Source organism: Nocardioides pymetrozini (genome assembly GCF_046058985.1).
Taxonomy (GTDB): Bacteria; Actinomycetota; Actinomycetes; order Propionibacteriales; family Nocardioidaceae; genus Nocardioides.
Genome location: NZ_CP175557.1, coordinates 1 through 230,686, shown reverse-complemented (window position 1 = coordinate 230,686; position 230,686 = coordinate 1). Strand labels below are relative to the sequence as shown.

The 230,686-nt window shown below is 68.6% G+C and carries 197 protein-coding genes, 1 tRNA gene, 16 pseudogenes and 1 other annotated feature (1 of these 215 cut by a window edge); of the genes and pseudogenes, 76 read left to right on the top strand and 138 right to left on the bottom strand.

The window, feature by feature from the left end; all coding sequences use genetic code 11:
• The 3 genes in view from ACJ5H2_RS22755 to ACJ5H2_RS22745 are tightly spaced (at most 5 nt apart) and all read left to right on the top strand, a layout consistent with a single transcriptional unit that may run on beyond the window.
• On the top strand, positions 1-680 hold the 3' portion of the coding sequence (locus ACJ5H2_RS22755; protein WP_408899731.1) for an aminotransferase class I/II-fold pyridoxal phosphate-dependent enzyme. The gene continues 478 nt to the left of window position 1, outside the view; only the last 680 of its 1,158 coding nucleotides appear in the window; the start codon falls outside the window, past its left edge; it ends in the stop codon at positions 678-680.
• 5 nt (positions 681-685) lie between these two features.
• The gene (locus ACJ5H2_RS22750; RefSeq protein ID WP_408899730.1) at positions 686-2,206 is read left to right on the top strand and encodes a gamma-aminobutyraldehyde dehydrogenase; all 1,521 of its coding nucleotides are present in this window, start codon (positions 686-688) and stop codon (positions 2,204-2,206) included.
• Complete coding sequence (locus ACJ5H2_RS22745) at positions 2,203-2,802, top strand: short chain dehydrogenase (RefSeq protein WP_408899729.1); 600 nt, start codon at positions 2,203-2,205, stop codon at positions 2,800-2,802. Before ACJ5H2_RS22750 ends, ACJ5H2_RS22745 begins: the two co-directional genes overlap by 4 nt.
• A 42-nt stretch (positions 2,803-2,844) precedes the next feature.
• Here the strand turns inward: ACJ5H2_RS22745 and ACJ5H2_RS22740 are convergent, their stop codons facing one another.
• Both ACJ5H2_RS22740 and ACJ5H2_RS22735 read right to left on the bottom strand, forming a co-directional pair.
• Positions 2,845-3,393, bottom strand: coding sequence for a gamma carbonic anhydrase family protein (locus ACJ5H2_RS22740; protein WP_408899728.1), 549 nt, complete (start codon positions 3,391-3,393; stop codon positions 2,845-2,847).
• Between the two features lie 14 nt (positions 3,394-3,407).
• Positions 3,408-4,199 (bottom strand): SDR family NAD(P)-dependent oxidoreductase, encoded by a 792-nt coding sequence (locus ACJ5H2_RS22735; protein WP_408899940.1) that lies wholly within the window; start codon positions 4,197-4,199, stop codon positions 3,408-3,410.
• Between the two features lie 201 nt (positions 4,200-4,400).
• Between ACJ5H2_RS22735 and ACJ5H2_RS22730 the strand changes: the two genes are divergently transcribed.
• The 9 genes from ACJ5H2_RS22730 to ACJ5H2_RS22690 all read left to right on the top strand — a co-directional run bounded on the left by ACJ5H2_RS22730 (position 4,401) and on the right by ACJ5H2_RS22690 (position 18,809).
• Entirely contained in the window at positions 4,401-5,297 is an 897-nt protein-coding gene (locus ACJ5H2_RS22730; RefSeq protein WP_408899727.1) for an IclR family transcriptional regulator, read from the top strand.
• On the top strand, positions 5,294-6,523 hold the full coding sequence (locus tag ACJ5H2_RS22725; RefSeq protein ID WP_408899726.1) for an acetyl-CoA acetyltransferase: 1,230 nt from the start codon (positions 5,294-5,296) through the stop codon (positions 6,521-6,523). Before ACJ5H2_RS22730 ends, ACJ5H2_RS22725 begins: the two co-directional genes overlap by 4 nt.
• A gap of 37 nt (positions 6,524-6,560) precedes the next feature.
• Positions 6,561-8,183, top strand: coding sequence for an AMP-binding protein (locus tag ACJ5H2_RS22720; protein WP_408899725.1), 1,623 nt, complete (start codon positions 6,561-6,563; stop codon positions 8,181-8,183).
• On the top strand, positions 8,156-10,987 hold the full coding sequence (locus ACJ5H2_RS22715) for an FAD-binding and (Fe-S)-binding domain-containing protein (protein WP_408899724.1): 2,832 nt from the start codon (positions 8,156-8,158) through the stop codon (positions 10,985-10,987). The genes ACJ5H2_RS22720 and ACJ5H2_RS22715 overlap by 28 nt, the downstream gene beginning before the upstream one ends.
• 322 nt (positions 10,988-11,309) lie before the next feature.
• Positions 11,310-11,702, top strand: a complete 393-nt coding sequence (locus ACJ5H2_RS22710) for a cupin domain-containing protein (protein ID WP_408899723.1) — start codon at positions 11,310-11,312, stop codon at positions 11,700-11,702.
• A 67-nt stretch (positions 11,703-11,769) separates the two neighbouring features.
• Complete coding sequence (locus tag ACJ5H2_RS22705; protein ID WP_408899722.1) at positions 11,770-12,792, top strand: ABC transporter substrate-binding protein; 1,023 nt, start codon at positions 11,770-11,772, stop codon at positions 12,790-12,792.
• An 18-nt stretch (positions 12,793-12,810) separates the two neighbouring features.
• Complete coding sequence (locus tag ACJ5H2_RS22700; protein WP_408899721.1) at positions 12,811-13,920, top strand: glycine betaine/L-proline ABC transporter ATP-binding protein; 1,110 nt, start codon at positions 12,811-12,813, stop codon at positions 13,918-13,920.
• Positions 13,917-15,866, top strand: coding sequence for an ABC transporter permease (locus tag ACJ5H2_RS22695; RefSeq protein ID WP_408899720.1), 1,950 nt, complete (start codon positions 13,917-13,919; stop codon positions 15,864-15,866). The genes ACJ5H2_RS22700 and ACJ5H2_RS22695 overlap by 4 nt, the downstream gene beginning before the upstream one ends.
• 324 nt (positions 15,867-16,190) lie before the next feature.
• On the top strand, positions 16,191-18,809 hold the full coding sequence (locus ACJ5H2_RS22690) for an SEC-C metal-binding domain-containing protein (RefSeq protein WP_408899719.1): 2,619 nt from the start codon (positions 16,191-16,193) through the stop codon (positions 18,807-18,809).
• A 34-nt stretch (positions 18,810-18,843) separates the two neighbouring features.
• On the opposite strand, the gene ACJ5H2_RS22685 is transcribed toward ACJ5H2_RS22690, so the two are convergent.
• The 7 genes from ACJ5H2_RS22685 to ACJ5H2_RS22655 are packed head-to-tail and all read right to left on the bottom strand — an operon-like array spanning position 18,844 to position 27,222.
• Positions 18,844-20,007, bottom strand: a complete 1,164-nt coding sequence (locus tag ACJ5H2_RS22685; RefSeq protein WP_408899718.1) for an NAD(P)/FAD-dependent oxidoreductase — start codon at positions 20,005-20,007, stop codon at positions 18,844-18,846.
• On the bottom strand, positions 20,007-20,747 hold the full coding sequence (locus ACJ5H2_RS22680) for an ABC transporter ATP-binding protein (protein WP_408899717.1): 741 nt from the start codon (positions 20,745-20,747) through the stop codon (positions 20,007-20,009). The genes ACJ5H2_RS22685 and ACJ5H2_RS22680 overlap by 1 nt, the downstream gene beginning before the upstream one ends.
• On the bottom strand, positions 20,744-21,655 hold the full coding sequence (locus tag ACJ5H2_RS22675) for an ABC transporter ATP-binding protein (RefSeq protein ID WP_408899716.1): 912 nt from the start codon (positions 21,653-21,655) through the stop codon (positions 20,744-20,746). Before ACJ5H2_RS22675 ends, ACJ5H2_RS22680 begins: the two co-directional genes overlap by 4 nt.
• On the bottom strand, positions 21,652-22,527 hold the full coding sequence (locus ACJ5H2_RS22670) for an ABC transporter permease (protein WP_408899715.1): 876 nt from the start codon (positions 22,525-22,527) through the stop codon (positions 21,652-21,654). The genes ACJ5H2_RS22675 and ACJ5H2_RS22670 overlap by 4 nt, the downstream gene beginning before the upstream one ends.
• Positions 22,524-23,570, bottom strand: coding sequence for an ABC transporter permease (locus ACJ5H2_RS22665; RefSeq protein ID WP_408899714.1), 1,047 nt, complete (start codon positions 23,568-23,570; stop codon positions 22,524-22,526). Before ACJ5H2_RS22665 ends, ACJ5H2_RS22670 begins: the two co-directional genes overlap by 4 nt.
• Positions 23,567-25,120 (bottom strand): ABC transporter substrate-binding protein, encoded by a 1,554-nt coding sequence (locus tag ACJ5H2_RS22660; protein ID WP_408899713.1) that lies wholly within the window; start codon positions 25,118-25,120, stop codon positions 23,567-23,569. The genes ACJ5H2_RS22665 and ACJ5H2_RS22660 overlap by 4 nt, the downstream gene beginning before the upstream one ends.
• Before the next feature lie 47 nt (positions 25,121-25,167).
• Entirely contained in the window at positions 25,168-27,222 is a 2,055-nt protein-coding gene (locus ACJ5H2_RS22655; protein WP_408899712.1) for a heavy metal translocating P-type ATPase, read from the bottom strand.
• An 82-nt stretch (positions 27,223-27,304) separates the two neighbouring features.
• Here ACJ5H2_RS22655 and ACJ5H2_RS22650 point away from each other — a divergent pair, with 82 nt between their 5' ends.
• Positions 27,305-27,667 carry an ArsR/SmtB family transcription factor gene (locus ACJ5H2_RS22650; protein ID WP_408899711.1) on the top strand — a complete coding sequence of 121 codons (363 nt, stop codon included), beginning with the start codon at positions 27,305-27,307 and terminating at the stop codon, positions 27,665-27,667.
• Between the two features lie 38 nt (positions 27,668-27,705).
• Here ACJ5H2_RS22650 and ACJ5H2_RS22645 read toward each other — a convergent pair whose 3' ends face one another.
• Positions 27,706-29,667 (bottom strand): MFS transporter, encoded by a 1,962-nt coding sequence (locus ACJ5H2_RS22645; RefSeq protein WP_408899710.1) that lies wholly within the window; start codon positions 29,665-29,667, stop codon positions 27,706-27,708.
• 194 nt (positions 29,668-29,861) lie between these two features.
• On the opposite strand from ACJ5H2_RS22645, the gene ACJ5H2_RS22640 reads away from it, so the two are divergent.
• A tRNA-Asp gene (locus ACJ5H2_RS22640) sits at positions 29,862-29,938 on the top strand.
• A gap of 57 nt (positions 29,939-29,995) precedes the next feature.
• Entirely contained in the window at positions 29,996-30,352 is a 357-nt protein-coding gene (locus ACJ5H2_RS22635; protein ID WP_408899709.1) for a metallopeptidase family protein, read from the top strand.
• Between the two features lie 82 nt (positions 30,353-30,434).
• On the opposite strand, the gene ACJ5H2_RS22630 is transcribed toward ACJ5H2_RS22635, so the two are convergent.
• Genes ACJ5H2_RS22630 through ACJ5H2_RS22620 form a run of 3 tightly spaced genes read right to left on the bottom strand, consistent with a single transcriptional unit; the run spans position 30,435 to position 32,008 of the window.
• On the bottom strand, positions 30,435-30,767 hold the full coding sequence (locus tag ACJ5H2_RS22630) for a fluoride efflux transporter FluC (protein WP_408899708.1): 333 nt from the start codon (positions 30,765-30,767) through the stop codon (positions 30,435-30,437).
• Positions 30,764-31,156 carry a fluoride efflux transporter FluC gene (locus tag ACJ5H2_RS22625; RefSeq protein ID WP_408899707.1) on the bottom strand — a complete coding sequence of 131 codons (393 nt, stop codon included), beginning with the start codon at positions 31,154-31,156 and terminating at the stop codon, positions 30,764-30,766. Before ACJ5H2_RS22625 ends, ACJ5H2_RS22630 begins: the two co-directional genes overlap by 4 nt.
• Before the next feature lie 3 nt (positions 31,157-31,159).
• The gene (locus tag ACJ5H2_RS22620) at positions 31,160-32,008 is read right to left on the bottom strand and encodes an ATP-binding protein (protein WP_408899706.1); all 849 of its coding nucleotides are present in this window, start codon (positions 32,006-32,008) and stop codon (positions 31,160-31,162) included.
• Between the two features lie 434 nt (positions 32,009-32,442).
• On the opposite strand from ACJ5H2_RS22620, the gene ACJ5H2_RS22615 reads away from it, so the two are divergent.
• Both ACJ5H2_RS22615 and ACJ5H2_RS22610 read left to right on the top strand, forming a co-directional pair.
• Positions 32,443-33,948, top strand: a complete 1,506-nt coding sequence (locus ACJ5H2_RS22615; protein WP_408899705.1) for an NAD(P)/FAD-dependent oxidoreductase — start codon at positions 32,443-32,445, stop codon at positions 33,946-33,948.
• Between the two features lie 52 nt (positions 33,949-34,000).
• Positions 34,001-34,531: a GNAT family N-acetyltransferase gene (locus ACJ5H2_RS22610; protein ID WP_408899704.1), complete on the top strand. Its 531-nt coding sequence runs from the start codon at positions 34,001-34,003 to the stop codon at positions 34,529-34,531.
• Here the strand turns inward: ACJ5H2_RS22610 and ACJ5H2_RS22605 are convergent.
• On the bottom strand, positions 34,515-35,366 hold the full coding sequence (locus tag ACJ5H2_RS22605) for a hypothetical protein (protein ID WP_408899703.1): 852 nt from the start codon (positions 35,364-35,366) through the stop codon (positions 34,515-34,517). The genes ACJ5H2_RS22610 and ACJ5H2_RS22605 overlap by 17 nt on opposite strands.
• Before the next feature lie 118 nt (positions 35,367-35,484).
• On the opposite strand from ACJ5H2_RS22605, the gene ACJ5H2_RS22600 reads away from it, so the two are divergent.
• Entirely contained in the window at positions 35,485-35,886 is a 402-nt protein-coding gene (locus ACJ5H2_RS22600; protein WP_408899702.1) for a Fur family transcriptional regulator, read from the top strand.
• 187 nt (positions 35,887-36,073) lie between these two features.
• Here ACJ5H2_RS22600 and ACJ5H2_RS22595 read toward each other — a convergent pair whose 3' ends face one another.
• Entirely contained in the window at positions 36,074-37,396 is a 1,323-nt protein-coding gene (locus ACJ5H2_RS22595; RefSeq protein ID WP_408899701.1) for an IS256 family transposase, read from the bottom strand.
• A 203-nt stretch (positions 37,397-37,599) separates the two neighbouring features.
• On the opposite strand from ACJ5H2_RS22595, the pseudogene ACJ5H2_RS22590 reads away from it, so the two are divergent.
• Positions 37,600-38,070 (top strand): annotated as a pseudogene (locus ACJ5H2_RS22590) (IS481 family transposase); the annotation flags it as partial.
• 175 nt (positions 38,071-38,245) lie between these two features.
• Positions 38,246-38,305: pseudogene (locus ACJ5H2_RS22585) on the top strand (hypothetical protein); the annotation flags it as partial.
• A 51-nt stretch (positions 38,306-38,356) separates the two neighbouring features.
• Here the strand turns inward: ACJ5H2_RS22585 and ACJ5H2_RS22580 are convergent.
• The gene (locus ACJ5H2_RS22580; protein ID WP_408899945.1) at positions 38,357-38,671 is read right to left on the bottom strand and encodes a hypothetical protein; all 315 of its coding nucleotides are present in this window, start codon (positions 38,669-38,671) and stop codon (positions 38,357-38,359) included.
• Positions 38,672-39,026: 355 nt separating this feature from the next.
• A complete protein-coding gene (locus ACJ5H2_RS22575; RefSeq protein ID WP_408899700.1) occupies positions 39,027-40,211 on the bottom strand; it encodes a thiolase family protein in 1,185 nt (394 codons plus the stop codon).
• Between the two features lie 83 nt (positions 40,212-40,294).
• Between ACJ5H2_RS22575 and ACJ5H2_RS22570 the strand changes: the two genes are divergently transcribed.
• The 4 genes from ACJ5H2_RS22570 (at position 40,295) to ACJ5H2_RS22555 (ending at position 44,888) form a co-directional block, all read left to right on the top strand.
• The gene (locus ACJ5H2_RS22570) at positions 40,295-41,023 is read left to right on the top strand and encodes an SDR family oxidoreductase (protein ID WP_408899699.1); all 729 of its coding nucleotides are present in this window, start codon (positions 40,295-40,297) and stop codon (positions 41,021-41,023) included.
• 129 nt (positions 41,024-41,152) lie between these two features.
• Positions 41,153-42,667, top strand: a complete 1,515-nt coding sequence (paaZ, locus tag ACJ5H2_RS22565; RefSeq protein WP_408899698.1) for a phenylacetic acid degradation bifunctional protein PaaZ — start codon at positions 41,153-41,155, stop codon at positions 42,665-42,667.
• Positions 42,668-42,775: 108 nt separating this feature from the next.
• Positions 42,776-44,263: a benzoyl-CoA 2,3-epoxidase subunit BoxB gene (gene boxB, locus ACJ5H2_RS22560; protein WP_408899697.1), complete on the top strand. Its 1,488-nt coding sequence runs from the start codon at positions 42,776-42,778 to the stop codon at positions 44,261-44,263.
• A 178-nt stretch (positions 44,264-44,441) separates the two neighbouring features.
• Positions 44,442-44,888: a GNAT family N-acetyltransferase gene (locus ACJ5H2_RS22555; protein WP_408899696.1), complete on the top strand. Its 447-nt coding sequence runs from the start codon at positions 44,442-44,444 to the stop codon at positions 44,886-44,888.
• On the opposite strand, the gene ACJ5H2_RS22550 is transcribed toward ACJ5H2_RS22555, so the two are convergent.
• Positions 44,859-45,734, bottom strand: a complete 876-nt coding sequence (locus ACJ5H2_RS22550; RefSeq protein WP_408899695.1) for a PaaX family transcriptional regulator C-terminal domain-containing protein — start codon at positions 45,732-45,734, stop codon at positions 44,859-44,861. The two genes, ACJ5H2_RS22555 and ACJ5H2_RS22550, sit on opposite strands and share 30 nt — an antisense overlap.
• Positions 45,735-45,969: 235 nt before the next feature.
• On the opposite strand from ACJ5H2_RS22550, the gene boxC reads away from it, so the two are divergent.
• The 9 genes from boxC to ACJ5H2_RS22505 all read left to right on the top strand — a co-directional run bounded on the left by boxC (position 45,970) and on the right by ACJ5H2_RS22505 (position 54,372).
• A complete protein-coding gene (gene boxC / locus ACJ5H2_RS22545) occupies positions 45,970-47,679 on the top strand; it encodes a 2,3-epoxybenzoyl-CoA dihydrolase (protein WP_408899694.1) in 1,710 nt (569 codons plus the stop codon).
• Between the two features lie 4 nt (positions 47,680-47,683).
• The gene (locus tag ACJ5H2_RS22540; protein WP_408899693.1) at positions 47,684-49,291 is read left to right on the top strand and encodes a benzoate-CoA ligase family protein; all 1,608 of its coding nucleotides are present in this window, start codon (positions 47,684-47,686) and stop codon (positions 49,289-49,291) included.
• Entirely contained in the window at positions 49,288-50,295 is a 1,008-nt protein-coding gene (locus ACJ5H2_RS22535; protein WP_408899692.1) for an NAD(P)/FAD-dependent oxidoreductase, read from the top strand. The genes ACJ5H2_RS22540 and ACJ5H2_RS22535 overlap by 4 nt, the downstream gene beginning before the upstream one ends.
• Positions 50,296-50,356: 61 nt before the next feature.
• On the top strand, positions 50,357-50,686 hold the full coding sequence (gene fdxA / locus ACJ5H2_RS22530) for a ferredoxin (RefSeq protein WP_408899691.1): 330 nt from the start codon (positions 50,357-50,359) through the stop codon (positions 50,684-50,686).
• 49 nt (positions 50,687-50,735) lie between these two features.
• A complete protein-coding gene (locus ACJ5H2_RS22525) occupies positions 50,736-51,614 on the top strand; it encodes an amidohydrolase family protein (protein ID WP_408899690.1) in 879 nt (292 codons plus the stop codon).
• Entirely contained in the window at positions 51,614-52,150 is a 537-nt protein-coding gene (locus tag ACJ5H2_RS22520) for a gamma carbonic anhydrase family protein (protein WP_408899689.1), read from the top strand. Before ACJ5H2_RS22525 ends, ACJ5H2_RS22520 begins: the two co-directional genes overlap by 1 nt.
• A gap of 10 nt (positions 52,151-52,160) precedes the next feature.
• Entirely contained in the window at positions 52,161-52,724 is a 564-nt protein-coding gene (locus ACJ5H2_RS22515) for a DUF6158 family protein (protein WP_408899688.1), read from the top strand.
• A 77-nt stretch (positions 52,725-52,801) separates the two neighbouring features.
• Positions 52,802-53,614 (top strand): 3-hydroxyacyl-CoA dehydrogenase family protein, encoded by an 813-nt coding sequence (locus ACJ5H2_RS22510; RefSeq protein ID WP_408899939.1) that lies wholly within the window; start codon positions 52,802-52,804, stop codon positions 53,612-53,614.
• A 14-nt stretch (positions 53,615-53,628) separates the two neighbouring features.
• Complete coding sequence (locus ACJ5H2_RS22505) at positions 53,629-54,372, top strand: enoyl-CoA hydratase/isomerase family protein (protein ID WP_408899938.1); 744 nt, start codon at positions 53,629-53,631, stop codon at positions 54,370-54,372.
• 32 nt (positions 54,373-54,404) lie between these two features.
• Here ACJ5H2_RS22505 and ACJ5H2_RS22500 read toward each other — a convergent pair whose 3' ends face one another.
• A complete protein-coding gene (locus ACJ5H2_RS22500) occupies positions 54,405-54,836 on the bottom strand; it encodes a helix-turn-helix transcriptional regulator (RefSeq protein WP_408899687.1) in 432 nt (143 codons plus the stop codon).
• Between the two features lie 484 nt (positions 54,837-55,320).
• Here ACJ5H2_RS22500 and ACJ5H2_RS22495 point away from each other — a divergent pair, with 484 nt between their 5' ends.
• Positions 55,321-56,784, top strand: coding sequence for a benzaldehyde dehydrogenase (locus ACJ5H2_RS22495; RefSeq protein WP_408899686.1), 1,464 nt, complete (start codon positions 55,321-55,323; stop codon positions 56,782-56,784).
• Between the two features lie 612 nt (positions 56,785-57,396).
• Here ACJ5H2_RS22495 and ACJ5H2_RS22490 read toward each other — a convergent pair.
• Positions 57,397-57,874, bottom strand: a pseudogene (locus ACJ5H2_RS22490) (transposase); the annotation flags it as partial.
• Positions 57,875-58,347: 473 nt separating this feature from the next.
• Here ACJ5H2_RS22490 and ACJ5H2_RS22485 point away from each other — a divergent pair.
• Positions 58,348-59,193 (top strand): cupin domain-containing protein, encoded by an 846-nt coding sequence (locus ACJ5H2_RS22485; protein WP_408899685.1) that lies wholly within the window; start codon positions 58,348-58,350, stop codon positions 59,191-59,193.
• Positions 59,194-59,955: 762 nt separating this feature from the next.
• Here the strand turns inward: ACJ5H2_RS22485 and ACJ5H2_RS22480 are convergent.
• Together ACJ5H2_RS22480 and istA are read right to left on the bottom strand one after the other, a co-directional pair.
• Positions 59,956-60,354 (bottom strand): annotated as a pseudogene (locus ACJ5H2_RS22480) (ATP-binding protein); the annotation flags it as partial.
• The gene (istA, locus tag ACJ5H2_RS22475) at positions 60,354-61,598 is read right to left on the bottom strand and encodes an IS21 family transposase (RefSeq protein WP_408899684.1); all 1,245 of its coding nucleotides are present in this window, start codon (positions 61,596-61,598) and stop codon (positions 60,354-60,356) included. The pseudogene ACJ5H2_RS22480 and the gene istA, both read right to left, overlap by 1 nt.
• A gap of 745 nt (positions 61,599-62,343) precedes the next feature.
• Here istA and ACJ5H2_RS22470 point away from each other — a divergent pair.
• The 7 genes and pseudogenes from ACJ5H2_RS22470 to ACJ5H2_RS22440 all read left to right on the top strand — a co-directional run bounded on the left by ACJ5H2_RS22470 (position 62,344) and on the right by ACJ5H2_RS22440 (position 69,240).
• The gene (locus tag ACJ5H2_RS22470) at positions 62,344-62,763 is read left to right on the top strand and encodes a nuclear transport factor 2 family protein (protein WP_408899937.1); all 420 of its coding nucleotides are present in this window, start codon (positions 62,344-62,346) and stop codon (positions 62,761-62,763) included.
• Between the two features lie 243 nt (positions 62,764-63,006).
• Positions 63,007-63,177: a hypothetical protein gene (locus ACJ5H2_RS22465; RefSeq protein WP_408899683.1), complete on the top strand. Its 171-nt coding sequence runs from the start codon at positions 63,007-63,009 to the stop codon at positions 63,175-63,177.
• Positions 63,178-63,525: 348 nt separating this feature from the next.
• Positions 63,526-64,539, top strand: coding sequence for a tyrosine-type recombinase/integrase (locus ACJ5H2_RS22460; protein ID WP_408899682.1), 1,014 nt, complete (start codon positions 63,526-63,528; stop codon positions 64,537-64,539).
• Complete coding sequence (locus ACJ5H2_RS22455; RefSeq protein WP_408899681.1) at positions 64,536-66,380, top strand: hypothetical protein; 1,845 nt, start codon at positions 64,536-64,538, stop codon at positions 66,378-66,380. The genes ACJ5H2_RS22460 and ACJ5H2_RS22455 overlap by 4 nt, the downstream gene beginning before the upstream one ends.
• A gap of 379 nt (positions 66,381-66,759) precedes the next feature.
• A pseudogene (locus ACJ5H2_RS22450) lies at positions 66,760-67,637 on the top strand (transposase); the annotation flags it as partial.
• A gap of 418 nt (positions 67,638-68,055) precedes the next feature.
• A pseudogene (locus ACJ5H2_RS22445) lies at positions 68,056-68,578 on the top strand (helix-turn-helix domain-containing protein); the annotation flags it as partial.
• Between the two features lie 41 nt (positions 68,579-68,619).
• Entirely contained in the window at positions 68,620-69,240 is a 621-nt protein-coding gene (locus ACJ5H2_RS22440; protein ID WP_408899680.1) for an enoyl-CoA hydratase/isomerase family protein, read from the top strand.
• 32 nt (positions 69,241-69,272) lie between these two features.
• On the opposite strand, the gene ACJ5H2_RS22435 is transcribed toward ACJ5H2_RS22440, so the two are convergent.
• The 5 genes and pseudogenes from ACJ5H2_RS22435 to ACJ5H2_RS22415 all read right to left on the bottom strand — a co-directional run bounded on the left by ACJ5H2_RS22435 (position 69,273) and on the right by ACJ5H2_RS22415 (position 73,501).
• Positions 69,273-70,226, bottom strand: a complete 954-nt coding sequence (locus ACJ5H2_RS22435; RefSeq protein ID WP_408899679.1) for a helix-turn-helix domain-containing protein — start codon at positions 70,224-70,226, stop codon at positions 69,273-69,275.
• A 421-nt stretch (positions 70,227-70,647) separates the two neighbouring features.
• A pseudogene (locus tag ACJ5H2_RS22430) lies at positions 70,648-71,314 on the bottom strand (IS630 family transposase); the annotation flags it as partial.
• 7 nt (positions 71,315-71,321) lie between these two features.
• Positions 71,322-72,368, bottom strand: a pseudogene (locus ACJ5H2_RS22425) (Mu transposase domain-containing protein); the annotation flags it as partial.
• Positions 72,358-72,660 (bottom strand): annotated as a pseudogene (locus ACJ5H2_RS22420) (phenylacetate--CoA ligase); the annotation flags it as partial. The pseudogenes ACJ5H2_RS22425 and ACJ5H2_RS22420, both read right to left, overlap by 11 nt.
• Positions 72,661-72,712: 52 nt before the next feature.
• Positions 72,713-73,501, bottom strand: coding sequence for an enoyl-CoA hydratase/isomerase family protein (locus tag ACJ5H2_RS22415; protein ID WP_408899678.1), 789 nt, complete (start codon positions 73,499-73,501; stop codon positions 72,713-72,715).
• 104 nt (positions 73,502-73,605) lie between these two features.
• Between ACJ5H2_RS22415 and ACJ5H2_RS22410 the strand changes: the two genes are divergently transcribed.
• Positions 73,606-74,217: a TetR/AcrR family transcriptional regulator gene (locus ACJ5H2_RS22410; protein WP_408899927.1), complete on the top strand. Its 612-nt coding sequence runs from the start codon at positions 73,606-73,608 to the stop codon at positions 74,215-74,217.
• Here ACJ5H2_RS22410 and paaI read toward each other — a convergent pair.
• The 9 genes from paaI to paaA are packed head-to-tail and all read right to left on the bottom strand — an operon-like array spanning position 74,201 to position 81,225.
• Positions 74,201-74,629, bottom strand: coding sequence for a hydroxyphenylacetyl-CoA thioesterase PaaI (gene paaI, locus ACJ5H2_RS22405; protein WP_408899926.1), 429 nt, complete (start codon positions 74,627-74,629; stop codon positions 74,201-74,203). The two genes, ACJ5H2_RS22410 and paaI, sit on opposite strands and share 17 nt — an antisense overlap.
• Entirely contained in the window at positions 74,623-75,408 is a 786-nt protein-coding gene (locus ACJ5H2_RS22400) for a 3-hydroxyacyl-CoA dehydrogenase family protein (protein WP_408899936.1), read from the bottom strand. The genes paaI and ACJ5H2_RS22400 overlap by 7 nt, the downstream gene beginning before the upstream one ends.
• Positions 75,409-75,449: 41 nt before the next feature.
• Positions 75,450-76,205 (bottom strand): enoyl-CoA hydratase/isomerase family protein, encoded by a 756-nt coding sequence (locus ACJ5H2_RS22395; protein ID WP_408899925.1) that lies wholly within the window; start codon positions 76,203-76,205, stop codon positions 75,450-75,452.
• Positions 76,202-77,380, bottom strand: coding sequence for a thiolase family protein (locus ACJ5H2_RS22390; RefSeq protein ID WP_408899924.1), 1,179 nt, complete (start codon positions 77,378-77,380; stop codon positions 76,202-76,204). The genes ACJ5H2_RS22395 and ACJ5H2_RS22390 overlap by 4 nt, the downstream gene beginning before the upstream one ends.
• Positions 77,381-77,397: 17 nt before the next feature.
• Positions 77,398-78,480, bottom strand: a complete 1,083-nt coding sequence (gene paaE, locus ACJ5H2_RS22385; RefSeq protein WP_408899923.1) for a 1,2-phenylacetyl-CoA epoxidase subunit PaaE — start codon at positions 78,478-78,480, stop codon at positions 77,398-77,400.
• A 4-nt stretch (positions 78,481-78,484) separates the two neighbouring features.
• Positions 78,485-78,994 carry a 1,2-phenylacetyl-CoA epoxidase subunit PaaD gene (gene paaD / locus ACJ5H2_RS22380; RefSeq protein WP_408899922.1) on the bottom strand — a complete coding sequence of 170 codons (510 nt, stop codon included), beginning with the start codon at positions 78,992-78,994 and terminating at the stop codon, positions 78,485-78,487.
• The gene (paaC, locus tag ACJ5H2_RS22375) at positions 78,991-79,956 is read right to left on the bottom strand and encodes a 1,2-phenylacetyl-CoA epoxidase subunit PaaC (protein ID WP_408899921.1); all 966 of its coding nucleotides are present in this window, start codon (positions 79,954-79,956) and stop codon (positions 78,991-78,993) included. Before paaC ends, paaD begins: the two co-directional genes overlap by 4 nt.
• Positions 79,957-79,963: 7 nt before the next feature.
• Positions 79,964-80,257, bottom strand: a complete 294-nt coding sequence (gene paaB, locus ACJ5H2_RS22370) for a 1,2-phenylacetyl-CoA epoxidase subunit PaaB (protein WP_408899920.1) — start codon at positions 80,255-80,257, stop codon at positions 79,964-79,966.
• Positions 80,254-81,225 carry a 1,2-phenylacetyl-CoA epoxidase subunit PaaA gene (gene paaA, locus ACJ5H2_RS22365; protein WP_408899919.1) on the bottom strand — a complete coding sequence of 324 codons (972 nt, stop codon included), beginning with the start codon at positions 81,223-81,225 and terminating at the stop codon, positions 80,254-80,256. Before paaA ends, paaB begins: the two co-directional genes overlap by 4 nt.
• 117 nt (positions 81,226-81,342) lie before the next feature.
• Between paaA and paaZ (ACJ5H2_RS22360) the strand changes: the two genes are divergently transcribed.
• Positions 81,343-83,370 (top strand): phenylacetic acid degradation bifunctional protein PaaZ, encoded by a 2,028-nt coding sequence (paaZ, locus tag ACJ5H2_RS22360; protein ID WP_408899918.1) that lies wholly within the window; start codon positions 81,343-81,345, stop codon positions 83,368-83,370.
• Positions 83,371-83,504: 134 nt separating this feature from the next.
• Positions 83,505-83,690: an EthD domain-containing protein gene (locus ACJ5H2_RS22355; protein WP_408899917.1), complete on the top strand. Its 186-nt coding sequence runs from the start codon at positions 83,505-83,507 to the stop codon at positions 83,688-83,690.
• A 63-nt stretch (positions 83,691-83,753) separates the two neighbouring features.
• On the opposite strand, the gene ACJ5H2_RS22350 is transcribed toward ACJ5H2_RS22355, so the two are convergent.
• The 5 genes from ACJ5H2_RS22350 to pdhA form a co-directional block, all read right to left on the bottom strand.
• Positions 83,754-84,137, bottom strand: coding sequence for a hypothetical protein (locus ACJ5H2_RS22350; protein ID WP_408899916.1), 384 nt, complete (start codon positions 84,135-84,137; stop codon positions 83,754-83,756).
• A 123-nt stretch (positions 84,138-84,260) separates the two neighbouring features.
• Positions 84,261-85,652, bottom strand: a complete 1,392-nt coding sequence (lpdA, locus tag ACJ5H2_RS22345) for a dihydrolipoyl dehydrogenase (RefSeq protein WP_408899915.1) — start codon at positions 85,650-85,652, stop codon at positions 84,261-84,263.
• Positions 85,652-87,016 carry a dihydrolipoamide acetyltransferase family protein gene (locus tag ACJ5H2_RS22340; protein WP_408899914.1) on the bottom strand — a complete coding sequence of 455 codons (1,365 nt, stop codon included), beginning with the start codon at positions 87,014-87,016 and terminating at the stop codon, positions 85,652-85,654. Before ACJ5H2_RS22340 ends, lpdA begins: the two co-directional genes overlap by 1 nt.
• Complete coding sequence (locus tag ACJ5H2_RS22335; protein ID WP_408899913.1) at positions 87,016-88,017, bottom strand: alpha-ketoacid dehydrogenase subunit beta; 1,002 nt, start codon at positions 88,015-88,017, stop codon at positions 87,016-87,018. Before ACJ5H2_RS22335 ends, ACJ5H2_RS22340 begins: the two co-directional genes overlap by 1 nt.
• The gene (gene pdhA / locus ACJ5H2_RS22330) at positions 88,017-89,108 is read right to left on the bottom strand and encodes a pyruvate dehydrogenase (acetyl-transferring) E1 component subunit alpha (protein WP_408899912.1); all 1,092 of its coding nucleotides are present in this window, start codon (positions 89,106-89,108) and stop codon (positions 88,017-88,019) included. Before pdhA ends, ACJ5H2_RS22335 begins: the two co-directional genes overlap by 1 nt.
• 131 nt (positions 89,109-89,239) lie before the next feature.
• On the opposite strand from pdhA, the gene ACJ5H2_RS22325 reads away from it, so the two are divergent.
• Complete coding sequence (locus ACJ5H2_RS22325) at positions 89,240-89,701, top strand: Lrp/AsnC family transcriptional regulator (RefSeq protein WP_408899911.1); 462 nt, start codon at positions 89,240-89,242, stop codon at positions 89,699-89,701.
• Positions 89,702-89,962: 261 nt separating this feature from the next.
• On the opposite strand, the gene ACJ5H2_RS22320 is transcribed toward ACJ5H2_RS22325, so the two are convergent.
• The 4 genes and pseudogenes from ACJ5H2_RS22320 to ACJ5H2_RS22305 form a co-directional block, all read right to left on the bottom strand.
• Positions 89,963-90,151, bottom strand: a complete 189-nt coding sequence (locus tag ACJ5H2_RS22320) for a hypothetical protein (protein WP_408899910.1) — start codon at positions 90,149-90,151, stop codon at positions 89,963-89,965.
• Positions 90,152-90,197: 46 nt separating this feature from the next.
• A pseudogene (locus tag ACJ5H2_RS22315) lies at positions 90,198-90,563 on the bottom strand (transposase); the annotation flags it as partial.
• Positions 90,564-90,593: 30 nt separating this feature from the next.
• Entirely contained in the window at positions 90,594-90,761 is a 168-nt protein-coding gene (locus tag ACJ5H2_RS22310) for an amidase family protein (protein WP_408899909.1), read from the bottom strand.
• 335 nt (positions 90,762-91,096) lie between these two features.
• Positions 91,097-91,825: an enoyl-CoA hydratase/isomerase family protein gene (locus ACJ5H2_RS22305; protein ID WP_408899908.1), complete on the bottom strand. Its 729-nt coding sequence runs from the start codon at positions 91,823-91,825 to the stop codon at positions 91,097-91,099.
• 258 nt (positions 91,826-92,083) lie between these two features.
• Here ACJ5H2_RS22305 and ACJ5H2_RS22300 point away from each other — a divergent pair, with 258 nt between their 5' ends.
• Positions 92,084-92,422, top strand: coding sequence for a thioesterase family protein (locus ACJ5H2_RS22300; RefSeq protein ID WP_408899907.1), 339 nt, complete (start codon positions 92,084-92,086; stop codon positions 92,420-92,422).
• Between the two features lie 102 nt (positions 92,423-92,524).
• Here the strand turns inward: ACJ5H2_RS22300 and ACJ5H2_RS22295 are convergent, their stop codons facing one another.
• Positions 92,525-93,172: a TetR/AcrR family transcriptional regulator gene (locus ACJ5H2_RS22295; protein ID WP_408899906.1), complete on the bottom strand. Its 648-nt coding sequence runs from the start codon at positions 93,170-93,172 to the stop codon at positions 92,525-92,527.
• A 76-nt stretch (positions 93,173-93,248) separates the two neighbouring features.
• Here ACJ5H2_RS22295 and ACJ5H2_RS22290 point away from each other — a divergent pair, with 76 nt between their 5' ends.
• From ACJ5H2_RS22290 to ACJ5H2_RS22280, 3 genes and pseudogenes are all read left to right on the top strand, one after another.
• Positions 93,249-94,802 (top strand): class I adenylate-forming enzyme family protein, encoded by a 1,554-nt coding sequence (locus ACJ5H2_RS22290; protein ID WP_408899905.1) that lies wholly within the window; start codon positions 93,249-93,251, stop codon positions 94,800-94,802.
• Between the two features lie 531 nt (positions 94,803-95,333).
• The gene (locus tag ACJ5H2_RS22285) at positions 95,334-95,615 is read left to right on the top strand and encodes a hypothetical protein (RefSeq protein ID WP_408899904.1); all 282 of its coding nucleotides are present in this window, start codon (positions 95,334-95,336) and stop codon (positions 95,613-95,615) included.
• 248 nt (positions 95,616-95,863) lie between these two features.
• Positions 95,864-96,771: pseudogene (locus tag ACJ5H2_RS22280) on the top strand (IS481 family transposase).
• A gap of 206 nt (positions 96,772-96,977) precedes the next feature.
• Here ACJ5H2_RS22280 and ACJ5H2_RS22275 read toward each other — a convergent pair.
• The 10 genes and pseudogenes from ACJ5H2_RS22275 to ACJ5H2_RS22230 form a co-directional block, all read right to left on the bottom strand.
• A pseudogene (locus tag ACJ5H2_RS22275) lies at positions 96,978-97,704 on the bottom strand (IS1380 family transposase); the annotation flags it as partial.
• Between the two features lie 378 nt (positions 97,705-98,082).
• Positions 98,083-99,099: a phosphotriesterase gene (locus ACJ5H2_RS22270; RefSeq protein WP_408899903.1), complete on the bottom strand. Its 1,017-nt coding sequence runs from the start codon at positions 99,097-99,099 to the stop codon at positions 98,083-98,085.
• A 93-nt stretch (positions 99,100-99,192) separates the two neighbouring features.
• Positions 99,193-99,564, bottom strand: a complete 372-nt coding sequence (locus ACJ5H2_RS22265; RefSeq protein ID WP_408899935.1) for a hypothetical protein — start codon at positions 99,562-99,564, stop codon at positions 99,193-99,195.
• Between the two features lie 97 nt (positions 99,565-99,661).
• Positions 99,662-99,856, bottom strand: a pseudogene (locus tag ACJ5H2_RS22260) (CoA transferase); the annotation flags it as partial.
• Positions 99,857-99,945: 89 nt separating this feature from the next.
• Positions 99,946-101,370, bottom strand: a complete 1,425-nt coding sequence (locus ACJ5H2_RS22255) for an amidohydrolase family protein (protein ID WP_408899902.1) — start codon at positions 101,368-101,370, stop codon at positions 99,946-99,948.
• A 4-nt stretch (positions 101,371-101,374) separates the two neighbouring features.
• Positions 101,375-102,442 (bottom strand): hypothetical protein, encoded by a 1,068-nt coding sequence (locus tag ACJ5H2_RS22250; RefSeq protein ID WP_408899901.1) that lies wholly within the window; start codon positions 102,440-102,442, stop codon positions 101,375-101,377.
• A 59-nt stretch (positions 102,443-102,501) separates the two neighbouring features.
• Positions 102,502-103,188: an ATP-binding cassette domain-containing protein gene (locus ACJ5H2_RS22245; RefSeq protein ID WP_408899900.1), complete on the bottom strand. Its 687-nt coding sequence runs from the start codon at positions 103,186-103,188 to the stop codon at positions 102,502-102,504.
• Positions 103,189-103,339: 151 nt separating this feature from the next.
• Positions 103,340-105,121 carry a dipeptide/oligopeptide/nickel ABC transporter permease/ATP-binding protein gene (locus tag ACJ5H2_RS22240; RefSeq protein WP_408899899.1) on the bottom strand — a complete coding sequence of 594 codons (1,782 nt, stop codon included), beginning with the start codon at positions 105,119-105,121 and terminating at the stop codon, positions 103,340-103,342.
• Positions 105,118-106,029 carry an ABC transporter permease gene (locus tag ACJ5H2_RS22235; RefSeq protein WP_408899898.1) on the bottom strand — a complete coding sequence of 304 codons (912 nt, stop codon included), beginning with the start codon at positions 106,027-106,029 and terminating at the stop codon, positions 105,118-105,120. The genes ACJ5H2_RS22240 and ACJ5H2_RS22235 overlap by 4 nt, the downstream gene beginning before the upstream one ends.
• Positions 106,030-106,220: 191 nt before the next feature.
• On the bottom strand, positions 106,221-107,768 hold the full coding sequence (locus tag ACJ5H2_RS22230) for an ABC transporter substrate-binding protein (protein ID WP_408899897.1): 1,548 nt from the start codon (positions 107,766-107,768) through the stop codon (positions 106,221-106,223).
• A 235-nt stretch (positions 107,769-108,003) separates the two neighbouring features.
• Between ACJ5H2_RS22230 and ACJ5H2_RS22225 the strand changes: the two genes are divergently transcribed.
• The 3 genes from ACJ5H2_RS22225 (at position 108,004) to ACJ5H2_RS22215 (ending at position 111,201) form a co-directional block, all read left to right on the top strand.
• Positions 108,004-108,705 carry a TetR/AcrR family transcriptional regulator C-terminal domain-containing protein gene (locus ACJ5H2_RS22225; RefSeq protein WP_408899896.1) on the top strand — a complete coding sequence of 234 codons (702 nt, stop codon included), beginning with the start codon at positions 108,004-108,006 and terminating at the stop codon, positions 108,703-108,705.
• A gap of 151 nt (positions 108,706-108,856) precedes the next feature.
• Positions 108,857-110,452 carry a class I adenylate-forming enzyme family protein gene (locus ACJ5H2_RS22220; RefSeq protein WP_408899895.1) on the top strand — a complete coding sequence of 532 codons (1,596 nt, stop codon included), beginning with the start codon at positions 108,857-108,859 and terminating at the stop codon, positions 110,450-110,452.
• Positions 110,449-111,201 carry an enoyl-CoA hydratase/isomerase family protein gene (locus ACJ5H2_RS22215; RefSeq protein ID WP_408899894.1) on the top strand — a complete coding sequence of 251 codons (753 nt, stop codon included), beginning with the start codon at positions 110,449-110,451 and terminating at the stop codon, positions 111,199-111,201. Before ACJ5H2_RS22220 ends, ACJ5H2_RS22215 begins: the two co-directional genes overlap by 4 nt.
• 379 nt (positions 111,202-111,580) lie before the next feature.
• Here ACJ5H2_RS22215 and dmpG read toward each other — a convergent pair whose 3' ends face one another.
• From dmpG to ACJ5H2_RS22155, 12 genes are all read right to left on the bottom strand, one after another.
• The gene (gene dmpG, locus ACJ5H2_RS22210) at positions 111,581-112,603 is read right to left on the bottom strand and encodes a 4-hydroxy-2-oxovalerate aldolase (protein WP_408899893.1); all 1,023 of its coding nucleotides are present in this window, start codon (positions 112,601-112,603) and stop codon (positions 111,581-111,583) included.
• Positions 112,603-113,493: an acetaldehyde dehydrogenase (acetylating) gene (locus ACJ5H2_RS22205; protein ID WP_408899934.1), complete on the bottom strand. Its 891-nt coding sequence runs from the start codon at positions 113,491-113,493 to the stop codon at positions 112,603-112,605. The genes dmpG and ACJ5H2_RS22205 overlap by 1 nt, the downstream gene beginning before the upstream one ends.
• 53 nt (positions 113,494-113,546) lie before the next feature.
• On the bottom strand, positions 113,547-114,365 hold the full coding sequence (locus ACJ5H2_RS22200; RefSeq protein ID WP_408899892.1) for a 2-keto-4-pentenoate hydratase: 819 nt from the start codon (positions 114,363-114,365) through the stop codon (positions 113,547-113,549).
• A 67-nt stretch (positions 114,366-114,432) separates the two neighbouring features.
• The gene (locus ACJ5H2_RS22195) at positions 114,433-114,786 is read right to left on the bottom strand and encodes a hypothetical protein (RefSeq protein ID WP_408899891.1); all 354 of its coding nucleotides are present in this window, start codon (positions 114,784-114,786) and stop codon (positions 114,433-114,435) included.
• Positions 114,783-115,538 (bottom strand): AMP-binding protein, encoded by a 756-nt coding sequence (locus ACJ5H2_RS22190; RefSeq protein WP_408899890.1) that lies wholly within the window; start codon positions 115,536-115,538, stop codon positions 114,783-114,785. Before ACJ5H2_RS22190 ends, ACJ5H2_RS22195 begins: the two co-directional genes overlap by 4 nt.
• Entirely contained in the window at positions 115,520-115,750 is a 231-nt protein-coding gene (locus ACJ5H2_RS22185) for a hypothetical protein (protein WP_408899889.1), read from the bottom strand. The genes ACJ5H2_RS22190 and ACJ5H2_RS22185 overlap by 19 nt, the downstream gene beginning before the upstream one ends.
• A 25-nt stretch (positions 115,751-115,775) precedes the next feature.
• Positions 115,776-116,627, bottom strand: a complete 852-nt coding sequence (gene hcaB, locus ACJ5H2_RS22180; RefSeq protein ID WP_408899888.1) for a 3-(cis-5,6-dihydroxycyclohexa-1,3-dien-1-yl)propanoate dehydrogenase — start codon at positions 116,625-116,627, stop codon at positions 115,776-115,778.
• A complete protein-coding gene (locus tag ACJ5H2_RS22175; RefSeq protein WP_408899887.1) occupies positions 116,624-117,484 on the bottom strand; it encodes an alpha/beta fold hydrolase in 861 nt (286 codons plus the stop codon). The genes hcaB and ACJ5H2_RS22175 overlap by 4 nt, the downstream gene beginning before the upstream one ends.
• Positions 117,485-117,507: 23 nt before the next feature.
• Positions 117,508-118,092, bottom strand: a complete 585-nt coding sequence (locus ACJ5H2_RS22170; RefSeq protein WP_408899886.1) for a 3-phenylpropionate/cinnamic acid dioxygenase subunit beta — start codon at positions 118,090-118,092, stop codon at positions 117,508-117,510.
• A 1-nt stretch (position 118,093) separates the two neighbouring features.
• On the bottom strand, positions 118,094-119,320 hold the full coding sequence (locus ACJ5H2_RS22165) for an NAD(P)/FAD-dependent oxidoreductase (RefSeq protein ID WP_408899933.1): 1,227 nt from the start codon (positions 119,318-119,320) through the stop codon (positions 118,094-118,096).
• A gap of 11 nt (positions 119,321-119,331) precedes the next feature.
• Complete coding sequence (locus tag ACJ5H2_RS22160) at positions 119,332-119,667, bottom strand: non-heme iron oxygenase ferredoxin subunit (protein ID WP_408899885.1); 336 nt, start codon at positions 119,665-119,667, stop codon at positions 119,332-119,334.
• The gene (locus tag ACJ5H2_RS22155) at positions 119,664-120,854 is read right to left on the bottom strand and encodes an aromatic ring-hydroxylating dioxygenase subunit alpha (RefSeq protein WP_408899932.1); all 1,191 of its coding nucleotides are present in this window, start codon (positions 120,852-120,854) and stop codon (positions 119,664-119,666) included. The genes ACJ5H2_RS22160 and ACJ5H2_RS22155 overlap by 4 nt, the downstream gene beginning before the upstream one ends.
• A 311-nt stretch (positions 120,855-121,165) precedes the next feature.
• On the opposite strand from ACJ5H2_RS22155, the gene ACJ5H2_RS22150 reads away from it, so the two are divergent.
• Together ACJ5H2_RS22150 and ACJ5H2_RS22145 are read left to right on the top strand one after the other, a co-directional pair.
• A complete protein-coding gene (locus tag ACJ5H2_RS22150) occupies positions 121,166-122,155 on the top strand; it encodes a zinc-binding dehydrogenase (protein WP_408899884.1) in 990 nt (329 codons plus the stop codon).
• Positions 122,152-123,099, top strand: a complete 948-nt coding sequence (locus tag ACJ5H2_RS22145) for a 3-carboxyethylcatechol 2,3-dioxygenase (RefSeq protein WP_408899883.1) — start codon at positions 122,152-122,154, stop codon at positions 123,097-123,099. The genes ACJ5H2_RS22150 and ACJ5H2_RS22145 overlap by 4 nt, the downstream gene beginning before the upstream one ends.
• A gap of 158 nt (positions 123,100-123,257) precedes the next feature.
• Here ACJ5H2_RS22145 and ACJ5H2_RS22140 read toward each other — a convergent pair whose 3' ends face one another.
• Complete coding sequence (locus tag ACJ5H2_RS22140) at positions 123,258-124,160, bottom strand: IS3 family transposase (protein WP_408899882.1); 903 nt, start codon at positions 124,158-124,160, stop codon at positions 123,258-123,260.
• Positions 124,089-124,217, bottom strand: a sequence feature (AL1L pseudoknot). Its footprint overlaps the gene before it by 72 nt.
• A gap of 80 nt (positions 124,218-124,297) precedes the next feature.
• Between ACJ5H2_RS22140 and ACJ5H2_RS22135 the strand changes: the two genes are divergently transcribed.
• On the top strand, positions 124,298-125,731 hold the full coding sequence (locus ACJ5H2_RS22135; RefSeq protein ID WP_408899881.1) for a transposase: 1,434 nt from the start codon (positions 124,298-124,300) through the stop codon (positions 125,729-125,731).
• Between the two features lie 78 nt (positions 125,732-125,809).
• Here the strand turns inward: ACJ5H2_RS22135 and ACJ5H2_RS22130 are convergent.
• Positions 125,810-126,085 (bottom strand): annotated as a pseudogene (locus ACJ5H2_RS22130) (transposase); the annotation flags it as partial.
• Positions 126,086-126,227: 142 nt separating this feature from the next.
• A complete protein-coding gene (locus ACJ5H2_RS22125) occupies positions 126,228-126,812 on the bottom strand; it encodes a helix-turn-helix domain-containing protein (protein WP_408899880.1) in 585 nt (194 codons plus the stop codon).
• Between the two features lie 205 nt (positions 126,813-127,017).
• On the opposite strand from ACJ5H2_RS22125, the gene ACJ5H2_RS22120 reads away from it, so the two are divergent.
• From ACJ5H2_RS22120 to ACJ5H2_RS22110, 3 genes are all read left to right on the top strand, one after another.
• Positions 127,018-127,752, top strand: a complete 735-nt coding sequence (locus ACJ5H2_RS22120; protein ID WP_408899879.1) for an IclR family transcriptional regulator — start codon at positions 127,018-127,020, stop codon at positions 127,750-127,752.
• Positions 127,753-128,605: 853 nt separating this feature from the next.
• The gene (locus ACJ5H2_RS22115) at positions 128,606-129,697 is read left to right on the top strand and encodes an amidase (RefSeq protein ID WP_408899878.1); all 1,092 of its coding nucleotides are present in this window, start codon (positions 128,606-128,608) and stop codon (positions 129,695-129,697) included.
• 234 nt (positions 129,698-129,931) lie between these two features.
• On the top strand, positions 129,932-131,143 hold the full coding sequence (locus ACJ5H2_RS22110; RefSeq protein WP_408899877.1) for a sodium:solute symporter: 1,212 nt from the start codon (positions 129,932-129,934) through the stop codon (positions 131,141-131,143).
• Between the two features lie 81 nt (positions 131,144-131,224).
• Here the strand turns inward: ACJ5H2_RS22110 and ACJ5H2_RS22105 are convergent, their stop codons facing one another.
• The 5 genes from ACJ5H2_RS22105 to ACJ5H2_RS22085 are packed head-to-tail and all read right to left on the bottom strand — an operon-like array spanning position 131,225 to position 137,948.
• Positions 131,225-131,881, bottom strand: coding sequence for a GntR family transcriptional regulator (locus ACJ5H2_RS22105; RefSeq protein ID WP_408899876.1), 657 nt, complete (start codon positions 131,879-131,881; stop codon positions 131,225-131,227).
• 20 nt (positions 131,882-131,901) lie between these two features.
• Positions 131,902-134,238 (bottom strand): xanthine dehydrogenase family protein molybdopterin-binding subunit, encoded by a 2,337-nt coding sequence (locus ACJ5H2_RS22100; RefSeq protein WP_408899875.1) that lies wholly within the window; start codon positions 134,236-134,238, stop codon positions 131,902-131,904.
• Positions 134,231-134,719, bottom strand: coding sequence for a (2Fe-2S)-binding protein (locus tag ACJ5H2_RS22095; protein ID WP_408899874.1), 489 nt, complete (start codon positions 134,717-134,719; stop codon positions 134,231-134,233). The genes ACJ5H2_RS22100 and ACJ5H2_RS22095 overlap by 8 nt, the downstream gene beginning before the upstream one ends.
• Positions 134,716-137,082: a xanthine dehydrogenase family protein molybdopterin-binding subunit gene (locus ACJ5H2_RS22090; protein ID WP_408899873.1), complete on the bottom strand. Its 2,367-nt coding sequence runs from the start codon at positions 137,080-137,082 to the stop codon at positions 134,716-134,718. The genes ACJ5H2_RS22095 and ACJ5H2_RS22090 overlap by 4 nt, the downstream gene beginning before the upstream one ends.
• Positions 137,079-137,948, bottom strand: coding sequence for an FAD binding domain-containing protein (locus ACJ5H2_RS22085; RefSeq protein ID WP_408899872.1), 870 nt, complete (start codon positions 137,946-137,948; stop codon positions 137,079-137,081). The genes ACJ5H2_RS22090 and ACJ5H2_RS22085 overlap by 4 nt, the downstream gene beginning before the upstream one ends.
• A 78-nt stretch (positions 137,949-138,026) precedes the next feature.
• On the opposite strand from ACJ5H2_RS22085, the gene ACJ5H2_RS22080 reads away from it, so the two are divergent.
• Genes ACJ5H2_RS22080 through ACJ5H2_RS22065 form a run of 4 tightly spaced genes read left to right on the top strand, consistent with a single transcriptional unit; the run spans position 138,027 to position 141,239 of the window.
• Positions 138,027-138,746, top strand: a complete 720-nt coding sequence (locus tag ACJ5H2_RS22080) for an enoyl-CoA hydratase/isomerase family protein (protein ID WP_408899871.1) — start codon at positions 138,027-138,029, stop codon at positions 138,744-138,746.
• Positions 138,747-138,802: 56 nt separating this feature from the next.
• Positions 138,803-139,600, top strand: coding sequence for an SDR family NAD(P)-dependent oxidoreductase (locus ACJ5H2_RS22075; protein WP_408899870.1), 798 nt, complete (start codon positions 138,803-138,805; stop codon positions 139,598-139,600).
• A complete protein-coding gene (locus ACJ5H2_RS22070; protein WP_408899869.1) occupies positions 139,600-140,325 on the top strand; it encodes an SRPBCC family protein in 726 nt (241 codons plus the stop codon). Before ACJ5H2_RS22075 ends, ACJ5H2_RS22070 begins: the two co-directional genes overlap by 1 nt.
• Positions 140,326-140,357: 32 nt before the next feature.
• Complete coding sequence (locus tag ACJ5H2_RS22065; protein WP_408899868.1) at positions 140,358-141,239, top strand: alpha/beta fold hydrolase; 882 nt, start codon at positions 140,358-140,360, stop codon at positions 141,237-141,239.
• Between the two features lie 100 nt (positions 141,240-141,339).
• On the opposite strand, the gene ACJ5H2_RS22060 is transcribed toward ACJ5H2_RS22065, so the two are convergent.
• The gene (locus tag ACJ5H2_RS22060) at positions 141,340-142,203 is read right to left on the bottom strand and encodes a 3-hydroxybutyryl-CoA dehydrogenase (RefSeq protein WP_408899867.1); all 864 of its coding nucleotides are present in this window, start codon (positions 142,201-142,203) and stop codon (positions 141,340-141,342) included.
• Between the two features lie 12 nt (positions 142,204-142,215).
• On the bottom strand, positions 142,216-143,394 hold the full coding sequence (locus ACJ5H2_RS22055; protein WP_408899866.1) for an acyl-CoA dehydrogenase family protein: 1,179 nt from the start codon (positions 143,392-143,394) through the stop codon (positions 142,216-142,218).
• A gap of 116 nt (positions 143,395-143,510) precedes the next feature.
• Here ACJ5H2_RS22055 and ACJ5H2_RS22050 point away from each other — a divergent pair, with 116 nt between their 5' ends.
• The 5 genes and pseudogenes from ACJ5H2_RS22050 to ACJ5H2_RS22030 all read left to right on the top strand — a co-directional run bounded on the left by ACJ5H2_RS22050 (position 143,511) and on the right by ACJ5H2_RS22030 (position 148,291).
• Complete coding sequence (locus ACJ5H2_RS22050; protein ID WP_408899865.1) at positions 143,511-144,194, top strand: TetR/AcrR family transcriptional regulator; 684 nt, start codon at positions 143,511-143,513, stop codon at positions 144,192-144,194.
• Complete coding sequence (locus ACJ5H2_RS22045) at positions 144,187-145,425, top strand: CaiB/BaiF CoA transferase family protein (protein ID WP_408899864.1); 1,239 nt, start codon at positions 144,187-144,189, stop codon at positions 145,423-145,425. The genes ACJ5H2_RS22050 and ACJ5H2_RS22045 overlap by 8 nt, the downstream gene beginning before the upstream one ends.
• A gap of 60 nt (positions 145,426-145,485) precedes the next feature.
• Positions 145,486-145,857, top strand: a complete 372-nt coding sequence (locus ACJ5H2_RS22040; RefSeq protein WP_408899863.1) for a hypothetical protein — start codon at positions 145,486-145,488, stop codon at positions 145,855-145,857.
• 517 nt (positions 145,858-146,374) lie between these two features.
• A pseudogene (locus tag ACJ5H2_RS22035) lies at positions 146,375-147,097 on the top strand (relaxase domain-containing protein); the annotation flags it as partial.
• An 870-nt stretch (positions 147,098-147,967) separates the two neighbouring features.
• A complete protein-coding gene (locus ACJ5H2_RS22030) occupies positions 147,968-148,291 on the top strand; it encodes a hypothetical protein (protein ID WP_408899862.1) in 324 nt (107 codons plus the stop codon).
• 1,126 nt (positions 148,292-149,417) lie between these two features.
• On the opposite strand, the gene ACJ5H2_RS22025 is transcribed toward ACJ5H2_RS22030, so the two are convergent.
• From ACJ5H2_RS22025 to ACJ5H2_RS21945, 17 genes and pseudogenes are all read right to left on the bottom strand, one after another.
• The gene (locus ACJ5H2_RS22025) at positions 149,418-150,062 is read right to left on the bottom strand and encodes a prepilin peptidase (protein WP_408899861.1); all 645 of its coding nucleotides are present in this window, start codon (positions 150,060-150,062) and stop codon (positions 149,418-149,420) included.
• Positions 150,063-150,138: 76 nt separating this feature from the next.
• Positions 150,139-150,732 (bottom strand): hypothetical protein, encoded by a 594-nt coding sequence (locus tag ACJ5H2_RS22020; RefSeq protein WP_408899860.1) that lies wholly within the window; start codon positions 150,730-150,732, stop codon positions 150,139-150,141.
• On the bottom strand, positions 150,729-151,823 hold the full coding sequence (locus ACJ5H2_RS22015; protein ID WP_408899859.1) for a hypothetical protein: 1,095 nt from the start codon (positions 151,821-151,823) through the stop codon (positions 150,729-150,731). The genes ACJ5H2_RS22020 and ACJ5H2_RS22015 overlap by 4 nt, the downstream gene beginning before the upstream one ends.
• A complete protein-coding gene (locus tag ACJ5H2_RS22010) occupies positions 151,823-152,380 on the bottom strand; it encodes a hypothetical protein (RefSeq protein WP_408899858.1) in 558 nt (185 codons plus the stop codon). Before ACJ5H2_RS22010 ends, ACJ5H2_RS22015 begins: the two co-directional genes overlap by 1 nt.
• A 204-nt stretch (positions 152,381-152,584) precedes the next feature.
• Positions 152,585-153,577 (bottom strand): DUF1643 domain-containing protein, encoded by a 993-nt coding sequence (locus ACJ5H2_RS22005; RefSeq protein ID WP_408899931.1) that lies wholly within the window; start codon positions 153,575-153,577, stop codon positions 152,585-152,587.
• 22 nt (positions 153,578-153,599) lie between these two features.
• Positions 153,600-154,534, bottom strand: a pseudogene (locus ACJ5H2_RS22000) (DUF5131 family protein).
• A complete protein-coding gene (locus tag ACJ5H2_RS21995) occupies positions 154,531-154,857 on the bottom strand; it encodes a hypothetical protein (RefSeq protein WP_408899857.1) in 327 nt (108 codons plus the stop codon). The pseudogene ACJ5H2_RS22000 and the gene ACJ5H2_RS21995 overlap by 4 nt, the downstream one beginning before the upstream one ends.
• 226 nt (positions 154,858-155,083) lie before the next feature.
• On the bottom strand, positions 155,084-156,217 hold the full coding sequence (locus ACJ5H2_RS21990) for a hypothetical protein (RefSeq protein ID WP_408899856.1): 1,134 nt from the start codon (positions 156,215-156,217) through the stop codon (positions 155,084-155,086).
• A 77-nt stretch (positions 156,218-156,294) separates the two neighbouring features.
• Positions 156,295-156,564, bottom strand: coding sequence for a hypothetical protein (locus tag ACJ5H2_RS21985; protein WP_408899855.1), 270 nt, complete (start codon positions 156,562-156,564; stop codon positions 156,295-156,297).
• Positions 156,561-158,519 carry a DNA cytosine methyltransferase gene (locus tag ACJ5H2_RS21980; protein ID WP_408899854.1) on the bottom strand — a complete coding sequence of 653 codons (1,959 nt, stop codon included), beginning with the start codon at positions 158,517-158,519 and terminating at the stop codon, positions 156,561-156,563. The genes ACJ5H2_RS21985 and ACJ5H2_RS21980 overlap by 4 nt, the downstream gene beginning before the upstream one ends.
• 256 nt (positions 158,520-158,775) lie before the next feature.
• On the bottom strand, positions 158,776-159,075 hold the full coding sequence (locus ACJ5H2_RS21975; RefSeq protein WP_408899853.1) for a hypothetical protein: 300 nt from the start codon (positions 159,073-159,075) through the stop codon (positions 158,776-158,778).
• Entirely contained in the window at positions 159,072-159,317 is a 246-nt protein-coding gene (locus tag ACJ5H2_RS21970) for a hypothetical protein (protein ID WP_408899852.1), read from the bottom strand. The genes ACJ5H2_RS21975 and ACJ5H2_RS21970 overlap by 4 nt, the downstream gene beginning before the upstream one ends.
• Positions 159,314-159,610: a hypothetical protein gene (locus tag ACJ5H2_RS21965; RefSeq protein ID WP_408899851.1), complete on the bottom strand. Its 297-nt coding sequence runs from the start codon at positions 159,608-159,610 to the stop codon at positions 159,314-159,316. Before ACJ5H2_RS21965 ends, ACJ5H2_RS21970 begins: the two co-directional genes overlap by 4 nt.
• A gap of 467 nt (positions 159,611-160,077) precedes the next feature.
• Positions 160,078-160,644 carry a thermonuclease family protein gene (locus ACJ5H2_RS21960; protein WP_408899850.1) on the bottom strand — a complete coding sequence of 189 codons (567 nt, stop codon included), beginning with the start codon at positions 160,642-160,644 and terminating at the stop codon, positions 160,078-160,080.
• Complete coding sequence (locus ACJ5H2_RS21955; protein WP_408899849.1) at positions 160,641-163,133, bottom strand: hypothetical protein; 2,493 nt, start codon at positions 163,131-163,133, stop codon at positions 160,641-160,643. Before ACJ5H2_RS21955 ends, ACJ5H2_RS21960 begins: the two co-directional genes overlap by 4 nt.
• On the bottom strand, positions 163,130-163,417 hold the full coding sequence (locus tag ACJ5H2_RS21950) for a hypothetical protein (RefSeq protein WP_408899848.1): 288 nt from the start codon (positions 163,415-163,417) through the stop codon (positions 163,130-163,132). Before ACJ5H2_RS21950 ends, ACJ5H2_RS21955 begins: the two co-directional genes overlap by 4 nt.
• Positions 163,418-163,595: 178 nt before the next feature.
• Complete coding sequence (locus ACJ5H2_RS21945; protein ID WP_408899847.1) at positions 163,596-163,991, bottom strand: hypothetical protein; 396 nt, start codon at positions 163,989-163,991, stop codon at positions 163,596-163,598.
• Between the two features lie 253 nt (positions 163,992-164,244).
• On the opposite strand from ACJ5H2_RS21945, the gene mobF reads away from it, so the two are divergent.
• Positions 164,245-170,184, top strand: a complete 5,940-nt coding sequence (gene mobF / locus ACJ5H2_RS21940) for a MobF family relaxase (protein WP_408899846.1) — start codon at positions 164,245-164,247, stop codon at positions 170,182-170,184.
• A 280-nt stretch (positions 170,185-170,464) separates the two neighbouring features.
• Positions 170,465-171,040: a hypothetical protein gene (locus tag ACJ5H2_RS21935; RefSeq protein WP_408899845.1), complete on the top strand. Its 576-nt coding sequence runs from the start codon at positions 170,465-170,467 to the stop codon at positions 171,038-171,040.
• 34 nt (positions 171,041-171,074) lie between these two features.
• On the opposite strand, the gene ACJ5H2_RS21930 is transcribed toward ACJ5H2_RS21935, so the two are convergent.
• The 29 genes from ACJ5H2_RS21930 to ACJ5H2_RS21790 form a co-directional block, all read right to left on the bottom strand.
• A complete protein-coding gene (locus tag ACJ5H2_RS21930) occupies positions 171,075-171,566 on the bottom strand; it encodes a hypothetical protein (protein ID WP_408899844.1) in 492 nt (163 codons plus the stop codon).
• A 191-nt stretch (positions 171,567-171,757) separates the two neighbouring features.
• A complete protein-coding gene (locus ACJ5H2_RS21925) occupies positions 171,758-172,495 on the bottom strand; it encodes a hypothetical protein (RefSeq protein WP_408899843.1) in 738 nt (245 codons plus the stop codon).
• 15 nt (positions 172,496-172,510) lie between these two features.
• Positions 172,511-173,215 carry a helix-turn-helix domain-containing protein gene (locus ACJ5H2_RS21920; protein WP_408899842.1) on the bottom strand — a complete coding sequence of 235 codons (705 nt, stop codon included), beginning with the start codon at positions 173,213-173,215 and terminating at the stop codon, positions 172,511-172,513.
• A gap of 5 nt (positions 173,216-173,220) precedes the next feature.
• Complete coding sequence (locus ACJ5H2_RS21915; protein ID WP_408899841.1) at positions 173,221-173,919, bottom strand: hypothetical protein; 699 nt, start codon at positions 173,917-173,919, stop codon at positions 173,221-173,223.
• Between the two features lie 17 nt (positions 173,920-173,936).
• Entirely contained in the window at positions 173,937-175,409 is a 1,473-nt protein-coding gene (locus ACJ5H2_RS21910) for a type IV secretory system conjugative DNA transfer family protein (protein WP_408899840.1), read from the bottom strand.
• A 33-nt stretch (positions 175,410-175,442) separates the two neighbouring features.
• Positions 175,443-175,931 carry a hypothetical protein gene (locus ACJ5H2_RS21905; RefSeq protein WP_408899839.1) on the bottom strand — a complete coding sequence of 163 codons (489 nt, stop codon included), beginning with the start codon at positions 175,929-175,931 and terminating at the stop codon, positions 175,443-175,445.
• An 11-nt stretch (positions 175,932-175,942) separates the two neighbouring features.
• Complete coding sequence (locus tag ACJ5H2_RS21900; protein ID WP_408899838.1) at positions 175,943-176,782, bottom strand: hypothetical protein; 840 nt, start codon at positions 176,780-176,782, stop codon at positions 175,943-175,945.
• Positions 176,779-177,363, bottom strand: a complete 585-nt coding sequence (locus ACJ5H2_RS21895) for a hypothetical protein (protein ID WP_408899837.1) — start codon at positions 177,361-177,363, stop codon at positions 176,779-176,781. Before ACJ5H2_RS21895 ends, ACJ5H2_RS21900 begins: the two co-directional genes overlap by 4 nt.
• 40 nt (positions 177,364-177,403) lie before the next feature.
• Positions 177,404-180,055, bottom strand: coding sequence for an endonuclease/exonuclease/phosphatase family protein (locus ACJ5H2_RS21890; protein ID WP_408899836.1), 2,652 nt, complete (start codon positions 180,053-180,055; stop codon positions 177,404-177,406).
• 74 nt (positions 180,056-180,129) lie between these two features.
• Positions 180,130-181,665 carry an ATP-binding protein gene (locus ACJ5H2_RS21885; protein WP_408899835.1) on the bottom strand — a complete coding sequence of 512 codons (1,536 nt, stop codon included), beginning with the start codon at positions 181,663-181,665 and terminating at the stop codon, positions 180,130-180,132.
• A 500-nt stretch (positions 181,666-182,165) separates the two neighbouring features.
• Positions 182,166-183,704: an SCO6880 family protein gene (locus ACJ5H2_RS21880; protein WP_408899834.1), complete on the bottom strand. Its 1,539-nt coding sequence runs from the start codon at positions 183,702-183,704 to the stop codon at positions 182,166-182,168.
• Between the two features lie 64 nt (positions 183,705-183,768).
• Positions 183,769-185,160, bottom strand: coding sequence for a type IV secretion system protein (locus ACJ5H2_RS21875; protein WP_408899833.1), 1,392 nt, complete (start codon positions 185,158-185,160; stop codon positions 183,769-183,771).
• Positions 185,157-185,975, bottom strand: coding sequence for a hypothetical protein (locus ACJ5H2_RS21870; RefSeq protein WP_408899832.1), 819 nt, complete (start codon positions 185,973-185,975; stop codon positions 185,157-185,159). The genes ACJ5H2_RS21875 and ACJ5H2_RS21870 overlap by 4 nt, the downstream gene beginning before the upstream one ends.
• Before the next feature lies 1 nt (position 185,976).
• Positions 185,977-186,309, bottom strand: coding sequence for a hypothetical protein (locus ACJ5H2_RS21865; RefSeq protein WP_408899831.1), 333 nt, complete (start codon positions 186,307-186,309; stop codon positions 185,977-185,979).
• A 19-nt stretch (positions 186,310-186,328) separates the two neighbouring features.
• Entirely contained in the window at positions 186,329-187,246 is a 918-nt protein-coding gene (locus tag ACJ5H2_RS21860; RefSeq protein WP_408899830.1) for a hypothetical protein, read from the bottom strand.
• The gene (locus ACJ5H2_RS21855; protein ID WP_408899829.1) at positions 187,243-187,491 is read right to left on the bottom strand and encodes a hypothetical protein; all 249 of its coding nucleotides are present in this window, start codon (positions 187,489-187,491) and stop codon (positions 187,243-187,245) included. The genes ACJ5H2_RS21860 and ACJ5H2_RS21855 overlap by 4 nt, the downstream gene beginning before the upstream one ends.
• Before the next feature lie 84 nt (positions 187,492-187,575).
• A complete protein-coding gene (locus ACJ5H2_RS21850; protein ID WP_408899828.1) occupies positions 187,576-188,454 on the bottom strand; it encodes a hypothetical protein in 879 nt (292 codons plus the stop codon).
• Positions 188,455-188,749: 295 nt separating this feature from the next.
• Positions 188,750-191,986 carry a LysM peptidoglycan-binding domain-containing protein gene (locus tag ACJ5H2_RS21845; protein ID WP_408899827.1) on the bottom strand — a complete coding sequence of 1,079 codons (3,237 nt, stop codon included), beginning with the start codon at positions 191,984-191,986 and terminating at the stop codon, positions 188,750-188,752.
• Positions 191,987-192,241: 255 nt separating this feature from the next.
• Entirely contained in the window at positions 192,242-192,664 is a 423-nt protein-coding gene (locus ACJ5H2_RS21840) for a pilus assembly protein TadG-related protein (protein ID WP_408899826.1), read from the bottom strand.
• On the bottom strand, positions 192,664-193,398 hold the full coding sequence (locus tag ACJ5H2_RS21835) for a TadE/TadG family type IV pilus assembly protein (protein WP_408899825.1): 735 nt from the start codon (positions 193,396-193,398) through the stop codon (positions 192,664-192,666). Before ACJ5H2_RS21835 ends, ACJ5H2_RS21840 begins: the two co-directional genes overlap by 1 nt.
• Positions 193,395-193,796: a TadE family protein gene (locus ACJ5H2_RS21830; RefSeq protein WP_408899824.1), complete on the bottom strand. Its 402-nt coding sequence runs from the start codon at positions 193,794-193,796 to the stop codon at positions 193,395-193,397. Before ACJ5H2_RS21830 ends, ACJ5H2_RS21835 begins: the two co-directional genes overlap by 4 nt.
• 46 nt (positions 193,797-193,842) lie before the next feature.
• Positions 193,843-194,037 carry a hypothetical protein gene (locus tag ACJ5H2_RS21825; protein WP_408899823.1) on the bottom strand — a complete coding sequence of 65 codons (195 nt, stop codon included), beginning with the start codon at positions 194,035-194,037 and terminating at the stop codon, positions 193,843-193,845.
• A 41-nt stretch (positions 194,038-194,078) separates the two neighbouring features.
• Entirely contained in the window at positions 194,079-194,978 is a 900-nt protein-coding gene (locus ACJ5H2_RS21820) for a hypothetical protein (RefSeq protein ID WP_408899930.1), read from the bottom strand.
• A gap of 5 nt (positions 194,979-194,983) precedes the next feature.
• A complete protein-coding gene (locus tag ACJ5H2_RS21815; protein WP_408899929.1) occupies positions 194,984-195,862 on the bottom strand; it encodes a type II secretion system F family protein in 879 nt (292 codons plus the stop codon).
• Complete coding sequence (locus tag ACJ5H2_RS21810) at positions 195,862-197,301, bottom strand: CpaF family protein (RefSeq protein WP_408899928.1); 1,440 nt, start codon at positions 197,299-197,301, stop codon at positions 195,862-195,864. The genes ACJ5H2_RS21815 and ACJ5H2_RS21810 overlap by 1 nt, the downstream gene beginning before the upstream one ends.
• Positions 197,302-197,345: 44 nt before the next feature.
• Positions 197,346-198,089, bottom strand: coding sequence for a hypothetical protein (locus tag ACJ5H2_RS21805; protein WP_408899822.1), 744 nt, complete (start codon positions 198,087-198,089; stop codon positions 197,346-197,348).
• An 89-nt stretch (positions 198,090-198,178) separates the two neighbouring features.
• Positions 198,179-198,853, bottom strand: coding sequence for an SAF domain-containing protein (locus ACJ5H2_RS21800; RefSeq protein WP_408899821.1), 675 nt, complete (start codon positions 198,851-198,853; stop codon positions 198,179-198,181).
• 99 nt (positions 198,854-198,952) lie between these two features.
• Positions 198,953-199,915, bottom strand: coding sequence for a hypothetical protein (locus ACJ5H2_RS21795; protein WP_408899820.1), 963 nt, complete (start codon positions 199,913-199,915; stop codon positions 198,953-198,955).
• The gene (locus tag ACJ5H2_RS21790) at positions 199,894-200,481 is read right to left on the bottom strand and encodes a hypothetical protein (RefSeq protein ID WP_408899819.1); all 588 of its coding nucleotides are present in this window, start codon (positions 200,479-200,481) and stop codon (positions 199,894-199,896) included. Before ACJ5H2_RS21790 ends, ACJ5H2_RS21795 begins: the two co-directional genes overlap by 22 nt.
• A 596-nt stretch (positions 200,482-201,077) precedes the next feature.
• On the opposite strand from ACJ5H2_RS21790, the gene ACJ5H2_RS21785 reads away from it, so the two are divergent.
• The 3 genes from ACJ5H2_RS21785 to ACJ5H2_RS21775 all read left to right on the top strand — a co-directional run bounded on the left by ACJ5H2_RS21785 (position 201,078) and on the right by ACJ5H2_RS21775 (position 204,757).
• Positions 201,078-201,419: an ArsR/SmtB family transcription factor gene (locus tag ACJ5H2_RS21785; RefSeq protein ID WP_408899818.1), complete on the top strand. Its 342-nt coding sequence runs from the start codon at positions 201,078-201,080 to the stop codon at positions 201,417-201,419.
• Positions 201,420-201,586: 167 nt separating this feature from the next.
• Positions 201,587-202,036 (top strand): hypothetical protein, encoded by a 450-nt coding sequence (locus ACJ5H2_RS21780; protein WP_408899817.1) that lies wholly within the window; start codon positions 201,587-201,589, stop codon positions 202,034-202,036.
• 519 nt (positions 202,037-202,555) lie between these two features.
• A complete protein-coding gene (locus tag ACJ5H2_RS21775; protein WP_408899816.1) occupies positions 202,556-204,757 on the top strand; it encodes a hypothetical protein in 2,202 nt (733 codons plus the stop codon).
• A gap of 164 nt (positions 204,758-204,921) precedes the next feature.
• Here the strand turns inward: ACJ5H2_RS21775 and ACJ5H2_RS21770 are convergent, their stop codons facing one another.
• The 13 genes from ACJ5H2_RS21770 to ACJ5H2_RS21710 form a co-directional block, all read right to left on the bottom strand.
• Positions 204,922-205,995, bottom strand: a complete 1,074-nt coding sequence (locus ACJ5H2_RS21770; protein WP_408899815.1) for a YhcG family protein — start codon at positions 205,993-205,995, stop codon at positions 204,922-204,924.
• A 29-nt stretch (positions 205,996-206,024) separates the two neighbouring features.
• Complete coding sequence (locus ACJ5H2_RS21765) at positions 206,025-206,495, bottom strand: hypothetical protein (RefSeq protein ID WP_408899814.1); 471 nt, start codon at positions 206,493-206,495, stop codon at positions 206,025-206,027.
• A 380-nt stretch (positions 206,496-206,875) separates the two neighbouring features.
• A complete protein-coding gene (locus ACJ5H2_RS21760; RefSeq protein ID WP_408899813.1) occupies positions 206,876-207,502 on the bottom strand; it encodes a hypothetical protein in 627 nt (208 codons plus the stop codon).
• Positions 207,499-208,422, bottom strand: a complete 924-nt coding sequence (locus ACJ5H2_RS21755; protein ID WP_408899812.1) for a ParA family protein — start codon at positions 208,420-208,422, stop codon at positions 207,499-207,501. Before ACJ5H2_RS21755 ends, ACJ5H2_RS21760 begins: the two co-directional genes overlap by 4 nt.
• Before the next feature lie 664 nt (positions 208,423-209,086).
• Positions 209,087-209,656 (bottom strand): DNA N-6-adenine-methyltransferase, encoded by a 570-nt coding sequence (locus ACJ5H2_RS21750; protein WP_408899811.1) that lies wholly within the window; start codon positions 209,654-209,656, stop codon positions 209,087-209,089.
• A gap of 29 nt (positions 209,657-209,685) precedes the next feature.
• Complete coding sequence (locus ACJ5H2_RS21745) at positions 209,686-211,107, bottom strand: hypothetical protein (protein ID WP_408899810.1); 1,422 nt, start codon at positions 211,105-211,107, stop codon at positions 209,686-209,688.
• A 143-nt stretch (positions 211,108-211,250) separates the two neighbouring features.
• Positions 211,251-212,660 carry a hypothetical protein gene (locus ACJ5H2_RS21740; protein ID WP_408899809.1) on the bottom strand — a complete coding sequence of 470 codons (1,410 nt, stop codon included), beginning with the start codon at positions 212,658-212,660 and terminating at the stop codon, positions 211,251-211,253.
• A gap of 121 nt (positions 212,661-212,781) precedes the next feature.
• On the bottom strand, positions 212,782-213,969 hold the full coding sequence (locus tag ACJ5H2_RS21735) for a Fic family protein (protein WP_408899808.1): 1,188 nt from the start codon (positions 213,967-213,969) through the stop codon (positions 212,782-212,784).
• A 275-nt stretch (positions 213,970-214,244) separates the two neighbouring features.
• Positions 214,245-214,739: a hypothetical protein gene (locus ACJ5H2_RS21730; RefSeq protein WP_408899807.1), complete on the bottom strand. Its 495-nt coding sequence runs from the start codon at positions 214,737-214,739 to the stop codon at positions 214,245-214,247.
• Positions 214,740-214,868: 129 nt separating this feature from the next.
• Complete coding sequence (locus ACJ5H2_RS21725) at positions 214,869-215,372, bottom strand: macro domain-containing protein (protein ID WP_408899806.1); 504 nt, start codon at positions 215,370-215,372, stop codon at positions 214,869-214,871.
• A 15-nt stretch (positions 215,373-215,387) separates the two neighbouring features.
• Positions 215,388-215,729: a hypothetical protein gene (locus tag ACJ5H2_RS21720; RefSeq protein ID WP_408899805.1), complete on the bottom strand. Its 342-nt coding sequence runs from the start codon at positions 215,727-215,729 to the stop codon at positions 215,388-215,390.
• A gap of 155 nt (positions 215,730-215,884) precedes the next feature.
• Positions 215,885-221,944 (bottom strand): GNAT family N-acetyltransferase, encoded by a 6,060-nt coding sequence (locus tag ACJ5H2_RS21715; protein WP_408899804.1) that lies wholly within the window; start codon positions 221,942-221,944, stop codon positions 215,885-215,887.
• A 325-nt stretch (positions 221,945-222,269) separates the two neighbouring features.
• On the bottom strand, positions 222,270-222,617 hold the full coding sequence (locus ACJ5H2_RS21710; RefSeq protein ID WP_408899803.1) for a hypothetical protein: 348 nt from the start codon (positions 222,615-222,617) through the stop codon (positions 222,270-222,272).
• Between the two features lie 435 nt (positions 222,618-223,052).
• On the opposite strand from ACJ5H2_RS21710, the gene ACJ5H2_RS21705 reads away from it, so the two are divergent.
• The 3 genes from ACJ5H2_RS21705 to ACJ5H2_RS21695 all read left to right on the top strand — a co-directional run bounded on the left by ACJ5H2_RS21705 (position 223,053) and on the right by ACJ5H2_RS21695 (position 229,215).
• On the top strand, positions 223,053-224,339 hold the full coding sequence (locus ACJ5H2_RS21705) for a DUF1173 domain-containing protein (RefSeq protein WP_408899802.1): 1,287 nt from the start codon (positions 223,053-223,055) through the stop codon (positions 224,337-224,339).
• A 95-nt stretch (positions 224,340-224,434) separates the two neighbouring features.
• Entirely contained in the window at positions 224,435-225,505 is a 1,071-nt protein-coding gene (locus ACJ5H2_RS21700; RefSeq protein ID WP_408899801.1) for a hypothetical protein, read from the top strand.
• Positions 225,506-225,594: 89 nt separating this feature from the next.
• Positions 225,595-229,215 carry a ribonuclease H-like domain-containing protein gene (locus tag ACJ5H2_RS21695; protein ID WP_408899800.1) on the top strand — a complete coding sequence of 1,207 codons (3,621 nt, stop codon included), beginning with the start codon at positions 225,595-225,597 and terminating at the stop codon, positions 229,213-229,215.
• 172 nt (positions 229,216-229,387) lie between these two features.
• On the opposite strand, the gene ACJ5H2_RS21690 is transcribed toward ACJ5H2_RS21695, so the two are convergent.
• Positions 229,388-230,320: a hypothetical protein gene (locus ACJ5H2_RS21690; protein ID WP_408899799.1), complete on the bottom strand. Its 933-nt coding sequence runs from the start codon at positions 230,318-230,320 to the stop codon at positions 229,388-229,390.
• Between the last annotated feature and the right edge of the window lie 366 nt (positions 230,321-230,686).

The window sequence follows — 230,686 nt, the reverse complement described above, 5'->3', positions numbered from 1 at the left end:
CCACAGGTGCGCTACCGGACCAGCAGACGTGGCGCGAGCTCGTGGACCTGTGCGTCGAACGAGGAGTGCGGCTGTTCAGCGACGAGGTGTACAGAGGGCTGGAGCCGGAGCCGAGCCTGACGCTGCCTCAGGCAGCCGACATGCATCCCGCCGCCGTGTCACTCAACGTGCTGTCCAAGTCCTTCGGACTCGCTGGGCTGCGCATAGGTTGGGTCGCCACGCACGACCACGGGCTGTTGGAGGAACTCGAGCGACACAAGCACTACACCACGATGTGCAACTCGGGCCCGAGCGAAGCCTTGGCGACGATCGCGATCAAGGCACGCGAGGAGATATGGGCGAGCAACCGGCAGAGGATCTCGAGCAATCGACCGCTGTTCGACGACTTCTTCGAGCAGCACGTCGAGCTCTTCGACTGGAGCCCGCCCCAAGCGGGGTGCGTGACGTTCCCCCGCTACCTGGGGAGGAACGGAGTCGATGCCATGACCGCGGAACTGGTCGAGCAAGCCGGCGTGCTGTTGCTGCCGGCCAGCCTCTTCCGATCCGATCTGGCTCCCGTGCCGGGTGATCGGTTCCGGATCGGCCTCGGAAGGCGAGGCGCGGAGGAGGCTCTCGCCGCGTTCGACGGCTTCCTGCGCGCGCGGAGCACACACCGCATCGGTGCAGACAGGAGGGGGTGAGCCGGATGAGCTATCCGGAGCTGGACACGCATTTCATCGGGGGTGCGTTCGGATGCGGAGGGGGCGAGGTTCACGACGTCATCGACCCGTCTACAGGGGAGACGATCTGGTCCTTCACCGCAGACACCAAGGACGACGTCGACGCCGCGATCTCGGCCGCCGGGTCCGCGTTCCCGGGGTGGGCAGGCGCAACGCCGGCTGAGCGGTCGAAGGCGCTGCTGCGGCTTGCCGCGGAGCTCGACGGCTTGGCGGAAGCGCTCGCCCAGGCTGAGACCTCGCAGGCAGGCAAGCCGATTCGGTTGAGCCGCGAGTTCGACGTGCCGGGGTCGATCGACAATGTCACGTTCTTCGCCGGCGCTGCTCGGTCACTGGAGGGCAAGGCGGCGGCGGAGTACTCGGGCGACCACACCTCGTTCATCCGACGGGAGGCCCTTGGCGTCGTCGGATCGATCTCGCCGTGGAACTATCCGCTCCAGATGGCGGTGTGGAAGATCCTGCCGGCGATCGCCGCAGGCAACACCATCGTCCTCAAGGCGTCCGAGCTGACCCCGATCACGACACTCATGCTCGCCCGCGCGTGCCACACCGCAGGGATACCTGATGGTGTGGTGAACGTGGTGAACGGGCCGGGTCGCACCACCGGCGAGGCGCTGGTGGGTGATCCGCGGATCGCCATGACGTCATTCACCGGATCGACCACGGTCGGTCGTCATATCGCGGGCCTCGCTGCCAGCAACGGGACGCGGGTGCATCTTGAGCTCGGGGGCAAGGCGCCCTTCGTCGTGTTCGACGACGCCGACCTAGAGGCCGCGATCCGTGGTGCTGTGGCAGCCGCGCTCATCAACTCCGGCCAGGACTGCACGGCGGCTACGCGTGCCTACGTGCACCGATCGCGGTTCGGCGAGTTCGTCGAGGGGGTGGCCGACCTCATGGATGCGGCCCGTCTCGGGCCAACGCGGTGCGAGGACACGGATCAAGGCCCTCTGATCTCGACGCAGCACCGGGACAGGGTCGCGAGGATGGTGGACGTGGCGCGGGCCGAGGGCGCCCGGGTGGTCACAGGCGGTCGTACGCCGGGCGGCTCGCTCGATGCCGGCGCCTACTACGAACCGACCCTTCTGGTCGACGCGGACCAGCGCAGCAGCATCATCCAGGATGAGGTCTTCGGGCCGGTTCTCGCCGCGCTGCCGTTCGATGATGACGAGCAGGCGTTCGACCTCGCCAACGACGTGCGCTTCGGTCTCGCGGCGTCCGCATGGACCACCGACGTGTTCCGGGCACAGCTGGCCGGCCGTCGACTGCAGGCCGGCACGGTGTGGATCAACGACCACATCCCGATCATCTCCGAGATGCCCCACGGCGGAATGAAGAGCTCCGGCTACGGCAGGGACATGTCGTCGTACTCGCTGGAGGAGTACACGCAGGTCAAGCACGTCATGTCCGAGCTCACGGGGTCCATCAGCAAGCCGTGGCACCAAACGATCCTCCACCTGGACCGGGCGCCGGACTCCGAGCCGGCCCCATGAGGATCCTTGCCATCGGCGCCTCCGGCACCATCGGGAGCGTAGTTGCCGCTCGGTTGACCGGTCGCGGCCACGAGGTCATCACCGCGAGCCGAAACGGTTCGATGTTCTCTGTCGACATCGCTGAGCCGAGGTCAGTGCAGGATCTGTATACGAACGTCGGTGAAATCGACGCTGTGGTGTGTACGGCCGGCAGCACGCCGTTCGGACGCTGGCAGGAACTCGGCCGACCGGAATGGCGGACGGGGCTGGACAACAAGCTGCTCGGACAGGTCGAGGTAGTCCTTGCCGGCCGTCGGTGCGTTCGCGAAGGTGGTTCGTTCACCTTGACCACCGGTGTGCTCTCCCGCGAGCCGGTGCCCACTGGCAGCATTGCATCCGCAGTGAACGGCGCACTCGAGTCGTGGGTTCGTGCCACCGCGCTCGAGCTCTGGGGCTCGGTCCGTGTGAACTGCGTCAGCCCGCGGTTGCTCAGGGAGTCGTCGGCGGCGTACGGCACTGTGTTTGCCGGGCACCCCACAGTGCCGGCAGAGACGGTCGCCGACGCCTTCGTTCGCTCCGTGGAAGGCATGGAGAGCGGCAGAGTTTTCGAGCCGTGATGCTTCCGGACCAGAAGAGTCGGCAACAGGAGATGAACCCGCTCATCTCCTGTTCCCGGCGCGAGCGGATCTCGACCGTATCCGTGAGATGCCCTGGCGGTGGGTGGCTGCGAGCTGCGCATAGGTTTGCACCTGACGAAGGTTCTCGGTGACCTCATCGTCGGTCAAAGTCCGTCGGACTCGTGCTGGGACGCCGACGAGGAGCGAGCGGTCCGGAAACTGGCCGTCCGTGGCCACCACCGCGCCGGCCGCGATCATCGAGTCCGAACCGATGCGCGCATGGCTCAGGACGATCGATCCCATCCCGACGATCGTCCCGGACCCGATGTAACAACCGTGGAGTATCGCGCCGTGACCCACAGATACCTGCTCGCCGATGTGAGCAGGAGCGCCCGCATCGACGTGGACGACAGCGTTGTCCTGGATGTTCGAGCCGGCGCCGATCGTGATCGTCGCGTCTTCCGCCCGCAGCACAGCGCCGTACCAGACGCTGCTGTCTGGGCCGAGCGTGACCGCGCCAGCGACCACGCTGCTCGGGGCGAGCCATGCTCCTCGTGCGACGGCAGGCCGAAGATGGCCGAGGGGGATCACGAGCGCCCCTCTGGTCATACGCACCGCATCGTCAGACCGCCGTCAACCGGCAGGCACACTCCATTGACGTACTGGGCCTCGTCGCTCGCTAGGAAGAGTGACGCGTTCGCCACGTCCCAACACGTGCCCATCTGACCGGTCGGACTCGCGGCGCAACGGGTCTCCAGAAGCTTGTCCACCGACGCCGCCTGGCTGTGGAGTTGCCGGCGCACCATCGGGGTGTCCATGAAGCCGGGCGCCACCGCGTTCGCGCGGATGCCGCGGTCCCCGTACTGGACGGCGAGCGACACGGTCACCTGGTTGACCGCAGCCTTGCTGGCCATGTATGCGGGATAGGGATAGCCGACGTCTCTCAGCGAGGCGATGGACGACACGTTGACGATCGCGCCACGACCGCGCTCGAACATCGTCGGGAGAACGTGCTTGGTGGTGAGGAAGACGGTGTCGACGTTGATCTCGAACGCGCGGCGCCAGTCCTCGTAGCTCAGCTCGACGGGACCGCCGAGGACGGTGACGCCGACGTTGTTGTGGAGCACGTCGATCGTGCCGAACCTCTCCAACGCCGCCTCGACGGCGGACAGGACGGCTGCACCGTCGGTGGCGTCCGCAGTGATCGGAAGTGCCACGCCACCTTCCGTCGTGATTGCTGACGCGGTCCGAGCCGCGCAGTCCGGATCCAGGTCGACGGCAACGACCTGCGCACCGGCGCGCGCGTAGAGGAGCGCCGCCGCCTGCCCGTTGGTGACGCCGTCCGTGCCGGCGCCCGCGCCGAAGACGATCGCCACTCGCCCTTCCAGGTTGCCGATCCCAGCCACCACCAGCGTCCTCCTTGGTTTCGTGCGCTGCCGACACACCCCGTGGCCGTCGCGTGAGTTTTGACGCGCTACGTGGTCGAGCCTGCGTCTCGTTCTCGCCGTCCGTCAACGATTTGTCGGCTTCTGTTTGCCGTTTCATTCCATGGAACGGAACGATTGCAGGATCCGCGAGTCTGTGTGCATCATGCGGCTATGACCGAGATCCGGCGACCGCCGCTGACCACTGGACAGGTCGTTGCCCGGGGAAAGCGTCTACAGCGTTCCGCGGCATGGAACGTGGCCCACGGCTCCGGCTTGGCAGAGACAACGCCGGGGGCGCAGAGCCTGCACCGGGGGTTGGTACTCCTCGACGTCGTCGCAGTCCTTGCTCGGGATCGTCCCCAGGGAGTCGCTCTGGCTGAGCTCGCTCGCGTGACCGGAGCACCGAAGTCATCGCTGCATCGGATCCTGCACGCCCTGTCCGAGGCCGGCTATGTGGAGCGGGTAGAGCCGTCGGGCACCTATCGGTTGGGCCTGCAGGCGAGCGTGTTGGGTCAGCTCGCAGCATCGAGCCACGACCGCGTGGTCGAGGCGGCTTCGGACAGCCTCATCCGCTTGGCCGAGCTGTCGGAGGACACCACATTTCTCACCGTGCGCCAGGGGACCTACGGGCTGTGCCTGCGTCGTGAAGAGGGAGCCGGCGCGATCCGCAACAACGCGATGGGGGTGGGTGACCGGCATCCGCTGGGCGTGGGCGCGGGGTCGCTCGCCATGCTCGCCGAGCTCGACGACGTAGAGGTCGACCAGGCGCTCGAGCGCAACGCGCCGGTCATCGCTCGGAACTACCCGCACATCAAGATCGACGTCCTGCGCCGGCTGGTCGACGAGACGCGGGCGAACGGATACGCGGTGAACCCCGGTCTCGCAGCGCCCGGGTCGTGGGCCATCGGTATCGCCGTCTGTGACCCGTCCGGCTCGCCCCGCGCCGCGCTGAGCATCGCCAGCATCGAGCAGCGACTGAGCGGCGCGCGCCGGGTGGACCTCGCCGCTGCGCTCCGCCGCGAGGCCGCCCTGGTCAAGGCGGCCGTGACCGACCCGCTCAGCGCATGACCGGTCGCGACGCGACACCATCCCCCACGTCGTCAGGAATCTCGTTGCTCACCTCACGCTCCACTCCCCATCTCACCGGCTGGTCGCACACGGTGTTCGGGAAGCATCCCGAAGCCGACCTTGAGTCACTGGTCGCGCAGGCAGCGGATGAGGCGCTGAGCCACGCCCAGCTTGACGCGGGCGAGCTCGACGCCATCTACGTGGGGGTCTTCAACGCAGGCATGTCGGCCCAAGCCTTCGAGGCTGCCTTACCCGGAGTCGGACGGCCGGAGCTGGCGCGCACACCTGCCACGAGGGTGGAGAATGCGTGTGCGACGGGGTCGGCAGCGCTGTACGCCGGCCTGGACGTCATCCAGGCCGGGCGAGCACGCAACGTCCTGGTCGTGGGCGCTGAGCACATGACGGCAGCTGACCCGCAGACCGTCAACGACTCCCTCCTCGCCGCGAGCTATCGTCGGGAGGAAGCGGCGGCGGGGAGCTTCGCGGGCATCTTCGGTCAGATCGCACACACCTACTTCGCCCGGTACGGCGACCACAGCGCGACGCTGGCGGAGATCGCCGCGAAGAACCACCGCAACGGAGTCGCCAACCCGGTCGCTCACATGCGCAAGGATCTCGGCGTCGGGTTCTGCAACAAGGTCTCTGATCGGAATCCCCTGGTCGCCGGACCCCTGCGACGAACGGACTGCTCGATGGTCTCCGACGGTGCCGCCGCTGTGGTGCTTCAATCGGCGGAGGTCGCCGGTGGTGCGCCACGCGCGGTCAGGTGGCGGGGACGGTCCCACGCCAATGACCTCCTGCCGCTCGGCCGCAGGCGGGATGTGCTCGAGCTCGCGGGCGCGCGGGCCGCGTTCCAGGGAGCGATGGCGGAGGCAGGTGCCACCCTCGATGATCTCTCGCTCCTCGAGACTCACGACTGCTTCACGATCGCAGAGCTCCTCGAGTACGAGGCATTCGGCTTGGCAGGACCGGGGAAGGGGGCGGGCGCGCTCGAGTCCGGGATGGTCGCTCCCGGGGGTGCGCTGCCGGTCAACATGTCGGGCGGGCTGAAGGCGAAGGGCCATCCCATAGGGGCGACCGGGGTGTCACAGCACGTCTTGGCCGCCGTACAGCTGACCGGAGAAGCCGGCGACATGCAGGTGCCCGGTGCTGAGCTCGCGGGCGTCTTCAACATGGGAGGCGCCGCTGTCGCGAACTACTTCTCCGTCCTCGAGCGCGTTCGATGAACCGCATCCAGAATGTGCACTCGTCCCAAGGAGCGTCGTGACGGTCACCAGTGCACTCCGGAGTCTGCCCGGCCTCGACCGTTCGACGCGGCGTACGCCGAACTTGGCAGCAGCGCTGCAGCAGACCGCGCGCCGGACGCCGCACCGCCCCGCTGTGGTCTTCAGAGACTTGCGCTGGACCTGGGGTGAGCTTGATCGTCGCGTAGACGCTCTCGCCGCAGCCCTTCGTGGCGCAGGCGTCGCCCCCGGACAAGTGGTGCTGACCCATTCTCCGAACTGCCCGGACCTGCTTACCGTCATGTACGCGGTGTGGCGGGCAGGCGCTGTCTGGGCGCCCACCAACTATCGGCTGGATCCGGACGACGTCGCAGGGCTCGCTCGTCACACTCAGCCTGTGCTCTTCGTCTGTCACCGCGACTACGCGGACCACGCTGCGGCGCTCGCCGGCGTTCCTGTGTGGTGGCTCGGCGATGATCCCTCCCGCCACGCCGGCCCGGCCGACGTCGAGCAGCTCATCGAGGCGCACGCGGACCAGCGACCTGAACGCTACGACCCACGTTGCGATGACCCAGCCTGGTTGTTCTTCACCTCCGGATCGTCCGGCTCTCCCAAGGCGGCGGTGTTGACCCACGACCAGATGCAGTTCGTCGTCACCAACCATCTGGCCGACCTGATGCCGGACCTGAGGGCCGAGGACGGGACGCTTGTCGTTGCCCCGCTGTCACACGGGGCAGGTATCCACGTGACCATGCACGTCGCGAGAGGGGCGCGCATCGTCCTTCTTCCCGACAGGCGACTCGACCCTGCTGTTGCGTGGTCACTCGTCGAGAAGGAACGGGTCTCGACAATGTTCACAGTGCCGACGATCCTGAACCGCCTGGCCCAGCATCCAGCGGCGGCGGCGTTCGACCGCTCGTCGTTGCGCTACGTCATCTACGCCGGCGCACCGATCACGGCCAAGGACCTTGCTCGTGACCTCGAAGCCCTGGGCCCTGTCCTCGTCCAGTACTACGGACTCGGCGAGGTCACCGGGAACATCACCGTCTGGCCGCCCTGGATGCACTGCGCCCCGGAGCCCGGATCGAGTCCGACGGCCGGCTACGAGAGAACCGGCATGCAGGTCAGCATTCAGGACAGCGCCGGAAACGAGGTGGATGATGGCGAGCGCGGAGAGATCTGTGTCTGCGGGCCGGCCGTCTTCGCCGGCTACCTGAACAACGACGAGGCGAACCAGAAGGCCTTCCGGGCCGGCTGGTTCCGAACCGGCGACATCGGCTACATGGACGAGACGGGAATGCTCTTCATCACCGGACGCGACTCGGAGATGTACATCTCCGGGGGATCGAACATCGATCCACGCGAGGTGGAGGAGAAAGTGCTCAAGCACCCAGACATCGAGCAGGTCGCGGTCGTCGGCGTACCGGACGCCGAGTGGGGTGAGGTCGGCTACGCCGTCTGCGTGCTCCGACGTGGCGCCGCGTCCACCGTGCCGGACCTTGTGGAGTGGTGCGCGCTGAACATGCCTCGCTACAAGGCCCCACGTCGGGTGATCGTCGTCAGCGAGCTCCCCACGTCGGGCTACGGCAAGGTCACCAAGGTCCTCCTGAAGCAACTGCTCGAGGAACTTGGGGAGTGGCCGACCCCGGTCTCGGCACCGTGACCGCTGCAGTCCCGGCAGAGCGCTTCCTGTCCGCGCTGGACGGATTCGGTATCGAGCGCGATCGTGTTCGCAATCGCGCTGTGGATCTGGCGGGCCGCGCAGCCGACGCCTCTCACTACCAGCTCACGCCCAGCGTCGTGGTCGTTGCCCAGGACGCAGACGATGTCGCACGAACTCTGGCTGCAGCGACAAAAGAGCGTGTTGGCGTCACCTTCCGGTCCGGCGGCACAAGCCTGTCCGGGCAAGGGGTGACCGATCAAGTTCTCTTGGACACTAGGCGGCACTTCCGTGGCGTCAGGGTCCTCGACGACGGCCGGCAGGTGCGAGCCGAGCCTGGGGCGACGGTGAGGACCGTCAATGCTGCTCTCGCCCGGTTCGGTCGCCGGCTGGGACCAGACCCCGCCAGCGAGGGCGCGTGCACGATCGGTGGCGTCATCGCCAACAACTCGAGCGGGATGAGCTGCGGTATCCACGCCAACGCCTACAGAACGGTCCTCTCGCTAGACCTGCTGCTGCCCGGCGGGACGCGGATCGAAACGGGGGAGCCGGGCGCTGACGACCTGCTGCGCCGAAAGGAACCCGCGCTCTATGGCGGCCTTGCCCGGCTACGCGACCGGACCCGCGCAGAGCCGGAGGATGTGGCGACCATTCGGCGTCTCTTCGCTATCAAGAACACCGTGGGGTACAGCGTGAACGCGCTGCTCGACCACGATCGAGCGATCGACATCCTGGCCCACCTGATGATCGGCAGCGAGGGAACGCTCGGATTCGTCGCAGCCGCGACGTTCGCGACCGTACCCGCGCCTAGGCACGCGACCACGGGGCTTCTGGTGATGCCGACTCTCGACGAGGCGGCGGCGCTCGTGCCCACGATCGCGGCGACAGGAGCCGCCAGCATCGAGCTGATGGATGCCCGGTCGCTCCAAGTGGCTGCCTCGGGCGACCGACCGCTGCGTGGGCTGACTCACGAAAGCATCGGCCGCCAAGCCGCCCTGCTCGTAGAGTTCCACGCCGACTCGTCAGAGGACCTTGCCGCCGCTGAGCATCGGGCCCTCGACGCATTCGCCCATGGGGTGGCGGGAACCCGCCGTCCGACCCGGGACGCTCACGAGCGCGCTGAGCTCTGGCAGGTCCGCAAGGGTCTGTACACCGCGGTCGCAGGCGCGCGGCCGGCCGGGACGACTGCCCTTCTGGAGGATATCGCGGTCCCGCAGGAGCAGCTTTCGGCAGCGTGTCGCGGCTTGGGTGCGCTCTTCGACGACTTCGGCTACGAGGACAGCGTCATCTTCGGTCACGCTAAGGACGGAAACGTGCACTTCTTGGTCAACGAGGAGTTCGCGAACGAGTCCGGGGTGGAGCGTTATCGCCTCTTTACCGAGGCAATGGTCGATCTCGTTCTCGAACACGGCGGCACATTGAAGGCCGAGCACGGCACCGGGCGGGTCATGGCGCCGTTCGTGCCGCGGCAGTACGGACCGCGACTGTTCCAGGTGATGCGTGAGATCAAGGACCTGTGCGACCCCGCCGGCATCATGAACCCCGGCATCGTGCTGACGACCGACCCGGATCTCCATCTGCGCGACCTCAAGGTCGTCACGGCGGTCGAGGAAGAGGTGGATCGGTGCACCGAGTGCGGCTACTGCGAACCGGTGTGCCCGAGTCGGGACCTGACCTTGACGCCGCGCCAGCGGATTGCCGTGCGACGTGCCGCAGCCACCGCGCTCGAGCGGGGGGAGCACGAGTCAGCGCAGGAACTGCTGGACGAGTTTCATTACGACGGCGTGCAGACGTGCGCGGCCGACGGCATGTGCCAAACGGCTTGCCCGCTATCGATCGACACGGGTGCCCTGGTGCGCCGTCTTCGGGCCGAGGCAGCCCCGGCCACCCAGTCCCGTGCTGGAACGTGGACAGCCCGCCACTGGCGGGCGACAACGGGCGCGGTTCGGCGCGGTCTCAATCTCGCCGCCCGGCTGCCCCGAACCGCTGAACTGCTGACGCTGGGCGCGCGGCGCGTCGTCAGCCACGAGCTGCTCCCGCTCTACCCGGGACTTCCGGCGGCAGGCCGTGCTCGTGTCCCATGGCAGTTCTCGGAGCCGGCGGCGATCGTCATCCCCAGCTGCACGGTCGGCATGTTCGGTTCGGAGGCGCAGCCCGATGCGTTGGAGGCGCTTCTCTCGCTCTGCCGCAAGGCCGGCCTCGACCTTGCCGTGCCTGAGCGCCCGGCCTCGCTCTGCTGTGGCACTCCGTGGTCGTCCAAGGGACTGCTCGAGGGGTACGGCCATATGGTCGACCGGCTCCGCGGCGCGGTCGACGCAGTCGACCCGAGTGGCGACATGCCCGTGATCGCTGATGCGTCCTCCTGCTCAGAGGGACTCGTGAAGGCGCTCGAGCAGGTCGGTCGGAATGTGGAGGATGCCGTCTCGTTCGTCGCGCGCGAGGTCGTCCCTCGGATCTCGGTGCGACGAGTGGAGGCACGACTGGCGGTCCACCCGACCTGCTCCTCCCACCGGCTCGACGCCTCTGCAGCGCTGTTCTCACTCGCGCAGGCGCTGTCGGACGACATCTTCGTTGCTCGGTCCTGGGGATGCTGTGGATTCGCCGGCGACCGAGGTCTCCTGCACCCGGAACTGACGAACGCAGCGACCCGGGTGCAAGCCGACGAGGTGATCGCAGCTGAGGCCGATGAGCACATCTCGTGCAACCGCACGTGCGAGCTCGGCATGACTCTGGCCACCGGGCGTGGCTATCGACATGTCCTCCAGTTGCTGGATGCGCGGTCCGAACCGCTAGCCCCCACGCGCTAGCCCTGCGCTCAACGAGTTGCTGTTCCCCGCCTCGACGCGCGAGCTCGCGGCGGCACGCGGCACGTACGCGGACCTCTAGGGGTGCCGACCCCCGAGTGTGCACGGGCCGGCGCGAATCGCAATAGTCCATCTGCAATACGGCTCTTTGCTTAGGGACGTACATGTTCTTAAATAGCGATACACACGCAGGTACTTGCTCGAAAAGATCGCCCTATTTGCAGGTATTGATGCGGGTTGACAGTCGGGGGTGGAAGAACGTCTACTTAATCCGACAGTCAATTCAATATCGTGCCACTGAGTCGAGGAAGTGTTTATTGTGAGTTTGGAGATCTACCCCAACTCACCGATGACGGCGTATCCGCCGTCAGGCAACTGCCGGACGATCTACGGCGACCCCTCCGGTGCACGAACGACCCCCGTGATCATGGAGTGGGAGCTTGTCCAGGGGGAATTCTCTGACGAGCACCCTTACGACGAGATCAACTTTGTTCTCGATGGCGAGCTTCATGTGGAATCGGAGGGCGAGTGCGTCGTCGCCCAGCAGGGAGACACCGTGCGGGTCCTTGCCGGGAGTATCGGCGTCTACCGTGCCCCTCGTTATGCGCGGATGCTCCTCGTGTACGACCACAATCCCTTCGGGGTGGAGACCGCGGTTCATTTCAATCGCTCGCTTCGGTCCACAAGCGAGAACGAGAGCTCGACCGTATCCGCCTAGGCCGCTCGCTTTCCAGCGCCTTACTCGACGACCGCATTTGTTGCATCCCTTGATTCAGGAGATTCTCATGTCCTTTCACCGATTCAAGCAAGTTTTCGCAACTCTTTCCGTACTCGCTGTTTTCGTGGCAGGCGCCTGCTCGGTTGACGACGTCAAAGGCGAGTCGTCGGCTCTAGTCTCGGAAGAGGTCAAGTCCGCAGCCGCCGGCGAGGGTGAAGTGATCGTGGTGAGGAACAACTGGACGGGCCAGATGATCTCCTCCGAAGTTGGCGCGCAGGTGCTGGAGCGAATGGGCTTCGAGATCGAGATCCAGACCTTGGACAGCATCGCGATGTGGCCCGCGATCGCGAAGGCGGACAACATGCTTCAGATGGAGGTCTGGCCGCCGGTGCAGAAGCCCCAGATGCAGGAGTGGATCGACGACAATGGCGAAGCCACCGTCGTCGGGGAGAACGGTTACGCCGGCACGGAGGGCTGGTACGTGCCCACCTACGTGATCGAAGGCGACGAAGAACGTGGGATAGAACCGACCTGCCCTGGGCTGCCCGACTACCAAGCTCTCAACGACTGTGTCGAGATCTTCGCCACGAGCTCGAGCGGTTCGAAGGGGCGGTACCTGTCAGGCGATCCCTCGTGGGGCGAGTACTACGGCGACGAACAGAGGATCGAGAATCTGGGCCTCGATTATGTGATGGAGTTCGCCGGCTCCGAAGCCGCACTCGCTGCCGAGATCAAGCGTGCCTATGACCGAGGCGAACCGATCCTTGCGCTGATGTGGTTCCCCCACTTCATCACCTCGCGCTACGACCTCACACAGATCGAGTTCCCGCCGTACACGGAAGAGTGCTGGAAGACCACGTATGCCTGCGGTTGGGAGGACGGCCCCGCCTTCAAGGTGGTGTCCGACGAGTTCGAGCAGAGGTTTCCCCTTGCGTACCAGGTCGTCGAGAAGATCGAGATCCCGACTGACGCGCTGGTGGACATGATCGTCCGAGTCGACGGCGACGGGCTCACCGTGGAAGAGGCCGCGTCCGAATGGCTTGACGACAACGAGGATACGTGGACCAGTTGGGTTCCAGAGGTCAACTGACCGTACTCCCAGCCGCGGATGCGAGACGAGCTGATGGCCGGTCAATCGATTGTCGTCGAGCGGGACGCGGTGGCTGCGGAAACGCCTTTAACAGCTTCGGGTGCGTTCGCAGGCACTAGCATCTCGGTAACTGACCTGTGGAAGGTATTCGGTCGACGCCCTGAGGCCGCACTGAAACTTCTACGTGACCCGACCAACCAGGCTGACGAATTCGATGGAACCGGCTGTACGCCCGCGGTTCGCGGAGTCTCGCTGGAGGTATCTGCTGGCGAGATGTTCGTCGTCATGGGCTTGTCCGGTTCAGGCAAGTCTACGCTCGTCCGCTGTTTGACACGTCTGATCGAGCCGACCGCCGGTACTGTGCGGTTCGGGGAGTTGGATGTGACGGGTGCTGGGCGCCGGCAGCTGCGTGACTTCCGCCGGTCCCAGGTCTCGATGGTGTTCCAGCACTTCGGCCTGATGCCGCACCAATCAGTCGTCGAGAATGTCGCCTACGGCCTTCGCATCCGAGGTGACGCACGAAGAGAGCGCCTCGATCGGGCCCGGAAGATGCTGTCGCTGGTGGGGCTGGATGGCTGCGCCGACCGCTTCCCCGAAGAGCTGTCGGGTGGCATGAAGCAGCGGGTCGGACTTGCCCGTGCGCTCGCTGTCGACCCCAGCGTCCTACTGTTCGACGAGCCGTTCTCTGCGCTCGACCCGCTGATCCGCAAGGAGATGCAGGACGAGATCGTGCGCCTGCATCGAGTGGTCGGGAAGACGATGGTGTTCATCACCCACGACCTCGACGAGGCACTGCTGCTGGGTGACCGTATCGCCATCATGAAGGACGGCGAGTTCGTCCAGGTCGGCAGGGGCGAGGACCTGGTCGGGGCGCCAGCCAACTCATACGTCGCGGGGTTCGTCCGGAACGTTGCGAGAGCGAATGTACTTCCGGTGCGATGGATCATGGACAGCCCAGTCGTCACGTCCGGGACGGCGGCCGCCGTGTCGGTGGGCACTTTGATCCGTGACGCCGCCTCGATCGTCCTGGCGAGTCCGGAACCGGTCCGGGTCGTCGAGTACGACCGAGTGGTCGGCGTCCTGACCAGGGAATCTGTCCTGGCGGCGCTGGCGGGGCAGCCAGCATGAGTCTGGTCATCATTTCGCGGCGTCCGGGACGACCGGCCGCGGTGGCCTTTCTGACATTCATCGCGGTCGCGTTCGTGATTCCTGGCGAGTTCCCTGCGGGCTGGCGTATCGATGTTGGTTCCCGGCTCGCGACGTGGAGCGATTCGCTGATTGAAGCGACATCCGGATTCACCGATCCCGTCGGGCAGTTTGTGGAGTCCATCTACGCTGACCTCGTCCTCCGACTGAGCCTCGTGCCCGCGCTTGAGGTCGCGACGGCGTTCGTCGGCATGGTCTTGTTGATCGCAGGGTGGCGCCTCGCAGGACTCGCTGTCATCGTCGTGGCGTGGCTGGTCGCGACCGGGCTCTGGTCGGCAGGGCTCGAGACTATGGTGCTGATGGCGTTGAGCGTGCTGGGTGCGACTGTCCTGGGTGTGGCCGTGGGCGTCAGCTGCTCCGTCGTGCCGAGGATCCGGTCGCTCGTCCTCGGCTGCATGGTCGGCATGCAGACCGTTCCTGTTTTCCTCTATCTCATTCCCGTCGTCCTTGTCTTCGGGCCGGGTAACACCGCAGCCGTGTTCGTCACTCTGGTGTACTCGGTGCCGCCCGTGGTTACGCTCACGGATCTCGGACTCCGTCAGGTTCCGTCGGACCCGTTGGAAGCAACGGCATCCATGGGCGCTACGCGCTGGCAAGCGCTCCGATGGACCGAGCTTCCGATAGCGCGTCCTCAGATCATCGCGGGCGTGAACCAGGCAGTGATGCTGGCGATCGCGATGTCGATCATTGCCGCGATGATCGGAGCCGAAGGACTCGGCAGCCCGGTGTGGAGCAGCTTGGGTCGCCTGGAGTTCGGCCGCGCCCTCGACGCGGGCGTCGCCCTCGTCCTGATCGCGGTGCTGCTGGACAGGTCCACCGCCTCGCTGAGCGAGCTTACGAGACGGCGGCGGGGCACTTCCGCGACTGCGGTCTCTCGCATCGGGTCCCTCTCCTCCATCAGGTTCCGCAGCTGTGTTGCGCTGATGGCCGTGGGGGTCGCGGTTGCCGCTGTGGCTCTGAGCTCCCAGTTGCGCAATCTCGATTTCTCTCATGCACCGGAGAGCATGAGATTCACTTTTCGAGGACACGTCGACGCGTTCGTCGATGAGGTCAACTTGCGCGCCGGTGACTTCTTGGCGGGCATGAAGGACGCGTTCGTGCTGCATGTGTTGGGTCCGCTCAACCAACTTCTCGCGGACATTCCTTGGCTCGGGGTCGTTGCTGGAATGGCCTGGGTCGGGAGTGTCCTGCTGGGTCCCAGCCGAGGGCTTCTCATCGCGGTGGGACTGGTCAGCATCGGCTTGGTAGGCATGTGGGATCAAGCGGTACTCACGGTGTCCGCGGTGAGCGTCTCAGCGGCGATCGCCATCGTCGTCGGAGTCCTATTGGGCATTGCTATGAGCGCTTTCAAAGCGGTCGAACGTGCGGTGCGCCCGATGCTCGATGTCCTGCAATCGATTCCGATCTTCCTGTTCGTCCTTCCGAGTGTGATCATCCTCGGTTCAGGTCCCGCAGCGGGGATCATCGCCACCGTGATCTACTCACTGGCCCCGGTAGCTCGGCTGACGGCGCTCGGCCTCAAGGAGATCGATCGAACGGTGCTCGAAGCTGGACACAGCATGGGCGCAAGCTGGTGGCAGACCTTGCGTCAGGTGCGAGCACCGCTCGGCATGCCGATCATCCTGACGGGCATGAGCCAGACGATCCTTCTTGCCTTCGCGATGAGCGTCGTGAGCGCCTTCATCGGAACCCCCGGACTAGGACAGGTGATTCTTACTGCGGTGGGCCAGGCCGACCTGGCAGCCGGTGTTGAAGCGGGGTACGCGATGCTCGTCCTGGCACTCGTCGCGGCCTCGATCATTCAAGGCCTCACCCGGGTTGCGCCGGGAGCGCGCGCAATGCCGACCCACGAGCGCCGCGCGGTCTAGCTTGTCGTCCGACAGCCGACAAGGCTGCGCAGTTTGCGAGCCGCGATCGCGGTCGAGCCCTCGTGACGGCACCCAACCATTGGAAATGGAGCGAGTAGTGCAGCAGGTCCAGGCAGTCATCGCGCGGAGCAAGGGCGCGCCGGTGGAGATCGCGACGATCAAGGTGCCGGACCCGGGTCCGGGTGAGGCGGTGGGCGATCACAGCTCGGACGTGACACGCGCTCCCCTCGACAAGGGAGCCGTCCGTCGGCATGCGCCACTTGATGGTGCGGCCAGCTCGCTCCGCGAGGGCGAGACCACCGCTGGCTCGGATACAGTCGGCCGGTGTCGATTCCTGCAATGATGACCGAGATTGCCGCCGCCGTGGAGGAGCTGCTCGCCGACGGGGTCGCTCGAGAGCCGGAGTCAATCGTCGAAGGTTTGACGTCTCGCGGTGTGGATCTGGGCGTAGCCCCTGACGACACGATCGCCGACGTTCTCGATGACGACGAGCTCTGTCCGCACGTCTGGGAGCTGGACGAGCGTTACGTGCTGCTGCCTGCGTTACTGCGGGATCGGACCTTCACGCACCGACTGACCGCCGCGGAGGCCGAGCTCGACTTCCTCAATGTCTCCCCGGATCTGGAGCCGGTATCGCTGCTCACCGAGGTTGAGCGTTATCGCCGGCTGACCGACGGCTCGGCCGTCGAGGAGGTGGTGGTCGGGTACGACGACGGCGTGCTGGCCGAGCGCGGCGTATCGCTTGACGACGTGGACGAATGCGTCTGGCTGCTGGATCGCGGGGTCTGGGGACGGCTCGGCGCGTCCGCCGGGGACCTGGTCGGCATCATCGTCCGTGCCGAGGGCTTCGAGTTGACGCTCGTCCGCGCACCAGGCGCCCCCGACGGCTGCGTACACGCGATCGCGTCAGCAGCCAGTGGGGTGGGCTTGGACGAGCCGATGCAGATCATGGACGTGGTGTGGCTGGCGTGTGCGGACAACCCGGAGCTCTTTCGTGCCGCGACCATGCCGCTGACCGCACTTCTGGACTCGGCCGGACTCGCATGGAACGGCGAGTTGCTGGCGCCGGCGGGATTCGACTTCGGATCGTGGCGGGTCAGCAAGCGCGTCTCTCGTGTCGCGGCTCTCCATCGACTCGACGAAGACCATGCGCTGGCGGTTGTGGTGATCACCCGGCTGTACAGGGAGGTCGCCGACGTCGTCGCGTTCGCTCAGGAGCTCGAGGGTGCGGGGGAGCCGCTCGACGAGCTGTTTCAGGAAACCGATGATGGCGCCGCAGCACCGACGTTCGGTCCCGCCGAGCCCCAGCGCGAAAATGAGCGCGAGATGGCGGTCCGCGAGACCCTTGAGTTCCTTCGTGATCCGGCTGTCGCCGAGTCGGTGCTGGTGGAGACGATCGGGGCTGGGGTTGACGGAGCGGCCGCTCTGGGAGCGTTCGCCGAGTCTCTGGAAGGAGAGGCACCCTCCAAGGCCCGTCCCGCGTTGCGGTGGCTGCGTGGGAAGGCGCTGGACCGGCTCGGGGAGGTCATCGAGGCCGAGCAGGCGTTCGAAGCGGCCCTGACGCTGGACGCGGACTGGGAGCCGGCGCTCTACGACCTTGCCCGCTATGCCAGTGACCGTGGCGACGCCGAACGAGGGCTGTCGCTGCTGCGCCGAGCGGGCGCACCCGCCGACGACGAGCTCGTCGCACTGCTCGAGCAGTTCCGGCCGACAGAGCGCAACGACATCGGACGCAACCAGCCGTGCTGGTGCGGTTCGGGCCGCAAGTACAAGGTCTGTCACCGCGGCAGGGAGTCGTTGCAGTTGGGAGATCGCGCGGCGTGGCTCTACCAGAAGGCAGGTGCCTACCTGGCGGATGGCCCCTGGCGCGGGGAGATCGTGGAGGCGGCCACCTTACGCGCCCAGCACCAGGACGACCCGATGGCAACCTACGCCGCCGTGCGGGACCCGCTCGTCGCCGACGTCCTGCTGTTCGAGGGCGGTGCCTTCGAAGCCTTCCTCACTGAGCGGGGAGTGCTGCTTCCCGACGACGAACGACTGCTCGGCGACCAGTGGCTACTCGTCAGTCGCTCCCTGTTCGAGGTGGAGGATGTGCGGGTGGGCACAGGGTTCACCGTCCGCGACCTGCGCACCGGCGACCGCAGCGAGGTGCTGGATCGAGCGGCCAGCCGCAGCCTCAAGGTCGGGATGCTGATCTGCGCCCGGTTGGCCCCCGTCGGCGACACCGTCCAGTGCTTCGGCGGGATGGAACCGGTCGCTCTCCACCAGCGTGACGACCTGATCCGACTGCTCGACGGCGAACCCCATCCGCTGGAGCTGATCGAGTTCCTCTCCCGACGCTTCGCTCCACCGGTGCTGCAGAACACCGAGGGCGACCCCCTGGTCCTGTGCGAGGCGACGCTGCGTAGCCCGGATCCGGCCGCGCTCAGCTCGCGGCTCGACGAGTCCTACGATCGGGCCGACGACGATTCGGACGCGCCTGTCTGGTACGAGCACGTCGTCACCCACGGCCTACGACGGATCCGCGCGAGCCTTGCGCTCGAAGGCGACATCGTCCGGATCGATGCCAACAGTGTCGAACGGTTCGACCGCATCCTCAACGCCTTGTCAGAGATGCAGCCCGGGCTAGACGTCCTGGAACAGACCCGTCGACCGGCCGCGGACGCGCGGGAAGCAATGAGCCGCGCGCCCCGCGGTGGCCATTCGCTGTCCACGCTCGACGCCGAGGACCCGGCGATCGCCGCAGCAGTGGAGGAGATGATCCACCAGCACGAACAGGCCTGGTTCGACCAGCCCATCCCTGCCCTCGACGGTGCCACACCCCGCCAGGCAGCCGCCGACCCGACCCGCCGGCCGGACCTGATCCGGCTCCTCGACAGCTTCGGCGCGCCCAGCCCGGGCGCGATGAACGCGGATCGACTCCGCGCCGAGCTTGGACTCTGACGGTCTGCCGCACGAACGGTTGAGTCTGAGTCGGCTACCGGACCTGCAGCTGCGACTCGAGCTGCGGCAGCCGCTCCGTGGCGTTGACGGTCACCGCCGCCACGGGTCGGTTCGCCCCGCTCAGGACGAGCGCTGCTCTGCCGTCCTCGAGAGAGCCCCAGACCACCTCGGCTCCGTCGGCGGCGTGCGGGAAGCCCACGCAGCGGATCTCGCTTCCGCCGATGAGCGAGCCGAACCAGGGGAGCGACGTGTGATCGCGCGCGCAGTCCCGACCGGATAGGAGGTTGGCGGCCGCCAGGGCCGCCTGGTCCAGCGTGCTCGCCCAGTGCTGCACCCGGACCCGAGCGCCGTCGAGGAGAGGTTGCGTGGTGCGGGCGACGTCGCCGGCCGCGACGACCCGGTCGGCGCCGAGGGCGTGCAGGGTCGGGCCGCAGTTCACGCCTCCGGCCACGCTCAGCCCGCTACCGCGAAGCCACTCGACGTTGGGGCGGGTGCCGGTCGCCATCAAGACGACGTCGGCCCGAAGGTGGCTGCCGTCGTCGAGGACGACGCCTTCGACACGTCCGCGTCGTACGTCGAGACGGCGTGCGCGGGCGTGCGCGCGGAGGTGGACCGGGCGGGCGCGGAGGAGGCGGCTGGCGTAGGCGGCGACAGGTCGTCCCAGGGCGCGCTCGGCCGGCAGGTCCCCTCCGTGCACGAGGGTGGTGTCGTGGCCGGCTGCGGCCGCGGTATCGGCCACCTCCACGCCGATCAGGCCACCACCGACGACGACGACTCGACGTTGTCCGGCGAACAGGGCGGACCGCAACGCACTCGCGTCCTCGACCGTCCGGAGCACGAACGCGCCTTCCACGTCGTCGACCATCGCCCGGTCACGGGGGCGTGCTCCGGACGCGATGACCAGGCCGTCATACCCGAGCCGCTCGGTGTGGTCGAGCACGACGGTCCGGCGCTCGAGGTCCAGCCAGGTCGCGGTCGAGGCCAGCCGCCAGTCGGCGTCGGGCACGTCCGGACCGAGATCGAGGCCGGCGCGGTCGGTCTCTCCGCGGAGGTACTCGTAGGACAGCGCACAGCGGTCGTAGGGGCGGTGCGGCTCAGAGCCGACGATCGTGAGCGCGCCTTCGTAGCCCAGCTTGCGGAGCGTCATGGCGGCCTGATGTCCGGCCAGCGACGCGCCGACCACCACGATCCGTCGCATCAGACCGACGGACCGGCCGGCGCCAGCTGTCCGACCGACGAGTCCGTGTGGTCAGCGCCCCCCACCGCGGCCAGGCGGCCGCCCTGGACCTCGAAGACCCGGTCGCACAGGACGTCCAGCGCCGCTCGGTCGTGGCTCGCCACCACGATCGCTGTGCCGCTGGCGGCCGTCTGGGCCAGCAGGTTCAGCACGCCGGCTGCGACCGACACGTCCAGCGCGGACGTCGGCTCGTCCGCGACGATCAGCCGCGGCGCCGCGGTGAGCGCGCGCAGGATGACGACCCGCTGGCGCTGGCCGCCCGAGAGCCGCGACGGAAGGGCCTCGACATCGACGCCGTCCAGGCCCACCTCGTGCAGCCGCTCGCGCGCGATCCTGCGCCGGTCGTCGCGCGAGAGGTGCAGACCGCGGTACGGCGCGGTCAGCGGCTCGGTGATGCTCCGCCAGAGCGGCCAGCGCGGGTCCAGCGCGGCCGACGCGTTCTGCCCGATCGGCATGACGAAGCCGTCGCGCCGGGGACCGTCGACGGGCGTGCCGCCGAGACGGACCGTGCCCGAGGTCGGGCGCTCGGTCGTCGTGATCACCCGCAGCAGGGTCGACTTCCCGCAGCCGGACGGTCCGCGCAGCCCGACCACCTCCCCGGCCTGGACCGTGAGGTCCACCCCCGAGAGTACGTCGAACCGTCGCGCCCCGCGCCCGTAGCGCACGCAGATGTCCTCCAGGCTGAGCACCGGGTCGCTCATGAGGCCTCCCAGCACGACACGCCGGCGACCAGGTGCGGCTGCTCGGCGCGGCAGTGCGTCGACGCCATCGAGCAGCGGGGTGCGAACGCGCAGCCGCAGGGCTCCTCGTCCAGCCGGGGCGGAGCCCCCTGGAGGGCGACCGGGAGCCCGTGCCCGGGCCGCGGCGTCGCGGCCAGCAGTGCTCGGGTGTAGGGGTGTCGCGGCCTCGCGAGCACCTGCTCGGCCGCGCCGCGCTCGATCACCTCGCCTGCATACATGACGGCGACCTGGTCGCTGTGCCGTGCGACGAGGGCCAGGTCGTGGCTGACGAGCAGGATCGCCGAGCCGGAGTCGCGCAGCGCACTGACGATCGTGTCGGCTCGGTCCGCGTCGAGGGCTGAGGTGGGCTCATCCGCCACGATCACCCGCGGGTGGTGTGCCTCGGCGGCCGCGATCGCGGCGCGCTGCAGCATGCCGCCGCTCCACAGGTGCGGTCGCAGCTTCGACCGGACCCGCGCCTTGTCGATGCCGAGCCGCTCCAGCGCGCGACCAACCTCGTCATGGCCCGGGCGCTCGTGGTGCACGCGCCACGCCTCCGCCACGGAGCCGGCCACGGACATCAGCGGGTCGAAGGATGCCATCGGGTCCTGCGCGACGAGACCCAGCGTCTTGCCACGGAGCCGGTGCAGCGTGCCGCCGGACGCGCCGACCACCTCGGTGCCGTCGACGATGATCGAGCCGGTGACCCGCGCCGATCGCGGCAGGAGCCCGAGCACGGCGTTCACCACCGTCGTCTTGCCCGATCCGGACTCCCCGACGAGTCCGAGACATCGGCCCGCACCGACGGCGAGGTCCACCCCGCGCACGGCGTGCACGCCGTCGGCGTACCGGACGTCCAGAGCAGTGGCCGCGAGCGCGTCGTCCGTCATCGGTGGTCTCCTTCCCTGAGGGAATCGGCGATGAGGTTCACGGCGGCTGCCGTGCCGAGGATCGCGGCCGCTGGCGCCAGGAGCAGCCACGGCGCGACGTAGAACGCGCTCTGCGACTCCGCCAGCATCGAGCCCCACTCGGCGGTGGGCGGCTGGATGCCGAGGCCGAGGAACGACAACCCGGCGATGCTGATGACGATGTCGCCGATGGTCAGCGTGCTCACCACGCCGAGCTGAGCGGCGACACCGGGGATCACGTGGCCGCGCACCGTGGTCCACCACGGCACCCCAGCGAGCCGGGCCGCGAGGATGTCCTCCCGCTGCCGGCACGTGACGGTGAACGCGCGGGCGAGCCGCGTGAAGGTGGCGACGTAGGCCACCGACAGCGCGCTGACCAGCTGGACGAATCCCGGGCCGAGAGCTCCGATGACGGCCATCGCCAGCACAATGCTTGGAATGCTGAGGAGCACGTCGTTGATGCGCATCACGACCGCGTCGACGAACCCACCCGCGAGGCCTGACGCGACGCCGACGACGAGCGCCACCGTCAGCGAGATCATGAGCACCAGCGCTGCGGCTGCCAGTGATGCCATGCCGCCGGCGGCAAGGCGGGCGAGCTGGTCGCGGCCATAGGCATCGGTACCGAGCGGGTGCGTGAGGCTGGGGGAGAGGTACTCGTCCTGGATGGCCACCGCGTTCGGCTCGGCGGGGGTGAGCAACCCTGCGCACAGCACGATCAGGACCACGACGCCGAGCGCCAGGCCGATCCGACCGGTCGCGGAGTGGGTGATCCGTGCCCCGTGCTTGATCTCCAGCAGTCGCCGGCGACGCAGCGCCGGCATCGCAACAGTGCGAAGGGACGGGACGCTCATCGCCGGCTCCTGACGCGAGGGTCGATCACGGCGGTGGCGAGGTCGGCGACCAGGCTGGCGGCGATGTAGCTCGCCGTGGCCAGCAGGACGATCGCCTGGATGACAGGAAGGTCGCCCATCTGCACGGACTTCACGAGGTAGGAGCCGACCCCCGGCCAGTTGAACACGGCTTCCACGACCACGGTGCCGCCGATCATCCACGCGGCTGCGAGGGCCATCGCGTGGAGGAACGGGATCGCCGAGTTCGGCAGTGCGTGCCGGAGGAGGAGGTAGAGCTGTCCGCCGCCCCGACCGCGGGCGACCATCGCGTAGCGCTCCTCCATGCCGGCGACGAGTGATCCCCGCAGCACCCGCGTCGGGATCGCCACCGCGCTGATCGCCACGCACAGCGCGGGCAGCAGCACCTGCCCGAGCGACCCGTCGGCGATCGCGACGCCCGCGCCCATGCGGACCACGACGACCTGGATGAGGAGCAGGGCAACGACGAACGATGGGACGGCGGCACAGACGATGAGCAGCATCCGCACGGCCAGGTCCGTGACGCCCCTCGTCGCCGCGGCCAGCAGGCCGAGGACCAGCGCGGCGACGAGGACCATCGCGAGCGCCGTACCGGCGAGCACCAGCGTCGGCTGGAGCCGGGTGAACACCTCCTCGGTCACCCGCTGTCCGCTGACGTACGACGTGCCGAGGTCGCCGTGCAGCACTCCCGACGCCCAGTCGAGGTAGCGCTCGACCACGCTGCCGTCCAGGCCCAGCTCCGCCCGCACCTGGGCCAGCTGCTCGGCGGAGGGGCTGCGGACCCCGCGGCTGGCCAGCACCCGCTGGGCGGGGTCGGTGCCGGACAGCCCGCTGAGCAGCCACACGATCACCGAGGCCGCGGCGAGGGTGACCACGGCCTGGCCCAGCTGTACGAGCAGCCAGCCCGCGCCGGCGGCCAGCCGTCGTTCACCTCGGCGCCCACGTCCGTCCGCGTGACCGGCGCGCCCGCGGACCCGGCCCCCGGCCGTTCCGGGAGCCGCGGAGGGACGGTCGAGCAGAGTCATGACGCGGGTGCCGTCTTCCAGTCGAAGGTGGCGTACTGGTAGCCGGCGCCGGGCCGATAGTCCGACCAGCGCGTCGACACCAGGGCGCCGTCACGTTCGAATGCCAGTACCGCAACGTACGCCTGGTCGAACGTGCGCTGCTGGATCTCCGCCAGCAGGTTGCGACGCTGCCCGTCGGTGCCGCTTGCGACCATCTGGTCGAGCAGCCCGTCGAGGGTCGGGTCGCCGACGCCCCAGAGGTTCGCCGAACCGTCCGTCGCCAGATAGGTCTTCAGGTAGGCGTCCGGCGCGCCGGTCGGCGAGATCGCGTACTCGCTGTAGAGCGCCAGGTCCCACGTCGACGGGTCGTCGTACATCTTGTAGTCGAAGGGCTGGGAGACGATCTTGACCTCGACCCCGAGCTCCTCGAGCTGGGACTGGATCCCGATGCCGAGCGGCTTGAACTCCGGCCGCTCGGCGTAGCCGAGCAGCGTCACGGTCAGCCGCTCGCCGTCCTTGGCCCGGTAGCCGCCGTCGCCCATCGTCCACCCGGCGTCGTCGAGCAGCTGTGCAGCCTCGGCCGGGTCGGTGCGCTGGGCGGCAACCGCCATCGGGTGGTCCGGTGGCAGCAGGGACGTCGCCGGCTCGCCCACCCCGCCGGTGAAGTCGGTCGCCAGCGCCTCGTAGTCCAGCCCGAGGGTCAGCGCACGGCGTACGTCGAGGTCGGCGAGCGGGCCGGTGCGCGTGTTGAGGAAGACCCGCACCGAGGAGAGTGGCGCCTCCGACAGCACCAGCTCGGCGGACGGGTTGCCCTCGATCGCCGTCACGACGTCGGGCACGTTGGCGCCGTCGGCGATGTCGACCTGTCCGCTCTGCACGGCGGCCACGCGTGCCTGGACCTCCGGCACGTGCGTCAGCTCGATCTCGGCGAGCGCCGGCGGGCCCTGCCAGTAGTCCTCGTAGGCCTCGAGCGTCATCTCGCGGGCGTCGAACCGCACCACCTCGTAGGGTGCGGTGAACCCGCCCTCGCCCACCCAGCGCTGCGGGTCGTCCCCGGCTCCTTGGGCGACCTCGACGTCGTGGATCGCGAAGCCGATGTCGGCGAGGGTGTAGGGCAGCAGTGGGGCGGGTGTCTTCGTCGTCGCGACGACCTCGAGCTCGCCGTCGGCAGCGAAGCGGGCACCGGGAAGGCTGGTCCTCCCGGCGAGCCCCTCGGTCACCGCCCGGTTGAGGCTGGCGGCGACGGCATCGGCGTCCGCGGCCTTGCCGTTCTGGAAGGTGATCCCGTCGCGGAGGGTCAGCCGCCAGGTGCGCGGCGACTCCTGCTCGGGGTCCTCTGCCAGGAGGACCGGCTCGACCTCACCTGCGTCGTCGACCCGGGTGAGGGTCTCGGCGAAGGAGAAGACGGAGTCGATCCCCTTGGCGGGGTCGAGGGTGACCGGCAGGAAGGTCGCGGCGATGCGAAGGGTCTTTCCCTCGCCTGCGCCGCTGGACATGCCGGAGCAGGCGGAGGTGAGGAGCATGACGAGTGCGATGAACGCGATCCCGAGTCGCGGGGCTTGGCGGTTCACTGGTGCCTCCCGGTGCTCGCAAGAGCCGTTTCGAGGGTGGTAGTTGATCATGAGCGGGCCTCCACAGGAGTGGGCGTCCGCTGGACCGCGGCTGGATCGACCGGCGGGGCGGCTGCCACGCCGTCGTCCGCCTTGCGCCAGGCGGCGCGTCTGAGCAGCCGCAGGCCGTTCAGGCCGACGACCATGGTCGACCCCTCGTGCCCGGCGACTCCGAGCGGTAGCGGCAGGATCCACACGATGTCCCACACCACGAGCACGGTGATGACGGTGGCGGCGAACACCAGGTTCGCCTTCACCACCCCGTGGGCGCGCCGGGACAGCGCGATGACCCTGGTGATCGTGGCCAGCTCGTCGCGCACGATGACCGCGTCGGAGGTCTCGAGCGCGAGGTCCGACCCCGCCCGGCCCATCGCGACCCCGAGCTCGGCGGCGGCCATCGCCGGGGCGTCGTTGACGCCGTCCCCCACCAGCAGGACGCGATGTCCCTCCGCCTGGAGGGCGCGGACGTGGGCGACCTTGTCCTGCGGCAGCAGCCCGGCGCGGACGTCGGTGATCCCGACCTCGGCGGCCAGCCGTCGGGCGGCGCGCTCGTTGTCGCCGGTGAGCAGGACGGGCGTCCGGCCGGTCAGCCGGGTCAGGCGGGCGACGGTCTCTCGAGCGTCCGCACGGACCCGGTCGGCCAGCGCGAGCACTCCCGCGGGGCTGCGGTCGACCAGCACGACGACCGCCGTACGACCGACCTCCTCGAGCTGACCCACCATCCCGTAGGCCGCAGCGATCCGGTCCGCGTGGGCCGCGTCCAGGTCGTCGAGGAGCACCGGCGACCCGACCTGGACCAGCCGGCCGTCGACGACGGCGCTGACCCCGCGGCCCGGGGTGGACGTGAAGTTCTCGCTGTGAGGGACGTGGACGTCGCGCTCGTGCGCCGCGGCCACGACCGCTCTGCCCAACGGGTGCTCGCTCGGCCGCTCGGCGGCGGCGGCGAGCTCCAGCAGCCGGTCGGTGGTGAGGCCGGCGCCCGGCACGAGCTCGACCTCGGCGACACGTGGCGTGCCCTCGGTCAGGGTGCCGGTCTTGTCGAACGCGACCAGGTCGGCGGTGCCGAACTTCTCCAGCGCCACTGCGGACTTCACCAGCACGCCGTGGCGCCCGGCGTTGGCGATCGTGGAGAGCAGCGGTGGCATGGTGGCCAGTACGACGGCGCACGGCGACGCCACGATCATGAAGGTCATCGCCCGGGCGAGCGTCGGCTCGAACGCGGCGCCGAGAGCCAGCGGGATCCCGAAGAGCGCGAGCGTCGCGACGACGACACCGACCGAGTAGCGCTGCTCGACCTTCTCGATGAACAGCTGGGTCCGCGCCTTGGTCTGGGACGCCTCCTCGACCATCACGACGATCCGAGCGACGACGGAGTCCTTGGCGGCCCGGTTCACGCTGACCCGCAGGGCCCCTGTGCCGTTGAGGGAGCCGGCGAAGACCTCGTCGCCGGGCGCCTTGGTGACCGGGAGCGGCTCGCCGGTGATCGAGGCCTGGTCGACGTCGCTGAGCCCCTCGAGGACCTCTCCGTCCGCGCCGACGCGCTCGCCGGGGCGGACCAGCACCACGTCGCCGACGACGAGGCTGGCCGTGTCCACGTCCTCCTCACCGTCAGGCGTGACCCGGGTCGCCCGCTCCGGGGCGAGGTCGAGCAGGGCGCGGACCGAGTCCGCCGTACGCCGGGTGACGAACGCCTCGAGGGCACCGGAGGTCGCGAAGATGACGATCAGCAGCGCTCCGTCGAAGACCTGTCCGATCGACGCTGCCAGCAGCGCCGCGACGATCATCAGGATGTCCACGTCGAGGGTCCTCTCGCGCAGCGCCTGGAGACCGGACAGCGCCGGTTCCCAGCCGCCGGTGGCGTAGCAGGCGAGGTAGAGGGTCCACCACACCGGTGCCGGCGCGCCGAGCAGCTGACAGGCGCCGCCGGCCAGGAACAGCGTGGTCGCCAGCGCGGCCCACCGCACCTCGGACATCGACAGGACGGCCCAGAGGGCCGACCGGCGGGACTGGGTGGGTGTGGGGGTGGCGACCTGAGGCGGCCGGGTCGACAGGGAGGCAGTCATCAGAACCCTTCCGAGTGGTGGAGCCCGTGACGCTAATACATGAAGATATGTTCATGCAAGCCCCTGATGGTACGGTTGTCTCATGGGTCATCGGATGGACGCACGGCTGTCGACGAGCACGAGGCTCGACCTTGCCTCTGCGAAGGCCGTGGCGACCACGCTCCAGGCGCTCGCCACTCCGAGCCGGCTCATGATCCTCGGTCGTCTCCGTGAAGGGTCAGCGACCGTCAGCGAGCTCGCCGACGCCGCCGGCATGGAGCAGTCCGCCGTCTCCCACCAGCTACGACTCCTCCGCAACCTGGGTCTCGTCGACGGCGTCCGCAACGGCCGGAGCATCGTCTACTCGCTCTACGACAACCACGTCGCCCAGCTGCTCGACCAGGCCGTCTACCACGCCGAGCACCTGCGGCTCGGGATCCCCGACCGGCCGGCAGAGACGGGCTGACGCCGGCAGAGGGCGTTGCCGCCGGTCCGACGCCTGCCTCAGGCGAGCGGCGTGCCGAGGGTGAGGTCGATGCTTCGCGCGGCCTCCCACACGGTGGCCGGGCGGGCGCCGATGGCGCCGTTGGCCGCGACGACGGTGAGCACGTAGCGACCGTTGGCGGGCCGGGGCATCTCATAGCGGCCCTCGTGGTCGGTGCGCGCGGACAGCACGGTCTCGCCGGTGTTGCGGGTAAGGACGACGAGCGCGGAGCTGACCGGTTCGCCGGCGGAGTCGGTGATGACGCCGGTGAGGGTCAGCCGGTCACGCAGCACGATCGGGGGGAGCGGCGCGTCGCTGTCGAGATGGAGCATGCGCGAACGCGGCTGCCAGCCGTCGGCGGCGGTCACCACGAGGTAGTCCGCGCTCCCCGGGATCGCGGCGCTGAACCGCCCCTCGGAGTCGGCCTGTCCCCAGTCGACCGGCTTACCGTCGGGCGTCAGGATCGTGACCACGGCGCTCGGGATCGGGCGCGAGGACGGCGAGAGCACCTGACCGCGGACGACCTTCGACGGCCGGCCGGTCGTGGCCGTGCCGACGCGGTCGGCGTCGGCGTCGAAGTCGCTCATGCGCAGCATGGGAACTCCGAGCGCCGCCGCGCCGAGAGCAGCGGCGGCTGCGGTCCACAGCAGCAGCGTGAGCGCCTGGCTGCTCGGCAGGAGCTGACCGCCGACGGTGACGACCCACGCGGTGGTGACGGCGGCAGTCATCGCGCTCGCGGTCGACGTACCGAAGGAGCGGAGCAGGACGTTGAGGCCGTTGGCGGCAGCGGTCTCGGTGACCGGCACCGCTCGCATCACCAGCATCGGGATGGCGCCGTACACCATCGCCGTGCCGGCCCCCACGATCACGGAGCCCACCACGACCTGCGTCAGGCTGTCGCTGAGGAACACGCGTCCGACGTACGCCGCGGACATGACGGCGGCGCCGCTCAGCATGGTGGCCTGCGGGCCGACGCGGCGCGTCAGCCATGCGGACACCGGTGCCATCAGGCCGAACGCCGCGGCACTGGGCGTCATCCACAGCCCGGTGTCCAGGACGTCGAGCCCGAGCCCGTAGCCGGTCGCCGTCGCGGCCTGGAGGAACTGCGTGGTCAGCAGCATGTTGGCGAACATCGCGAAGCCGGCGAGCGCCGACGCGGCGTTGATGAGCAGGACCGCGCGCCGGCCGGCGACCCGTAGGTCGACGAGGGGGTCGGGCGTCCGCAGCTCGAGCGGCCCCCAGACGGCCAGGATCGCGACGCCCGCGGCCCCGAGACCGAGGGTCAGGGGCGAGCCCCAGCCCCACTGGCCTCCCTTGGACAGCACCAGCAGCACGGCGGTGAGGGCGAGTGAGAGGAGTACGGCGCCGCGCACGTCGAACGTGCCCCGCGTGCGGACCGGCGACTCCGGGAGGACGACGAGGGCGGCGAGCAGGAGAATGACGCCGACGAGGCCGGTGAGCCAGAAGATGGCGTGCCAGTCGAGGTGCTCGGAGATGACACCCGACAGGGGCGACCCGACGCCGGCGCCGATGGCCAGGGTGGCGCTCATGAGGGCGACGCCGAGCGGCAGTCGCTCGCGCGGCAGCTCGTCGCGCATGATCGCGATGCCGACGGGGATCAGCGCCATGCCGACGCCCTGCAGCGCCCGCGCCCCGACGAGCAGGGGCAACGCCTGGCTCAGCGCACCGACCAACGAGCCCAGCACCGAGACCGCCAGTGCGATCACCATCATCCGCCGCTTGCCGTACATGTCGGCGAGCCGCGAGATCGTGGGGGTTGCGATTGCTCCCGTCAGCAGGGTGGCGGTGACGAGCCAGGAGGCACTGTCCGCGGTGGTGTCGAGCAGCTCCGGCAGCAGGGGCAGCAACGGCAGGAGCAGCGTCTGCTGGAGCGACACGACGATGCCGCACAGCGACAGGGTCGCGACGACGAGCGCGGGGCTGGCCGGGGGCCGCTCCGGAGGTCGCTGCGCTGCGCTCACGGAGGCAGTGGTCGATGCGACCACGTCCGTCACCTCCCGTCTCGACCTCGTCGGCCTCCATCTTGTCCTGTATCGACATCCCCTCAGGCGGGCGGTCGGCCAGCGGACCAGCTCCTCTTCTGCCCGGCGGTGCGTCGCGGCCCCTCGATTGGGTCGGCCCGGGCCGGATGGGTTAGAGTTCCACCGCTTCACAAGGCCCCGTAGCGCAGTTGGTTAGCGCGCCGCCCTGTCACGGCGGAGGCCGCGGGTTCGAGTCCCGTCGGGGTCGCCAGCAGCCCGGATCTCCGATCCGGGCTTCTTGCTTCCTGCGACCGGCACAATGGTCGTCGTGCCGGTCGAGATGGATCCCGAGCGCTTCGACGCGCTTGTCAGCGAGGCTCTCGACGCGATCCCCGACGAGATCGCGACGCTCGTCCGCAACGTGGTCGTCCTCGTCGAGGACGAGCCGCCCGACGACGAGCCCGACGACCTCCTCGGCCTCTACGACGGCGTGGCTCTGACTCAGCGCGACAGCTCCTGGATGCCGGACCTGCCCGACCGGATCTTCCTGTTCCGCGGCCCGCTCCTCGACATGTGCGAGGACGAGGACGAGCTGATCGAGGAGATCCGGATCACCGTGGTCCACGAGGTCGCCCACCACTTCGGGATCGACGACGACCGTCTGCACGAGCTCGGCTACGCCTGAGGACTTGAGGGCGGCCGCTGGTTGAGGGCGGTTTCGAGGCTCGGCCGCGGGCGGCCTCGCACCTCAACCACCCGAGGTCACCTCAACCACCGGCGATGGCATAGCCGAGGGCGGCGGCGGCGAGGCCGAGGGTGAGCGTGAGCGCTGCGTACGTCGCTCCGCCGCGCCGGCCGAGGTCGCGGGTCTGTACGGCGAACGAGGAGTACGTCGACATACCGCCGCAGAACCCGGCGCCGACGAGTGCCAGTGCGGCGCCGTCGACCGACCAGCCGACGCACATCCCCAGAACGAGGGAGGCGACGACGTTGACCACGAGCGTGCCCCAGGGGAGCGCGCCGTCGTACCGGCGGCCGAGCGCGAACCGGAGCGGAGCGCCGAGGCCGGCGCCCAGCGCGACCCAGAACACGTCGCTCACATCTCGTCCTCGCGGGGGAGCGGCGGCGCGAAGCGCCCGACCACGACCACGGCGGTCAGGCATGCCGCCAGCGTGCCGAGGAGGTAGCCAGCGGCGAGCACGGTGTCGCCGGCAGCCAGCAGCGCCCGACCCTGCTCACTGGTCGCGGAGAACGTCGTGAAGCCGCCGAGCAGCCCGGGCCCGATGCCCGCCGCCCACGTCGCGGAGCTACGGGCGAGGGGGAGGAGCTCGAGTGCGGCGAGCAGCGCGCAGCCGACGACGTTGATGGCGAACGTCGTCCACGGGAAGCCGGCGCTGTCGGGTACGGCCTCTCCGACCTCGAAGCGGAGCACGGCGCCCACCGCACCGCCGACCGCCACTGCGAGCAGCAGCCGGGACGAGGGTGGCACGGGCTAGATGCTAGGACTGGTGCTCGGGTTGCCCGACCACGCCTGGGGGGCGGCGCCCGCTGCCTGGCGGCGGAACTCGCTGAGGAACCAGATCTGGAACGCCCGCTGATCCGGAGAGCGCGGAGCGGTGAGCAGTCGCTCGGCGCGGCTGAAGTCGTCGGCGGCGTCGAGGAGGTCGATCAGCTCGCCGATCTGGCGGGCGTCGTGCGGCGGCATCCGCAGCCTCAGGTCGACCCAGTCGCGCCCCGCGTCGAGCGCGTCGTCGACCTGCTCGCGGCCCATGTTGGTCCGCAGTGGGCGCTCCAGGGCGTTGAAGTGGTTCGAGAGCACCTTGGCCAGGGGGTAGTCCTCCTCGTGGGCGAGCGCGAGCAGCCGGATCTCGCGTCGCAGGTCGCGGTAGTGGCGCTGGAACCGGGAGAACGCGTGCACCGGGACGCCCTTGACCTGGATGGCCACCTCGCCCATCCGCGTCCGGGGCTCGCCGGCGTCCGGGGGCGCCATCAGCTGGAAGTCGGCGCCGGCGGCGTCGGAGAACTCGGTGGCGGGCTCGAACCAGACCGTCTTGCCGTCCTCCTCGATGACCGCGCCCCAGGCGACGCTCGCGCGGGAGACGATGTCGAGGCCGCGGCCGAAGCCGCCGAGGTTGCTGATGTCGATGTTCTGGCTCGCGCTGGAGTCGAACGCGTCGAGGTCGAAGGCGTCGAGGTCGATGCCGCCGCCGCGCGACCCGGGCTGCGGCGGTACGACGGACGCGTCGGAGACCTCGATCCGCGGGTGCTCCGGCGTCCCCCTCAGCTGGAGCCGGGTCGGCGGCTCGCCGTGGAGGAGGGCGTTCGTCACGAGTTCGGACACGCCCAGCTCAGCGCACTCGACGAGGTCGCTCCGCTCGATCGCTTCGCACGTGCGCACCGCCCAGCGACGCGCTTCCTGAACGCTACGAGGACCAGAGGTCAGGGTGAGGACCTGCCGGTGCGGCACCAAGTAACCCCTTCCGTGATGGTCCAACGCCCGAGAGCGGGTCGACCCAGTAATCCAGGGTGATCTACCCGGTGCACCAGCGGTCAAACATTCACCTAGCGCCGGATTCTGTCGCGAACCGGGACCGAACGGGTACCTGCCCGTCCTGCGAGTCGTCCACAGATGGAGACCTTCCCCGTTGTGGTTCAGCAGACACCACGGAGAGGCGTCGTTTTTGGCCGGACAGGCGTTGGCGGGAGGATAGGAACAGCCAGACGACGCTGTCACGGCACCGGCACCGAGCACCATCCCGCAGCAGGAGGCTCCCGATGACCGCACAGACCCCGACGCCCGACCGCGCACTCGTGCCGCGATCGAACCGGCACCAGGTCGTCGTCATCGGATCTGGTTTCGGCGGGCTGTTCGGCACCAAGGCGCTCAAGGGTGCCGACGTCGACGTGACGATGATCGCGAAGACCACCCACCACCTGTTCCAGCCGCTGCTCTACCAGGTCGCGACCGGCATCCTCTCCGAGGGCGAGATCGCGCCGCCGACCCGCGAGGTGCTGGCCAAGCAGAAGAACGCGCAGGTGCTGCTCGGTGAGGTCACCTCCGTCGACCTCGACGCCAGGACGGTCACGTCGCAGGTCCTAGGCCGCGAGCTGACGACGCCGTACGACTCGCTGATCGTCGCGGCGGGCGCCGGTCAGTCCTACTTCGGCAACGACCACTTCGCCGAGTTCGCGCCGGGCATGAAGAGCATCGACGACGCCCTCGAGCTGCGCGGCCGTATCTTCGGCGCGTTCGAGATGGCCGAGCTCGGCGCCGCCCGCGGCGAGAACGTCGACCACCTGCTGACCTTCGTGGTCGTCGGCGCCGGACCGACCGGCGTCGAGATGGCGGGACAGATCGCCGAGCTCGCCCACCGCACCCTCACCCGCGACTTCCGAGCCATCAGCAGCCACCACGCTCGGGTCATCCTCGTCGACGCGGCCCCGCAGGTGCTGCCGCCCTTCGGGGCCAAGCTGGGCGCCTGGACCCAGAGGAAGCTCGACGACCTCGGCGTCGAGGTCATGCTCGGTGCGCTGGTCTCCGATGTCGACGAGCGGGGTCTGGTCGTGAAGTACAAGGACGGCACGGAGAAGCGGATCGCCGCCGTCACCAAGGTGTGGGCCGCGGGTGTCCAGGCGAGCCCTCTCGGGAAGACGCTCTCGGAGCAGACGGGCGCGCCTCTGGACCGGGCCGGGCGGATCTCGGTCAACCCCGACCTGACCTTGCCCGGCTATCCAGAGGTGTTCGTCGTCGGCGACATGATCGCGCTCGACAACCTGCCCGGTGTCGCCCAGGTTGCGATCCAAGGAGCGAAGTACGCCGCGAAGGAGATCGAGGGCCGGCTCGAAGGGAAGGCGCCCCAGAAGCCGTTCAAGTACTTCGACAAGGGCTCGATGGCGATCGTCAGCCGGTTCCGGGCGGTGGCGCTGGTCGGCAAGCTCCGGCTGACCGGGTTCATCGCCTGGCTGATGTGGCTCGGCGTCCACCTCTTCTACATCACCGGGTTCAAGAACCGGGTCACCGCCGTGCTGCACTGGCTGGTCTCCTTCCTCGGCCGTGGCCGTTCGGAGCGGACGTCGACGGAGCAGCAGATTTTCGCGCGGGTCGCGCTGCAGCGGCTCCAGCGCGGGGCGGCCGACCTGGTCTCCCGGCCGGGGGAGTACGACGCGGAGGCGGAGCGTCAGCGCCGTGAGGAGCTCGAGCGCCAGGCCCTCGAGGAGGTTCGCCTCACCGACGAGCAGGCGCGCGGAGTGAAGGCGACCTCGGTCGGCTCGTCCATCTGAGCCGGCGGAGAAACCGAGTGCGACGAACGTCGCGGCTCGGTCAAGATGGAGCATGACCGCGCTCGTGCTGCCTGATCTGCGGTGGTTCCCCAGCTGGGCCGCCACCGTTGCCGACTTCGGCGACGAGGTCATGCACGGGTCCGGTTCATGGAACCTCGACCGCCCCCTCGAGCCGACCGAGGCGTCGTGCAAGGAGCTGGTCGACGTGCTGGCCGAGCGGGTGTCCGCCGACCCGGACAGCGGCCGGGTCGCGTCGACGTACTTCTGGATCACGGCGGGGGACGGCGACCGCGAAGACGAGGTGATCGGGTTCCTCAACCTCCGCCACCAGCTCAATGACTGGCTGCTGCAGGAGGGCGGCCACATCGGCTACTCGGTGCGGCCGGCGCGGCGCCGGCAGGGGCACGCGAAGCGGGCGCTCGCCCTCGGCGTACGACGCGCGGGCGAGCTCGGCATCGACCAGGTGCTGGTCACGTGCGACACCGACAACGTGCCGTCCGCGCGCACCATCGAGTCCGGCGGCGGCGTGTTCGAGGACGTCCGCAACGGCAAGCGCCGCTACTGGATCACGCCTCCGGCGTAGCGGGCGTCGGTCGCAGGTCCGGCCGCACGCGATGGAGGACCGCGGTGAAGCGGTGTGGGTCGACCATGCTCCGGTCGATCACCAGCAGCGGCTCGTCATGGCGCTCGATGAGCACCTTCCACCCGCGGTGACCGGGCTTGCCCTGGATCGCGACCGGCGTGTAGACGCTCGCCAGGTCGACCACCTCGAACTTTCCGTCGCAGATGATCTCGAGCTGCCCACGGATGACCGCCAGCTCCGTGACGCTGGTGCTGGCGCGCACACCCCAGACGATCAGCGTGAGCACGGCGACGATCGCGGTCAGCCCGTAGTTGAGGCTCGTCGGCACCTCGTAGGCGCGATAGCCGGCGGCGGCGGTCATGGCCACGGATGCGACGAGCACCAGCGTGATCGTGTTCCGGACTCCCTTGCGAGGCTTGAAGACCGCGTTGGTGGAGCGACTTGTGGTCAGCTCCTCCTCGTGCTCCGGGGTGGAGGCGTACGGCGACGGCTGGCCGGGCGTCGTACCGGTGCGCGGGGGCGGGGTGGGGTAGCCCGCAGCCGCCGGGTCCGTGGCGACCGTCTCCGCGGGGTCCTTAGCCGGTTTGTAGGGGGCGGGCCAGCGTGTCGCGACCGGCGGCTCGGGCGCCAACAACGCATCGATGACGTCCCTTCCCGCGTCGCGCGTGTTGGGGATGGCCAGGCTGTTCGGATCGATGGTGCCCGGCAGGTCCTCGCGGTGCTTTCCGCCACGGACGGGATCCCCCTGGTCGCCGGCGTACGTCGCGCGCTTGGCCAACCACTTGCGGATGGCGTCGGTGTCCGCGCCGAAGTCCACATCGTCAAGGTCTGCCACGACGGAGCCTCCTTTCCTGCCTCCGCGAAATCTACGCCGGATCCCGCGGTCGCGTGGCTGGTTCCCGCCCGCGCGCCGGTAGATTGAGACCCAGTCTCAACCGGACGGGGAGGCCTGGATGCCCGAGACCTCGACGCTGCGGCCGACCCGCCAGCGGCGCGCGATCACCGAAGCGCTGGCGGACGCCGCCGACTTCCAGAGCGCACAGGACATCCACGACACCCTGCGGCACACCGGCGAGAAGGTCGGTCTCGCCACCGTCTACCGCACCCTCCAGGCGATGGCCGAGGCCGGCGAGGTCGACGTCCTCCAGAGTGGGGGCGGCGAGGCGGTCTACCGCCGCTGCAGCACGCACCACCACCATCACCTGGTCTGCCGCTCGTGCGGTCGCACGGTCGAGGTGACGGGCCCAGCCGTCGAGACGTGGGCCGACGCCGTCGCCCGTGAGCACGACTTCGCCGAGGTCAGCCACAGCCTCGAGCTCTACGGCATCTGCGCCGCCTGCCGCTCCGCCGGTTGAGGTGCGAGGCGCTGCCGCTGGTCGAGGTGCGAGGCGCGCCAGCCCAGCAGCCGCCGCCGGTTGAGGTGCGAGGCGCGCAGCCCAGTAGCCGGAATGGGATGTGTCGGGTCATCGGCATGGCGCAGCGGTGGGGCGGGGCCGGATTGAGCGTGCCAACTTGGCTGTGTAAACGGCCGGATCGAAATTTTCAGGCTCCCGCGGGTAGTCGTCCGGGGAAGTGCAGTTCGAACTGGTTGAGCGCGGCGGTCCAGTGTTGGCTGGCGGCGCCGCGCATGAGTAGTTTCTTCTCCTTGCCTCCTCCCCGTGATGTGGTCCGCGATTCGATGTCACAGATGGCTAGGTAGAGCAGCTTGTAGGCGGCCTCGTCGTGGGGGAACTGGCCGCGGTTCTTGGTGACCTTCCTGAGTTGGTAGTTTATCGACTCGATCGCGTTGGTGGTGTAGACGACCCGGCGGATCTCCTCGGGCAGCTCTAGGAACGGGATGAACTCCTCCCAGGCCCGCTTCATCACCTCGACCGCGGCCGGGCAGCGTTTGCCCGGGTCGGAGTCCTCGAACACGCCGAGGGCCTGCTCGGCGGCTTGAAGGGTGGGGGCGGTGTAGATCGGCCGGAGCATGGCCACGATCGCCTTGCGGTCCTTCCAGGAGGCGTAGCGCATCGCGTTGCGGATCAGGTGGACCACGCAGGTCTGCACGACCGCTCGGGGCCAGGTCGCGGTGATCGCTTCCGGCAGCCCGGTCAGGCCGTCGCAGCACACGATCAGCACGTCGCGCAGGCCGCGGTTGCGCAGCTCGGTGAGCACCCCGGCCCAAAACCGCGCGCCCTCGGTGGCCTCGATCCACATCCCCAAGACCCGTTTCCGGCCCTCCATGTCGACCCCGACGACGAGGTGGCAGGCCTTGACCCGGACCTGGCCGCCGTCGCGGATCCGGATCCGGATCGCGTCGATGTAAAGGATCGGGTAGACCTCATCCAGCGGCCGGTTGCGCCACTCCTTGACGGTCTCGTTGATCGCGTCGGTGATGTTCGCGATGGTCTCGTGGGAGACCTCGGCGCCGTAGGTGATCTGCAGGTGCTCGGCGATGTCGCGAGTGGTCATCCCCTCGGCGTACAGCGAGATCACCAGGTCCTCGAACTCGCCCAGCCGGCGGGTGCCCTTGGGGACCACCACGGAGTCGAACAAGCCGTTGCGGTCACGCGGCTTGTCCAGCTCGACCGGCCCGGCATTGGTCTGCACCGTCGAGGGCGTGGTGCCGTTGCGGGAGTTGCCGGTGCCGCGGCCCTCGGCGGCGTACTTCTCATAACCCAGGTGAGCGGTCATCTCGGCGTTCATCGCCGTCTCCACAGCCTTCTTGATCATCCCGCCCAACAAGCCCTGCTTGCCGGTCAGCTGCAGACCCTCGGTCTGTGCACGCTCGATGATCCTGTCGATCTCGGCATCCAGCCCACTTCCGAGCGCCTCAGGCACCCGCGCGGACTTCGACTTCGAGATCGGCTTCTGGTCTGACATAGGGATAGGTCTCCTTCCACGAGCAGGCACAGCCTGCCCGTCCACCGACCCAACCGTTTACACAGGCCATCTGACACCCCCGCCGGGTTCGACGCTGAACGGTGTCGAAACGCCGCCTTGTCATCACCGCCGTGCTGGCCGGGGCCTCCCAGAGTGAGGCCGCCCGCACCTACAACGTTTCCCAGGGCTGGATCAGCCGGCTCATGGCCCGCTACGCCGTCGAGGGGGAGACCGTGTTCGAGCCACGGTCTCGTCGTCCCCACCACTCGCCCAACGCCACCGCGCCTGCGACTGTCGAACTGGTCCTGCTGCTGCGCAAACAGCTGATCGAAGCCGGGCTCGATGCAGGGGCGGACACGATCAGCTGGCACCTGCTTCATCACCACCAGATCCAGCTGCCACGGGCCACGATCCACCGGATCCTGGTCCGGCACTCGGCGGTGGTCCCGGACCCCTCGATGCGAACGAAGTCCTCCTACCTCCGGTTCGAGGCCGAGCAACCCAACGAGACCTGGCAGTCCGACTTCACCCACTACCGGCTGGCCACCGGCGTGGACGTGGAGATCTTGACCTGGCTTGACGACCACTCTCGCTACGCACTGCACGTCAGCGCCCATCTCCGGGTCACCGGGCCGATCGTGCTCGCGGCATTCCGCGAAACCGCAGCCCAGTACGGGCATCCGGCATCGGTGCTCACCGACAACGGGATGGTCTACACTACGCGGTTCGCTGCGGCCGCGGCGGGCGGAACCACCTCAAGTTTGAGCTGCGTGAGCTCAACATCGTGCAGAAGAACTCCCGCCCGAACACCCGACCACCTGCGGGAAGGTCGAGCGGTTCCAGCAGACCCTGAAGAAGTGGCTGCGCGCCCAGCGCGACCAGCCGACCACGATCACCGAGCTGCAGGTCCTGCTGGACCGGTTCGCCGTCCAGTACAACACCACCCGGCCACACCGTTCGCTACCCCGCAGTGCGACCCCGGCCACGATCTACGACACCCGCCCCAAGGCCGTCCCCGCCGCCGACAGGTCCCGCGACACCCACGACCGGGTCCGCACCGACAAGGTCGGCAAGAACGGCACCGTCACCCTGCGCGTCGCCGGCCGACTGCGCCACATCGGCATCGGCCGAACCTGCGCCGGCACCAACATCCTGCTGTTTGTCCAGCACCTGCACGTCCGGATCGTCAACGCCGCCACCGGCGAGATCCTCCGCGACCTCCTCATCGACCCGCGCGCGACTACCACGGCACCGGACGACCACCCGGACCAGCACCCAGAAACAATGAGCCCGAACCCACATCCGTAGGTTCGAGCTATGCCGATGTCCTGAGACATCACATAAGTAGGCCCCGCGGGACTGGAACCCACAACCTAAGGATACATAATAGGGGATCATTGAGGGTCCTCCGAGACCAGGTTTCTCCTGCTCAGAAGCCATCTGTGGCAAACTCGGCGCCACGCCAGACATCCCCGATCATCCCATAAGTGATGAATAGTGGGGTGCAATGAGGTCCACCGTGTGACAGATATCGCACGATTCGTCTACTACCTGTAGACAACGTAGGGCTCGCGGTCGACGGCGTGGCCTAGTGATGTCGCCGCGGCCAGCCAGCGCATCCAACCGCACCTCAACTCTCGAGCGTGAGCGCGAGTCCCTGTCCGACACCGACGCACAAGGCCGCGACCCCCAGAGATCCGCCTCCGCCGGCAAGCTGGTGTGCGAGCGCACCCGTGAGGCGGGCGCCCGAACAGCCCAGCGGGTGACCCATTGCGATCGCGCCGCCCTGACGATTCACTCGCTCAGGGTCGAGGTCGGGCCACTCCTTGAGGCAAGCGAGGGACTGAGCAGCGAATGCCTCGTTTAGCTCCATCACCTCAACGTCGGTGACGGACCGACCGATCTTCGTCAGCGCGCGGTCGACAGCGCCCACCGGCGCGATGCCAAAGTCTTGAGGGTCGACCGCATGGACACCGGTCGAGCCGACGCGCGCGAGCGGCTCGGCTCCCGTCGCGTGGAGGGCCTGCTCCGACATCAACAGGACGGCTGCGGCGCCGTCGGACAAGGGAGAAGCGTTGCCCGCGGTCACGATCCCGTCGGGACGAAACGACGGGCGGAGGGTCGCGAGCGTCGCCGAGGTCACTTGGTCGCGGATGCTCTCGTCCCGCGTCAGTGCACAGCCCGCGACGTCGATCACCCACGAGTGCTGGCTGCCGGTCTCCCAGGCCTGCGCGGCCAACGCGTGACTACGCGCAGCGAACTGATCGCATTCGTCGCGCCCGATCCCGTGTTTGGCGGCGAGCTGTTCGGTCGCCTCGCCCAACGAGACCGACCATTGCGACGGCATCTTCGGATTGACCAGGCGCCAACCGAGCGTGGTCGAAACCAGAGCCGCATCCCCGGCCGGGTACGGCCGCTCGGGCTTGGGCACCACCCACGGTGCTCGCGTCATCGACTCGACTCCGCCGGCGATGAGCGTGTCGGCGTCCCCGGTCGCAATCGCCCGGGCGCCCATGACGACCGCGTCCAGTCCTGAGGCACACAGCCGGTTCATGGTCGAACCGGGAACACTGGTCGGCAGTCCGGCGAGCAGACCCGCCATCCGAGCCACGTTGCGGTTCTCCTCGCCCGCACCGTTGGCATTCCCGAAGTACACTTCGCCGATCCGTTCGGGATCCACGTTCACGTTCCGGGCGAGCAAAGCGCGAATCGTGGCTGCGGCCAAGTCGTCGGGACGCACGCCGGACAGCGCGCCCCCGTACTTCCCAAGCGGAGTTCTGACTGCGTCTACCACAAACACCGCTCGTCCGTGCATGACCATCCCTAGATGTCGAACGCCTAACGCGCTACGTTTGGAGTCAGAAACGCAGAATACATGTAGCGAGTAGGAGCTTGATCTTGTCCGAGGATCATGCCAGCGCGATCGTCATCGGTGGCTGCGGCGGCATCGGCGCCGCGATCACCGAGCGGCTGGTGCCGCGGTACCAGACCGTGGCGACCTTCGCTGTCAACGAGCAGCGAGCCGACGCGCTCCGGTCGCGCCTTGTGTCGCAGGGGACCATCGAAGTGTTGCGGTGCGACGCGCGGGAGGAGTCCGAGCTCGGCGTCGCGTTCGACGCTGCGCAGGCACTCGGCGGGCTCCGCGTCGCCGTCCATTGCGTCGGCGGCTGGGACTATCCGAGGCTGATCGACCTCACCGTCGCCCAGATCGACCAGTCGCTCGCCCTCAATCTCAAGTCCGCGCTGCTCGTTCTGCGGGAAGCCGCTCGCCGTGTCGAGGACGGCGGGAGGGTCGTGCTGCTGTCCAGCGCCGCAGCTGCCGTGGCTCCGGCGCGACAGATCACCTATGCCGCTGCGAAGGCAGGTCTGGAGATCGCGGCCCGGGTGGCGGCTAAGGAGCTGGCTACCCGCTCGGTGACCGTCAACGTCGTGCGACCCGGTGCCACCGACACCGAGACCCTGCGCACCGGCACGTCGGATCGTGCGATCCAGGCGATGGCCGCGTCGAACGCGATGCGCCGCCTGGGTGAGCCCGAGGACGTGGCCGGTGTGGTGGAGGCCCTGGTGGTTGCCGACATGGGCTGGGTCACAGGCGGCGTCATTGATGCGACCGGCGGCCTGAACTAAAGAGCAACAACTAGGTGTCGAAACGACATAGTAATGTAGAGTATAGCCGACATCGGCGAGAGGACCCTCATGACATCTGTACTTCCCAGCTTCCTCTGTGACTCGTGGCAGACCGGAGCCGGCGACGGAGTGGCGGTCGCGGACGCCGTGACCGGAGAGGCGTTGTGTCGGGTCAGCAGCGACGGTCTGGACCTGGAGAACGCTGTGCAACATGCGCGCCGCGTAGGCGGTCCGTCGCTGCATGCGCTCAGGTTCCCCGAGCGAGCAGCCGTGGTGAAGTCGATGGCCCTCGCGCTCAGTGATCGCAAGGAGGAGCTGTATGAGCTGTCGGCCAGGGCGGGGGCCACTCGTTCTGACGCCAAGGTCGACGTCGACGGCGGCTTCGGAACCGCGCTCGTCTACTCCAGCATCGGTCGCAAGGCACTACCCGACGGCAGGATCGTGGTCGAGGACGAGCCGATTCTGCTCGGCAAGGAGGGCCGATTCGTCGGTCGGCACGTGCTGACCTCCCGCCGCGGCCTCGCGCTTCAGATTAACGCGTTCAACTTCCCGGTTTGGGGAATGCTCGAGAAGCTTGCTCCGGCTCTCCTCGCCGGCGTGCCCACGATCGTCAAGCCGGCGACCCCGACGGCGTTCATCACCGAGCACGCGGTGCGCATCATGTTGGAGGCCGGAGTTCTTCCCGATGGTGCGCTGCAGCTGGTCTGCGGTTTCGTGCCCGGGGTGCTCGATCAGCTGGGCGGCCAGGATCTCGTCGGCTTCACGGGCTCGGCCGCGACCGCCGCGCGGCTTCGCGCACACGATGCGGTGACGCGCCGGTCGGTGCGCTTCACGGCCGAGGCCGATTCGCTCAACAGCTCCATCCTCGGCCCGGACGCGGTGCCGGGTACGCCCGAGTTCGACATCTTCGTCGACCAGGTCGTGGTGGAGATGACGACCAAGGCCGGCCAGAAGTGCACGGCGATCCGTCGAGCCTTCGTGCCGCACGCGCTCTACGAGGCGACGGCGGAGGCGATCGCCGAGAAGCTGGCCGCAGTGGTCGTGGGCGCCCCGGATGCCGACGGTGTCACGATGGGAGCCCTGGTGGGCCTGGACCAGCGCGAGGACGTGCGCACACAGATCGCCAAGCTTTCCAGGTCTGGCGACCTGCTCTTCGGCGACCCGGGCAAGGTCGATGTCGTCGGCGCCGACGCGGAGCGCGGTGCCTTCCTCTCACCCATCCTCCTCGGTGCCGATCCTGACGCTCGAGCACCGCACGAGGTGGAAGCGTTCGGGCCGGTCTGCACCCTTCTCCCCTTCGCCGATCCCGCCGATGTTCCCGACCTCGTGGCGCGGGGAGAGGGCTCACTGGTGGCATCGATGGTCAGTGCGGATGCTGACTTCGTCCGGTCCGCCGTGGTCGGCATCGCTGCCCATCATGGCCGGCTCGTCGTCCTCGACCAGCGCAGCGCCACCGAGTCCACCGGTCATGGAATTCCGATGCCTCAGCTTGTCCACGGGGGGCCGGGCCGGGCCGGTGGCGGAGAAGAGGCGGGCGGCCTGCGAGCGGTCTACCACCACCTTCAGCGCACCGCGGTTCAGGGTGGTCCCGAGGTCGTCGATGCTCTCGCCAGATCGACCAGCGGGTCGTTGGCCGGAATCTAGCCCGCCGAGGAGCCGTTCGGCGACAGCACAGGGCGCAAACGTCAAGTAAACGTAGAACAAGTAAAGCGGGCTGCCGTACCGGGCCGCGACTACACAGGAGACAAACAGATGACCATCCAGGCGAACGACAACCGCACCGGCGCGGCTCCCACACCGACCGGGCCACTGTCGAAGATCGACTACTCTGAGAAGATCCCCAACAACGTCAACCTCTCCGAGGACCGGCGGCTGCAGCGCGCCCTGGAGGGGTGGCAGCCGAAGTTCCTCGACTGGTGGAAGGACCTCGGTCCGCAGTTGCCGACCAAGGACGTGTACCTGCGAACCGCGGTCGCCGTCGGTCGCGACGGCTGGGCACACTTCGAGCACGTGCCGATGGAGGAGTACCGATGGGGGATCTTCCTGGCGGAGGAGGACCCCGACAAGGTCGTCAACTTCGGCAAGCACAAGGGGCAGCCGGTCTGGACCGAGGTGCCCGGTGAGCACCGCGCCGACCTGATGCGACTCATCGTGGTGCAAGGCGACACCGAGCCGGCGTCGGTCGAGCAGCAGCGGGTCCTCGGCAACACGGCGCCGTCGATCTACGACCTGCGCAACCTGTTCCAAGTCAACGTGGAAGAGGGTCGGCACCTGTGGGCCATGGTCTACCTGCTTCACGCCTACTTCGGACGCGAGGGCAGGGAGGAGGCCGAGCAGCTGCTGAAGCGCAACAGCGGCGACTTCGACGCACCGCGGATCCTCGGCGCTTTCAACGAGGAGACCACCGACTGGCTTCAGTTCTTCATGTTCACCTACTTCACCGACCGCGACGGTAAGTATCAGCTCGGGACCCTGAAGGAGTCTGCTTTCGATCCGCTCGCGCGCACCTGCGAGTTCATGCTGAAGGAGGAGGCACACCACATGTTCGTCGGCACCACCGGCGTGCAGCGAACGGTCGAGCGGACCGCGCAGGTGATGCAGGAGAACGGCGGCACGGCAGGCTTCGCCGAGGGAGTCATTCCGCTCGACGTGATCCAGAAGTACCTGAACTTCCAGTACTCGGTGTCGATGGACCTGTTCGGCTCCGAGCAGTCGACCAACGCAGGTAACTACTACTCCTCGGGCCTCAAGGGCCGCTGGCAGGAGACGCGACGCAACGACGACCACGTCCTGCTCGACGAGACCCGCACTCTGCGCTACGTCGAGGACGGCGAGCTCAGGGAGAAGGAGGTGCCGGCGCTGTCGGCGCTCAATCTCGACCTCCGCGACGAGTACGTCGCCGACTGTGCGAACGGCGTGCGCCGGTGGAACCAGGCCCTCGAGGACGCGGGTCTCGAGGAGCGACTGTTCCTCCCGCACGAGGGCTTCAACCGCAAGGTGGGTGTCTACGCCGAGCACCATGTGAGCCCCGACGGCAAGGTCCTGACCGACGAGGAGTGGGCAGCGCAGGTCGACAGCTGGCTCCCCTCTGCCGAGGATCGCAAGGCGGTGGCCGACCTGATGGTGCCTGAGTACGAGTACGGCAAGTTCGCCAACTGGATCGCTCCGCCCCAGACTGGCATCAACGACCAGCCGGTGGAGTTCGACTACGTGCACCTCGCCGAGGAGGACCTGGTGTGACTCGCCGGGCCGACCACGACCTGGTGTGGGTCCGGGACGAGGATCCGGTGTGGGACAACGACAAGCGCCGGATCATCGGAGGCGCTCCCGACGGTGCCTCTGTCCTACCGTTCCGGGAGGGTGGGGAGCTCCCGGGGAGTGGTGGTCGGCCCGAGACGGTGGTGCCGACGGAGCCGTCGTGGGCTACCGGCGCCTCGACATCTCATGGGGCGGTGACGCCGAGATCTTTCTCGCCGTGGAACGGTCGGCTCAACAGCGCGGCATCGGGAGCTTCATCCTCGCCAGCTTGGAGGACGAGGCTGCGCGCCGGGGAATCAACTACGTCTTCAACGTCATCCGCGACCACGCCCAGCGTGTGTACGTCCACGACTGGCTGGTCGTGCGCGGCGTCCGCGGCGCAATCGACGGCGACCTGCGCAAGCGCGTCGTCGGATCGGCCGAGCCCGATCACGAAGGCGAGATCCGCGAGGAGACCTACCCGGAGGCCACTTCGCAGCAGGAGGCTCGGGCCCGGGCCAGGAGGACCAGGGCGGCTACGTGGACGTCGAGGAGCACCAGTACTGAGTTCCGCGCCGCGCGCGAGAGCCTGCTGATCTCAGGACAGCGGGCCCTCCGCCGTGACTAGGATCTCCCAGGCAGCCCGAGCACCCCGGTTCCAGCGGGCATGGCGCTCGTGGAAGACCTGCGCGGCACGGTGCCCGGGCCAGTCGTGATCGAGCAGCTCGGCCGGCAGGGCGGGATCGAGGAAGGGGAACCGGCGCCACGCCTCCACCATCTCCAGCTGCGCGACGAAGCACTCGAGGTCGGTGCCGGCTTCCCTCGTCTCGAACGCATCGATGAATCCCAGGTAGAGGTCCTCGACGGCGTCGAGTTCCCAGGCGGCCTCGAGCAGCTGCTTCTCGCTGCCGATCCCGCAGGCAGGGCCGACCCAGGCGAATGCCTGGTCCTCGATGCCGAGATCGCGGATCACGGCGTGAACTTCGTTCGACAGCGCCGTGTCGGGACTGATCCACAGGCCAGGGGTGGGACTGCCCATGCCCAGCCAGGTGAGCCTGGTCCGCAGACGGTGTCGCAGCTTGCGCTGCGCCTCCGAGATAGGAGCACTGAGCACGAGCCAGCGCCCGTCCCACGGCCTTCCGCCCCTCATGAAGCCGTAGATGCGCTTCGTGCCCTCCTCCAGCAGCGTCCTTCCCTGGGGCGTGAGCGACCACGACACGCGCCGACCGTGACGGCTCGCCTCGATAATCCCCTCGGCCGCCGTGCGGTTGAGGGCCTGTCGGGCGGACTTCTCCTCGATCCCCAGAGCTGATAACCCCGACAGCAGGGTCCCGGTCCACGCCGGTTCGCCCCGCGGATGAACGAACTCGCCGAGCATCGTCAGCAACGACGAACGCGCACTGGCGGATCCGATCTGCCGTCGACGGGTCGCCGACAGGTTCGTGGAGCCAGGCGTCGACGTGGACGCGGTCATGTAGGCCTACCTCTCCCAGACTTCGCAATCGAGGGGGTGGGCGCTGCTCGTTCCACACCTCGATGCAGTTCTTATCCGAATCTTGTCATCCGTCTCGCCGGGTTGCGCCGCAACGAGGGTCAGTCACGACAAAACGCTACAACCTCTTGACGATTCGCTGCTCGTACGTAGAGGATTGCTTGCATGCGGCGCGACCGCGCCATGTAAGCCCCGATCAACGGAGGACCACCTCGTCATGACCGTTCTGGACGCTACTGAGGAGCAGTCGCACGGTGCTGCGACCCCGCCCGTCGTCGACTTCGATACCTCCCCAGATCGGTACAAGCACTGGTCGATCGACATCGACGGCGCCATCGCCACCGTGACCCTCAGGGTCGACGAGGACGGCGGTCTGGTGCCCGGGTACGCCCTGAAGATGAACTCCTACGACCTCGGCGTGGACATCGAGCTCTACGACGCTGTCCAGCGGCTGCGGTTCGAGCACCCCGAGGTCAAGTCGGTCGTTCTCACGGGCGGGATGGAGCGCATGTTCTGCGCAGGAGCGAACATCCGGATGCTCGCCCAGAGCAGCCATGCCTGGAAGGTGAATTTCTGCAAGTTCACGAACGAGACCCGCAATGGCATCGAGGACGCAACGGAGAACTCCGGGCAGACCTGGATCGCGGCGCTGAACGGCACCGCGGCCGGCGGCGGCTACGAGGTCGCGCTCGCCTGCGACGAGATCATCCTGATCGACGACAACTCCTCCACCGTCTCCCTGCCAGAGGTGCCCCTGCTCGGGGTGCTTCCGGGAACCGGCGGTCTGACTCGCGTGGTGGACAAGCGCAACGTGCGCAAGGACCGAGCAGACCTGTTCGCCACGAAGTCCGAAGGCTACCGCGGCAGTACCGCCGTCGAGTGGGGTCTGGTGGATGCGACCGTGCCCCGCAACAGCTTCGTGGAGACGGTGACGGCTCGCGCCAAGGAGCTCGCATCGACCTCGACCCGGTCCGCCGCCGGCCAGGGGATCGAGCTGACGCCTCTGGAGCGGACCGAGAACCACGACGAGATCTCCTACCGCTACGTCCGAGCCACCCTGGATCGTGAGGCTCGACGCGTCGACATCGAGGTGCGCGGACCGAAGAGCGCGCCGCCGTCTGGCGCCGCCGAGATCCACGAGCAAGGGGTCGCCTACTGGCCGATGGCGTTCGCCCGCGAGCTGGATGACCTAGTTCTCCGGCTCCGGACGAACGAGATCTCGCTCGGCACCTGGGTGTTCAGGTCGGCCGGAGACTCGGCTGCGGTGCTCGCCTACGACCAGCAGCTCACCGACCTGGCCAGCGACTGGCTCGTCAACGAGATTCGGCACTACCTAAAGAGGACGTTCAAGCGTCTCGACGTGACCAGCCGCAGCCTCATCGCCGTCATCGAGCCGGGAAGCTGCTTCGCCGGCTTCCTGGCCGAGATCGCGCTGGCGGCCGACCGCCAGTACATGCTGGAGGGCGTGTACGAAGACATCGACCCCGCCGCCACTCCTGCCACCATCCAGCTGACTGCCTCCAACGACGGCACGTACCCGATGGGCAACGGACTGTCCCGGCTGGAGTCCCGCTTCTGGGGCCGGCAGGACGATCTTGCCAACGCGCGCGAGGCCATCGGCAAGTCTCTGAACGCGTCCGCGGCCGACGCAGCGGGACTGGTGACCGTTGCGCTCGACGACATCGACTTCGCCGACGAGGTTCGCATCGCGTTGGAGGAGCGGACGTCGCTGTCCCCCGACGCGTTGACGGGCATGGAGGCCAATCACCGGTTCGTGGGTCCGGAGACCCTTGAGACCAAGATCTTCGGACGGCTGACCGCCTGGCAGAACTGGATCTTCATCCGGCCGAACGCGTCCGGTCCCGACGGCGCGTTGCGCAGGTACGGCACCGGCCAGCGGGGCGAGTACGACTACGACCGAGTGTGAAGTGATGAACGCACCGTTCAACGCCGCCGATTACCTTCTCACCCGCAACGTCGATGCCGGGCGAGGCGACCACCCTGCAGTAGTCGGCAGCACGAGCACGCTCACCTACGCCGAACTGGATGTCCTGGTCGGCGACGTCTCCGCGGCCTACCGGGTCGCCGGTATGCGCCCGGACGACCGGGTGATGATGCTGATGGCAGACGACATCCCGATGCTGGCATCGATCCTCGGCGCGTTCCGCGCCGGCGTGGTGGCCGTCCCGGTTTCCACGATGCAGACAGGTGCCGAGGTCAGCAAGGTCCTCGCGGACTCTGGCGCGCGGATGCTGATTTGCACCGAGGATTTCGCCGCAGCGGCGCGGGAGGCTGTCGGTGCGGTGCCCAGCGTCGAGAAGGTCGTCATCGTCGGACAATCAGGTTCCGAGCTGCTCGGTGAGCGCGAGGTCATCGAGTTCGACGACTTCGTCGAGTCGGGACGCGCGGCCACCCACGCGAGGGGGACCGCCGCAACCGATGAGGACTCCTGGGTCTTGTGGCTCTACACCAGCGGCACCACGGGCATGCCCAAGGCGGCGATGCACCGGCACGCCAACATCCGTCATGTCTGTGAGAGCTACGGTCACCAGGTGCTGGGGATCCGGCCAGACGACCGCACTTTGTCGGTGGCGAAGATGTTTTTCGCCTACGGCATCGGCAACAGCGTGTTCTTCCCTTTGTCCGTCGGCGCGACGACGATCCTCGAGCCGCGCCGGCCCTCGCCGGAGGTGGTCCGGAAGCGGATGGCCCAGAGCCAACCGACGCTGTTCTTTGGCGTGCCGACGTTCTATGCGGCGCTTCTTGCCAGCGACATCCCGGACGACGCGTTCTCGTCGGTGCGGCTCGGGACGTCGGCCGGCGAGGCGCTTCCAGCGCCGTTGCTGAAGCGCTTCAAGGAGCGGTTCGGGGTGGACATCATCGACGGCATCGGCTCGACTGAGGTACTCCACATCTTCTTGTCCAACCAACCTGAGGACATCCGACCCGGCACGACCGGGCGCGCCGTGCCTGGCTATGAGGTGGTCGTGCTCGATGAAGCCGGCAACAAGGCGGCACCCGGTGCGCCCGGTGCGCTGCACGTGCGCGGAGCGTCGATCGCCCTGGGGTACTGGCGTCGCGCCGAGGCGTCTCGCCAGGTGTTCCGAGGCGAGTGGTTGGTGACCGGCGACACCTATGTCTGTGACGAGGACGGCTACTTCAGGTGCCTGGGCCGCAACACCGACATGCTCAAGGCGGGAGGCATCTGGGTCTCACCCGCGGAGGTGGAGGCGTGCCTGATCGACCATCCCGGTGTGCGGGAGGCCGCGGTCGTCGGTGTCGCGGATGCCGACGGGCTCGACAAGCCGGTCGGCGTGATCGTCGCCGCGGCGGACACCCAGCCCGACGGAGCCGAGCTGATCACGTGGTGTCGCGACCGGATGGCCCACTTCAAGGCGCCGCGACACATCGTGTTCGTCGAGGAGCTTCCGAAGACCGCGACCGGGAAGATCCAGAGGTTCAAGGTTCGCGCGTTCCTCGCCTCAGAGACCGAGGAGTCGCCGGCGGACCTCTCCGCATCAGGGGCGGCATCGCAATGACCACCGACGTAGACATCCTCATCATCGGCGCGGGACCTGCGGGTCTGTTCGGCGCCTACTACGCCGGTGCCCGCGGACTCAGCGTCGCGGTCATCGACTCGCTGAGCCAACTCGGTGGACAAGTCACCGCGATGTACCCCGAGAAGCAGATCTATGACATCGCCGGCTTGCCCGCCGTCTCCGGTCGCGACCTCGTGCGAGGGCTCGTCGACCAGGCGACGCAATACGAATCGACCTTTATCCTCGGCGAGGAGGCGCAGCTCCACGAGCGTCTTCCCGAAGGCAGCCTCCGACGCCACCAGGTGACCACCAGCAGCGGGAAAGTGGTCCGATGCGGCGCGGTCATCGTGACCGGCGGTATCGGCACCTTCACGCCGCGCCCTCTGCCGGCGGGGGAGGACTTTCTCGGCCGGGGTCTGGACTACTTCGTGCCCGACAGCGCCGAGTACGCGGGGAAGGACGTGCTCGTCGTGGGGGGCGGCGACTCTGCGATCGACTGGTGCCTGACGCTGGAGTCGATCGCGGCGTCGGTGACGCTGGTGCATCGACGCGAGCAGTTCCGGGCACATGCCGCAAGCGTGACCGAGGTTCGCTCCTCGAGTGTCCGGATCGTCACCAACGCCGAGGTCGTCCGGCTCGACGGCGGTGCCGTTGTCGAGAAGGCGACCTACCAGCTCAAGGGAGGTGAAGCGAGCACCGTCCCGTGCCAGAAGGTGGTCGCAGCGCTCGGCTTCACCGCTAACCTGGGGCCGCTGCGCGAGTGGGAGCTGGAGCTCGCCAACAACCGCCACATCGTCGTCGACAGCGCCATGCGAACGAACCAACCGGGCATCTTCGCAGCCGGGGACATCACCGACTACGACGGCAAGGTCCGCCTGATCGCGGTCGGGTTCGGCGAGGTGGCAACGGCGGTGAACAACGCCGCCGTCTACATCGATCCGGATGCCCAGCTGTTCCCCGGACATTCGACCGACACGCCGCACCAGGTCTCGCTAAGCGCCTGACGGCCCGCTCGTCCGCCCCTCTCGCGCCGCGAGCAACCATCCACGAACGAAGGAAACGCGCATGCCTTACGTGATTGCCAGTCCGTGCATCGACGTCCTTGATCGCTCCTGCGTCGAGGAGTGCCCGGTCGACTGCATCTATGAGGGTGGTCGCAAGGCGTACATCAATCCCAAGGAATGCATCGACTGCGGCGCTTGTGAACCGGTCTGCCCGGTGGAGGCAATCAGTCAGGACCGGCGTGTGTCCGAGTCGGACGAAGCATTCGTCGAGGACAACCGTCGCTTCTTCGTGGATATCCTCGACGGCCGTGGCGAGCCCCTCGGCGCCCCCGGTGGTGCCCACAAGGTCGGATCCCTCGGTGTCGACACCCCGTTGGTCGCCGGCCACTGATGGCCGACGGCAGTCCTGCAACGTCCGTTCGAAGGAGGCGACCGAACCCGTGCTCGATGATCAGACATTCGTCGATGCTCACGTCCATGTGCCACATCTGGACACCCTGGCGCCGGCATGGATCGAGTGGGCGCGGGAGTTCGGTGCGGACGGGATCCTAAAGGGCGTGTGGGACTCCACCGGCGCGCCCGTTCCCGCGCAACTGGATCACCTGTTCGCGGCTGAGGGCGTGGACGCCGCACTCCTGTTCTGTGAGTACAGCCCTCGGGCCACCGGGGCGCAGCGCTTCGACGACCTCCTTCCTCTGGTCGACCACAACCCTGAGCGGTTTCGACCGGTCGCCAACGTGAATCCTCATCTGCACTTCCCCATCGCGCGGGAGCTGGTCCGACAGCTCGACCACGGTGCTGCCGCCCTCAAGCTGCATCCTGTGCACGGAGGCTTCCGTTGCGACGATCGCGAGCTCTACCCGGCGTACCAGGTCCTCGCCGAACGCGAGGTACCCCTTGTCGTCCACTGCGGCACCAGCTCGTTCCCCGGCAGCCGCAATGAGCTGGCCGACCCGGAGTACCTGCTTCCCGTGGTCCGCGACTTCCCGACCTTGAACGTCGTGCTCGCTCACGGTGGTCGGGGATGGTGGTACGACACGGCGGCCTTCATGGCGCTCGCCAACCCTACGGTGTGGATCGAGCTCTCGGGACTGCCGCCCAAACGGCTCCCCGACTACTACTCAAACTTCGAACTGAGCCGCCTCGCGCAGAAGTGGATCTTCGGCACCGACTGGCCCGGAGTGCCCGGCGTGGCGGCCAACGCGGCCGCGGTCGCAGGACTCGGGTTCGACGAACGCACCCAGGCAGGAATCCTCGGCGGGAACGCCATGGCGATCTACCACGGACTCGACCATCTCGTCGGATTGGAGGGCCGCTGATGCCGGTCTACGCGCTCGGCGATCTCGAGCCACGCATCCATCGCGACGCCTACGTGCACCCCGACGCCGTGATCATCGGCGACGTCGAGATCGGTGCGGAGGCTTCGGTATGGCCCGGTGCCGTGCTCCGCGGCGACATGGGCTCGATCGTGGTCGGCGCCCGCACGTCCGTCCAGGACGGCACCATCCTCCACACGACGGAGGAATGGCCGACCATCGTCGGCCCGGAGTGCGTCATCGGACATAACGCCCACCTCGAGGGCTGCACCGTCGAGGAACGGTGTCTCATCGGGTCGGGGTCGGTAGTCCTCAACCGCGCGGTGATCGGCACGCGCAGCGTCGTGGGAGCCCAGGCCCTCGTGGCCGAGGACTCACAGATCCCCCCGGGTTCGATGGCGCTCGGCGTGCCAGCGCGAGCTCGGCCGGTCGAGTCCACTAAGCAGGCCAGGTGGATCGACTACGCAGTCAAGGAGTACGTCGATAACGCCCGGAGGTACCGCCACCAGCTCCGGCTGGTCCAGCCAGCGATTGCATAGGAGCATCGAGATGACCGACCACGACATCGCGCAAGAAGCGCTCGGACGGCCGGTGCGTGAGCTGCGTGATGAGGAGCTCGAACAGCAGGGCAAGGCCGTCCACGACACTCGCAACTGGGTGTTCCTCAACGGCACCTCCGAACAGTTCGCCACCCACACGGCGCGGATGCTCGAGCTCGAGCAGGAGTACCTCCGCCGTCATCCGAAACGAACCTGGCAAGGAACCGGTGGCGCCGGGGACCCAGGCTCCGACATCGACGTGCTGAGGGCCGCGCTCCGCGGCATCGTCGCCCAGATCGAGGTGCTGCTGGTGCCACAGCCGCGCGTGGCCGAGTCGTCATCGGAGCCGACGTCAGACCCCGTTGTCGCACTGCTCGAGCGGATCGCCTCCAGTGCGAACGGGCGGTTGCACAAGCTCGAGGTGCACCAGGCAGCGCGGGAGGTCGGGCTCGACCGCACGGCCCTCGCGCGTCTGTACACCCGCGAACCGCGGCTCCTCGCCACGGAGCAGTCAGACCGGGTGATCACCGACGCCGGCCTCGCTCACCTGACCCGAGCCCGTGGGGCAGCGTAGTGACCGGCGCGAACGATACCTCCGTCCCCCTGGTCGTCCGCATCCCCGCGCAATGCGGCGTCGTCGGCGGCGGCCGGATGGGTGCGGGCATTGCGCACGCGCTCCTCCTGGCCGGTGCTGACGTCACGCTGGTCGAACGAGACGACGACGCCGCGGCCGCCGCCCACGGAAGGATCGGGAGAGCCCTGCAGGTGAGCGCCGGGCGCGGCCAGATCGACGACGCCGACCGGGTGCTCGCCCGGATGCAGCTGGCAACGAGCGCCGGGTCCCTGGCAGCGACCGACCTCGTGATTGAGGCTGTCCCTGAGGACCTGGAGCTCAAGCTGCAGACCCTGCGCCGTATCGAGGCGAACGTCGCGGCGGACACGGTGATCGCCACGAACACCAGCAGCATCAGCCTCGACACGCTGACGGACGCCCTCCAGGAGCCGCATCGCTTCTTGGGTCTGCACTTCTTCAACCCGGTTCCGGCCAGCAAGCTGATCGAGGTCGTCACCACCGAGGTGACCGGTCCCGACCTGACCGAGATCGCCACCGGCTGGGTCGAGGCGCTGGGCAAGACGGCAGTCGTCGTGCGCAACTCCCCAGGTTTCGCCAGCAGCCGGCTGGGAGTCGCGCTCGGTCTCGAGGCCATTCGGATGGTCCAGGAAGGTGTCGCTGCTCCGCAGGACATCGACGCGGCGATGACCCTGGGGTACGGCCATCCAACCGGGCCTCTTCGGCTGACCGACCTCGTAGGCATCGACGTGCGCCTGGGGATCGCCCGCTACCTCGAAGCCGAACTTGGACCCCGGTTCTCCCCACCACAGTTGATGGTCGACATGGTCGAGCGCGGCGAGCTAGGGCGCAAGACGGGGCGAGGCTTCTACCCCTGGGCGGACGAAACGTGACCCGGAGCGAAGTCATCACGTTGGAGGGTGTGGAGTTCGAACGACGAAGCGACCGCGCTGTCGTCTGGCTGACCCGGCCCGAGGTACGCAACGCGATCGACGCGGGCACAGTCGCCAGCCTCCACCAGGTCTGTGCCGTGCTGGAGTCCGATCCCGTGCCGGCGATGGTCACCGGCGGCACCGAGGTCTTCGCCGCCGGCGCCGACATCGGCCAGCTGCGCGATCGCACCAGCACCGACGCGCTCGCCGGCATCAACTCGGGAATCTTCGACAGGATCGCGAAGCTTCCGATGCCAACGGTGGCGGCGATCGCCGGACACGCGCTGGGCGGTGGCGCCGAGCTTGCCTACGCGTGCGACTTCCGGGTCGGCACCCCGACGACGACCATCGGGAACCCCGAGGGGCGCCTTGGCATTCTCGCCGCTGCCGGGGCCGCCTGGCGCCTGCGGGAGCTCGTCGGCGAGGTGCTCGCGAAGGAGATCCTTCTCCTCGGCCGCATCCTGACCGCCCAAGAAGCGACCGAGGTCCGACTGCTGAACGAGATCGTTGAGGCAGATCAGTTGCTGCCCGCTGCCGATGCGATCATCGACCAGATCCACAGGTCGGCGCCGCTCGCGGTGCGGCTGACCAAGCTCGCGCTCCACGTCCCCCGCGACGCGCACCCGGTCTTCGACAACGTCGCGCAGGCGGTGTTGTTCGAGACGCCGGAGAAGCACGAGCGGATGACCGCCTTCCTCGACCGCAAGTCTCGTTTCTGACGACCTCAGCTCGCCGGCCGCACTCGCGCGCGTCACTGACCCAGCGCCGACCGGCGGTAGGCGCCCGGCGTCGTGCCGAATCGCGCGCGAAACGCGCGGTTGAAGTGGGCAGCATCGGCGTATCCCAGTCGATTCGCGATCGCCATCGTCGACCGGCCGCGTTGGAGCGGATCGGCCAGCGCGGTGCGAATCGCTTCCAGTCGCAGGCTCCGGGCCATCTCCATCACCGACTGCGGCTCGTCGTGGAACAACCGATGGAGGGAGCGTGGCGACATCGTGTGTGCGGCCGCGACGCTGTTGTGGGAGAGGTCGAGGTCGGTGAGATGCGCCCGCACGTAGGCACCGACCCGAGCGCGGAGGGTGTCGTCGGACCCGATGGTGCTTCCTTCGCTGACGATGCTCGCGAGCAACTCGAGGCTAGCTTCGCCGAGGTGAGCCGCGGCCGCGGTGACATCAGCATCCACGTCGCGTTGTGCGGTTAGCGAGCTGACCAGGAGATATGCAAGCGGCCGGCTCGCTGGATAGATAGATTGAACGGATCGTCCTCGGCCGTGATGATCGAGCGCTGAGTTCGACGTACGACCTGGGGGGATCCCGAGACATGGAACGCCGTGGCCCTGCCCAAACGGACCGAGGAGATCTTGCCGTCGAGACGGTCGCCGACGCGTCAAGTTGTCCGTCGACGTAGTCGGCGCGCAACCCGCCAAAGGCGTGGCCCAGTCGGGCCCTCCATTGCTCGGTGCGCGTGGCGCGTGGGTCCATCTCGGTTGCCATCGGTTCGCAGGCCTCTTCTCGCGTCACTGGCGCGTCGCGCATAGAACGACGGCGCCGAAAGTCAACGCAACGCTGACGAACTAGGCGAGGGTTGTCACGCACTAGTTCGAACTACGCCAAACCAGATCTTCGAGTCTCTGGTGTGCGACGGGGACCCGGTCGAGAGGACAACAAATGGGCAGCCTTCTGGACTCCGCCGAGTGGCAGGGCAAGATCTTCAGCAACGGGTGGGTAGACGCGGCGGGTGGCACTGTCGACACCATTGAGCCGGCGACGGGCGATGTGCTTGCGACCGTGGGTCTCGCGAACGCCGCAGACGTCGCAAACGCTGCGGCGGCGGCGAAGGCGGCGCAGCCCGAGTGGGCGGCCAAGACCGGTCCAGAGCGGGCCGCTCTGCTTCGTCGGGCAGCGGGCATCGTCGAGTCGAACCGCGCCGAACTTGAGGGTTGGCTGATCCGCGAGGGTGGCTGCGTTCCTGGAAAGGCGGCATTTGAGGTTGACCTCGTCCTCGGGGAGCTGTGGGAAGCGGCTGCCCTGCCGACGCAGCCGTGGGGCCACCTCTTGCCGTCCGGCGAACCCGGTCGCCACTCGGTGGCGCGGCGAGTTCCCCTCGGTGTCGTTGGGGTGATCTCCCCGTGGAACTTCCCACAGATCCTGGCCGTTCGTGCCGTTGCTCCTGCGCTCGCACTCGGCAACGCCGTCCTCCTGAAGCCGGACGTGCAGACCGCCGTCTCCGGCGGTGTGCTGATGGCGAGGATCTTTGAAGAGGCAGGTCTGCCGGGCGGCTTGTTCCATGTGATGGCTGGCGACGCGGAGCCTGGAGCCGCCCTCGCTTCCGACCCGAACGTTGCGATGATCTCGTTCACGGGTTCGACAGCTGTCGGTAGGGAGGTCGGTGCTGCCGCTGGAAGGACCCTCAAGCGGGTGTCGCTGGAGCTGGGCGGCAACAATGCTCTTGTCGTCCTTGACGACGCCGATCTAGAGGTGGCTTCGTCCGCCGGCGCGTGGGGCGCCTTCCTGCACCAGGGGCAAGTCTGCATGACCGCTGGACGTCACATCGTGCTCGATTCGGTCGCAGATGAGTACCTCGATCTGCTGTCCAAGCGCGCAGCCAGTCTTCCAGTCGGCAACCCCCACACCGATCAGGTGGCGCTAGGCCCGCTCATCAACGAGCGCCAGGTCGCCAATGTCGAGCGCATCGTCTCAGAGACCGTCAGTGCCGGAGCCGAGATCAGAGCCGGTGGCGTCGCGGAGGGCTGCTACTATCCCCCAACCGTTCTTGCAGGAGTCACCCCGTCGATGCCGGCGTTCCGCGAGGAGATCTTCGGTCCTGTGGCTCCGGTTGTCGTGGTCAAGGACGAGGACGAGGCCGTTGCCGTGGCCAACGACACCGAGTACGGGCTCGTCGCCGCAGTCCAGACCGGGTCGATTGAGCGCGGAATGCGCCTTGCCGACCGCCTCCACACCGGTATCGTGCACGTCAATGACCAAACGCTGAACAACGATGCCTACGCGCCCTTCGGCGGTACCGGGGCCTCCGGGAACGGCAGCAGTTTCGGCTCCCAGTCGAGCTGGGACGAGTTCACGTCCTGGCAGTGGATCACGTCTCGCGAGCAGGCCCACGGATTCCCCTTCTGATTAGGGTGGCATTTGCCTGATCAACTCGGGCCCGGCGTGCAACAACGCCGGGCCCGGGTTTTCTCACGCCGAGCTTGAAGGGCTTGAGGGCAAGAGCTGTGCGCAGCTCCCGCGGCTACGAGGACCCGCCCCGGCGGCTCAAGCGGTTGAAGGCCAAGAACCGGGGGGCCGGCGTGACGGCGTCACCCAAGCGATCGGGGTACTCCCTCTCGGGGGCTTCCTCGCGTCGTACGGCGCTGACTTGGCAGCTACAGAGGGACGTGTCGTGGCGCAGGCTCGCGTAGTGCTTGGGGGTCGGGGCCTCGCTCAGACAGATCGTGCATTGGCGGGCAGGACCCGCCTGCCCGCCCTATCCGACATGTGTGGGAGGCCCCGATGTTCACCGAGCGTACGAGTGTCGGCCTGGATGTGCACGCCCTCTCGGTGCGTGCTGCTGGGTCGGACACCAGGACGGTCAGTTGTTCGAGAAGACGTTGACCCCGTCACCCGAGCACATCAGGGACTGGATCCGGCGGCGGCCGGGACCGGTCGCAGCGGCCTACGAGGCAGGACCTCCGCGTTCGGTCTGTACCGGGCGTCGACCGTAGCCGGCACTGGAGGAGTATTACGACAGGGGAACGCGGTGCCGTCCAGGGGGCGGGTGTCGTAGGCGGCGATCTGGGCGTCCAGGCTGGCGCAGATCCGGGAGACCTCGGACTTGGAGATCCCGCTGCCGACGCCTAGCGCGGCGACGAGGTCGTCGACCTTGGGGGTCGACACGCCGTGGACATAGGTCGCCATGATGACGGCGTGCAACGCCACGTCGACCCAACGGCGGGGCTCGAGCAGGGTAGGAAACGACCCGTGCGCAGCTGGGGATCCGGACGGTGAGGTCGCCGGTGGTCGTCGAGACGGTCCTGGGTCGGCTGCCGTTGCGCTGGTTGGTGCGGTCCTCGGTCCGCTCGTGGGGTGCCGCGCCGGACACCGAGGTGGCCTCGGCTTCGACGAGTGCCTGAAGCATGAGGCCGAGCATCTGACGCATCATGTCGCCCTCATCGGCGGCCCGCAGCATCTGGGTGAGCTCGAGCAGGGCAGACTGGTTCAGGGTCATGGCGTGAGTCCCGTTCTGCGAGTTGACTAGAGCCTTCTCGCAGAGCCTCACGCGATGGCCCGCCTAGTCTGGACGACACCCCGTACAGGGCCAGTTCGTGGTTGAGGCGGGCTGCTACTTCCACCACTCCTGTCACCCAAGCCTCACCGGATGCGGCGCCCTCCGTGGCGGAATCAGACAAGGATCGCGGCGGTAAAAGTCAACAATGATGCGACATGGGTGACAGCCTTAACGCGCATGGCCAAGTATCCCAGTCGGAATCTCGTGACGTTGCTCCTCAGCTAAGCCTGAGGACTCGCCGCACACCGCAGTTCGCGACCGCCAGGGCAGTTCACATCTTCGGTTTGAGAAGTTAACATTTTGAGAACGATCGGCGGGAGAAAAAGGGGTGTGCGCGAGCAACCTGTCCCAGAAGCGCATCTGGGCCCTAACTGAGCGTATCGACGGAACAACGCCCAAGAGGAGAGAGTTTGATGGCAGTGGAAAAGAAGAGCCGCGTGTACGCAGGGGCCGCGGATCCTGCGCTTCACGATTGGAAGCCCTTCCAGTGGGACGAGCCGGCGCTGGGTCGGGTTGAAACGCAGGGCGAAGTTGCGATCTTCCGACCGGAAGGGACAAGCGGCCGCTTGGTCGCTGGCTTCTGGCGATACCATGCAGGTGCTCCCGGCGCCAACCCAGACGGCTCGGGAACGGTACTATCGACGTCTCCCATGGGGGATGGTGTCTGGGTGATTCTCGACGGGTCGGCGACCGTCACCGCCAATCAAGCTGGAACGAGTCACCAGGTGGGTCCCAATTCGATCGTTCACGTTCCGAAGGGTGTCGAGCATACCTGGGATATTGCAGGACCGTACTTGAAGACATTCTGGGTCTCTTGGGATTGTGATAACCCCACCGGCGCCGATTTGAACGACATCTACATTGCAAGTACCAACGACAATCCGCATTCCGACGAATGGGTCACTTACGTTTTCAATGAGCCGCTTGAAGGCGAGTTGGTTTCCGGCGAGTACATTACCTTGTATCCCCAAGGGAGCAGCGGCACGTACTTCACTTCTCTGTGGCGAGTGGGTAAGGGCATTCCCGGTGGCGACGCTGATGGAACCTCTAGAGTTGGCTATACGTCCACCCTCGGAGATGAAACCATCTTGCTTCTCGAAGGCGAGGTTCACATCCGGGATGACTCGACAGGCGAAGAGTTCGAGTTCCGAGCAGGTGACCTCATCGCGCTACCTGCGGGAGATCACATTACGTGGACCACAAAGGGGCCGTTTGTCAAGAAGTTCTCGGTGATCACTGGCGCGTCGCTGACCGCCTAGCCCTCGTGGCCGCCGGATATGCAAGGGTGACCTGCGGCGGCGCCTGTGTCACAATGCGACGGGAGATCCCAGCCTGGCTCGCCAAGGCTCTCGCCCTAAGCTTGAGCAACGCTCCCAAACCGAGCAGATTGTCGGTTAGGTCGCTGCGGTGGATCCGTGGTGTCAGAACATCTGACATCCGCCGGGCGGGCCGAGCACGCATCGGACTAGACCGTATGGAGTACCGCTCGGGGCTGCTGCGGGTTGTTGCGGGCCAGGGACCCACAAATGGGTCACGGACTAGGGGATGGCCTGCTCGGGCTTATCCAACGGTTATGGAACGCCCCGGTGTGAACCGAGCGTACGAGCGTTGGGCTCGACGTGCACGCACGATCCGTAGTAAGAGCGAGGCTATCGCGGTGGCCAGGATTTGCCGCCGGGTCGCCCACGCCAGTGTCTTGCGGGATCGGGTGTTGATTCGCTCCTCGACGCGTCGGAGGTCCGCGATGGGGTGGGCCCGCGGGTCGCTGCCCTTGGGGAAGAAGTACTGGCAAGCAGACCGTTGCTGTTCTCGTTGGTTGACCGCTGCCAGGGCTTGCCGGCGTGGGCGAAGAAAAACCCTCGGCGAAGAGCGCAGCGACCTGATTATGACCGGCCATCTCCGAGCTCTGATCTCAGGAAAGGGGAGCCGGGCAGATTTTGGAAGCTCGCCGAGGGTCTGGTGCATGCCCGCGATCAGCGCTTCGGCGGTACGACGTCCGGGCGGGTGAACGAGCCTTACGTAGCAGCCGCGATCCCGAGTCCGGTGGCCAGGTGGGTCTTTCCGGTGCCGGGCGGGCCGAGCAGGACGACGTTGCGGGCTTCGGTCAGGAACCCGCCGGATGCCGACGACGCGATCTGCTGCCGGACGGCGGGTTGGGCGTCCCAGTCGAACTCCTCGATGGTCTTCTGGGCTGGGAACCCGGCGGCGCGGATCCGCAGCTGGGCCTCGGATGCGTTGCGGGCTGCGACCTCGCGGTCGAGCACGGCGGCGAGGTACTCCTCGTGGGTCCAGCCGGCATCACGGGCGTGGTCGGCCAACCTTGCTGCGGCTTCGGTGATCCGGGGCGCCTTCAACGCTGATGCCAGGTAGGTCAGCTGCTTGAGCGCCTCGGTCGCCTCGGTCTTCGCCTTGCCTGCCATCAGGCCACCTCCTCACCATCGATGGGGCCGTTGGTCATGCCGCCGTCGAGGAGCCCGAACGCGCGGTCGTAGTCGGCCAGGTCCCGTTCCATGTCGTCGTCCGGAGCCGGTGTCGCGTGGGGACGCTGGAACTGTTCACGCAGCACCTTCGCTGCCGCGACGTGGGCGGGATCGGTGATGGTCATGCCGCGTGCCGAGACCCGGTCGTGGGTTGCGACCAGGCGACCTTCGTGGCGGACCTCGGCACGGGCCAGGTCGGCATGGACGTCGACGAACCGGCCGATGACAGCAGGGTCGACGGAGTAGTCGTTGCTGTCGACGCGGACGTAGTAGTCACGTCCCAGCCGGACCCGGTTGGCCCATCCGACCGCTGGGGCGACCGGCGGCAACGGGAGCATCGCCGCCCGGTCGGCATCGAGCAGGTCGATCGGACGGGCCTTGATCGTGCGCACGACCCGGCCGTTGGCGATGGACAGCCAGTCGCCGAACTGGATGTTGAAGTCAGCCGGGGACTTGAAGTCGCGGCCAGGCATGAAGGAGGTCTCGAAGTAGCCGTTCCTGCGTTCGACCACGCCCTTGGATTCGGGGTCGTTCGGCTTGAGTCGCTGCAGCGTCGTGGCCAGCGTCCCGGTGAACGCGCTGACCCCTTCGGCGTGCCGCTTGCCACGTCCGATGCCAGTCTCGTTGTCCCAGATCAACCGTCGTGGGACCCCTCCGAGCAGCTGTAGCAGCATCCACATCCCCAGCAGCAGATCGGCTGTGGTCCGGGTCGGGATCATCCGCCCGAGGATGAACCGGGAGTGGGCCGCGGTGATCACGAGGACCGGCAGCAGCATCTTGGTGCCGTCCTCGAGCGGGATCTTCTTCGGCGGGAACCACAAGTCGCACTGCGCCGCATCCCCGGGCAGCCAGACCAGCCGGTCTGCGGGGTCGACCGGCCGGTGGTCAGGCCGCAACCGGCGGACGTTGTCACGGAACCAGGTGATCGACCCAGTCCAGCCGACCCGCTCGGCGATCACCGTCGCCGGCATGTCCGGCGTCTTGGCCAGCAGCTGTCGCACCGCCGGCTCGAACGGGGTGAACGATGTCGACACCGCCGGCCGCTCGTACTTCGGCGGCCCGTCCGAGGCCAACGCCCGCTCGACCGTCGACCGTCCGATGCCCAAGTCCCGTGCGACCTGACGCTGCGAAACACCGTCCGCTACCAGCCGCCGGATCAGAGCCCAATCCTCCACAGAGATCACCCATCCAATCTGTCTGGGTGGCCTCGTTTTCGACCGTCGCTATGGCCTCGTTTTCAAGCGTCGTCGACACCCACACACCAGCGTGATCGCGGACAACCCGCCACACCCTGTTCAGGCCGGCTCGCACCGTCCTAGAGCGTCTGGTAGATCGTCTCGTGACACACGTGCCAACGCGGCCGGCCGGAGGCTCGGTGCGCAGCTAGACAGCGAGTTGTTCCGGGCTCCACTCCAACTGTTGCTTGGCCCGGACTGCCTCCTTCGGGCCCGCTAGGTGACGAAACGACCACCCGTTCGATGTGCTCGGCTCGTCGCAGCGGTGGCAGACCACCGCGTTCAGCCCGCCACCGGTGGCCCGTATTCCGACCGATCCCAACGAGGGTGCAGGCCTCGCCTGCCGACGCCTGCCAGGATCAGATGCCAGTACTCGTCCTCGATCCCCAGACGTCGTTTGCGTCCCCGTCTTCCCAACATGCTCTTCCTTGCCAGCGAGTATTGCGACGTGACAACGAATCCGCCTGCCGCGAGGGGGTTAGTTTCAGCCTCCGTTGGCAGCATCCATACGCGTGAAGGGGTAGACGCTGGCAGCGCCTAACGCCCCTTCGTGGCGACTTTAGCCAAGGGTTTCGACGGGAATAGTCTAGACCTGTCCCGAGTTAGCGTTCTACCGTTAGGAAAAGAAGATGGACATTCATGCGCAGGGAAGAGGAAGATTATGCTTACGCAAGCACTGGATCCTAGGGTGCAGATGATTCGAGATTACGCAGATGCATGGAATCGGCACGCAGTTGATGACATGATTCAATTTCACACAGAAGACACAGTCTGGACCCTCCCCGCAGTACAGATGGAGAACGTGGGGAAGGCTGCGGTGTACAAGGCGTTTGAGAGCGTCTTCGAGTATTGGCCAGACGTTCGGTTCACGGAACGCCGAATGCGTTACGGCGGCGACATTGTAGCAATCGAGACGTACCTTTATCAGACTCTTAAGAAGCCACTTGAACTTGGAAATGTGGTAATACAACCTAATGGCAAGACGGTACGAATTGACCTGTGTGACATCTTGACGTTGGAAGACGGAAAGATTAGCAGAAAGGACTCCTACATGAACCTGCCTTACCAGCAGGAAATCCTTGAGGGCGGCCGCCGAGGGGGCCTAAGATCCTGATCGTTGGCGCCGCGACGCTGTTAGCCTCCCTGCACTGGACGGTATGACGTGACCGGCTCGGCCTGAGCCCGTTGCGGGCCGAGGCCTCACTCACAAGATTCGTGGGTTACCGAGCAGCGCAGCCTGCTCGGCCTGTCCGCCAGTTGTGGGAGGCCGCGGTGTTTTACCGAGGGTACGAGCGTTGGGTTCGACCTGCATGCCAGTTCGGTCGCGGCAGCAGCGATCGACGGCGTCACGGGCGAGTTGTTCCAGACAGAGCTGACCCCGTTCTACGACCACATCGAGTCCTGGATCACCGGCCTGCCGGGTCCGGTCGCGGAGGCCTACGAGGCGGGGCCGACGGGCTTCGGTTTGTACCGGGATCTGACCGCGGCCGGGATCCGATGCGAGGTCCTCGCGCGACCGAAGCTGTAGAAAACCCGCCAGTGACCGTCAAGACCGACCTGTTGACCGAACTACTGGGCTCCCGAATCGCGGGGTGCGTGCCCGGTTGACCTGTGCTGGCTAGGTTCCCCGCTCGTGACGAATGACGACGAGCCACGGAGTCTGCGCGAGCTGGTGGTGCCGCTGGTGGGGTCGCTTGAGGCGACCGACGATGTGTTCGCGCCCTTCGGCTGGTGGACGAGGGGGGCGTTGCGGTTCGCCCGGTAGCGGCGTTCTTCGCCGAGTTGACCGCGTGTGGCAGGCCGGCGACGACACAGCGTTCGTACGGGATGGATCTGCTGCGCTGGTTCCGGTTTGTGTGGGCGCTCGGGGTGGAGTGTGTCGGCCACGCGGGTCGAGGCGCGCGACTTCATCCGGTGGCTGCAGGCGACGGTCAAGCCGACACGGCCGCATTGGCGCTATCCCGAGGGTGGCGCGCCAGGGACAGATGCCGCACCGCCGGTGGCCAAGGCGAATGCGGTGACCGGCAACCGGTCTCGCGGCGTCCGGTACGAGGCGGCCACGGTGGCGCATTGCGAGAGGGTCCTGCGCGGCTTCTACGACTTCCACCTCGAGGCAGGCAGCGGGCCGATGCGCAACCCCTTCCCGCTGGCGCGGCACGCCCGCGCTGGACGTGCGGGGGCGCATCGCAACCCGATGGAGCCGTTCGCCGCGGAGCGTCGTGGCCGGTATCGGCCGAAGGTGGTCGAGCGGGCGCCGCGGAGCATCCCCGACGAGCGGTTCGACGCGTTGTTCGCACAGCTGGGATCGCACCGGGATCGGGCGCTGGTTTCGTTCTGGGTCTCGACCGGGGCACGGGCCAGCGAACTATTGGGGGCCAGCGCTGGCGAGGTCGATCCGGGCCAACAGCTGCTCACGGTGATCCGCAACGGCACCCGGGCGCTGCAGGCGTTGCCGGCCGCGCCGGATGCGTTCGTGTGGCTGCGGCTCTACCAGGCACAGCTGTCGGGTTTGGTGCCGACCGGCCGCGACGAGCCGCTGTGGTGGACGCTGCGCCGGCCGTTTCGCCCGCTGGGCTACGACGCGGCCCGGGCGATGTTCGCCCGCGCCAACGCCGCGCTGGGGTCGAACTGGTCGCTGCACGACCTTCGTCATACCGCGGCCTATCGGATGTCGCGAGATCCGCAGATGCCGTTGACCGACGTGCAGTGGGTTCTGGGCCACGCGCACCTGTCGACCACCCAGCGGTATCTGAACCCGGTTGCCGAGGACGTGATCGCCGAGGTGCTGGCCTTCCACGCCCGGCAACGCGACCGTGACGCGGCCCCACCTCCCGCAGCGGCGTATCGCGCCGAGAGCCTGCGGGTCCTGTTCGGCGAGGAGGAGTCGTGACCGCCGGCAGCAGCACCCAGGTTGACGCCCCGCTGGACATGAAGGTGGACACCGGACCGGGCGGCGCAGACCCGGTGGTGGCCGGTGAGCTGGTCACGGTGGTGGCCAAGCCGACGGGGAGCCAGCTGCTGGCCGCGTTCCCACCCCGTCGGATCGAGGCGTCCTGGCCGGCGACCGAGGAGACCCGGTCGGCGGTGCTGGCCCGCGTGCTGGCCGCGCCGTTCACCCTGGACAACCGGCTCAGCCAGCAGACCCGTCGGACCGGAGTGCTGTCGGTGCTGAGCTGGTTGCAGACCCACCCCGGTGAGAGCTGGCAACAACGCTGGCAGGCCAGCGGCGCGGAGAACCAGTCCGACTGGCGCACGATCGTCACCGTCACGGCCGCGGGTCGATCCCGATCGCAGGTTGCGGTGGGCAGGCAGCTGCCGCACCTGAGCCCCGGCCTGCTGGTGCTGATCTGCGCCGACGTGATCCGGCCCAGCCTGGCCTGGCTGCTGCGCTTCGCCCCGGCACGCCGCGGCCTGGCCACCGAGATGGCCCGCACCCGCGATCGGGAGACGTTCGCCGCGCTCGAGCAGTTCTGCAGCCAGGGCCGAGTCGGGTTGCAGACCGGGCAGCAGGCCCTGACCCGCGTCGGGGTGATCATGGCTTCCAAGGGCGGCTCGGTCGCCGCGGTGCGCGTCGGCGACTGTGTAGAACTCCTCCAGGCTGCCGCCGAACTGCGTGCCACCGCTGGTTCGGAGGCGCATGCGCATAGTCCGCTGTTCTACCAACTGCTGCGCCGTCACGGCGTGCTCGGCCAGGACGCTCCGGCCGCGATCGAGATGTTCTCCGGCCGAGGGCAGCCGACCTGCGAGCAGCTCATCGACCGCTACAAGATCACCTGCCGTCCGGTGCGGGACCTGCTGGTGGACTACCTGCGCGAACGGCAGCCGTCGGTGGACTTCTCCTCCCTTCAACGCTTCGCCTACCTGCTCGGCAAGCTGTTCTGGGCCGACCTGGAGGCTCACCATCCCGGCATCGACTCCCTCCAGCTGCCCCGCGACGTCGCGACCGCCTGGAAGCAGCGGGTGATGACCCGCACCCGCACCACCACAGGGTCGGATGGCGAGCCGGTCACCGTGACCTCGGCCCGGTTGGATGGGCGCAGCGTGTTGTCCGCGGTCCGTGCGTTCTACCTCGATATCGCTGAATGGGCCGACGACGACCCGGGCCGGTGGGGACCGTGGGCGGTGCGCTGCCCGGTCAGCGCCAGCAACGTCTCCCACAAGAAGGACCGCTCCCAACGCAAGTCCCGGATGGACCAACGCACCCGAGAACGGCTCCCGGTGCTGCCGGCACTCCTCACCTGGGTCCAGGCCGAACGCGACCGAACCGCCGACCTGCTCGCCGCCGCCGAGGCCAGCGCGCCCGGCGAGGTCTTCACCGCCTCGGGTCAGACGCTGCGTCGGACGGTGATGAGCACGCCGACCACTGGACGGGTCTGGGTCGAGCCAGCCGACGGCGGAGGACGCCGGGACCTGAGCTTCGAGGAACATCGGGGCTTTTGGACCTGGGCGACGGTGGAGGTGCTGCGCCACACCGGTATCCGGATCGAGGAGCTGACCGAGCTGTCCCATCACGGCCTGATCCAGTATCGGCTGCCCGGGACCGGCGAGCTGATCCCGCTGCTGCAGATCGCACCGTCGAAGACCCTATCCCGACGAAGTGATCAACGCCCATCGCGCGTTCATCACCCGACGCCGCGAGCTACGTCCCGGCGAGGTATACCGCACCCCCACCGACGAGGAATGGGCCGAGTTCATCGGTCACTTCGAACGCCGCAAGGTCTCAGTCGGTGACTGCGGTCGCTCCTACGACACGCCCTGCATCCACGAGCACAGCTGCCTACGCTGCCCCCTGCTCAGGCCAGACCCGATCGCCCGGGACCGGCTTGTGCAGATCCGCGACAACCTCATCATCCGCGACAACCTCATCACCCGCATCGCCGAAGCATAGTCACATCGCTGGCTCGGCGAAGCCGAAGAGCTCAAAGTCAGCCTCGCCGGTGCTCGAGACAAACTCACCCAGATGGACCAGATCAGCGCCCGCCGCGCCCAGAGCGTCCACCTCGGCATTCCCACCTTCACCGACACCGCCAGTCGCACCAGCACGAGCCAACCAACGTGAAACCAGGCCGCGCCGATCATCCGACGACCCGGCATCCGATAGTTCGGAGAAGACATGAAAGACGCCATCCATCTCGCGCGGTTGCTGCGGCTTGACGAGATCACCTCGGTAGCGATCCCGACCGTGGATCAGGAGGCCGCCCGTGACCTGGTGCGTGCCCGGGAGGACTGTCGCGCCGATCTGATGCGCGCCCGCCCGGCACCGGCTGTCGAAACTGCTGCTGCGGCACGGGATCGTCTACTACGGCGGCAACGCCTGGACCGGCAAACACGACATCTGGCTGCGGCACGATGCGTCCCGCAACTGACCGCGCGGCCGACCCGGCTGACCTTCGACAACGACTACGAGGCGGTGCTCGCGGGGAAGGCGCGCCGGGATCGGCTCGATGCCGCGATCGAGGGGCCGCAGATTTGGAGTTCACCCCGGTCGTGCGACGGCTGGGATGTCTGCGCGGGGTCAGCACCCTGACCGGGTTCGGGCTCGCCGTCAAGATCGGCGACTGGCACCGGTTCACCGGCAGCTCGATCGGCACCTTCGTCGGCCTCACCCCAACCGAGCACTCCTCAGGTGAGTCCAAGACCCGCGGGTCGATCACCAAGACCGGCAACGGCCATGCCTGCCGGCGCCTGGTCGAAGCAGCCTGGCACCACCGCGCCCGCTACCGGGTCGGCAAGACCATGGGCGACCGCTGGGACCTTGCCCCCGCAGCGGCACGGGTCCGCGGCGACGAAGGCAACCGGCGGCTGCACCGGAGGTGGGTGAAGTTCGTCGATCGCCGCAAGACCCACAACGTCGCGAACGTGGCCATCGCCCGTGAGCTGACCGGCTGGTGCTGGTCGCTAGCCGTCATGGAAGTAGCACCCCTCGATCTGCTTCGTCGCAAACCACACCTGGTGGCAGCGCGTGGAGCGACCCGCGATACACCATGAGCAGCCCGACCACCGCAACGATGGCCGGACGACGCTCCTCCCTAGACACGCGTTCAGCGCTCCAGCCGAAACCCCGTCCTGCGGTAACCAACCCGCGAATATCAGTCTGATGCGATGAAGGAGCGGGGCCTCGCTCCTCGTGCGTCCCCTATATCGACGCGCCAGCAAGGACGTCGAGGGGCAACAAGAATGCCGGCCAACACTCTTGACCGGCCCCGCTCCTTCAGGGATGGATGACCCGCGCGTCGCGAGACGCGCTCGCCGAGGCAAGGACATCGACGAAGCACAGGCGCCCGTCCCGCAATTACCGGGGACGGGCGCCTCGCCATGCAGGAGGTCGCTACATATCAGTTGTTCTAACTACGGACGTTAGGTACGGCGGGTCGACTGGACCATGACGAAGACCTCCGGGTGAGGTGTGGAGCTACCACACCCCACTCGCCATCACGGAGGTCTTCGTGTCCCACGCTACGCCATCCTCACTCCGGCCGGACGACTGCGTCTGGCCACGCTGATCGTCGACGGACGCGGGTCCTACGCCCGGGCAGCACAAACGGTTCTCAGTCAGCATCACCACCGCACGGCGTTAGGCGATGCGCTACCGCGAGCTCGGCAAGGCGGGGATGGTCGACCAGTCCTCCCGACCGCACCGGTCCCCGAACCAGCTGCCACAGCGGACCGAGCGTCGGATCGTGAAACTACGAGTGACCCGACGCTGGGGCCCGGCCCGGATCGCCTAAACCTCGGCCTGAACCCCTCGACCGTCGGTCAGGTCCTACGCCGCGCGGCTGCCCACGACTGAAGTGGGCCGACCCCGCCACCGGCGCCCGGATCAAGACCTCCTCGCGCGAGAGAACCGCTACGAACACGCCGCGGTCGGCGACCTGATCCACGTCGACCTTAAGAAGCTCGGCAAGATCCCCGACGGCGGCGGCGGGCGATCGACGCGGGCACAGTCGCCAGCCTCCACCAGGTCTGTGCCGTGCTGGAGTCCGATCCCGTGCCGGCGATGGTCACCGGCGGCACCGAGGTCTTCGCCGCCGGCGCCGACATCGGCCAGCTGCGCGATCGCACCAGCACCGACGCGCTCGCCGGCATCAACTCGGGAATCTTCGACAGGATCGCGAAGCTTCCGATGCCAACGGTGGCGGCGATCGCCGGACACGCGCTGGGCGGTGGCGCCGAGCTTGCCTACGCGTGCGACTTCCGGGTCGGCACCCCGACGACGACCATCGGGAACCCCGAGGGGCGCCTTGGCATTCTCGCCGCTGCCGGGGCCGCCTGGCGCCTGCGGGAGCTCGTCGGCGAGGTGCTCGCGAAGGAGATCCTTCTCCTCGGCCGCATCCTGACCGCCCAAGAAGCGACCGAGGTCCGACTGCTGAACGAGATCGTCGAGGCAGATCAGTTGCTGCCCGCTGCCGATGCGATCATCGACCAGATCCACAGGTCGGCGCCGCTCGCGGTGCGGCTGACCAAGCTCGCGCTCCACGTCCCCCGCGACGCGCACCCGGTCTTCGACAACGTCGCGCAGGCGGTGTTGTTCGAGACGCCGGAGAAGCACGAGCGGATGACCGCCTTCCTCGACCGCAAGTCTCGTTTCTGACGACCTCAGCTCGCCGGCCGCACTCGCGCGCGTCACTGACCCAGCGCCGACCGGCGGTAGGCGCCCGGCGTCGTGCCGAATCGCGCGCGAAACGCGCGGTTGAAGTGGGCAGCATCGGCGTATCCCAGTCGATTCGCGATCGCCATCGTCGACCGGCCGCGTTGGAGCGGATCGGCCAGCGCGGTGCGAATCGCTTCCAGTCGCAGGCTCCGGGCCATCTCCATCACCGACTGCGGCTCGTCGTGGAACAACCGATGGAGGGAGCGTGGCGACATCGTGTGTGCGGCCGCGACGCTGTTGTGGGAGAGGTCGAGGTCGGTGAGATGCGCCCGCACGTAGGCACCGACCCGAGCGCGGAGGGTGTCGTCGGACCCGATGGTGCTTCCTTCGCTGACGATGCTCGCGAGCAACTCAAGGCTAGCTTCGCCGAGGTGAGCCGCGGCCGCGGTGACATCAGCATCCACGTCGCGTTGTGCGGTTAGCGAGCTGACCAGGAGATAGGCAAGAACCGAACCTGGCGCATGGTGTGTCTCCCAGGGATGCGACATCGCCCTGGTCAGGGACGCCTTCGGCAGACCCAGAGCATGCCGAGGGAGGGTCATCACAGCGCACGACCAGGCACCCTCCAAACGCAGGTCGTAGGGGCGCCCGGTGTCATAGAGCGCCAGCTGGCCCGGTTTAAGGACGACCTCCACGTCGCCTTGACGCACCACCGCGCGGCCCGCCCGCAGGATAGATATCTTGAACGGATCGTCCTCGGCCGTGATGATCGAGCGCTGAGTTCGACGTACGACCTGGGGGGATCCTGAGACATGGAACGCCGTGGCCCTGCCCAAACGGACCGAGGAGATCTTGCCGTCGAGACAGTCCGCCGAAACGTCAAGATGTCCGTCGACGTAGTCGGCGCGCAACCCGCCGAAGGCGTGGCCCAGTCGGGCCCTCCATTGATCGGTGCGCATGGCGCGTCGATCCATCTCGGTTGCCATCGGTTCGCAGGCCTCCTCTCGCGTCACTGGCGCGTTGCGCATAGAACGACGGCGCCGAAAGTCAACACAGCGCTGACGAACTAGGCGAGGGTTGTCGCGCACTAGTTCGAACTACGCCGAACCAGGTCTTCGAGTCCTTGATGCGCGGCGGGGACTTTTCGGTCCAAGGCACGGTCGATGCGCGGTCCTTACTCGTCATCGATTGTGAGTCCTTTCCATCGGTTGCTTATGCGAGGACGTTGCCGAGGCGGCAGCCCAGAACGCAATGCCAGTTCGCGCTAAGGTACCATGCTATGACACAGACGACTATCTGTATTGGTGCAATTGGTCGTACCTAACGGCTATCTCGACGGTCTCGCAGGCTAGGGGCTGTACCGGTCTTGCTACCGCCGGGTGCGCCCGCGGAGACGGTTGTTCTTTCCTAGTGAACTGGATTCGAGATCCGCTGCATTAGTCGTCCGAGGCTGCCGAGGATCTGGTCGGCGGTCTTGGTCCACACGAAGACCTTGGGGTCTTCGTTCCATGGGTTGACCCAGTTGCGGATGTCGGCTTCGAGGGCTTGGACGCTGGGGTGGTCGGAGCGGCGGAGCAGATCGGCGGTGACGTAGCCGAAGAACCGCTCGACCAGGTTCAGCCAGGAAGAGTAGGTCGGGGTGAAGTGCAGGTGCACCCGCGGGTGGGCTTGAGCCAGGTCTTGATGATCGGGTGCTTGCGGGTGCCGTAGTTGTCGCAGATCAGGTGGATCTCCAGCCCGTCGGGGACCTCGGTGTCGATCTTGGTCAGGAACTTCTTGAAGTCGATCGCACGGTGTTTGCTGTGCAGGCTGGTGATCACGGTGCCGTGGGCGATGTTCATCGCCGCGGACAAGGTCGTGGTGCCGTGCCGGGGGTAGTCATGGTGCGGCGCTCGGGCATGCCGGGCATCATCGGCAACGCCGGCTGGGAGCGCTGCAACGCCTGCATCTGGGACTCCTCGTCCACGCACAGCACGACCGCCGCCTCGGGCGGGTTCAAGTAGAGCCCGACGACGTCGTAGAGCTCGTCGGTGAACAAAGGGTCGGTGGACAGCTTGAAGTGGTCGACCCCGTGCTTCGTGCTGGGCGTCGAGCCGCTGGGACACGGTGACCTGGGCGCGGGCCAGCTCGGGTGGGACGGAGTAGAGGTTCCCACGCCACGCGACCAGCGCGTGGGCCGACACGGTCGGTTCCTCGCTGACCGTCGCGGGGAACGGCGCAGCCGGCACCGGCGCCAGCGGCTCTGGTTCAGCGAGCGTGAGCACGCTGGCTCGGCCGTCGACACCCGAAGGCCGCAGCCGGGGGTCGCCACGGACTTCGCAGAACCGGTCCAGCGAGGCTTGGGCTTCCTCGACGGTCACGTCGTCGGGCAAGGTGCGCCACCAGCGTTGCGCCGTGGTGTGGTTGGACCTCTCCACCACGCCCTTGCGGTTGCCGCGCCGGGGCGGGCAGATCGCGACCTGCACGCCGTAGTGCTTGGCGACCGCCGAGAACGTCGCGGTCACCTTCCCCGACTCGGGGTGACAGGCCGTGGTCATCCGGTCGAAGCGCCACTTCTTCGTCAGCCCGCCCAGCTTGCGCGTGGTCTTGTCCAGGGCGTCGATGAGCTGGGCCTGATCCTCAGCCGGAGCGAGAGTGCCGCGCCATCGACCGGAGTGGGCCAGGGCACCGACCAGCAGGTGCGCGTTCTTCCCCCACCCTCAATGAGCGGGCGGGTCGGGCAGCTCGAGCCAGTCCCACTGGGTCTCCTCACCCGCCGGATGATCGATCGGGCCATTCGCCCGACCCTTCGTCGCCGAGCACGGCTTGCAATGCGGCCGCAGGCCCCTTGTGCGGATCTGGCGGGTGAACGTCGAATACGACCGGTCGTACCCGAGCCCGACGACCTCGTCGAACAACGTCATCGCCCACAGATGCGGATCCTCCCTCAGCGGTTCGCGGACGTAGTCCACGAACGGCTCGTACGGGATCATCCCCAGCCGGCTTGCGTTCCCCGGCGACCCGGCCGCCGGCGAGGTAGGCGGGAATGGTCTTCCGGTCGCGGCCCAGATGCCGGGCGATCGCGGAGATCGTCCAGCCTGCCGGTGCAACGCGTGAGCGTCGATGTCTTCCTCCCGTGAGGTCGCCACGGGTGTAGCCCACGACCGTCGGCTTGCCGGTGGTCCCGGACGATGCGTGGACCCGGACGACCTGCTCCCGCGGCACAGCGAACATGCCGAACGGGTAGTGCTCGCGCAGCGTCGCCTTGGTCGTGAACGGCAGGCGCGCGAGGTCCTCGAGCGTGCGGATGTCATCGGGGTGGACCTCAGCGGCCTCGAACGCCGTGCGGTAGTGCTCGACGTTGTCGAACGCGTGGCGCACCGACCACTGCAGCCGCTGCAGCTGCAGCGCCCTCAGCTCGTCGACGGACGCCTTCTCGATCGGCTCGAGGCCGCGGTCGGGGGAATCGGGGAGGGCAACGCTCGTCCTTTCCTCAGCGGCCGACGAAGACCGGCCCGTCCTTGCTGAGGAACGCCTGCACAGCGCCGGCGTGGTCGTGGGTGGAACCCGCCCGGGTCTGGCCGGCGGACTCGGCGGCGAGGGTCTCCTCGAGGCTGCGGGTCCAGCTCTCGGCGAGCAGCCGCTTGCTCTCGGCGTACGCCGCCGTCGGCCCCGCGGCGAGCCGCTCGGCCAGCCTCGTCGCGGCGAGCAGGGAGACCCCGGGATCGGAGACGTCGGCGTCGACGCCCCACTCGACCGCCTGGGCCGCGGTGAAGGTCTCCGCGAGCAACACCAGGCGACGCGCGCGCGATTCCCCCACGGCTCGCGGCAGGGTGTGCGCCAGCCCGGAGTCGCAGGTCAACCCGATCGAGCTGAAGGCGGTCGCGAGCACGGCGTCGGACGCGATGACGCGGAGATCGCAGGCCAGCGCGAAGCCGAGCCCGGCCCCGACGCAGTTTCCCTCGACGGCGGCGACGACCGGCTTCGGCATCGTGGCGAGGCAACGGACGATCGGCGCGTAGTGCTCGGCGACCGTCGCGAAGGCGCTCTCCGCGCCGCCGGCCGCGAGCGCGTCGGCGTGCTCCTTGAGGTCCTGGCCGGCACAGAAGTGCTCCCCCGCGCCGGTGAGGACCACCGCACGAACGGCGGGATCGGCGGCGACGCCGGCGAGGGCGTCGCGCAGAGCGACCTTGACCTCGGCGTTCAGGGAGTTGCGCCGCTCAGGGCGATTGATCGTGACCGTCGCGACGGCCTCTCGACGCTCGATGAGCACCGGTTCCATGACCACCTCTTCCATTTCCTGACCTTTCGGTCAGTATTACAGACATCGCGCGGCTCGGCCAGACCCTCCCGAGCCGTCCCCCAGCCGTATGGGAGCCTGCTCGCATGACCACGCCCGACCCGTCCGCGCGGCGGCGGGGTCGCCCCGGCTACGACCAGGCGACCGTGCTCAGGCGCGCGATCGACCTCTTCAACCGGCAGGGGTACGACGCCACGTCGATGGGGGACCTGGCGGCCGAGCTGGGCTTCACGAAGTCGGCGATCTACCACCACGTCCCGAGCAAGACGCATCTCCTCAAGGAGGCGCTGGACGAGGCGCTCGACAACCTCACCGAGGTGCTCGACCGCGCCGAGGCGGGCGGCTCGGGGTCGGCGTACCAACGCTTGCGCGGGGCCGTCCGCGACTCGATCGAGGTCCTCGTCGAGCACCTGCCGGCCGTCACGCTGCTGCTGCGGGTGCGCGGCAACGGCGAGGTCGAGCAGGAGGCGCTGCGGCGCCGCCGCGTCATCGACGATCGGCTCGCGGCGCTGGTGCAGGCCGCGGTCGCCGAGGGCGTCGTCCGGGACGACCTCGACCCGTACCTCATCAGCCGGCTCCTCTTCGGCATGGTCAACTCGTTGGTGGAGTGGGTCCGCCCCGACGGCCGGTACGACGCCCACCAGCTCGCCGAGGCGGTCGCGACCGCGGCCTTCGACGGCCTCACTCGTCGCGGCTGATCGGCCGCCCGAGCGACCGACTGCGGCCGCGGAACTCGGCGACCACCGCGTCACCGCGACGGACGGTGACGTCGTAGATGCCGGATCGTCCTCGGCGGGCGCGCTCGACGGCGGTCGCGACCAGCTCGTCACCGAGGCGGCCGGTCTCGAGGAACTCGACCTCGAAGCCCGCGGCCACGGTCACCTCGCCATAGCTGTTGCAGGCGTAGGCGAAGGCGCTGTCGGCGAGTGTGGCGATCAGGCCGCCGTGGGCGATGTCGTGGCCGTTGACCATGTCGGGCCGGACCACCATGGCCAGCTCGGCGCGGCCCGGGCCGACCGAGCGCAGCTCGATGCCGAGCGACTTCACGGCCGTGTCGGTCGACCACATCGTCTCCGCCGAGCGGCGGGCGACCTCCTCGGCGCTCACCATGGGTAGAAGCCCTGCCCGCTCTTGCGACCGAACTCACCGGCCGCGACCTTGTCACGCAGGATCGCCGGTGGCTCGAACCGTGGGCCGAGTTCGCGCGCGAGATGCTCGGCGATGTTGAGCCGAACGTCGAGACCGACGATGTCGGTGGTCCGGAGGGGTCCGACCGGATGGCGGTAGCCTAGCGTCATGGCGGTGTCGATGTCCTCGGTGGTCGCGACACCCTCCTCGAGCATGCGCATCGCCTCGAGGGCCAGCATGACGCCGAGTCGACTCGAGGCGAATCCGGGTGAGTCGGTGACGGTGATGCCGGTCTTGCCCAGGTCGGCGACCCAGGCCTGCGCCCGCTCGACGAGCGCCGGGTCGGTCTGAGAGCCGACGACGATCTCCACGAGGGCACTGGCGGGGACCGGGTTGAAGAAGTGCAGTCCGATGAGTCGAGGCGGTTCGACAAGGGACGCGGCCAGGGCGTCGATCGAGAGGGAGCTGGTGTTGGTGCCGATGCTGGCATCGGGGGCACACTTCTCGATGCTCGCCAGAACCTCGGCCTTGAGGTCGGGCAGCTCAGGAACCGCCTCGATGACGAGACGGGCGGGCCCGAGCGCAGCGGCGTCCGTCGTGACGCTGAGCGATCCGACGTCACCGACCGGTCCGCGCTCGGCGGCCTTGGCGAGGCTCGCGCTCACTCGATCACGTGCGGCGGCCGCGGCCTCCGGCGAGCTCTCCACGACGGTCACGTCCGAACCGCACACCAAGAAGGCGTGGGCGATGCCGGCTCCCATCCGGCCGCCGCCGTACACGCCGACGATCTTCGGCAGGCTGTTCACTTCTTCTCCTTGGTAGAGCCAGTCCGGCGCTCGAGGAACGCCGTCATCCGGTGGTGCTTGTCGGCGGTCTCGAACAGCACCGCCTGCGCGACGTCGTCGATGAGCGGGTGCGCCTCGCGCGGCGCGTGGAAGACGGACTTCGCCAGCCGGACGGCCAACGGTGCCTGTTGCGCGATCCGGTCGGCCCAACGCTGCCCGGCGGCGTCGAGCTCGTCGGGCTCGACCACCTCGTTGAGCAGCCGTACGCCGAGCGCCTCGTGCGCATCCAGCAAGCGTCCGGTGAGCAGCAGCTCCTTGGCCAGCGGCTCGCCGACGAGGTCCTTGAGCCGCCACGTCGCCCCGGCGGCGGCGAGGATGCCGAGCCCGGCCTCGGGGTTCCCGAGCTTGACCCGCGGCGTGCCGATCCGGAAGTCGCAGGCGTAGGCCAGTTCGGCGCCGCCGCCGAGGGCGTAGCCGTCGACCAGGCCGATCGTCGGCATCGGCAACTGACGGATGCGGTCGAAGATGCCGGAGTTGATCCCCCGGAGCGCGTCGTCGCGACGTCGTTCGCGCAGCTGGCCGATGTCGGCTCCGGCCGCGAAGACGCCGTCGGAGCCGGCGATGAGGGCGACCCTCGGCGACCGCTCGAGCTCCGCGCACGCGGCGTGCAGGAGGTCGACGACCTCCTGGTCGATCGCGTTCTTGGCCTCGGGCCGGTTGAGTCGGAGGACGACGCGGTCCTCCGCCTCCTCGATGAGCAGGGGTGTGGTCACGGACGCTCCAGGAGCAGCGCCGCGCCCTGGCCGACGCCCACGCACATCGTGGCCAGACCGCGCTGTCCGTCGCCGCGTTCGAGGCGGCCGAGGAGCGTGAGCACGATGCGGGTTCCGGAGGCGCCGAGCGGGTGGCCGAGGGCGATCGCCCCGCCGTCGGCGTTGACGATGTCGAGGTCGAGCCCCAGGTCGCGGATGCAGGCGATCGACTGCGAGGCGAACGCCTCGTTGAGCTCGACCGCGTCGAGGTCGCCCACGGCCCAGCCCGCGCGGGCCAGCGCCTTCTGCGTCGCTGGGACGGGCCCGATGCCCATGATCTCGGGAGGCACGCCGGCGCTGGCCGACGCGACGATCCGGGCGCGGGGGGTGAGGCCGTGCTGCTCGACGAACCGCTCGCTGGCGACCACCACCGCGGCCGCGCCGTCGTTGAGGGAGCTGGAGTTGCCTGCGGTCACGACCCCGTCCGGTCCGTTGACCGGCGTGAGCCTGGCGAGCCGCTCCAGGCTGGTGTCGGCGCGCGGGCCCTCGTCGATGAACACCTCGCCGTCGCCTGCGGGAACAGCGACGATCTCGTCGGTGAACCGGCCGTTCTTGATCGCGTCGAGGGCACGCTGGTGGGAGCGAAGCGCGAAGGCGTCCAGCTCGTCGCGGCCGATCGACCACCGCTCGGCGACACGCTCGGCCGTCTGCGGCATCGACAGTGTGGTGTCGGCGTCGAAGCGGGGGTTGGTGAAGCGCCACCCGATCGAGGTGTCGAAGGCCTCCCCCGGCTTGGCCCAGGCTCGCGCCGGCTTTGACTGGACCCACGGCGCGCGGGTCATCGACTCGACGCCGCCGGCCACGACGAGGTCGGCGTCCCCGGCGGCGATCATCTGGCGAGCCGTGGCGATCGCCGTCAGCCCGGAGGCGCAGAGCCGGTTGACGGTGAAGCCGGGCACGGTCTCGGGGAGCCCGGCGAGCAGGGCGGCCATCCGGGCGACGTTGCGGTTGTCCTCGCCGGCCTGGTTGGCGGCTCCCAGGACGACCTCGTCGATCAGCGACGGGTCGACTCCGGCCCGGCGTACGGCCTCACCCACGACGAGGGCCGCGAGGTCGTCGGGGCGCACGTGGGCGAGCGCGCCGCCGTAGCGGCCGATCGGCGTCCGCGCGCCGGTGAGGATGAAGGTCTCGGTCATCTCGCTCCTGGGGATGGTCAGGCGTCGAAGTCGATGGTGAGGGCGTCACTGACGGGATAGGTCTGACAGGTGAGCACGAAGCCGGCGTCGACCTCGGCCTTCTCGAGCGCGTAGTTGCGGACCATGTCGACCTCGCCGGTCACGTGGGCGCGGCAGGTGCCGCACACCCCGCCCTTGCACGCGAACGGCAGGTCGCTGCGGGTCTCCTGCGCGGAGTCGAGGATGCTGCGGTTGCGCGGCATGGGCGTGGTGGTGCTGCGCCCGTCGAGGACCACCGTGACGTCGCTGGTGACGCCGTCGAGAGTGGCGTCCTCGTGGCGGAGCTGCGGCGGCGGCTCGTCGACGAAGAACAGCTCGAAGTGCACGCGCTCCGACGGTACGCTGAGCTGGTCGAGCACGCGGCGCGCGTCCTCGATCATGGCGAGCGGGCCGCAGAGCCAGACGTGGTCGACCTGCTCGAGCGGCACGAGCAGGGTGAGGATCGTCCGCAGCCGGTCGGCATCGAGTCGGCCGGAGAAGAGCTCGACGTCGCGCGGCTCGCGCGAGAGCACGTGCACGAGGTCGAAAGTCGCAGCATGGCTGTTCTTCAGGTCGGCGAGCTCCTCGGCGAACATCACCGTGTTGGTGCTCCGATTGCCGTAGAGCAGCGTCGCGGTGCTCTCGGGGTTGCTCAGCACCGTCGAGACGATCGACAGCATGGGCGTGATCCCCGACCCGGCGGCGATGCACAGGTGCCGGCCGGCCTCGGCCGCACTGGCCCGGAAGTTGCCCGAGGGCGCCTGGACCTCGATCGTGTCGCCCGGGCGGACTTGATGGATGAGCCACGAGGAGAAGAGCCCGCCGGGGATCTCGCGCACGCCGATCCGCGGCGCCGCGCCCGCCGGAGCGCAGATCGAGTACGTACGCCGATGCTCGATCCCCCCGATCACGCGCCGCAGCGTCAGCGACTGGCCGGCGTCGAACGCGAAGGTCTCACGCAGTTCGGGCGGCACGTCGAACGTGACGGCCGCCGCGTCGTCGGTGAGCCGCTCGACCGAGGCGACGGTCAGGGCATGGAAGTCGGTCGCGGCGCGCGAGCGAGGCGTCATGGTCTGGGTCACGGGGTCAGATCTCCTTGACGTGGTCGAAGGGCTCGAGGCAGGTGCGGCAGCGGTAGTGCGCCTTGCAGGCGGTCGAGCCGAACTCCGACGAGAGGTCCACGTCGGTCGAGCCGCACCGGGGGCACGCGACCCGGCGGCGTACCGGACCGAGGGTGAGCGGCACCGGACCGCGGCGGACGGGCGCGGGCCCCGGGGGCGAGATGCCCGCCTGCGCCAGCGCAGCGCGCCCGTGAGGGCTGATCCAGTCGGTGGTCCAGGCCGGATGGAGCGCGACCCGGACCCTGACCTCCTCGAACCCGGCCTCCATCAGCCGGTGGATCACGTCGTCGCGCATCGTCGCCATCGCCGGGCAGCCGCTGTAGGTGGGCGTGATCGCCACCTCCACGCGGCCGGTCTCGTCGATCTCGACCTCCCGGAGCACGCCGAGGTCGGCGAGGGTGAGCATGGGCAGCTCGGGATCGGTGACCTCGGCCGCGACCGTGCGCGCTCGCTCGAGCAGCTCTGCCCTGGTCACCAGGTCCCCCTCGGGTGGGCGCGGGCGACGACCTGCATCTCGGCGAGCATCCGGCTCAACGCCTCGGTGTGGAGGCCGTCGCGGCCGGTGCGCCTCTGGATGCCAGCCAGCGGCGGCCGATCCGGTCGGGTCACGTCCGCGACGGCGAACACCTGCTCGAGGACGACGTCGGCCTCTTCGGCCACGGACGCCGGATCGACGCCGACGCCCGCCTCGGCGACCTGAGTCTCGATCGGGTGCGGCGTGAAGAGCTCTGGCCACAGCGGCATCAGCCCCTCGAGGGCGACGGCCAGTCTCCGGCGGGACTCCTCCGTCCCTTGCGCGAGCGTCACGAACCAGCGGCCCGCGAAGTCACGGTGGTAGGCGAGCTCCTTGACGCCCTTGGCAGCCACGGCGGCAAGCACGGCGTCGCGGCTGCGCGCGAGTCCCTCGAACAGCGCAAGTCGCCAGGTGGAGAAGAGCAGGATCCGGGCGACCGCCTCCGCGAAGTCGCCGTTCGGGACCTCGGCCAGCCGGACGTTGCGGAACTCGCCGGCCTCACGGAAGAACGCCAGGGCGTCCTCGGCCGGCACCGGGGAGCCCTCGGGGAGGGTCGGCACAACAGCAGGATCGGCGGCTGCGGCCCGGGCGAGCAGCAGCCTGGCCTGGCCGAGCAGGTCCAGCGCGATGTTGGCCAGGGCGATGTCCTCCTCGAGGTCCGGCGCGTTGCTGCACCATTCCGCGAGGCGCTGGGACAACACCAGTGCGTCGTCGCCGAGCATCAGGCAGTACGTCGCGAGCGCCCGGGCGTCCACGCCGTCCGGCACGGTCGTGTCGACGCCCGCCAGCGGGTCCTCGAAGTCGGTGCCGAACGCCCAGTGGGAGTCGTTGACCAGCAGGCCGTCGTAGGCGCTCTCATGGTCGTCGGGCACGTGTGTGTGAATCACGGGCGGGTTCACGGATGAATGCGTCGGCTGGGTCATGTCGTCCTCACATGTGCGGCACGTCGGCCGGGATGTCGTAGAACGTCGGGTGCCGGTAGACCTTGTCGCCGGCCGGCGCGAACAGCGGGTCCTTCTCGTCGGGGCTCGACGCGGTGATGTCTGAGGAGCGGACCACCCAGATCGAGACACCCTCGTTGCGGCGTGTGTAGACGTCGCGCGCATGGCGCAGCGCCATCTGGTCGTCGGCGGCGTGGAGCGAGCCGACGTGGACGTGGTTGAGCCCGCGCTTGCCGCGCACGAACACCTCGTAGAGCGGCCACTCGGCCTTGACGCCGGTCATCGGACCTCCTCGTTGTCGCCGCGGTTCTGCGCACGCCCGACGGACTCGGCGTAGGCGATCGCGGCCTCACGGACCCAGGCGCCGTCGTCGTAGGCCCTCCTGCGGTGGGCCAGGCGCTGTGCGTTGCAGGGGCCGTTGCCCTTGACGACCTGCCAGAACTCCTCCCAGTCGGGCTGGCCGAAGTCGTAGTGCCCACGCTGCTCGTTCCAGCGCAGCTGCGGGTCCGGGAACGTGACGCCGAGCGCTTCCGCCTGCGGCACGCTCATGTCGACGAACCGCTGGCGCAGCTCGTCGTTGGTGTGGCGTTTGATGCCCCACGTCATCGACTGCTCGGTGTTGGGCGAGTCGGCGTCGGGCGGGCCGAACATCATCAGCGCAGGCCACCAGAACCGGTCGACGGACTCCTGCACCATCGCCCGCTGCTCGTCAGTCCCCCGCATCATCGTCGACAGCAGCTCGTAGCCCTGGCGCTGGTGGAAGGACTCCTCCTTGCAGATGCGGATCATCGCCCGGCCGTAGGGTCCGTAGGACGTCCGGCACAACGGCACCTGGTTGCAGATCGCCGCACCGTCGACCAGCCAGCCGATCGTCCCCACGTCGGCGTAGGTGAGGGTGGGGTAGTTGAAGATCGAGGAGTACTTCTGCGCTCCGCTCATCAGCTTCAAGGTGAGCTCCTCGCGGGAGACGCCGAGCGTCTCGGTGGCGGAGTAGAGGTACAGACCGTGACCGGCCTCGTCCTGGACCTTGGCGAGCAGGATCGCCTTGCGGCGGAGGGAGGGCGCGCGGCTGATCCAGTTGCCCTCCGGCTGCATCCCGATGATCTCGCTGTGGGCGTGCTGGGCGATCTGCCGCACCAGCGTCCGGCGGTAATCGTCGGGCATCCAGTCACGAGGCTCGATGCGGTCGTTGTGAGCGATGGTGGCGTCGAACGACGACTGCAGAGCGGCCTCGTCTGCAAGCGCTGTCATTCCGGTCCTCCGACTTCTGAGAGGTATTTACTGACCGAACGGTCTGTAATAGCCTTGCACATCGGACGCAGGCCTGGCAATGGCTCGCGCAACGGACAGTGCAACGAGAGGACAGACGTGAGCGAGATGCTGGAGAGCTACGCATCGGGGGCCTGGTACCGCGCCTCCGCCGAGGGCGAGCCGCTGCTCGACGCCGTGACCGGCGAGGAGGTCGCGCGCATCTCCAGCCGTGGCCTCGACCTCGCCGCGATGGTCGACCATGCCCGCACCGTGGGCGGCCCTGCCATCCGGGAGCTCACCTTCCACGAGAGGGCCGGACTGCTCAAGCAGCTGGCCAAGCAGCTGTCCGAGGACAAGGACGAGCTCTACGCCCTCTCCGCGCGCACCGGCGCGACCAGACGCGACTCGATGGTCGACATCGACGGCGCCTTCGGCACGCTCTTCTCCTACGCCTCCAAGGGCGCCCGCGAGCTGCCCAACGACACCATCGTCCTCGACGGCCCACCCGAACCGCTCGGGCGCGGCGGCACGTTCCTCGGGCAGCACGTCTACGCCTCACGTCCCGGCGTGGCGGTCCAGATCAACGCCTTCAACTTCCCCGTGTGGGGCATGCTCGAGAAGCTCGCACCGGCGTTCCTGGCCGGACTCCCCTCGATCGTCAAGCCGGCCAGCCAGACGGCGTACCTCACCGAGGCGGTGGTCCGCCGCATCGTCGACTCCGGGATCCTCCCGGAGGGCTCGCTGCAGCTGCTGTGCGGCAGCGCCGGGACGCTGCTCGACCACCTCGGCGTGCAGGACTCCGTCGCCTTCACCGGCTCCGCGCACACCGCCGGCATCCTGCGCACGCACCCGTCGGTGGTCCACGGCGGCCTGCAGCTCGGAGTCGAGGCCGACTCCCTCAACTGCTCGATCCTCGGCCCCGACGTCACCGTCGACGACCCCGAGTTCGACCTCTTCGTCAAGGGCGTCGTCACCGAGATGACGGTCAAGGCCGGCCAGAAGTGCACCGCCATCCGCCGCACCATCGTGCCGACCGCCATCGCCGACCAGGTCGTCGAGGCCATCGCCGCGCGGCTGGCGAAGACGACCGTCGGCAATCCCGCCGACGACTCCGTCCGGATGGGCGCGCTCGCCTCCCTCGCCCAGCGCGAGGAGGTACGCAAGGCGATCGAGGCGCTGCGCTCCTCCGCGGACATCGTCTACGGCGACCCCGACCGAGTCGAGGTCGTCGGCGCCGACCCCGAGCGCGGCGCCTTCGTCTCCCCCGTGCTGCTGCGCGCCCGGCCCGGCGCCGTGGAGCCACACGACGTCGAGCCGTTCGGCCCGGTCTCGACGGTGCTCACCTACGACACGCTCGACGAGGCGATCGCCCTGGCCGCCCGCGGCCGCGGGAGCCTGGTCGGCTCACTGGTCACCCACGACCCGGGGGTCGCCCGCGCGGTCACTCTCGGCCTCGCGCCCTGGCACGGCCGCCTGCTCGTGCTCGACCGCGACGACGCCGGTGAGTCCACCGGCCACGGCTCTCCGCTGCCGGTGCTCGTGCACGGCGGGCCTGGCCGCGCGGGCGGAGGCGAGGAGCTCGGCGGCATCCGGGGGGTCCTCCACCACATGCAGCGCACCGCCGTGCAGGGCTCCCCCGACATGCTCACCGCGATCACCGGCCGCTGGACCGTCGGCTCACGACGGACGATCACCGACGTCCACCCGTTCCGCAAGAACCTCGCCGAGCTGAGCATCGGGGACACGGCGGAGAGCGCCGCACGGACCGTCACGCTCGACGACATCGAGCACTTCGCCGAGTTCACCGGCGACACGTTCTACGCCCACACCGACCCCGAGGCCGCCGCGAGGAACCCGCTCTTCGGGGGCATCGTGGCCCACGGCTACCTCGTCGTGTCGCTGGCCGCCGGTCTCTTCGTCGAGCCCAACCCGGGGCCGGTGCTCGCCAACTTCGGCGTCGACAACCTGCGCTTCCTGACCCCGGTCAAGGCCGGTGACACGATCCGGGTGCAGCTCACGGTCAAGCAGATCACGCCGCGCACCTCCGCCGACTACGGCGAGGTCCGCTGGGATGCGGTCGTGACGAATCAGGACGACGCTCCGGTGGCGACCTACGACGTTCTCACGCTCGTGGCGAAGAGGTAGGGGCCTGACGTGCACCGCATCACGATCGCGTACGGCGCTCCGGCCGATCCGGCCGATCCGGCCGCGTTCGACCAGCGCTACCAGGACAGCACGTCCCCCTCGTCCGCAGGCTGCCCGGTCTCGCGAGGTTCACCTTGAGTCACCCGCGTGGACTGGGCGGCGACGCGCCGTACCTCGTCGCCGAACTCTGGTTCGACGGGCCCGACGTGATGAAGGCAGCGATGAAGTCCCCCGAGATGGCCGAGACGGCTGCGCATGCCAAGGGATTCGCGGTCGCGTCGATGTCGATGTTCACCGGCGAGGTCCACGCGGTTTCGTGACGCGCACGGCATGCGGGCGGATCGTCACGACGGTCCGCCCGCTGAGGTCTTCCGGTCCGATCGCTACGGACAGCAATGGTGGGGCAGGAGGCTGGCCGCAACTCCCAGCGTCACCGAATCAACCTGCGAGACCGCAACCGTCTCGATTCCGAATACCTCCAACAGCGCCAGTTCCACCTCGCCCAGTTCCGCGTGCGGCGACTCTGCGCGGATGGATCCGACCGACGCGCGGTCGAAAGCCAATCCGAGATAGCCGTACACCTCCTCGAGGACGTGTTGCAGCCGGATGTCGTCGCCGCCGGTGACGAGCGTGCTGAACAGCCACGCCTTGGGCAGCACGCGCTGGGCGGTGCCGACCAACTTGGCGACGCCCCGAGCGTTCACGCTGTGCACATCGGGGCAGTACTCGCCCGGGACGGCGCCGACCCGGGCGTCGATGCCGAACACGATCGCACCCCGCGACGATGCCTGATGGGCCTCGAGTGGACCGGTCGGCGCAGAGCTTCCGAAGCCCACATCGCCCGTCTGCCAGCGAGCTCGGGCGCCATTCCGTTCACTGACCGAACAGTCTCAGCCGTGGGCGTGCAACGGCTTCCCGGCTAGGGCCAAGAATGCCTCGCCGAGGGCCTCGTTCTGAGTCGGATGCGCGTGCAGAAGCGGCGCTACGTCGGCAGGCATCGCCTCCCACGCCGTCGCCAGCTGCGCTTCCCCGATCAGCTCACCAGCACGGGCGCCCACGACGTGGATGCCGATGACGGGCCCGTCTACCTGCTGGACCAGCTTGACCATGCCTCGGGTCTGCAGGATCTGGCTCTTGCCGTTGCCGGCCAGGTCGTAGCTGAGGACCCGGACGGCGTTGTCCCCGTGCCGCTCGCGTGCCGCCGCCTCGCTGAGGCCGACGGACGCAACCTCAGGTTCACAGTAGGTGACACGCGGCATGAGCTCGTCCCGGACCGGAATGGGCGCGAGGCCCGCGATCTCCTCCGCGATGAAGATGCCGTGTGCGAAGCCGCGGTGGGCCAGTTGCAGACCGGCGACGATGTCACCGACGGCGTAGATCCCCGGCACGGTGGTGCGCAACCGCTCGTCGACAACGACACAGCCCCGATCTATCGCGATCCCGTTCTCCTCGTATCCGAGTCCGTCGGTGACCGGCGCACGGCCGACCGCGACAAGCAGGATCTCGGCCTCGAGCGGATCCCCTGTCTCCAGGTGCACGCGGACACCGGAGTCGGTGGTCTCGACCTTGCTGACCGGCGTACCGGTGGACATGCCGATACCACGCAGGCGGAACGCTCGGGCCACGGCTGAGGCGATGGCCTCATCCTCACCGGCCAAGATCCTCGGCAGCGCCTCGACGATGGTGACCTCGGCGCCGAAGGAGCGCCAGACGCTGGCGAACTCCGAGCCGATCACTCCTCCGCCGAGGACGATGACCGACTCGGGCACCCGGTCGAGGTTGAGGGCGTGGTCGGAGGTGAGTACGCGGACGCCGTCGACCTCCACGCCCGGGAGGCTGCGCGTGCGGGATCCGGTCGCGAGCACCAGGTGCTTGCCGGCCCAGCGTTCGCCGTTGACCTCGACCTCTCGCGGCCCGACGACCTTGCCGGCGCCCCTGATGACCTGGATGCCCCGGGCTTTCACGAGTCCGACAAGCCCGGTGTGGAGCTTCTTCACGACACCGGCCTTGTACTGGAGCATCTTGGGAACGTCGATCCCGGTCAGCGTGGCACCGATTCCGAATCGCTCGGCGTCACGGACCGCGTCGGCGACCTCGGCGGCGTGCAGCAGGGCCTTGGTGGGGATGCAACCGGCATGGAGGCAGGTACCTCCCAGCTCACCCTTCTCGATGAGGACCACGCTGAGACCGAGTTGCGCGGCGCGCAGGGCACAGGAGTATCCGGCCGAGCCGCCACCAAGGATCAGTACGTCGGCCTGGTTGCGTGTCGCAGCGCTGACCATCACATCCTCGCAATCGCGGAGGCAGGGTCCTCGATCGCGTCGGCCACGGTGCGCATGAAGCCGGCCGCGTTGCCGCCGTCACAGACGCGGTGGTCGAAGACGAAGGACATCTGGGTGATCTTGCGAGCCAGGATCTGGCCGCCTACGACCCACGGGCGGTCGATGATCCGGCCGAACCCGAGGATCGCGACCTGCGGGTGGTTGATGATGGCTGCGCTGCCGTCGACCCGGAAGCTGCCGTAGTTGTTCAGTGTGAAGGTGCCCGACGCGAGCTCTTCAGCGGTGACCTTCCCGAGCCTGGCCCGTTCAGTCACATCCCGGATGCCCGCGTCAAGCTCGTAGGTCTTCAGCGCTCCCGCGTTCGCGATGGCCGGCACCACGAGGCCGCGCTCACCTTGGACGGCGATTCCCAGGTTGATCTGGTCGAGCTCGACGATCTCGTCACGCTCGGTGTCCAGACGGGAGTTGAGCACCGGGTACTGCTGCAGGCCGGCTACGACGAAGCGGGCGATGTAGGCCAGCAGCCCCGGGCCGGGGTCGGTGGCCGTGCGCACGCTGGCACGCAGCTCCACGAGAGCGGTCGCGTCGACGTCGACCCACACCGTCGCCTCGGGGATCTCCGACCGGCTACGGCTCAGAGCCGTGGAGACGGCCTTCCGGAACCCGTTGAGCGGGACGCGCCGCTCCCCGACACCGGTCGACGCTGGCGCGGCAGCTCCTGCCGGTTCGAGCGTCGGTCCCGATCTTTCGCTTCGGGAGATCGCGTCCTCCACGTCGGCGCGCATGATCAGGCCCCCCGGGCCGGTCGGCTTCAGTGCGCGCAGGTCCACCCCATGGTCGGCGGCCAGCCTGCGGACCAATGGCGAGACGACGAGGACAGGACCCGCCGGAGCCGCGGCAGCCTCCGGAGCGGCACGAGAAGCATCAGCGGCGGGTGTCGGCGCGGGGGCTGCGGTGGCTGCCGTGGCAGCGCTCTTGGGTCGGCGCCGTCGCCCTGAGCCGCCGTGCCCGGAGGTGCCGTAGCCGATGAGCACATTCCCAGAACCAGCCTGTTCCTCCTCGCGGTAGCGCTCAGCATCGCGGGTCGTATCCTCACTAGAGAGGGCGGCCGTGCTCGACCCGACGGTGATCAGCGGCTTGCCGACCTCAACTGTCTCTCCTTCTGCCGCGTGGAGTGTGAGCACCACCCCGGCGTACGGGGAGGGGACCTCGACGACCGACTTGGCGGTCTCAACCTCAACGATGGTCTCGTCGATGGCGACCTGTTCGCCCTCGGTGACGAACCAGCGCACGATCTCGGCCTCAGTCAGGCCTTCCCCGAGATCGGGAAGGAGGAAGGTCCTCCCGGTAGCGGTATGCGTCATCAGTCCTCCCACTGAAGCTCGTCGACGGCGTCGAGGATCCGGTCCACCGACGGCAGCTGGAAGTGCTCGAGCTTGGGCGGGGCGAACGGAATGTCGAAGCCCGTGACCCGCCGCACGGGGGCAGCCAGGAAGTGGAAGCAGTTCTCGCTGACCCGGGCGGCGATCTCCGCGGCGACCGACGCGAACCCGCTTGCCTCGGCGATGACGACGGCACGGCCCGTGGAGCGGACTGCGGCGAAGACCGTCTCGTCGTCGAAGGGCACGATCGAGCGCACGTCGACGACCTGCAGGCTCCGGCCGTCGCGCGCTGCGGCCTCGGCAGCCTCCAGGGCAGTGGGCACCGAGGTTCCGTAGGCGATCAAGGTGGCGTCGGTGCCGCCCCGACGCACAACGGCTTGTCCGATTCCAGGCTGTGTCCCGGCGCCGAGGGCGACTTCGTCCTTGGCCCAGTAGAGCTTCTTCGGCTCCAGAAACACGACCGGGTCGGACGAGGCGATCGCTTCGCGAAGCAGGGCGTAGGCGTCGGCCGGTGTGGAGGGCGCGAGCACGTGCAGACCCGGCGTGTGGGCGTAGTAGGCCTCGGAGGAGTCGCAGTGGTGCTCGACGCCGCCGATGCCCCCGGCGTACGGGATCCGAATGACGATCGGGACGCTGACCTTGCCGCGTGTCCGGTTACGAAGCTTGGCGACATGGCTGACGACCTGCTCAAAGGCCGGGTAGGCGAATGCGTCGAACTGCATCTCGACGACGGGGCGCATGCCGTTCATGGCCAGTCCCACGGCGAAGCCCATGATGCCGGACTCGGCCAGCGGGGTGTCGAAGCAGCGGTCCTCGCCGAACTCACGGGTCAGACCGTCGGTGACCCGGAACACACCGCCGAGCGGGCCGACGTCCTCACCGAACATCAGCACGGTGGGGTCCTCGGCCATGGCGTCGCGCAGGGCTCGGTTGATGGCCTGCGCCATCGTGAGCTTCTCGTGCCCCACGGTTGTGGCGCTCATCAGGAGGTCTCCTCTCGGCTGAGCTCGTCGAGGACGACGTCGAGCTGGGCGCGCAGCTGGGGGGTGGGCTCGGCGAACACGTACCGGAAGAGGTCTTCGGGGTTCGGCTCGATGTCTTCGTTCAGCGCCTCGCGGGTGCGCTGGGCGAGCTCCTCAGCGGCTTCGGTGAAGGCGGCCATCGTGGTGTCGTCCAGCGCGTCGATCGAGCGCAGGTAGGTCTCCAGGCGGGTGAGCGGGTCCTTGGCCTCCCACTCCTTCACCTCGGCGTCCTCGCGGTAGCGGGTGGCGTCGTCGGCGTTGGTATGGGCCTGCATCCGGTAGGTGTGTGCCTCGACGAACTGCGGCCCCTCGCCGGCGCGGGCGCGGGCTACGGCCTTGCCGAGCACCTCCAGCAGTGCAGCGGCGTCATTCCCGTCGACCTGCTCCCCCGGCATGCCGTAGCCGACGGCCTTGTGAGCAAGCGTGGGGGCGACGGTCTGGCGGGCAAGTGGCACGGAGATGGCGTACTTGTTGTTCTGGACGAAGAAGACGACCGGCGCACCGAACACCGCGGCGAAGTTCATCGCCTCGTGGAAGTCACCTTCGCTGGTCGCACCGTCACCGCACAACGCCATGACAACGGTGTCTTCGCCGCGCAGCTTGGCGGCGTGTGCGACCCCGACGGCGTGCAGCAGCTGGGTGGCCAGCGGGGTGGCCTGTGGGGCGACGTTGCGCGCATACGGGTCGTAGCCGGAGTGCCAGTCGCCCTTGAGCAGGGTGAGGACCTCGACGGGGTCGACGCCACGGGCGACGACGGCCGCGGTGTCGCGGTAGGTCGGGAAGAGCCAGTCGCCCCCATCGAGGACCTGGGCGGCGGCGACCTGGCATGCCTCCTGCCCGTGGGAGGACGGGTAGACCGCCAGACGACCCTGGCGGACGAGGGCATAGGCCTGCTCGTTGAGGCGGCGGGCTGAGATCAGACCTCCGAGGGCGCGTAGTAACGCGTCGGGCTCGGGCAACGTATAGGCGTCAGAGGGGACGGCCTCGCCGGTGGCGTCGATGAGCGTCACCGGAGCCTCCGACGGCAGCAGGTGGTCTGGATCAGATGTCATGGCGAGATCCTCACTTAGGTTGCCATTCGTTTCCATACCGCTGACCGATCAGAGACAATGTGCACTACTCATGGCAATCAAGCGACTGATCGTCCATTTCTCTAGCAGCGCAGGTAGAAAGGTCGAGACATATGGCCAGCCCCCTCGACAATGTCGACGAGCGGATCCTCGAGGAGTTCTCCCGGGACGGCCGGATCTCGATTCGCGCCATGGCCGAGAGGCTGCACATCTCGCGCGCGAGCGCGTACGCCCGCATCCAGCGGTTGACGGAGGATGGGGTCATCCGCGGCTTCCATGCGGACATCGATCCAGTGGCCGCGGGCCTCGGAACCTCGGCCTATCTCACGGTCAATCTTCGGCAGGCCGAGTGGCGGAACGTGCGCGACAAGCTGCGCAGGCTTCCTGGAGTTGCCCACCTCGCCCTGGTTGGCGGCGAGTTCGACGTGATCATGCTGGTCCGGGCCCGCGACAACACCGATCTGCGGCGCCTGGTGCTCGAGGAGATCCAGGGCATGGAGGGCGTGCTCAGCACCCGCACATTGCTCGTGTTCGACGAACCGCAGGTGGAGAAGTGGGAAGCGCCCGGCCTGTAGGTGTCCTGCAGGCCGGGCGCGGCTGATCAGTCTGCTCAGGCACCGGCAGGCCGGCGGTCCCGAGGATGCCGGGCGCGACGTCGCGCAGCGCTGCTGCGAGGCGGCGACGTCGGCGGCTGACCGACGGCCGGTGCCGCGGGTGGCGCCTGCGATTCGGTTGACGGGGCTTGGAAGGGCCGCCCGAAGCGCATCGGCCGCGGGGCAGATGGACGACCATCCGCCCCGAGACGCAGGCGATACTCCGCTAACAGGTGGCCGGGATCAGACGCCGCCCGCCTCGGCGGCCTCCCGGACCGGCGGGTACGTGTAGACGTTCGGCGTGGTGCGCTGCTCCCGGGGGACGAAGCCGCCCTCCACCCGACTTCCGTCCATGCAGATGATCTGCCAGTCGTCGCCGGTTCGGTGCCACGCGGTGATCACGGCGTACAGCGAGCCCCTGAGTTGGGTCATTTGGCTTAGTGCCTTGGAATCGGCTGTTCCAGCGCGGTGCGGATGGCCTGGACGTCGGGGCGATCGCGAGTGGGAACGTGGTGATGACGCCGTTGATCTGGATGGCTGCCGACCTCAGTGGCCTCAGGGTCCGCAGGAACCGGCGGATCGACAGGCCGGTGCGGTCCTGCACGGTTCGGGACACCGCGAGCGCAGTGAAGACGATGGTCAGGTGCGTCTCGATCGCATCGCGGGTGCGGGCGAAGATCGGCCGGGCAGCGAGGTCAGTCTTCGACATCCGGAAGGACTGCTCGACGGTCCACAGGTCGTGGTAGCTGGCGATCACCTCGGCCGCGGGCATGAGCGTGGCCTCGATGTTGGTGACGTAGCCCTTCAACCCGACCAGTCCACGCGCCCGAAGCAACCGGCTACGCCTCGATCGCCTGGGAGGCCAGGGATCCGCTCAAGCGCCTCGAGGCCCACCTGCGTTCGATCGGCGCCGTCGGCAGGCCGGGTTCCACGGGTTTCGGGTCACCCCGTACCCGGGTGAGTGGATGGAGGAGTTAATCGCGAACTCCGGGGTCGCGCTCTTTGCGACCGGGATCGCTCCGGCCGTACGAGGCCGCTGCACGAACGGCGCGTCGCACGGCCTCGGGGGGCGCGTCGCGGACGACCGCGGTCCCGTGCCGGGTCGGCATGCCTGCAGGCGAGGTTGTCCGTCACCCCGAACGGAGCGCCGGCGAGCGGGCCTGGGTCCTCGCCGCGCGGCGGAACGCTTCGTCGATCTGCTCTGCTTGGGCCGGGGCGCCAGCCGGGTCGCGGGGTCGCGGTAGACGAACCCGTTCAGCTCAGGGTTGAGCCGGCCAATCACCTCCGGTGACGCTGTGACCACGTCGACGACCGTTCCCTAACGGGCACGGACCGCCTCGGGGGTGGCGACGACCCCGTGTGTCCCGGGCACCGGGCTCACCGGCTCCCTCCGAGGTACTCGTACGCTCCGCGGCGCACCTTCCCGCGGTCGGCGAGCTTGCCGGCAGCTTGGCGTTCGCGTTCCATTGCCCGCTCGACATCTTCCACCGGTGGGCGCATCAGGTTCAGGTGCATCGGGGTCGCGGTGCCGTCTGCACCCCACCGTTGGATCGTCCCGAGGGCTGTGCCGAGCAGGTCTGCGGGTGCGACGACGTCGTCGAACAGGCCGATGCGCCGCGCCTCGCGGGCGTCGATGCGGCGGGAGTCCATCACCAGCGCCATCGCGTACGACCCGACCAGTCGCGGGAGCAGGTAGCTGGCCCCGTTGGAGATGGCCAGGCCGCGCAGGTTCTCGGGAAGGAACACCTCCGCATTATCGGAGGCGATCCGCTGGTCGCACGGAAGTGTGATTTCCAGGCCGCCCCCCACTGCTATCCCGTTGATGGCGGCGATGACCGGTTTCGGGCAGCTGAGGACGGCACGGGTGATGTCGTTGTAGTGCTCGATGGCCTGGTCCATCTCCTCGCGGGACTGAGGGGTCACGTCGAGGTCCTGGCCGGCTGAGAACGCTGTGCCGGTGCCGGTGAGTACTGCCCCAATGATGGCGTCGTTCTCACGGACCTGGCCGAAGAAGCGGCGCAGGTCGGTGAGCATCTGCAGGTTCAGAGCGTTGAGCTTTGCCGGTCGGTTCAGGGTGAGGACAGCGACGCCGTCCCTGACCTCCATCTGCACCAACGCTGCCGGTTCTGGTGTAGCAGTCACTCTTCGCTCCTGTCGTCGGTCAGTCACGTTCATGTCGCGAGGGGTGCGGCCGGCTCGGGGCGATCCGCGCCGGCCGCCCCGCAAACGGCCCTATCGATCGGTCGATAGGCATTGTAGGATTGTGGTCCGTGGTGCGGCCCGAGTCAACGGTGCGCACCTCAATATCCCAAGCCGGCACCCATGGAGGAACAAATGAACGAGCGTCACGTACTGGAGCGAACGGTGACCCTGGAAGACACTGCGGCCGCGCTCGACCCGCGTCTTCCCGCGGCCGCGTCGACGCCGTTCCTGGTCCACTTCGGCGAGGCGGCCTGCTTCGGCCTGGTCGCGGACCGGTACGCAGACGGCACCCTCAACGTGGGCGCCCGGGTCGAGATCGATCACCTCGAGCCCAGCCCGGTCGGCGCGGTTCTGCGAGCCGAGGCCGAGCTGATCTCCGATGACGGCCGCCAGCAGCAGTTCGAGGTCCAGATCACCGAGGCCGGGCGCGTGGTGGCACGGATGAGCCATCGCAGGGCCTGCGCTCCTGAGGAGCTCATCCGATCCAGGCTCGAACGCTGAGCGCCGGCGCCGGCGCACAGGTCAGCCAGTACATGGCTGCCCGTGCAGGTCGGCTTGCGGAGGGCAGCTGGGGAGGTCAGCTGGGGAGGTCAGCTGGGGAGGTCAGCTGGCGCTGCGGGACTTGCGGGCGCCGACCAGCCGCAGTGCCAGCTCGACGTACTGCTCCGCGATCTCCTCGGGCGTCAGATTTCCGTCGGGCCGGTACCACTCCTCCGGGCCAGAGCAGAGCTGGAGGAGCGCCAGGCGCATCACCGTCGGGTTCTCGACGCGGAAGGCCTTGCTGGAGATGCCTTTGCTGAGCACTCCGTGCCAGATCGCCTCGTACTGGTCGCGCAGCGGCACCACCTCGGCGCGCGCTTCGGGTCCGAGGAAGCGGAATTCGACGGTGGCGACGTTGGCCACCGTCTGGTTCCCGGTCTCAGTCAGCACGTGCTGGCGGACCAGTGCCGCGAGCATCTCCTGAGGTGCGCGCAGGCCGGCGGTCGCGGCCATCGCGTTCCCGATCAGGGACTCGAAGGCTTCGCGCATGATCGCGACGAGGAGCTCTTCCTTGTTCGAAACGTAGTGGTACAGCGTCGCGGTCGACAGGTCGGCCTCGCGGGCAATGTCTCGGATCCCAGTGGCCACGTACCCCTGCCGGGCGAACAGCGTGACCGCGGCTGCGCGCAGGCGGGCGAAGCTGTCCTGGGTCGCCGTCGCCTTACGGGGACGGGCGGAGCTTCTCTGGTGTAGTGATTCCTGACTCGTCATACCAACCGATCGATCGTTAGAGTAGGTTTCCCAGAGTCTAACGCGGTCCTCATGACCCGCGGCCAAAGGAGTCAGCATGAGCATTCCCTACCTGATTAGGGTCACCGATTACTTCGACCTGCACGCCGGTACGTCACCGGACGCGCCATTCTTACGCCACCGGGGCGCTGAGATCACCTATGGCGAGGCTCGAGAACAGGTGGACCGGTGCGCCCGCGCGCTGCTCGCCGCCGGTGTACAGCGCGGCGACCGGGTTGCGGCGTACGGAAACCCGCGCCCTGAGTACTACCTGACGTTCCTGGCCGCCAGCCGGATCGGGGCGATCTGGCTGGGCCTGAGCCCCAAGTACACCGAGCCGGAGCTGGAGTACAACCTGCAGGACGCGGCACCGAAGGTCGTGTTCAGCATCTCCGAGGTCGATGAGCAGACGCGGATGCTCGGCCGGCTCGCAGCTGCGATCGGTGCGCGCCTGGTCACCTGGCATACCGCTCCGTCGGCCACGGGCCAGTCCGTGGAGACGTTCCTGGACAGCGGTGACGATGTCACGGGCGATGCGGTGGAGGCCGCGCACGGCGAAGTGAGCGCCGAAGACCCGGTCGCGCTCGTCTACACCTCGGGCAGCACCGGCCGGCCCAAAGGGGCGCTGCTCGCGCACCGCGGGTTCGTCTCCTGTTACGTCCCGCAGGTGGAACGGTGGATGTCCGCACCGAACCTGCGGTCGCTGTGCGACCTGCCGATCAACCACATCGCCTGCCTCGGGGACGTCAGCACCTCGACGATGATGGCCGGCGGGTGCATCGTGTTCGAGGAAAAGTTCTCCCCCGAGGCTGCCCTGACGGCGATCGAACGTGAACGGATTACGTTCTGGCTCGCCGTCCCTGCGATGTACCAGCTCGCGATGGCTTCCCCACGCTGGCAGACCACCGACTTCAGCTCGCTGCGGCAGGTCGCCTGGAGCGGCGGTGCCGCCTCCGCCGCATTGGTCGCCGGGCTCCGCACCACCGGCGCCCCGCTCGCGACGAGCTACGGGATGACCGAGACCACCGGGTCGGTAACCTTCTCCGCCGACCACGCCCCTGATGAGGTGCTCGCCGAGACCGTGGGCACCGTGCATCCCAGCTTCGAGGTCCGCGTCCAGGACGAGTCCGGACGCGAGTGCGCCATCGGCGAGGAAGGCGAGCTGCTCGTGGCCGGGCCCTGCCTGATGCTCGGCTACCTGAACCGGCCAGAGGCCACTGCGGAGACACTCGTGGAGGGCTGGCTGCACACCGGTGACCTGGTACGGATGCGTTCGGACGGGAACCTCGTCCTCACCGGACGGCTCGGGGACATGTTCAAGTCCGGCGGGTACAACGTGTACTGCCGCGAGGTCGAGCTCGCGATCGAGGAGCACGACGGGGTCCACCTGGCCGCGGTCGTCCCAGTGCCCGACGAGCTGTACGGGCAGGTCGGGCACGCCTACGTGCAAGCCTCACCTGAGGTCACCACCGAAGACCTGCTCACCCACCTGCGCACCCGGCTGGCCAGGTACAAGGTCCCCAAGCAAATCACGGTCGTGGCCGACCTGCCCCGGCTGCCGGTCGGCAAGGTCGACAAGGCGGCCCTGCGCCGAGGCGTCGTCGCCGGATGAGTGCCCCGAAGGCGAACTTCGCCTCGACGACCGCTACACCCTGCGTGAGGGGACGGTGTCCCTGACCGGCATCCAGGCACTGGTGCGGATGGTCCGGGACAGCGCAGCACGTGACCGCACACGAGACCTACGGACCAGGACGTTCGTCTCCGGGTACGAAGGCTCCCCGCTGGCCGCTACGACCTCGAGCTGATGCGGCGCCGCCGCCTGTTCGACGGCCTGGACCTCGTCCACCAGCCGGGAGAAACGAGGAGCGCTCCGCGACCTGGTGATGGGCATCCATCTCGCCGACCAGTTCGGCACGCCTACCTGCGAGGGCATCTTGGGCGACTGGTACGGCAAGTCGCCTGGCCTCGACCGGGCATCCGACGACGCGCTGCGGGCCCACCCTCGTGGTAGGGCCGTCGCACTGGTCGGCGACGACCCGGCCGGGAAGTCATCTTCGGTGGCGTGCGCCTCCAAGCTCACCCTGGCCGACCTGCTGATCCCGACGCTGTACCCGCAGACGCCCAGGACATCCTCGGCCTCGGGATGCACGCGGTCGACCCGTCCCGCCACAGCGGCCTGTGGTCGGCGATGATGAAGATCGTCACCGCCGTAGCGGACAGCACATTCACCGCCACCGTTCACGCCGGCGTGCCGGACGCGCCCCACGTGCTCGCCGAGCTCGAGCCGAGCACGTATCGCCCGGACGCGTTCCTGGCCGGACCGATCCTGATCAAACTCGAACGCACCGTGGTCCCCGACCGGCTGCCCCGAGCGCTGGCCTACGCACGCGCACGAGCTGAAACGCGCCGTCGTCAGCACAAGTAACGACCTGATCGGGCTGATCGCCGCCGGGAAGACCTGGATGGACCTGCAAGACGCTCTCGACCGGCTGGGCCTGGACACATCCGAGCTCCAACGCCGCGGGGTCCGCTGCCTCACGCTCGGCATGATCTGGCCGCTAGGTGTACTGACCACGGACGTTAGGTACGGCGTGCCGGCTGGACGATGACGAAGACCTCCGAGTGAGGTGTGGAGCAACCACGCAACCACTCGCTCGACATCGGAGGTCTTCGTTGTCCCACGCTAACGCCTGCCTGACCCCGGCCGGTCGCCTACGTCTGGCCCAGCTCGTCGTCGACAAGGGCTGGACCCTGCGCCGCGCGGCCGAACGCTGGAACTGCTCGGTCACCACCGCCAGACGCTGGGCCGACCGCTACCGCGAACACGGCCGGGCCGGCCTGCACGACCGGTCCTCACGCCCGGTTCACTCACCTCGACGCACCCCGACCCGAGTCGAGCGACGCGTGCTCGGGCTGCGCGTCTCACGCCGCTGGGGACCCGCTCGGATCGCCTACCGGCTGAGGATGACGGTCTCCACGGTGCACAAGATCTTGCGCCGCTACGGCTGCCCGCCACTGGCCTGGACCGACCCCGCCACCGGCGTCCGGATCAAGTGGGTCCGCAAGAAGGCCAACACCTACGTCCACGACGCGCCCGGTGACCTGGTCCACGTCGACGTCAAGAAGCTCGGCCGGATCCCCGACGGCGGCGGCTGGCGCTTCCTCGGCCGTGCTGAAGGCAAGCGCAATCGTGGGCGTGGGGTGGGCTACTGGTACATCCACAACGCCGTCGATGACTGCTCGCGGCTGGGCTACAGCGAACTGCTCGAGGACGAGCGCAAGGAGACCGCTGCGGAGTTCTGGAAGCGCGCCTGCGCCTACTTCGAGTCAGCCGGGATCGAGGTGAAGCGAGTGCTCACTGACAACGGCGCCTGCTATCGCTCCACGCTGTTCGCCGATGCGCTCGGCGAGGAGATCAAGCACAAACGAACCCGGCCGTACCGACCCCAGACCAGAGGCCGAACGCGCGGCGCTCTTCGACGACTGGCTCCATACCTACAATCACCACCGCGGGTCACACCGCGCTCGGCGGCAAGTCACCAGCAGACCTCGTGCCCAACCTGTGTGGACAGAACAGCTAGGCCGGAGATTATCGGCGATTGGCGGCAGGGCTCGATGAGATCGTCGTGATCGAGGAGAAGCGGCCGTTTATCGAGGACCAAAGGTCCGCAATGCCCCTCTACGGCACCGTTGGCCCACCCCGCGTCCTCGGCAAGAGACACGACGCCGGCAACAAGCTCATTTGCCTCTTCCGACTTCTAGCGGGTGAGCGGCGCGCCGGTGCCAACGCCGCGTCGGCCCGCACCAAGATCGGTGCTGAGACTCCGAGGAGCCGGCGGGCGGCCTTGACCGCGTCGCCGACCCCTCGCATGGCGCCGCGCGGTGATCCGGTCGAGCCCTTGCGGAGCCGTTGCGCCACGATCACCGGCGCATTCGTGGCGGTGCACAACGTCGCCAGCAAACGCGTTCAGGCCACGGACCCCGGAGCAGCCGAACCCGGCACCCTGCTTCGCGTGACCCTCGACCTCGATGATGGTGTCGTCGACATCGAGCAGTGCGTAGCCAAGATCCGTGCCCCGCCCGATCGGCGGGGCACGGTGTCATGGACGGCGTTGTCGCGACGCCCAGCAGCCGGGTCAACCCAGCCAGCGCGACCAGAAACCGGGAGGCGACCGCATCGAGCTGACGGACGTGTCCGAAGGTGAATGCACGAAGGAACGATCCCAACGTCGACGGTGCGTAGGCCCGGGCGAAGATCCGCCCCATCCCGCCATGGCGCAGCCTGTCCATGTCGTCGATCGAAGCAGCGCCGGCGACCATCCCCGGCGACCAGCGAGGCAACCTTCAACCCCGCGTTGGCGCCCTTGTCGGTCGGCAGCAAAGCTGCTCATCGGCCAGATCCCCGAGCCCCGCGGACTCGGCCAAGCCAGCACCGGAACCAAACCTGCGTCCGACACCAGGTTCGGATCATCGAAGAGCGCCGATGTCGCCCGCAGCGTCTGAGAGAGTTGCACCTCAGAGATGTCCCTTGTATTCGGTCGAATCGTTGCCTGAAGAACTTCGATTCTCCCGCTACACAAGGCATTCTCGTTCTACGCCACGCTCAGCCCATCCACCCCATCGGCGGATTGAGGCTAAGTGTGTCACGCCCGACACCAGCACCGGCCCTGACCAAGGCAAACGCGGAGCCGGCCCCGAAATCACGCCCCACCTGTGCAAGTCAAGCGCTACGCCCCCTCGTAGCGCCGACGCAGCGGGGCGACTAACGACGAGGCGATGCGCACAATGTGCCCAGCTCACTCTCACTGCGGTCGGATAGGAGACCTGGACATCTTCCCGGGACCGGCGCGCGAAGAAGCAACACCTTCACAGTGAAGAACTCCAAATATTGTTCAGACCATCGCCAACAGTCGATTAGGATTATCGATAATCAACTGGTCGACATCCTGCGACGACATTCCCCAGATCTTCATCAAGGGAACTACGTTGCGCAGAAAATGTCCGTAACCCCAGCCACCAAACGCTGTCATCTGCATTTTCATATGAATGTCGTGTCCGACGACAATCTGATCGCGATAACCGAGGTCCATAAGCTCCATAATTTGCTTAATCCGGCCAGTGTCGTTTGGCATCTCTGGCATGGCGCCATCAGCAAGTGCAGCTTCAGCCGGATAGTAGCCCTCCAGGCCGAACACGTCGTACTCCAAGACAACACCGGAGTCGGCGATGTCCTTGCGGGTGTCGAGTTCGTAGCCACAGCGATCCATATGGCCCATGATCACACGCGAGAGGTCCGCGCCCTCCGAGTGAAGGATGTCGCGGATCTCTCCTAATGCAGCCTCGTTCCGGCCGGGATGGACCGAGATTGAGACTCCCGTGTTCGCCTGCGCGATCGCGCTCGCGCGCAACACCTTCGCCTCGTTCGGGGTGAGCGGCCATGAACAACCGATCTCGCCGATAATTCCTGCCTTCGCCCCTGTTTCTGCGTCACCCTTCAAGATGTCGGCGGTCATCTTGTCGGCCAGCCAACTGACGTCACGCTCTTCGACCCTATGAGCGTCCGGGTAGGAGCCGTCGATGTACCAACCGGTCCCCAGCACCACATGGACATTGGTCTTTTGAGACAGTTCGATAAGTCGCGCCGCGTCGAGAACGCCAGCCGGTGTAACCTCAACCAGTGTTCCCCCGCCCGCGGCCGCGTACCTGCTGACTTCCGTTAGCCAAACCGGATCATCGGCAGGGGTGGCAACATTGTCCAAGTTGTCCCGGAGGTGGTAGCGGACCCACCAGAGGTTTTCAAGAGAGACCGGCGAGGAGGCGAGGTGCTGCTCCTCCTCCGTCCCGTACTGCTTCGCAGGGTACGGAAAGCCGTCGTCACTGACGGATCGGCCGATGTGCTCGTGCATCATGACGGGCCCCAGGTCGCTGGGCTCAACGAGCCCCCGTACGGTCTGCACCATGCCCTTACGTTCGCTGGTCACTGGTTTGAACTCCTCATCGGGTTATCGGTTGCGCCTCGATGCGTTGATGCCTCTGACATGCACTAGGTCGAACGTGCGGAGCCGTTGCGAGGTTCGGCCAGAGAAGCAGCCCTCCACAATCCCAACTTTGGGCACGACGGATCGGCCGACACCAAGGCACCGTGGTGGCCAGTCGGCGTCGCGTGTGGCCGCTACATGGTGACTCCTTCGGCCACCTCGGTGGGACCGAACGCGCGGCGTCGTCGCCGCGCTTAAACAAGCGGCGCCGAACCGGCCGCCGCAGCGTCGTGCGCACCAGCACACTGGTCGCGGTCGTGAGCGTGCACGCCTTTCCAGGGCACCCTGGTCGTAGCCGGCGCGGCGGCACTCGGGGCCGTCGTGGCCGAAGCCGATGATCGACAGGACGACCAGGCGCGGGTTGCGCGCGGGTCGGCTTCTCGATTCCCGGCCCGAGCCGCTCGAGGACGCCGATGCGGAAGTTCTGGACGAGCAAGTCGGCGCGGTCGACCAGGTCGAGCATCACCTGCTTGTCGTGCAGGTTCTCAAGGTCGAGCGCGATCGACTTTTTGTTGCGGTTGGCCGCGAGGAAGTACGTCGCCACGGCGCGTCCTCGGAGGAGCCGACGAACGGCGGACCCCAGCCCCGGGGTGTCGTCGCCGTGGCCGGGCGCCTCGACCTTGACCACGCGGCGCCGAGGTCGCCGAGCGCCATGGAGCCGCGGGGCTAGGCGAGGGCACGGCTGAGGTCCACGACGACGTCGGTCAGCGGACAGGCTCACCGGAGCCTCCCGCGCAGGGCCCGGCCCGGGTGGACGCCGTCGATGAGTTCGCCGGCGCGGACGACGGGCTCGCCGGCGACCAGGACGTCGCTGATGCCGACCGGCGCCGCGTCCGGCTGCTGCACCGTGGCTCGTACGGCCACCACGGTTGGGTCGAACACGACGACGTCGCCGTCGGCGCCATGCGTGAGGCGCCCCTTGCGGGCCGCGTCGGCGCACATCGGCTCCAGCAGCTTCGCCGGCCCGAGTGTCATCTTCCAGATCGCGTCTGAAAGCGAGAGCAGGCCGCGCTCGCGAACGTAGTGGCCGAGCACGCGGCTGAAGGTGGCGCCCGCCCGCGGGTTGCCCGCCTGGCCGCCGGCGACTGGCACCGCGTCGGAGGCCACGATGACCGTTGGGTCCTGTAGGGCGACCTCGACGGCCGACTCCGGGGTGATGTGTTTCATCACGAGCGCGGTCGGCTGCTCGGCGCGGAGCCGCTCGAAGGTGGCTTGGTCGAGCCGTTCCCCCGTGGGCGGCCACTCCAGCGCGCTATAGTCGCAGTTCCACCTCTTGGTCCATCCCTCGGAGAATAGCGCCGAACCGATCTTGCCGGTTGCGCCGGCGACCGACGGCACCTCGACGCTGAGTGGTACGCCCCGCACGCGGGCACCGGCGATCGCGCGCAGGATCGCGGGGGTGTCGTCGAGACCCTTGCTGGACACGTGACAGATGTGGGCGTGCGCCCCGGTGCTAGCGGCACAGGCGATGACCTCCTGCATCGCTCCCAATGGGGTGCCGCGGTCGGCGTTGGGCCACTCACGCGTGTGCACGAAGACGGCAGCGCCGAGCCTCGCGGCCTGCTCGAACAGCTCCAGCACCTCGACCTGGTCGGCACCCTGGACGTACTCGAGCCCGAGCCCGATGCCGATCGCTCCCGCCTCCAGCTGCTCGGCAACCAGGTCGTGCACGCGCCGGACATCGGCAGGCTCGACCCGCTCGCGCGCCAGCTCCTCCAGTCGAGCCACCTCGGACTCGGGCAGCGCAGTGTCGAACTTCGACTGCGTGATTCCGGTCTGCACGAGCGTGCGTAGGTAGCCGTATCCCGCAGATGCCCCGAAGTGCACCAGGGAACGGCCGGTGAGCCGTTCGTTGAACGCCGGGACCTCGGCCGAGCCGAGCTCAAGCTCAAGAGCGGTGGTCACGCCGTTGCGCACCATGAGCGACTGGGTCAGGTGGTCGTGGGCGTGGACGTGGACGTCGACGAAGCCCGGGCAGACGACCCGTCCGGTCGCGTCGATAACGATGTCTTGGGCGTGGTCGGGAAGGTCGCCCGATGTCACCTCGGCCACGACACCATCGACGATCCGGACGTTGGCGACCGCGTCGGTACTGGAGGCGGGGTCGATGACCCGGCCTCCCACGATGGCAACGGTTGGCATCCGTTCAGTCCTCTCGGCCGACGAGGGTCAGGAGCCGGTGCGGTGTGTCGAGAGTGAGTTTGCGAACCGCGTCGACGGGCACCTCCCAGACCTCGAACAGGGGCAGAACGGTGCGCAGGAAGTGGCCGTAGCCGTAGCCGCCGTAGCTGGTCATTTGGAACTTCATGTGGATGTCGTGGCCCACGACGAGCTGGTCGGCGTACCCGAGCGAGACCAGTTCGCCGATCTGCTTGATTCGCCCGGTGTCGTTGGGCATGTCGGGCATCGCGCCGTCCGCGAACGCGACGTCGGCCGGGTAGTGGCCCTCCATTCCGAAAACGTCGTACTCGATCACCATGCCGCTGTCGAGAATGTCGCGGCGTGCCGGGAGCGAGTACCCGCAGCGGTCCATGTGGCCCATCACGACCCGGCTGAGGTCGGCCCCGCCCTCGACCAGGACATCGCGAATGCCGGCCAACGCGGCGTCGTTGCGCCCGGGATGGATAGACATGGCGACGCCCGTCGCGCGCTGGGCGATGGCCGCGGCGAGCAGCACCCTGCGCTCGTTGTCGGTGAGCGGCCACGAGCACCCGATCTCGCCGAGCATGCCGCAGCGGTTGCCTTCCTTGTCCCCCACCACGATCGCGTCGATCATGATCTGGGCAAGGGCTTCGACCGTGGACCCCGGGACGTCGAAGTGGCTGGGATAGCTGCCGTCGTGGTAGAAGCCGGCCCCGGCGACGATGTGCACGCCCGTGGCTCGGGAGATCGCGGCCAGACGGTCGAGATCGAGGGTGTTCGCTGCGGAAACCTCGCACAGGGTGCCGCCGCCCGCCTCGGCGTACCGCTGGACCTCGGTCTCCCACACCGGCCACGGCGCCCGGGTGAGGTTGTCGAGGCTGTCGCGGAAGTTGTAGCGGACCCACCACAGGTTCTCCAAAGACACCGGCTTGTGTGCGTAGCTCTTGCCCAATGGGTCCTCGGGCTCCCGGAAGTGCACGGGTCGCGGCTGATCATCCCCGCCGGTCGGTCGCCCGATGTGCTCGTGCATCATCACGTGGCCGAGCTCGTCGGGATCAACGAGCCCCAACACCGTCTGCACTCTGCCGATTCGGTCCATGGTCTCTCCTGCGTGCCGCGTGGTCTGCGCGGTCATCGTTCGCCGCCCGTCACTCGCGTGGACTCCAGCGTGAACCCGGGCGCACCCGGGACGGAGTCGAGCAGTTGGAGGGTGTACGGGTGCTGAGGCCGGAGGAACAGGTCGTCGCTCTCCGCGACCTCGACCAGCTCCCCGCCTCGCATCACCGCAACCGCGTCGCTGACGTTGCGTACGATGGCGAGGTTGTGGGAGATGAAGAGCATTGTGAGGTCGAGCTCGTGGCGCAGGGAAGCGATCAGGTCGAGGATCTCGGCCTGGACGGAGACGTCGAGCGCCGAGGTGATCTCGTCGGCGACGACGAAGCGCGGCCGGACTGCGAGCGCGCGAGCGATGGCGATTCGCTGACGCTGGCCGCCGGAGAACTCGTGCGGGTAGCGCCACATCATGTCAGGCTGCAGGCGGACCCGCTCCAGCCAGTGCGCGATTGTCTCGCGGTGCCGCCCAACTCGGGCGCCGCGCGGGTCGATCGCCTCGGCGATCGCTTGGCCGACGGTGTGTCGCGGGTTGAGCGACGAGTACGGGTCTTGGGGGATGAGCTGGATCAGCTCACGCGGGATCTTCCGACGGTGACCGTCCTTGAGTACGACCGAGCCGCTGATGGTGATCTCCCCCGCCTGGGGGTGCACGGTGCCGACCAGCGCCTTTGCGAACGTGGTCTTGCCCGATCCTGACTCCCCCACCAGTCCTGTGGTGGTGCCGTGCGGGATCTCTAGGTTGAGGTGGCGAAGGATGTGCGCCGCTCCCGGCCCGTGTCCGTAAGACACCGACAAGCCGGTCACCTGAAGCATCGGCTCGCGCGTACCCCCTGTCGCGGCGGTGGTTGTGGCTGACTCAAGCATCGACACGCTCCTCCTCGCCCGTGGGAAGGTGTGCGTTCTCGCGGGCCGGCAGGACCGGTGTCGCAGCGAGCAGCTTGCGGGTGTAGGGATGCTCGGCCGACCCGGAACGAAGTTGCGCTGCGGTCAGCTCCTCTACGACGCGACCGTCGGTCATCACCAGGACTCGGTCGCACAGCTCGCCGACCACCCCGAGGTCGTGGGAGACGAAGAGCATGGCGGCCCCGGTGCGCTCGTTGACGCGCTTGAACTCGCGAAGCACCTCGGCCTGGACGGTGACGTCGAGTGCGGTGGTGGGCTCGTCGGCGATGATGAGCTGGGGCTCGACCATCACGGTGGAGGCGATCATCGCCCGCTGTCTCATTCCGCCGGACAGCTCATGCGGATGCTGACGGATGCGCCGCTCCGCTTCGGAGATGTGCACAGTTTGGAGTGCCTGGACCACCTTCGCCCGGGCTTCCCGGCGCGACAGGCCCCGGTGGCGGCGCAGGACCTCGGAGAGCTGGGCCCCGAGCCGCAAAGCAGGATTGAAGGTGGTGCCTGGGTCTTGGTAGACGTTCCCGACCAGACCTGCCATCGTCCTAGCATCGACCGGTCGCCGTACGTCGTGCTCGCCGATGCGCATCGTGGTGGCGTCGGCGCGGAGCGACTCCGGCAGCAACCGCGACAGGCTCATCGCCGTGAGCGACTTGCCCGAACCCGACTCCCCGACGACCCCGAGAATCTCGCCTGGACGGATCCCGAACGACACGCCCTTGACCAGTTCGTGTCCGTCCTCGCGCCGGACCACCAGGTCACGCACATCGACGAGCAACTCGCCGTCCCTCGGGAGGCTCGGCCCATGACCAGCCACTGGAGTGAGCGCGGCGGGCCCGGCGATTCCTGCCCGCAAAGCGTCGGCGGAGCGGCGGGACCGCTTTCGCCTACCGAAGCGTGCTGACCGCACGTTGAATGCGGCTGCCAGTCCGTCGCCGATGAGCATGCCGGCCAGCCCAGTCAGGATGATCATGACCGCCGGGCCGACGACCTGGATCGGGCGGGTGTAGATCGCGCCCAGGCCATCGACGAGCAGCCGCCCGAAATCGTAGTCCGGAGATTGCACACCGAGGCCCACGAATGAAAGGCCCGACATCTCCATGAGTGCGATTGCGAACTGGGCCGCGGTCATGACCAAGAGGGGCTCGGCCATATTGGGCAGCAAGTGGGCGCGCACCAATCGGGCGCGGCTGACTCCCAGCAACTGGGCCGTCGAGACGAAGTCGCGTTGGGTGAGGGAGGCGGCCATGTTGGCTGAGAGTCTCGCGAATGCCGGGATACCCGCGACTCCGATGGCCATAACCGCCGAGGTCGTCCCAGGGCCGAGCACCGCGGCCACGATCAGGGCGATGAGCAGGCTGGGGTATGAAACGGCGATCTCGACAAGCCGCAGGCCCGCCTCACGTATCCGGCGAGGAGCTGCCCAAAGTCCTGCACCGATGATGACGCCACCGGCCACCGAGAGTGCACAAGCGGCGACAGTCATGATGAGCGTGAGCCGAACGGCGACCAGCGAGCGGGCTAGCATGTCACGGCCGAGTCCGTCGGTCCCGAGAGGGTGATCTGCGCTCGCCGGGAGGTTGGCGCCGTCGGTCAGCGTGCTGGCGCGGTCTCCCAGCACGAAAGGCGCCGCCACGGCGAGCATCACCAGCGCCACCGCCATGGCGAGACCAGCCACGAGGCTGAAGTTCCAGCGGAACTTGGTCGGACGACCGGCGAGGGCAGTCGTGTCGTCGGTCACGAGCGACCTCCCAGGGTGCGTGAATCGACGACGCCGAGTAGCACGTCGACAACGAGGGTGATCAAGGTGGCCAGCATGCCGAGGACCAGCACCACGCCTTGGATGAGCGGGTAGTCCCGATTGGTGATCGCGGCGACGATGGCGCTGCCAAGTCCGGGCCAGGAGAAGACAGTCTCCACGATGACCGCGCCACCGAGCAGGCTGGCGAGAACGAGACCGGACAGGGTGAGGGTCACGGTGACGATGTTCGGTAACACGTATCGGAGGTAGATCGCGCTTCCGGGAAGTCGCCAGCCACGGGCGGTGCGGATGTAGTCCTGGGTCAGGACCGTGTCCGTCTCACGGCGAACAATCCGCGCCATGGTGCATGTGGGTGCGATAGTCAATGCCACCACTGGCAAGATGGCCGACTTGAATTCGTGCCCAGGTGAGTATGCCGGCGGCACTGCCCCCATCTGAACGGCAACGACCGCGACCAGCAAGGTCGCCAGGACGTAACTCGGCACGGTGGAGAAGAGGCCCGTCAAACAGCCGAATAGCGCGTCCAGCCAGCGGCGGCGGCCGTCGCGGGTCAGTACGGCGACGGCCATGCCGAGCGGGAGGGCGATGAGCAGAGTCAGCAGCATGGCAACTATTGCGAGCTGGGTCGTGTACCACAGACGCGTGGTAACGATCTCACTCACGGGCAGGTTCCACATGAAGGACGTGCCGAGGTCCCCGGTGAGGACGTTGCCGAGGTAGGTGAGGTACTGCTCCCACAGCGGGACGTCCAGCCCGAGTTGGGTGCGCACGGCCTCCACTTCTGCGTTGGTGGCCTGCGGTCCGGCGACCGCGACCGCCGGGTCGCCTGGCAGCAGCTGCACGATGAGGAACGTCAGGGTCAGGATGACGAAGAACGCCAGCACCACGCCGAACAACCTTCGGAGGGCGAAGCTGGTCCACGGGGACCCCATGATTCGGCTCCAGGCCGACCCTGCCCAACCCGCCGACTCCGGCGACCCTGCTGGCCCATGACGCCCACTCGCGTCGACGGAAACGGTCACGACTCGGCTCCTCTGTCCCTCAAACCTGCTGTGATGTGCCCCGCTACGGCGTGTGATCAGCCGGTAATGCGGATGGTCTTGTAGTCGACCTCGCCGTTGAGCACCTGGACGTCGACGCCATCGCGGATGATCACGTTGTCCGGCAGTGCCACCAGCGGCACAGCGGCGACGTCCTTCAACACCGCCCGCTGCGCATCCTGGAATGCGGCGCACTTGGCCTCGGGGGTATCGGCTGCCAGGCCAGCGTCGAGTGCCTTCTCGGCGTCAGGGAGGCGGACGCCGGAGATGCTGCGACCGCCATCCTCGGCAGGGGTGCCCATGATTCGGGTCAACGACTGCAGGAGAGGGGGGTTACCGCCCATGACCGTGAGGTCCCAATCGACAGTCTGCTGAGTGACGGCAGTGGCCCATCCGGCGGTGTCTGTGGTGTTCAGGTCGACGTTTGCGCCGACGGCGTTCAGTGCCTCCTGGATGGCGACAGCACCGGGGAGGCTGGTGTAGCCGATCATCTTGAGGTCTACGCCGGAGAGTTTCTGCTTCGCCGCGTCTGTATCGGTGGGCACCAGCAGGCTCTCGTCGCTCAACACGCACTCGGAGTCCTCGGTCCCGATACCGGAGAGCAGTGGAGCCCGCCCATCGGTGGTGGCGTTGCTGAATGACTGTCGCGAAATGGCCTGGGCGACGGCGGTCCGCAGGGCGAGGTTGTCGTGGAAGGGGCTGCCTTCGCGCTGGTTGAAGACCACGAAAACCCAGTAGGTGAAGGCCTGCTTGATGTTGAAGTCAGAGTCGTCCTCGAACCGTTCGACGTTGTCGTTGGTGATGACTCCGAAGTCGAGGTCTCCACTGGTGAGCCGGTTGGCCACAGTGGACGGGTCGGCGCTGACCGTGACGTTCACGGTGCGCGGCGGTTCACCGGGCAGATCCGTCTCGTATTCCGGCCACTGGTCGTAGTCCTCGCGGAGTGCCAACTCGTAGCCGACCCCGGGCTCGGTCTTCTTCAAGACGTAAGGGCCCGAGTAGGCGCCCTCCACCGGAGATGTGTTCAGGGCGTCCTGGTCTTCTAGGCCGGCCGGGCATACGATGCCGGACTGGGCCATGCTCATGCCGCGGGGCAGCTCGGAGTAGGGCTTGTTCAGCTCGATGCTGACGGTGTCGCCGTCGGCGCTGATCGTCGCGTCGCCTGCACCGAAGATGAGGGAGCGTGCGGCCGCGGCTGTCTTGGGGTCGGCCAGGACGGATAACGAGTTTGCGACGACCTCTGCGGTGATCGGTGTTCCGTCCGCACAAGTCGCCCCGTTTCGGATGGTGAACGTATAGGACGAGGCCGATTTCGCCTTCCATTCAGAGGCCAGCGCTGGGACCAAGGTGTTGCCGTCGTCCATGCGGAGCAGGGTGTCGTAGAGAAACGTCTCGAGGATCGCGTCGTTCGTGGTCCGGTACATGAACGGGTTGAACCCGCTGGGGTCACCGTTGATCACCGTGGTCACGGTGCCCTCAGCTTGACCGCCACCTCCCCCGACCGATCCGCCTCCGCAGGCGGTGAGGGCCAGTGCCGCGATAGTGAGACCGACGCCGGGAAGGGCGATGCGAGAACGCTGGGACATGTCCGCTCCTTAGTGATTCTCTGTCTCGGCGGCCCCGAAGTACAATCGTTGTACGCCGTCCAAGAACGTGCTCCGGTTCACACTGTATGACCTCACCCAGACCATCTACGCTTCGTTCCACCTGGCGGCACAACCGCAGCACAATCGAGGCCCTACTGCCTCCTCCCACAACCCGGGCGCGCCAAGGGTCGACAGAGCGCCGGGATGCGAGGCGGCATCGTGTCATGCTCTGGCCATGGCGAACACTCGCGTGAAGAAGGGGCGTCACGCGCGCGGCATCTCGCGCCTCCAGGTGGTTACCGCAGCCCTGGCGATCATCGACGCCGAGGGCGTCGAGGCATTGACCATGCGGCGCCTCGCAGACTTCTTGGGCGTGTACCCGACCACCATCTACTGGCACGCCGGCAACCGGTCTCAACTGCTGGCGCATGTCAGCCACGAAGTGTTGTCGAGCATTGACGTACCGCACCCGGGCTCCGTGCAGTGGGACGAGTGGGTCCTCAAGTTGGCACACGCGGCCCGCAGCAAGTTTCGTCAGCACCCGAACTTGGCGGCCGACTTCGCCTCTCGCATCCATCTGACCTCGACGGGGATGACGATGGCCGACAAGGTCCTCACGGTTCTTGAGGATGCCGGCTTCCGCGACGAACGCCTCGTTTTCGCGTACAACACTGTGCTCGGCGGGATCTTCGGCTGGATCGCAGCTGAGTTCGCGATCGAGCCGTCGAGCGAGGACAGGACGAAGGCCGAGGACCTGCGCGAGGCGGTCCTCCACGCGCCGGAGAATCTACCCACTTTGCACCGCAACAGGGCCGCCCTGGCCGATCGTGCCTTCATGCTGCGAACCTCCTCGGGCCGCACCACGCCGATGGACATGAGCTTCGACTTCGCGATGAAGACCATGGTGGCCGGACTGCAAGTGTTGGCGGCTGAGTAATCCCGCTCATGCTGCGACCCACGGCGCGAGGGTCAGCTCGGCCTCGTTGCTTCCTTGACGTACTGCGGGGTGCCGGACAACGGAACGATTCGGCGAACTGCCCACTCGCCCGCTTGTACGGTGTCCAAGAACCGTACACAAGGAGCAACACGTGACAGATACGACCGCGAGCGGACCTGATCTCGAGCCAAGAGACAAGGAACCGCGTGCCGGACTCGGAGGACTGCTGCGCCAGGCCGCCCAAGACTCTCCTGATGCCGTGTTTCTCGAAGATGGAAGCGCCACGACGGTGACGTTCGGGGCAGCATGGCGCCATGTCAGCCGATCCATCGAGGCGCTTCGCGCGCGCGGTCTTGCCGCCGGCGACCGCATCGGGATCCTGCTCCCAAACGACGTGCGCTGGCCGCTGACCTGGTTGGCGGTCACTGGCGGCGGGTTCGTCGCGGTGCCGATCAACTGCAGTTACGAGACCGGCGACGTCCGTCACGTCCTGGACGACGCTCAGGTCGCGGCGATGGTGACCGACGTCGATCTGGTGAGCAAGGTGAGCGGCGCAGGTGCCGCTCACCCACCGGTCATCGTGTCGGCAAGGAGTCTCTTCGCACTCGAGGAGACTGTCGGGAGCACCGACGCGGTCGAGGTCACCGAGGACAGCTCGAGTCTCGCCAATCTGCAATACACCTCGGGTACGTCGGGGATGCCGAAGGCGTGCATGCTCACCCACGGCTACTGGCTCGAGGTCGGTCGCGCGATGAGCAATGCCTTTGAACTGACCAGTGCCGATCGACTGATCACCGCTCAGCCGTTCTCCTATATCGACCCGATGTGGATGACGGTGATGTCCCTCCAGCACCGGATTCCGCTTGTTGTGCTGCCCCGCTTCTCTGCCAGCCGGTTCTGGGATGACGTGCGTCGATATCGAGCGACGGTCCTCTACGTGCTCGGCAGCATGCCGCAGCTGTTGCTTGGGCAGCCGGCGACCGGTCACGACACCGACAACGATGTCCGGTTGGTCCTGTGCTCTGCAATCCCGGCAGCGGTTCACGCCGATCTGGAGGCACGCTGGAATGCCCCGTGGCGAGAGGCCTACGGCCTTACCGAGTCCGGACTCAACATCCTCGCCCCTCTTGATGACCCTCGGAGTGTGGGGCAGGGTCTTCTCGGCGTACCCGCGCCCGGCTGGCGCGTGCGCGTAGTCGACTCAACGGGCGCCGATGTCGCCGATGGCCAGCAGGGCGAGCTGCTTCTCGCGGGACCTTCGCTGATGCTGGGGTACTGGAACCGTCCGGAAGCGACCGCGGCAGTACTGCGGGAGGGCTGGTTCCACACGGGCGACCTCGCCATTCGCCGCGAGGATGGCTGGTTGCGACTGGTCGGGCGACTCAAGGACTCGGTGCGACGTGGTGGCGAGAACATCGCTGCCTCGGAGGTCGAGGAGATTATCCGTGAGCTCGACTTCGTCTCCGATTGCGCGGTCGTCGGCGTCGATGATGAGTTGTTCGGCCAAGAGGTCAAGGTTCACGTCGAGGTGCCCGTCGGCACCGTCACAGAGGAACTCGCAGTTCTGGTGCAAGACCATGCACGAGCCCGGCTCGCACCGTTCAAGGTGCCCCGCTACGTTGACATCTGGCGTTCGCTACCCCGCACGCCGTCGGAGCGGATCGCCAAGCACAAGATCGCCCAGCACCCCTCGGACCAGCTGGTGGCGACGGTTGACCTCGGCCAACGTGGGCGGAGGACCTCGTGAGCGGCCAGGTGGTCGGCACGCTCGAGGAGGAGGTGCTCGTCCTGCGCCTGGACGACGAGGCGACGCTCAACGCCCTCTCGGCCGCCATGCTCGCAGACCTGGCCCTTGGCATCCGGTCGGCCTCGGACGACGGTGCCGTCCGAGGCGTCGTCGTCACCGGCACCGGACGCGCCTTCTCCTCTGGGGAGAACCTCCGCGAGACATCGTCGCTTGTCGGCGCCGAGGGAATCGGCGAACTCTCCCGACTCTTCAACGACATCACTGAGGCCGTGCTGGCCAGCCGCGTGCCCTGCGTTGCCGCGGTCAATGGGGTCGCCGTCGGCGGGGCAGCCGAGCTCACGTTGTGTTTCGACCGCCGCATCGGCACGACGTCCTCGATGTACCTGTTCCCCGAGAGCGCCATGGGCTTCACCATCTCCAACGCAGCCTCGATCTTGCTGCCTGCCTTGATCGGCCGCTCAGCGGCGCTCGACGTGGTCTTGAGCGGCCGTCGTCTGGATGCAAGCGAGAGCCACCGTCTCGGCCTGCTCGATGAGGTCGTCGACGACCCTGCAGTTCTGCTCGACCGGTGCCGTGCCTACATTGCCTCGCTCACTCCGCAAGGGAACACCGCCCATCTTCATCTTGGACTCCTGCGTCCTGACATCGACACGGTGCGTCAAGCCTTCTCGTTGGAAGCTGAAGCCGCACGCACCGCGTGGGAGTCGGGCGCGATGGATGCCCAGATTGCCCGGTACGACGGCTCGTGAGCCGACCCATGCATCGTGATGCGTACCGCCCAGCATCGAGCACCCCGGGCTCAGTCAGATCGAGATTCTCGCCTCCGACGCTCTGGCTCGCCCCGGCGTGGGAGGCTCCACGGGACCCGTGCGAGCACTTTGCTTGATGCTCGACAGTCGCACAGTCGGTGCTGCCCCTCCCGGGTCGCCCCTCAGTGTCGGCCCGACGTGGCCAGCTCTCCGCAAAATGCCGTGGGGGCAAAGGTCGATGACTGTCACCGACCTTTGCCCACCAACAGTCTTATAGCCGCACGGCGTCGTCCTCTGATGCCCCGTCCGGTGATCGAGCTCCCAAGAGACGCAGAGCAATCGTTGCAGGATGCACAACGGTCCCGTCGTTACGAACAGGTCAATGGCTCACTGGCTTTGGAGCGGTCATCGTCAAGGCGATGTCGGTGATCATGTCCTCCTGCCCTCCGACCAGGCGGCGCCGGCCACATTCGGTGAGGATGTCGCGAACGTCGACTTGGTGGAGCGCCGCGGCGTTCTCCGCGTGGCGCAGGAAGCTGGAGTACACCCCGGCGTAGCCGAGGGTTAGCGTCTCTCGGTCGACCCGGACAGGGCGGTCCTGGAGCGGGCGGACGATGTCGTCGGCGGCGTCCTGCAGCTTGAACAGGTCGCAGTTGTGCTTGAGGTCCGACAAGTTGGCGACCGCGATGAAGGCCTCGATCGGGCAGTTGCCCGCGCCGGCGCCGTGGCCGGCCAGCGAGGCGTCGACGCGGTAGACGCCGTTCTCGACCGCGACGACGGAGTTGGCGACCGAGAGCGAAAGATTCTCGTGGGCGTGGATGCCGATCTGGGTATTGGCGTCGAGCACGTCGCGGAAGGCCTGCACGCGGGCCGCGACATCGTTCATGGTCAGGCGGCCGCCGGAGTCGGTGACGTAGACACAGTGGGCGCCGTAGGACTCCATCAACCTGGCCTGTTGGGCCAACTGCTCGGGCTCGGACATGTGGGAGAGCATTAGGAAGCCGGAGACGTCCATGCCGAACTCGCGGGCGGCCGCGATGTGCTGGGCGGAGATGTCGGCCTCGGTGCAGTGGGTCGCCACCCGCACCGATCGGACGCCCAGGTCGTAGGCGCGCTTGAGCTCGTGGATGGTGCCGACGCCGGGTAGCAACAGCGTGGTGAGCCGCGCGTGCTTGAGTACGTCGGCAGCGGCCTCGATCCACGCCCAGTCGGTGTTGGAGCCGGGGCCGTAGTTGACCGAGCCGCCGGCGAGGCCATCGCCGTGGGCGACCTCGATGGCGTCGACGCCGGCCTCGTCGAGAGCGGTGACGATGCGCTGGACGTCCTCCGGGGTAATGCGGTGGCGGACGGCGTGCATGCCGTCGCGCAGGGTGACGTCCTGGACGAAGATCGGAGTGCTCATCAGTTGCTCACCTTCGCTGCTGCCATGCGCTCGGCGACCTGGAGGGCGGCCGACGTCATGATGTCGAGGTTTCCGGCGTAGGCCGGCAGGTAGTGGCCGGCTCCCTCGACCTCGAGGAAGACCGACACCTGGTGGGTCGGGCGTTGGGCGCTCTCGGCCAGCAGCGTCTCGACCGGTTGGCCGGCCGGGATCTCGGTGACCTGCACCCGCTGCTTGAGTCGGTAGCCCGGCACGTAGGCCGCGACGTCTGCGATCATCTTGTTGATCGAGTCCTCTATCTCCTCGAACGCAGCCCGATCGGGGGCGTTGACCAATGCGAAGACGGTGTCACGCATGATCAGTGGAGGTTCGGCCGGGTTGAGGATGATGATCGCCTTGCCGGACTTGGCGCTGCCTACCTTGACGATCGCGCTCGACGTGGTCTGGGTGAACTCATCGATGTTGGCGCGCGTGCCCGGTCCGGCCGACTTGGAGGCGATCGAGGCGACGATCTCGGCGTACTCGACCGGAACGACGCGGGAGATCGCGGCGACCACCGGGATGGTGGCCTGGCCACCGCAGGTGACCATGTTGACGTTCTGCGCGTCGAGGTGGTCGTCCAGGTTGACCGCCGGTACGACGTAGGGGCCGAGCGCGGCTGGCGTCAGGTCAATCATCTGCTTACCCAGCGGCTGCAGTTTGGCGGCGTTGTGCTCATGCGCATTGGCCGAGGTCGCGTCGAATACGATCTCGATCTGGTCGAAGCCGGGCAGGGCGATGAGCCCCTCCACTCCGTCCGAAGTGATCGGCACGCCGAAACGATCGGCGCGAGCGAGTCCGTCGGAGGCGGGGTCGATGCCCACCATCGCGCCCATCTCGACGTGCCGCGCGGTGCGCATCACCTTGATCATCAGGTCGGTACCGATGTTGCCCGACCCGATAATGGCCACCTTGGTCTTGTTGCTCACGAGTTCGCCTTCCAGTCGTTGCCGAACCGGACGGAGACGGTGCCCAGTCCGGATATCTCTGCTGTGACGCTCACACCGGGCGCCGCGGCGCGCATCGGACCGAGTGCACCCGAGAGGATGACCTGTCCAGCGCGAAGCGGGTCGCCCAGGGAGCGGGCCTGGCGGGCGAGCCAGAGCACGGCTTCGAGTGGGTCGCCCAGGCAGGCCGCGCCGCTGCCGGCGGAGACGACGTCGCCGTCGACACTCATCGACATCTCGACCTCACGAGGCTCGAAGTCTTCCAGCGACCGGTGGTCTGTCCCTAGTACGAAGGCGCCGGACGACGCGTTGTCGGCGACGGTGTCGGCGAAGGTGATATCCCAGTCGTCGATCCGACTGCCGCAGATCTCGATCGCGGCTACGGCGTACTCGATGGCGGTGCGCACTGTGGGGATGTCCAGGTCGTCGCGGTCGAGGTCGCTGCGCAGGACGAATGCGATCTCGGCCTCGGCTCGCGGCTGAAGGACCGCGTCGAACGGCACCACGTCGCCGTCTTGGTAGACCATGTCGTCGAAGAGCATCCCGAAGTCGGGCTGACCGACGCGGAGCTGTTGCTGGACCGCCGGCGACGTGAGTCCGATCTTCCGTCCGACCACCCGGGCCCCGCGACTCGTGCGGGACTCGGTGATTCGCTGTTGGATGGCGTACGCCATGGCGAGGTCGTCGGGGTTGACTAGGTCCCGGATCGGAGCGCAGGGGCGTCCGACCGCGGCCGCCGCGAGCAGTCTGGTCGCCGCTTCTTCGATGATCGCCGTGTCGAGGCGCGCTTGCGTCATGGCTACAGCGTGGAGGGCTGCAGCGTCACTACCGAACTGTTGTGCCGCAGGGCGAGACGCGCGTGCATCACGTCCCCGGAACGTGGTCGAGGTCCATGTCCACGTGAGTGACGAAGTCGGGTTCACGGACGAGGAGGGAAAGCTCCTCGACAGCGCCTTCCTCGTCGGGCACATCGACATCGACAACGTACCGGAAGCCTGCTGACTCCGCCGCTGCCACGGCAGCCAGATCGGCGGCCAGGGCCGCGAAGACGACCTTGCGGCATTCGGGGTCCTTCTCGAGGATTCGGTCGGACTCCTCACGCAGAACGCGGCCGAGGTCGTCAGGCGCGACACCGGTGACCTGAAGTTCAACATCGTGCTCCGCGGCGGGGTACGACGCAGCAAGTCGTCCATCGAGGCACCGCTCGGTTCTGATCATGTTTCCTCCACCAGTGCGCGAATGGACAACTTGTCGAGCTTCCCTGACGCGTTGCGCGGGACGGCCTGACGATCTGGAGCCGGTATCGGCGATCTCAATCCCGGCGTGCCCCCGCATGGCGTCGAATGGTGACCTCGCGGCCTTCTCCTATCGAGCCCACGGCAACGACCGTCTTCTCCCGAGTCATCGTCCGGGACTCCGATGATCACGACGTCGGTGACACCGTCGAGGTCAGCGAGTGCCCGCTCGACCTCGGCTGGGTACACGTCTTCTCCGCCGGACATGATCATGTCCTTGAGCCGGTCGACAATGAAGAGGTAGCCGTCCTCACCGAGGTAGCCGATGTCCCCGGAGTGGAACCAACGTTCGTCGTCGAACGCGAGCGCCGTCGCTTCCGGGTTCTGCCAATAGCCCGGAGTCACGTGGGGACCGCGGACGGCAATCTCACCCGAGCTGCCGGGCGAAAGGACGGCGCCGGTCTCGGTGTCGACAACCTGCACCCCGGTATGCGGCAACGGGATACCCGCGGAGCCGAGCTTGGTGACGGTCTGCTCCTCCGGGAGGTGGGTGGCGAATGGGGCTGTCTCAGTCATTCTCCACGCCTGCTGCAAGGTGAGACCTTGGTCCGAGAATTGCTGGATCAGTGCAGGCGGCACCGGAGCCCCGGCAACCACCAGGCTGCGGATGCGGGACAGATCGGTGTCGAAGAAGCCGGGGAGTCGCGGCAGCGCGGTCAGCATGGCCGGGACCATGAACGTGCTGTTGACGCCGTAAGCGGTGGCGTCGGCGACAAACTCGGGGCGGTCGAAGCACCGCCCGCAGCAAGCACGGAGGCGAACCGAGCGGCGCGGTCGTCCAGCGCGCGATGGGTCAGGTCTCCCCCGGCGTACCGGATCGCGACGACGTCGCCGAAGTAGCGCACATTGCGAGCAACGGTGGAGGCGGGGTTGATGTCGATGCTCATGTCGGGATCTAGTGCTCGGCCAGCCTCAGCAGGTCACGAGCCCGAGAAGGTGGTCGCCTCCAGCCGGTGAGTCGAAGCCGCGAACGCCGATGCCGCCGTCGGCCGAGATCGTCTCCCCGGTGATGGTGCCGCTCTGCTCGCGGGAGGCGAGCAGGACGTACGGTCCGGTGAAGTCTCGCGGGTCAACCGAGCTGTGATGGAGTGGGATCGGCATCCCTTGCTGGGGGTCGCGCTTCGCGAACGAGGTTGCGATCGAGCGGTCTGAGAGGCCGATCGACTCCGGTCCCCGCAGGTCGGTGTTCATCCCGCCTGGGGCGACGGCGTTGACGCGGACGTGCGGGGCGAGCTCGTAGGCGAGCTCGCGCATCAACCCTAGGCAGGCGTGCTTGGCGGCGGTGTATACCACGCCGCCGCCGTTGACGTAGAAGGATGCGTTCGACAGGGTCATCACGATGCTGCCGTTGTTCCTGACCAGGTCACGCCAGGCGGCTTCGACGGCCAGGAGGTAGCCCTTGACGTTGATAGCGAAGAGCTCGTCGAACGCGTCGCCGATCTCTTTGCCCGAGAGTTTGGTGAACTGGCGGTGGAAGTCCCAGACCCCGGCATTCGGGACCAGCGTGTCGAGCTTCCCGAACCGGTCAACCGTCGTCTCGACCGCAGCTTGCATCGCGTCGGTGTCGCGGACGTCGGCCTCGATCGCAAGCCACCGCTCGGGCTGTGCCTGCTCCGAGATCATTGTGTCGAGGACGTGGCGCTGGCGACCGACGACCGCCACGCTGGCGCCTTCGGCGACGAAACGTTCGGCGACTGCGCGGCCGATCCCGGTCCCTCCGCCGGTCACGAGCGCGACGTAGCCCTCCAGCCAACCGGTGCTCATGCGAGGAAGTCCGAGACGAGGCGCTCGAACTCGGGCTGCCGCTCGAGCTGGACCCAGTGACCGCAGTTGCCGAAGACGTGCAGCTGGACGTCCCGGATGTGCTTGAGCATGAGCTGGGCGCCGTCGAGCGTGATGGTGCGGTCGTCGCGGCCCCATAGCAAGAGGGTGGGTGCCTTGATCTTGTGAAGGTCGCGCCACAGGGGATCCATGCCGTGCCGGTTCGCGAAGTGGGCGTTCAAGCGGTGGTAGAACTCCACATGGCTCTCGTCCAGGGAGGCCTCGTAGCGCGCCTGCGCGGTGTCCTTCCACTGCTTGGGCTCTGCCGTCATGACGCCGATGAATGACTGCATCTTGCGCAGCGTCGGTCCCTCGCCGTTGAAGTAGCGGAACATCTCCTTCTGGCCCTCGGTCGGCGTGGGCCCGAACGGCAGCCAGCCACCCCCCGGAGCCATGAGCACCAGCCGCTCGACGAGTTCGGGGTGGCACTGCGCGAGAGCGATCGCGGCCGCGCCGCCGAGACTGTTGCCGAGCAGATGGAACCGCTCGACCTTCAACTTGGCCAGCGCGGCGACGAGGGCATTCACCGTGATCTCGGTGATCGAATCCGTGTCGAGCTGCTCTTGGGTCGGACGGAACGAGCCGCCGAAGCCCGGCTGGTCGGGCAGGATCACCCGGAACCGCTGCGCGAGCACGGGCAGATTCTGATAGTAGTTCGACACGCCGCTGGCGCCGGGACCACCACCATGGAGCATGACGAGAACCGGGCCGCTCCCGGCCTCGGCGATGTGCAACTCCCCAGCTGGGGTGGAGAGCTGGTGGTGGGTAAGGGCGACGTCCGCCACGGACTCGGTGATCACGCGCTTCCCTTTCGGGTCAGGGGTCAGAAGAAGGTCGAGATGTTCTTGGCCAAGAGGATGCTCTGGTCGAGCAAGATCTCTCTGCGAGCGACCTCGAGCCTCCCGTCCGCGCGTCGGCGCAGGACGTCGGTCCGCTGGCCGGCGAACACCCCTTCCTCGCGCTCAAGTCGGTTCCGGTACAACAGGAAGGCGCTCTTCGCGATCAGGTCCCCAGAAGTGAAGCCTGGGTGAGCCGCGGGATCAGCGTGCCGGACACGAACGTTGGTGATGAGGTGTCGGGTGCGTGACGGTGGGTCCTCCGCCCACGCCATCCCGGAGTCGAACCGCCGGATCCGCCACGCCAGCGAGTCCTTGGTCTCGTCGTAGAACGCGGCCTCGCCCCGCGCGGCGATGGAGAGTGCCTGTTGGCGACGAAGCCGGTTCGTGCGGGTCGGCATCCAGTAGTCGAGGTCGTCGGCGAGCATCTCCAGCCAGTCGACGTAGCGGCCCTCGTCGAGGAGATCTGCCTCTTCGTAGTAGAACTGTTCCACCTCGAAGTGGACATCTCGATCAGCGCGCTGGCCGGCACGACTCACTTCGGTTTCGGCGGCGGTGTTGGTGGTAGTCACGTCATCCCCTCAGAAGCTTGCGCAGATCGAATTCGGTGTCCGCGAGCCGCTCGGCATCGACTTCGATCCCGCGGTCGATCATGCGGCGGGCAGCACGCACGTCGTTGGTCGCGTCGATCCCGACCGCGCCGATCACCCGTCCGTGCTGGACGGTGAACACGGAAAACGGCGCATCGCCCGGTACACCGCGCGTCACAACCGTGGTGATGGCGTCGGGCTCGCGCATTTCCCCCACGCCCTCGACATGGCGGCCGTGCCGGTCGCTCCACCACCAAGGAGCGGTCGCAACCGGAGCCGGCGTACCGAGGATGGTGGCCGCCGCGCGCTGGCCGTCGTGCTGGGCCGCTTCCCAATGCTCGGTGCGCTGGTTGTCCCGACAACGAGAAGCATCGCCGACGGCCAGGACACGGGGGTGGCTGGTCACTCGCAGGTCGTCGACAAGCACGCCGCGGTCGACCTCAAGCCCTGCGGTCTCAGCGAGGGCGGTGTCGGGAACCATCCCGACACCGATCAAGACAGCGTCGAAGGCACGGGGGTCGGCTTCGTGTGCGAGCTGGGCGGCGACCGCGTCGGCCGAGACCTGCAGCGAACTGAGGGTCCCTGTGATGGTCTCGATGCCTAGGGCGGTGTGCTGGGCGTGCAACCAGGTGGCGACGATCGATCCTGCAGCCGCGAGAAGAGGGGGGTCGAGCGGGTCGACGAGGACGACCGCACAACCGAGCCGGACGGCCGTCGACGCTGCTTCCGCGCCAATCAGCCCCCCGCCGACGACCAGCAGGCGCGCTCCGGGTACGAGCGCGGCGCGGAGGGCGTCGGCGTCCGTGTGCTCGCGTAGTACATGGGCGCGACCGGCGCCGCGGGCGTCCTCGAGACCAGCGATCGGTGGGAGTGCGGCTCGCCCCCCGGTTGCTAAGACGGCCCGGTCGGCGGCGATCACCCGCCCGTCGTCGAGCGTCACGGTGACCGCGTCGTGGGCGGGCGACAACCCGACGACCGCCGAGGAGGGAACGAGCTCGATCCGGTTGTCGGCGTACCAGCCCGGCTCCTGAAGCGCGATCTCCTTGAGGTCGCGGGCACCGGCAAGGTACTCCTTCGACAGCGGCGGCCGGTCGTAAGGAAACTCGCCGCGATCGACGAGGACGACCTCACCGGCGTAACCGCCGGAGCGCAGCGCCGCGGCGGTCGCGACGCCGCCGATTCCGCCGCCGACGATCACCACGCGATTCAGGTCGCTCATCGTCAGGGCTGCTCGTTGGGGTAGAGGTAGACGTCGCCGTCGCGGACCTCGACGCGGTGCGCCACGGTGTCCTTCGTCGCGGGCAGGCCTTCGACCGCGCCGTTCTTCAGGCAGAACCTCGACGCGTGGAGGGGGCATTCAACGTGACCGTTCTCGACCCAGCCGTCGGCGAGCGACGCTGTCTCGTGGGTGCAGGTATCGTTGAGCGCCCAGACGCCCCCGTCCTCGTCGCGGAGAATGGCGATGTTGTCCTCGGTGCCGGTGACGTCCTTCGAGATCGCCAGGCCCTCGCCCTCGGCAACGTCGTCAAGCGCGGCTACACGGATGCCGTCGGTCACCGGTCCTCCTCGTTCTGCTGCGGGCCCTCGTGCCACGCGGGTGTATTCATCAGCGTTCGCCAGCGCGCGTAGAACGAACGCCCGGCAGCGTCGGAGTACAGCTCCGAGGTGTGGCCGGGGTACCGACCGTCGTCGCGCTCGGAACCCAGGCCCATCTGGTAGTTCAGCGGTACGCCGTTGGTGATGAAGCCGTGGGAGATGGCCTGGACCTCGCTCCAGTTCTCGCCGTCGTCCTGCTCGAAGATGCCGGACGGTCCGAAGGTGCGGAGGTTGTAGAGGCGCTGGGCCTCCTTCACCTCCTCGGGCCACGACTTGTCGACGATGGTCCAGGCCCAGACCTCCACCTTGTCGGGTCCCTTCGGGTGCCATATCCGGATGGATCCGTTGACCGGGAGGTAGGAGAAGTTGGGGAAGACCGTCGCGTGGCCGTTGGTCAAAGGGCCCTGCACACGGGCTTCGCCGAGACGCTGGCGGAGGGCGTCGTAGTCGACGTGGTCGTGCACGGTGCGGGCGTCGAAGCGGTTCTTGGGGTGCACCGGGAAACCGGCGCCGTGCCCGTTCGGGTCGACGTACTGCCGTCCGGTGCGATGGACGATCTCGTCTTTGGGCTTCTTGCCCGTTGGGCTCATCACCATGAGCGCCGAGGCGTGGCTCATGTTGACGTGGTACCAGTCGGTCGCGAACTGCTCGGCCGAGAGTTTCCAGTTGCCTTCGAGCACCCACTTGTGGACACCGCCGACGACCTCGGTGCCCTCGTCGTCGTGGTCGAGCATGGCGTCCATGTACCAGGCCATGTCGCCGAGCGACTGGCGTAGCGAGACCGGGTTCGGGTTCCACGTTCCGAAGATCAGGCCCTTGTACGTCTCGATGTTCGGGACCTCGACCAGGCCCCAGTCGGCGACCGAGAAACTCTCGGGGTAGCCGTTCTGGTTGGGGACGCTGACGAGCTTGCCCTCCAGGTCATAGGACCAGCCGTGATAGGTGCAGGTGAAGTTCCGGGTCTGTCCGAAGTCCGCTCGGCACACCCGGGCGCCGCGGTGCCGGCATGAGTTGAGGTAGGCATGCAGGTTGCGGTTCTTGTCCAGCGTGACGATAACCGGGTCCTCGCCCATGTAGGTGGTGAAGAAGTCGCCGGGTTTGTGGAACTGGTCCACGTGGGCGAGGAAGAGCCAGCTGGGGGCGAAGATGCGCCGTAGCTCTTGCTGGTAGAGCCGTTGGTCCGTGAAGATCGCCCGGTCGACCAGGCCGCCTTCGGCGTCCACTAGGCCGGAGACGTCGACCGTCGGGGCCAAGGAAGACGGGCGCTGCAGCCGGCCGCTGGGAGCACCTGTGGCGCAGGTCCGTGCGACCTCCGTGGCCGCCGCGCGCACGGCGTTGGGTTCGCTGGTCGTCGTCATGCCGCAAACTTTCGGCCACCGGTCCGAGTGGCTCAACGCGACGTGCCGGCCGGCGGCACACACGCTGGTCCGACAAGACACCAGTTGGCCAGAGTCGGAGTGTGTTCGCCGCAGTCGCCATCTCCCAGAACCCGACCGATCCGCTCTCGGGGCTCCACCTCCAGGATGTCCCCATCCCTGAGGTCGAGCCCGGGTGGTCCCGAGTCCGGGTCATCGCCTCGTCGTTGAACATGCACGATCTCTGGACCCTTCGCGGCGTGGGCCACCCAGCCGAGCAGCTGCCCCGGATCTTGGGGTGCGACGCCGTGGGATACGACGAAGCCGGTCGCCGCGTCGTCGTCTACCCCGTCATCGCCTCCCCTGACAGGGGCCACGGCGACGAGACACTCGACCCGCAGCGTGCGCTCCTGTCTGAGCAGCACGACGGCGCGTTCGCGGAGTACCTTACGGTTCCGACGCGGAACCTGCTGCCAGTTCCTGAGGAGCTCTCGCTCGACGAGGCCGCTTGTCTCCCGGTCGCTTGGGGGACGGCGTATCGGATGCTGTTCACTCAGGCAGGCATCCGGGCGGGTGACCGCGTTCTGGTCCAAGGCGCTGGCGGCGGCGTCGCGTCGGCTGCGATCAAGTTGGCGCTCGGCGCTGGGGCCACGGTCTACGCCACTTCGCGCTCGGAGGACAAGCTGGCTTTGGCGGAGGAATGGGGCGCACGGGGCATCCCGACCGGCGGCCGCGTACCCGAGCGTGTCGACGTCGTCGTCGAGACCGTCGGCGAGGCAACCTGGGCGCACTCCCTGAAGTGTCTGCGTCCCGGCGGCACAGTCGTCGTGGCCGGCGCAACCTCTGGGATGAACCCCCCAGCCGACCTTGGCCGCGTGTTCTACCTCCAGCAGCGAATTCTGGGATCCACGGGCTGCACTCTGGTAGAGATGCGGGGGCTGCTGCGAATGATGGCTGCCACCGGTGTACGCCCCGTCATCGACCGGACCATGCCCCTATCCGAGATCCACAAGGCTTTCCAGCTGATGATCGACGGCGAACTAGCCGGCAAGGTCGTCATCCACCCACCGACTCCCGAAGGAGCCCCCGCATGAGCGCCGCCGCAGTCGGACTCTCCCACTCCCCGCTGATCGGCAAGAACGACCCCACTCCCGACGTCCTCACACGCGTGGACGAGGCCATTGCCGGCGCAAGGCAGTTCGTCCACGACTTCGACCCCGAGCTCGTCGTGCTCTACGCGCCCGACCACTACAACGGCTTCTTCTACAAGGAGATGCCGCCATTCTGCCTGGCGACCGAGGCGCACGCGGTCGGGGACTTCGGCTCCCAGGCCGGCGCCCTGTCAGTGGATTCGGTGTCTGCGAAGGCGCTGATTCGGGGTGTGCTCGACCGAAACGTCGACCTGACGACGTCCGCACGAATGATCGTCGACCACGGATTCGTGCAGCCGCTCGAAGTGCTCTTCGGCGGGATCGACCAGGTCCCCGTTGTACCGGTCTTTATCAACGGCGTCGCTACCCCACTGGGCCCCGTCTCTCGCATCCGTGCGCTCGGCACCGCGATCGGTGAGGCGGCAGCCGAGCTCGACAAGCGGGTGCTGTTCCTCGGGTCCGGTGGCCTCTCCCACGACCCGCCGGTGCCGGTTCTGGACGGGGCGCCTCCCCGGGTCGCCGACGCTCTCATCGAGGGCCACCCGCCGACCCCCGAGCAGCGCCTTCGCGGCGAGGAGAGGGTCGTACAGGCTGGACGCGACTACGCCGCCGGCTCGACGTCGATGATCCCGATCAACCCCACGTGGGACAACCAGCTGCTCGACATCCTCGAGTCCGGCTCCCTGGCCGAGTTCGACTCGTGGACCGTCGATTGGATGGGCGCACAGGGAGGCGGATCAGCCCATGAGGTCCGCACCTGGATCGCAGCATTCGCCTCGCTGGCCGCCTCCGGCCCGTACCAGATGCGCTCGCGCTTCTACGAGGCAATCCCGGAGTGGATCGCGGGATTCGCGGTCGCCACCGCGTCCTCCACGCCCAGCACCTGATCAGACCAGCGGCTTGCCGCCCGGAGTCCCCACTTTGACAACACGTTCCACAGTCAGAACCACACCACAGTTGCATCACGCGGACCCGCGATCGGCCGCCCGTCAGTGGATCGCCTGACTGAACCGCCCCGGCGAGTCCGGAGGCTGGGTTTGGTGGCTCAGCCGGTCGGCTGGAGCTCGTTTCGTGCAGCGTAGTGAAGTTCCTCGGCGGCCACTGGGGTGAGGTCGTCGAGAGCCTGGTGGGGGCGCTCGTTGTTGAAGAAGTCGACCCAGTCCAGGGTCTCGAGCTCGACGTGCTCCACGGCGCGCCAGGGGCCTTCGGGCCGGATCAGCTCGGCCTTGTAGAGCCCGATCTGGGACTCCGCGAGCGCGTTGTCGTAGGCATCGCCCACCGACCCCACGGAAGGGTCGACGCCCTCGTCGACCAGCCGCTGGGTGAAGGCAAAACTGACGTATTGAGACCCGGCATCCGTGTGATGGATCAGTCCGGAGAGGTCCTCGACCCCGGCCTGACGGCGGGTCCAGATCGCGTGCTCGAGAGTGTCCAGGACGAGGTCGGTGGTCATCCGGGTGGCTGCTCGCCAGCCGACGATCCGGCGGCTGAAGACGTCGAAGATGAAGGCGACGTAGACGGTGCCGGCCCAGGTCGCTACGTAGGTGAAGTCAGCGACCCACAGCTGGTTCGGGCGGGTGGCGAAGAACTGCCGATCGACCAGGTCGGCCGGCCGCTCGGCGGACTCGTCGGGGATCGTGGTGCGGACCTTCTTCAGCCGTAGCGCCCCGACCCAGCCCTGTTCGGCGTAGAGCCGCTCGATCGTGCAGCGCGCGACGTCGTGGCCCTGGCCGCGCAGGTGGAGCCACATCTTGCGGGCACCGAACCTGGCGAACAGCTTCTGCCGGGCTCGTTCGGCCACGATCAGCTCGACGATCTCGGCGTCGCGCAGCTTCCGCTTCGACGGCTGACGGGAGACGTTCTCGTAGTAGGTGGAGGGGGCAATCTTGATCCCGTGCTCTGTGAGCACGCGACAGATCGGCTCGACCCCGAACTCGTCCTTGTGCAAGCGAACGTAGTCGATCAGTACCGGGAGGGGCGGTCGAGCTCCGCCGCGAAAAAAGCTGCCGAGGAGAGGCTGTCGCACGAATCAGCCGGTGCGGCGTTGCGGATCGATGACCCGCGCCCGAGGCGAAATACTGAGCCGTGGCCTACAACTTCGCTGCCGTCGATCGTGAGCAACTGCTCCTGATGCCGCCCTCGGTGGCGGAGTGGTTGCCTGAGGATCATTTGGCGTGGTTCGTCATCGATGTTGTCGCCGAGCTCGACCTCTCGGCGTTCTTGGCCGGCTACCGAGCTGACGGCCGGGGCGGCGGGGCCTACGACCCGCAGATGATGCTGGCGCTGCTGGTGTACGCCTACAGCGTCGGCGAACGTTCCAGCCGCAAGATCGAGAAGCGCCTGGTCGAGGACGTCGCCTTCAGGGTCGTCGCGGCAAACCAGCAGCCCGACCACGCGACTATCGCCCGGTTTCGGGCCACGCACGACGCTGCGATCGCTGGCTTGTTCGGCCAGGTTCTGGCCCTCTGTGCTCGTGCTGGGCTGCTCCGGCCCGGGCTGATCGCGATCGATGGCACGAAGCTCAATGCCAACGCCTCGCGCGACGCGAACATGACCGCGGAACAGATCGCCGCAGAGATCCTTGCCGAAGCTGATGCCACGGATGCAGCTGAAGATGCTGAGCAGGATGCAGCCCGCAGTGATGGTCATGATGACGCTGATCGCGGCCTGCGCACTCGAGGCGAGCGGCGCGCTCGCTTGCGTGCCCTGCTCGATGAGCTCGAGGCGGAAGCCGCGGAGAAGTCCTACGAAGCACATCTCGCTAGGCGCGCTGAGAAGGAAGCGGCCACGGGCAAGCCGATCCGAGGTCGCCGCCCCACGCCGGGATCGGCAACGCACAAGTCACGTCAGCGGGCCAACGTCACCGACCCAGACAGTCGTCTGTTGAAGACCAAGGACGGCTACGTGCAGGGCTACAACGTCCAAGCGGTGTCGACCGCCGACCAGTTCGTCATCGCTGCCGAAGCCACCAACCTGGCCATGGACGCACCGGCATATGCGCCGATGGTTGCCGCCGCGAAGACCAACCTGAAGACCGCCGGGGAACGACGCCGGGTGCGCAGAGTCGTGGCCGATGCCGGCTACTGGAGTGTCGACAACGTGGCGCTGAAGGGAGTCGAGTCGTTCATCGCACCCGGACGCGCTCGACAGCTGAAGAAGATCGCCGAGAGCGAGCAGGCACGCACCGAGATCCTCGACCGCGTGCAGACCGGCGAACTCGACACGCTCGCGGCAGCCGAGCACCTCGGGGTCACCAGAGCCCGGGTCAACCAACTCCTACGCCGCCGTCGAGCCGGTGACCCGGATCCGCTGACCACCACGATGATCGCCAAGCTCGACACCCCGCGCGGTCGGAGAACCTACAAGAAACGAGCACCGAGCATCGAGCCCGTCTTCGCCCAGATCAAGCACAACAGAGGCATCAGGACGATCTCCCGACGAGGACTCACGGCCGCAGACAGCGAGTGGAAGCTCATCTGCGCCACCCACAACCTGCTCAAGGTCTACCGGCTGGCCTGAGGGGGATCCCCGGCCCCCGGGGAGGAACGCCCAGCGGGGGCGATTGTGGACCCGTCAGAGATTCGTGCGACAGCCTCAGGACTTCAAGATCGCGTTCGCCCGCCGCAACTCGGAGACCTCGGCCTTCAACGCCTTGATCTCAGCGAGCTCCTCGTTCGTCTTGCCTGGACGCTGGCCGCCGTCGATCTCGGCCTGGCGAAGCCACTTGCGCAGCTGCTCGGGCGAGGAGATCCCGAGCTTGCCCGCGACCGACCTGATCGCCGCGGACTCTGAGGGGTGATCCCCGCGGACCTCGATCACGAGGCGAACCGCGCGCTCACGCAGCTCGGTCGGGTACTTGCTGGGTCGTGCCATGAGAGTGATCCTTCCAACGAATCAGCTCTCCGGACATGCCGGGGCGGTTCAGACCGCCAGGCGCGAGACGGTGATGCTGGTCAGCTGCATGGTCCCGTCTTCCAGAGGCAATGCGTGCCAAGGCACGCCGTAGCGCAACGCTCTATGACGCCCGAACCGGGGGTCTAAACTGCCGGACCTGGGGCAGTGTCGTCACCATGTGCGCGATCACGCGATCGCTGAGACAGACGTTGGCGTGTGGCACGTCGCCTGGAAACCTAACGAAGTCGCCCGCGGAAAGGTCAACGGTGTCGGTCAGCGGCCCCGTCCGCAACTTGCCGCTGATCACGTACAGATGGTGGAGCGTTCCTGGCTGGTGACCGTCGACGACGCGGTCCTCATCGCTCGTTCTCTCCAGCCGGAGCAGTACCGTGCGGACATATCCGCTTCCGTAGATCTCATCCAGCATCCGGTGGGACCAGCCATCTCCCTCTTGCCACTCGGCTTCGGCCTGGCGCTGGACAAACACCGGCGTCCCCCACTGCGTCAGGAGCCGCCGAGTGGTGATATCGAGGGCGCCCGCCAAGGCGGCGAGCGTCTCAATCGTGGGGTTGCCGCCTCCTGCCTCGATCTTCGACAGCGTCTGCTTCGAAACACCCGAGCGACGTGCCAACTCGCCCAATGACATGCCTCGTTCCAGTCGGAATCTACGAGTGTTGAACGCAATCAATTCGTTGTCCGCATGCATGATGGATAGTGTCACTTAAAATGGACGGTCGGAACAAGTTGACTGACGCCCGTGCTCTTTCGCAGACTGTCACCCATACCTGACGATCAGCCAAGTGAAGGTGACGCCGATGACTGGTAGCGCTACCGGGCTGGCGCCGCGTGTGCAGTCCACTGACGGATCCACAGCCGGCGCTCGCGACGACCGTGCGGCCGTTGACAAGGCCATGAGCCTCCTGCTGGCATTCGGTGACCAGGCGAGTTCAGGGGTTGGCGTCAGTGAGCTGGCGCGGCGAGCCGACCTGAGCAAGTCGACCGCGTTCCGGGTGCTGGGCATCCTAGAACGCAACGGAGCGGTCGAACGCGTCGGCCGTCAGTACCGCCTGGGGGCGCGGCTTCACCAGCTCGGTCAGGATGTCTACCCACGCCAACATGACCGTGTCCGCGACCAGTTGATCCCTTTTGTGGGGGACCTCTACGAGCGCACACACCACACCGTCCACCTTGGCGCCTTGCACGACACTGACGTCATCTACCTCGCCAAACTCTACGGACGCCGACGCGCCCCTAGCCCATCGCGCATTGGCGGCAGGATTCCGGCGCACGCCACCGCGATCGGAAAGGCGCTGCTCGCGCACGATGCAGACGCCTGCGAGCAAGCGCTTGGCGGTTACCTGGCTCAGCTCACATCCAGCACCATCACAGATCCGATGGACCTGGCCGCAGAACTGGACCGGGTACGACGACGTGGCGTCGCCTACGACCGCGAGGAGGTACAGCCCGGCCTATTCTGCATCGCGGTGCCCATCCTCAGCCACAGCGGGCGACCGCTGGCCGCTCTCTCCGTCTCGGTCCCCCGCAGCTGCGACATCGAGCGAGTCGAACCCGTCCTTCGTCATGTGGCAGCAGACGCAGCCCGGGCCTTGGTTCGACCAGCGCCGCCGATCGGCCGGACAACCTAGTCGACGCACACTCGCCTCTCCGCCGCGACGAACTGCCACCGAATCGGGTGTCGTCCGTTGCGGACGACACCGGTCAGGCGGCTTGCCGTTCGGGTTGCCGGTTCCTAGCTGACCGCTGGAGGACGCCTCCGCCCCGTTGGCGGCGGGGCACGCCTCAGCTGGGGGCACTGCGGTCGGCGCGCCTTCGACTACAAGCGTGATACAAGCGACTACGGATTCACGACGTTTGCGCACGTCAGCATCAGCCAGTCATTCAATTCTACGACTTGTAGCAGTACAGCTCGAACTCCTCAGGTGTCCACGACCGGGCGGACTCCCTGCCTCGAGGTCGTCGACTGCGGCTTCCGCTGGCTACCCTCTTGGCGGAGTTCCGGCGTCACGCTGGAGGGTCGTCCAGACGGTGCGGTAGGGCCAGGTACACGTCCCGCCCAGAGGTGTCTCGAGGACTCACGAGCGTCGGTGGTCGAGGCAGCGCAAGAAGTGATATACCACATTTCATGTTCCGCGACGACGCCCGCGATCTCGGGCACGGACACCGGCCGCGTCTCCTCGCCGATGGGGGATGCCGGTGACCGACCCGCCCGACGGCGACCTGGAATGGCGCACTCGAACCTCCTACGCCGCGGCGGCTCGGGCATCCTTCGCGATCGTCCGCGAAGCGGCGGCAGGAGCCACGCCTGGGTGGGACGAGCCGACGTGGCGAGCTCCGGCAGCAGCCGATCGTCGCCATGAGTGGCGGCCCCATCCGGCAACCGGGACGACCGAGCAGGCTCGGGACGCGGGGTGGCTCGTGACCCCGGGTGCGCCGCCCGCTACGACACGTCCGGGTCGGCTCAGTGGGCTCCGTGTGGCCGTGAAGGACGTGATTGACGTGGCCGGGCTACCGACGCGCAACGGCACGCCGGGGGCGACTTGGCGCAGTCCCGATCGGTCCGCCACGGTCTGGCGGCTGCTGGCCGAGGAGGGAGCGGAGTGTGTGGGCAAGGCCGCCACTCACGAGCTGGCCTGGGGAGTGACCACGGCGACGGTGCCCCACCCGATGGATCCGGGTCGGATGCCGGGCGGCTCCTCGGGTGGGTCCGCGGCGTGTGTCGCCGCAGGTGTGGCAGACGCTGCCCTGGGCACCGACACCGGTGGGTCGATCCGCATTCCCGCCAGCCTCTGCGGGGTCGTCGGTCTGCGCCCCACGACCGGGACAGTGCCGAGCCACGGGATCAGCCCTCTGGCGCCCACCCAGGACGTGGCCGGACCCATCGGGCACGACGTCGCGACGTGTGCCGCGGTGGGCGAGGTGCTGCTGGGGCGCCCGCTGGGACGCAGCGAGACCTCCCTCGGACGCATCGGGGTACTCGCGAACCCCGGCCCGCTCGACCGTGCCACGGCCGAGGTGTGGCGGCAGGCCGTGGCTGGGCTGCGGGACTCAGGTGCCGAGATCGTGGAGGTCGACGCCGCCCCCCTGCGACTCGCCGGCGCGGTCTCGCTGCTGACGATGCTGTGGGAGTCTGCGCAGGCCTACGCGACTGCAGTGGCCGACGACCCCAGCGGCTTCGGCGGTGAGGCGCGCGCACTCGCGACGCTGGGTGTGGCACTGGCTGACGACATCGCGGCGCTGGGAGCAGCACGCCGAGCGCTGAGGGCAGAAACTGCCCGCATGTTCGTCCAACACGAGCTGGACGCGGTGCTCACCCCCACCACTGCGTGCATCGCTCCCCGCCGCGCCGCGAGCACGGTGACGCTCGACGGTCGAGAGGTGCCGGTCGCGACCGCCCTCACTCGTTACACGGGGTGGGCCGCAGCGACGGGCCTGCCAGCGGTGAGCGTGCCAGCCGGCACCCCGGGGGCTCTCCCCGTCGGCGCGCAGGTGATGGCTCCGCCCGGGGACGAGGCGACGTGCCTCACTGTCGCTCGCGCGATCGAGGACGACGTGCGCCGCCGGTCTGCCTGAACGAGCCGGCGGCCGCCCCCACGGGCGCCCGGCGTTCGACTGCCGGGACGGCGACCGCCCGCCGCGCGTCCATAGCCGCCGGTCCTGACCTGATACACAACACACTCCACCAAGCACCGCGCCTCTCCGCAGGAAGGTGGACACACGCCCCGCCATCGGGCTCGCCGGCTCACCTACTTCGGCGGGGCCGGGGCGCTCGGCTTCGAGCTGACCTACCTCTGCGGTGTCACGCTCGTGCTGATCTTCGGCCCGCGCTTCTGGCTGGTGGGTCAGAAGTACGGCTACGTCACCCCGTCGGAGATGCTGGGCCACCGCTACGACAACAGGGCCGTGGCCGTCGCGACGGCCCTGGCGAGCTGTGTGTTCCTCATCCCCTATTCGGCGGTGCAGCTCGCCGGCGTGGGCTACTTGGTGAGCGGGATGACCGACGGGGCCATCAGCTTCACTACCGGCACTGTGCTCGCCACGGTCCTGGCCATCCTCTTCGCGGTCGTCGCGGGACTCCGCTCGGTCGCCTGGACTGACGCGCTGCAGGCGGTCGTGATGATCATCAGTGCCACGCTCGTGGTGCTGTTCGTCATCGAGGCGCTCGGCGGCTTCGGGGAGTTCTTCGGGTCCCTCAGCCGGGACCACCCCGGGGCGCTCAGCGTCCCTGGGACCGGCTTCTTCACGTTCAGCACGTTCCTCGGGCTGACCATCCCGTGGGTGTTCTTCTCCATCTCCAACCCGCAGGTCAGCCAGCGGCTCTACACCCCGGCCTCGATGCGAGACCTGCGCCGGATGATCCTGGGCTCCATGGTCTTCGGCCTGGTCTACACGCTGGTCGCGGTGGTGTGGGGCTTCGCAGCCCTGCTGGAGTTCCCGGACCTCGCCACGGGCGACCTCGCGACCCCCAGCCTGCTGGGATCGGACCTGGTGCCGACGGTGTTGGGTGTCATCGTCATGGTCGGCATCATCGCTGCCGCGGTCTCCACGATCGACTCGATCATGCTGACCTTGTCGTCGATGGTGGTGCGCGATGTCTACGCGGTGGCCAAGCCGGACAGTGACGAGAAGCACCAGCTGGCGGTGGGCAAGCTCGTCCTTCCCGTCATCGCCGTCATGGCCTTCCTCTTCGCCCAGCTCAAGGTCGACCTGATCGCCGTCCTCTCGGTCTCGGCGTCCGCCGGGCTCTTGGTGATCGTGCCACCCATCATCGGCGCGTTCTTCTGGAAGCGCGGAACTACCGAGGGCGTGCTCGCAGCGGTCATCGTGGCCGGGGCGCTGGTGTTCGTCCTGGAGTTCACGCTGGTCAAGCCGGCTGGTCAAGCCAGCGGCATCTGGGGCCTGTTGGTATCGGCGGTCCTCTTCGTGGGGGTCAGCCTGGTCACGCGGGCGCCAGAGGCGCGCGCGGCCGAGTTCCTCGCCCACACGCGACAGAAGCTCGACGAGCACCACGCGGTATGAGCGTCATCACCACGCAGGGACAGATGGGCCGGGCCCCCGAGGGACCAGCCCATCGGTCAACCGGTCCGGGATGCCTGGCGCTCAGCCGCCGCCGATCTCGTCGTCCATGTGACGGGTCGAGAGAATGTGGACGCGGGTGATCTCCGCTGCACGCTCCTGATCGCGCGCGGCGAGAGCGTCGATCAGCTCGTCGTGCTGGGCCGCAGACTCGGCGTGCGATCGGGTGACCTTGGGGCCCTGGGGCATGGCCTGCCAGAGCAGCCGCATCATCGACAGCAGCATCGGAGACGCCGCTGCCTCGTAGATCGCGAAGTGGAATTCGCGGTTGAGGGCGCTGTAGCGCTCGTGGTCGTCCAGGTTGCTCTTCATGGCGTCGCTCAGCTCGCGCAACCTACGCAGCTGGTCTTCGGTCACCGCCTCGGCCGCCAGCCGGGCTCCGAGCGGCTCGAGGGCTGCGCGCAGCAGCGAGTTGTCCTGCACGATGCCGTTCCGCGACGCCGCGACCGTGGAGCCGCGGTGCGGGTCGTTCACGACCAGCCCTTCGGACTCAAGTCGGCGGAGCGCTTCGCGCACCGGGGTCTGACTGACACCGAACCGCGCGGCGAGGTCGCGCTGCCGCAACGGCTCCGATGCGGTCAGTTCGCCGCTGATGATCAGCTCGCGCAGCATCGCGCACACGATGTCGCTCTTGGACGAGTAGTGCATCGCGGGCAGCTTGCTGACTGCGGGGATCGACACGACGGGCCTCTCTCTAGCCGTTAGTCAATAGTAGGCGAACCGATGTGCTCGGTCCGATCCTTCTCCACTCCCCGGGTGGTCCGGGCGCCTGCGGCGAGCAGGCCCAGCACGACACCTGGTGACAGCGGGAGCTGCGGCACGGCAGGCACCCGTACGGCGTCACTGACCGCGCTCGCGATGGCGGCTCCTGCTCCGGTCAGGCCACCCTCGCCCGCGCCTCGGACGCCGAGTGCGTTGGTCGTCGCCGGCACGTCCTCACTCACGATCAGCTCGATGTCCGGGATCTCACTCGCGGTGGGCATCAGGTAGTCCATGAAGGTGGTCGCCTGGGGCTGCCCCGCGTCGTCGTACTGGAACTGCTCCAGCAGGGCGCCGCCGACACCCTGGGCGACGCCACCGAGCAGCTGGCCCTCGACGAGCTGCGGGTTGATGGCGCGGCCGACCTCGTAGGCGACGAGGTAGCCGCGGACCGCCACGCCACCGGTGCCCGGGTCCACCTCGACCAAGCAGACATGCGTGCCGTAGGGATAGGTCATGTGGTCAACGCTGAATCGGTGCCGCGCCCACAGTCCGGCCGGCTCGTCGGCTCCGAGCAGCTCGCTGCTGGGCTGGGACGCGCCCCAGACCTGCGCCAGCGTGAGCGAGCAGTCGGGCACACCGCGCACCCGGACCGTGCCCGCGACGAGCTCGAGGTCGCCAGGCTCCACCTCGAGTGCGCGACCGGCGAGCTCCCGCACCCGGGCGGCGACCGCCTGACCCGCACCTCGTACGGCGTTGCCGGCCATGACCGTGGAGCGACTCGCCCAGGACCCGGTCCCGTAGGGCTGCAGCTGGCTGTCCCCGTTGATCACCTCGATCGCCTCCATGGCGACGCCGAGCTCATCGGCCACCACCTGTGCGAGCACCGTCTCGATGCCCTGCCCCAGCGACGTCCCGCCGCTGTGGACACGGACCCGCCCGGTAGAGGTGATCTCCACGTCGGCCGTGTCGTGCGGTCCGAGGCCGCTCTTCTCCAGGAAGTTCGAGACGCCGATGCCGAGCAGCCGCCCCGCGTCGCGGCCCTGTCGGACGAGGTCGTGCCAGCCGAGCTCGTCGACGCGCGAGAGAGCGCGCTCCATCAGCCCGCCGTAGTCACCGGAGTCGAGCAGCATGTCGGTGCCCAAGGCGTCCAGGGGACGGTCGAGAGGCAGCTCGGCACTGGTCAGTAGGTTGCGGCGGCGCAGCTCGATGCGGTCCATCCCGAGGGTATCCGCGGCCAGGTCGAACAACTGCTCGCGGACGGTGGTCCCCTCGAACCGCCCGGGAGCGCGGTAGGTGCCGCAGGGCGTCTTGTTGGTCAGCGCCACGCGGACGCGACCGGAGTAGGCGGGCACCCGGTAGGGCCCGGGCAGCATGGCGAGGGTCAGCTCCGGGACGATGACCCCGTGGGTGCGGATGTAGCCGCCGTTGTCGTGCCACACGTCGTCGCGCAGGCCCATGATGACGCCGTCCGCATCGAGGGCCACCTCGATGCGGTGGTGCTGCTCGCGTGAGTGGTTGACCGCGACCAGGTGCTCGGCCCGGTCCTCGGTCCAGGCGACCGGCTTGCCGAGCCGGCGTGCGACCCAAGGGGCCAGGAAGTCCTCAGGATAGAACTCGCCTCGGACACCGAACCCGCCGCCGGCATCGACGTGGTGCATCCGGATGTCGTAGGCGTCCATGCCGAGCAGGTCGGCCAGCACCTGCCGGTTGAACACGGGCACCTTGGTGGAGCCGTAGATGTCGAGGTGCCCGTCGGGACCGACCTCGACGACCAGGGAGCGGGGCTCCATGGGCACGGCCGTGTGCCGCCCCACGTGGAAGTCGAGCGACACGACGTGCTCGGCCGACCCGAAGGCCGCGTCGACGTCGCCGTACCCCAGGGTGAAGTCCGCGGCGATGCGCGAGTCGTCCGCGTCCGGTGCGTGGAGGAGCACGTCCCCCGGCTCGATGTCGACCTCGACGAGCTCGGCGCCGTCCTCGGCCGTGTAGGCGTCCTCGGCCACGACGACCGCCACGGGCTCCCCGACGTAGCGCACGTGGGTGCTCGCCAGCACCGGTTGCAGGTGTTCGCTCAGGTCGATGCCGCGGACGGTGAGCCGGACCGGGATTCTAAGGTCGCCGGGGAGATCTGCGGCGCTGAACACCGCCACCACCCCGGGGAGGTCCCGCGCTGCCTGGGTGGCCACCTCCAGGATCCGGCCGGCAGCGACGGAGGAGCGGACGACGCGCAGGTGGAGGGTGCGAGGGCGCTGGACGTCGGCACCGAACCGACCGTGCCCGGCGAGGAGCCGCGGGTCCTCCTTCCGCGACGCACGGGTGCCCAGGAGCTCAACCATGCGCGAGACCCCGTCGCATCTTGGCGACCTCGCAGACCGCGTCCACGATGCCCTGGTAGCCGGTGCAGCGACACAGGTTGGCGGAGACGACCTCGCGCACGTCCTCTCGGTCGCCGTCGGGCTCGGTGGCGAGGTAGGCCTCGGCCAGCATGAGGAAACCAGGGGTGCAGAAGCCGCACTGCAGACCGTGGTGGCGGGAGAACGCCTGCTGTAGGTCGTTGAGCTCGCCATCGGTGGCGAGGCCCTCGACGGTGCTCACCTCCTGCCCGTCGGTCTGCACGCCGAAGATGAGGCAGGCGCGGACCGGCTCTCCGTCGAGCAGCACGGTGCAGGCCCCGCAGATGCCGTGCTCACAGCCCAGGTGGGTGCCGGTGAGGCCCAAGTCGGTGCGCAGCACGTCCGCCAAGGTGCGCCGCGAGTCGATCAGCACCTCGTGCTCCTCGCCGTTGACCTTCATCGTCACCAAGTGCTGGTCCTTCATGTCGCCTCCTGGACGGTGGGGGCCGACGCGAGCGCGTCGACGAGCTGGGCCGGCGTGACGGGCACGTGCTGGAATCGAGTGGAGTGGTGCCGCAGCGCATCGTTGATGGCCGACAGGACCGTGGCGGGCGCGCCGATCGTGCCTCCCTCCCCCATCCCCTTGGCGCCGGTGTCGGTCTGGTCACTGGGTGTCTCGAGGTGGTGCACAGTGATCGGCGGGATCTCGGTGGCAGTCGGGACGAGGTAGTCCATGAACGTCCCTGCTCCCGGCTGCCCCTCCGCCGAGTAGGCGAGCTCCTCGAGGAGCGCGGCGGCGATTCCCTGGGCGACCCCCCCACGGACCTGGCCGTCCACGATCATCGGGTTGATCACCACGCCGCAGTCCTCCACGACGATGTAGTCGATGACGTCGACGCCTCCTGTCCCGGGATCGATCTCGACGAGCGCGGCGTGGCAGGCATTCGAGAACATGCCGGGAGGGTCGGCCATTCCCCGCGCCTCGAGCAGGTGGTCGCCCCGGCCGGTCAGGGTCTGGGAACGGAAGTGCACCGAGGCGGCGATCTCGTCGATGGACACACCGATGCCCTCGACGCCTCGGACCGTCGCCTTACCGTCGGCGAGCTCGATGTCGCCGGCGTCCGCCTCGAGGATGTCGGCGGCCACCTCGCGCAGCTGGTCGGCCAGTCGCCCGGAGGCGACGGACGCGGCCCCGCCCCCGATGACCAGGGAACGACTGCCGAAGGTCCCCCAGCCGAAGCTGGTGACCTCGGTGTCGCCCTGCCGGAGCTTCACCCGGTCCGGGTGGATGCCCAGGCGGTCCGCGACGATCTGGGCGAAGGTCGTCTCGTGCCCCTGGCCGTGACCGCAGGTGCCGCTCGTGACGACCACGTCGCCGGAGGCGTCCATGCGCACGTGCGACACCTCGAAGCCCGGTGTCATCTGCATCTTGCGCAGGCCCATCGTGGCGGTGCCGTAGGCGGTGCGCTCGGAGAAGTTGGCGATGCCGATGCCGTACAGGCGGTCGCCGTCGGACGAGTCCCGGCGCTCCCACCAGCCGGACGCGCGGGTCTCGTCCAGGCACTTCTCGAGCGACTCGAGATACGAGCCCGGGTCGTAGGTGATGCCGTTGGCACCGATGAAGGGGAAGTCCTCTGAGGCGATGGTGTTGAGCCGGCGGATATCGATGCGGTCGATCCCGAGCCGGTCGGCAGCCCGGTCCATCAGCCCCTCCATGACCATGACGATCTGGGGACGCGACACACCCCGATAGGGCGCTGTCGGGGGCTTGTTGGTGGCGTACCCGCGGGCTCGGGCGGCGTACCTCGGCACCTTGTAGACACCGGGGAGCTCGGTTGCCGCCATCAGCGGCTCGACCGCGCACGAGAAGGGGTAGGCCGAGTAGGCGCCGATGTTGCAGCGGATGTCCGCGTCCAGCCCGACCAGCGTGCCGTCGGCTCGGAAGCCGGCGCGGACGTGGTACTCCTGCTCGCGCCCGTGAAAGGAGGAGATGAGGTTCTCCTGGCGGTCCTCCGACCAGCGCACCGGACGCCGGCACTGCCGCGCGATCGCAGCCACCACCACCTCCTCACGCCCGACCACGCACTTGAGTCCGAACCCGCCGCCGACGTCGGGTGCGATGACCCGAACGCCTCGTTCCGGGAGGCCGAGCGCGAGGGCGACTCCGGTACGCACCTGGTGCGGGACCTGCGTGGACAAGGTGAGGACCAACTGCTCGTCCCGGTCGACCCACTCGGCCAGGCAGGTCCGGGGCTCCATGGGCGCGGCGTGGACCCGACCGCTGCGGAAGGTCTCCTCGAGCACCAGGTCAGCGGCGGCGAGCTCAGCATCGAGCATGTCGTCGGTGAACATCTCGAGGTCGACGAGCACTCCCTCGGGGGCGTCGTCGTGGAGTGGGACGGAGCCGGGCACGTCGCCGATGGTCATGACGGCCGGCGTCTCCTCGATGTCGACCACGACGTCCTCGGCGGCGTCCTCAGCGAGGTAGCGGTCTCGGGCGACGACTGCGGCAACGGGCTCGCCCGCGTACCGGACGCGGTCGTGGGCCAGCAGCGGCATCAGCGTGGGGATGAACTCGTCGCGCTCAAGCACCGCGGTGAGGCCGACATGACCGAGGTCTGCTGACGTCACGACCTCCAGCACGCCGTCCCGTGCGAGGGCCTCGCTGACGTCGATGTCCCGCACGGTGCCGGACGCCACCGGGCTGCGGACGAAGGCGACGTGGAAGGCATGTGGCTCGGCGATGTCGTCGGTGAACCGCCCGGCCCCCCTCAGCATCCGGGAGTCCTCGCGCCGGGGGAGCCGGTTCCCCACCCAACGGGTGGGCTTCTCGGCCGGCGTGGTCATCTGGTCGCCCCAACGGCGAGCGCTTCGGCCACGCCTCGCCGGGTGAGGTTCTCGACCAGGTGACGCCGGTACGCCGCGTCGCCGTTGAGGTCGCTGGGCGGGTTCAGGTCGGCGGCTGCGGCCCTGCTCGCCTCGACGACGGCGTCCCCGTCGACAGCAGCCCCCTCAAGGATGCTCTCCGCCTCCGAAGCGCGTACCGGCGTGGCAGCCACCCCACCGAGCACGATGCCCACGTCGGAGAACCGTCCGTCGACCACGTCGAAGGCCAGGCCGACGGCGGCGATGGCGAAATCGCCCCGCCGGCGTGCGTACTCGGTCATGGCGCCGTGGCCGCGGGGGCGTGTGAAGCGCGTCTCGACCACCATCTCGCCGGGGTCGCTCGCGGTCGTGAGGAACCCGCCGAACCACTCCTGGGCGGGGACCTCCCGCTGTCCGGCTGGACCCTGCACCACGATGCGGGCGTCGAAGAGTCGGGCCAGCAGGCACCACTCCGCCGTCGGGTCCGAGTGGGCGATGCTGCCGCCCACCGTCCCCCGTGCGCGGATGGGGTAGTGGCCGATCCAGCGCGCAGCGCGTGGGAGGAGCCCGAACCCCTCCAGGACGCCCGGGTCGCGCGACGTCTCCACGGCGCGGTGCCGGGCGAGAGCGCCGACGTGGAGCTCATCGCCCTCCCGGCGGATGTGGTCCAACCCCGCGATGCGCATCACGTCCACCAAGGCACTGGGGCGTGCGAGCCGGAAGTTCATCATCGGCGCGAGCGACTGCCCCCCGGCAAGGATCTTGGCATCCTCGCCGAGCTCGTCGAGAAGGCTCACGACCTCTTCCACGGTGTAGGCGCGGTGGTACTCGTATGCTGCCGGCTTCATGGGTCAGCCCCTTTCCACTCCGTGATATACCATATCTCACAGGTGATGGAACCACATCGCCAGCCGGAGGAGGCCGCGATGAGCGGGTTGTTGAACGACATCCACCGTCCGAGCAGTGGTCCGACCGTGCGACTTCTGCGCCTCGACCGGGCAGCGCGGCGCAATGCGCTGGACATGGCCGCGGTGGAGGGACTTCTCGACGCCCTGAACGGTGCCCCCGAGCAGTGCGTCGTGCTGGGCAGCTCGACGCCCGGCATGTTCTGCGCGGGCGCGGACCTCGGCGTTCCGGACGCGGAGCGGGCCGAGGTCAGCGAGCGGCTCTACGAGTGCTACGAGGCGATCGTTCGGCGCCCCGGACTGGTGGCCGCAGTGGTCGACGGGGCTGCGGTCGGCGGCGGCGCTCAACTCGCCGCGGCCGCCGACATCCGGGTGGCTGGTCCATCGGCCAGATGGCGTTGGGTGGGTCCCGGCCACGGGTTGGCCGTCGGCGCGTGGATCCTCCCCCACCTGGTGGGTCGTTCGCGGGCGCTCGACCTCACGCTCACCGGACGATGGCTGGAGCTGCCGGAGGCGCGGGATGCGGGGTTCGTCCACAGGGTGGATGAGGATCCCTGGGCCGCGACACTGGCGCTGGTCGAGGATCTCGGCCGTCTCGACTCGGCGGCTCTCGCCACGGTCAAGGCGATCGCCACGTCCCCGCAGGTGCTGGAGTCCCTCGAGCACGAACGCCGGCGCAACGGCGAGTCGTGGGACGGCCACGCGCCGCCCCCACCGAGGGCCGCCTCGGCACACCCTTGACGGCGCATTCGAAGTGATATTTGATATACCAGATACCACAACCTTCCGGAGGAACTATGGATCTCGATCTGCACGGCAAGAAGGCCTTCGTCACCGGCGCCAGCAAGGGCATCGGACGCGAGGTCGCTCGCACGCTCGCCCACGAGGGCTGCGACGTCGTCATCACCGCCCGCGGCCAGGAGGACCTGGAGAAGACCGCGGCCGAGCTCAGTGAGGAAACCGGACGCCGCGTTGTCGCCAAGGCCGGCGACATGAGCCAGGACGCGGACGTCGCTCGCTGCGTCGCGGAGGCGATCGACGAGCTCGGCGGAATCGACATCCTGGTGACGTGCGCCGGCAGCTCACCCGGTGGACTGCTCGAGGAACTCACCGACGAGCAGTGGATGCAGAGCCTCAACCTCAAGTTCATGGGCTACGTCCGCACCGTGCGTCACGTCGTCCCGCACATGGTGGAGCGCGGCAGCGGCTCGATCGTCCTGGTGGTCGGCAACGACGGCCTCAAGCCGAGCTTCTGGGAGATGACCGCCGGTGCGGCCAACGCAGCGGACCTCAACTTCGCCAGCTCCGTCGCTGACCAGTACGGACCCAAGGGCATCCGGGTCAACACGGTCAACCCCGGCCCCGTCGACACCGACCGGTGGGACACGTTGGAGAAGGCGTTCGCCCGCGACATGGGCGTCGACCAGGCCGAGGCCCGCCGCAGGGCCGAGACCTCCATCCCCTTCGGCAGGATCACCCAGCCGCAGGAGGTGGCCAACCTGGTCGCCTTCCTCGCCTCCGACGCGGCGGCTAGCATCCACGGCGCCCACGTGCCGATCGACGGCGCGCAGCGCAAGGCTCTGATGGAGCGCTGATGCAGCTCTCCAACTCCTTCACGATCGATCGACCCCTGGCCGAGGTCTACCAGGCCTTCCTCCAGGTCGAACGGATCGCCACGTGCATGCCCGGCTCGACGTTGCTCGGGCAGCCCGAACCGGGTACGTACGAGGGTGAGGTCAAGGTCAAGGTCGGCCCGCTGGGCGTGACGTACGCCGGCCAGTTCGTCATCCTCGACGCCGACGAGGCCGCCCACCGCCTGACCATGCGTGCCAAAGGCCGGGAGAAGCGCGGCGCCGGCAATGCCGACGCCCATATCGTCGCGACCCTGTCGGAGTCCCCCGCCGGAACCGTCGTGCAGGTCGACGCCGATCTCGACATCCGCGGCAAGGTCGCGCAGTTCGGGCGAGGGGTCATCGGTGAGGTGACCGACGGAATCATGCAGACCTTCGCACGCAACCTCGAGGACCTGCTCCGCAGCGGGGGTGTGTCGGGACCAGCGCCTGCGACGAGTGGCGGTGCCACCGCTCCCCCGGACGTCTTGGCGGCCGCGGCCGCTGCACCCGGTCCTGCGCCGGCACCCGAACCGGCCGCCGCTCCGGCGGGTGCCGAGTTGGACGCGTGGGCCCTCATCGTGCGCCCCATGCTCCAGCGCCACGGCGCCGGCATCGCGTCCGTCGTCCTCTCGGGGCTCGCAGCCTGGGTGGGCGCCCGGGCAGGCGCTCGGAGCGGCGCGCGACGGCGCTACTTCGAGCACCGCTGACGTCACGACCACGCCGACCACGAGGAGCGACCATGCCCACAGCCACCACCGACGATGGCGTCCGGATCCACTACGACGAGACCGGTACGGGGACGGCCATCTTGTTCCTGCACGAGTTCGCAGGCGATCACCGCTCGTGGGAGCCGCAGGTACGACGGTTCTCCCGCACCCACCGGTGCCTGGTGCCTGCCGCGCGCGGCTTCGCGCCGAGCGACGTGCCGGCCGACCCGGCGTCGTACAGTCAGGCCCGGGCCGTGGCCGACGCGGTCGCCGTTCTCGACGCTGCGGGCGTGGACCGCGCGTTCGTCGTCGGCAACTCCATGGGCGGGTTCACCGCCTTGCACTTCGCGCTGCGCCACCCGGACCGGACGCTCGGTTCGGTGGTCGCCGGCTGCGGCTACGGCGCTCACCCGGACAAGGAGGCGACGTTCCGCGAGGAGTCGGAGAAGGTCGCCGTCGCGTTCGACACCGAGGGGTCGGAGGCCATGTCGCAGTGGTACGGCGTCGGCCCGGCGCGGGTGCAGTACCTGGCCAAGGACCCTCGTGGCCACGCCGAGCACGTGCGTGTCCTGGCCGAGCACGACCCCCTCGGGGCAGCACACACCATGCGGGGAGTTCAGAAGGCGCGACCCTCGCTCTATGCGATGGCCGAGGACCTCGCCGCGATGACGGCTCCCGTCCTCGTCATCGCCGGCGATGAGGACAACGGTGTGCTCGAGACCGATCTGATGCTCAAGCGCACCATCCCCCGTTGCGGGCTGGCGATCCTCCCGAAGTCGGGTCACGTGACGAACCTCGAGGAGCCGGAGCTCTTCAACGAGCTGGTCCAGCGGTTCATGACGGCCGTCGAGCACGAGGCCTGGGGCGAGCGCGACCCCCGTGCCCTGTCGACATCGACTGTCGGCGCCAAGTAGTCGTCCTCGGCCAACCCCACGGGACGGCCGGTCTCGTGCCTCGCGGCGCGAGACCGGCCGTTCTTCGTGCGCGGAGGCGGGACACCTCCCGCAGGACAGCTCAGGGATAGGTGTGGAACCCGCGGCCCGCTTTGCGTCCCAGCAATCCGGCGTCGACCATCCGGGCCAGGAGCGGCGGCGGGGCATAGAGCGGCTCCTTGAACTCCTCGTAGAGCGACTCGGCCACCGCCTTCGTGGTGTCGAGGCCAATGAGGTCGGCCAGGGCGAGCGGGCCCTGCGGGTGCGCGGCACCGAGCACCAGTCCGCGGTCGATGTCCTCCGCGGTGGCGAAGCCCGATTCCAGCATCCGGATGGCCGAGAGCACGAACGGGATGAGCAGGGCATTGACGATGAACCCGGCCCGGTCCTGGCTGTCGATCGCCCGCTTGTCGAGCGGGCCCTGCACGAAGTGCCGCGCCCGTTCCGTGACGTCGTCGGCCGTGAGCAGGCTCGGCACGAGCTCCACTAGCCGGAGCACCGGCACCGGGTTGAAGAAGTGGATGCCGAGTACGTTCTGGGGGCGCGACGTGACCACGCCGAGCTTCATGATCGGGATCGAGGACGTGTTGGAGGCCAGGATCGCCTCGGGGTCCGCGACGATCTCGTCGAGGCGCCGGAACAGCTCCACCTTGGCGCCCTCGTCCTCGACGATGGCCTCGATGACCAGCTGCCGATCGGCCAGCTCGAGAAGGTCGGTCGTCACGCGGATGCGGGCCATGACTGCGTCGACTGCGTCGATCTTGCCCTTCGACGCAGCCCGGGTGAGCGAGCGGCCGAGACGTTCTCGCGCTGTCCGCGCCACCGCCTCCGACGACTCGACCACGACGACGTCCGACCCGGCGCGCGCACACACCTCCGCGATGCCGGCGCCCATCAGACCGCCCCCGACGATCCCGACGCGGTCGATGTCCGTATTCCCTGTCATGCGGCACGCTCCTCAGCGGAAGGCGGCGGAGCCGGTCAGCGACTGACCGATGACGAGCTGGTGCACTTCGGAGGTGCCCTCGTAGGTGAGCACCGACTCGAGGTTGTTGGCATGACGCATGATCGGGAACTCGAGGGTGATGCCGGCCGCGCCCAAGAGCGTGCGGCACTCGCGAGCGATGGCGATGGCTTCGCGCACGTTGTTCAGCTTCCCGACGCTGACCTGATCCGACGAGAGCTTCCCCTCGTCCTTGAGCCGACCCAGGTGCAGCGCGAGAAGCATGCCCTTGCCGAGCTCCACACTCATGTCGGCGAGCTTGGCCTGCGTGAGCTGGTAGGCGGCGAGCGGCTTGTCGAAGATCTCGCGCGTCGCGGCGTACTCGATGGCGGTCTCCAGGCAGTCGCGGGCGGCACCGAGGGCTCCGAAGACGATGCCGAAGCGCGCCTCGTTGAGGCACGACAGCGGGCCGGAGAGCCCTGACGCCTCAGGCAGCACCGCGGACCCGGGAAGGCGGACGTTGTCCAGCACGAGCTCACTGGTGACCGAGGCCCGCAGCGACAGCTTCTTCTTGATCTCCGGCGCCGAGAATCCCGGGGCGTCGGCGGGAACGACGAAGCCGCGCACCTTGTCCTCTGTCTGCGCCCACACCACCGCAACGTCGGCGACGGAGCCGTTGGTGATCCACATCTTGTTGCCCGTGAGGAGCCAGTCGTCTCCGTCCCGCACGGCGCGTGTGCGCATGCCGGCGGGGTTCGACCCGAAGTCGGGCTCGGTCAGGCCGAAGCAGCCGATCGCCTCGCCCGCGGCCATCCGCGGCAGCCACTCCTGCTTCTGCTCCTCCGACCCGTGCTGCCAGATGGCGAACATCGCCAGCGACCCTTGGACGGAGACGAGCGAGCGGATGCCGGAGTCACCGGCTTCGAGCTCCATGCAGGCCAGGCCGTAGGCGGTCGCGCTGGTCCCGGCGCAGCCGTAGCCCTCCAGGTGCATGCCCAGCACGCCGAGCTCGCCGAGCTCACGGGCCAGCTCCCGGACCGGCAACGACCCGTTCTCGTACCACTCCGGGAGCCCGGGCTTGAGCCGGTCCTCGACGAAGCGCCGGACGGTGTCGCGCATGGCGCGCTCGTCCTCGCCGATGAGCGGATCGGTCGCGAACAGGTCGAGCGGGGCGACGGGCGTGCGCGGAGCCATGGAGGTTCCCTTCGGGGCGGTCGATGTACCTAACGGTGTCAGGAAAACAATAACCAAACAATGTTAGGATTGGCAAGCCGTGCGGGACGCGCGCGGCGGACCACAGGGAGGCGGCGATGGGCCGACCACGTACTCCGCTGCTGAGCCGGGACCTCATCCGGGACGCGGCGCTGGCTATGATCGACGAGCACGGCCTCGCCGCTCTCTCGATGCGGCGGCTCGCCCTGGAGCTCGGCGTCCAGGCCGCCTCGCTCTACACGCACTACCCCACCAAGGAGACCGTCCTCGATGCGGTGGCCAACCTCCTGGTGCGCGATGTCGACACCGGGGGGTTCGAGGAAGGGTGGCGGCCCGGGCTGTTGCGATGGGCCCGCTCCTACCACGCCGCCCTCGTCGCGCACCCCCGCGCCGTGCCCATCATCGCCTCGGGCACCCAGCGCCGCGAGGAGTTCCTGGCGATGGCCAACGCCGTCCATGGCGGCCTTGTGGGAGCCGGCTGGCCGGCTCGACGAGCCACGGAGATCTCGGGCGCGGTGAAGTACCTGGTGATCGGCGCCGCGTCGACGCCGTTCGCGTCCGGCTTCGCCGACGACGTACAGGTCTACCTCGACCGCTACCCGCACCTCGCCCAGGCGCACCGGCTACGGTCCGAGGCGGCGCGCATCGACCGGGACTCCTTCGAGGTCGGGCTCACGGCACTGGTCCGGGGGCTGGAGCCGGGTCCGGACCCGCGTTCCCATATGATCGATGATATACCACCGCGGACGGCGGCGAACCTCACAGGAGAGACCGATGGCTGACCCACATGCCTCGCACGTGCCCGACGACGCGAAGCCGGAGGCCGGCCCGCTCCACGGCGTCACGGTCATCGACCTCACCCGGGCACTGGCCGGCCCGACGTGCACGGCCCTGCTCGGCGACCTCGGCGCCGACGTCATCAAGGTCGAGGGACTTCCCGGCGGCGACGGCGCCCGCAGCTGGGCGCCGTTCGAGGGCGACGAGAGCCTCTACTTCGCCTCGGTCAATCGGAACAAGACCTCCCTTGCCCTCACGCTGAGGGACCCGCGAGCGCTCGAGGTGCTCGACAGGCTGCTCGCCACTGCGGACGTGCTGGTCGAGAACTTCCGCCCCGGCACCCTGGCGGCCATGGGCCTGGCGCCCGACATCCTGCGCCGGAAGTTCCCCAGGCTGGTCATCGCCAGCATCTCCGGCTTCGGCTCACGCGGTCCCGAGCAGTCCACTCCAGGCCTCGACCAGGTCGCGCAGGGGATGTCAGGCCTCATGTCGCTGACGGGTCCGGACAGCGCCCACCCCACCCGGGTCGGGGTTCCCATCATCGACTCCATCACCGGGGTCATGGCCGCGCTGGCGATCAGCGCCGCCCTGGCCGGACGAGGCCGTACGGGCCACGGCAGCCATGTCGAGACGTCGCTCCTGGAGACGGGCATCAACATGCTGTCCTTCCAGGCCCAGCGCTACCTCTCACTCGGCGAGGTCCCCTCCGGTCACGGCAACGACCATCCCGTGATCTGGCCCTACGGCACCTTCAGGACCGCTCGCGAGGAGATCAACATCGCGGCCGGCAACGAGCCCCAGTGGCGTGCCCTGTGCCAGGTGCTGGGCGAGCCCGAGCTCGCCGATCGTCCCGAGTTCAGCAATGGCCGTGATCGGCTGGCGCGTCGGGAGGAGCTCCGCGCCGAGATCGAGCGACTCCTGAGCGTTCGGGACGCTCGCGACTGGATTCCCGACCTCCGGGACGCGGGCATCCCCGCTGGGCCGGTCCACCGTCTCGACGAGGTGTTCGCCGACCCGCAGGTCATGGCCCTGGACATGGTCCAGGAGGTCACGTCCGGCGCCGGGTCGCCGCTCCCCCTCGTGCGCGGCCCGATCACGGTCGACGGGAACATCCCGGAGATCCGGCTGAGTCCGCCCTCGCTGGGTCGGGACTCCGAGGACATCCTGCGGGCGACAGGCCTGTCAGAAGGAGAGATCGAGGAGCTCGTGCGCGCGGGCGTGGTCGGGCCCGGCTAAGCTGCCCATGTCGTGGGCTGCCGGTTGGGCGATGACGTCCCAGGACGTGGCCGGACCGAGGTGGTTGACGCTGCGGTTCTCCTGACCCAGTTCGAGATCCCGCTTGAGGTCGTCGAAGCCGCCATCTCCTCCGCCCGCGGACTGGTGGTGGCGAATCCCGCTCCGTACCAGCCCTTTCCGCCGAGCACGCTGCGCGATGCCTACGTCTGCGTCCCCAACCTGCCGGAGTTCGCCGCCATATGCGGGGTGGCCAACGTCGCTCTTGACGAGGTCGAGCAGCTGCTGATGCGGGCTCCTGTTGCTGGGAGCGCTCGTTGTCACCCTGAGGGCGACGGGGCTGTGGTGCGGACCCCCGAAGCACGTGAGGTCGTCTGGGTGCGCGCGCCCGCCACGGACGTGGTCGATACACCGGCGCCGGTGACTGCCTACTAGTGGAGCCTTGGCTGTCGCACTCGCGGTAGGGGCCGACATCGTCGAGGCCAGACGGTTCGCCGTCGAGGCGGCGTCAGCCTCGACCACCGGCGCTGGCGCCCGCGCATCAATCCCACGCGGGCTCAATTGGCTCGATCTCTCACACGAGGGCCCGGGCGGACCACGTGACTCGACGATCGTGCGACCGAAGCAGGGTGACGGAACTCCGCATCTTGGGTCTCCCCGCGCGCGTGGCCCGCTGTCCGACGAAGAAGCAACAGGGCAAACTGGAGCATGCTCGTGCGTACCGGTTGCACCCCGCGCCCATTGAAGTTTGGCGTTACCGCAGGTCAGCGGGCCGAGGTCATTACTATTACGACATCCCACATCCACTTGTTCTTCATCACCCCCTTCAAGCCGGAACGCATGCTACGAAGGACGTAGATGGGTCGCCCGGGTTCGGGCGGCCCACGCGGCACTTCTGGGGGTCCGTTGGTTGTCGACGGACGCGTTGGGACTCGGGTCCGGGGTGGTCGGCGTGCATGGCGGGGTCAAGTTCTACCGGGGCGCGGCCAAGGCGGCGCGCGCCCTACGTCGAGCAGGACCTATCCCGGGCCGATGACTACTACCTCGCCGAGGGCACCGGCATCGCGAACCGTTACCTCGCCGGCCCGGACCACGTCGACCGGGCCGCGGATCTGACCGGGGACACCCACGAGCGATGGGTGGCCGGCATCGATGTCGACACCGGTCGTCCGAAGGGCCGACTACGCGACGACGCCAAGGCGTTGCGGTTCGTCGAGGTCACCGTCGACGGCCCGAAGACCTGGTCCCTCGCCGCTGCCCTGCATCCCGATGTGTCGGCCGCCTTGGATGCGGCGCAGGACCGGGCGGCCGAGCAGATCATCGGCTGGGTCGCCCAGCACGCCACCACCCGGATCGGGCCACGTGGCCGGCAGGTGCAGGTCCCGGTGGAGCAGATCGAGGCGGCGGTGATCCGGCACTACACCTCCCGCACCGGGGACCCGCACCGCCACCTCCACCTACAGATCAACGCCCGCGTCTACGCGGCCGCCGGTGCGTGGCGGGGCAGCCACTCGGTCGGGATCCGGGACAGCATCGAGGCGATCAACGGGATCGGGCACGCCGCGGTCGCCACCGACCCCAGTTCCGCGCCACCCTGGCCGCCCACGGGTTCACGCTCGACCCCGAGACCGGCGACATCCAGCAGCTGACCCCGTTCGTGGGGGCGTTCAGCGCACCGTTCCCGTCTGGTCGCGACCCACCAGACCTCGATCTTCGCCGCGGCGAGCGACCCGGCCGTCTCGGCGTGCAGGTCGCGGTAGCGGGGAAAGTCGGGCAGGGCGATCACGCTGCCCCACTCCGGCTCCTTGCCGCGCAGGCGCATGGCGGCCAGCACAGCTTGGGAGTACCAGTGGCCGGCCTGGGTGCTCGGGCTGGTGCGCTTGGCCTCGCCGGCGCGGGCCGGGTCGGCGTAGTTGCGGCTGGGGAACCCCTTGACCTCCACCCCGACGGTGCGGCCGTCGCGGGCGGCGATTACGTCGATGCCGTGCTCCTTGGTCGCGGTGTTGGCCACCGAGAGGATGCGCCATTCCCTCGCCCGCCAGCGCCGTGACCAAGGCGGCCTGGACGTTGGCCTCGGTGTGCCACTCCCCTCCGACCTCAACCGGGGCGGCAGTAGGTCGAGGGGCGGTAGGCGCGGACGTGGCGGCACGCAAGGGCGGTGCCGTCGTGCGTGATTCGACGTTCCCGGCGATCTCGAATCCCAGCGCCGCCAGGTGCCGACGAGCGGTGTGAGAGATGAACTCAGACCGAGGTATCCCCGTGGCGACCTCGAAGGCCTGGACGGCTGGGTGCCACGTCTCGTTGATCCTCACCGCGTGCTTGCGGATCACGTCGGGAGGCACGTCGGTCAGCCGGGCCTCGACGTCCTCACGCGCCAGCTCGTAGCGCTGGCCGTTCAGCGTGAACCGGATCGGCGCACGGCCCTGGCTATTCATGGCCAGAAACTACGGCACCGGCCCGACACAAGGCGGCTGGTTCCGTGCATCCGTTCCGGGCCGCCAGGCACCCGCTACACCCTTCGAACATGTGTTCCACCCTTGGAGTCATGGCAGGCGGTGGCTACGGACGCGGGGCGGGGGTCCCGTTGAAGGACCGCGTCCGCGTCGACCAGGACGCCGCGGACTCCGCGACGGCGATCGCCGAGGCGCCCGAGCACCCCGGGCGGCACTGCTGGGTCAGCGTCCCCGTCGACGCCTCGCAACCGCGCCCAGGCCTGCTTGACTGGAAGCGCGAGGGGCGACGCTGGGAGGCCCTGGTGGTCTGGCACGACGACGCGGCTCTCAGGCCGGTCGTCAAGATGGATTGGCTGCGGACCGAGAACCTGATCCCGGTGCCGGTCGACCCGAACTGGACCGGTCTCGGCGACTGAGGCGATCAGGCGACGCCGAGCTCGTCGTCGAGGTCCTCGAGCGCGAGCGGCGGCACCCATCCCTGGTATTTCGCGTACCGGCGGGCACGAGTCGCCGAGACCCGCTGCGGAACGGTGTCGGTCGTGGGGCAGCGTCATGCACAGCTCGTCGAACAGCGCGTTGGCTTTGCCGGCGGTTGCGACGGTCAGCCGGCGCTCACCGCGGACGATCGGGATGACGTTCGCAGCGTGGCGCAGCCCGAGGCGGCGGCCGAGCTCCGACATCGACCAGCCCAGCGCCACAAGCGCCTGCAGTCGCCGCGACACGGCGGCCGAGCTCTCCTGGTCCAGCACCGCGCCCCACCCCGCCGCAGTCGGCGCCGCCCCGGTCGCGTCCAGGGCGTAGAGCTTCTCGGCGGTCTCACAGAACCCGGCCGCGAGGGCGTCTGAGAGCCGTCGGGCTGGCGCTTGCCGTACATCAGCTTCCACAGCGCCCCGTGCGCGACGCCCGAGCGTTCGGCGATCATCTTGAGGCCTATCCCGACCTGGCGCAGCTCCTGGACGCGGAGACGCAGCGGGTAGGCGTCCGCGCGAAGGCCTTCGAGGAACGGCGATGGACAGCCAGGAGAAAGTCACCGCGACGATCCGTGTCTCTGAGTTGGCGCGCGACGTGCGGGAACGACGTGCGGGAACATCAGGCCGAAGCCGGGTGGCATCCGCTGAGACCCCGGCCGGTCGTCGAAAGAGCCGACCGCATCGAGCACGACCGCCAGGGCGGGGCGCGGCAGTGTCTTGGCGAGTTCACTGGCGCGGACAAGTGTCCATGTGCGCCATCAGGAGCGTGTCACCGGCAGCGGGAGCATCCCGGTCGGGACCGAAGGCCAACAGGTTCACACCCCCACCAGCCCCGACAGCCACCGCATAGCGAGCGGCGAGGTCGGGTAGCCAGCGTCGGAGTACCGCAGGGCGGGGCGGGCCAAAAGGGACGCTCTTTCGACCGACCAGCCCACCTCCTCCAGCTGGTGCCGACAGTGGGCCCGTGCCGTCTCCAGACTCCCGGGGACGTCACGGTGGCGAGGGGTTACGCAGAGCGCTTCGACGTCGCGCCGCAGGCGGGGGACCGTCGCCGGCGCGCTCACCTCGTGGCTCACCAGCCCGCTCCCACGAGAAGGCCCGTCCAGGCACCCAGGACCAGGAACGGTCCCAGCGAGACCCCAGCGCCTCGCAGCGGGCGCCGAGTCACCATCCAACGCACGAGGACGTAGATCAACGCCAGGACCAGGGCCCCGTAGATGCCGACGACGAAGGCCTGCCAGTCAAGCCGCGCCGTCACCAGGCCGACCAGTGCGGCGAGTCGTACATCGCCGAACCCGAGCCCCGCACCGAGGAACCACAGGACCCAGAAGCACGTCCTCGCGATCATGAGCCCGGCGACGGCACGTACCAGCACGTCGAGGTCGCCTGTTGCCGCCCACTCGACAACAAGTGCGACCAGCACGACCAGCGTCGCGGGCACGACCAGGCGCCGCGGCAGGAGACGGGTTCGAGCGTCGATCACGGCCAACGCGTATCCGAGTGGCGCCAGCGGCACCAGGACCACCAATTGCGGGTCGGCTCCCATCGCGGCCCCGAGGAGACCCGCGCCGACGACGGAGACGACGACGCCCACTGGCAGGAACCATCGCTCGGCCGCGATCGCGGCGTAGCTCACCGAGTCGGAGCCTCCGGCGGCGCCGGCATCGCTCTCCCCCGCATCGGCCGGCACCGGTAGCCGTCGCACGAGTGTGGGCACGCCGCACGCCAAGAAGCCAGCGACAGCGGCGCACGCGAGGGCAACGGTCCAGATAGACATGCTGCGTCTACCCGGCTCAGGTGTTCCAGCCGTCGCGCGATTCCAGATGCGCGAACGGACGCGCCGTCGGGTCGGCTCCATCGTCTGCACGCCGCGACGCCACTCCGACCCGTTGCCGCGACATTCCCAGCAGCTCCCCGAGCTTCGCCAGCGACAGGTTCGCCTGAGTCCGCAGGTAGATCAACGTCGATGTGCGTAGGTCGGCGTTGCGCTTCGTCAGCTCGGCCAGGTGATCGTGCAGCACGATGGTGAGCTGGGCGACGCCTTCCGGCCCTCCGTATCGGTCCGACCAGCCCGGCTCCGCCTTCGCGGCCGCGTCAAGGAAGGTTGCCGGGTCGCGGAGCACCTCAGCCACGACCTCGGGAGGCGCGGCGGTCACATCGGCGGGCTGCATACTGCTGACCCTAATGGCGCCGGAGGCGGTCCGGCGGCGGGCTATGTCAGCCTCAACAGCGTCCATCCGGGCCTTGGAGTCCGCGAGCTGCTGCGAACGAACCCCGTCGAGGGCGGCGTGGTGCCAGCATGCGCGCATGCCGTCCTCGGTCTTCGTGGTCGCGGGCTGGTCGCACCAGGCGCAAGGCCGCACGAAATCGACCCTGGCCTCGCTCACGAGCACCCGCTCCCGGGGTCGACGAAGTCGCAGCCGCCGGCACCCGGATCCGTGCCGGTCGCGAGGCCGTAGGTAGCCCAGAGCATCGACTGTGCCTGGTCGGCCTCCAAGGCCTGGCGCTCGGATTCTCGACGCGCCGCCGACCACGTCGACGTGGCCCACGTTGTGGGCTCTGGCACTCGCTCGGCCGGGGTGGCGTAGGTGGGCCAAGACGAGGGCGGTCGCGGTGCTTCGAGCTCGCCACGGACCGCCTGCTCCAGGGCAAGACGCGTGGGCTCGGGCAGCCGGATCAGGTCGCCAAGCATCTCGCGGGCCCGCTCGTAGTACGTGCGGCGCTCCTCCGGTGAGGCGCCGCCGTTCTTCGCCTGCCGCAGTAGCCGCTGGACCTTCTTGATCCGGTCCCGCTCCCGCGGCTCGAACCGGGCGAGGCGCACACGCTCGGCGTGGTGTAGCGCCGCCTGCCACTTGGTCTCGGCAGTGCGGGTGGCCTGGGCGTACCGTTCCACGGCCTCGGCCGCCTTGGGGCGACGCGTCGCGGAGAGGTCCGCGGCCGCGCCGAGAGCCTCGATGAAGGCGCCGGTCTTCGGCTCGGAGACGTCTGAGAGCAGCGGGAACGAGAGCACCTTCTCGATGTCGTGCTGGAAGTCCATCCACCGCTCGCGGAGTCGGTCGTGACGTTGCACCGACTCCTTCCAGATCCGGTCCAGTCGGTCGGCCTCAGCCGCGTCTCGAGTCCTCGCCCGCCGCACCCTCCCGGACACATAGAGCACGACGAACACCGCCGCGATCACGCCTGCTGCACCGGCCGCGATGGAGGCGACCAGCGACCAGTCGATATCCGGCACCGATGGGTCAGGGGCGCGCTTGCCGGCCGGTTCTTGCAGCGCGGAATCGAAGGCGGACCGCAAGATTGGCGGCGCTACGAACCCGAACACGCCACCCATCACGACGGTGCCGAGCCCCCGGTGCTCGCCGTAGGTGACGAGGCCGTTGACGAACTGGATCGCTCCGGTGATCATCATCGCCGCGCCCAGGAAGGGCATGGGCCAGAGCACGATATGCGCCAGCTCTTGGAGCGTTGCGTGGTCCATCAGTGTCCCCTCCCGCGATCGCCGCCGGTCTGCTCGTCTGCGCGGGCACACATTTCGATCAGCCGGTCCACCTGCGTGTGCGCTCGACCGCACACGCACTCCCCGGACTGAACGGCTCCGAGGAGGTAGGCCGCCGTATTCGTGATCTCCTCGTCGAGGCCGACGAGGACGAGGGGAACCGTTGTCTCCGATCGAACGATCGACTCAAGCGACAGCTTCCGGTGTAGGCGGGCTGCCTCGAGGAGCAGCCACGACTCGTGTCGGACGGTCGAGCAGAAACCTGGCTCGTCGACCTCGGCCGCCGCCGCGATGAGAGATCCCAGCTGCTGGCGATGACTGATCGAGAGGTCTTCAAGATCGTCCGTGGTGAAGTCGAGCTTGCTGGTCCGCGGGTCCAGCGCTTCCAGGAGGCTGTACAGCCGCTGGGAGTACTCGGTGAGCATGTCGCGCGGCTCGTCCTCGGTCAGCGCCGTGTGCCACGTCCGGTGCGCCCGCATCCCGACCAGGAGGTACACGATCCCGACCGTGACCATGCCGGACGTCGCGACCGTGAACACCACGGTGATCAGGTCCTCGCCACGGCCCGTCTTCGCAGGGTCAGCCCACAGCCCGGTCGACGTCAGCCACGAGAGCAGCAACCAGCTGCACAGACCCAGAGACCCGCCCGTCAGGGGAGGTAACCATGGTCGTGCGCCTCCGCACACGCGCATCCCAAGCTCGAGCACCCACCGCGCCGGGCGATCCCCTGTCTCCATGTCACATCACTCCGCTTTGGTTCCGATTCCCGAGGTGTCGGCCGCTGCAGAGCCCGATGCGAAACGTCCAGCACCGCCACCCGCACTACCGACAGCTTCCGTGTGCCGGCGCTCCTGCGCGGTCAATCCCGCCCTCATGTCCACAGAAGCAACCGCGGCGCCGGCGGATCGGACAAGTGACGCGTTATGCGCGACGCCGAGCGCTCCAGGGTTGGCGACGCGCAGGAGCACGTCGGCATGGCAGGCCTCGTCGAGGCGGCACGAGCAGCCCAGCGGCCTGCCAGCGAGGTGGCGGCGCACGTCGTCGACGCTGATGGGCAGTCGGCCGGCGAGGAGATCTTCCTCGAAGAGCCTGACCGCCTCGGCACGGCCGACGTCGGCCACCTTGTGCGGGTTGCCCCACCGGCTCCCGCGCCTCACGGACGCGCCTCCCGGGGGCATCCGGTAGCCCGCGCGCCGCGAGAGCTGGAACCGCGCCGGCGTGCTCATCGTCGCTCCCCCCACCGCCGCCGGCGGCCAGGGAGACGGGCGCGAGGCGCCGGGCAGGTAGAGCGGATGCCGGGGGGCCCCGCTCTTCGTCAGGCCCAAGGCGGTGAACCGGTCCGCGCCGGGCATGGCGAGTACCCGCTCAACGCGGTCCGGTCGCGCGTGCGCTCCCCAGGCCGCGATGATCGGGAAGTCGTACCGTGCCGCCATGGCGAGGAACGTGGCGAGGTAGTGGTCGTTGCGGGGGCCGACCGGATCGGTGGCCGCCATCGCCTCCGCGGGTGAGGTGGCCCGAACCGCGTAGAGGTTGACCACGGCGAGTCCCGTGCCGCCCAGGGCCTTCGCGAACGCGACGCACCGGCGGATGGTGGGGTCGTCGTGGACCGCGTCGGCAGTCGACGGGTTCAGCATCACGAAGGTGACCCACCGCGGCCAGAAGAAGCCGGTGCACCACTCCCGATGCAGGCTGTAGCGGTAGACGCCGTCGGGTGAGAGCACGGCGTCGCGAGCCATCGGCTCGAGGTCGAAGAGGGACTCAGCCATGACGGGCCTCGGCACGGTCCGGGTACTGGTCCCAGCTGCGGCCGTCGAGCTCGCGGCCAGCGACCTTCTTCGCGACTCGCGACATCCGCACCGCGCCGGCGGGCAGCGGGATTCGACTCGTGGTGGTCTCGCCGTCGCGGTGGACGACCGTGCTGCCGTTCGCGGTCTCGACCCACGCGCCCCACTGTTTGAACAGGACCGGCACCCCGGCCGCCTGGCACTGGCCCCGGAGGGAACGAGCCCAGTCGGGGTGCATCGGGGTGCGCCGTGTCCGGACTCGCCGCCGACGATCACCCAGTCGAGACCGACGGGGCCTCGCAGCCATGCTCCGGCGTTGACCGGACTCAGCAGCGGCTCGAACGATCCGAATCGGACGGCGGCAGGCGTTTCCGCAAGAGCCGTCAGGCGGGTCCGCGCCCACCGCTGGTTCTCGACGGAAACACCCAGCCAGGCGTTCGGCAGGGGCCACCTCAGGGTGTCGCCCACGGCGCCGAGGTGGTTGTCGCTGGCGGCGATCCAGGCGTGCTCTAGGACGATCCGGGGGAACACCGGGTCAGAGAGCAGAGACCGCATCCGGCCGTGTCTCTTGGTGAGCAGCTGATAGGTGTGCTGCGGAGTGAGCGCCATCCGGGCGAACACCATGGCGATGAAGCTGTCCGGCACCTGGTCGTGGAACAGGTCCGACATGCTGTTGACGAAGATCCGCCGACCACGCTTCCAGCGCAGCGGCTGGTCGAGCCGCTGGGGCCGCAAGACGACGTCGAACCCGGTTTCGAAGTAGTGGCCCGGCGTGCCGCGGAACCTCTCCGCGAGCGTCTCCGCGTAGCAGTTCGCGCATCCCGGGCTGGCAGGGCTGAGCTTGGTGCAGCCCGTCACCGGGGGGTTCCACGTCGCGTCGGCCCACTCGATACCGGTGTTGTCGCTCATCGCCGCTCCCCGACGCCGCGCGTGGTCGCTGCGGTGACAGGAACCCACGTGCTCCCCTCGCTACCCGCCACGCTGGGTGTCAGCGCAGGCCGAGGACCTGCGAACGTGACCCCGTCCAGGTCGTCCTCGAGGTCCTCGAGTTCGTCGGGCAGAGCGGCCAGTGCGCAGGCCGGGCACAGGTGCTCGGTCATGGTCATCGCCCACCCGGCCTCGAGCGCGGCCTCGTCCGCGTACGACGGCATCGACCAGCCGGTGCCCTCGGGAGCGGTGAGACCGCAGCGGTCGCACAGGACGACGTAGTGCGCTGTCTCTCGGTAACACATCAGCCATGCCCCCCTTCGAGGTGGCTGTCGTCGACCCACGAGCCGTTCGAGGCCAGCCGGACCATCACGTGGTAGTCGCACATCCGTAGCCCGAGCTCGGCGTGCCGGTCGCAGCCAGGGAAGTCACAGGCCGCCCCAAGGTGCGTCTGTTCGCGGCGCCAGGTGGTTCGCTCGCCGGCGTCAGGGCACTGATCTGCCGAGCCCGCCACGGGGAGTCTTTGGATGCTCATGATGCCTCCGTCTCCTCAGTCACGAAGTAGCGGTAAGGGTTGATGCCTGTGACCCGCTCGAGTTCACTGCTCGCGCGGCCGGTCGCCTTCCAGCGCTCCACGAGGAGCGCCTTCTCTGCGGTGTTCAGCTCGACGGACTTCTCACCCGCCATCCGGCGCGCGATGGCTACCTCGTCGATGTCCTGCTCGTCGGTTGATGCGGGTTCGCCGTCGAGGTCGTCCAGAGCGAGCGGCGGCAGCCAGCCATGGCGGCGCGCCAGGTTGCGTGCCCGCGATGCGGCGGTCCGCTGGAAGCGGTCGGCCTGGGGTGGCAGGGTCATCGACAGCTCGGCGTAGAGCTCTTCGATCCTGTCGATGGTGCCGCGCTGGATGAGCCGGTCGTCGTCCTCGATGAGAGCGACGGCGTTCGCACCGTGGCGCATCCCGAGTCGACGGCCGAGCTCGGACATCGACCAGCCGAGAGCGACCAGTGCACGCAGGTGGGTGCGTGCCAGCGGGGTGCACTCCGGGTCGACCTGGCCCGCTCCAAGGTTGGCCGGGATCGGCTCCACGGCGTAGATCCGTTCGGCGGTCCTGCGCAGCACACGGCGCGAGGGTGCCCGGACCAGCTCACCGGTGCCGCCCCGACCACCGCCGGTGCCGGTCGAGTCGTAGACACCGAACACGAGCTTGGACAGGGTGCCGGTCGAGACGCCGGAGAGCTTCGCGACCTGCTTGAGGCCGATGCCGTAGGCCGCGAGCTCGGCCAAGTGCAGCCGCACCGGGTAGGCGTCAACGTACTTGTGGTAGCGGCCGTAGGCCTTGAGCCGCACCCTCTCGCTCTCTGCCTGGCTGTTGGCCTTCGAGCAGGGCTCGCACCGGCATCGGTCCAGCACGTAGCAGGCACGCGTGCCGTGCTGGTGGTTGGCCCGCTTGTGCAGGCAGGGCTTGGGGGTCCGGTCGACCGCCGCCATCCGCTCTTCGTGGAGCGCGGCCCGCAACATGGCCTCCTCGTGCTTCCTGCAGGAGTGACGCGAGAACCACCCCCTGGCCTCGGCCGCGCCCGCGTTCTCGTAGACGGCCTCCAGGCCGCACCGGGCACATCGGTAGGAGCGGGTCGCGCGGCGTACGCCGTCCGCGGTTCGGCACACGTGACGCCTCGCGTTAAACTCAGCCTTGGCGCGGGCGGAGTAGGTGCGGGTCCAACCGCAGGTGCACGTCACACGGTTCATAGCGGAAGCACTCCCCTCGCGGTGGCTACGCGCTCGTAGGCACGTTCGTCCTGGCTGAGCTGGATGAGCTCGGACAGGAGGAGCAGTCGGGCATTGCCGGGGTGGATGCCAGCGGTGGCGGCAGCGTCGATGTACTCGTCGAGGACATGGGCGACGGCGTCCCGGAGCTCTGGGTCGGCGATGGGCTCGACAGCGAGGAACTCGACGATGGTGGTCATGCCGTCGCGGCTGAGGGTGTCGACCTGGATGCGGGTGCGGGCGCTCATGCTGCGACCTCTTCGCCGTGCAGGACGGCACGGAGCCGGTTGCTGATCCACCAGCCAACCTGCGGGGAGACGGCGTTGCCGTAGCCGTCGACCCGGTCGCGGGCGGAGCCCCAGACCTGGAAGGTGCCCTGGTGATCGGCGAAGTCGACGTCGAAGCCACAGCCGCGGCCGATCTCGTGGTCGTACATCATCCGGAAGTAGCAGTCTTCGAGCGTGAGCTCGGCGAGCGCCTGATGCCACTCGGCCGTCAGCAGCGCCGTGGTGTCGCGCGAGGTGAGCGTGCCGAACGGGTCGGTCACCGGGTGAGGTGCGGTCTCGGTGCCGGTGGAGCCGTTCTGCTTGTACCAGCCGGAGAACAGCACCGCCTGGGTCGGCTCAGCGGTGACCGCTCCCAGCGGGTCCGAGACGGGGTGCGCCCGGTACTTCGCCTCACCGATCGACCCGTTGTTCTTGATCGTCCCGGCCGCGGTCAGCAGTCCAGGGATCTGCTCGGTCGTCACGGTCGGCATCGCCTCGGCGTGCGAGGTCGGCGTCGTGTGCCTCCGATACGGGAGCACACCCGAGCTGATGACGCCGAGGCCGCCCGACCCGGCGTTCCCGACGACAGTCTGCATCGCTGCGTCGAGACCTCGAGGCGTGGCGTTCTCCCGGTTGGCGAACACCGAGGCGGACAGGATGCCCATGGTCTCCGACCCGCCCTGGGTCGGCAGCGGCTCATCGGCCCCGCGAGGAGCGCCCTGGTAGTTGTCGATCGCCATCGCGACCGGCGGCGTCAGCATCCCGGTGCCGTTCGTCGAGGTCTGCGAGGGCAGCGGCTGGGAGAAGTCGCGGGTCCGGCAGCCCTTGGAGCCCGGCCACTCGAACGTGTTGCCCGCAGCCGCCATGAGCGCTCCGGTGGAAAGGACCGCGGTCTCCTGCTGGCTGGTCTGCGTGGCCATCGGCTGCCAAGGGTGCCGCTCGGAGCCTCGCTGCGACTTCGCCGGCATCAGCACGGCCGGGAACTCGGCGAACCGCTGACGGCACCGCTCGGCCCGGGCCATCGTCGCGGCCGCGAGCGGCTTCTCACGGTCGCCGATCCGGGTGCCCAGGTTCGAGAGGTCAAGTGCATCGAGCGAGGGCGTGAACGGCGGGATCACCTCGCGGTAGCACGACGGGCAGCGGTAGTTGTACTGCTTGCCGTAGCGCACCGATCCGGTCGGCGGGACCCCGGTCTTCCACGACCACACGGCCTGCACGATCGTCTGACAGTGGTCGCACCAGGACTCCGGCCGGTGCGCCAGGTCCGGGGTCGGGAGCTTCTTGTCCCAGAAGACCCAGTAGCCGCGGTCGCGAGACTGCCCGACGCCGAAGAACATCGAGTTCAGGTAGAGGCCCTTGTGGTTGTAGCCCAGCAGGTCGAACTGCTTGAGCCACCACCGGTAGGTCGACCCGTCGCCGACCTTCCGCTTCCCGGGGACGAGCTGCCCCCACGAGTAGAGCTCGGTGGTGCACTCGACGAGGATCAGCCGCGGGTGATGCTGGGCGGCGTAAGCGAGTACGCAGTTGGCGGTGGCTCGGTCGCGCTCTGAGCGGGTCACGCGGGACTCGTAGTCGGGGTCCTCGAGATCGAACAGCGACATGCCCTGCTCGTAGGCCTTCCTCGAGTTGGCCTGCGAGTGGTTGACGCAGCTCACGCCTGCGGCGAGCAGGTCGCCGGCAGGGAGCTCGCGCACCGAGTGGTAGGCGGGGGACTCGGTGTCGACCAGGTCGGCGATCCAGTGCTCGGTGGTCGGGTGGTTCGCCTCGTGGACCTTGACCTTGTACTCGTTGTGGTTGGCCGCGGTGATCACGTCGAACCCGGCGTGAGCGATCCCCTGCGTCAGGCCACCGAACCCGGAGAACAGGTCGACGGCGACCAGGGTGTCGTGCTTGAAGCGGCGCTGCTGCAGGGCCGGCCGGTGCTGGGCGATGGTCATGATGCGCTCCCCGAGAAGGTGAGCGACGCGACGTGGCCGTCGTTGGGCACACGGTCCGCGTGGTCGGCGCACAGGTGCCCGCCTCCCGATCGGACCCACCCAACCGGCATCTCCACTGTCGACGGCTCGAGCCAGAGCGCGCCCTGGTCAAGACGGGTCCATTCCGAGGCCCTACAGGCCGACCGGTGCTCGGGCCTGCCTCCGATGAAGTCGCAGTCGAACTTCGCGGACTGGTGTTCCGGGATGACATACACGCTCACTGGGTCACCGCCTTGACGACTGCAGCGACGACCTCAGATCGCTTCGTGGAGCGGCAGACCTCTCGGTCGTGATCACCCTGGGTGACGCAGACGCTGTAGCCGTACCACTTGCCACCTCGGCCGTAGCGGTCGCGGATCATCACCAGGCCGTCGCCTTGCCCAACCCCGATCGAGCGGGAGACCCCGTGAACGACCCGCCCGTACTCGACCTGGCTGTACGACCTCGCCGTGACCTTGGCAGGCACGCCAGCCGCGACGAGGTCCACTGCGAGGCGGTCCCAGCGCTCGGCGCTCACCCGATGACCTCCGTCGAACGGAGGACTGTCAGGTCGAGCTCGTCGAACTCGACGTGCTCGTAGTCCTCGAGCACCTGGTCGCCGTTGTCGGTGACGTACTGGTCGAACCCGGCGAGGTCGTTGTCCTTCCACTCGTCGGTGTCGTACGTGGCAGGAATGTCCACGACCCACTCCTGGATCCGCTCGATCAGGTAGGTGCGTCGAACTCGAATCCGACGGGTCCCCGTGGCCTCGGTGTTCATGCCTGCGCCCCTTCCGTGGGACCTGTCGCCCAGGTGGGCAGGTCGATCTGCTCGACGCGGCAGAAGTCGGCGAGCGTGAAGCCGTTGACAGGGCCGATCTCGTTCCACGCCTTGGCGTCTCCGTAGGACTGTCGCGCGAGGCTTGCGAAGGCAGCGGCGCTGAGGTGGTCGAGGACTCCCCCGGTCTCCTGGCGCATCAGGCACTCGACCAGCTCGAGGGTGGCGGCCTCGTCGAGGCCGATCGCCGACCTGACCAGCTGGGCGTATCCGGTGATCCGGCGCCGGGCGTTCATGCGGCACCACCCGGGCACGGCGAGGGGTGGCGCGGGTCGCTGCGTCCGCAGTCGCGGCAGGTCCAGCCGTTGGCCACTCGGATGCAGGGCCGGCAGGGACGGTTGTGGCGAACCTGGTAGGCGGCGGTCGCCTGGATGGTCTCGCCGCACTCCGGGCACGGGTACGGGTAAGGCCCCTTGCCCCTCATGCGCCCGCTCCGTTCGCCTCGGCGGCCGCGATCGCCGTCCAGTAGGGAGCCGGGTCGCGCTCAGGCTCACCGTGTCGGCAGGTGCATGTCTGCTGGCACATCGGCAGGCCCCGGTTCGAGCACTCCTCAGGCCCGTGCCCCTCGTTCGCACATCCCTCGCAGGTGCTCATCTGACGACCTCCATCGCCTAACGGATGCTGTCCCTGATCCCGCTACTGTAATCCCCCCCGTTACAGGGTGTCAACCCCCCCGTTACACCGTGTCGTGATCCCTCGTCGGTCACCGGCATGAGGACCACAACCCGCGGTCGGCATCGCGGGCGAGGCCCTCCATCTGGGCGTACTTCGGGTGCCGCGACACTGGGGTCGAGCTGTCGCGGGCCTCGGCGGACCCGGAACGGATCTGGGCGGCGCCGACGTCGCGGCCCCAGGCCTGCACGTACCGCAGCCAGCGGCCGTAGGTGTCGACGTCGTCCTGGGTCGGGTCGCTCACGAGAGTCACCTGGGTGCCGGCGGGCAGCAGCTGCTCGAGGTGCCGCGTCGCAGCCTCGCCGTAGCACTCCCCCGGCTTGCCGGGATGCGGTTCCTCGGGAGCACTGATCCCGAGGAACCGCACCCGGACCTCGCGGCCGTCACGCAGTTCGACCTGGACCGTGTCGCCGTCGAGGACGTAGGCAACGACGCCGGCCGTGCGCTGGCCACGCTCGCCGGAGTCAGAGCCGGCGGGCCGGGTGTCGAGTGGGTCGCCCCCGAACGCGAATCCGCCGGCGACCACGCGGCTGCCGACGATCACCACCAGGGCCACAATCGCCAGGGAGAGGAGTCGGACCGGTTTGCTCGCGATCATCGCGCGATCCCGGTCTGTACGGCGGCCGCCGGCTGATGCAGCTCGCTGCTGCTTCGCGGCCGCGGAGTCGGGGGCGGCAGCGCCGGCCGGCGGCCAGTGGCCGCTCGCTCGGCCGCCGCGGTGTTCTGTGCGCTGGCCTCCTGCACCCGGGGGTTGGCGTCACTCAGGAGTGCCTGCAAGGTCTCCGGGGCGATGCTGGGGTTCTTCGCCAAGGCCACCCGCACCTGCGTGTCCGGGTCCGCCTGGAGCCGAGTGAGGACCGCCGGATCGACATGCTGGTTGCGGGCCAAGGCTCGGCGGACGCCCGGCTCCTGGTCGAGGACGACGCGGTGGGAGTCGGCGGCATCGATGTTCGGGTTCGACGCGGCGTGCTCGCGCACCCAGGCATTCGTGTCCTCGTGCGCCAGCCGGTACAGCGCCGGCGCCGGAAGTGACGGGTTCGCGGCCGCGACCGCTCGTGTCCGGGTGCCCGTCGAGGTGTCGCGTGAGAGCCGCTCGAGGACGTCGGTTGGGGTGGCCGGGTTCTTGGCGATCGCCGCCATCGTGTTGCCGTCGGTGTTCTCCCAGCCGGCGAGGATCTCCGGCGGCGTGCTGGGGTTGCTGGCGACGGCCTGGCGTACGTCCGGGTCCACCCACGTGCGGCCGGGTGCAGGCGCCGTGGCGAGATGCTCGAGGACCGCTGTCGAGGCGTGCGGGTGCCGGCCGATCGCGGCGAGCACCGTCACGTCCTGGTCGCCGATCATCCGCGCCAGCGTGGCCTCACTGGTAGACGGGTTGCTGGCCACGAACCAGCGCACCTTCGTCTCGGTGAGCTCCTTGGCCTCGTCAGGGTCGTCGGCAAGCCGGTCCAGCGCCTCAGCCGGGGTGTGCGGGTTCCGGGCAACAGAGCGGCGGACCGTGACGTCCTCGTCGCCCGCCAGTCGGTGCAGCGTCGCGGCCGAGGTAGCGGCGTTCTCGGCAACCACGCGCCGGTCGCCGCCGATCTCACTGCTCGCGATCTCATCGAGCACGGCCGGGTCGGTGCTCTTGCGCGCCTCGCGGTAGCGCACGGCCAGCGCCGGATCGATCGGCAGGGTCGCCTCGGTCGGCGCTGGGTCGTCCTGGGCGAGCGGCTTGTACGCGACGACTGGGGTCCCGTCACCCTGGCGGACAATGAAGATCCCGGCCGCGTCCCGCTCGGCACGGGTGCCCGACCACGCCAGGTGGGCGCCCCGGTCGCCGTCGACCGGGGTGGTGATCATCTGGTGACTCGTCTGTTTGGTGACGGTGCGCACGTCCGGCTCGGTCTGCTCGCGCTGACCAGCCAGGTAGAAGACCTGCACCCGCGTGCCCACCGGAAGGTTGCGGCGCAGCTCGGCGACCGAGATCCGCTCGCGCCCCTCCCCGATGGGACGGCGCTCCTGGGTCGGCTGATCGGCGCGGGGCGTGCTCGGCCCGGGGTGCGCGGTCTGCCACGCCTTCACTTCCAGACTCGGGTGGGTGTCGAGCCACCCGCCCAGGGCATCTGCGGCGCGGGCGCTCATCGCTCGCGCGGACTCGGTGTACATCGGGTTCCGGGCCTGCTGCTGGTAGCGGTGATGGGCGCGCGCGACGAGGACCGCAGCACCGGCATCGAGGTAGCCACGTGACCGGTCGTCCACGTCCAGGATCACCGAATCGGAGCGGTCGCCCTCGAAGTACTCGAACACGACGCGCTCCGAGGAGTGGGTCGTCTTCCGCTCGCAGATGATGGTGAACTGGTCGGGCAGGCGCAGGTTCTCCAGCGCAGTGCGCTGCTGGTCGGTGTAGTTGCGGATCCGCATCGGTGTCTCCTGATGATGGGTGCCGGTCTTCGGGGTGTTGTCCTGCGCTCGGGTCTGGTGCGCCTGCTCGGCCGGGTGCGCGGCGGCCTGCCGGCCGAGGTGCTGGTCCTCGAGGAGCTCGAGCAGGTCGACCGGCTCGTGGTCGAGCCCGGCCGAGAGCGCCTGGTCGTGGAGCTGGAGGCGCTCGGCGTCGAGGGCGGCGTACTTCTGCTCCCAGGCCGGGAGCACGCCGCTGGCCTCGAACTCCTGGAGTTCGCCGAGGTACGCCGCCTGTCGTGGCGTGAGCGGCTGGCCCTCGACGATGGGACCGCATCCGATCGCGGCCGCGCTCGCTGCGAACCGCGGGTACGCCTTCCGGTGCTCGCGCAGCCGGTCGCGGAGCTCGACGAGCTGCTCGCGGACCTCGGTGGGCACCGACGCGGCGATCGCCTCGATGTCGGCCCACGCGATGAGCTCGCGTGGGTTGTGCCAGGACTCGTCGAGGCCGAACCCGAGCCCGTCGGTCGTGCCTGCGATCCGCTCCCCCGTCGCCGGGTCGGAGTGCTGTGTGCCGGACCATCCGGACTCCCTCACTTGGGCCACCTCGGACGGGTCGAGGAGGATCGAGGTCATCGCCCAGGTCGACCACGACCGCAGCAGCTCGTGCTGACGACGCCGGCTCGTCACGAGGGTCGGCCGCCCGGTCACCGTGCTACCCCCGGGCCGAGCGCCGGCCGCCCCGGCGTCAACTTCGCTCGCTCCTCCTCCGCAGGCGCCGCGGTGTTCGGAGGCAGCAGTGCTGGCCGATCCGGGGCGGCCTCGAGGCCGAGCCCCTCGCGGATCGAGGACGCAGGAATGCCCATGGCCCGAAACGTCGCGACGCTGAGCCGGTCGGCGTGCGCCTTCACGACCTCCACCTCGGCCGCGCGCACAGCATCCTCGCCGAGCTCGCGCACCGCGGCTTCCCGACTGCCGTCGTCCTGGTCGGCCATCAGACCTCTCCCGGGTAGCGCTCGTGCGGCGGGCACGAGCAGTCCTCGCACGGCAGGAAGTGGTGCCCGTGGCTGCACCACGGACAGGGCAGGTCGTGACTCAGGCTGAGCGGCCCCGTGCGCCGCTCAGCCCGAGCCCGCTCGGGTCGTGGAGGAGCCCCGAGCGTTCCGGTGGCCATCACGCCACCACCTGGACGCCGGCGGCCTCAGCAGTGCCGCCGGCGTCCCCGTCGCTGGTGTCGGAGTCGTCTCCGGTGTCGGTCTCGACCTGGCGCAGCCGACGTACCGTCGCCTGGTCGAGACCGGTCAGCTTCACGACGTCCTTGACCGCCAGCTTCTCCGCCAGCAGTCGCTCGATCGCGGCTGCGGCCGCGACCTCCGCGTCCTTGACCGCCTGCTCGGCCTGAGACCGGTCCTCCCAGGCCACCTCGACGTCGACCGACGCCTCGTCGATGCGACGCTCCCGGGCCAGCTGGTCCGGGTCCAGCTTGAGCCGGCGCTCGCGCGCCGCCTTCAGCCGGGCGTCCCGAGCCCGATCCCGAACTGCCTGTGCCTGAGTCGCCTTGCTGCCCACTGGGGACCACCTCTTCCTTGCTCGTCACGTCACGGAAATCCACCGCGACCCTTCACAAGCGAGAAGCAACCTCGACCGCCCCAGATCGGACACCTCGACCGAGCCAATTTCGAACCATCGAAACCCACCCGGCTCACTCCACTTTGAAAATCTCCGAACCGCTCACCAGAACCACGCACCCCATGCACTGTCGGAAATGGGTGCCGGGCAGGTGTCCGATCCCGGCTCGTCGCGGTTGCTTCTCTGCGATGTGATGGGTGTGCACAAGCTGACCGCGGGCGACGGGTACACGTACCTGACCCGTCAGGTCGCCGTGCACGACGCGACCGACCGGGGCCACGCGGGACTGGCCGACTACTACGCCGAGAAGGGCGAGTCACCGGGCGGCTGGTTCGGCGCCGGACTGGCTGCGCTCGACCTCGAGGCCGGCTCCCAGGTCACCGAGAAGCAGATGCAGAACCTCTTCGGCGAGGGGCGCCACCCGGACGCGGAACGGCTGGAGGACGCCGCCGAAGCGGCCGGGAAGAGCCTCGTCGAGGCCAAGAAGGCCTCCCAGCTCGGCCGCGTGTTCGCCCGCTACCTCGGCAACCAGCCGGAGTTCATCCAGGAGACCGCACGGCGCTACATCGCCTACAACCTGGCCAACGGGGAGCATTGGAAGACCCCCGTGCCGGCCGAGGAACGCGCCCGGATCCGCACCGAACTGGGCAACGAGTACTTCCAACGCGAGCACGGCCGCGCACCGATCGACGACCGCGAGCGGGGCTCCTTCATGGCCAAGGCGACCCGTCAGCAGACCACCGCCGTGGCCGGCTACGACCTCACCTTCGCTCCGGTGAAGTCCGTCTCGACGCTGTGGGCACTGGCCGACCGGGACGTCGCCAAAGAGATCGAGTCCGCCCATCACGCGGCCGTCGAGGCCACGTTGTCGTGGCTGGAGAAGGAGGTGCTGTTCACGCGCCGCGGCCGCGGCGGTCTGCAGCAGGTCAAGGCCAAGGGGCTGATCGCGGGCATGTTCACCCACCGCGACGCGCGCTCCTCCGACCCTCACCTGCACACCCACGTGGCGGTCAGCAACAAGGTCCAGGACGAGACCGGACGCTGGCTCGCCGTCGACGGCCGGGTCCTGTTCAAGGCCAACGTCACCCTCGCGGAGATGTACAACACCCTCATCGAGTCCGAACTGATCGCCCGGCTGGGGGTGCGATTCGAGAACCGCCGCAGCGGCCTGGTCAAGGGCGTCGACAAGCGGCCTGTACGCGAAATCGTCGGCGTCGACGAGCGTCTGGCCAAGACCTGGTCCAAGCGTCACAGCGCCATCGAGGCCCGGCGACGTGAACTGGCAGCGGCGTTCCAGACCGAGCACGGTCGCCCGCCGACCGAAGGCGAGGCCGTCACCCTGGCAGAGAAGGCGTGGGACCAGACCCGGCAGGCCAAGCACGCACCACGCGCCGAGGCCGACCAGCGGGCCGCCTGGCTGGCCGAGGCCGCAGACATCATCGGCAGCGAACAGGCCGTCCGCGACATGGTCGAGGACTGTCTCGGACACCGCACCGACTCCCAAGACGTCACCGACGAGTGGGTGGCCGAGACCGCTCAGAAGGTCGTCGCGCGGGTCGCCGAGGACCGTGCGACCTGGCAGGTATGGCACCTGCGTGCCGAAGCCCAGCGCCAGGCCCGCGCCCATGGCGTACGACTTCCCGACCTCGACGCCGCCGTCGACCGCGTCGTAGCGACCGCGATCGGAGAGCACTCCATCGCCTTCAACGACCCCGACCCGCTCACCCACGCGGGCACCGCGGCCACCCAAGACGTGACGATCCCCGAGCCGTTGCAACGCACCGAGCACGGGGTCGACGGGGAGGAGATCGTCAGCGTCTACAGCCTCGCCGGCGCCCGCCTGTACACCTCCCAGGCCGTCATCGACGCCGAGCGGCGCATCGTCGAGTCCGCCCGCCGCACGGGCGGCCGCACCATCAGCGAGGTCCGCGTCGGCATCGCGATCGCCGAAGCCGCCGCCAACGAGCTCCAGCTCAACGCCGCCCAGCAGTCCCTGGTCCGCGAGATGGCCACCAGCGGGCGACAGGTCCAGCTCGCGCTCGCTCCCGCAGGAACCGGCAAAACCACCGCCATGCAGGTCCTCACCCGCGCCTGGCAGGACTCCGGCGGCACCGTCCTCGGCCTCGCGCCGTCCGCGGTCGCAGCCCAAGAACTCGGCGCCTCCATCAACCCCGAGGCGGACGCAGGTGCTGCGACGAAGGCCAAGGGCGGCCTCCTCGCCAGGCCGTGGCGTCCGGGCCGGAAGAAGGTCCGCGCGGACACCCTGGCCAAGCTCGTGTGGCACGCCAAGAACGGCGACGCGCCCTCGTGGATGGAGCGGATCAACTCCAAGACCCTCGTCCTCATCGACGAAGCGGGCATGGCCGCCACCACCGATCTGGCGGCCGCGATCGACTACATCACCTCCCGCGGCGGCCAGGTCCGGCTGGTCGGTGACGACCGGCAGCTCGCCTCGGTCGCCGCCGGCGGCGTCCTGCGCGACATCGCCCACCAGATCGGCGCCGTCACCCTCAGCGAGGTCCACCGCTTCCGCAACCCCGACGGCAGCCTCAACCACGCCGAGGCGGCCGCCACCCTCGCGCTGCGCGACGGCGACCCCTCAGCGATCGCGTTCTACGCCGACCGCGGCCGCATCCACGTCGGCGACCTCGGGTCCTGCGCCGACCAGGCCTACGCCGCCTGGGCCGCCGACCGTGCCGCCGGCACCGACTCGGTCGTCATCGCACCCACCCGCGACCTCGTCGCCGAACTCAACGCCCGAGCCCGCAACGACCGCCTCGCCGGCCGCGACGAGAAGGAGATCGGGCGCGTCCTGACGCTGGCCGACGGCACCAAGGTCTCCGAAGGCGACCGGATCATCACCCGCGACAACGACCGTCGCCTTCGCATCAGCCGCACCAACTGGGTCAAGAACGGCGACCGCTGGCACGTCAAGAAGGTCAACGCCGACGGCTCCATGATCGTGGTCCACGACCAACTCAACAAGACCGTCACCCTGCCCGCCGACTACGTCGCCCAGACCGTCCAACTCGGCTACGCCACCACCGTGCACGGCGCCCAGGGCATCACCACCGGCACCTGCCACGTCGTCCTCACCGGCGACGAGGACCGCAACCTGCTCTACGTCGCGCTCTCCCGCGGCAAGTTCGCCAACCACCTCTACCTCAACGTCGCCTCCGACGGCGACCCCCACAACCTGATCCGCCCCGACGCGCTGATCCCACCCACGGCGCTCGACCGGATCGCCGACATCCTGCGCCGCGACGGCTCGCCGATCTCCGCGACCACCGCACTGCGCGAGCAGACCAACCCGCACCAACTGCTCGGAGACATGGCCGCCCGCTACCACGACGCGGTCACCGCCGGCGCCGAACAGCTGATCGGCCCCGTCGGCATGGACAAGATCGACGCGCACGCCGAAGCACTCCTGACCGGCCTGACCGAGGCACCCGCCTGGCCGACCCTGCGCTCCCACCTCGCGCTCATCGCGCTCGACGAGCACAGCCCACTGAAGCTGCTGACCACAGCCGTCGGCGCCGGTTCGCTGGCCGACGCACGCGACCCCGCCGCGGTGCTCGACGCCCGGATCGACGACCTCGTTGCCGAACTCAACGCCGCCCGACCGAACGATCCGGACACTCCCCCGCCCACCGACGGACCGCTCCCGTGGCTGCCCGCCATCCCCGCCCGGCTGGCCGAAGCCCACGACTGGGGTCCGTTCGCGGCCGCCTACCACCAACTCGTGCGCGAGCAGATCGACGCCGTCCGCGAGCAGGCACGGGGGTGGACCGGCGCCACCGCACCCGTGTGGGCACAACCCTTCCTCGAGGACGAGGACGCCGACCTGAGAGCCGACCTCGCCGTGTGGCGAGCCGTGGCCGGCACCGACGAGAACGACCTGCGCCCCACCGGCGAACGCACCATCGGCGCCCCCGGCGCCTACCAGACCAAACTCAACCGGGCCGTCCGCGCCGCACGACCGAGCTACCCCTTCTCCAAGCGCACCTGGTACCAGGTGCTTCCCGAGACCGTCCGCACCGACCCGTGGATCACCCCGCTGTGCCAGCGGCTCGCCCGCCTCGAACGTGCAGGGCTGCCCGTCACCGACTACATCAAGGAAGCACTCGCCTCCGACCCCTCCCTGTCCGATCACCAGACCGCCACCGCCCCGGACGCTCCGCAGGACGACAAGACCGCACCCGACCCGCGGCCGCTGCCCGACGAGCAGCAGGCCGCCGCGCTGTGGTGGCGTCTTATGCCGCACCTGGGACCGGCGGCACTCGGGGCCGACGCACACTCGGCGAACCTCCTGCAACCCGCCTGGCGCCCCGCCCTGGCTGAACTCATCGGCACGACCAAGGCCGACTACCTGCAGAAGGCCCCCGCGTGGCCCGCACTCGTGGCCGCCGTCGACGAGGCCTGCCAGCACCACGGCTGGAGCCCGGCCGAGATCCTCTCCACCGCGCTCGCCGGCGTGCCCCAGGACGGGTCCCTCACCGGCGTCGAGATCGCCGACGCACTCGTACTGCGCATCGCCATGCTCACCGACCAGCCGACCGAAGCGCCGCCGCCCCGCGACGACGAGGCGCCCTACCCCGAGGCCGACATCCCGGTCGACCCCGACCTGCTGCCGCCCGAGGACGCCGACGAGTTCATGGCCGCCTTCTACCGCGACCAGCCCGCCGACGACGCCCCGGTGCTCCACTCCCCCGCCCCGGACGCGTACGACGACCTCGCCAACGAGCTGGTCGACCGGGAACCGCCACCGGACGACTACGACCCGACGCCGTACGACGACGTGCCCGCCGGCGCCTACCCGTACGTCGAGGACCCCTACGCGACACCCCTGCCCTGGGCGCATGCCGACCAGGTCACCGCCGAGAACGCCTTCCCCGACCCCAACGAGCTCCCGGCCGAACGGATCCACGAGCTCAACCAGCAGGCCATGGCCTACTTCGAGTCCTGCTACCCGCGCTCATGGGCACCGGAGTACATGCGCGAACGCCTGGGCACCGACCTTGCCGACCACCCCACCTACGCCCTCGGGTACGCCCCCGGCGGAGGCCGCAGCCTGATGCGCCACCTCACCGACCACGGCGCCACCCTCGACGAACTCGCAGAAGCCGGGCTCGTCTCCAAGCGGGACCGCGACGACGGCACGACGTACTACCGCGACTTCTTCCGAGACCGCCTGGTCATGCCCATCCGTGATCCCCACGACCCCAGCGGAGAGGCGATCCTCGGCTTCGTCGGCCGCCGCAACCCCACCAAGGGCGACGACGACTACGCCGGGCCGAAGTACCTCAACACCCGAACCACCTCCGTCTTCACCAAGGGCGAGGCGCTGTTCGGCTACGCCGAAGCCCGCGAACTGCTCGCCGGCGGTGCGCTCCCGGTCATCGTCGAAGGCCCCATGGACGCACTGGCCATCACCCTGGGCAGCAATGGCGCCGCCGTCGGCATCGCCCCGCTGGGCACCGCGCTCACCATCAACCAGATCAGACTGCTCCGCGCCAACATCGACACGGTCAACGGCCGCGACCGCATCGCCGTGGCCACCGACTCCGACGCCGCTGGGTGGAAGTCGGCACAGAAGGCCTTCTGGCACCTGACCGCCGCCGACCTCGACCCCACCCAGCTCGAACTGCCCGACGGCCTCGACCCCGCGAAGGTGTTCGAGACCGAGGGCGCCGACGCGATCGCCGTCGCCATCGAGAACCGGTCCCCGCTCGGCGACGCCATGATCGACCACCTTCTGCGCACCGCCGGGCACTGGTCCGAGACCGACGTCCGCCAGACGCTCATCCACCAGGCCGCGCGCATCCTCGCCGTGCGCGGCTCCGACCGCTGGCTCGACGGGTTCGAGCGTCTACGGCACAAGCTGCACTTCGCACCCGGCATCCTCGAACACCAGACCGTCACCGAGAGCATGGAGCGCGACCGCAACCGCCCGGCCTACGCCCAAGCCCGCATCGACGAGATCAACGCCGAAGAGCGCAAGAAGGCCGCCAAGACCGACCCGCAGTCGCGTCGGCGGGCAGCCGAGAAGCGGCTCGCAGCCGCAGCCACTCCGCCCCGGCCTGGGCACGACGTGCCCCCCTCGGATCCCGGTTTCGAGGGTCCAGCACGCTGACGACAGGACGCTCAGAATCGCTCTGGGCGAACTCTGCCCGAAAACACGGCACGAATCGGGGTCTGAACCTGCGTCAGGAAGCCTTCTGAGCGCTTTTCGTGTCGATCGGCCCGGCAAGGCGCCACCGTCCACTCGCGCGGCTACCCCTGGCCGCCGCCGCCGCCGGTGGTGACGGCTCCTGCCGCAGACGACAACGGCCGCCGTCGGTGGCGCCCCACAGCCTCCTTTGGACGTCTTCGCAACCAGCAAGTGTCGGCGCGGAGTGGAACACTCGGCCGACATGGAGATGGACATCGGCTCTCGAAACGCCGCCCTGGTCGTGGGAGAGGATCTGTACGACTCCGTCGAGATCCCAGGGTTCGAGCACCAGAGCAACTGGGGATTCGACCTCAGCACCAGGTCCTACTGGGCATCACTGTCGCCCAACAATGCCGACCCTGATGCCCCTCCCGCGGTCTCTGTTGGTTGGAGCGGCCCCGTCTTGCCTCGGCCGGACTGCGTGCTCGTCGAGCTGTGCACCCAGCTCCGGCTCGATCCACTGACGGTCGCCCGCGGCCTCGGCCTGATGCGACCGATCCACCCGCGGACACCAACGCAGCTGGCCACCCGCCACCTCGAGGTGTTCGTGCCCGGTGTGGTCGACGGCTACACCCTCGTCGGTAGCTGGCTGGTCGGCGACGCGGAACGGTGCCCAGCAAGCGAGTGGCCGTGCTACCCCGGCTTCGTCCCTCAGGCTGAGCACCTGTGGGCGGAGCTCTTGTACGTGACCGGGCGCCTCTACCTGGGCGAGCGGACCCCTCTCCTGCTGTCGGTCGACGAGGCGCTGGGCTACGCGGCCGGGTTACTGGGCGACTGACCGCCCGCGCCCCCGCCCGGCCAAGCAGACCGGATCAGAACAGCGCCATCTGCGCCTCGTCGACCGAGGCCAGCGCACGGGCAATCCGCTCGTCATCCCAGCCGTCGGTCACGGCGGCGCGCAGTGCGAGCGACCGGCGGTACATCGCCTCGCGGCCGAGCATCCGACCACGGTACCTACGGGAGTCACGGCGGCCGTGCTGGGCGATCCGTGCCAGGTTCGCGGCCTGGGTGGACCCTTCGAGATGATCGAGCAGTGTGCCGTCGGCGCGGACGCAGATCGGGTTGTCACAGACCACGTGCTCGACTACCGGGTGTAGGTCGATCGACACGCCCTCGGCCAGAGCCCAGGCGACCCGATGGGGTCTAAGAACACGCTGACGTCCGTCTCTGGAGATCCAGAATCTCCCGTAGCCGTCGTCACCAATTGCGGCGCCGTCTCGGGCCCACAGCCAGCAGTCGGTCTCCCGAGGTCCCTTCACGACGCGCGACCAGAACCGGTCGATCTCGTCTGCCGTGAGGTGCATGGGTTCACCGTAGGTGTCGGCGCCGACAGTTTCAGTGCGCCGGGAATCTCACGCGCCCAACCGGCGGCTCCACGCCCAATAGACCCGCTTCGAGCGTGACAAACCCCCGTTGACCTGCGCGTGCGATTTGCGTGTCTCCTGGTGACGGCACGAGACGGCGCGACGGTGGCGGCCTTCCGGCGCCGCGGTGCTCACCTGCCGAGACCCGGAGCCGGTCGCGGCAGTGTGAAGAGCCCCTGGTCGGATGCCGCCGTCGGCGTGGGTGCGGTGGGCGCGGCCCGGAGCGCGCTGGCCTGCATGGCCACGGACTCGGCCGACCTGGCAGGTGTCGCTGGCTGCTGCTGGTCGAGGAGCTCGAGGAGGTCCTCAGGCTCGTCGTCGACGGTGAGTGGGAGTGCGCGGGCGATCGCCGCCTTTTGACGGTCCCAGACCTCGCGCAGTGCGGTGAGGTGCCTGCTGTACGCCGCGTCCCACTCTGTCTCGGCGACCTTGTGTTCTTTGTCGGTGGCGAAACGGTGTCGCCAGGGCCAGCCGCCGCGCGCGTCGCTGAGCTCCCGCCAGCCGCGGTTCTCATCGCTCTCGGTGCGCCGCAATGTGTCCAGTTCAGTGCGTAGCTCGTGCGGCAGGGTCGCGCCGTACGCGGCCGGCTGCGCCCACGTCACCTTCAACACGACCTTCGGTTTGATCTGCCGCCACGCTTGGGTGGCGTCGGTCGCTCCGGCGTCGCCGGCCGCGCGCAGTGCTGCGGAGAACTCGGAGTGGTCTTCGAGCCAGACCGCCTTGCGGTTGTAGTTGATCCAGCAGCCGGCCTGGGTCGCCGAGCGGCCGCCTTCGAGCGTCCCGCGCTCGCGGAGACGGTCGAGGAGCGCGTCGGCCGCCATGCCAGCGCCGAGCGATCCGAGCAGTTGCTGTTGGTCCCGGTTCAGCATGCCGCCCCGGCCCGTCTACCTGGCGGGTGCAGCTGAGATCGCCACCCGCTGGCTGTTCTCGTCCTGGTGGCGGCGCGCACCGTCGTCGCGGGCCTGGTCGAGGGCGGCCAGCTGGAGCGTCGTGCTGCGCGTGCTGTCGGGGGCGCCGGGGTCCTCGGCGGGGATGCTGGTCGGGTCCGCGTAGTGCTCGTCGAGTTGGTCGACGATGCGGGCACAGACCGCGTTGAGGCGTGGGTTGTTCGCGACCTTGTTCTGGGCGTAGATGACGCTCGTGTGGTCCTTGCCGAAGTAGGTCGCGATCGCCGGCAGGGTCAGCCCGCCACGGCGCGCCGCGGTCATGGCGACGGCGCGGGCGTCGGTCACTGCTCGGTGGCGGTCGGCGCTCAGGACGGCGTCGCGGGTGGTGCCGAAGGACTGGGCGGCGGTGGCGATGGCGATCGCGCAGATGCCGTCGGGGCCGACGTCGGCCACCTCGCCGGTGGCGTTCTCGGCGGCGTTGACCTGGGTGGCCAGGGCGATCGCGAGCGAGCGCAGCTGTTCGGCGTTCATCTGGTCGAGCGTGCGCTCGAGGACGGACTGGTTCGCGTTGGCGACGAGCGCGGCGAACGCTGCAGCCTGCTGGGCGCTGAGGCCGTCCGGCTCCAGGACCTCCTCGTCGGGCTGGGTCTGCTGGTCGTCAACTAGTCGAAGCCGTCGGCTGCTGTTGTCTGGAGTGGCCATCGCGGTTACCACCTGTCGTGAAGGTCGTCGGGGTCGGGCTTGGTGTCGGTGGGTGGGCTGGTGACCGCTGCCAGTTCCCCGGCCCGGTCGACGTCGTCGCGGTAGCGCTGCTTGCGGCCACGGCGCACCGGCGTGGAGGCGTGGCTCTCGTCGCGCTCGCGTCGGGGCCGGGGCTGGTGCTTGCCCGGCTGGCAGCCGTCGCCGAGCCGGTCACGGAGCCGCTCGAGGAACCCAGGCAGCCCGTAGCGGTGCCAGTCCTCCAGCGCGGCCGGGGTGACGGCGAAGCTGGTGTAGTAGCGGCTGCAGGCGAGGACGGCGAGGTCGTGCACCAGGTGCGGATGCGCGGGCCAGCATTCGGGGATGCCGGGGCGGGTCACGTTCCATAGGTGCTGCTCGTTGACCCACATCGCGACCAGGTCCAGCCACGCCCACAGTTCGGTACGTATCAGCCCGGTGCACGTGGCCGGGTCCCAGGGCCGCGGCATCTGTGCGAGCTCGCGCAGTTCCTCCTCGTCGGCGGGAGGCTCGACGGTGGCCTGCTGTAGCTGCTCCATCGCCGTGCGGATGGTCGGTCCGGGCTCGGGGAATGGGCGCACCATCAGCCCGACCAGCGGCATCATCCCGTTGCCGGTCGGTCCCGCAGCCCCGCCCGCTGCGCGGGAGGCGAGCTCGGAGGGGTGTCTGCGGTTCTGTTGGGTCGTCATCGTGTTGGCTCCTCGTCCTACTTCGGCATCCCGAGCCGCTGCCGGGTGCGGGACACCGACTCGGTCGGCACCGTGGGCTTGACCGGCACCGGCTGGATGGTCTCGGGGCCGACGTCGTGGCTCCGGGCGGCGAATCGGGCACGCTTCTGAGCGGCCAGCAGCTCCTTCCCGCGCTTGCCGTCGATGCAGCGGTGCAGGTTGGCGATGATCGGGTCGTACATCTCGGCCAGGACCAGGGCCTTGCGCTGCTCGATGCGGCGCAGCTCGGCGGGTTCCAGGATCGGCACCCGCCGCTGGTCATAGGACCGGTCCATCACGCCGAAGAGTTCGTGCCCGCGCGCCGAGTATCGGGTCTCGGTGTGGCTGGTGGACCCGATCAGGTCGGAGAGCTCCTGGTAGAAGCGGATGTCCTTGCCGCCGCCGAAGACCACCAGGTTGTTCGACAGCCCGTAGATGGTGCGGGCCTCGTCCTCGCCGTAGCAGACGACGAACTGCCGCCAGGTCTGGGCCGCGAGGATGAAGGAGAGCCCCAGTGCACGTTCGTTGGCCATCCGGGTCGACAGCGTCGGGATCGGCGCGGTTGACGGGAGCTCGTCGAGGCAGGCGAGGAAGGGCGGGCACAGTCGGCCGTGCGGGGAGGTCTCCCCCAGTCGCTTGGCGGTGTCGAGGATCTGCTCGGTGACTGCCGTCATCAGCGGCGACGCACTGGCGTACGGGTCGTCCCGGCCCAGTAGGTAGATGGTGCCGCCGTCCCGGATCAGGGCCTCGAGGTCGGTGGCCGGGCGGGCCGCGGAGGGGACGCAGCGTTCCCGGATCGAGCGCTGGAAGAACAGCGCCATCGCTTGCTGGACGGTGGTGATCGTGTTGCCGGCGGTCCGCTCGTCGCCGTACAGGGCGCCGCGCAGCAGACCGTCCCACAGCGGCTCCGCGGCCGGGTGGGTGCGCAGGATCTCTTCTGCCTGCGGGTACTCACGCGGGCTGGAGACCCACATCAGCACCTCGTCCAGCCCGATGCCGGCGATCGCGGCGGCGTGGAAGTACGCCTGGAGGACCTTCGCACACTCTCCGGCGTAGAACCGGGCGGCCTGGTCGGAGGACTGCGAGGTGGCGCCCTTGATGGTGCCGTTGGCGAACGCCTTCGCCCGCCGTTCGGCGAGCATCGCATCTTCGCAGCCCGCAATGCAGTCCCACACCAGCTCGGGGGTGCCGGGTGCGGCGTTGAACGGGTCCAACACGGCCACCGGGCCGTGCTTCTGGCGGGCCTCCAGGGTGAGAAACAGGTCCTCGGGCTTGGTCAGGGTGACCAGTGCTGCCCCGGGTGCATCGAGCAGGGCGGGCACCAGCAGGTCGAGGGTCTTGCCCGAACCCTGGGGACCGATCACGCAGGTGGTCCTGTCGAAGGGCACCCACAGTTCGGGTCCGCTGCGGCCCGCCTGGCCGAGCCGCCACCCGACGTCGTGGGGTTTCACGTGCTTGAGAGCTGGAGTCATGTTTAGGCTTCCCTTCCGCCTGTGGTGGTTCGGCTACTTGCTGCCGACGGGGGTTCGTCGACCGGTTCGGGCGTAGAGGTCGGGCCGGATCACCGCGGCGCTCTTGCGCAGGCGCGGCAACCCGAGCGCTTGGGCGGCCTGCGTGGGGGTGGCCAGGCCATGCCGGGAACCGGTGCCCGTGAGGTCACGCATCCACATGCCGAGGACGACGGCGGCACCGAGCACCAGCACCTCGCCGAGGAGCGTGAGCATCCACATCACCGCATCCGAGGGCAGCGCATCAGCGACCCCGTCGGCCAGACCGACACCGAAGCGGCCGCGCAGCAGCCCCCCGTAGGCCTCCAGCAGGTGCCCGTTCGGCAACGCCAAGGTCCCCGAGGTCGCCCAGCCGGCGATCGCCTGGACGACCAGCGGCGTGATCAGGAAGAAGAAGACGCCGGCCAGCAGGACTGCCACCGTGAACTCGCCCGCGGTCGGGGCGACGTTGGTGAAACGGGAGCGCCGGGAACGTTCCATGCTCATGCGGATTCCTCTCAGGGGATGGGTGTGGCGGGTGTGACGGGTTCGAGCAACCTGTCGAGGGCTGGCCCGCTGAGGGGCCGCCCGGGATTGGCCAGCAAGGCAGCGGTCAGGTTGTCGAGCACCTGGGAGTGCCGGGTGATTGCCTCGGTTGCGGCCTTACGGGCGGCAGTGAAGAGCGCATCGGTGGTGAGCTCGCCGTCGTAGCCCGTGGGGCGCTGGCCCGTCGAGAGGATGGCCGCCACGGACTCCAGGGCCCGGGCCATGTCGTTGCTCGATCCGTAGTCGTGCGCACCGTCCTCGACGTCGACCAACTGGCCGGCGACCTGCGTCACCAGACGACTCCACGCGTTGTCAGGCAGCCGCTTGTCCGCGTGCTCGGTCACGCAGAGGCCGTCGCGCATTCCCGCCGCCTCGATGTCGACGCGCAGGACCCGGCCCCCGACCCAGTTGCAGGCGACCGCGTGCGCTGCTTCGTGGCGTGCCCGTCGTTCCAGTGACTGCCGGGCGTTCTCCCCCGCAAGCGCGCGGGCCGCTGGGACCGCCACACCGGCGTGCACCGGCACCCAATCGGTCTGCCACCGCCGGCGTCGCAGCAGCGGACGCGCGATCAGCTTCCAGGTGATGTAGAACGCGCCCAGGTAGGCCAGGAGCCCGTGGCGGACACGGGGGGTGCTGAGGGCGGCGTCGAGCACATCGGAGGCAACGTAGACACCTGCCGTGGTCCACCACGCCAGCAGCGCCATCGACCCTGCCACCCAGGCGAGGGTGCGCAGCAGCTGCCCTAGGCTGCGGCCGAGGAACCATCGAGCGACCGGCCGCCGTCGTCGGGTCTTCGTGGTGGTGGTGTTCATCGTGCGGCCGCCATCCATGCGCCGGCTGGGGCCTGCCAGCGATGACACGGGAAGTCGATCGGTCCTCGCTGGTCCGGGATGATCGCGATCGTGTCGATCGGCCAGTCCAGTCGGCCCTGTCCGTCCAACACCGCGATCTCGGCGGGGTCCGTGGGGTCGGGTCGCACCAGGCCCAGGCAGTCGACGGCCTCGAGCAGCGATCGGTCGGCGAGGCTGTTGCCGCCGTGCGAGGTCAGGATGGTCCGGCCCCGCCCCCACGGCAGGAAACGGAGGCGGTCGTCGTCGACGAGGTCTATGTCGTCGACCACGACCAGACAGGTTCCCGGCCGGCAGGCGCTACCGACCGGCTGGTCCAGCTGATCGGGGTGCTCGGGCGAGCACTGTCGGTCTGCCCACTCGCTGGGTACTTGGGCGTACACGTGGGCATGCCGCCGGGTGCTGGCTAGCCACCACCGGGTGAGGTAGCGCGCGGTGGTGGTCTTGCCGCGGCCGACGTCGCCGACCAGCAGCAGCGGCCGCGAGCTGCTGGTGTCGAACCCGGCAGCCTGGCCGTCCAGTGTGGTGCCGATACGTACGTCCATGTTGGAGAAAGGCAACCGGCCGGCCGGCGGATCGGACATGTCAGGTCGAAGAAGTGCCGATGCCGTTGTTGAGGAAGGTCCCCTCGAAGGAGGGAGGCGGCAGGAGCCAGTGCGCCTTGGCACCCTTCTCGACCTGGTCGTGGGTCTGGTGGCCGACATCGGGCCAGTTGTCTACCCATTGGCCGTCGCCGAGGTAGATCGAGACGTGGCCGCTGCCGGAGTAGGGCCACGACACGATCGCGCCCGGTGGGGGCGGCCAGCTGGACCCCTGCTGGCCCTGCACGACGGACCCGTAGGCTCGCTCGCCACCGTCACCGGAGCCGACGTAGGCGTTCCCGTAGATCATCATCGAGATCGCTGTGCAAGCGTCCGACCACCCACTGAACCCGACGCCTTGGCAGTCGAACCCAGGAACCGAGCAAGGGGACGGGTAGCGCTGGGCGAGCTTGATGACCATCTCGGCACGTTGACGCAGCCGGTTGAGCCGGTCCCCGCTCACCCCTCCGGTCTCGGTGACGGTGGAACATCCGTTGTTGTTGACGTTCGTGGTGTCGCCGCCGACCGCGGCGACCGCTTGCCATGCGGTCTCGAGGTACGGGCGGTAGTCGGTCTTCTGGAACGGGATCCAGTCGGCGAACTTGGCTTCGCCTGACCCGGGCCGGGCGGAGTAGAGGGCAAAGGCGTACTTGGCGTTGAGGAGCGGGTCGAAGATGTCGGCCTGCTTGTTCCAGCCGGGCACCTTGCCCTTGTGTTGCGCGGAGATTTGCCACAGCCCGTAGTGGGTTCCGTTGACGGCCTTGGGGTTCCAGCTCGACTCCACCCGAGCGAGGGCCACGGCGGTAACCAGGTCCTCCCCACGGAAGCCGGCCTGGGAGGCAGCCTCAGCCGCGACCTTGGCGGCCTCCAGGCCGGCGGGTGCCGCGGCGGTCTGGATGATGGTGCCGAGAGTGGTGGGGCACGGTGGGCAGCCGGCCGGCCGCGTGCCAATCGGCTGAGGGCCGGAGGTGTTCGAGCCGGGGCCGGCGCCGTTCATCGCCATCCGGGTGAACAGCGCGGGGTGGTCGGAGTGGACGGCGGCCTTGCTGATCTGCCACGTCTTTGTCACCGTCACGGGGGCGGCGTAGAAGTTGTAGATGACTCCAGCGTCCTTGGTGTACTTGTAACCCGCCGCGGCCATCTTCGGCACTGCTGACTGCGGGCCGTCGTTGGGGTGAGAGTTCATGTCGCCTCCCACCAGGACCGGCCCGTACGCGGCGAGGACGTTCGCCAGCTGGATCAGGTAGTCCATGCCGAGGCCGTACTGCTCGGCGCGGGTGAACGGCTGGTTCCCCCACTGGGAGTTCGGGAACCGGAACGGGTTGGTCATGTGGTGGGTCGCGATGACCGAGACGACCGCGCCATCGGTGCGCTGGAAGACGCCCCAGGCGGCGAACCTGTCCCAGTTCTTGCGGTTGCCCTTGAAGATGACGTGGTCGTCGTCGGCGATCTTGATGCGGCCGCCGTCGAGCATCGTCCACTTGTCGGTGCGCCACATGATCGCCGACCCCATGGCCTGCCCCGCATCATCGCCGTCTGCAGGCAGCTTCTCCCTGTAGGCGTCGTAGCCGGTGACCGCTGATCGCATCCGGGGCAGCGAGACACTCTCGATCTCGTTGAGGGTGATGAAGTCCGGTGACGGCTTCGCGAGTGCGTGGACACCGGGGTTGAACCCCGCGTCGGTCTTGATGTTTGCGTTGGCGACGGTGACGGTGCCGGTGACCGCACCTCCCGGGGAAGCGGAGATGCTCGTCGGCATCACGCCCAACTCAGCCGCGCCGCGCTGGGGTGGTGTCGAGCCGGCCAGCTGCACCGTGGTGTGAACGAACGGGTGGTCGGTGTATTTGTGCGCCTTGTCGTTGGTGCTCTGGTCGACGACGGTCCCGGAGAAGGTGGCGGCGGGGCTGCCCATGATCCAGTCGATCTGCTTGTCGGTGGGGTTGGCCGCCGACCACCCCGACGCCAGAGACAGGAACAGCCGCTTGAACCGGGCCTTGTCGTTCATGTCGCCGGTCAGGAACAGCGGCGTGTTCGGCTCGGCCGCCTGCAGCTTCGTGAGAGCGGTGGCCTCGGCGCGCACGGCCTTGTCGCGCATCGTGTCCGTGCCGCCCACCGCGCCGGCCGGGTTGTGAGTGTTGAGCACCCAGACCGACCCGAGTCCAGCCGTGGAGGTGAACCTGGCCATCGGCACCTGGATCATCGGGCTGCCGTACCGGATCGACACGTACCGGGTCTCGTCGAGTTTCCAGGCGGAGGTCTGGTAGGCGATCGCGTTCGCGGTCGACGCCTGCCCGCTGCCGTTCTTGCCTTTCACGATCGCCCAGCCGCCGTTGGTGGCCTTGAGGAAGGCCTGTGCCTGTTGCGGCTCGAACTCCTGGAATCCGATGATCGAGGCCCCCGAGCCGCTGATCTTGGCGACCATGTTCGGCACACGCTCGTGGTAGGGACGTTCGCCGGGGTGCGGGTTGCGCTTGTAGTGAGAGGCGCCGCGCCAGTTAAGGGTGCCGATCCCCATCAACCCGCCCGTGGTCGAGTTCACCGAGGTGGCGCACGCGGCCCGGACAGACTCGATATTCGCGCTCCCCATGCCCAAGACGAGCAGCAGCAGCGGCGCGATCAGCACCAGCGGAAGAGCCAGCAGAATGCCCTTCTTCATGGTCAACGGCCCCTGGAGTCAGCCGGCGAGGAGGTGCAAGTTCGGCGCAGAACCGTCAGAAATCCGGGGAACATTCACGCTCCCGGATCGATCGCGTCGTTGGTGTAGGTGAGCCGCCTCTCCAGCGGGGTCAGCAGCGTCTGCACCTTGTACCGCTGGTCGCCGACCATCCACAGGGCGCGGCCCTTCTCCTGCATCGCCCAGTTGGTGATCACACCCTGCTGCATCTCAGACAGGCCCATCAGGCGGCCGAGCTCGTCGGCGACCGACTCGTCCTGGCCCATGAGGATGCGGACGTCGGAGAGGTTGAGCAGGTCCTTGGCGATCTGAGCGGCCTGGCTGCCCTGGTCGCCGGCCGAGAGCGGGTCGGACGGCTTGTGGTACGTCACCAGCTGGATGTCGCCCTCGGTGCGGGACAGCCGCAGGTTGGCATCCAGCGCCTCTACCGCCTCGAGAGAGAGGCGGGTCTGCAACCACGCCTCATCGCGGAGCACGATCCGGCGATCGCCCGCCGACGCGGCCTCCCGCATGCCCTGGCCCCAGGAGTTCAGGCACATCAGGGCGATGCCGACGGCGACCTTGTTGCCGGTCTCATGCAGCGACCGCAGCGACAGGGTCTGGATCGGCTTGCGCCAGTCCGGCTCGAAGGTCGACTCGGTGTCGAACATGCCCTGTAGCGAGCCCTCACACAGGGCACCCAGGGCGTCACGCAGCGGCCGGGTGCCGTCGAAGAACGCCTGCGGGCTCTCGTAGCGGCAGTCGGTGACCAGGTCCTTGGTGGGCGAATCGAGGGCTGCCCACACCTGCGGGATGGTCACCGGCTTGAGGCGGGACGCTCCGGCCGACCATCCGGTCAGATGCCGCAGCACCTTGTTGATGACCCGCTCCTCGGTCGGGCTGAACACCACACCTTGGGAGGCCACCAGGCCGCGGATCAACATGAGCCAGCGGTTGAAGATCACCGTGGCGCGCTTCTCCTGCTCTTCAGCGGTCTGCTTCTCCCAGTCCACGCCGAGCGGGCCGAGGTCGAGCGGGTTGATCCGCCCCGGCAGGCCGGGACCGATCCGGAACGGGTCGACGCCGAGAAACTTCGCCAGATCCTCGTACTCGTCCTTCACATCGCCCAGTACCAGCGAGCGGTAGCCGAACTTGATCATCCGGATCATGAAGGCCTTGACCGTGGCCGACTTGCCTCGGCCGGGCTTGCCGAAGATGAAGATGTTGGGGTTGGTGACTGGGATCGAGTCGTCGAGCACCCAGCCCATCGGGTCGCAATAGAACTTCCCGCCCGACAGGACGTCGTAGCCCATCTCCGCACCCCACGGCGGGAGCCCGTTACCGGAGATCAGGGGCCACAGCACCGGGGTCTCTTCCGAGGTCATCTGATAGCCCGCCAGCGGCGGCATCGTGGGCGCCCAGCCGTGCCCCATCCGGCGTACGCCGCTGAGCTTGACCGTGTGCGGGAACAGCTTCTCCGCAGGCGGTGTCGGGGCAGGTGCCTCCTTGCGCGGCATCGTGGTGCCGAAGTCGGCCAGCAGGTCATCGATCGTGCGCGATACCGGCCGCGTGTTCTTCGTGCCTCCCCGGGGACGCGTCTTGGTCGCAGCCACGCTCACCACTCCCCTGCCGTCACACGCGGCGAGCTCGACCGCGCGTGATCAAACGTGAGCGGGTCGATCGCCCGGTCGACGTGCCGCGCCAGGTCAAGGGGTTCGCACCCGGCGAGTTCGTCCAGCAGGACGCCGTACCCGGCGCGCGGGTCGACCACGACAAGTGGCCAGCTGCGCATCGCACCGACGACGAGGCGTTTCGCCAAGGCCCCCTTGCCTCGGCCGGGCCGGCCCAGCACCCTCATCTGGGGGTTCGGGGTCACCCCACCTCCGGCTACGCGAGGGGCGGGCCACCACGCCTGTGGTGCGGGGACGGGCCTCGTGATGGCCATCTCGTGCAGGCGACCAACCAGCGGCGGCCGCGTCGAGCTCGGACGGCGCGACGAGCGCCTCGACGTCACAGGTGTCTTCATGTTCGAGAGAAGCAACAGCCCGGCCGCCAGATCGGACATCTGACGGCCGGGCTGTTTCAGGACGTGCCGGTCGCGGCGCTTCTCGGGTTAGCGACGCTTCTTCGGCAGGCCTGCCCCCAGAGGGATCGCGGACACGGCGAAGGCCGCGTCGTGTGCCCCGTCCAGCGGGAGCGGAGTGAACCCGCTGATGCGGATCGAGGCGTCGAGACGTCGCCCGAAATCCTGCACGTTCCACCCGGCCGGAACCGTGATCGACACCGCGGACGCCACCTTGACCAGCGAGCGGCCGCGCTCGAGCTTCTCGTCGCGCTCGGCCAGCTTGCCGACCGAGGAGCGGTCCTTGGCCCGCTCGACCTTGCCGGCCTTCTCCCGCAGCGTCCCGGCCATCACAGCCGACATCTGCGCCCGGCCGGTGGACCGGTCGGCGGCCTGCTGGGAGACCGGACGGTAGAACACCGTCAGCGCGCGCCGCTCACCCGGCTGAGAGGGCACCAGCACGCGGGCCAGCGCACCCATGCGGGCGCCCTTGCGGGGCAGGAGGATCGTCGAGGCGACCGACTCCCACTCACCGTGCCGGTAGGACCGCATCGCCGTGGAGGCATTGGTCGGGCCGGCGGCCGCGACCGGGACGCCCGCTGCGATGGAGGGGTCTTCGCGGTGGTGGATCTCCGCGTCGGCGAGAGCGGGCAGGTCGCCCGGCTCGAAGCCGGTGCGGATTGCGACCGCGAGCTCGGAGGTGTCGAGCCAGTTGACCCGGGTGCAGCCGATCGAGCCGGTGAGCCGGGCCTCGACCTCAGCGAGGACCGAGTACAGGATCCGCGCCCGTCCGATCACGCCTCGGCCGGCGCGTTTGGCGTCCTTGTTGATGACGTCCTCGCGGACCACGACGGTCACGAACGCCTCGTGCCGGACCGCCGCGCCGGCCGTCATGGCCTCCAACTGTGCGTTGACCCGTGCCGACACCTCGGGCTCGTCGGGCCGTGCGTTGTGGCGCACCCACTCCGCGCGTTCGGTGCCGTCGTCGGGGATGGTGCGGACCTGGACCACGACTAGGTCGATCTGGTTGCCGGCGGTCGCAGCCTCCATCATCTCGGTCAGCCCGGCTCCCATGCGGAACCGGTCGGCCTCATCGCTCATCCCGATCCCGGGATGGACGATGCGGGCTGTGGCCGCCCAGGTTCGGGTCGAGTGGTTCTGGATGATCGCCGGCCGCGCGGTCTGCCCACTCATTGGCGGACCGTCGTGGATCTGGATGCCCGCCAAGATGCCCGGCAGGTCCGCTTCCCTGGCGTCACCGTCGTCCTCGTCGTCGTCTCCGTTGCCGAGGTCCAGGTCGCCGGCGGCGGCCTTGGACTGGAACCGCGACCAGCCGAACGCGAGGCCGGCCATGTGCCGGAACACCACACCGATCCACTGGATCGCCGAGTGGCCGCGGATCGGGAGGCAGACCAGCAGCCCTACGACGACCCACAGCGGCAGCACAACGAGCAGTGCCAACCACTGCTGCATGGCGATCGCCATCCAGGTCGGGAACCCGGCGGCAAGGACCAAGAAGAACTGGGGTCCGGTGAGACCGAACAGCCACGCCTGCCGGTCTCGGGTTGCCGATGCTCCGTAAACGCTCATGTCTGGCTCCGCTCTGGTGTCTCGAAGTTGGGTGCTCGGGCGGCGGATTGGTTCCGCCTGGCGGCTAGGCGAGGAAGACCTCCGGGTCCTCCTCGGCGACGTTCACCGCCTGCTGGGCCTGCGGCGGGATGTCGTTGGCGACGCCGTCGCCGTTGGTGTCGTTGAACGGCTTCATCTGGTGGGCCCTCTTGTTCTTCTTGGGGTCGTGCTCGGTCGGGTAGTAGCCCTGGTTGCCGATGCCGCCCTGTCCGAGCACGTCGACGCTCATCGCGGCGCCGGCCTGGGCGACCTGCCCGGCGGCATGCATGCCGTTACCGAAGGTCTTGGCGGGGTGCCGAACCGGATATGTGAGCCCCTTGCCAGCGCCCTTCGCGAGCGACCCCGCGCTCCAACGGTGGCCATGTTCGGCCTCGGCGCCGCTCTCCGACGAGCTCCGTCCGTCCGAGGCGGTCTCGGCAGCGGCACCCGACCCGGCGGCCTCTCCCCCGCCACCCGCGCGCTTGCCTCGCAGCAGTCCCGACACACCGCCGTTGGCGTCCATCGTGGACCGGAACGAGGCGCCCGAGGCGGTGCCGGGGTCGACGAAGGCGAGCAGCCGGAACAGCACCATTGGCATGAAGCAGGCGACCAGCATGATGACCGACCCGACCACCGACATTCCGACGTTCTCCAGGGCCGAGGAGCCTGTGCTGCTCTCCCCGTCAGGCATGCCGGACCACGCGAACTGCGTGCCCATGCCGAGGACCAGCGCCAGGAGCGGCTCCATCAGCACGCACGCGAGGAACCAGCGGATCGACTTCCACATCCACGACTTCGTGCCCTCCGACAGCGCTCCGGCCGCGGCCAGGGGCATCGTGGCGACGAGGATCAGCAGTGCCGCCGAGCGGACCATCATGATGATCATGTGGCCGAAAGCGGCCGGGATCAGGATGAACAGCCCACAGATGCCCAGCACGGCTGCCTGGGTCGTCCCCGAGACGGTATCGACGAACCCGTCGCCGGCCGCGTATCCGGAGAAGCTGTCGACGCCCAGCAGGGTGTCCAAGATGCCCTTGGTCAACCCCGAGGCGGCGGCGATCAGTCCCGCGCACACCGTGATCCAGCACGTGAGGACGAGCCCGTACTGCACCACGCCGGCGGCCAGGGTGCCGAACCCGCGCCCGTCTTGGCGCAGCACCGCGAGCCCGATTTGGCCGAACGCGACGAGCAGCGCGATCACCAGCGCGATCCACAAGGTGACCGAGTACAGCTTGTTCAGGTCTGGGTCGGCGACATTGGGGGTGAAGTTGTCGATGAAGTCGAAGGCGGTCTTCAGCAGCCACATGGCGCCCGACCAGATCGCCATCATCATCGAGGTGAACCCGTCGGCCAGGGTCTCCTTGGCCTTGTTGCCGAGCCACTTGAGCGGGTTGAGCTCGATCATCGGGACGATGTTCACGATGAGCGTCTCGTTCATGACTGCGCCACCTCCAGCCACTGGTAGCCCGCATCGAAGGAGGCCTGCGAGCCGGGCCACAGCGACGGTGCGGGTGCCGGCTCGTCGCCTTCGCCGATCACCCACCGGTCGTCCTGCCACACCATGCGCTGGCAGTCGGCGGCAGCGACCTGCTGCGGCTCCCCCGAGGTGGTGGTGGCGGTGACGATGAAGTCGATGCACGGAATGACGAAGTCGTCACCGACCGTGCCCTTGATGAACCCCATCTTGGGTTCGACGGCGATCGTGAGCGAGCTACTCGCCTCCGATGACATTCCGGCCGCCTCCAGCAACCCGGCCACGGCCTGAACGCCCGACCAGCTCTCCGCGGTCGGGCCACCGGGAGCGGCCCACTCTTTGATGACGTCTTGGGCCACCCGAACCGAGGCCGAGGTCAGTGCGGTCGTGTCGATCGCGGCCAGCTGTGCCAGCGCACCCTCCGGGGTGTGCGGGTATCCGGTCGCAACGCCGACCTCCCCCACCTCCGTCGGTGGCGGAATCTCGATCGTTCCGGTTTCGCCTGAGGACAGGCTGCCCGGCTGCGCGGCCTCCAAGGGAGCCTCGGGCAGCTCCTTCTCGGCGAGCTGGTCTTGGGCCGACTGGGCCGATTCGGACCCGGCAGCATTGGACGCCGAGGAGCCGGTGAGCATGTTGACCACCGACCAGGCGCCGCCCACCACCAAGGCGAGGACGACGAGGGCCACGGCCCCCAGCAGGATCTGCAGCCGCAACCGGGTCCACTCGGTGTCGGGGTCGACCAGCCGTGACTGGTAGGCGTGTCGGGTCCGGTCGAACATGTCAGCAGCCGTTCCCGACGATCCCGTTGAGGATGGCGTAGATCGTGACGAACGCGATCGCGCCGATCACGGTCCAGAACAGGCCCGAGGCGCCGATCTGGGCGGCACGGCCCATCTGGCCGAACTTGCCGACGATCAGGGCCCCCGACGAGGCGAAGCCGGCGCCGATGATGATGGCGATGACGCCGTACTTGACCCAGCTGAGAATGTCGTTGACGTAGCCCTCGACACCGGTCGGCGGAGCCGCGCACACGTCGCCGACGCCCTTGGCTTGGATGTTCCCGGTGAGCGCCACCATCTGGGTGGTGACCTCGGAGATGGTTTCGATCATCATGTGAATCTCCTGCTTCCTTCTAGGTCCGGTTCGCCGTCAGCGGTCCGGTGATGGTGGTGATCCGCTCCAGCAGGCGCTGGGAGGGGCTTGTGAGCTGCTTGGGCAGCGGGTCGGGACCAAGGCCCGGCAGGGTCTTGGCGGGAAGGAGCGGGGCGAACAGCACGGCCTCCTGCTCGTGGGCACGGCGCAGGAGGCGGCCTGCGGTCGCGAACTCTCGGTCGCTCCAGCGGCCGGCGCCCACGACGACGACCACGACTTGGTCGGCCGCCACCTGGTCCTCGAGGTGTGTCAGTGCGGCTTCGTTCTGGCTCAGCGCGAGGGCGTTCGGCCGGGTGACCAGCACCTCGGCATGTGCGGCCGCGGCGGCGACCCACGCCGTGGTCTCGGAGGCGACCAGCTCGCGCATCGACCAGCCGGCGTCCAGCACCGTCAGGTCCACTCCCTCGACAGACCGTGGGATCGGCACGTCAGAGGGGACCCGGACCACGTCCTCGACACGATCGATCAGCACGCCTTGGCCACGGCGGCCGCGACGCCACCCCTCGGCAGCACCCAGTTCGGTGACCGTGGCACCCAGCAGCCCTGACCACCCCGGCGCGGCCGCATCGAGCACCCGCGTGCGGACGCCGGCGGCGTCGGCGACCTCCGCGAGCGCGAGGGCGATCGTCGAGGCCCCAGCGCCGGCGTTCGCCGCACGCACCCGCACCAGCGGCCCCAGCCCGGCTGTAGCCGTCACGTCGACCCGCTTGGCCGCGGCAGGCTCGGTCACCGTGGCACCGCGGTGCTCGGCGTGAGCGTCCGCGGACTCGTCGAGAACCACGGTGCGGGTGGTCTCCGGCGTGGACACAGAGCCGGTCGCGAACTGTCCGGCCGCCAGCGCCTGTGCGGCGGCCTGAAGCTCGCGGGTGGAGTACCGGGGCGCGGTACGGGTGCTCATCGGAGCGCCTTGATCCGGGCTGCCCGCAGACGCAGTGCCTCGCGCAGAACCTCGGCGGGCGTGTTGCGGAGCACCTCCCGTGCCTCCGCAGCCTCCTCCGCGTCCGCTCGCAGCCGCGCGATCATCTGCTCCATGTCGGACAGGGCGACCTCGACGCTGTGGTCGGCCACCACGTCCAACAGCTGCGCGACGACCTCGGGGGTCGGCTCGGAGACAGTGACTGCGGTTTGCGTTTCGCGGCTCATGTTTTAGAACAGCAACCGCTCCCTGCCCAGATCGGACAGGGAGCGGGAGATTTCTTCGAGAGAAGACGCGAGCCGCGCGGGCGTTCAGGCGATGGCGGCCAGGTACTGCGGGGCGGCCTCGTGCAGTCGCTCGGCGGCGCGGGTAGTGCGCCGACGGATCGTCCGCATGCCCACGCCGTGGCGCTCGCCAACGACGCGCTGCGCCTCCTCGCGACCCAGCCCGTCGTTCTCCGCAGCGATCAGCTCGACGAGCAGGTCGACGTCCTCGGTGCCGAGCACGCCAACCCCGGTGGCCCAGGTAAGCAGGTCGGCCAGGTCCTCGACCGGGTCCTCCACCTCGGGAACCGCGATGAGCAGGTCACGGTCGCGGTCCTCTCGGCCGACCCCGTCGCTGTGCAGGCCGAGCGTCAGAGCATTGTTCGTCTGGATCCGGGCCTCCAGTGACGTCGTGTCGATCCGGGAGACCATGCCGGCGGCCGGGCGGCTCAGACGCTGCCGTGCCCGCTGCAGCAGGTAGCGGGCCGCGTGGCAGCCCAGCTGCGGCTCCGCACCCTTGACCTCCTCCCAGACGGTCGCGTTGACGTCGTCGATCTCGCACACGTACGTCAGGGTCATCGCGACCCGGTTCACCCCGTCCTCGAGCAGCACCGCCACCGCGAGTGCGGCGTCGTCGTCATCTCCGCCGCGGCGCGACCCGAGGGCGGTCAGCCCGGCCACGACCTGGTAGCAGCGCTCGTCCCGGCGGCGCCAGGCCTCGCGGACCTCCTCGAGGCTGGCGAACCCGGCCAGCCGAGGCTCGACCTCCTGCCACTGCGCCCACTTCCCGGAGCGCTCCAGGCTGGCGATGACGGAGGCGGCCAAGGCGCTCTGGGCTTTGCGTCGTGTGTGCTGGCCGTCCGCCCAGGTGATGGCGGGGACGTGGTTGTCGTCGTCGAAGTACGGGGTGAGGGTGTTGGCCGACATGGCGGTCCTCCGAGAGAGGTGATCAGGACGCGCCTACTGCAGAGCCGACCCCTCACCACCTCGCTCACCAAGCCGCTCACCACCGCCCACCGACGACCGGATGACCGCTCACCAAACCCGCTCACCAAACACAAACCCGCAGGTCAGAAGCCGTTTCGGCACTCAGTGCCTGCCCGGGGAAAATTCCTGAGAAAAGTTCGCCCAACCTGCTTGCATGCACCCGAAAATGGGGTTCGGCCCCGCCTCACCACGGTGGTGAGACGGGGCCGAACTCCGTGTCCAGCGAGCCTGTGGACTACCCGGTGGCACCCCACTCGCGCTGCTCCACAATCGTCTCCGAGCGTGCCGGCAGGTCCTCGTCGAACCGATCGAGGACCTGCTCACGGACCAGCTCGCCGGCCGCGGCGCGGCCCGACTCAGCCTCCGTCGCAGCCGCCTCATCCAGCCAGGCAATGTCAGCGTTGGGGTTGGCCTTCCGCGCCGCTTCACAGGCCAGCCGCACCAGGTCGGTGCGCCCTTCCGTCACGGCCCGGTTCGCCAACGTGTGGGCGACATCGTGGACCGCTCCGGCCAGAATGTCGTCGGGTCGCCCCGTCTTCAGGAGCCACTTGAACCGGCGTTCGGTGGCCCCCTCGAACGGCGCCCCGGTGACGAGCGCGAGCGCCTTCATCAGGTCCTCCTCGCAGCCGCCTGCATCGCCTCGACGTTCGGCCCGGTTCTTGAGCCGGATGAACAGGTCGGCGCTGTTGAGAACCCCACCGACGCCCTTCACCAGTTCGTAGGTCGGGGTGGTGCCACGGATGGCACCCGCGCTCATGCCAGCGTCCGGCAGCCAGTCAGTACCGTCGGGTCGTTTGCCCAGCAGGAAGCGAGCGTTGGTGCCGCGGTTCTGGACCGTCTTGACCGACGACCAACCACAGTCCGCCGCGGCACGCTCCCCGGTGACCCCCTTGTCCAGCCAGGCGAGGTAGGCGATGAAGGAGACTGTGCTGCCGGAGTTGTCGATGGCGGAGGGGTCGCCGCCGTTGAGAGCGGTCACTTCGACCGGGCCCAGCAGGTGAATCTTCGGTCGGGGCGAGGCTTCGTCGTACCAGTCTGCGAGGTCCTGATCCAGCGTTGGGTCGAGGTCAGCGAGCTGCTCGCGAACCTCCGCGGGGACGCTCGGCGCGACCGCTGCGAGGTCCTCGGCTGTCGTCGCTGCAGTTGCCAGATAGACCTCGTCGGCGTCGGGCAGCATCGAGGAAGGGTCGTTGCCCTGGGTCCGGCGGGGAGCCGTGTACTCCTCCCGCAGCGACCCGTCCGCCCGTGCGTACTTGCCCAACGGCCCGTCATCGGAGGCGGTGGGCGGGATCGGCTCGTCGTTCAGGTTGCGGGTCGACTTGATCAGGTCGGCCATCGGTCCAGCGTCCTCGGCCTGCAGCGTGAAGGCCTTGACGCTGATCCCCCACATTGGCAGGAACGCCATCCCATCGCCGGCCAGCTCAACCGCCGGGGACTCCTCGTCGCCGTGCAGCACCACGACCCGGGACCGGTCCCGGCTCTCGATGTCGGTGACGAACTCTTCCTCGGGGCGGGAGGACACCACGACCACCACCGGGTTGGTGGTGTCCAGCAGCAGCCCATCGCGACGCCTGGTCAGCACGTCGGCATCCAGGTTCTGCTCCACCTCGGCCATCTCGCCGGTCAGCACCGCGGCCCGCGCCAGGGCGTCGCTGCGGCGCACCTGCCGCAGGCGGGCCGGGTTGAGGCGGACGGTCTCGGCCGCGAACTCGTCGGCCAACAGCACCTCGCAGCCCTCGGCCCAGTCATTGACGGCCAGCTCGGCCACCATGAACCGGGCAAGGTCGGCCACCTGCTGCGGGTCGCCGCCGATCCCGCACATGCCCAGTGTCTCCAGGTCCAGGTACCAGGTGTGGCCGCCCTCGTCGAGACCGACGCTCACCAGTGCCGGGTACGGCGGCGGCTGGTTCTCCAGCTCCTCCTCGAGGATCGTCCAACGCGGCAGCATCCATGCGCGGGCATCGTCGGTTGCGGTCCATCCCTCCGGCGCCTCGGTCTCAGCTGGCTGGGTGAACAGCAGCGTCAGGTCCTCATCGCCCAGCACCGCGGCACCCAAAGGCGGAAGTGCGGCGGCGGCCACCTTGCACGATGCAGCGACGTACCGCAGGGCACGATCCAGGAACTCCGCGTCCTTCTGTGCCGCGGTGCCGTGCTCGATGATCGACTGCTCCACCTCGACGAGCTCGTCGGGAGTGGAGGCGATCATCCGACCGAGGCGCCGCTCTCGCCACTGGCGACGCCGGTTGTGCAGCAGCAGCCCGAGGGCACCCGCCGACAGGCACACGGCGCTGGCCAGCAGCGCGTCAAGGGTGCTGATCCCGCCGTCCTCGTCAGCCTCCGCCGCATCGGCAGCGGCCTGCTCGCTCGGCTGCTGCTGCGTGGACGCCGGTGGCTCCTCAACCGGCGCCTCCTGCTCCGGCGCCACTGGGGTGGCCGGCGTCTGCGACTGGTCCTCACCGGCCGCATCCTCATCCCCGTGGCCCCCCTCTGCCCCGGGGCCGCTCCGCTCCCCCTCGTTGGGCCTGCCGGTGGAGTGGTCACCCTGCGCGGGGCGCTCCGGTGAGCCTTCGTCCGTGGCCGGGTCGGCTGCTGCACCGCCGCCGGGCAGCACGATCACCTGCCCGGGATGGATCAGGTCCGGGTCGCTACCGATCACGTCCTTGTTGGCCTCGTACAACGCACGCCAGTTGTCGGCGTCCCCGGTGGTCTCCAACGCGATCCCACTCAGCGTCTCCGTGGGTGCGACGGTGTGCTCCGTCTTCGAGGCCTTCTCGCCGGGCAGGTTGGTCGCATCCGCGGGCAGCAAGAGCTCCCAGCCCGGCTCGATGCTGCGCGGGTTGTTGAAGACGCGCCCATCGGCCATGACCCGACCCTTGTTCAGGTCCGCGATCTCCTGCCAGCGGAACCCATCACCCAAGTGCCTCTCGGCCAGACCCCACAGGGTGTCGAACTTGTCGGTGACGATCCGAGGGAGATCGGCCTGGTTTCTATCGGCATTCGGGTTGACCTTGACCGGCGCGGCTTCCGTCGGAGCTGCGGGCGCCTCGCCCGGCGACTGGTGTGCCACATGCGTGATGGGCTGCAGCGGCGTCGCCGGTGCAGCCTGTGCGGTCGCTGCATGCGAACCCATCAGCGTCGTCGAGGTGACGCCGACCGCGAGCACGGTGTGGACGAGGTACCTGATGAACCTCTGCTGACCACCGATGGCGATCGGCAGCCGCGAGGCACCCTCGGGCTCACGCCGCAGCGCAGGCGGGATCTCCCACAGCGTGCACAGCAGCAGCTGAGCCCACACGAACCAGCCCAACAGCGAGATGATGCCCATCACGGCCGAGTTGCTCATCAGCGACAACTCGTTCAGGCCACCATCGGGCCACGGGTTGCCCACGGCCGCGATCAGCAGGGCGGGGAACCCAACGAGGATGCCCAGCAGCAGCGCGAGGGCTCCGAGTCGCGCGAGAAATCGCAACATAAGTGCTTCCTTCTTCTCCCGGACGCAACCTAGTTGTGGTCCGTCAGGGCGTTGTTGATGTTGTCGCGTTGGCTGCTTCCTGATGTCCTCATGGCGTTCCGCATCGGACGGCCGGGCCCAGTGCTGTGGTCATGTCCAGAGAAGCAACGGCCCGGCACTGGGATCGGACACCCTGGTCTGCTCCGGTCGAAGCTTTTCCACGACTTCGCGTCGCCGTGTGTGAGCCGCGGGCCGGGCAACCTCATGGACCACGCCCTAGTTCGGGCCCGTGATCGAGGTGGCCGTGCCCGACTCGTCGACCGGGAAGCTTGGGAAGCCGATAGCGCCCAGGAACGCATTGTCGGACTTCCCGGTGACCCTCACCGTGACGTCGAGGCCGTCGATGCTTACCGAGCCGTGCCATCCCGCTTGGCGCAGGATCTGGTTGGCGCGGGCCCGAGCGGTCGATTCGTTGATTCCTTCGGTGCCGTCGCGGACGCCGCGCATCTCGTCCGCGGCCGCACGAGCGGCCTGCTCGGCGGCACGGTGGGCCTCGATGCGCTCGTTCATGGCGTTGCCGCCGTCATAGACCAGGCCGAGCAGGACCAGGAACACCCCGGAGGCCGTCAGAATCGTCCAGACAGAGATCACGCCGCGCTCGTCACGCCGGGACAGCAGACGTCGGATCAGCCGCGCCATCATGGGAGCCTCCGGTATTGCTCGATGGGCACCACAGCCGTGGCCGTAAAGCTCTTGGCGCCAGGTAGGCCGAATCCGACCACATCGCTCAGGTTCGCGTGACAAGTCACTCGTGCAGTCACCTGCCCAGACGTTCGGAAGTCGGTGCCCGCGAACGACACGGTGAGTTGGGTGCAGGCCTTGCCCCGGTCCGCGAGCGAGTCCTTGGCCGCGTCGCGGCCGGCGATCTGCGCGGCCTCGAAGGACGTCTCGAGGGATGCCGCTCGCGCGGCCGCGTACGCCGCGTCGTCGACCTGGCTATTGGAGTCGACGATCCTGCCGCCGCCGACGACCACGGTGATCATCCCGACCAGCACGGTCGTCATCGCGAGCAGCTCGACCGCGGTGTATCCCCGCTCGTCCCGCGGGCCGCGGAGACGGCTCCACCAGCCTCGGCCGACAGAGGCGCGGTGGCGACGCATTGACTGGACCGACTGCACCACGACCCACGGCGATGCGAGGTTGCGGTCCCCATTGACGTCCCAGCGGTCCTGGTCCGGCCGGCGGTCGTCGAGGCTGGGCTGCTGGCGGGTGACGGGCACGCCGGCGACAAGGAGCGTCTGGCCGGGGGCGAGGTCGTGGAGGGCCTGCACAAGGTCGGGGTGTGCGGCCGCCAGCGCGGCGTCGCCGCCGGGGCCGCGGTGCTGGAAGGTGTCGACGGCGTCTCGCCAGTCCGTGGTCGCCGGGCGCGTCATTCTGCGAACCTCTCGCGTGGAACCGTCGCGGTGGCCGAGACCCGTTTGGTCATGCCGGGCACGAGGGTCATCACGTCCCCTGAGACAGTGACGGTGACCTCGGTTGCGCCCACGTTGATCCGGACGCTCGTGTTGGACAGGTCGCTGCCGGAGTCGGCGAGGTACTCGTTCGCGGTCTGCTGTCCGGCCGCCTCGGTGCCGTCCCAGGAGGCTGCGTCGACGGCTGCCTCGCGGGCGGCGGCGTGCACGATCCGGTCGTTGTACAGCTGGACCGACCACTGGACCAGCATCAAGAAGATCAGCATCACGACCGGCATGACGATGATGAACTCGGGTGCGCCCATGCCGCGCTCGTCGCGGCGCCGGCGGCGCAGCGATCGTAGGCGGTCGGGATTCATCGTCGTGAGTCCATCTCGCTGATGCTCGTAGCGGTTTGGTTCGGGCTTACTTGCCGTTGAGCTCGTTGCCCTTGTTGGTGACGAAGGTGCGCACGGCCACAATCGCGAGTGCCGCGATCGCGATGATGCCGAGGAGCAGCACCAGGTACTCCGGTGCCGATCCGCGCTCGTCTCGGCGGGCGACCTCCCACCGAGCACGCCAGTAGTCGATCGCCATCTTCAGGTGAGTGAACTCGTTCATCAGGTGGTTTCCTCTCTTCAAAGCTCTAAGTTGCATCCGAGTTAGGCGGTGAACAGGAACAGCACGCGGGCGAGGATCACGTACGCGGCCGCGACGAGCGCCATGACCATCAGGTTGTTGCGCATCGCGTCGGTTGACTTGTTCGCGCGGGCGTGGGCGTCGTGGAGCCGGGCCTCACGCATCGACTGGGCTCGTGCGATGAGGGTGTTGCGAATGCTGGTGCCCTCGTCCTGAGCCAGGTTGAGGGCGGCCCGAAGGTCGAGCAGCTCCACGACGCCGTACCGTTCGCCGACCTCACCAAGTGCCTGCCATGGCGTCATGCCGTTGGGGCGGGCGTTGTCGATCGCGTCGTGGAGGGTGTGGAAGGCCCACCCGTTGCCGATCTCTGCGATATCGGGGAGCGCGTCGGCGTGGCTGCGACCTCCTTCCATCGCCATCACCACGAGGTCGAGGAAGTCCGACAACGCGTCGCACAGCTCCTCGCGTCGCTTGGCGGCCTGCTCTCGCAGTTCCTTGACCTCACCGATCACGGCGACGATCGCGCCGAGGAGACCCAGCGCGGGAGCAACCAGCATCGGGACACCCAGGCCGCCTGCGTTGGCGATCAGCACCAGGGTGACCGGGCCGAGGAGGCCGACGAGGAACCACACGAGCAGCTTGGCCAGCCACTCCTCCATCGGCTGGCCGGTGATCGCGAGGTCGCGTTCGTAGGTCTGCATGTCGTCGGGCCGGCGGGTGCGCAGGTGCTCCGCGAACCACTCCGCTGCCCGCTTCGACCAGGTCTGGTCCTCGGGCGCTACATCCATCAGGGCACGCCGACCGGCGCGGGCGCGTGCCCGTTCCCATCGGGCCGCCTGGTCGACCAGCGGCGGGGCCGCGGGGAAGGCCAGGCGGTGTAGCCGAACCAGGCCAAGTCCCGCGATCGCGGAGACGATGAGCATCGGGATCACGGCGCCACTACCTCTCGGCCGGCGGCCTGCGTGAGGGCGGCCGCCCCTGACAGGAATCTGGGGTGCGGCTCTGGGGCGGCCAGCCGCTGCAGGCGGACCAGCAGGGCCACGTAGACCGCGGCCAGCACCGCGAGCACCATCTGCCCGTAGAACGAGCTGTACGGCTCCACCCAGCCGCGCAAGAACACAGCCTGCAGCCCGGCCAACGCCAGCAGCCCGATGGCGACCTGGTTGGACTGGCGGCGTACGCCGTTGCGTTCGGTCAGTACCTTGCGCCGCATCTCCAACTCGGCGCGAGTGTTGGCTGCCAGCGTGGTCAGCACCCGCTTGAGGTTCCCGGACTGCTGCTGTGCGGTCAGCGAGAGGGCGATCACGACCTTGTCCGCGCCACGGTCGTCGACCTCGTCGGCGAAGTCGGCCAGCGCGATCGGCAGGGGTGTACGCAAGTCGATGGCGTCGATTAGGTTCCGCAACGGCCGGCGCAGCAGCGCGGGTGCCCCATCCAGGGTGGCAGGCAGCGCCTGTGCCAGCCCCGACTCGGAGGCTGCTGCATCACGCAGCGACTCGGTCCAGTTCGCGATCGCCTCGATCTTGGCCACGCTGCGCTTCTCGATCGCGCCCGAACGCGCCAGCTTCGGCCACAAGAGCACGACGGCGACCGCCATCGCACCGGCCACCGGCCAACGCGTCAGGGCCCAGACCACGACGCCCACGATCAGCGCGATCGTGACCTGCCGAGCCATGCCCTCGCGATCGGCCACCTTGCGGCGGGTGGCTGCCACTCGCGCCGGCAGCAGGCTCTTGCCACGGGCTGTGCGGATGATTCCGATGATGCCGAGACACGCCGCCAGCACACACGCCACGAAGAGGGCCATCAGATCCACGACCCCTCAGCGTCGTCGCCACCAGTTGGATCGGTGAAGCTGCGAAGGTCGGCGGTGCCGTCGGGGTTCCAGCCGACCTCGAGGAGGTCCTCCTCGCAGGCGATCGCCTTCCGCGTGAACTCGGTGCGGCCCGTGGCCTTGTTGAACTTCCACAGCTCCGTCGTCTTCACGCCGTCCTCGTCACGGCCGACGACCTCGCGGATCGACTCGATGATGCGGCGCTGGCCACCGTCCGCAGTGCGGATCCGCCGCATGAACACAATGAAGTCCAGGGCACCCGTGATCAGTCCATTGGTGGCCTCGAACGGCAGCCGCTCGGCCGCCTGCAGTGCGTACGTCTGGATCTTGGCGACGACATCCTTCGACGAGTTCGCGTGGATCGTCGAGAGGCTTCCGTCGTTGCCCTGCATCATGGCGTTGAGCATCGTGATGACCTCATCGCCCAGGACCTCGCCGACGATGACGCGGTCGGGCTTCATCCGCGTCGAGTCGCGGACCAAGTCGGCCAGGCTGACCGCGCCGGCCCCGTCGACGTTCGGCAGCCGTTCCTCCATGGCCACCACGTCTGGGTGACGCTCGGGGTCCTTGTGCAGGCCCAGCTCGATCGACCGCTCCACCGTGATCAGCCGCTCGCTCGGGTCGATCTCGGACGCCAGTGCGCGCAGCAGCGTCGTCTTCCCCGCGCTCACCGCACCCGCGATCATGATGTTCTTGCGGGCACGTACCAGCGCGGACAGGAACGCCGCCAAGTCGGGGTCCACGGTGCCCTGGCTCTGCAGGTCACGGGTCCGTTCCCGTTCCGGCAGGTGAGCCTCCCTTGCGGCCAGGCCGGGAACGGGGAGGAGGGTCACCTTGGTGAACCGGTGCTTGCGGATCGAGATCGACAAGCCGGTGTCCGTGACGCCCTGCACCGCGTGCAGACGGGACCCATCGGGCAACCGAAGCGTCACGGAGTAGTTCAAGACGTCGAAGGGACGGGTGGAGAGCCCGTCGTAGGTGGAGATGGTCTTGACGATCTCCTCCAACTCCTTGTCCGAGTTGGCGATCGGCGCCAGTTGGGCCTTGCTGCCGTTGGCGTAGGTGACGAGCACGTTCTCGTGGCCGTTGATGGTGATGTCCTCGACATCGGGGTCCTCGAGCAGCTGGTCGAGGTTGCCGGCCCCGAACAGCTGGGACTTGAGCGCCGCCTCCAACCGGTTTCGTGCTTCTTCCTCCAGCGGAGTCCCGCCGTCCTCGACGAGCTCGGACTCGTACTGGGTGAGCACCGTGGCCAGCAGCGCCTCGGTGTGCTGCCGGGCGTCTTCGCCTTTGGGCGGTGTCTGTCCGTTGCGACGGAACTCCTCCAACGCCTTCGACCGGCGGGCACCTACCCGCGACTGGAGGCGCTTGATGAGCACCTGGTCGACGGGCGCGAACCGCTTCAGATGCATGCCGTTGGTGTGTGCGCCGTACCCGTTCGTGCCGTTGGTGTCCATCAGGCCTCCCCCGTCTGGACCGCGTATGTGTTGGCCGGCGCGGCCGGCGCCGCAGCGTACGGTGCGACACCAGCGGCCTGGTTGATCTGGTCGTTGAGTACGCCGGCGGACTTCAGCAGCGGAGTGCGTGCGTTCTTCCCGCCCACCTGGCCGGCGTACATCGCCTCGACTCCGGACGGATCCAACGCCAGCCACCCAATCCCCGCGACCGCGCGGGCCGCGTTGGAGGGTGCGAGCATTCGTCCCACCTCCGAGACGACCGCGTTGGCCTGCCGCTTGGGTGTCACTACCACCGGCACGATGATCGGCGGCGCGTTGCGGATGCTGGCCAGCACCGGCGCTAGCCGCTCCAGCCGGTCCTTGAGGTGCAGCACCGCGCCCACCTCGGGACGGGTCACCATCACGACAACGTCGGCGGCCGCCGCGATCGGAATCGTCGGCGAGCTCGAATGGATCCGTCCCAGGTCTGCCACCACGCGCGACGACGACGCCCGCAGCGCCTCCGCCAGCGGAGTCCAGTTCTTCACGCCCGCGGCCTGCTCGGCCGAGAAGTGGCCAGGCACGATCCGCGTCGACCCAGTGAACTCGTGCGCCTTGCTGGCCACCAGACCCGGGCTCACCGACGTACGCGCCTCGGTCGCCAAGGTCAGCACCGTCGGCGTCGGTGGGAACGCCTCGCCATGGCCACCCGGCGCGGCACACCGCAATGCGAGGTCACCGCCGTACGGGTCGGGCTCGACCACGATCGTCGGCTCCGGCGTCGAGACACCCAGCGCCAACGACACCGTCGTCGACCCCGGAGCGCCCCGGTCGCAGCACACAGCAATCAACATCAGCCCTGCCCTCCGGCGCTGTCCTGCGGGGCGGAGTCCTCGGGGTCGCCCTCGGTGATCGGGGCCTGCAGCAGGGTCAACTGCCCCACCGATCCGTACGCCGCCACCGTCTTCGCGTCGGTCTCCGAGATCAGAAGCGTCACCACCACCGTGCCGTCCTGCGACCTCTTCGTCGAGTACACCGTCGCACCGGCCGAGATGACCGGCGGCTCGTTAAGCGCCTTCGGGTCACCCGCCTGGCCCTCCTGCGGCACCGCGATCGCGTCGACCACCGCACCCGGCGCCAACGTGTCAGGCACCCGGCCCGCCGGAAGGTTGACCGCGATCAGCCGCTTGCCGTCCTGCGGCAGCAGGTCACTGGTCAGCGAGTCCTCGGTCAGCACCTGGCCCGGCAGCAGAGCAACCGTGGTGCGCTTCCCGAACACCTCATCGACCTCCGAGACCGGGATCGCACCCTCGATGCCCGACACGCTCCGGGCAACCAGCAGCGGGTCCCTCGAGGTGCGGACGTCGTCCTCGGTGATCGGGTGCCCGGCCGGGATCGGCTGGTCGACGACCAGCACCTCCTCCACGCCGCCCTTGTTCATGTAGAGCCAGCCGCCGGCGACCACGGCCGCGATCACGACAAGGACCATGATCAGCATCTGGCCGTACTTGCGCGGGGTCTTGGACACCGCCTTCGACAGTGATGCGGCCCCGGGCAGGCCGCCCGCCAGCGACGTCCGCTGGCCATCGGCTCGGTTCGAGGGCCGAGAATCCAGTGAGGTCACTTGTCATCCACCGTTCTTGTTGACCGTTTGGCGCTGGAACACCGTGATCGTGGTTGAGTCGCCCGCAGCGGCGAGCTGCGAGCCGAGGTCTCCACTGGTCGCGCCCCCGCAGTTGCCCTCGCAGGTCCACGCCAGCGTGTAGTTGATCCGAGCCGTCACGGTCCACGTGTCGCCCTCGGGGTCCTCCATCTCCTCGTACGCGTACGAGCAGTTCGTCGGCGCGTCCTCAGGCATCCCCTTCACCCACGCACGCCCGGCGCCGACACACGAGACCGTGTCCCCATTGCCCATGTCCCACTCGACGTACGACGGGGACGCAGTCAGCGTGACCGTCGCACCCCGCAACGAGCGGCTTGCGGAAACCGTGTGCCACTGCGACGACTCGATCCACAACCAGTTCTTGTACGAGATGTAGGTGTGGTACGTCGGCGGCGGAGCGATCTTCGCGTCCGCGAGCTCATACGGGATCGTTACCATCAGCGAACGGGCGACCGCTGCGCCATCGACCGGTGCGAGGCCGCCGCTTGCCCACCAGACGGCGAAGCTCGCTGCGTTTCCACTTGCACCGGTCTGGCAGGTCCACCACATCCCGTTCTCGTTCTCGTGGCCGCGGGGAGGCGGGCTCTGAGGGCGCTGCGGCTCGGCATAGCACCAATGAGGGCTACCCCACCACGTCAACCCATCCTTCGTGCACGGCACCTCAGTCCCATCCTTGTCCTGGCACGAGGCTGTTCCGCCCGTACCGCCGGTGTTGCCGGGATTGGAAGGCGTGGTGCCGGGAATGTTCCACCGGATGCAGGCGCCCGTCTCCGGATCGTATTCGGCGCAATCCCCTGGGCCATCCGCCCAGGAAGTGCTCGTAGGGCCAGCAGACACCAGCATCACGGCTGCGAGGACCGAAGCGACGAGGCCCACAACGCTCAGGCTCGCCAAGGCGGCACGGTTCATGGGGCGGTCGGCGTGCATGTCTTCACCCCTTTGTCATTGAGATACCGCTCTTTCAGCCAGCCCTTGGACGTCTTCCGCATCCGGATCGTCCGCTCAACCAGGTACGGGGGCTTCTGCGGCGTCACCTTCCCGTTGACCGTGATGCGGATGTTGGTGTTGTCGAGGCAGTACCTGAAGTCGACCGTTTCCTTGCCGATCTTGGTAGCGCTCGTCCACAGCACCTCGGGCGGAACCTCCATCCGTGCGCCACCGCGGACATACGAGTCGAGGAATGCAGAGCGCTCGCCCAGCGGGGACATCGTGTACTTCTCAAAGCCCTGCATGACTCCCGGCGTGTCCACACCCTTGCGCGCGATCTCGGTGTAGAAGGCCCAGAACTCCAGCCAGCGGTCTCGAGCCGCGCGGTAACGCTTCATCTGTGCCGGGCTGAACTTGTCGTCCCACGTCGGCTCCGGCGTGGTGGTCGCGGAGGGCGAGGTCGACTCAGTGGGCGTCGGATCTGCCTTCGGCTCGTCGTCGCCCCCGCAGCCGGTGAGCGTCCCGGCGAGGGCGAGAGCGGTTGCAGCGATGAGAGTGCGCTTCATGAGCGTCCTTCCTGAGCCCGGGTCGCCCGATGCACGGGCCTGGGGCACCAGTCTTGACGACATGGCCGACAGGTTGCCGACCTCGCCGTACTGCGAGTCGGGTTCACGGTGAAGTCCTTCCCTCCGAGTGGGGCTCTCTACCAATGAAGGCAACCGGGCGCGGAGCGGATCGGACACCTTCGGCGAACAATCTTCGAGACACGCACACTGGCGTGTCAGGCGAAAGGGGCGCTGTAACACCAGCTGGCGGCCCGAGTTGGCAAGCGGCGCCGGCAGCATCCGAGCCAGGCCCCAGCGCGCTGCTAGCGGCCCATCCATGGCCCCGTGATGAGGAGCTGGACGCGGCAGGACGTCTCGGGGGTGCATACGCCCCCGGTGACGTTTGCTGACGTGTCCCCACGACCGCGTCCTTCCTTCCTGGGCCCGAACCCAGGGGCCCCTATTGTCCGTCGACTCGTCAAGTCGCCGCTCCGGCGCGACCCGTGGCTCCCACCATCGGGCCTTGTTCTGCATTACCCTGAGCATGACACAAGAACGGCGCTAAAGGCAGTTCTAACACGAAATGGGCGAGTCTCGGGATCCGGCACAATGCGCACGTGCCCCGTCTGTCGAAGCCGCCAAACATGCCCGAGGAGGTGCTGGCGATCATCGACGCGATCGGCAACAGTGCGCGCACCGAGATCCTGCGCCACCTCTCAGTGCGGCCAATGAACGCGATGGAGCTGGCGGAGGCCGTCGGCATCGACCACAGCCGGGTTCTTCGCCACCTGGCCGTCCTCGAGGACCTCGAGCTCGTCTCCGCCGACCACCCCCGCGGCGCCCGCCGCGGAGTCGGCCGCGTGGTGATGTGGGAGACCAACCAGGAACGCGTCAACGAGGTCGCCAACACGTGGAAGGCCTACGCAACAGGCCAGGGCTCCGCGCCTGGGAACAAGTAGGGGGCTGCGCGGGGGTGGGACAGAATCTCGGGTCAACTGTCCGATCTGGTGTGACTGCTGTTGTTGTTGTAGATGTGAGGGACTTCGAGCACCGTTCTCACCCCTCGTGTTTTTCGCGAAATTTCCAGAAATCCGCGACACGCCCGACGGTGGCAGGTTGCGGCTCCGTGGCTCAGTCCCACGGTTGGATTGCCCGCATGGGTCGGAAGTCGAAGGGCGAACGCCACAAGATCATCCCGAGCATGCCTCCGGAGGCCGCAGCTTTCGTGAAGGCGGACGCAGTCTCACTGGGCTGTCATATCGGCGACTACATCGGCTGGCTGGTGTGCCGGCACGTCGATGTACCGATGGACCTGCCAATCGGCGACCTCGCTGAGCACCCCGACCCACTCCCCGCCCCGAACGGCCGCGTGCGGTACCGCGCGATGCTGCCCCGTGACGCGGCCGACCTGGTGATCGCCGACGCGGAGCGTCGTGGCGTGACGCTGGGCGATTACGTCACCGAGGTGGTCTGCGACCACTACGGCGTGCCGTTCGAGCCGCGGGTGATGAAGAAGGCCTTGAAGGCGTGGGCGAAGGCCGCGGAGGCCGGAGAGCAGCTGCCCATGACCGGTTGACCGGGTCAGGGCAGTGCCCTGAAAACGACAACGACCCCGCTGCAACGGGGCCTAGTCGGAAGCTCCACCGGGCTGCAACCCGGATTCGCAAAGTCTGATCCCTCACGAGGAGGTGTTGTGCTGCCCACTGTAGAGCAGGTCCACGTGGCGCGGAAGTCATTCCCGCGCTGGCGTGTCGACGCGCGTGCCCAGCACTCCCCCACGCGTTGTGGTGATGACGGCCGAGTCCAGGCGATGGCCGCGGTAGAGAGCGCCTGGTCCACTCACGTCCTGCCCCTGCGAGCACGGAAGGCGGTGGTGGCGTCCGGCAGCGTTCGGGACGGCCCATAGGCCCCAGAAATGACGAAAGGCCCCGTTGGCGCGGGACCTGACCGTCTTGGTGAAGACCGGGAACCAGTTGGCGCTGGTGACCGGGAGGACTCCGAAAGGAGCTATCAAGATTTGTTGCCGGTAACTGTACCGGCGTCGCACCGCGATGCCGCACACCCTGATGCAGGTCGGCGTGTCTCCCCGGCCTTGTTGGCGCTCGACGAGTGGATGTTCAACCCACATGCGACCCAGTGGTTCTTCATCGACGACGGCAACACGGCTGTCCCGAAGACGACGGTCACCACGCTCGCGGATGGGCTCGAGCTGGTCGGCCGGGGCCGGATCGCTGCCCTGGTGGGGCATCTGCGCGATGGCGTCGGGGTGGTCGACGTCGACGTGCCCGGGGAGTTCGGCACGTTCCTTGCCGCGGAGATCACCGACTGGCTGCGTCGGCGGGAGTGTTGGGTGCTGGAGCGCCCCTCAGGTGGCGCCAAGGGCCGCTGGCACATCTACTTCGCCCGCGCCGACTACCGCTACGCCCCGGCCGCGTCACGGAACGGGTTCTGTGCCGAGGTCGGCGACTTCCTGGCCAGCCTGGCTGCGGACGTGAAGGTGCCGCGCAACGAGCTGGATCTGCGCGACGCCGTACGGCCGCTCTGCTCGCCCCACAAGACGGGGGCGGTCACGAAACCCAAGGGCGACCTGCGCCAGGCCCTGCGCGACCTGAAACGGGTGCTGCCGGACCCTCCCGCCCCGTCACCACTGCGGCCACGCCGTAAGACCACGGCCACCAAAGCCGGCCAGCCAGCGTCGTCGGCCGGCGGCGGGCAAGGATTCGTGGTCCCGTTGGCGTTGCAACGGTGGAAGCGTCAGCTGCGCCCTGACTGGCGCCGCTACCTGGTCGACGGCCAGGTTCCGGCAGGGTCGTGGGCGGCCGGCTCGACGAAGACCCGTGGCGCGGTCGAGGTCGACCGGTCGCTCGTGGAGGCGGCCTGCACTCGGGAGATGGTATGGGCGATCGGCGACCCGGAGACCGCGTGGCGGCTGATCCGCGAGTCCCATCCGACGGCGATGACCAAGGCCAAGCACCAGGGCTACTCGTGGTGGCTGGCGTATGTGTGGAACGAGCTCGTCCGCACCGCGTCTGAGTTCAACATCAGCCCCGACCAGAAGCCTCGGCAGGTCGAGGCACCACCCGAGGACGTGGTCGACGCCGTGGCGGCCGCTCGTGTCGAGTTGGAGCGGCTGATGTGGACGGTCCCGGCCAGACGGCGGCCGGCGCTGCTCCAGGTCGGACACCAGCTGCTGGACCGCGTGCTCCGCACCGGGGAGTTGCGTGTCCCCTGCCCCGAACGGGACCTGCTGCTCGACACCGGGCTGGGCGACCGCAAGACCATCCGCGCCGCCCTGCGCCTCCTGAACGGCCGTCTCGGCACCCTCCACACCGACTGCCTCTCCCTCGTCGAACGGGACTCCACGAGCTACGAGTTCGAAATCAACCCCGCCCCCTCGCAGGGGGGACGGCAAATCCCCCCACCTGCGTTTGACCCACCCCCACCGGTGCGCGGCCTCTGGGCCACCCTCCCCCGCTCCAGCCACAGCCTCTGGCGGGCCCTCCTGACCATCGACGGCACAGTGGACCTGGGTGAGTTGACAGTGAAGGCAGGCCTGGTGGAGACCCCGGGCGAGGTGCCGTCGAAGTCGCAGCGGTCGACGGCGAAGGCGGCGCTGGTGGCACTCGCGAAGGCAGGCATGGCCTGCGTTGACGAGCACGGCCGCTGGCAGGCCGCCACCCGTCCCCGGTCGGTCCAGGTCGAACAGGACGCGGCCGTGGCATACGCCCGTCAACTCGCAACCGTTGAGATCGAACGAGCCGCCTACCGGGCCGGGATGACCTCGAGCTGGACCGCCGGCCGTGCTCGCGCGATTAAGGCACAGCGGGCGAAGGAGAAGGCCTGGTGGGACAACCTCTCCCCCGCAGCCCGCGCCGAACGCGCCGCGGCGAAGCGGCTCGAGTTCGACCAGATGTCGATCACCCAACAGTCAGCACTCAAGGCTCGGCTCGCTGAGCGACGCCGCCGCGCTGGCATCGACGAGCTCGACCAGTACCAGACCTGGCTACGCAGCATCCCGGCCGACGAATACGTCGCCCGCAGCCTCGCGCGCAAGCAGCGCTTCCAGGACCTCTCCCCCGCCGAACGAGGCGCGTGCGTCGCCGCGTGGGATCGCCACCGACTCCGATACGGCCTGACCGCCCAGCGCCTCGCCACCCCCGTCGTCGACGAGCGGCCACAGAGCCCCGACCTTGAGCAGGCAGCGCTACTCCCCGACGGAGCCGCGACTCGCGACGCGGCGTTCTTGGAACGGCAAGGCCGGCTCTTCGGTGCGACCGACCGCCAAGCAGCTGGCTAGGAAGCCTAATTCGTGGATCACACTGCTGTACGAATTAGGCCTAGTGCCTGGGCCTCGAGTGCGGCACGGGCATCCGGCATCGGCCATCGCCCCGGGCGGGTCCGGTGGAACGAGCCCTCGATGGAACTGAGGGGCCTCACGGGCCCCTCTCCCACTCCTCCCGCTCAGTCGGTCGGCGGAAGCTCGCGGCGAGCAATCCGCTCACGGGCGTCTCGCAGGATCGCTTGGAGCCGCTGCTCCAGCTCGTGCTTGGGCGGTAGCGCCGTCCAGTACTCCGCGACCACGATGCCGTCCTTGTGCATCTCCAGCAGCTCGACCTGTTCGCGACTGGCCTCCGCGCACAAGATCAGACCGATCGGTGCCTCTTCACCCTCGGCGCGCTCGTAGCGGTTGAGCCACTTGAGGTACAGCTTCATCTGGCCCTCGTGCCGGGCGTCGAACTTCCCGATCTTGAGCTCGACAGCCACCAGCCGTCGCAGCGGGCGGCTGTAGAACAGCAGGTCGAGATGGAAGTCGTCGCCGTCGATGATCATCCGCTTCTGGCGCTCGACGAAGCTGAACCCAGTACCGACCTCGAGGAGGAACGCCTCCAGGTCGCGGAGGATCGCCGCCTCCAGGTCGGTTTCGGCGTACCCGTCGTGGAGACCGAGGAAGTCGAGCAGATACGGATCGCTGAACGTGTGCGCCGGCACCATCGACCCCGGCTCAATCTGGGAGTTGGCGATCTCGCGCCGCTCATACGCCTTGCGTTGGATGGCTTGCTTGAGCTCCCTGACCGTCAGCCGGCCGACGGCCACCTGGTCCGCATAGAAGGCCCGGGCCTCGGCCGACTTGAGGGGCAGGAGGGTCACGAAGTGAGTCCAACTCAATTGTCGCGCCAGTGACGCGACAATCTCGGCGTCTGGGTACAGCTGGGCGAACTTGATCATCCGCCGCAGGTTCTTCTCCTCGAAGCCCCGCCCGAACCGCTCGGTCAATTCTCGCGCCAGTGACGCGACAATCTGGGCACCGTACTCGGCCCTCTCGCGGCCGAGGACCTCAGAATCGATCAGCGCACCGACCTGCCAGTACGTCATGGTCAGGGTCGCATTCGTGTACGACGCGATCGCCTCACGGGCCTCACGCACCAGCGAGGACACCCGCTCGACCAGTTCGTCCGGGGTCGCAGCCCCACCGGCCGAGGCACGGCGCACCGGGCTGATGCCGCGGTCCGCACTCGGCAGGGTGGGTTCACTCATGGGTCCACTGTCCCAGCACCGTCCGACATTCACCGATCCGCCGGCGACCACTCGTGGGTGGCCATGAGGGAGCGGGGCTCCTTGGTCGAAGTGAGCGCGCCACGCTGGTGGAGTGCGTCCACCATCGCCGATGCCAGCGGGCCCTTGACGCCGAGCGCGGCGGCCAGCTCGCGCCAGGTTGGCCCCTCCCCCGTCTCAGCCCACACGCGGGCCACCATCTCGCGGGCCGCCACGGCGTGCTCGGCAGCCAGCTCGCCTGCCTGCTTGCGGATGCGCGCCGCGCGCTCTCTCCGCACCTCGCGGCGTCGCTTCTCCTCGGCGTAGATCTCGCGCACATGCGGGACCTCGGGGGCGCCCATAGCACCGTTCAACAGCGCCACGGCTGCCTTCCACCGTGGCAGCCCCGGCTTCCCGGCGTGGGTCGCGAACCGACGATGCTGCTCGAGGACGTCCGGAGTGATCGCCTTGTTGTACCCGGCGGCCGTGAGAAGTTCCTCCACCCGCTCATCGCTGGCCTTCGGTCGTGGCGGCCGCCCTCTCCGGGCGCTCGGCTGCTCACCGCTGCCAGCCTCTTGGTCGCTCTCGTCCGCGGATGTCGGGGCTTCCGTGACCCTCGTCGTCGGCCCGGCCGCGGCGTCGATCGGCTGGGTGCGTTGCCCACGCGCGGCGTCGCCGCAGGCCTGGCACACCGCGTACGGCCACTCCCCCGCTGCTCCCGATCGGCTGCGGTCGACCTCGCGACGCAGCTCGACCCACGTGTTCGTCGAGCCACACGCCCGGCACGGTCTGCCCAGTGGCCGCCGCGTGTGTGATCCGCGCGCAGTCTGCTCGAGTTGTGTCTGCACCAGCACTCCCGTTGGCTGTCCGTCGGACCTGATCGTCAGGTGAGGTAGGCCGTCAACACGGCGGCCACGAACGGCGACCGCTTCACCGGGCCGTGCTTCTCGGCCAGCCGGTCGATCACGTCGAGATTGCCGGACTTGATCCGAAGCGAGACGCCAACGAACCGCTCCCCCTTCGAGCCGGGTCCGCGGTCGAACAACCCATCGTTGATCGTGGGCTTCTCCGTGGACGCGGCAACCAGGTCATCCAACTCACTCTGATGGGCCACGATCGCGTCGAGCAGCACGTTGACCTGCGAGGTGCGATCCAGCTTGGCGCGGTCCCGCCACGCCTCCGCCAGAGTCAGCGGCACCGAGACCGACACCGGCTTCATCGTGTCCGCGTCCGCGCTGCGTGGTGACGTTGTGGCCTTCTCCGGCCGCGGCTTCCGCGGCCTGGGCGACCTCGGCCTGGCGCGCTCCTCTGCCGGCGTGGCCTCCTGTGGCGCCGCCACAGACTCGAGCACTGCGCCCTCGGCACGCTCAGGGCTTTCATCGGTGTCCTGCGAGGTCTCCTCGGTGCGCGGCGGCGGCACCGGGGCCAGCGTCCGCGGCCGCGCCAGAGGTGGCGGCAGCTGGGGCTTCTTCAAACCCTCGACCGGCTCCATTGGCTGGCGACGGCTCATGCGCTGACCTCCTCCAGGGACTCCTCGAACTTCCCGATCCGAGTGATGATCGCGTTGGTCAGCAACAGGTGGTCATCCGCGAGCGCCCCGACACTCCCGGGGATCCGCTCCGGCCTGCGGCCCTCCTGAAGGGCCTTCCACCACGGCTCCCCGGCCTCTTCCTGTGTCGCGATCTCGGCGAGCTCGTGAACCAGCTTGCCCGCGGTGCGCGCGTCAATCGCCGCGCTGGAGTGACGGATAGTGATCACCTCTCCGGCCTCGTCGAGGAACAGCGAGGCTGCACCATCGAGAACCGCCTCGATGTCCTCCACCGCGTTGCGCAAGATCCTGGTGGCCTGCCGGTCGAAGTCGAACGGCACCACCCCGAGCACCTCGATGTGAGGGTTCACGTGCCGCACCGCTTCCATCTCCGCCGCGAGCTCACGAACGTTTCCGATGCTCGAACGGTCGCTCTTGGTGGGAATGATCAACCACCGCGTCGCGCCCAGGACCAGCTGAAGGATCGCGGGCGACGTCCCGGTCGCGGGAGGCGTGTCGATGACGATCAGGTCGTAGTCCTTGGCCAGCGGCGCAAGGGCCTCAGCCAGCATCAGCCGGAACTCAGTCCCCCGCCGTTCCTTCCCCTCAAGCATCTCCACGATGTGCTTGAGCGCCACCCGCCCCATCGGAACGACGTCGAGCTTCGGGCGAACCTCACTCAGCACCGGCTGCAGCGGCTTATGGGCGTCGAGCACCTCGAGCATGTGCGCGCCCTGGTCGTTGTCCTCGCTGCGCTTGTAGCCGAGATCGTCCCCGGCGTCGCCCTGCGGGTCGAACTCGATGAACAACGTGCGCCAGCCGGCCGCCGCGCACAGACCGGCGAAGTTGGTAGATGTCGTCGTCTTCCCGACACCACCCTTGCCGTTGGCAAAGGTGATCACTCGGCTGAGCACATCTTGGGTCAAGGCCATTGGGGAAGAAGCCTCTCTGTGTGTTCTCCCGGATATCTAGGTCGCCTCCGATGATGCCGCAGCGCATCACCGCCGAGCAGTAGCGACACGCGGTAGCGGAATGCGGTAGTGCGGGGCGGTAGCGTGAGCACCAGCGCCGAGCATGCACGCATGGCAGCAACGCGGCGCGACGGTCCCGCGCGGGAGTGCGGCCCGATGCCGCCTCCCGCCACTGCACGCACCATTGCCGCGCGGCACGACGGTGCACCACGCTGACGCAATGTCGCGCCGCGTCAGTTGCGAGACGTACCGTTCGCGGCCCTGGCGCGCGGCACCGTTGCGCAGCAGCGACGCGCGGTAGTGCTCTGCGGTAGTTGGACGCGGTAGCGCGGCGCCATATCGCCCAGCGGCAGGACGGCGCAACAGTGTGGGGGAGTGCCGCTAGCGTTGCCCCGGCGTGATCCACCCTGCTTGCCTGAGCGCCTGGCCTCGCGAGGCGTGGTTCCGTCCATCGAGGGTCTCGCGGGCCGCGAGAAGGCCGTTCTGGGGCTTCTGGCGCGGTGTGTGCGAAAGGCCATGAGGCCAGAGAATGACACGCGCGGGATTCGGGCCGACAAGCCCCGGTCGGCGCGGGGCGCCCGCGCGCCGTCCACGTTCAGAGGCCGAGTGGAATGTCGACGTGCGCGGACGGAGGCTCGTCGCGGAGAAGGAACGCGGAGCCGAGCTGGTCGGCTTGACGCAGATCGACATTCCACCCGATGAGTGCTGAGGGGTGCGACGCGGCGACCTGCCGTCCGTTGGCCCGGGGCAAACCGAACTTCACGCGGCCCTTGATGAACAGCAACGACGTCGCCGACGTCATCGCCTCGTGCCAAATGCGGGTGTCGGTGTGGGCGGGGACGAGCAGCACGACCCGGGATCCGGCGGCGCCGGCCTCGGCGCACCGACGTACCCAACGCACCCTTGCCTCGCCGTAGGGCGGGTTGCAGAACACCGTTGCGGCCGACCAGGGAAGGGCCGCACCGTCATCGGGGAGTGCGTAGAACCGGTCGGCGCCAACGGGGTTGTCGGCAGTGGTGCAGGGGTCGAGCTCGATCCGACCGCCGAGCACGGCACGGACGGGGTCGAGCACGTACGCCGGTGTCAGGTGGACTTGCTCCTCGGCGTCTTCGGGTCGCCGCCGCAGCTCGTTGTCGAACCGGAACAACGCCAGCTCCGTCGCCACGTCACCAGCCTCCTTCGGGACGGGGCCTGTCAGCGGCTCGGGGCCTGGTCAACCGCAGGGCTGTGCGAGGTGACAGGCGGCCGCGTCGGCGCAGGGGCGGTGGGGGAGTGCAAAGCGGCGGCCTGCAGGGCCGCCGACGGCACGGGAGCCCAGCCGGGCTGCTGGGGGAGGGGCTCCTCGGCCGGAGTCGAGGCCCGCTCGTCGAACAGGGTGTGCTCGGTGGTGCCGCCCAGCGCCATAGGCACCAGCGACCTGGTCTCCAGGCGTGCCGCGTCCCAGGTCGCGAGCCGGTCCGGCGGCGTCTCATTCCGCCTCAGCGGCATGATCCTGTACTCCCGTCGCAGATCCATCACCGCGGATGCGGCCGCCTGGTAGCCCGGCTCGGCTGCGGTCTCCCGCGCGACGCGGCGCACATGATCGACCGCCGCGACAGGGTCTGTGAATCGGGACTCTTCACCGGTCATCAGGACTCCTTCGGCCTGGGGTGGGCTGGTCTGTTCATCGGGCGGCGTACGACGAACCACCGAGAACGCCGCTGGCGACCTGGCAGGCCCGGAAGGAGGTTGCTGGGACGGCGAGATCGACTCGGGTCGTGGCTGCTGCGATGAGGTGCCCGCCGCAGCGTTGATCGTCGAGCGCATCAGCGAGACTCCCGAGCTCTGGGCAGGCGTCGTGGCACCTGTGGGGCTCGTCTGGCCGGTCATCTCGGCGAGCAGTGCGATCGCGCGGTCGGCGAGGTCGCAGCCGGCGTCGTCGCTGTCGTGCCAGTCGTCGCCGGCGACGTATCGGCCGGCTTCCTCGGCGGCCGATAGGTCGGCGCGTTCCGCACGCCACTCGGCGTGCTCGGCGAGCAAGTCGGAGGCGGCGCGGAGCTGGTCGACGGTGGGCCCGTCGATACTCCTGCCCAGCGCGGTGGCGAGAAGGGGCAACAGCTCCTCCGCGGTGGGCAGGTGTACGTCGGCGGCTTCGCGGTGCTGGCGATCCCAGTCGGGCCGCGCGCCGGGTGGGTGGCCCTCGTAGTCGCAGTAGTGGCCGTCCTCGACACCGTCGAGGGGATACCCGTCGACCGTCACATCCGAGACGACCCACCGGCTGGCGTGGGCCTCGGAGCGGCCTTCCCCGGAGTCGGCGACGAAGACCGAACGGCACGTGGGGCCGGCGTACGCGCCGCCTTGGTCGAATGACACGAAGATGCCAGTGCCGTCGGTGGTCCAGCCGGTCACGGTGCCGAACTGCGCCTCGCCCGCGCCGTCGCCGCGGAAGACACGGGTGCCCGCGGGGGCGGTGTCCTGGGCAGCGACCACGGTCTGGGCCGGGGAGTCCTCGAGGTGGAGGTAGACCTTCACGTGGTTCTCGATCCGATGCGGGTAGCCCGGATCATCAGCCCACGGCGATCCCTCGCCAGGGGAGGGGCCAGTAGCGGCTGCCGGGCCGGTCGGGTCCTCGCTCATGTCAGCGCTCCTTGGGTTGGGTGGTTGTGTGCCCGGCCCCGCAGGTACACCTCCCACCGAAAGGAGGAGAGAGGGATTGTGGGTGCCCTTCGCCGCACCGCCACTCGACGGCGTTGACGGGGCCAGGCAAGCGTGTGGAGTTGTCACAACGCCGGGGCGCCGTAGGTGGCGCTCCGGGCCGCCGGGAACGGCGTTGGTGGGCGAGCCGACGTGGTGGGGGTCAGGTTCAGGGACTGTTGGAGTGCCGCCCGCTGGAGCGGGTTGCTGAACCGGGCCGCCGGCTCGCTGGGGGCCGGCATGTTCACCAGGTCGGTCAGCGTGGCCTCCAGCCGGGAGCGGCGCCCGACGCGCACCGGACCGTCGCGGTGGCGGGGGTGGGCGTCGATGAGATTGCTCTTGGTGCGCAGCAGCTCGCGGCGCAGCGACTTGCCGAGGTTGTGGGTGACCTCGTGGGTTGCCTTGGCCAGCTCAGCCATCTGGGTGGGCTGGAGCCGGATCGGGACGCCCTGGTCTTCCATCCGTGCGACCGCGGTTGTGAGCTCGCTCTGCTGCCAGAAGCGGCGCATGTTGGGCTCCTGGGCGGGCGTGACGTCGGCCAGGTGGCTGATCTGAGGCTGCAACTCCTCTAACACCTCGGCGCGGTCGGCGAAGAACGCTGCGAACATGCTGGTCTTGGGGGACTGGCGGGCGGCGGCCGCGAACGCCCGGCACAGGTAGAGCTGGCTGGCCGTGACCTGCCGGGCCGAGTCGGCGGTGATCTCCGGCTCGTCGGCGTAGAACGCGTCGGAGGCCATCATCGGGCGTAGGAAGCGGCCGAGTCGCTGTTGCGCGGCCGCGAGATCGGTCGGCGCGGACACCAGCGACACCGGCTCCACCACCGTCGAGGCGGGTGCCTGTGGCAGCCGCGGTGTGGCTTCCTCAGCGGCGGCGCTCGTGGCGTGCCAGGCCGCCACCCGGGCCGTCTGGGAGAGCACCATGCGTTTCTCGTCAAGCCCCATCGCGAACTCCGGGTGCTGGTGCTCAGTCAGCAGGCCGACTTCCTCGAGGCGCGAGTCGAGCACCAGGACCGCCTCCAGGGCGACCGCCACGTCCCGCATCACCCACCAGCCGGCGCCCGGGTCGGTGCGCCACGGCTGTTCCTCGGCCGCCGACAGCGTGTGGGAGGCCGACAGCAGCTCGATCGCCGCCGTCCGCCACGACTCGACCGTCGGGTCCTGCGAAGCAGGTGTGAGGTAGTCGGAGTGGGGCCGTCGCTCGTCCAGCGTGAGTGACGGCAGCGCGAAGGCGATGTTGTCCACCAGGGTCGCGAGCTTCTCGTCCAGCCCGGCGAGCATCGGCTTCGGTGTCCGGGACGGCAGGTGGTCCGGCGGGGGATACCAGGTGTCTTGGCCCACGTCGTAGAGCCGCTGCCGCAGCGCATCGACCACGGCCTCGCGGCAGTGCAGCAGCTGGTCGACCGCGTGCTCGTCGGCCGGGATCGCATCGTCACGGATCAGGGCGTTGAGCGCCTGGGCCGCGTTCTCGGCGTGCTCGCCGTACGTGGAGACCGTCATCGCCGGTCACCCGCCGGGCGCTGGTCGGGACACGTTGCTGCCATATCCCGAGAAGCAACCGCCGCGACGCCAGATCGGACATCGCGGCGGGAACTAAGTGTGGAGAAGCACCAGCGGCGTTCTATCTGCCCCGCGTACCGGGGGAGCGGCGCATCCGCTCAGTGGCGGGCACGTCCGGCGGCCGCGGCGTCGACCGGCTGGTGCCCAGCGCCGCGGCCTGCAGCGCCGTCGACCGCTCACCCGGCGCGCCTCCGGGTGCGGCCAGCAGCTCCGCGGACCGTGCGCCGATCCTCACGCCGAGGTCATGTAGCTCGTCGAGCAGATCGGCGGTTCCCCAGATCTGGTTGCGGGTTCGGGCCGTCAGCGGGCGGATCACCTCCGCGGCGGCCAGCCGTTCGATCGCGCGGTAGGTCGCAGCTGTCGAGAGCCCGAGTCGCGTCTCGAGGTCGTCGGCGGTGAAGATCGGCGTGGTCGGCAGCGAGGCCAGCACGTCGGCCGTGGCGCTGCCTACTCGGGGCGAGCCGGCGAGATCGTGCCACTGCGCGGGCATCGCGGCCAGGCGTGCCGCGGTGAGGGTGGCCTCCTGCGAGGCGACGATCGCCGATCGGGCGAAGGCGTGCACGATCGGTCCGGCGTCTCCGGCCCGGTAGTGATCCAGCGTCCCGAAGTAGTGCTCGCGGCGGGCCACCAGCGCCGAGGCGATCGGGATCACGACATGCTGAGCCACGCCCCGCTCGCGGATCACTGCCGCGGCCAGAGCGCGACCGATGCGGCCGTTGCCGTCGGTGAAGGGGTGGATCGACTCGAACTGCGCATGCGCGATCGCGGCCTGGACGATCACCGGCAGGTCGGTGCGCTGGCCGAACGTGACCAGGTCGTCCATCAACTCCTCGACCAGCTCGGGCGGTGGCGGCACATACAGGGCGTTGCGGGGGGAGTGGTCCGATCCGCCGATCCAGTTCTGCATCTCCCGCCAGCGGCCCGCATATGCCCGCTCGGCCGGATCGTCGGCCATCAAGAGCCGGTGCGCAGCCGTGATCCCGGACGCGTCGATCGGGCCGTGCAGCAGCCGGTCCATCGCACCGGAGGCCGCCACCATCGACGTTGCCGACGAGTTCGCCTTCACACCATGCAGGGCACGCGCGAAGTCCTCGATGCTCGCGTCCTCGTGCTCGATCTTCGAGGATGCGACCGACTCCGCCCGCAACAGCAGTGTCGCCAGCGGCCGCAGGTGCTCACCGCTGGTCTCATCCAGCCGGGCGATCGTCCGCACCGCCAGGTCGCATTCGGCGAGGAGGTCGTTCGGCACGCGCGGATCCAACCCGGCCACGCGCGGCGGGATCGACACCGTCACCTCGCGCAGCGTCCGGTCATCCACCGTCCCGCCGCGATGGGTCTGTCGCCACGCAACCGTGCGCTGCTCATGTGCGGGTACGACGACCCGTGGCCCGACGGACCCCACCGGAGCGTCGCCTGCGACGTCGTCGACCACCGAGAACACCTCCCGTCGATCTCTCAGATACTACAGATAAGTGAGAATAGCGGCTACGGTGTTCTCACAACACCATTCGCACGTCCCCAGCGTCAGGGCGTGACGGGAGGGCCGGAGTCGCCGATCGTGTGAGGCCCGGCGGCCGGCCGAAGCGACGGTGGGGGAGTGGTGCTGAGGGCTGCCGCCTGTATCCCGGCGCTCCACACCGAGATGCCGGACTCCGACTGCGTGTCGGCGGTCGGCGGGTCACTGCGGCCGAAGTGGTGGGGGTCGCCCGGGTCGATCAAGGTGACCCGGTGCCCGTAGTCGGTGCACATCCGGGCGATGGATGCCGGGTCGGTGGCGACGTACACATCATCGAGCCACTCCTCGCGCTGGGTGTCCTCCGCGAAGCTGTCGATCAGCAGCGAGTCCTCCATCGCGGCGACCGCCTGTTCGTACGACGTGTACGGCCCGACGACCTCCGGACGTGGCTGCTCAGAGTCGGCGTACCAGCGCAGGGTCACCCACCAGCCCGGCGCCTCCGGGCCACCGTGGGCGTTGACGTAGTCGGTCCAGGTCGCATCAGCTGTCAGTGGGTTCGTCATGTCCAGAGAAGCAACCATCACCACGGCGGATCGGACACGCTCCGCTGTAGAGCGCTCTTGTCGGCCGCGCTCACTCACTCCCAGTGAGGCGGCGAGCCGGGCCAACGATCGCGGCGTACCGCTCGGGGGTCAGCGGTCCAGCGACCCACTCGGTGCACACAGGACGACGTCCAGGTCGCCACCGGCTGGCGCGGCCGCAGCCGCCTCCAGGCCGCGGTAGATCGCTGCGCGCGAGATGTCGGGGGAGAGGCCGCCGTACCCGGCGCCGATCAGCGGCATCGCCATCGAGGTGACACCGAGCTCTCGGGCCTTCTCGACGGCGCTACGTGCGCATGCCTCGACCCCGGCCGCGCTGGCTCGCCAGAAGATGTTGAGCCCGGCGACGTGGATCAAGTACTTCGGCCCGGTCATGTCGCCGGCCGCCGTCGAGACCGCGTCACCGACCTTCAGGACCCCCATGCGTGCCAGATCTCGCCACGGCCCCGGTCCGGTGACCGTCTTCAACTGGCCGCTGATCCCGCCGGTCAGCAGCAGCCTCCGGGGCACGAAGTTCCGGTTCCAGGCGTTGACCAGGGCCTCGACCGGTTGGTCGAGCAAGTCGCCCGTGACCTCGCGAACCCGCACCCCCGGCATCGCAGTGGCCCCCTGCTAGGCGACGGCGGCCACGCCGCGGCGCAGCAGCCGCCGCGCGGAGTCGAGGCGGAGGCTGTGCTGGAGCACCTGCGAGTTGGCCAGGAGCATGGTGAGGCGCTCCTCGAGGTCGGCCAGCCCGGACCGCAGGTCACCGACATGCACGGGAACGTAGCGAGCGGGCCGCCGCTGCCCGAAGTCGGTGAGCTCAGCACGAGCCATCCCCAGGAACGGCAGCACCATGGCGTGCCCGTCCTGCCCGGTCGCGCCCTCGAGCGCGGCAAGCAGGGAGACCGCGTAGACGAAGTCCGGGGTGGCGTCGTACACGTCGCCGCCTCGGAGGTCGCTGGGAACAGACATCAGGTGTGGTCCTTTCGAAGAGGATCGACAGCGGGTCCGACCCCCGCCATCAAGTGGAACAGACCCGGCCCGTGAGGCGCATCCGGCGCGCCCGGACCGGGGGAGAACCGGCGTGGAGCTCGGCCTGTGGACGAAAACTGGACCGCCCCGCGCGATCATCGCGACCACCCCAGTGCGCCCGTGGGACCGCCGAAGCCCGGCGGCGGCGGGGACGCCGGTGGGGGAGGCGGAGCGATCGCGGGCCGAGCCGTCGACTGGGATCCGTTAGGTGACGTTGTGACCGGCGCCTGGTCGGCGGAGGCGTCGCGGGCATGAATCCGTGGCCGCGGTGCCGGTTCCCCGCGGGCCTCACGGGCACGCTCGGCCATCTGCTGCTTGATCCGGCGCCGAGAGGTGCGGATCGCGCCCATCTCGGCCGGCTTGACGTTCCGCGGCGCCTCGAGCCGCGCATCGCGCAGCGCCCGCCACTTCTCGGTCACCTCGTTGTAGGTGGTCTCGGCTTCCTTCACCAGCGCGGCGTGCTTACTTGCGGCCTCATCGGACGCACTGCCGGCCGCATCCGGCGCCGCGGCCGTCCCATCCGTGGCCGGGCTCGCGCCGCTGGGACGGTCTGCGGCCACGAGCCGCATCAGCTCCGTCAGCGCCCGGTTGCGTTCCTTGAGAGCGTCGAGCTCGGCGGCGGCCTCGAAGGTGGTGTCTTGCTCGGCCGCTGAGACCTCGACTTCCTTGTGCAGCCGTTCGACCCGGGCAGACAGCGCGGCGGGACGGTCAGCGATGCTGCGGACCAGGTTCTCCAGGCGCGTGATCGCACCGGTGTCGATCTTGCCGGGCATCAGCTCGGCGGGGGAGAGGTCCAACAGGTCCGGTGCCCACTCGCGAGTGTTGGCCGGATCGTCGACCCCGACTCGGTATGACGGTTTCCCAATCCCGGGTCGATAGGTCCAGGCGTAGAGGCGCACGCCTCCCAGCTTGCCGATCAGGAACGGGCGCCCTTCACCCAGCGGGGCGTACTGCAGATCCCCCGACAGGCCGGGGGACTCGGCCAGCCTGAGCGCCGCGTGCTTGCGCTCGATCACCGGTCGGTCCTCGAGTCGGCCGTACTTGTTGGTCGCGAACATGCGGAACGCCTCGCCGGAGGTGTCGCTCACCTCGTTGGCTGCGCCTTCCAACGCGGTGATGCTCGCGGTCAGGGAGGTGATCATGCGGGTGCCCTGCGCGACGACGTTGGCGTGGTACTCCTTGGAGGCATCGAATGTGTCGGCCTGGTTCTGCATTCGCCGCAGATCCAGGTCGAGCTGGGTCTTGTCCATCAGCAGCGGGTTGTTCGCCGCGAGCGCCTTCAGCATCGCGGCCTCGGACTGGGTCGCGGACTCGGACTGCCCGATGATCGTGGCGTCGAGGTCGGCGAGGGCGAACGCCCGCAGGAAGTTGTCCTTGCGGGCCACGTGCGCCCACTGGAACCCCTCCGTGGAGCCCTCCAGCGGGTAGTACAGGACTCGGACCTCGTCGAACTGGTTGCCGCGGCGGATGGCGCGGCCGTTGCGCTGCTCGATCTGGTCGGGCCGGTACGCGCCGTCGACGTGATGCAGCGCCGAGAGCCGGTTCTGCACGTTCAGGCCGGTGCCCATCTTCCCGGTCGACCCGATGAGTACCTTGATCTCGCCTGTGCGGCACCGCTCGGTCAGCTTCCCCAGCTTGGTCGCATCGCCTTCGGCGTCATGGATGAACGCGACCTCGTCCGGTTTCAGGCCGCCGTCGACCAGTGCGAACTTCAACGCGTCGTAGAAGGAGTGCTTGCCCTCGCCGTTCGGGACGCCCTTGTCGCAGAACACCAGCTGGAACCCGCCCCGGATCGGCGCCGGCTCAGCCGACCCGCGGCGCACCGTGAACTGCATGTCGCGAGTCCGCTGCCACTCGGCGAGGACCTGCTCGGCGACGAGCGGCACCTTGGAGTCCGCGTCGGTCAGTTCGTCGGGGTCGATCCCGGCCTCCCACAGCTTCAGCTTGGGGATGAGCCGCAGGTCGACGGCCGAGGTGAGCCCGTCGGTGCCGATCGCGACGACCGTGTCCTCGCCCGGCTCGGGCTTGAACTTCGGCTTGATGGCCTCGCGGCGAACGTTGAGATGCCGGATGAACGCTTGCTGATGCTCCGAGACACCGCGCACGATCTTCTCTGCCTGGCCACCGCGCAGCTTCGGGCGCTCCAGGCCGACGTCCTCGGCCGTGACCTCGTCGGCGAACTGCACCCAGATCCGCTTCAACTCGCCCGCGTTGACCAGGCCGTCGCCCTCACGCATCTTGACCTGCAGGCGGCCCGTCACGGTCGGCTCGATGGACTCCTCCATCTGCAGGAACGCCTTGCGGAAGTCGTCGAACTCGCTGACGCCGGCCTCGGCGAGCAAGTCGGGGCGCAGGAACCGGATCATCACGTAGAACTCGCGCGTCGAGTTCGAGATCGGCGTCCCGGTCGCGAACAACGCCACCGACCGCTTCCCGAGCTCGGCGTTGCGTTCGCGCAGCCAGTCCAGCTTGGCCCGCAGATCCACCGCACCCAGGTTCGGCTTCCCCTTCGCCAGCGCCCGCACCGACGACTCGACCTCGTCGTTCTTGTACTCGTGCGCCTCGTCGACCACGACGTAGTCGAACCCGGCGGTCTCGAAGTCCAGCGGCCCGATGTCGCCACCGATGCGGTCCTGGAGCTCGCGCAGCGAGGACTCCTCACGCTCGATGCGTTCCCCGATCCGCTTCACCGCCTTGGTGTCGCCTTCGGCGAGCGCTTCCTCGCGCTCGCCCCGGAGCTTGTCCAGGCGCTGCTGGATGTTGTCCTCGATGGTCTCCTCCGAGAGCGGCAGCAGCCGGAACGACGAGGCGGTCATCACCACCGCGTCCCAATCGTGCGAGGCGGCCTGGGCGACGAACCGGCGCCGGGCGTCCGGGCCGGAGATGCCCTTGGTGTCGGTGGCCAGTAGCTCGGCGTCGGGGTAGAGGATCGTGAACTCTCGCACCCACTGCTCCAGCAGGTGGTTGGGCACCACCACGACTGGCTTGTGGATCTGCCCCAGCCGCCGCTTCTCCATAATCGAGGCGGCCAACGAAAAGGTCTTCCCCGTGCCGACTTCGTGGTGCAGCAGCACCGCCTCGGAATCCTTGGCCATCGCGACCGCGTCGTTTTGGTGCGGGTCCAGGGCGATCGCGTCCGACATGCCCGGGTAGGCCGAGTAGGGGGAGTCGACGTAGTTGACGTCGGTGTAGGAGCGGTACTTGTCGTTGTATGCGGCGTGCAGCCGCTGCTTGCGGTCGGGGTCGCGCCAGAGCCACCGGGCGAACTCCTTCTCGATGACCTCCATCTGCTCGCCGGCGGCCTCGGTCTCGGCGCGGTTGATCCGCTCCACACCCTCGGAGTCCTTGTCGGTGACCTGCGGTCGCTGGCCCTTCAACGCGGTCTCGACGAGCTGGTAGGTGGTCCGCCGCGAGGTGCCCCATTTCGCTTTCAACGGCTTGCGCCAGTCATGCCCCGGTGGAGCGCCCATGCTGCCGCCACCCTCCAGCGCTGGGTTGCGGCGCGAGCCGCCGTTCGCCGGGGAGCACTTCCAGCCGTCCTCCTCGGAGTAGGTGACGGTGGCCCGGTCGTTGCCGGTGATGTCGCGAACGAACGTCTCCACGTCGGCTGCGGGGATCCACACCATGCCGAGCTTGGCGCTGATCTTGGTGACGTCCTTGTCCGGCGGCACCGCGGCCCGCATCGCGGCCGCCGCCTCACCCCACTTCTCTGGATCGTCCTTGGCGAGCTCCTCGAGCTCGGCCGCCTTGCGGCGCACGTTGCCTGACAGGAACAGGTGGGCGGGGACCAGGTCGCCGGTCCGGTGGTCGGTGAACACCAGCCCCTTGGTGAGCGAGGTGGCCTCCTCGACGTTGACGCCGAGCAGGCCGGCGATGCGGTCCATGTCGACGCGGCCGTCGTGCTCGCGACTGATCGCCACCGCATCCGCCGGCGACTCCGCCTTCGCCGGGAGCTCGCGGAAGCCGACCATCCGCTGGGCGAAGAACTTCGCCTTCGTCGCGGTGTTGGTGAACTCGTCGTAGGCGGCTTCCAGGCCCGTCAGCGACCACCAGGTCGGATCCTTACGAATGCCACCCATCCCCGGCTTGGTGTAGGTGATCTGGTACCACTCGCCGTCATCGCCCTCGACCAGCCCTTCGGTCTGGTTCGGGTCCTCGGGGTCCTTGACCTTGACCTGCTTCTGAGACGCCTTCATCCGGCTGATCGGGCCGTAGTCGGCCACGTAGGTGTCGTAGCAGCGGTTCAGCTCGGCCCTCAGCTCGTCGATCTCCGGGGTGTTCTCGGTCGTCTCCCGCTCGGCCTCGCGCAGGTCCGCGGCCAGGTCCCGCATCCGCAGCAGGCTCACGAGCTCGTCGGCCTGCGAGGGATGGTGCCCATCCTTCGTGCGCCGGCCGGCTGTCTTGGCCCCGTCCGGGACGTAGGGCACCTCCGTGCCGTCGAAGTCGACGACGGTGAACGAGTGGCGCAGCGACCCCGCCGAACCCCGGCGCTTGCCCGGCACCGGCTCAGTGGCGGTGTGGGTGATCTGCCCGACCTTCTTCGCACGCGCCCGGGTGCGCGCCGATCTCACGGGCCCGTGGCTGACGGGTGCGGGAGCGCCCGACGTCGACCGCGCCGACGGCGTCGGGCTCGCCGGCGTGGCCGGCGCCTGGGCAGCCGTCGGTGCGGTAGACGACTGGGTCGACGGTGGCGCGGTGCCGGCGGGGGAGTGGCCATGGTCCTCGGCGAGGGCGGCCGCAGTGATCACCTCGAGCCGTTCGCGCAGCTGGCTGCCCAGGGTGCTGTCCGAGATGAGCGGACGCACGGCGAGCACCTCGCGGCCCATCGCGGCCTGCCCCGTGGCCGTGGTGCCGAGGATGTTCTCCGGGTGGGCGGCGAAGTAGCCGTTGATGTGCCGTTCGGTGCCGTCGTCCAGCCGGGTCGGCACCGAGGTCACCCACGCGTCGTCTCCCGGGGTCCGGTCGGGTTCGCGGCGCCGCAGCACGAGGACGTCGGTGACGACCTCGGTGCCTGCGGCGGCCCGGTGCGCGGCGTTGGGCAGGCGTACGGCGCCGAGCAGGTCGGCCTGCTCGAACCAGCCGCGGCGCACGGTCGAGAGCTGCTTGTCCAGGGTGCCTGCGGAGGTGATCACCGCCATCGTTCCGCCGGGCTTCAACCCGGCCAGGGCCTTGGAGATGAAGTGGTCGTGGATCAGCAGCTGGTTGCGCGGATTGTGGACGCGGTCCCTGACGGGGTAGTTCCCGAACGGGACGTTCCCGATCACTGCATCGTAGGTGCCGGGCCGAACCGGGGTCTCGCCGAACGACTCCACCCGCACCTCGGCCGACGGGTAGAGCAGTCGTGCGATGCTGCCGGAGGCCTCGTTGCGCTCCACCCCGACCAGCCGCGCACTCGCTGGGGCGAACCCAATGAAGTTGCCGGTGCCGCAGCCGGGCTCAAGCACAAGACCGGACTCGAATCCCAGACCCGTGAGGGCGGCCCACATCGGCTCCACCAGGCCGGCGTCGGTGAAGTGGGAGTTCAACGCGTTCTGCATCGCGTCGTCGTACTCAGCCGGCGACAACAGTCCGCGCAGCTCCTCGCGGACCGGCGCGTAGGTGTCGTCACCGGTCACGAAGACCTTCGGCAACGCACCCCATCCGGCGAACCGCGCGAGAACCTGCTGCTCATCGGCCGTGGCTGGACGATCCTCTGCCTCGATGCGCCGCAACAACCGCAGGGCCGCCAGGTTCGCCTGAACCTTCGCGTCCACCCCGGCAGGAGCAAGATCGCCCTGGCCGGTGGGCTTGAAGTCCACCGACTCCGCGGCCTTGGCCGGTGCATCCGTCGGTGTGCCGTCGATCGCGAACAACCCGAGACGGCGGCCGAGTGCCTGCCCCGCCGAGGTGATCGGCGTCCATCGTTCGACTGCTGACGCGTCGAGCTCCCGGGCTTCTTGCATCAGGCGGGTGCCGATGCCCTGGCGGCGGTGGTCGGGGTTGACCTCGACGGTGGCGTTGCCGTAGCCGGGTGTCCAGTGGACCCTGCCGATTCGCTTGCCATCGAGCAGTGCGTGGATCTCGACGTGGGCGGCGTACGGGTTGCTGTCGTCGTAGTTCAACCGCCGCGCGCTGCCGTCCGGCATCCGAGCGAAGTCGACGTCGTGATACTCCACCGGCACGTAGCTGACCGCGTCGGCGGCGGTGGGCGCGGCAGGGTAGCGCCGGTCTGCGGGATCGTCCGTCGACGTCGAGTCGGGCTCGTGATGCGCTGGCTGGCCAAGGTTCGTCGGGGGTCGACGAACTCGGTCACCGGGTGCGCCTCGACGTAGTCGTCACCAGATCGCACAGCGACGTTCTGACTGCTCACCGAGACCACGGTGCGCCCGCCGGTGAGCTGGTCTCCGGGCCGCACCGTGTCGCCCTCGACGTCCCGACCGAGGTCGGGGGAGTGGATGGTGGCGGCGGCCGGCGAGGTGGATACCTCCGCCGACGGCTGGACTACTCCGAAGTCAGCGTCGTCGGCGTCTCGCGCGAGAGGGTGCCCTGCTCCTTCGGCAGGTACACCAGCTCGGCCAGCGCCTCTTCCTCGGCCCGCATCCGTGCCATCGTCGCCCGACGTCGCGTCAACTCCGGCGGATCGTGCGGTCGGCTGGATGCTCGCAGGTTGTCCGCGGCCAGGTAGTCCACCATCTCGGCCACCTGCTGTCCCAGGTCCTCGAAGAACGCTCGGCGCTCCGGGACCGGGATCGTCTCCAGGCGGCTCGGCAGGTACGTCGCCCAGTACCGCGATGCCATCGACGCGTACTTCATCCTCGGGTCGACCTCGTTGCTGGTCTGCGGACTCATCGCCTACTCCTTCCGCCTCGTCCCTAGTGTGCGCCCTCTCTCCGACAGTCTCATCGAGCCCGGGCTCTGGTGCGCCCACCCCAGCGGCGGCGTCGCGCTGGCTTCCGTCCGTCCCCGACTGCTGAAGACTGGTGACCTCACCAGCAGCGACAGGCACCTCACCGGCCGGTTCACCTGGCTCCTCACCAAGATCCCAAAGCGCCAGCTGATCAGAGTCGTCAGCACTCCCACGACCTCGCGCCACGCCCGGCACCTCCAAACCGTTGGTGAGGACGCCCGGCCGCAGCCCACACCGCGGCTCACCACCGCCCTCTTCAACGAAAGGCACCCACTCGGCCCGCAGATCGGACACCTCAGGGAGAAAAAGTGGAAAAAGTTCCAGCCGGACCCGGCCGAAGCGTCCGATCCACAGGCCCCGCCGTTGCCTTTCTGGACATGACCACGACACACAGCGCCCCGGCACCAGCCCGGGCCGACCACGACCACGAGCACGACCGTGACCGGCAGACCTTCGAGCTCTACGGCCGCCGGATCACCCACCCCAACCACCCCGACGTACAACAGCTGCTCGCGGCCGCGCACACCGACCGGATCCGGCCCCTGTGCCTGTGCCGCCCCGACGGCGTCGCCATGTACGTCGCCAAGATCGGGCCCGAGAGGTTCGTCATCAAACGCATGCCCGACTCCGGTCTCGAGCACACACCCCGATGCGCCTCGTACCTGCCGCCCGAAGAGCTCTCCGGGCTAGGGCAGGTCCTCGGATCGGCGATCACCGAGGAAGCCGACAGCGGCCTGACCGCCATCAAGCTCGGGTTCCGCATGTCCAAGGCCGAACGCGCCGCCCCGGCCGGCACCGGCAGTGGGGGAGTGGCCGACTCCGTTGCCGCCGACCCCAACCGCCTCACGCTGCGTGCGGTCCTGCACTACCTGTGGCAAGAAGCCGACCTGGCGACCTGGACGCCCGGCATGGACGGCAAGCGCAACTGGCGCATCGTGTCGTGGTACCTGCGTCAGGCCGCCCGCGGGAAGTTCACCAAGGGCAAGCCGCTCGCCACGAAGCTGTATGTCCCTGAACCGTTCAACGTGGAGAAGAAGACCGAGATCGCTGCCCGCCGACTGTCCGCGTGGGCGCCGCTCCAGCACAACGGCTCCGCGCAGCAGTTCATGATGCTGATCGGCGAGCTCAAGAGGATCGCGCCCGCCCGGTTCGGACACAAGCTCGTCATCAGGCACCTGCCCGACGCGCCGCTGATGGTCGACGACACCCTCCACAACCGCCTCAACAAGCGGTTCGGGAACGAACTCGAGCTGTGGCAGAACAATGAGGACGGCCACCTCATGGTGATCGCCACCTTCTCCGTCGGCCGCGCGGGCCTGGCCACCGCCGAGGAGATCTCGCTCGTCATGACCGACCGCAACTGGCTGCCCTACGAGTCGCTCCTCGACAAGCTGCTCCTCGACACCGCGCTCGACGCGCGCCGCAGGTTCACCAAGTCGCTGCGCTACAACCTCGCCCCCGACAAGCCCATGGCCTCCCTGGTGTTCACCGACACCGAGACACCCACCGCGGCGTTCCTGCTCACCAGCGACGATGACCGTGAGGTCGCCACCCAGATCGCCGCCGACACCGGCACCGAGGTCTGGACCTGGGTCGTCACCGAGGACATGCCACCCCTGCCGCCCGTCGCGGACCACCGGCACACCGCACCCAGCGACCAGTGAGCACCACCATGTCGCGCCGCCGACCAGAAACTGTCGGTGCCGCCAGGCACCATCACCTCCAGAGACCAACCCAGGAGTCCCACTCGGAGGAATCCATGGCCCAGACGCTGCGAACCCAGCCCATCGCGTCGTACGACGACGCTCCGCCCCCGGCGCCGATGACGCTCAGCGCCGACGCGGTCGTCGACCGAATCTGGGACACCACCCGGTGGAAACCGCTCGTCCTGGTCTCCTGTGTCCTCGACGACCGACCCAAGGTCAGCCTCGACCGGCTCACCTCGGCGATCGGGGACGCGGCCGAGATCCTCGTCATCACCGCCAGCGAGGCATGGAACCTCCAACGCCGCGTCCCCCGCGGTTTCGAGGCCTACGGCGGAGCCATCCGCGTCGTCCTCCCCGACGCCACCGAGAACGACCCATCCGAACGGCACCCACTGTTCTTCACCTTCGACAACGACAACCCCGCCGACACCGTCTCCCGCATCTCCTCCTGCCTGACCCGCAACGACTTCACCCGCACCAAGAGCGAGCAACCACCGAAACCGCCTGCGACCCCGCGCCAACAACGCCGCGCCCAGAAACTCCGCGACGCCCTCCGCACCATCGACCGCCTCGAGGAGGACAACACAGCCCTCACCGCGACCGTCCACGACCTCCGCGCCGTGAACACCGACCTGGCCGAGCAGCTCGCCCAGGCCAAGGCCGACATGGACGAGCTCGTCGACGAGCTCGACGAGGCCACCTGCCCCCACCCGATCGTGTATAGCGACCCCGAGGAGCAGCTGCGCCACGAGATCTGGCTGACCTGGCTCACCAGCACCGCCGAGACAGACCGCGCCGCTCAGCCGCTGTGCGACTACGACCTCGGACCCGACTTCCTCGACTCCATGAACCTCCAACTCGTCTCCCGCGGCCGCATCCTCGACGTCGTCGTCGACGTCCTCACCCGCCGCGTCCACCAGATCCCCGCCCGCCGCAGCCACCCACTCCGCACCGCCGACGCAGGCAACGCACCCCAACGCACCCGCCCAGACGGCGCCGCCGCCTGGCGCTGTGACCTCAAGACCGGCAAAGCCGGCGGCCCACGGCTGGCCTGGTGGCAACACCCCGACGGCCGGATCGAGCTCGGCAAGGCCAGCCACCACGACGACTACGCCCTCCGGTAGCACCGGAGAACCGCTCGTGGTGCCGCGCCACCGAGGCATCTGCGGTAGTTCTCAGCGGTACCCACGCTGGAGTCGGTAGCGTCGCCTCCGTGCCACCTACCCCCGCCCGCGCCGACCTGATGGAACGCCTCGTCAACAAGGCCGGCGGCGTACGGTCCGAGGCAACCATCCAAAGCGACGTCCGGATCCTGTTGCTGGACAGCGAACTCGATCTCGACGACGTCCACCTCGAGACGCAGGTCGGCGCCAAGCACCGGCGCATCGACGTCGAAGTCGGCTGCACCGTCATCGAAGTCAAGAAGACCCTGGCGTCCGCGGCCGCGATCGCCGCTGGCACCAAGCAACTGGCTGACTACGTGATCTCGCGCCAAGAGGCCATGGGACAGCGGTACGTCGGGATCCTCACCGACGGTGCCCTGTGGCTCGCGTTCCACGAGGTCGACGGCGCACTCTCCGAAGCCACCCGCCACAAAGCCACCACCGGCGAGGCCGGCGCCCGCGATCTGCTGACCTGGCTCGAGGGCGTACTCGCCACGAAGAAGGCGGTCCGGCCGACCCCCGACGAGATCCACGACCGGCTCGGCGCCGACTCCTCATCTCACGACCTCGACTTCGCGACCCTCAAGGCGCTCTACGACGAGCACAAGAACGAGCCGACCGTCACCCTCAAGCGGGAGCTGTGGGCCAGCCTCCTGCGCTCAGCACTCGGGACGCAGTTCACCGACGACGACGCTCTGTTCCTCGAGCACACGCTGCTGGTCAACTCGGCCGAGATCATCGCCCACCTGGTTCTCGGACTCGACGCCACGCAACTCTCTCCGGCCACGCTGCTCAGCGGCGACCAGTTCACCGCCGCCGGACTCCACGGGGTCGTTGACCGCGACTTCTTCGACTGGGTCTTGGAGGTACCCGGCGGCGAGGGTTTCGTCTCCGCGCTCGCACGCCGACTCTCCCGCTTCGACTGGTCGGCGGTGGAACACGACGTGCTCAAGGTGCTGTACGAATCGGTCATCAAACCGGAGGTCCGCAAGAGCCTCGGCGAGTACTACACCCCAGACTGGCTGGCCAACCGCGTCGTCAGCGAAGTTGTCACCGACCCCCTCAACCAGCGGGTCCTGGACCCCTCATGCGGGTCGGGCACCTTCATCTTCTACGCCGTACGCCGCTACCTTGAGGCGGCCGCCCACGCCGGCGTCAGCCTGACCGAGGCAATGGCGACCGTGAGCTCGCGGGTCATGGGCATCGACCTACATCCCGTCGCCGTCGCTCTCGCCCGGGTCACCTACCTGCTCGCCCTCGGCAGAGACAAGCTGGTCTCGCCCGAGCGCGGCAGCCTCTCGGTGCCCATCTACCTGGGTGACTCTCTCGGGTGGAATCAGGCCGAGGACATCCTGTCGGTGGACATGCTCGTCATCCCCACCGAGGTGGGTGACCAGATCTTCAGCGCTCCGCTCCGGTTCCCCGAGGAGCTCCTCCGAGACGCCGCCAGGTTCGATGCGCTGGTAGCCGCGCTCGTGGATGAGTCGGAACGTGCAGCGGGCAAGCCCACCCGCGCCCTCAGCGCTGGAACGGTCCGTCGGCTCGGCCTCGACGAGGCCCACCTGCCCGTACTGAACGAAAACTTCGTGCGTCTCAAGCAGCTGCACCAAGACAACCGGAACCACATCTGGTCCTACTACGTCCGCAACGTCTCCAGACCAGCCTGGCTGGCCCGCGAAGAGAACCGCGTCGACGTCCTCGTCGGGAACCCGCCGTGGCTCTCCTACCGACACATGACCAAGGAGATGCAACGCGAGTTTAAGTCACTCGCCCGTGCCCGGGAGTTCTGGCACAAGGAGAACACCGCCACCCACCAAGACCTCGCCGGCGTCTTCGTCGCGCGCGCCGTTGAGCGATACCTCAAGACCGGCGGCCGCCTGGCCTTCGTCGTCCCCAACTCAGTCATCGACCGCGACTACTGGTCCGGCTTCCGCCTCGGCCGCTTCAACGGCGCCGCAGTGAAATTCGACGTCCCCTGGGACCTGCGACGCGTCCGGCCGCACATGTTCCCCCGCGGCTCCGGGGTCATCTACGGCACAAGGACGCCCACGCCGCGCGAGATGCCAGCCCGCGCGGTCGTATGGAAGGGTCGCGTGCCCCGCCGCCAAGCAGCCCTCGACTACGCCCTCGGACTCACACAGTCGGTGGAGAGGATCAAGATCCACAGTGACGAGGACGAGCTATCCCCTTACCACCCCCGCTTCACTCAAGGCGCGATCCTGGTACCCAGGCTCTTGTTCCGCGTCAAAGAGGTGGCTGCTGGAGCGCTCGGCGTCCCAGCGGGGAAGGTCTCAGTCCAGTCCGATCGCTCGGTCACGGAAAAGAAACCGTGGAAGGACCTGCCCGACGTCACCGGGACGGTGGAGCGACAGTTCGTCCGTCCGACCTACCTCGGTGAGCATGTCATCCCGTTCCGCGCGCGAACGCCAGACACCTTCGTCATCCCGCTGACGGGCAACGGTGAGTTGCTGGAGGGTGACAATCCCAAACTCGACGGCTTCCCCGGACTCGCTACATGGATGAGAAGTGCCGAGGCGATCTGGAACGAGCACGGGGCCGGGAACATGACCCTCGGCGAACAGATCGACTACATGAGCAAACTGACCCAGCAGGTGCCCGCACCGCCGCTCCGGGTCGTCTACGCGACGGCAGGGATGCACGTCGCGGCCGCCATGATCACCGAGCAGCGAGCGATCATTGACTCCAAGCTCTACTGGGCCGCCGTCGCCACTGAATCCGAGGGGCACTACCTGACAGCCGTGCTCAACGCCCCCATCGTCACGACCCTCGTCCGCCCGCTCATGTCTTACGGAAAGGATGAGCGAGACATCCACAAGCACGTGTGGAAGTTGCCGATCCCTGCGTTCGACCCCGACAACAGCCTCCACATGTCGATCAGCAACCTCGGCCGCGAGCTCACCGGCGTCATCGCCAACCAGGATGTCAGCGACTACTTCGTGACCGCCCGCCGCGAGGTGCGGGCAACGCTGACCGAACGCGCCGAGCTCAACGCCCTGGTGGCGGAGCTACTCGACGAGCCGCTGCCCGATGACAGCGGCGACGTGCCCTTGCCCAGTCTGCTGCGACTCACCAGCGGCGAGCTCGGGGTCGAGCCTGCGGACGTCGAGATCGACCTGGACCTCGAGTTCGACGAGGACCAGCGCGTCTACCTCTGGGGCTACCTCGTCACCGAGAACGAGGAATCGCGGTATGTGCCGGTGGGAACCGCCGACGCCGACCCCACTCCCGACGCTCTCGCACGCGAACTGCTGCTCCAGGTCTCCGAGGTCGTCGAAGCGGCCCGGGCAGCCGGCAGATCCGTGCGGATCTACCACTACGGCTCCGTCGAGGCGGCGCACCTTGCGCGGCTCCTCGGCAGCGACGCGGAGCCGCTGCTCGCGGCCGCCACGGACCTCCTGGCTGTCCTGCGCGCGCACTTCTTCTCCGGCGTCGGCTACGGGCTCAAGAGCGTGGCCGAGTTCGCCGGCTTCGAATGGCGCAGCGCCGGCATGACCGGCGCCGACACCTACGAACTCATCGGCAAGGCCCGCGAGGGCGACGAAGCCGCGTGGCAGACGCTCCTGGAGTACAACGAGGACGACACCCGCGCCACGCTCGCTCTGCGCCGCTGGCTCCGATCCGGCGGCGGTCAGCCGCACTCCGGGGGCTGACCGTCACTGGCCACAAGCCGCAGGTGATCGCGGCTCGGCCAATTGACGTCGACGACCGGGACACGGTCCGTCGCCAGCTTGGCCCCAGGGCAGGAAGGGTCCAGGCAGGGGCCAAAGAACAGGTCCGCCTCGAGGTGCAGGTCATCCATGGAGAGTGGTTCCTTCCTCCGGGTCAACGAAGCGCGGTGGGGTGTGTCAGCACCAGCGCATCGCCCTGGCCAGTGCTGGTGGTCGCCTCGTCGTGCTCTCGCGCGGTCTGCTTCCGCTGCTGGCGCTCGTCCGCGGCCACGCTGATGCGGTGCACCCGCTCCAGTGAGTCGGCACCGTCTTGCCACTGCGCGTAGTGGACCATCGACCCAGCGAGGCCAGCCAAGGCCACGCTCCGGTCGGCAGCACGTTCCACCACCCGGCGCCAGTAACGGTCGGCAGCGGGCGCGACGTAGCTGATCGCGATCAGGCTGCCGGTTGCGATCCCGAGGGCGGGGTCCCCGCCCGGCTGGAAGCCCTGGACGACCACGACCACACCGATCACGAACCGCATCTGCCACGCGAACCCGGACGCGGGCACCCAGGAGAAGGCTCGCGCGATCTGGCGGATCACCACGTACAGGAGCGTCCAGGGGAACGCCCACAGCCGCGCCGCCAGGTCGAACCGGGACGGGCCCACCCGCTGGCTGGCCACCGCGTGCCCGATCGCCGCGGCCGCGTCCTCCTGGGTGAGACGGTGCTCGTACAGGCCCTGGACCAAGGTCGGCTCGACGACCACCGTCCGCCGCCCGATCCACGTCACGGGAAGCCCGCCGGTGTCAGTCCAGCGCATCACCACACGGTGCGGCTCCAGCTCCAACACCTTGAGCAGAGCCAGAACCGGCGCGAGCGCAGCGCGCTCACCGGCACGAAGGCCGCGAGCGAAGCCGAAGATCCGCGCCGCCGGCGCCTCCCAGGCACCGCACGCCAACACCAACGACACGACCAGGGTGACGGCGAACGCGGCCACCAAGCCGAGGCCGGGCAGGAAGCTCAAGGCCATGACCGCGATGAAGCTTCCCGCGATGCCGGACGGCACGACGGCGCACAGGCGGATCAACTTGGTCGAAGCGCGCATGTCCTCACGTCCTCTCACGAGCGGGGACCCGATGGTCCACGCCCTGGTCGACACGACCCGAACGTGCCGGCACTTCAATCTGAGTGTGCATCTCATCACCGACAGCGCAACCTCATCGCCGCAAACCTGTGGATAGCGAAGCGCCATACACAGGTCCCAGGGATGCACTCTTGACGGGCGCGCTGTGCCCCCTAGTCGCTCAGGCTCCTGTTCAGTCGGTCCTGGTAGGCCGGGTCGAGGAAGACCAGGTCAACCTGTGGGCGCGTCTCCGGGCACTGGGGGAGTGGGGGAGTGGAGGCGAGGAGTCGCGCGAGGCGCGTCTCCAGCTGGGATCGAGTGTTCGACACGGGTCTAGTTCTCCTTCCT

Coding starts and splice junctions, on each gene's coding strand:
- ACJ5H2_RS22750 (WP_408899730.1), top strand. CDS start 686: ATGAGCTATCCGGAGCTGGACACGCATTTCATCGGGGGTGCGTTCGGA.
- ACJ5H2_RS22745 (WP_408899729.1), top strand. CDS start 2,203: ATGAGGATCCTTGCCATCGGCGCCTCCGGCACCATCGGGAGCGTAGTT.
- ACJ5H2_RS22730 (WP_408899727.1), top strand. CDS start 4,401: ATGACCGAGATCCGGCGACCGCCGCTGACCACTGGACAGGTCGTTGCC.
- ACJ5H2_RS22725 (WP_408899726.1), top strand. CDS start 5,294: ATGACCGGTCGCGACGCGACACCATCCCCCACGTCGTCAGGAATCTCG.
- ACJ5H2_RS22705 (WP_408899722.1), top strand. CDS start 11,770: ATGTCCTTTCACCGATTCAAGCAAGTTTTCGCAACTCTTTCCGTACTC.
- ACJ5H2_RS22700 (WP_408899721.1), top strand. CDS start 12,811: ATGCGAGACGAGCTGATGGCCGGTCAATCGATTGTCGTCGAGCGGGAC.
- ACJ5H2_RS22695 (WP_408899720.1), top strand. CDS start 13,917: ATGAGTCTGGTCATCATTTCGCGGCGTCCGGGACGACCGGCCGCGGTG.
- ACJ5H2_RS22685 (WP_408899718.1), bottom strand. CDS start 20,007: ATGCGACGGATCGTGGTGGTCGGCGCGTCGCTGGCCGGACATCAGGCC.
- ACJ5H2_RS22680 (WP_408899717.1), bottom strand. CDS start 20,747: ATGAGCGACCCGGTGCTCAGCCTGGAGGACATCTGCGTGCGCTACGGG.
- ACJ5H2_RS22675 (WP_408899716.1), bottom strand. CDS start 21,655: ATGACGGACGACGCGCTCGCGGCCACTGCTCTGGACGTCCGGTACGCC.
- ACJ5H2_RS22670 (WP_408899715.1), bottom strand. CDS start 22,527: ATGAGCGTCCCGTCCCTTCGCACTGTTGCGATGCCGGCGCTGCGTCGC.
- ACJ5H2_RS22665 (WP_408899714.1), bottom strand. CDS start 23,570: ATGACTCTGCTCGACCGTCCCTCCGCGGCTCCCGGAACGGCCGGGGGC.
- ACJ5H2_RS22655 (WP_408899712.1), bottom strand. CDS start 27,222: ATGACTGCCTCCCTGTCGACCCGGCCGCCTCAGGTCGCCACCCCCACA.
- ACJ5H2_RS22650 (WP_408899711.1), top strand. CDS start 27,305: ATGGGTCATCGGATGGACGCACGGCTGTCGACGAGCACGAGGCTCGAC.
- ACJ5H2_RS22615 (WP_408899705.1), top strand. CDS start 32,443: ATGACCGCACAGACCCCGACGCCCGACCGCGCACTCGTGCCGCGATCG.
- ACJ5H2_RS22610 (WP_408899704.1), top strand. CDS start 34,001: ATGACCGCGCTCGTGCTGCCTGATCTGCGGTGGTTCCCCAGCTGGGCC.
- ACJ5H2_RS22600 (WP_408899702.1), top strand. CDS start 35,485: ATGCCCGAGACCTCGACGCTGCGGCCGACCCGCCAGCGGCGCGCGATC.
- ACJ5H2_RS22595 (WP_408899701.1), bottom strand. CDS start 37,396: ATGTCAGACCAGAAGCCGATCTCGAAGTCGAAGTCCGCGCGGGTGCCT.
- ACJ5H2_RS22575 (WP_408899700.1), bottom strand. CDS start 40,211: ATGCACGGACGAGCGGTGTTTGTGGTAGACGCAGTCAGAACTCCGCTT.
- boxB (WP_408899697.1), top strand. CDS start 42,776: ATGACCATCCAGGCGAACGACAACCGCACCGGCGCGGCTCCCACACCG.
- ACJ5H2_RS22550 (WP_408899695.1), bottom strand. CDS start 45,734: ATGACCGCGTCCACGTCGACGCCTGGCTCCACGAACCTGTCGGCGACC.
- boxC (WP_408899694.1), top strand. CDS start 45,970: ATGACCGTTCTGGACGCTACTGAGGAGCAGTCGCACGGTGCTGCGACC.
- ACJ5H2_RS22540 (WP_408899693.1), top strand. CDS start 47,684: ATGAACGCACCGTTCAACGCCGCCGATTACCTTCTCACCCGCAACGTC.
- ACJ5H2_RS22535 (WP_408899692.1), top strand. CDS start 49,288: ATGACCACCGACGTAGACATCCTCATCATCGGCGCGGGACCTGCGGGT.
- fdxA (WP_408899691.1), top strand. CDS start 50,357: ATGCCTTACGTGATTGCCAGTCCGTGCATCGACGTCCTTGATCGCTCC.
- ACJ5H2_RS22520 (WP_408899689.1), top strand. CDS start 51,614: ATGCCGGTCTACGCGCTCGGCGATCTCGAGCCACGCATCCATCGCGAC.
- ACJ5H2_RS22515 (WP_408899688.1), top strand. CDS start 52,161: ATGACCGACCACGACATCGCGCAAGAAGCGCTCGGACGGCCGGTGCGT.
- ACJ5H2_RS22510 (WP_408899939.1), top strand. CDS start 52,802: ATGGGTGCGGGCATTGCGCACGCGCTCCTCCTGGCCGGTGCTGACGTC.
- ACJ5H2_RS22495 (WP_408899686.1), top strand. CDS start 55,321: ATGGGCAGCCTTCTGGACTCCGCCGAGTGGCAGGGCAAGATCTTCAGC.
- ACJ5H2_RS22485 (WP_408899685.1), top strand. CDS start 58,348: ATGGCAGTGGAAAAGAAGAGCCGCGTGTACGCAGGGGCCGCGGATCCT.
- ACJ5H2_RS22470 (WP_408899937.1), top strand. CDS start 62,344: ATGATTCGAGATTACGCAGATGCATGGAATCGGCACGCAGTTGATGAC.
- ACJ5H2_RS22435 (WP_408899679.1), bottom strand. CDS start 70,226: ATGGCAACCGAGATGGATCGACGCGCCATGCGCACCGATCAATGGAGG.
- ACJ5H2_RS22415 (WP_408899678.1), bottom strand. CDS start 73,501: ATGGAACCGGTGCTCATCGAGCGTCGAGAGGCCGTCGCGACGGTCACG.
- ACJ5H2_RS22410 (WP_408899927.1), top strand. CDS start 73,606: ATGACCACGCCCGACCCGTCCGCGCGGCGGCGGGGTCGCCCCGGCTAC.
- paaI (WP_408899926.1), bottom strand. CDS start 74,629: ATGGTGAGCGCCGAGGAGGTCGCCCGCCGCTCGGCGGAGACGATGTGG.
- ACJ5H2_RS22400 (WP_408899936.1), bottom strand. CDS start 75,408: ATGGGAGCCGGCATCGCCCACGCCTTCTTGGTGTGCGGTTCGGACGTG.
- ACJ5H2_RS22390 (WP_408899924.1), bottom strand. CDS start 77,380: ATGACCGAGACCTTCATCCTCACCGGCGCGCGGACGCCGATCGGCCGC.
- paaC (WP_408899921.1), bottom strand. CDS start 79,956: ATGACCCAGCCGACGCATTCATCCGTGAACCCGCCCGTGATTCACACA.
- paaB (WP_408899920.1), bottom strand. CDS start 80,257: ATGACCGGCGTCAAGGCCGAGTGGCCGCTCTACGAGGTGTTCGTGCGC.
- paaA (WP_408899919.1), bottom strand. CDS start 81,225: ATGACAGCGCTTGCAGACGAGGCCGCTCTGCAGTCGTCGTTCGACGCC.
- lpdA (WP_408899915.1), bottom strand. CDS start 85,652: ATGGTCAGCGCTGCGACACGCAACCAGGCCGACGTACTGATCCTTGGT.
- ACJ5H2_RS22340 (WP_408899914.1), bottom strand. CDS start 87,016: ATGACGCATACCGCTACCGGGAGGACCTTCCTCCTTCCCGATCTCGGG.
- ACJ5H2_RS22335 (WP_408899913.1), bottom strand. CDS start 88,017: ATGAGCGCCACAACCGTGGGGCACGAGAAGCTCACGATGGCGCAGGCC.
- pdhA (WP_408899912.1), bottom strand. CDS start 89,108: ATGACATCTGATCCAGACCACCTGCTGCCGTCGGAGGCTCCGGTGACG.
- ACJ5H2_RS22325 (WP_408899911.1), top strand. CDS start 89,240: ATGGCCAGCCCCCTCGACAATGTCGACGAGCGGATCCTCGAGGAGTTC.
- ACJ5H2_RS22320 (WP_408899910.1), bottom strand. CDS start 90,151: ATGACCCAACTCAGGGGCTCGCTGTACGCCGTGATCACCGCGTGGCAC.
- ACJ5H2_RS22305 (WP_408899908.1), bottom strand. CDS start 91,825: ATGGAGGTCAGGGACGGCGTCGCTGTCCTCACCCTGAACCGACCGGCA.
- ACJ5H2_RS22295 (WP_408899906.1), bottom strand. CDS start 93,172: ATGACGAGTCAGGAATCACTACACCAGAGAAGCTCCGCCCGTCCCCGT.
- ACJ5H2_RS22290 (WP_408899905.1), top strand. CDS start 93,249: ATGAGCATTCCCTACCTGATTAGGGTCACCGATTACTTCGACCTGCAC.
- ACJ5H2_RS22285 (WP_408899904.1), top strand. CDS start 95,334: ATGCACGCGGTCGACCCGTCCCGCCACAGCGGCCTGTGGTCGGCGATG.
- ACJ5H2_RS22270 (WP_408899903.1), bottom strand. CDS start 99,099: ATGATGCACGAGCACATCGGCCGATCCGTCAGTGACGACGGCTTTCCG.
- ACJ5H2_RS22255 (WP_408899902.1), bottom strand. CDS start 101,370: ATGCCAACCGTTGCCATCGTGGGAGGCCGGGTCATCGACCCCGCCTCC.
- ACJ5H2_RS22230 (WP_408899897.1), bottom strand. CDS start 107,768: ATGTCCCAGCGTTCTCGCATCGCCCTTCCCGGCGTCGGTCTCACTATC.
- ACJ5H2_RS22225 (WP_408899896.1), top strand. CDS start 108,004: ATGGCGAACACTCGCGTGAAGAAGGGGCGTCACGCGCGCGGCATCTCG.
- dmpG (WP_408899893.1), bottom strand. CDS start 112,603: ATGAGCACTCCGATCTTCGTCCAGGACGTCACCCTGCGCGACGGCATG.
- ACJ5H2_RS22205 (WP_408899934.1), bottom strand. CDS start 113,493: ATGATCAAGGTGATGCGCACCGCGCGGCACGTCGAGATGGGCGCGATG.
- ACJ5H2_RS22200 (WP_408899892.1), bottom strand. CDS start 114,365: ATGACGCAAGCGCGCCTCGACACGGCGATCATCGAAGAAGCGGCGACC.
- ACJ5H2_RS22195 (WP_408899891.1), bottom strand. CDS start 114,786: ATGATCAGAACCGAGCGGTGCCTCGATGGACGACTTGCTGCGTCGTAC.
- ACJ5H2_RS22190 (WP_408899890.1), bottom strand. CDS start 115,538: ATGGTCCCGGCCATGCTGACCGCGCTGCCGCGACTCCCCGGCTTCTTC.
- ACJ5H2_RS22185 (WP_408899889.1), bottom strand. CDS start 115,750: ATGAGCATCGACATCAACCCCGCCTCCACCGTTGCTCGCAATGTGCGC.
- hcaB (WP_408899888.1), bottom strand. CDS start 116,627: ATGAGCACCGGTTGGCTGGAGGGCTACGTCGCGCTCGTGACCGGCGGA.
- ACJ5H2_RS22145 (WP_408899883.1), top strand. CDS start 122,152: ATGAGCGCCGCCGCAGTCGGACTCTCCCACTCCCCGCTGATCGGCAAG.
- ACJ5H2_RS22125 (WP_408899880.1), bottom strand. CDS start 126,812: ATGCATGCGGACAACGAATTGATTGCGTTCAACACTCGTAGATTCCGA.
- ACJ5H2_RS22120 (WP_408899879.1), top strand. CDS start 127,018: ATGAGCCTCCTGCTGGCATTCGGTGACCAGGCGAGTTCAGGGGTTGGC.
- ACJ5H2_RS22100 (WP_408899875.1), bottom strand. CDS start 134,238: ATGGTTGAGCTCCTGGGCACCCGTGCGTCGCGGAAGGAGGACCCGCGG.
- ACJ5H2_RS22095 (WP_408899874.1), bottom strand. CDS start 134,719: ATGAAGGACCAGCACTTGGTGACGATGAAGGTCAACGGCGAGGAGCAC.
- ACJ5H2_RS22090 (WP_408899873.1), bottom strand. CDS start 137,082: ATGACCACGCCGGCCGAGAAGCCCACCCGTTGGGTGGGGAACCGGCTC.
- ACJ5H2_RS22085 (WP_408899872.1), bottom strand. CDS start 137,948: ATGAAGCCGGCAGCATACGAGTACCACCGCGCCTACACCGTGGAAGAG.
- ACJ5H2_RS22080 (WP_408899871.1), top strand. CDS start 138,027: ATGAGCGGGTTGTTGAACGACATCCACCGTCCGAGCAGTGGTCCGACC.
- ACJ5H2_RS22075 (WP_408899870.1), top strand. CDS start 138,803: ATGGATCTCGATCTGCACGGCAAGAAGGCCTTCGTCACCGGCGCCAGC.
- ACJ5H2_RS22070 (WP_408899869.1), top strand. CDS start 139,600: ATGCAGCTCTCCAACTCCTTCACGATCGATCGACCCCTGGCCGAGGTC.
- ACJ5H2_RS22065 (WP_408899868.1), top strand. CDS start 140,358: ATGCCCACAGCCACCACCGACGATGGCGTCCGGATCCACTACGACGAG.
- ACJ5H2_RS22060 (WP_408899867.1), bottom strand. CDS start 142,203: ATGACAGGGAATACGGACATCGACCGCGTCGGGATCGTCGGGGGCGGT.
- ACJ5H2_RS22055 (WP_408899866.1), bottom strand. CDS start 143,394: ATGGCTCCGCGCACGCCCGTCGCCCCGCTCGACCTGTTCGCGACCGAT.
- ACJ5H2_RS22050 (WP_408899865.1), top strand. CDS start 143,511: ATGGGCCGACCACGTACTCCGCTGCTGAGCCGGGACCTCATCCGGGAC.
- ACJ5H2_RS22045 (WP_408899864.1), top strand. CDS start 144,187: ATGGCTGACCCACATGCCTCGCACGTGCCCGACGACGCGAAGCCGGAG.
- ACJ5H2_RS22030 (WP_408899862.1), top strand. CDS start 147,968: ATGGCAGGCGGTGGCTACGGACGCGGGGCGGGGGTCCCGTTGAAGGAC.
- ACJ5H2_RS22015 (WP_408899859.1), bottom strand. CDS start 151,823: ATGGACCACGCAACGCTCCAAGAGCTGGCGCATATCGTGCTCTGGCCC.
- ACJ5H2_RS22005 (WP_408899931.1), bottom strand. CDS start 153,577: ATGGCTCGCGACGCCGTGCTCTCACCCGACGGCGTCTACCGCTACAGC.
- ACJ5H2_RS21995 (WP_408899857.1), bottom strand. CDS start 154,857: ATGTGTTACCGAGAGACAGCGCACTACGTCGTCCTGTGCGACCGCTGC.
- ACJ5H2_RS21985 (WP_408899855.1), bottom strand. CDS start 156,564: ATGAGCGCCCGCACCCGCATCCAGGTCGACACCCTCAGCCGCGACGGC.
- ACJ5H2_RS21980 (WP_408899854.1), bottom strand. CDS start 158,519: ATGACCATCGCCCAGCACCGGCCGGCCCTGCAGCAGCGCCGCTTCAAG.
- ACJ5H2_RS21970 (WP_408899852.1), bottom strand. CDS start 159,317: ATGAACACCGAGGCCACGGGGACCCGTCGGATTCGAGTTCGACGCACC.
- ACJ5H2_RS21965 (WP_408899851.1), bottom strand. CDS start 159,610: ATGAACGCCCGGCGCCGGATCACCGGATACGCCCAGCTGGTCAGGTCG.
- ACJ5H2_RS21960 (WP_408899850.1), bottom strand. CDS start 160,644: ATGATCGCGAGCAAACCGGTCCGACTCCTCTCCCTGGCGATTGTGGCC.
- ACJ5H2_RS21950 (WP_408899848.1), bottom strand. CDS start 163,417: ATGGCCGACCAGGACGACGGCAGTCGGGAAGCCGCGGTGCGCGAGCTC.
- mobF (WP_408899846.1), top strand. CDS start 164,245: ATGGGTGTGCACAAGCTGACCGCGGGCGACGGGTACACGTACCTGACC.
- ACJ5H2_RS21935 (WP_408899845.1), top strand. CDS start 170,465: ATGGAGATGGACATCGGCTCTCGAAACGCCGCCCTGGTCGTGGGAGAG.
- ACJ5H2_RS21930 (WP_408899844.1), bottom strand. CDS start 171,566: ATGCACCTCACGGCAGACGAGATCGACCGGTTCTGGTCGCGCGTCGTG.
- ACJ5H2_RS21925 (WP_408899843.1), bottom strand. CDS start 172,495: ATGCTGAACCGGGACCAACAGCAACTGCTCGGATCGCTCGGCGCTGGC.
- ACJ5H2_RS21920 (WP_408899842.1), bottom strand. CDS start 173,215: ATGGCCACTCCAGACAACAGCAGCCGACGGCTTCGACTAGTTGACGAC.
- ACJ5H2_RS21915 (WP_408899841.1), bottom strand. CDS start 173,919: ATGACGACCCAACAGAACCGCAGACACCCCTCCGAGCTCGCCTCCCGC.
- ACJ5H2_RS21910 (WP_408899840.1), bottom strand. CDS start 175,409: ATGACTCCAGCTCTCAAGCACGTGAAACCCCACGACGTCGGGTGGCGG.
- ACJ5H2_RS21905 (WP_408899839.1), bottom strand. CDS start 175,931: ATGAGCATGGAACGTTCCCGGCGCTCCCGTTTCACCAACGTCGCCCCG.
- ACJ5H2_RS21900 (WP_408899838.1), bottom strand. CDS start 176,782: ATGAACACCACCACCACGAAGACCCGACGACGGCGGCCGGTCGCTCGA.
- ACJ5H2_RS21895 (WP_408899837.1), bottom strand. CDS start 177,363: ATGGACGTACGTATCGGCACCACACTGGACGGCCAGGCTGCCGGGTTC.
- ACJ5H2_RS21890 (WP_408899836.1), bottom strand. CDS start 180,055: ATGAAGAAGGGCATTCTGCTGGCTCTTCCGCTGGTGCTGATCGCGCCG.
- ACJ5H2_RS21880 (WP_408899834.1), bottom strand. CDS start 183,704: ATGAGCGTTTACGGAGCATCGGCAACCCGAGACCGGCAGGCGTGGCTG.
- ACJ5H2_RS21875 (WP_408899833.1), bottom strand. CDS start 185,160: ATGAACGAGACGCTCATCGTGAACATCGTCCCGATGATCGAGCTCAAC.
- ACJ5H2_RS21870 (WP_408899832.1), bottom strand. CDS start 185,975: ATGTTCGACCGGACCCGACACGCCTACCAGTCACGGCTGGTCGACCCC.
- ACJ5H2_RS21865 (WP_408899831.1), bottom strand. CDS start 186,309: ATGATGATCGAAACCATCTCCGAGGTCACCACCCAGATGGTGGCGCTC.
- ACJ5H2_RS21860 (WP_408899830.1), bottom strand. CDS start 187,246: ATGAGCACCCGTACCGCGCCCCGGTACTCCACCCGCGAGCTTCAGGCC.
- ACJ5H2_RS21855 (WP_408899829.1), bottom strand. CDS start 187,491: ATGAGCCGCGAAACGCAAACCGCAGTCACTGTCTCCGAGCCGACCCCC.
- ACJ5H2_RS21850 (WP_408899828.1), bottom strand. CDS start 188,454: ATGTCGGCCAACACCCTCACCCCGTACTTCGACGACGACAACCACGTC.
- ACJ5H2_RS21845 (WP_408899827.1), bottom strand. CDS start 191,986: ATGTTGCGATTTCTCGCGCGACTCGGAGCCCTCGCGCTGCTGCTGGGC.
- ACJ5H2_RS21840 (WP_408899826.1), bottom strand. CDS start 192,664: ATGGCGCGGCTGATCCGACGTCTGCTGTCCCGGCGTGACGAGCGCGGC.
- ACJ5H2_RS21835 (WP_408899825.1), bottom strand. CDS start 193,398: ATGACGCGCCCGGCGACCACGGACTGGCGAGACGCCGTCGACACCTTC.
- ACJ5H2_RS21830 (WP_408899824.1), bottom strand. CDS start 193,796: ATGAATCCCGACCGCCTACGATCGCTGCGCCGCCGGCGCCGCGACGAG.
- ACJ5H2_RS21825 (WP_408899823.1), bottom strand. CDS start 194,037: ATGAACGAGTTCACTCACCTGAAGATGGCGATCGACTACTGGCGTGCT.
- ACJ5H2_RS21820 (WP_408899930.1), bottom strand. CDS start 194,978: ATGCTCATCGTCTCCGCGATCGCGGGACTTGGCCTGGTTCGGCTACAC.
- ACJ5H2_RS21815 (WP_408899929.1), bottom strand. CDS start 195,862: ATGGCCCTCTTCGTGGCGTGTGTGCTGGCGGCGTGTCTCGGCATCATC.
- ACJ5H2_RS21810 (WP_408899928.1), bottom strand. CDS start 197,301: ATGCATCTGAAGCGGTTCGCGCCCGTCGACCAGGTGCTCATCAAGCGC.
- ACJ5H2_RS21795 (WP_408899820.1), bottom strand. CDS start 199,915: ATGCACGCCGACCGCCCCATGAACCGTGCCGCCTTGGCGAGCCTGAGC.
- ACJ5H2_RS21790 (WP_408899819.1), bottom strand. CDS start 200,481: ATGAAGCGCACTCTCATCGCTGCAACCGCTCTCGCCCTCGCCGGGACG.
- ACJ5H2_RS21770 (WP_408899815.1), bottom strand. CDS start 205,995: ATGAGTGAACCCACCCTGCCGAGTGCGGACCGCGGCATCAGCCCGGTG.
- ACJ5H2_RS21760 (WP_408899813.1), bottom strand. CDS start 207,502: ATGAGCCGTCGCCAGCCAATGGAGCCGGTCGAGGGTTTGAAGAAGCCC.
- ACJ5H2_RS21745 (WP_408899810.1), bottom strand. CDS start 211,107: ATGAGCGAGGACCCGACCGGCCCGGCAGCCGCTACTGGCCCCTCCCCT.
- ACJ5H2_RS21740 (WP_408899809.1), bottom strand. CDS start 212,660: ATGACGGTCTCCACGTACGGCGAGCACGCCGAGAACGCGGCCCAGGCG.
- ACJ5H2_RS21730 (WP_408899807.1), bottom strand. CDS start 214,739: ATGACGAACCCACTGACAGCTGATGCGACCTGGACCGACTACGTCAAC.
- ACJ5H2_RS21725 (WP_408899806.1), bottom strand. CDS start 215,372: ATGCCGGGGGTGCGGGTTCGCGAGGTCACGGGCGACTTGCTCGACCAA.
- ACJ5H2_RS21720 (WP_408899805.1), bottom strand. CDS start 215,729: ATGTCTGTTCCCAGCGACCTCCGAGGCGGCGACGTGTACGACGCCACC.
- ACJ5H2_RS21710 (WP_408899803.1), bottom strand. CDS start 222,617: ATGAGTCCGCAGACCAGCAACGAGGTCGACCCGAGGATGAAGTACGCG.
- ACJ5H2_RS21705 (WP_408899802.1), top strand. CDS start 223,053: ATGACCACGACACACAGCGCCCCGGCACCAGCCCGGGCCGACCACGAC.
- ACJ5H2_RS21700 (WP_408899801.1), top strand. CDS start 224,435: ATGGCCCAGACGCTGCGAACCCAGCCCATCGCGTCGTACGACGACGCT.
- ACJ5H2_RS21690 (WP_408899799.1), bottom strand. CDS start 230,320: ATGCGCGCTTCGACCAAGTTGATCCGCCTGTGCGCCGTCGTGCCGTCC.